Raw genomic sequence first — 178,688 nt, forward strand, 5'->3', positions numbered from 1 at the left:
GTGGCGCGAAGGGTTCGCATGCGGTGCCAGGCGGCGACGAGCAGCAGGTCGACCGAGACGGGGTAGGCCCAGGCTTTCCAGCCGTGCTGTCCGGCGGCTTCGGCGATGTCGTGGAGGTGGGCGAAGGACAGGGCGCCTGCGATGGCGGCCTGTACGAGGACGGCGTCCGGGCGGGGCAGACGCGATGGGGTGGTGGCGGTCATGCGGAAGGTGGTCCTCGCGGGTCGGGTGGTGGCGGATTGCAGGCGTGCCGTGTGTCGGTGCGGGCCGGTACCAGGGGCCGGTTGTTGTCGCCGGTGTCGCAGCCGGGACGGTCAAGGCCAGGTCGTGGCACGGCGGGCTCTCTGGGGGCGTTTACGCGAACCCCCTTCTAGAGGGGGGTTCGCGCGAAAACGCTCGGGTGCGACAACGGCGTAAACGGTCGCGAAAACGCTTCTACCTGCGGTTTTTCCTCTGCGCGTCCGGCGCGACAACGGGTTGTACAACGCTCGCGGCGGTAGAGGTGCGTGAACGCTCGCGAAAACGCCCTGTTCCCGGTGACGCGGCCGTCGCGGCTGCGACTCGGCGTTTGTAGGCGTCGGTCAGTGCGGGGTCGGAGGGCTGCACCAATGCGGCGCTGGTGGGCGGTGTAGCCGGTACGACCGTCAGCGGGATGGCGGGTTGCTCGACTGCGGCCAGCGGCGCGCTGGCGCTGATGTGGCGGGCGGAGGGGAAGTAGCGGTCCTCCTTGCCGCCGCCGATGCCGCCGGCGGAGCCCTTCTCCACCTCGGCGAGCCCGGACTTGACCTGGGTGTTCAGCCGCCGACGAGCCCGACCGATGGCTGCGGCGTCCGGCTTCTTGTCGCCGGTCATGGCGGAGGCCAACTGCTTGGCGGTCACGCCATCCGGCGTTGCGCGCAGGAGTTCGGCGATGTCGATGGTCTCCTCGACGGCGCTGGTGCCCGCCTCATGGTCGTGGACGACGGTGAGCGGGCCGATCTCGCCGGTGACGGTCTTGAGGTGGTGGAGGTTGACGACGGGGTCGCCGGCCTCACCGGCAATGAACAACACGCTGCCCGCGCCGGAGGTCAGCCAGGTGGAGCCGTACACGCGGTCGAGGGTGGGGCGCTGGCCGCGCGGGGCGTCGGCGGTGGCCTTGCGCTGGTGGTGCAGTTCCAGGACCTGGATGCCCTCGCGCAGGGCCCGGTTGCGGGCGCTGTTGTAGGCGATGGCGAGGCTGTCGTCGACGAGGGTGCTGACGGCGTCCTTGAGGCTGTCGATGACGATGGTGTCGGCGCCATGTGCGGTGGCCAGCTCAGCGAGGAGGCCGGGCTCCTTGTCCAGGCTGCTCGGCAGTGGGCCCTCCCAGATGCGGAGCCGCTCGCGGACCAGCTTCTCGTGCTCGGGCCGGACCAGCCGGGCCATGGCCCGGGCGATCTGCTGGGGCCGGTCCATCGCCAGGTAGAGGACGCGCTTGCTCTCAGCGACGGGCATGCCGAGCGCCGAGTCGCCCAAGCCGATCCGGGCGAAGATCACCTGGTGGGCGATCGTGGTCTTACCGACACCGGGGGCACCGACGATCATCAGGCTCTCGCCGGCTGCCCACGCGGTTTCCCCGCGGGTGCCCCACAGGGGCTCCTTGTCGACCCCGGTCTTGGTGACGAAGTCCCAGCCATCCACCATGAAGCGCGACAGGCGGCTGTTCCCGGATGCCAGCGCCCGCTCGCGCCCCTCGCGGACCTCGGCATCCAGCGCGCTGCGGATCTCGTCCGGCTGGGCACCAGGCAGCAGGGCCTGCTGGACGGTCCGGATGCCAGTGGCATGCAGCTTCCGCAGCTCCGACTCGCGTCGCACGATGGCCGCGTAGTAGTCGGCGTTGTCCGCCGACGGCGGCGCCTCGGCGGCGAGCCGGACCAGGTAGCTCACGCCGCCTACGCGCTCCAGGGCACCGGCACCTCGAAGTCGGTCAGCGACGGCCACCGCACCGGTCGGGGCCCCGTCGAAGGCGAGGTCGAGGATTACGCGCCAGATGGTCTCGTGGGCGGGCCGGTAGAAGTCGCCGGCATCGAGAAGGGCGCGCGCCGCGTCGATGGCGGGCGCGCCCAACGCCATGCAGGCGCCGACAACCGCCCTCTCGGCGTCCAGGTCGTTCGGCGGTGTCCCCTTCGGGAACACCGCGTGGTCGTCGTCGAAGACGGCGTCGGCCGCACCGGAGCTCGACGGCCCGTGTGCCGGGCCCGTAGGCTGGGACATGGATTCCCTCCCGCGGTGCATCAGGCCCTGGCAGGCCGCACAGCGGTTGATCGTCTTGATGGGTGGTCACATAAGGGAGCCTTCACGGCCCTCGGTGCGCTAACACCGGGGGCCGCCCTCGTTTCCGGGCTCGCGCGGCCGATCGTGCTGGCCTGAGTCCGTCAACGTACGCAGAGTAAACACACACTGGCTGTGCTTCGTCAAGGCAGGTGTTGTGTGGCTACTACACGATGGCTGTGCTGGATGTTGACTTCCCCTGTGTCGGCTCGTTATCGTGCTGCCATGACGAACCCCAAGGACTGGCAGGCCGGCGTGACCGGCCGCGTTGCCGAGGCGGTCCGGCGCTTCCGCGAGGAGCGGGGGATGAGCGCGCAGGACGTTGCCGCGGCCTGCGCGAAGCTGGGCTACCCGATCGCGAGGAACGTCATCGCCAACCTCGAGAACGGCCGGCGCTCCAGCGTCGACGTGGCAGAGGTGCTGGTCCTTGCCAAGGTGCTCGGCGTCCCGCCGGTCGTCTTCCTCGTCCCCCTGGGTGAGGTCGGCGAGATCGAGCTTCTGCCGGGCTCGATGTACTCCACCGGTGAGGCGCTCCAGTGGGTCTGCGGGGAGCAGATGCCCGACCACGAGCCGGCCAATGACCTGGAGCTGCGGTTCCAGGAGATCCGCTTCTACAACGAGACGCTCCACGGCCTGCAGAGGACGATCAGCAGCTCGGAGGAGTACCGCCGCAAGGTCGCCACGGCCCGTGATGCGGCGACCCGCGAGGTCAACGTGAAACTGGTCAACCAGTTCGACGAGATCATCGGCGACTACTCGCAGGAAATCCAGGACCGAAGAGGGCTGATGCGCCAGAAGGGGATCACCCCGCCGGCCCTGCCGCCAGACCTCGCCTATCTCGACCTCAGCCACCACGACGACTGGGGGCACGTCTCTGAAGAGATCCCCGAGGCGTCCGGAAGTCCTGCTGCGGATGAGGAGAACTGAAGCCCGAGGGGCGTGCGCAAGCACCCATCTCGCGGGGCTGCCCAGTAAACAGTAGGCACTCGGGGATACCGATCTGACCTGCATCCCCGAATCACGCGGCACGCGTGACGGCCCGCCAGACCCGTCCGCGTCTCGCTCCAGGTGTTAGCGCGCTTGGGCGAGGGATCGCGCCGCCATGACCACCCATCACACGATCAGGCCGCCCGGGGTGCCAGCCCCGTGCGGTCGACGAGGAGTCCCATGCCTCAGTCTGCCCTTTCCCTTGCCCGCCTCTCGGAGGCCCTCGGCCTGCCCGAGCAGAGCCTGCTCGCCCTCGTCGCGAACTGCGACGCGGCTGCCGACCCCACCCGCGTCGCCCTCACGGTCGAGGAAGCCGCACGCCGACTCGGTGTCGGCCGCACCACGATGTACGGCCTCGTGTCCTCGGGCGAAGTGCCGTCCGTGATGATCGGCCGCCTGCGCCGGATTCCCGCCCAGGCGCTGAATGACTACATCGCCGACCGCGCCGGTGCCACCGTCGCCCTCGTGGCCTGAGGGGGACGCCATGACCAAGTCCCGCAAGCCCAACGGCGACTCGACGATCTACCAGGCCAAGGACGGGCGCTGGCACGGCTACGTCACAGTCGGGGTGAAGGACAACGGCAAGCCTGACCGGCGCCACGTCACCCGCAAGACCCGCCCGGAGATCACCAAGGCCGTCCGCGACCTGGAGGCCAAGCGCGACAAGGGCAAGGTGCCCAAGGCCGGCCAGCGCTGGACCGTCGAGAGCTGGCTCACCCACTGGGTCGAGAACATCGCGGCCCTCACCGTGGGCGAGAACACCATCGACGGCTACCGCGTCGCCGTCTACCACCACCTCATACCCGGCCTCGGCGCACACCGCCTGGAGAAGCTCGAACCGGAGCACCTCGAACGCCTCTACGCGAAGATGCAGGGTGCCGGCAGCTCGGCCGGCACGGCTCACCAGGTCCACCGCACGGTCCGCGCCGCGCTGAACGAGGCGGTCCGCCGCAAGGCCATCACCGAGAACCCGGCGACGATCGCCAAGGCCCCGGTGTTGGACGAGACGGAGGTCGAGCCGTACTCGGTCGAGGAGGTCCAGCGGCTCCTGCTCGAAGCGGCCAAGGTTCGCAACACCGCCCGCTGGGTGATCGCGCTCGCGCTGGGTCTCCGCCAGGGCGAGGTGCTCGGACTGCAGTGGGAGGACGTCGACTTCGAGGCCGGCGTCATCCTGGTGCGGCGTGGCCGACTGCGGCCCCGCTACAAGCACGGCTGCGGTGACCGCTGCGGGCGCAAGCCCGGCTACTGCCCGGCGAAGATCAACATTCGGCGGGAGACCAAGTCCACCAAGTCGAAGGCGGGCAAGCGGCCGATCGGCGTGCCCCAGGAGCTGATGAATCTCCTGGCCCAGCACAAGGAGACGCAGGACCGCGAGCGCCTGCGTGCACGCGACCTGTGGGTCGAGAAGGGGTACGTCTTCACCTCGGAGGTCGGCGAACCGCTCAACCCGAACACCGACTACCACCGGTGGAAGGACCTGCTGAAGGCCGCCGAGGTCCGCGACGCTCGGCTTCACGACGCCCGGCACACTGCCGCCACCGTGCTGCTGATCCTCGGCGTCCCCGACGCCGTGGTCGACGCCATCATGGGCTGGGAGCCCGGCAAGTCCGCCCGGATGCGGCGGCGCTACCAGCACATGACCAGCCCCGTCCTCCAGCAGACCGCCGCCAAGGTCGGCGGGCTGCTCTGGCCTACTCATGCGGCGGACCAAGACGGTGCCGGCCCGTCGCCCAGGAAGGTGCCGAGCGACGGGCCGGTAGAGCCCGTCGCAGCGAAGCCCAAGGCCGAGCGTGTCCCAGACCCGTCTGTGCTGTTCGTCGCCATCCTGGATGAGCACCGTGTCCCGTTCCTGCACAGTGCCCACGCAACCACGGTGGTCGAGCAGTGGTGCTCCGAGCAGCCGGGCCGAACCGCGGAGGTGCAGGAGTGGCAGCGCGAAAAGTGGGAACGTGAGGGTCGGGGTGGCTTGAACGCGGTACGTGACCGACTTCCCGACCGCCGGGTCGTCTTCCACGCCTTTGCGGCGTACCGACCCGGCGGCGAGCGTCTCGATCTCGCCATGCCCGAGCAATGGGCTGTCACGGCCTGGGACTTCGAGCCCGACCTCTACACCGACCGCCCAGTTTCCTGGCGCACCACCCGCCGCCCAGGCACCGACCAGCTGGTGGAGGCCCAGGTGCGCGGCACGGACAGGGATGCGGTCGCCGAGGCGTATGCCCGGGCGAAGGACCAGGCTGTCGACCGGGCCCAGAATCCCGGCAAGTACGGCGACACCAACGACTGGTAGCCGTTGACAGCCGTTCCTGCTGGCGGATTTCGCAGGGACACCGGGCGGCAGGCTGGTGGTGGAACACCAACACCACCTGCAGCTCGGATGTCAGCAGTCCTGACCCCCGACGTGGCGAGCCTGGGCCTACGTAGACGATGCGGCCCGACCTCCCCGTCGGCGTCAGCTTGTTCACCCTAGGGCCGGCGTTGGGCGGTCCGGGTCACTCACACCAGCCCGGCCGATTCCCTTCGAGCACCTGGCCCGCTGTGTCATGCTGGTGCGCCACTGAGCGTTCTGTGGGGGAGACGATGGATAGGGCGGCGCTGGAAGTCGGCTTGGTCTTCAAGGACCCGGACGGCGAGGCATTGGCAGAACGTGACATGGAGTTCCTTCTTGAGGAGATCCAGGGACTTGCGATCAATCAGCTCGTCCACCAACTCGCAGCACCTGCCCCCGCTGGTGCACGAGCAGGCGAGGCCGCCACCTACACCTCTGTTGTGCTTGGTTTGGCCGGAGCGCCCGCACTGAAGTCCATGATTCTCCTGGCACAGGACTGGCTGACGCGCCGGAATTCGGGAACGATCGACATCAAACTAGGTGAAGACGAGCTTCACTTGACCTCAGTCTCTCGCGCGGACCAGCGCAGGGCCATCGAAGTCTTCACGGCGAAGGCAGCAGACCGCTCACCCGATGCGTAAGCGCGCGCTCATCCTCGTCAATCAGCATCACGACGACGAGCGCTTCGCGGAGCTCCCCGGAGCTTCCGCCGACGCAGAACACCTCAGCGCCGTCCTCGGCGATCCGAGCATTGGCCAGTTCGAGGTCGACGTGCTGTCGAACCAGACGGCCCGCACCTGGCAGAAGGAGATCCAGCGGTTCTTCAACACCGCCGAGCGCGACGACATCCTCTTGCTGCACCTGTCGTGCCATGGCCGCAAGGACACGCGCAACCGCCTTCACTTCATCGCCCGGGACAGTGAGTTTGACATGCTGGAGGCGACCTCGGTCAGCGCCGAGTTCCTCGCCGACCGCATGGAGCAAAGCCGCAGCTGGCGGACCATTCTCCTGCTCGACTGCTGCTACAGCGGGGCCTTCACCAAGGGCATGCGTAGCCGCGGTGAGCCGGACGTCGACCTGAGCGAGGCATTCCAGGGCAACGGCCGGATCGTCATCACGTCGTCGACTTCCCTGCAGTACAGCTACGAGTCCGAGGCCCTGAGTCGGCGCAGGGACCAGCCCTCGGTGTTCACCTCCGCCATCGTCGAGGGACTGCGGACCGGTGACGCGGACATCGATCAGGACGGGCACGTCAGCGTCGACGACCTGTACAGGTTCGTCTCGCGCCGAGTCACGGATCAGGTTCCGGACCAGACACCAACCCTGAGCGTGATCTCGGTCGACGGACAGATCCGCCTTGCTCGCAGCCCCAAGGCCAACCCGCCACGCGATGCCGACAGCGCGACAACGAAGCTCCAACGGTTGCTGGTCCCGCCCGCGCTGCCGAACGTCCCCGGCCTGCGGATCGCCCACCGCTACCTACCGGCCTCACCCGAAGAACTCGCCGGCGGTGACTGGTTCGACGCGGCCCAACTGCCCGGCAGTCGTACAGCCCTGGTGATCGGCGACGCGATGGGCCTCGGCATCCACCGCATCGCGGGGACGGCCCGCTTCCGAGCAGCCGCGCTTGCACTCGTCACGCTCGACCTACCGCCTGCCCAGGTCCTGCGTCACTTGGACAACCTCTCCCACAAGCTGGGCGACGACTCCCTGCTCACCGGTCTGATTGCGATCTACGACCCGATCAACCGGACGTGCGAGATCGCGAGCGCCGGCCATGTGCCGCCTGTTCTGGTGCATCCGGACGGGCGGGCGGAGCTTATTGATCTGCCGTCCGGGGCGCCCATCGGAGTCGGCGGTGTGCCCTTCACCTCCGTGCAGATTGATGTGGCGGATGGCTCGATGATCGCCCTTTTCACCGACGGTCTGGTCGAACGCCCGGAGGCCTCGTTGGAAACGTCACTTCGCGCCCTGGGCGATCAGCTCATCGACCCGAAGCAGAGCCCCGAAGCCGTCTGCGACACCGTGCTGGATCGGTTCGTCTCGGTTGATCGGAAGGACGACATCGCTCTCCTAGTAGCGGCCCTCGACGGCCTGCCCGGAGCGGCGGTGGCCACCTGGTCCCTGTCCGTGGATACCAGCGAGGTTCACCGAGCTCGCAGCCTCGTTCGCGACCAACTGGTCGGCTGGGGGCTCACCAAAGTCGCTGAGACGGCTGAGCTCCTCGTCGGCGAGTTGATCGCCAACGCCGTCCACGCAGCCGAGCACGGCCCAATCCAGCTCCAGCTCATTCGCACGGACCGCCTTCTTGTCGAGGTCTCCGACGACAACCACAACCTGCCCTCACCGGACTTGCGCGCCGACCGCAAGAGTGGTCTCGGGCTTGTCGCTCGGCTGTGCGACCGCTGGGGCACCGCACGCAAGGCTGTGGGGAAGGTGGTCTGGTTCGAGCTCCAGATTCCTTCGGCGAGTGGGGCTGAGACTGGGTGAGAACGGTGCCATCACCATTGCAGGGGTCGGTACGACTGATGTGCACCGCAGGACCCAGCCCTGGTCGGCGCAACTACAACTGCAACCAAAACTGCAACCACGAGACGACGAAGGCCCGGACCGCTGAGCGGTCCGGGCCTTCGTTTGCCCAGGTGGGCAGATGCGGAGGATACGAGATTCGAACTCGTGAGGGGTTGCCCCCAACACGCTTTCCAAGCGTGCGCCCTAGGCCTCTAGGCGAATCCTCCGTGGGAGAGCTTAGTACATGTTTCGGGGTGGTCGCGACCACCTATCCCGCAGGCCGGGGGGTGGGGGTGGCCTGTGGATCGTCGGGGCCGGGATCCGGTAGTGTGGGGGTCAGCCCCTCGTGTGGCGTCATCTCTCTGAACCCCCCCAGGGCCGGAAGGCAGCAAGGGTAGGAGGGCTCTGGCGGGTGCACGGGGGGTCTTTGCGTTCCCGGGGCGGGGGAGCGCGGGGGCGGGGAGTGAGGGGCGACGCGTTTGTCCGTCCGTCCCGATATCGTCGGTGGTGTGTCCCTAGCCCTGTACCGCCGCTACCGCCCCGAGACCTTCGCGGAGGTCATCGGGCAGGAGCACGTGACCGCTCCGCTCCAGCAGGCCCTGCGCAACAACAGGGTCAACCACGCGTACCTGTTCAGTGGGCCGCGCGGCTGCGGGAAGACGACGAGCGCGCGCATCCTGGCCCGCTGTCTGAACTGTGAGCAGGGGCCGACGCCGACGCCCTGCGGGGAGTGCCAGTCCTGCCGGGACCTGGCGACCGGCGGGCCCGGCTCGATCGACGTGATCGAGATCGACGCCGCCTCGCACGGTGGTGTGGACGACGCGCGAGAGCTGCGCGAGCGGGCGTTCTTCGCGCCGGTGCACAGCCGGTACAAGATCTTCATCCTGGACGAGGCGCACATGGTGACCTCGGCCGGGTTCAACGCGCTGCTCAAGGTGGTCGAGGAGCCGCCGGAGCACCTCAAGTTCATCTTCGCGACCACCGAGCCGGAGAAGGTGATCGGGACGATCCGGTCCCGGACGCACCACTACCCGTTCCGGCTGGTCCCGCCCGGCACGCTGCGCGACTACCTGGCGGACGTCTGCGGCCGCGAGCGCATCCAGGTCGAGGACGCGGTGTTCCCGCTGGTGGTCCGTGCCGGGGCGGGCTCGGTGCGTGACTCGATGTCGGTCATGGACCAGCTGCTGGCCGGGGCCGGCGAGGACGGCGTCACCTACCAGATGGCGACGGCCCTGCTCGGGTACACCGACTCCGCGCTGCTGGACGAGGTGGTGGACGCCTTCGCCGCGCACGACGGGGCCACGGTGTTCCAGGTGATCGACCGGGTGGTCGAGGGCGGGCACGACCCGCGCCGCTTCGTCACCGACCTGCTGGAGCGGCTGCGCGACCTGGTGATCCTGGCCACCGTGCCGGACGCCGGGGAGAAGGGCCTGATCGACGCCCCGGCGGACCGGGTCGCGGTGATGCAGGCGCAGGCGGACGCGTTCGGCGCGGCCGAGCTGAGCCGCGCCGCGGACATCGTCAACACCGGGCTGACCGAGATGCGCGGCAACGCAGCGCCCCGGCTGCAGCTGGAGCTGATCTGCGCCCGGGTGATGCTGCCCGGCGCGTACAGCGACGAGCTGTCGCTGCAGGCGCGGCTGGACAAGCTGGAGCGCCGGGCGGCGGCGGGCGGCTTCGCCGCGCCGATGGCGGCACCGGGGGCCGGGCCGGTGGGGATGCCGGCGGCGGCTCCGGCGGGAGTCCCGGCGGCTGTCCCCGGGGTGGTCCCGGAAGCGCCGGTCGAGGCTCCGGTGCAGGCCGTGCCGGTGGCGGCTCCCGTGCAGCCGGCCCCCGTGCAGGCGGCTCCCGTGCAGGCCGCGCCGCCCGCGGCCGCGCCCGCCGGGCCCGCGCCCGGTGCCTGGCCGATCCCGCGCAGCTTCCCGCCCGCGGGCGGCGGCGCGCCCGCCCCGGCTCCCGCGACGCCGGCCCCCGCCGCGCCGCAGCCGCAGGCCGCTCCGGTGCCGGCTCCGGTGGCCGCACCCGCTCCGGCCCCAGCGGCGGCTCCCGGCGGGCAGCCGTCGGCCGCCGCGCAGCAGGGCGCGGCGCAGGTCCGGCAGCTGTGGCCGCAGATCCTGGAGGCGGTGAAGAACCGCCGCCGCTTCACCTGGATCCTGCTCAGCCAGAACGGCCAGGTCGCCGGGTTCGACGGCAGTGTGCTCCAGGTGTCGTTCATCAACGCCGGCGCCCGGGACAGCTTCGTCGGCAGCAACAGCGACGACGTGCTGCGCGCGGCGCTGGCCGACGCGCTGGGCGTGGACTGGCGGATCGAGTGCATCGTCGACCCGTCCGGTGGTGCCGGAGCCGCCCCGGGCGGCGGCGCTCCGGGCGGCGGTGCCCAGGGCGGCGGGGGCTGGGGAGCCCCGGCCCGTCCGGCCGCCCCGCCGGCGATGCCGGCGCCCGCCCCCGCTCCGGTGCCCGCGGTGGCGCCGCCGGTGCAGGCTCCGCCCGCGCGGTCCGCGCCGGTGCAGGCCCCGCCGGTCGCGCCGCCCCCGTCCCGTCCGGTGCAGTCGGTGGCCCCGGAGGACGACATCCCGGAGGAGGACGACCCGGACCTCAAGGAGGACACATTCTCCGGCCAGGACCTGATCATCCGCGAGCTGGGGGCGACGGTGCTGGAGGAGATCCACCACCGGGGCGGCTGAGCCGTCGGGGGCACCCGAGCAGGACGCAGCACGTAGGCTCGGCGGTGACGTACGACTCACCGCAGACAGCCGTGACAGCAAGGAGAGAGCCGTGTTCCCCGGTGGTGGCCAGCCCAACATGCAGCAGCTGCTGAAGCAGGCGCAGAAGATGCAGCAGGATCTCGCGAAGGCCCAGCAGGAGCTGGCCGAGACGAAGGTGTCCGGTACGGCGGGCGGCGGCCTGGTCGAGGCGACGGTGACCGGCGCCGGTGAGCTGGTGGCGCTGACCATCGCCCCGGCCGCCGTCGACCCGGAGGACACCGAGACCCTGGCCGACCTGATCCTGGCGGCGGTCCGGGACGCGAACCAGACCGCGCAGAAGATGCAGGCCGAGCGCATGGGCCCGCTGACCCAGGGCCTGGGCGGCGGCATCCCCGGCCTGCCGTTCTGAGCCTGAGCCCGCCGTTCTGAGCCTGAGCCCGCCGTTCTGAGCCTGAGGCCGCCGTTCTGAGCCCGCTGTTCCGAGCCTGAGCCCGCCGTTCTGAGTTCTGCGGTTCCCGGGGTTCCGGGCCGTGCGGTACCGGGCCCCGCGGCCCGGGCGGCTCCGTGCCGAGCACGTCGTGCCGGGCCGGGTGCGCTGAGCGACGGGGCCCGGAGAGGGTCTGAAGTTCAGACGACAGACCCATGTGATTTATGTGGGAGTCGGGCGTCGGGCGCTGTGTCCGACGCCCGATTCGTTGGATGATGGCACCGGGCACCACCGACCATCCGAAGGAAGGCGCGACGTTGTACGAGGGCGTGGTTCAGGACCTGATCGACGAACTGGGCAGGCTGCCCGGCGTCGGGCCCAAGAGCGCCCAGCGGATCGCCTTCCACGTGCTGCAGGCCGACCCGGTCGACGTGCGCCGGCTCGCCCACGCGCTGCTGGAGGTCAAGGACAAGGTCCGCTTCTGCGTGGTCTGCGGCAACGTCGCGGAGGCCGAGCAGTGCCGGGTCTGCCTGGACCCGCGCCGCGACCTCGCCGTCATCTGCGTGGTCGAGGAGCCCAAGGACGTCGTCGCCATCGAGCGCACCCGTGAGTTCCGCGGCCGCTACCACGTGCTGGGCGGCGCGATCAGCCCCATCGAGGGCGTCGGCCCGGACGACCTGCGCATCCGCGAGCTGCTCTCGCGCCTCGCGGACGGCACGGTCACCGAGCTGATCCTGGCCACCGACCCCAATCTGGAGGGGGAGGCGACCGCCACCTACCTGGCCCGGCTCTGCAAGCCGATGGGCCTGAAGGTGACCCGTCTGGCGAGCGGCCTGCCCGTCGGCGGGGATCTGGAGTACGCGGACGAGGTCACCCTCGGCCGCGCCTTCGAAGGGAGACGACTGCTCGATGTCTGACCGGACGATCAACCAGCAGCACACCCACGCGCACGGCTCGGAGCCCGACGACTTCGCCGTGCAGATCGCCGACTCGGTGGAGAGCTTCGTGCTCGCCGTCACCGAGGTCGCCAAGGGCGACGAGCCGGGCAGCGCGGTCTCGCTGCTGCTCTTGGAGGTCTCGCAGCTGCTGCTGGCCGGAGGCCGGCTGGGTGCCATCGAGGACGTCGTCCCGGAGGACCGCTTCGAGCCCGACGCCGGTCCCGAGCCGGACGGCGAGCAGCTGCGCGAGCGGCTGGCCGAGCTGCTCGCGCCGATCGACGTCTACCACGAGGTCTTCGACCCGTACGGCCCCCCGGAGAAGCCCAACGCCTTCCGGATCTCGGACGACCTGGCCGGTGTGGTCAGCGAGCTGCAGCACGGGCTGACGCACTACCGCGAGGGCCGGGTCAGCGAGGCGCTGTGGTGGTGGCAGTTCTCCTACCTGTCCAACTGGGGCACGACCTGCAGCGCGGTGCTGCGGGCGCTGCAGTCGCTGATCGCGCACGTCCGGCTGGACAGCCCGATCGGCGCGGTGCCGGACGGCGCGGACACCGACGACGACGGGCTCACCGACGAGCAGCTGGAGCAGCAGGCCGGCGACCTGATGGCGGCCGAGCTGGGGCTGCAGCGGTAGGTCTGCGGCGGGTCCACGGCGGCACGCCCACGTCGAGGTGCCGCCGGCGCGGTGCGGCGGCGCCACCGAGTGTGACGAAGGCCTCAGGGATCCGCCCGGAAGGGAAATCCCACCGGATCGCCGTCCGCCGGTCCGCGGATTCTTCGGGCCCGCACCGCATTGCCCGCAGACCTGCCGGTGGGGCCCTCCGTCCTGCCGGTCACCTGGTGAAACGGGCGTCTCATCATATGGAAAGCGCCGGTCAGGGCACCCCTGCTCGGTAGACTGGCGCGGACCGCACACCCCCTCCACCCGGGGGTACCGGGGGCTCGGGCCCCCGGAAGACGACACGAGTCGAGGAGCGCACGTGGGCCTTGTCGTGCAGAAGTACGGCGGCTCATCCGTTGCGGATGCCGAGGGCATCAAGCGCGTGGCCCGCCGGATCGTTGATGCCAAGAAGGCCGGCCATGAGGTCGTCGTCGTGGTGTCCGCGATGGGCGACACGACGGACGAGCTCATCGAACTCGCCGAGCAGGTGTCTCCCCTGCCTGCCGGCCGTGAGTTCGACATGCTGCTGACCGCCGGAGAGCGCATCTCCATGGCGCTGCTGGCCATGGCGATCAAATCCCTGGGTCACGAGGCCCAGTCCTTCACGGGCAGCCAGGCCGGCGTCATCACCGACTCCGTCCACAACAAGGCGCGCATCATCGACGTCACGCCCGGCCGCATCCGCACCGCCCTGGACGAGGGCAACATCGCGATCGTGGCCGGCTTCCAGGGGGTGTCCCAGAGCAGCAAGGACATCACCACCCTGGGCCGCGGCGGCTCGGACACCACCGCCGTCGCCCTCGCCGCCGCCCTCAAGGCCGAGGTCTGCGAGATCTACACCGACGTGGACGGCGTGTTCACCGCCGACCCGCGCGTGGTGAAGAAGGCCCGCAAGATCGACTGGATCGCCTACGAGGACATGCTGGAGCTCGCGTCCTCCGGCTCCAAGGTGCTGCTCGACCGCTGTGTGGAGTACGCCCGCCGCTACAACATCCCGATTCACGTACGCTCGTCCTTCTCGGGTCTCCCCGGGACGATCGTCAGCAACGACAACCCGAACCAGCCCGAAGGGGGCGAGATGGAGCAGGCCATCATCTCCGGAGTCGCCCACGACACCTCCGAGGCCAAGGTCACCGTCGTCGGCGTGCCCGACAAGCCCGGTGAGGCGGCCCGCATCTTCCGCGCCATCGCCGACGCCGAGGTCAACATCGACATGGTGGTGCAGAACGTCTCCGCCGCGTCCACCGGCCTGACCGACATCTCCTTCACCCTGCCCAAGACCGAGGGCCAGAAGGCCATCGACGCGCTCGGCCGGGTCAAGGACGGCATCGGCTACGAGTCGCTGCGCTACGACGACGCGATCGGCAAGATCTCCCTGGTCGGCGCCGGCATGCGCTCCAACCCGGGCGTCACCGCGACCTTCTTCGAGGCGCTGTCGGCCGCCGGCGTCAACATCGAGCTGATCTCCACCTCGGAGATCCGCATCTCGGTCGTCACCCGCGCCGAGGACGTGCCGGAGGCCGTCCGCGCCGTGCACAGCGCCTTCGGCCTGGACAGCGAGACGGACGAGGCCGTCGTCTACGGCGGCACCGGGCGATGACCCGGCGGCGGAGCGGAGGCACCCGGCGATGACCCGGGAGCCGAGCCGGGACACCGGGCGATGACCCGGCGGCCCGACCTCGCCGTCGTCGGCGCCACCGGCGCGGTCGGCGAGGTGCTGCTCGGCCTGCTCTCGCTCCGTCAGGACGTCTGGGGCGAAGTCCGACTCGTCGCCTCCCCGCGCTCGGCCGGCCGCAAGGCGATCGTGCGCGGCGAGGCCGTCGAGGTCCTCCCGCTGAGCGAGGAGGCGTTCGAGGGCGTCGACGTCGCCGTGTTCGCCGTCCCCGACGAGGTCGCCGCCCAGTGGGCGCCGATCGCGGCCGCCAAGGGCGTCGTGGTCGTCGACGACTCGGCCGCCTTCCGCACCGCCGAGGACGTGCCCCTGGTCGTCCCCGAGATCAACGCGGCCGCGCTGCGGATCCGCCCGCGCGGCATCGTCGCCAGCCCGGCCAGCACCACCCTCGCGATGATCGCGGCCGTCGGCGCGCTGCACGCCGAGTACGGGCTCAGCCAGCTCGTGGTCGCCTCCTACCAGGCCGCCGACGGCGAGGGCCGGGACGGCGAAGCGGCGCTGCGCGAGCAGACCGCGCTCGTCGCGGGCACCGACGTCGGCCGGCAGACCGGCGACCTGCGCGCGACCATCGCCGACCACGGGCCGTTCGCCGCACCGCTCGCGCTCAACGCCGTGCCGTGGACCGGCGGGCTGCGCGAGGGCGGCTGGGCCGCCGAGGAGATGGCCATCCGCGACGAGTCCCGCAAGATCCTCGGCCTGCCCGCGCTGAAGGTCTCCGCGACCTGCGTCCACATCCCCGTCGTCCGCACCCACGCGCTGGCCGTGCACGCCCGCTTCGAGCGCGAGGTCACCCAGGAGCACGCGCAGGACATCCTGCGGGACGCCCCCGGCGTGGTCCTCTACGACGACCCGGCGGCGGGCGAGTTCCCCACCCCGAACGACGTGGTCGGCACCGACCCGGTCTGGGTCGGGCGGGTCCGCCGGGCCCTCGACGAGCCGGACGCGCTGGACCTCTTCCTGTGCGGGGACAACCTGCGCAAGGGAGCGGCGCTCAACCTGCTCCAGATCGCGGAGCTGGTGGCGGGCGAGCTGACGGCCTGCTAGGGCCGAGGAGCGGGGCGGTGCGGTCCTGACGTGTGTTCCGATCTGCCCGGTTCTGTCCGCACCTGCGTTCATACCTGTGTCCGCTCCTCGACACAATCTGTCCGGAATCCCGAGGTAATCCCCTGGAGGGCCCTTCCGCCCATGCGGAAGAATGGGCCCCGGGCTGGGCAACCATGACAGGGGATCGAGTGTCCAACGGGCGTGGCGGACGTGATGGTGGGGGCGAGGGCGGGCATTCCGGCGAGGGCCGTGGTGTCGTTCCCCTCGCGCGCCCCGAGGCCTGCGAGTAGGCCGGAAGACGACCATATGACGGCGGCCGCACGCGGTGCGGCGGACTCCGGTGCCGGTACCGACGCGGGTACCAGCGAGGACCTGCTCACCGAGACCTACCAGGCGCACTACCGCTCGCTGCTGCGGCTCGCCGCGCTGCTCCTCGACGACCTCTCGACCTGTGAGGACGTCGTCCAGGAGGCGTTCATCCGGGTGCACGCCGCCCGGCGCCGGGTGCGCGAACCCGAGAAGACCCTGGCCTACCTGCGACAGACCGTCGTCAACCTCTCCCGCTCCACGCTCCGCCGGCGGATCCTCGGGCTGAGACTGCTGCAGAAGCCCATGCCTGACATGGCCAGTGCAGAAGAAGGTGCCTACGATGCCCTGGAGCGCGACCAGTTGAAGGCCGCGCTGCGGGGTCTGCAACGCCGTCAGCGGGAGGTTCTGGTGCTGCGTTACTTCGTGGACATGACGGAGGCGCAGGTCGCCGACACCCTGGGCATCTCACTCGGCTCGGTGAAGGCCTACGGCTCGCGCGGACTCGCCGCCCTGCGCGCCCAGATGGAGGCCGGTCATGGCTGAGGCTGACGGCGCCCGGCGCGCGGTGGACGGCCCGGGCGGCGCGGGCGCGGGCGGCCTGGGGGGCGTACACGGCGCGGGCGGCCCGGCCGGTGACGGCGGGCGCGCGGTGGCGTGGGGGCTGTCGAACCTATCGGAGCAGTCGGACCTGTCGGAGCTGTCGGGGGCGTCCCGGCTGTCCACCGACGAACGGGTGGTGCGGGAGCTGATGCACCACGCCGTCGCCGGGATCCAGCCCTCGGCCGGCGGACTGTCCCGGATCCGCAGCGCCGTACCCCGTCGACGAGCCGCCCGACGGGGCGCCTGGACCGGTGCGGCCGCCCTCGCCTTCGCCGTCGCCATCGCCCTGCCGGTGCTGCACGAAGGGGAGCACCTCGGACTCTCCGGCGGCCCCGGCTCGGCCGACGCCAAGAGCCCCGCCGCCACCTCCCCCAGCGGTAGCGCCATCGGCACCAGCGGTCCCGGCAGCGCCCGGCCCACCGGCCTCACCGGCACCGGGGACGCCCCGCCCGCCGCCGGTCCGGCCGCCACCTCGCACACCCCCGGCACCGGAGCCCCGCGCACCGACGGCGCCGTCACGCCCACCGGCACCTCCGGAGCCGGCGACGGCGGCATCGTCCCGCTCTGCACCCGCACCGACCTCGGCGGCGGCATCGCCCAAGTCGGTACGGCCGACGCGGCCGGACGCATCTACGGCTCGTTCACCGTCTACAACGTCTCCGGGCACAGCTGCCGCCTCGGCGGGCCCGGCGCGGTCGCCGTCACAGGCGTCAGCGGCGGCGACCGCAACCGCGTCCGCACCGCCGACCACGCGCCGGGCGACCCGGCCGGCGGCCTCACCGCGATGGACGCGGAGCCGCCGGTCCTCGGCCCGCAGAGCGGGTACCGGGTGCCGTTCGCCTGGATCCCCGACCAGAGCTGCACCGACCCCGGCGGCGCCACCAGCGCACCCACCGGCGTCAACCAGGCGTCCCTGACCTCCCAGGCCCCCGTCTCCTCCGGCGTCCCGGCCTCGGGCGCCACCGGCGCCCCCAGCGTCAACCCCCGGGCCACCTCCTCCCCCTCGGCCGGGCCCACCTCGGCCCCCAGCCCCACCGCAACGCCGACCGCCAACCCCACCACCTCCGCCGCCACCGCCACCATCGCCCACACCCCCGCCCCGGGCAGCCCGACGGCGGCCACCGCGATCCTGCCGGTGGCGTGCAGCGGGACGCTGTACCGCGGTGGGGTGCAGGCGGTGGGCGGGTCGGGGGCGGTGGTGTCGGGTTCGCCTTCGGCGGGGTGAGGGGTGGTCGGTGGGACGGGGGCCGCCGCTGCGGGGGCTCCGGCGCGGTGGGCGCCGCCGGCCGGGAGGGACCGGTAGGACCGGGCCCGGGGGCGGGGCGGGTGTGAGGACTGGTTACCGTGGGGGGTGTGTACCGGTTCCTCCTGACTCCGCGATGGCTGGGCGGCACCGCTGTGGCCGTGGCGGCCGTGGCGGTGTGCGTGTGGCTGGGCTCCTGGCAGCTCGGCCGGTTCGAGGACCGGGTGTCCACGCACCAGGAGACCGAGAAGGCGATCACCGCTTCGGGTGATGTGCGGCCGATCGACGCGCTGCTCGGTCCGGCGACCCCGCAGGTGACCACCGAGACGGTCGGCAAGCCCGTCACGGTGACCGGCAGCTACGACACCGAGCACCAGCTGCTCGTGCCCAACCGGGTCGTGGACGGCAAGCAGGGTTACTACGTGCTCACGCCGCTGCGCACCGCCGACGGGCACGCCGTCGCCGTGGTGCGTGGCTGGGCGCCCGGGGCACCGGCCGCGGGGGCGGCCGCCGCGCCGCCGCCGGGCGGGCAGGTGACGGTGACCGGGCGGCTGCAGGCCAACGAGGCCGTGGGTGCCAACGGTGCGGTGGCCGGCGGGCTCCCGGCCGGGCAGCTCGGCATGATCAACCGGGCCTCGCTGCTGAACGTGCTGGAGTACGACGGCTGGTACGACGGCTGGGTGGCCGCCGACCAGGCGCCCGCCGGGCTGACGCCCGTGCCGACCGTGCAGCCCCAGGGCGGGGACGGTCTCACCCTGCGCGCGTTCCAGAACCTGGGCTACACCCTGGAGTGGTTCGTCTTCGCGGGCTTCGTCGTCTTCATGTGGTACCGCCTGCTGCGCCGTGAGGCGGAGGCGGAGCAGGACCGGGCCCTGGGACTGGACCCGGTCCTGGACTGAGCGGGGGCCGACCGCTCAGCGCTTGGTCGGCACCGGTGCGGGGACCGGAGCCCCGGCCGTCGGCATCACCGGCGGCACCCCCGGGGGCGGGAGTGCCGGGATCGGCAGCCCCGGCGTCGGCAGCCGCGGTGCCGGGGCCTGCGGTGGGAACGGCGGCTGAGTCGGCGCCGTCGGGCTGACGGGCACCGGCGTCGGGTTGCCCGGGCAGTGGCCGTGGCCGCCGCTGCCGACGGTGTCGTCCGAGGCGTAGTGGTCGATGTGGTGGTGCACGGTGCGGCCGTTCTTCGAGCCCTTGGACCCGGAGCCCGACGAGCCCTTGGAGCCGCTCGACCCCTTCGATCCCTTCGAGCCCTTGGCGAGCTGGACGGTGCCGTCGCCGTCGGGCGGCTGGTACGCAGCCAGGGCGGCGGCCGCTCCGGCCCCGGACGCTCCCGGCCCGACCGCGCTCGCCTTGGTCGCCGTCGCCGTCGCCGTCGCCGCCAGCGGGGAGGCGGGGACGGGCGGGGCCGCGGGTGCGGTGGTGGGCGGGGCCGGTACGGCCGGCTTGGCGGCCGTGGGGCTCGGGGCCGGCGGGCCGGCCGGGGGCGGGCAGGAGGCGTTCTCGCCGCGCGACCCCGAGCAGCCGGTGAGCACCAGGGCGCCGGCCACCACCGCCCCGGCGAGTATGAGCCCGCGTCTCACACCGACTCCCCGGCGCCGTGGGCGGCGGTCGCGTCGTCGGAGGCGGTGTCGTCGGAGGCGGCGGGCAGGTGTCGGCGGACGAAGTCGATCTCCAGTCGCAGCTGCTTGATCCGCTCCTCGACGACCAGCGAGCCGTGCCCGGCGTCGTACCGGTACACCTCGTGCGGCTTGCCGAGCTGTTCCAGCCGCTCGACGTAGTTCTCGATCTGCCGGATCGGGCAGCGCGGGTCGTTGACCCCGGCGCTGATGTACACCGGCACCCGCACCTGCTCGACGTACGTCAGCGGCGAGGAGGCGGTGTAGCGGTCCGGGACCTCTTCCGGGGTGCCGCCGAAGAGCGTGCGGTCCAGCGACTTGAGCGCCTCCATCTCGTCGGCGTACGCGGTGTGGTAGTCCGCGACCGGCACGGCGGCGAGGCCGAGTGCCCAGGCGTCGGGCTGGACGCCGAGGCCGAGCAGCGTCAGGTAGCCGCCCCAGCTGCCGCCGGCGAGCACCAGCCGGCGCGGGTCGGCGAGGCCGCTGGCGACCGCCCACTCCCGGACCGCCGCGATGTCCTCCAGTTCGATCAGGCCGACCCGCTCGTGCAGGGCGTCCGTCCAGGCCTGGCCGTAGCCGGTCGAGCCGCGGTAGTTGACCCGGACCACCGCGAAGCCGTGGTCCAGCCAGGCGGCCGGGCCGGCGGCGAAGGAGTCGCTGTCGTGGTGGGTCGGCCCGCCGTGGATCTCGAACACGGTCGGGAGGGGGCCGTCCTCGGGGCCGGTGCCGGCCGGACGCTGCACGAGCGCGTGCACCCGCCCGCCGGGTCCGTCCACCCAGACGTCCTCGACCGGGACCGACCCCGGCGGCACCGGGCCGGGCGCCCGCAGCACGACCGTCCCGGCGGTCGACCGGACGGCGGACGGCTCGGCGGCGGAGGACCACAGGTACTCGACGGTGCCGTCCGGGCGGGCGGTGGCGCCGCTGACCGTGCCGCGCGGGGTCTCCAGGCGGACGAGCCGGCCGTCGGCTAGCGCGTACGTGAATAGCTCGCTGCGCGCCTCGTACTCGTGCTCCACCAGCAGTTCCTCGGCGCCGGGCCGCCACTGCGCGGAGACGTCGCCGGGCAGCTCGCGGCCCTGCTCGTCGCGCAGCTCCAGCGGGGTCTCGGCGCCGGTGGCGACGTCCCAGACCATCGGCTCCCAGCGGCCGGTGCGCTGGTGGGCGACCAGCAGGCGGGTGTCGCCCGCGACCGGGGCGAAGCCGAGGCAGGCGACGCCGCGCGGCTCGTCCCGGCCGGTGACCTCGTCCAGCTCGGCGACGGTCTCGACGGTGCCGGCCGCGGTGATGCGGACCACGCGGATCGCGGAGTGCATCGCGTCGCCGTGCTCGGTGTGGTCGATGGCGAGCAGCGTGCCGTCGTGGCTGAGGTCCCCGACGCCGCCGTACTCCGCGTGCCGGTAGATCTCGACCGGCGCGGTGCCGGGCCGGCACAGGTGCAGGGTGGTGCCGTCCTCGTCGGTCGAACGGCCGACGACCACGGTGCCGTCGCGGCCGAGGGCCAGACCGGCCGAGTAGGAGGGGGCGAGGCCGGGCACGGCCTCCTCGTCGGGCCCGCCCGCGAACGGCTGGCGGCGCCAGATGCCGAACTCGTCACCGTCGTGGTCGTCGAACCACCAGATCCAGGCGCCGTCCGGGGACAGCTCGGCATCGGTGGTGCCGTTCGGGCGGTCGGTGACCCGGCGGTGGGTGCCGGTGGCGCGGTCCCAGGCGTAGACCTCGTAGGTGCCGGTCGCGTTGGACACGTACAACGCCCGGTCGGGGGCTTCCTCCGCCCAGTCGGGCAGCCCCACCCGGGCCGCCCTGAACCGCTGCTCCCACGCCGGAACGGCGCTCTTCTCCTCGCTCATCCGACCATCCAACCCGATCGGGGGGAGGGAATGGAACGGGCGGGTGGGCCCGAGGCCACCCGCCCGGTGGTTCGGGGGCGTGCGGGAGGGAGTGCGGCGGTCGGTGCCCGCCGGTGCCCGCCCGGGTTGGTGGGCCCTGGCGCGGTGCGAGGGGGCGCGGTGCGCGGGCGCGGTGCGAGGGGGCGCGGGCGCGGTGTGCGGGGGCTCGGTGCGAGAGGGCGCGGTGCGCGGGCGCGGGGGCTCGGTGCGGGGGACGGCCGTCGGATGGGGCGTCAGTTCCCGCGGGGCAGCAGGCGGACCAGGGCCACCAGGACCAGCTCCAGCGCGGCCAGCACCAGGACGCTGCGGCCGAAGGCGGCGGTCGGGTCGCCGGCGCCGTAGTAGACGAGGCCGATCAGTGCGATCCCGAGCGCCCCGCCGACCTGCTGCACGGTGGACACCACCCCGGCGGCGGAGCCCGCCAGCCGAGGCTCGACGCCCGCCAGGACGACGGCGGTCACCGGGGCGATCACCAGGCCCATGCCGAGGCCGTCCACGAACAGCCCGGGGACCAGCCACCAGACGCTGCCGTGCGCGGCGCTGTTCGCGGTGCTGAGCACGACGTCGTGGGCGGCGCCGTGCACGGTGCCGGTCGCGCTGCCGTACGCGGCGAGGGCGAGCATGGCCAGCCCGGCGGCCATCAGCAGCCCGCCGACGGTGATCGTGCGGCGGCCGCCGAGCCGGGCGGTGACCCGGTGGGTGGTGTTGGAGGTGATCAGGTAGCCGAGGCCGATCGCGGTGAAGACCAGCCCGGCGCCGAGCGCGTCCAGGCCTCGGCCGAACTGCAGGTGCAGGGCGAGCACCAGGAAGAAGGAACCCTGGCCGAGCCAGAAGGCGAGTTGGGCGAGCACACCGGCGCTGAAGGCGCGGCTGCGAAAGAGGCGGGTGTCGACCAGAGCCGTGCCGGCGCCCCCGCTCCGGTGCGTGGTGGTGAGGTGCTGGTGCGCGGCGAAGGCGGCGAGCAGGACGACGGAGGCGCCGAGGCAGAGGGCGGTCCACAGCGGCCAGCCCAGCGGGGGCCCCTGGATCAGCGGCAGCACCAAGGCGGTCAGCGCGGTGGTGACCAGCAGCACCCCGACCGGGTCCAGGCCGGGCCGCTGGGCGGCGCGGGACTCCGGCAGGCAGCGGCGGACCATCACGAGGGCGGCCAGGCCGATCGGCAGGTTGATCAGGAAACAGCTGCGCCAGCCGAGCCCGAAGAGGTCCGCGCGGATCAGCAGACCGCCGATCAGCTGGCCGAACACCGCGCCGACGCCCATCGTCAGCCCGTACCGGGCGAAGGCCCGGGCCTGCGCCGGGCCGCTGAACGCGGTCCGCAGGATCGCCAGCACCTGCGGTCCCATCAGTGCCGCCGCCAGGCCCTGCACCACCCGGGCGCCGACCAGCGCGGCGGCGGTCGGGGCGAGGCCGCAGCCCGCCGAGGCGAGGGTGAACAGGGCCAGGCCCAGTCCGAACACCCGGCGGCGGCCGTAGCGGTCGCCGAGGCGGCCGGCGGTGACCAGACCGGCCGCCAGGGCCAGGCTGAAGCCGGCCATCACCCACTGGACGGCGGCCGGGCCGGCGCCGAGGTCGCCCTGGAGGGAGGGGAGGGCGACGTTGACGACGAAGATGTCGAGGGCGGTCATGAAGGTGGCGGTCAGGACGACCGGGAGCAGGCCCTTGGGGGGCGGGCCGGCTTCCGGTGTGGGGTGCGGTGATCCTTCCGGCGTGGCGCGCGGTGCGGCTTTCGGCGCGGGTGCGGGGGCGGGTGCGGGGGCGGGCGCCGGTGCGGGCACGGGTGCAGGCGCGGTCGGCGTCGGGCGGCGGGCGTTCAGGGCGGTGTCCATCTCGGGCTCTCCTCCGGGGGCGTCGGTGGATCGGGGCGTCGGTGGATCGGCGCGGGGCGGGGAGGGCCGGGGAGGGGCGGGCCGCGGGCCGTGGGGGAGGGCCCGCCCCTCGGCGGCCGGGGCCGGGCCCTCAGGCGCCCGGCACGCGGTCGAGGAAGCCGTACACCGCGCCGATCCGGCCGTCCGGGGTGGCCGTCAGCACGTCGAAGCCGATCACCACCGGCTCGGCGCCGGCCGGTCCGAGGTTCCAGGTGAAGCGGGCGATGTCGTGGTGCGCGTCCACCGGGCCGAGGGTGAACTCCAGCCCCGGGAAATGGGCCTGGGCCGCGCCGATCAGCGCGTCGATCGCGTCCCGGCCGGCGACCGCGGCCAGCGGGTCGGTGTAGCGGCCGTCCTCGGCCCACACCTCGTCGATCAGCTTGCGGCGGGCCGCCGGGTCGGTCTCGTTCCACACCGCGAGGTAGCGCTCGGCGAGCTGCTGCAGGGCGGCGGTGGTGATCTCGGTCATCGTCATCTCCCGTGTTCCGGTGGGTGGTCGGCCGGTCGTTCCCGGTGCTCACCACGGTAGGGACGGGCCGTCGACGGCGAATCCGTCACGTATAGGCATGCGGGTACGTAGGTGTCGGACGGGGCGCCGCCGCCCCACGGCGGGGAGATCCGCGCCGGGTGGCGCGGACCGGATGAGTAGGGTCGGGGGCATGCTGTACGGGAGGGAAGACGAACAGGCCGCCGTCGACGGACTGTTGGAGGCGGCACGGGCCGGTCGCAGTGGAGTCCTGCTGCTCCGGGGCGAGGCCGGCATCGGCAAGACCGCGCTGCTGGACGACGCCGTCGCGCGGGCCGGGGAGACCTTCCGGGTGATCCGGGCGACGGGCGTCGAGTACGAGGCGGAACTGCCGTACGCCGGACTGAGCCTGCTGCTCGCGCCCGGACTGGACCGGCTGGACGCCCTGCCCGGGCCGCAACGACGCGCCCTGGAGGCCGCCTTCGGACTCGCCGACGACGGGGACGCCCCCGGCCGGCCGGCGGACCGGTTGCTGGTCGGGCTCGCCACACTCGCCCTGCTCGCCGAACTCGCCGCCGAAAAGCCGCTGTTGTGCGTACTGGACGACCTGCAGTGGCTGGACCGGGCCTCATTGGACGCGCTTCTGCTGGCCGCCCGGCGGTTCCAGGCCGAAGGGGTGGCCCTACTGCTCGCCGCCCGCACCGGCGCCGGCGCGGCGGACGTCACGGCGGAACGCGGGCTCGGCCTCCCCACGCTGGAGGTGACCGCCCTGGCCGAGGCCGACGCCACCCGGCTGCTGACCCGGCGGACCGGCCCCGACCTGCCCGCCGCCGTCCGTGACCGGCTGCTCGCCGAGGCCGCCGGCAACCCGCTCGCGCTCACCGAACTCCCCGTCACCGCCGGGTCGCAGGCGCACCAGCGGGGCGGCCCGCCCCCGGACGGCCTGCCGCTCACCAGCCGGCTGCTGATCGCCTTCCACGGCCAGGTCACCGGCCTGCCCGGGGCCACCCAGACCCTGCTGCTGGTCGCCGCCGCCGAGGAACGCGGCGAACTCGACGTCGTCCTGCCCGCCGCGGCCGCGCTGGGCGTCACCGCCGAACACCTCGCCCCCGCCGAGGAGTCGGGTCTGGTGACGGTGACCGCCGACCGTCGGATCGCCTTCCGGCACCCCCTGCTGCGCTCGGCCATCCTCCAACGCGCGCCGCACCACCAGAAGTCGGGCGTCCACCGGGCCGTGGCCGGGGCGCTGCCGGACGGCGACCGCCGCACCTGGCACCTCGCCCTCGCCGCCACCGCCCCCGACGCCGAGCTCGCCGACGCCCTGGAACGCGCCGCCGTCCGCGCCGAGCGGCACGGCGGACGCGGCGGCGCCGCCGCGTACGAGCGCGCCGCCCGACTCACCCCGGACCGCGACGCCGCCACCCGTCGACTCGTCCTGGCCGCCGAAGCCGCCACCGAGGAGGGCGAGTTGGCCAGGGCCGAGGCGCTCGCCGACGAGGCCGCAGCCCGTACCGACAGCGTGCTGGCGCACGCCCTGCTCGACCAGGTCCGGGCCACCGCGCACTTCTGGCGCGGCTCGTACCCGACCGCCTACCGGCTGCTGCTCGACGCCGCCGGCACCGGCATCGACCCGTCGCACGCCGCCCGGATGCTCTTCCAGGCCTTCCACACCGCCTGGTACGCGGGGGAGGAGCCGGTGGTCGCCGTCCTCGACCGCCTCGCCGCCCTCCCGCTCGCCGACGGCCACCCCCTCGCCCCGCTCGCCCGCCACCTGCCTGCCGCCGTCCTCCCCGCCCTCGGCCGACCTGCGGGCGCACCGCTGCCGCCCGTCCGGGAGACCGCCGAGGCCGCCCGACGGGCCGGGGCCGAAAGCCCCGTCGACCTGGTCCAGCTGTGCGGCGCCACCCTCGTGCTCGGCCGCGACGAGGAGACCGCCGAACTCGGCGCGGAACTCGTCGCCGAAGCCCGCGCCAAGGGCACCGTCGGCGTGATGCCCACCCTGCAGTTCTTCCTCGCCGAGGCCGAACTGTTCCACGGCCGCCACCGCGACGCCGAGCTCACCGCCACCGAGGCCCTCGGACTCGCCCGCGACACCGGCCAGCACCAGTGGGTCAGCCAACTCACCGCGCTGCTCGCCTACCTGGCCGCCCTCGACGGTCGCACCGACCGGTGCGCCGAACTCGCCGCCACCGCCCTCGCCACCACCGGCCCGCAGACCGCCGCCCCCGCCGCCGGCCTCCCCTGGGCCCAGTGGGCCCTCGCCCTGCTCGACCTCGGCCAGGGCCGTGCCGGCGACGCCGCCGACCGCCTGCACACCCTCACCACCGGCCCGCACCGGCACCACGTCAGCGCCACCCGGGCCGTGCCCGACCTCGTCGAGGCCGCCGTCCGCCTCGGCACCCCCGAACGCGCCGCCGAACCGTACGAACGCTTCGCCCGCTGGGCCGCCGCCGCCGACCGCCCGTGGGCCGAAGCCCTCCGACTGCGCTGCCAGGCCCTGCTCGGCCCCGACGAACTCGCCGAAGCCGCCTACCGCGCCGCCCTCGCCCGCCACGAACCCGGCCACCGCCCCTTCGAACAGGCCCGCACCGCCCTCCTCTACGGCGAATGGCTGCGCCGCACCCGCCGCCGCACCGACGCCCGACCCCACCTGCGCGCCGCCCTGGAAACCTTCGACCGCCTCGGCGCCCACCCCTGGGCCACCCGCGCCCGCACCGAACTCTCCGCCACCGGCACCCCCGCCCCGGACCCCACGGGTCCCCCGCAGTCCCCGCTCACCTCCCAGGAACTCCAGATCGCCCGGCTCGCCGCCCAGGGCCTCACCAACCGCGACATCGCGGCCCAGCTCTTCCTGAGCCCCCGCACCGTCGCCCACCACCTCTACAAGGCCTACCCGAAGCTCAACATCACCTCCCGCACCGAACTCGCCACGGTCCTCTGAGGACGGGTGCGGCCCGGGGCACAGCCGAGCGCTTGTCGGCGGGGGCCCCGGGCCGGTTCGGCCCCGGTCGTCGGCATCGCCGTCGGCCGAGGGCTGCGGAGCGCCGCCCGAGGGGGCCGAGGATGGTGCGGGGTGACCGGGTGACGGGGGTCACGGCCGGTGCGCCGGGGGCGGATACAACGTCAGAGGGCCCATCGGATCTCTCCGATGGGCCCTCTGCACTGGGTCGGGGTGGCGGGATTTGAACCCACGGCCTCTTCGTCCCGAACGAAGCGCGCTACCAAGCTGCGCCACACCCCGGTCTTGCGGTTTGTCGCTCCGTCTCCGTCGCAACGAGTAGAACTCTACCGGACGCTCGCCGAGACACGAAATCCGGTTTCGGGCGGGCGTCCGGCGGGGGTCAGCGGGGGGCGGGGGTGAGGGTGAGGAGGGTGGCTTCGGGGGGGCAGGCGAAGCGGACGGGGGTGTAGCGGTTGGTGCCGCAGCCGGCGGAGACGTGGAGGTAGGAGCGGCGGCCGCCGGCGGTGTGGGTGGAGAGGCCCTTCACGCGGCGGGTGTCGATGTCGCAGTTGGTGACGAGGGCGCCGTAGAAGGGGATGCAGAGCTGGCCGCCGTGGGTGTGGCCGGCGAGGATCAGCGGGTAGCGGTCGGCGGTGAAGGCGTCGAGGACGCGCAGGTAGGGGGCGTGGACGACGGCGAGGGAGAGGTCGGCGTCGGCGGAGGGGCCGCCGGAGACCTCGCTGTAGCGGTCGCGGCGGATGTGCGGGTCGTCGAGGCCGGTGAACTCGAGGTCGAGGCCGTTCAGGGTGAGGCGGCCGCGGGTGTTGGTGAGGTCGAGCCAGCCGGCCGCGTCGAAGCCGTCGCGGAGCTTCTCCCAGGGGTTGTGGACGGCGCCGGTGATGCCGCGCCGGGCGGTGCCGTCCGGGTTGTTCATGCCGTGGACGCCGCTGCGCATGGCCTGGAGGTAGCGGGCCGGGTTCTTGCGGGCGGGGCCGTAGTAGTCGTTGGAGCCGAAGACGTAGACGCCCGGGAACTCCATGAGCGGTCCGAGCGCGTCGAGGGTGGCCGGGACGCCCAGCGGGTCGGAGAGGTTGTCGCCGGTGTTGACCACGAGGTCGGGGCGCAGGCCGGCCAGGCTCTTCAGCCAGCGCTGCTTCTTGCCCTGGCCGCTCACCATGTGGATGTCGGACACCTGCAGGATCCGGAGGGGCCGGGCGCCGCGGGGGAGGACGGGGACCTCGACCCGGCGGAGGCGGAAGGCCCGCACCTCGTACCCGGCGGAGTAGGCGAGGCAGGCGGCGCCGGCGGCGGCGAAGCCGAGGGGAACGGAGTACAGCGGTCGCATCAGCCCATGCTCTCAGACGGTCGATCAGCTGGCGCACGCCCGGCGTGGCCGGGGCCGCCGGCGCCGGGGCCAGGGACAGCGCCGGGGCCGGAGCCGTGCCCGGGGAAGGCCGGTGGCGCGGGGCGGGGCTCGCGGCGGGCGCGCAGGGCGCGGACCTTGTGGCGGTTGCCGCAGCGTTCCATGGAGCACCAGCGGCGTCGGCCCGGCCGGGAGGTGTCGACGAAGAGCAGCCGGCAGTCGTGCGCGCCGCACTCGCGGACCCGGTCGGCGTAGGGGCTGGTGAGCAGCGCGATGGCGTCCCGGGCGAGGGTGGAGACCAGCTGGGAGCCGTCGGCGGGCAGCGGGGCGGCCGCGGTGCCGTCCGGGGCGATCCGGGGGACCAGCGGGGGGTGCTCGGCGGCCCGGTTGAGGACGGCGTAGTCCTCGGCCCCGCCCGGTTCGCCGTGGGCGCGGGCGGCGGCGAGGCGCCAGAGGGCGTCGCGCAGGGTACGGGCGGCGGCCAGCTCGGGGGCGGTGATCCGGACGGCGTCGGCGGGCAGTCGCAGGCTGGAGCGGGGGAGCCAGGCGGCGAGGTCGGCGGGCCGGTGGAGGACCTCGTAGCGGGTGTACGGGCCCGGGCCGCCGGTGGTGAGCAGTTCGAGGCAGGTGGCGCCGGGGTCGAAGTGGAAGCTGGTGCCCGCGGGGGTGGTGAGGAGCACCCCGGGCGGGGTCGGGGTGCGGTCGGCTCCGCCGCTTGCGTTGGCTCCGTCGGTCATGGGGCCAAGGGTAGGCACGACCGGTTTGACCGGTTTGACCGGTTACGGCCGGAACGGGGGAACGCGGGGTGCCCGCGGGCACGCGCGGTCGCCGGTCGACGGCCCTCGGCACGGCATACTCGGTCACCTGCGCAACCGCAGGGGATACCCGGTGGAAACCTGGTTGAGAGCACCCACAGCCGAAGGATAAGAAGAGGAAATGACAACGCTCAAGGAGCAGCTGCAGGAAGACCTCACGGCTGCCATCAGGGACCGGGACGAGCTGCGCGCTTCCACCATCCGGCTCACGCTGTCCGCCGTCACCAGCGAGGAGGTGGCGGGCAAGCAGAAGCGCGAGCTGTCCGACGCCGACGTGCTGAAGGTGATCGGCCGCGAGGCGAAGAAGCGCCGGGAGGCCGCCGAGGCCTTCGACGCGGCGGGTCGCACCGACCAGGCCGCCCGGGAGCGGGCCGAGGGCGAGCTGCTCGCCGGCTACCTCCCCAAGCAGCTCTCCGACGAGGAGCTGGCCCGGATCGTCGCGGACGCCGTCGCCGAGAGCGGCGCGACCGGCCCGCAGGCGATGGGCGCCGTCATGAAGCTGGTCAAGCCCAAGGTGGACGGTCTGGCGGAGGGCGGCCGGGTCGCCGCCGCCGTCAAGGCCGCGCTGTCCTGACCGCCGCCGGCGACGAGCCGACCGGGCACCCGCGCGCCGGCCGGGACCGAGTGGCCCGGTAGCGCCCTCGGGTGCCTTCCCGGCCCCGACGGCCCGTCACCCCGGCAGCACGCCGAGACCCCGGCAGCACGCCGAGACCCCGGCAGCACGCCGAAGGGGCGTCCTCCGAACCGGAGGACGCCCCTTCGTCATCGTGCGCGGGCTCGGCCCGGGCGGTCAGCAGCCGGCCGGCCGCGGGTCAGCCGTTGCCGTTGCCGCCGCCGTGCTTGCCGCCGTTCCCGCCGCCGATCATGCCCGGCGGGAAGGTGAACCCGCCGCCGATCATCCCGCCGGGGCCGCCACCGCCGGGGCCGCCACCGCCGGGGCCGCCACCGCCGGGGCCACCACCGGCGTTGCCACCGGCGTTGGTGCCGCCGGGCTGCGGGTTCGGGTCGGCCGCCGGCTGGGTCGCGGCCGGGGGAGTGGTCGGCTGCGGGTCCGGGATGTCGGCGGTCTGGATCGGCTCCATCGGCGTGCCCTGGAGCGCCTGGTTCATCGCCATCTGCCAGATCGGACCGGGGCCGTCGGCGCCGAAGACCTCGTCGAAGTGCTTGCCGCCGATGTTGATGTTCTTCATCTTGACGCCGCCGGCCGGGCCGCCGAGCCAGACCGAGGTGGCCAGCGACGGGGTGTAGCCGCTGAACCAGGCGGCCTTCTTCTCGTCGGTGGTACCGGTCTTGCCGGCGATCTTGCGGCCGCCGTCGAGGCCCAGCGCGGCCGCGGTGCCCTTCTCGGTCACGTTCAGCAGGACGGTGTTCAGCTTGTCCGCGGTGTCCTCGGAGAAGGCCTGGCTGCACTGGGTCTGCGGGACGGGGAGGTCCTTGCCGTCCACCGTGGTGATCTTGTTGATCGCGACCGGGGTGCAGTACTTGCCGCGCGCGGCGAAGGTCGCGTAGACGTTCGCCATGGTCAGCGGGGAGAGCTCCAGGGTGCCCAGGACCATCGAGGGCACCTCCTTGAAGGGGTCGCCCTTCGCGGACTGGGTGATGCCCAGCTTGTTCGCCATCTGCTTCATCGCGCAGAGGCCGACCTGCTGTTCCATCTGCACGAAGTAGGTGTTGACCGACAGGGCCATGGCCTGCTTGAGCTGGTACGGCCCGACCTCCTTGTCGGACTCGTTCTTCACCGTGGCCTTGCCCTCGCCCGGCGCGGGGACGTTCTTCCAGGTGCCCGAGCAGGTGGACATCTGCGGGTACTCGATCTTGTTCTCGGACGGGAACGACTGGGTGGGCGACATGCCCGACTCCAGCGCCGCCGCGGCCAGGATCGGCTTGAAGGTCGAGCCGGTCTGGAAGCCGTTGCCGCCGCCCATCGCGGCGTCCACGTTGAGGTTGACGACGGTCTGGTTCTTGTTCGGGTCCAGGCCGTACGGGCGGGTCTGGGCCATGGCCAGGATCTTGCCGGTGCCCGGCTCCATCATGGTCGCGGCGGCCGACACCGTGTCGGTGACGTTGACCTTCTTGGTGACGGCGTTCTGGGCCGCGGCCTGCTTGTCCGGGTCCAGCGTGGTGTAGATGTTCAGGCCGCCGGTGTCCCAGCGCTTCTTGCGCTCGTCGGCGCTCTTGCCGAACACCGGGTCCTGCTTGATCACGTGGCGGACGTAGTCGCAGAAGAAGCCCATCCCGGCCTGGGCGGTGATGCAGCCGTTCTGCGGGTCCTTGTACTTCAGGCCCAGCGGGGCGGCCTTCGCCTCCTTCGCCTGGTCCGCGGTGATGTGCTTGTTCTCCAGCATCTTGTCGATCACGACGTTGCGGCGCTTGACCGTGTTGTCGGGGTAGCGCACCGGGTCGTAGGACGACGGGTTCTGCACCATGCCGGCCAGGGTGGCGGCCTCGGCGATGGTCAGGTCCTTGTTGCTCTTGCTGAAGTAGCGCTGGGAGGCCGCCTCGACCCCGTAGGCCTGGTGGCCGTAGAAGGTGATGTTGAGGTAGTTGGTGAGGATCTGGTCCTTGGTCAGGTCCTCCTCCAGCTTGATCGCGACCTTCAGCTCCTGGATCTTGCGGCCCAGGGTCTTGCGCTGGGCCTCCAGGACGGCCGCCTGGTCGTCGCCGGCCTTCTCCACGTTGACGTTCTTCACGTACTGCTGGGTGAGCGTCGACGCGCCCTGGGAGGCGGTGCCGCTCTCGGCGTTCTTGCTGATCGCGCGGAGCACGCCCTTGAGGTCGACGGCGCCGTGCTCGTAGAACCGGGCGTCCTCGATGTCCACCTGGGCCTGCCGCATGAACGGCGACATCTGGTCGGCGGTGAGGACGGTGCGGTCGCGCTCGTAGACCTTGGCGATCAGGCCGCCCTTGGCGTCGAAGATCTGGGTGGCCTGGGTGAGCGGCGGGGTCTTGAAGTCGTCGGAGATGTTGTCGAAGCTCTCCGCCGTGTCCTTGGCGGTCAGCCCGATGGCGCCGACGGCGGGCAGGGCGAGGCCTGCCAGCAGGACTCCGGAGAGCACGCTGACGCCCAGGAACTTCACGCCGTTGCCGACGTGGTCCAACGGTGATCCGCCGCTCCTGCCGTGCGGAGCTCCGGTGTTGCCTGGGGGCTGGGATGCCTGTGGGCGCTTCGGTGCCATGGGGAGAACCCTACGTCCCGGATTCCCGTACAGAGGGGCAGGTGTTCGCCTAGGCTTGTCACAGCCTTGGTACAGCTTCGGTGCGTCAACATCACTCACTCTTGTGGGTGGAGAGAGTTGCCCGAATTGCCCATATCTGTCCGGTTTTTGAGGCGGCCAAGGCCTGCTGCATCGGCGTGAACGGTTACACTCCGTGATGACGCCTGCGGCGAGAGTGCGGGCCCCGCTTTTGGCAAGGCGTGCGACCTGCGATCACTCCAACGAGTGAGCTGACCGATACCCATAGTCCGATCGGGTCATTCGAGATTGAGCCCGAAGGGGCTGTTGCAAGCTGTCGTTCTTCCGTAACGTCCTCAACTGGCAACGGTGAATATGCCGTTGCCGCCGTGGGGGAGCCTCGAATACGGGAGAGGACGGCGCCGGCATGGGCTGGGTTGACGACTGGAGTGCGCAGGCCGCCTGCCGCACGAGTGATCCGGACGAACTGTTCGTCCAGGGGGCGGCACAGAACCGCGCGAAGGCGGTGTGCAGCGGCTGCCCCGTGCGGACGGAGTGCCTCGCGGACGCCCTGGACAACCGGGTGGAGTTCGGGGTCTGGGGCGGGATGACGGAGCGCGAGCGCCGGGCGCTGCTGCGCCGCCGCCCGACGGTCATCTCGTGGCGGAGGCTGCTGGAGACGGCCCGCACCGAGTACGAGGAGTCCCTCGCGACCGGAGTGATACTGACGGACTACGCCCAGGCGGGCTGAGTCCGGTCGGACCGGCCACACGCGCCGGAGCGGGTCCCCGGGGCCGGTCGCCCGGGCGGGCGCCCACGCCGCACCGCCTCGCGCCGCCCCACCGCCGTGCCCCTCCACCCCTGCGGGTCTGACGCCGTGGTCCCCCACCCCCGGCCGGCCCTACCAGGGGATGTCCTGCGCCCACGCCGGCCTGCGCTGCGCCGTCCTACGCGGCGCGTCTTACGCCACGCCGTCCTACGCCCTGCCGTTCTGTGCCGTGCCGTCCTACGCCGTGCCGCTGAGCCGGCCCCCGATGGCCCGCAGTCCGTCCAGGTCGTGCACGTCGCCCGGCAGCGCCGGGACCTCCACGATCGGCACGTCCGGGTAGACCGAGACGAAGCGGTCGCGGGTGCGTCGCTCCCGCCCCATGATCTGCATCCGCTCCGCGTGCAGCCGCAGCAGCCCGGCCGCGAGCAGCTCCGCCTCCGGCGAGGAGTGCTCCGAGCCGTTCTCCTCCAACGCCTCGGCCGCCGCCAGCGCCCGCTCCGCGGTGAGCTGCGGGGCGCCCGTGCCGTGCACCCGGTTGAGCACCAGCCCGGCCAGCGGCATCCGGTCCGCGGCGAGCCGGTCCACGAAGTACGCCGCCTCGCGCAGCGCGTCCCGTTCCGGTGCCGCCACCACCAGGAACGCCGTGCCCGGCGCCTTGAGCAGCTGGTACGTGCGGTCCGCGCGCTCGCGGAAGCCGCCGAACATCGAGTCCATCGCGCTCACGAAGGTCTGCACGTCGGTGAGCAGCTGGGCGCCGAAGATCTTGCCCAGGGTGCCGGTGAGCAGGCCCATTCCGGCGTTCAGGAAGCGCATCGCGCTGCGTCCGCCGACCTTGGCCGGCGCGGTCAGGATCCGGATCACCCGGCCGTCCAGGAACGATCCGAGCCGGTTGGGCGCGTCCAGGAAGTCCAGCGCCGAGCGGGAGGGCGGGGTGTCCACGACGATCAGGTCCCACTCCTCGGCGGCGCGCAGCTGCCCGAGCTTCTCCATCGCCATGTACTCCTGCGTGCCCGCGAAGCCGGCCGACAGGGACTGGTAGAACGGGTTCTCCATGATCGCCTTGGCCCGTTCGGGCTCGGCGTGGGCCAGCACGACCTCGTCGAAGGTCCGCTTCATGTCCAGCATCATGGCCTGGAGCTCCCCCTCGCCGGTCACCCCTTTGACCACCCGGGGGGTGTTGTCGAGCTCGGTCAGCCCCATCGACTGGGCGAGCCGGCGGGCCGGGTCGATCGTCAGCACCACGACCTTGCGGCCGCGTTCGGCGGCCCGCAGGCCGATCGCCGCGGCGGTGGTGGTCTTGCCGACCCCGCCGGAGCCGCAGCAGACCACGATCCTGGTCTTCGGGTCGTCGATCAGCTCGTCGACCGCGAGCCGCTTCCCGGTGCTCCGCACGCCGTTGGTGGTCATGCCGCCCCCTGCCGCTTCAGCTCGCCCGCCAGCCGGTACAGCCCGCCGAGGTCCACGCCCTCGCCCAGCAGCGGCAGTTCGTACGTCGGGATCCGCAGCTGCTGCAGGTCGGCGCGCTGGGCGCGCTCCAGCTCGACCCGCTCGGCGTGCTCCCTGGCCTGCTCCAGCAACGGGTCGATCAGCGGCTCCACCGCCGCCCGGACGGTCTCCGGCTTGCGCGAGCGGCCGCCGAGCCCGGCCTCGCCGAGCGCCAGGGCGACCTCCTCCCGGTGGTTGCCGTCCACCGCCGCCACCGCCGCCGCGTCCAGCACCGGCGGCCGGACCATGTTGACCATCACCCCGCCCACCGGGAGCTTCGCCTCGCGCAGCTCCGCGATGCCGTCGACCGTCTCCTGCACCGGCATCTCCTCCAGCAGGGTGACCAGGTGCACCGCGGTCTCCGGTGACTTGAGCACCCGCATCACGGCCTGCGCCTGGTTGTGTATCGGTCCGATCCGGGCCAGCCCGGCGACCTCGGCGTTGACGTTCAGGAAGCGGGTCAGCCGCCCGGTCGGCGGGGCGTCCATCACCACCGCGTCGTAGCGGCGCCGGCCGTCCTGGTCCTTGCGCCGGGTCGCCTCGCAGGCCTTGCCGGTGAGCAGGACGTCCCGGACACCGGGCGCGATGGTGGTGGCGAAGTCGACGAAGCCCACCTTCTGCAGGGCCTTGCCCGCCCGGCCGAGCTTGTAGAACATCTCCAGGTACTCCAGCAGCGCCTGCTCGGTGTCGATCGCCAGCGCGAACACCTCGCCGGAGCCGCCCCCCGCGGCGGGCAGCCCCAGCTGCCGGCGGGAGACCGAGGCGATCCGGCGCTCCTCGTACGGCAGCGCGGCGATGCCGAACAGCTCGGCGATGCCCTGCCGGCCCTCCACCTCGATCAGCAGCACCCGACCGCCGTCGGCGGCGAGTGCCAGTGCCAGCGCGGCGGCCAGCGTGGTCTTCCCGGTGCCGCCCTTGCCGCTGACCACGTGCAGTCGGACGCCCTCCCAGTCGGGGTCGCGCCGGTCCGCCTGGCCGGGGGTGCGTGCCACGCTCCGTCTCCGTCCGTCTCCGTCCTACGGGCGTCCCCTCCTGACGAGGGTGCCCCTCACCAGGGTGCCCTCTCGCGAGGGTAACCAGGGACCGCACCGGATGCCCGGAGCACCTGGGTCGCCAGGCCTGATCATGCCCTCTTTGTGCCCCGGCTCACACGCCGCCCGCCGCCGCGCGCCGATCGTCGCGGCGGCTCGTCTAGAGTCTGGCCATGACCAAGTGGGAATACATGACGGCGCCCCTGCTCGTGCACGCCACCAAGCAGATCCTGGACAACTTCGGCGAGGACGGCTGGGAGCTCGTCCAGGTCGTGCCCGGCCCGAACCCGGAGCAGCTGGTGGCCTACTTCAAGCGGGAGAAGAACGCATGAGTGCCGTCGAGTCGAAGCTCGCCGAGCTGGGCCTGACCCTGCCGCCGGTGGCGGCTCCGGTCGCCGCGTACGTGCCGGCCGTGCGGTCCGGCGAGTTCGTGTTCACCTCCGGCCAGCTGCCGGTCGTCGACGGCAAGCTGCTGAACACCGGCAAGGTCGGTGCCGAGGTGTCCCCCGAGGAGGCCAAGGAGCTCGCGCAGCGCTGCGCGCTGAACGCCCTGGCCGCCGTGAAGTCCGTGATCGGCGACCTCGACCGGATCGAGCAGGTCGTCAAGGTCGTCGGCTTCGTGGCCTCCGCCCCCGACTTCACCGGGCAGCCCGCCGTGGTCAACGGTGCCAGCGAGCTGCTCGGCCAGGTGCTGGGCGAGGCGGGCGTGCACGCCCGCAGTGCCGTCGGCGTCGCGGTGCTGCCGCTGGACGCCCCGGTCGAGGTCGAGATCCAGGTGCGCGTCAAGCAGGCCTGAACGTGATCACGGAGGCGGGCCAGGCCCTGGCCGACCCCGCCTCCGTGCGCTTAGCATCCGGGCATGGACCATCGAGCAACGACGCTCCCGATGCCGCCCGGCTGGCCCGCCCGGATCCGGGCGGTCGACTCCGGCGTGCTGACCCCGCCGGTGCCCAGGCCCGCGGCTACCGTCGTACTGCTGCGCGACGCCGCCGACGGGCCGGAGGCCTACCTGCTGCGCCGGCGCACCTCGATGGCCTTCGCGGCCGGGATGTACGCCTACCCGGGCGGCGGGGTGGACCCGCGGGACGCCGAGGTCGAGACCGGCTGGGCCGGTCCTCCGCCCGCGGAGTGGGCGCGTCGGCTCGGCGTGGACGAGCGGACGGCCCGGGCGGTGGTCTGCGCGGCCGTCCGCGAGACCTTCGAGGAGGCCGGCGTGCTGCTGGCCGGCCCGGACGCCGGGAGCGTCGCCGCGCCGCGCGACTGGTCCGCCGAGCGGGCCGCGCTGGAGGCGCACGAGCTGTCCTTCGCCGCGTTCCTCCGCGACCACGGCCTGGTGCTGCGCAGTGACCTGCTGGGCGGCTGGGCCCGCTGGATCACCCCGGAGTTCGAGGAACGCCGGTACGACACCTGGTTCTTCGTGGCGGCCCTGCCGGAGGGCCAGCGCGCGGCCCTGGAGGTCGGCGAGGCCGACCGGGTGGCCTGGCTGAGCCCGGCCGAGGCCGTCCGCGGCCACCGCGAGGGGCGGTTCGGCATGCTGCCGCCGACCGTCACGGTGCTGCGCGAGCTGTCGCGGGTGCGCACCGCCGCCGAGGCGCTGGCGGCGGCCGCCGAGCGCCGGCTGGAGCCGGTGCTGGGCCGGGCCGAGGTCCGCGGGGACCGCATGACGGTCCGCTGGCCGGGGTACGACGAGCTGACCATCGACGGCGAGTTCCCCGAGGACTCCTGAGACGACGCCCCACGGAAGACGATCACCCGCGGAAGACGCCCCCCGGGGAAGACTCCCCACCCGTGGAAGACGCCCCACCCGTGGAAGACGCCCCACCCGCACCCACCGCAGAGAGAGGACCGACGCCCGATGACCCACAACGAGGTGGCTCGCCGGACGGCACCCGAGATACCCGCCCGCCGTCTGATCCCCCGCACCCCGGCCTGCGACGACCAGGCGCCGTTCGGCGAGGTGGCGCAGCGCGCCCTCGTCCGGGCGCTGCCGCTGCGGGCCCTCCATCGCGACGTCGGGTGCGGCCGAACCGTCGAGGGGCATGCATGAGCGGTCTCCTGCCGGGTGACCCCGCCGCCGCCGTCGGCGGCGATGCCACCGCCCGGGCGCTGTGCGTGCTGGCGCCGAACCCGTCGCCGATGACGCTGGACGGCACCAACACGTGGCTGCTCTCCGAGCCCGGCTCGGACCTCGCGGTGGTGATCGACCCCGGCCCGCTGCACGAGGAGCACCTGCGCCGGGTGGTCGACCTGGCCGAGGAGCGCGGCAAGCGGATCGCGCTGACCCTGCTCACCCACGGCCACGCCGACCACTCCGAGGGCGCGGCCCGGTTCGCCGAACTCACCGGCACCGAGGTCCGGGCCCTGGACCCGGCGCACCGGCTGGGCTCCGAGGGCCTGGTCGGCGGCCAGCGACTGGACGTCGGCGGCCTGGACCTGCGGGTGGTGGCCACCCCCGGCCACACCTCGGACTCCCTGACCTTCCACCTGCCGGCGGACGGCTCGATCCTCACCGGCGACACCGTGCTGGGCCGCGGCACCACCATGGTCGCCCACCCCGACGGGCGGCTCGGCGACTACCTGGACTCGCTGCGCCGGCTGCACACGATGGCCTCGCAGCACGGCGTGCGGACGGTGCTGCCGGGCCACGGCCCGGTGCTCGCGGACGCGCTCGGCGCGGTCGACTACTACCTGGCCCACCGGGCCACCCGGCTCGCCCAGGTGGAGACCGCGGTCGAGGCGGGCTGCCGGACGGCCGCCGCGGTGGTGGCGCGGGTCTACGCCGACGTGGACCGGGCGCTCTGGCCGGCCGCGGAGCTGTCCGTCCGGGCCCAGCTGGACTACCTGGCGGAGCACGGGCTGATCCCGGACGCCGACTGACCCGGGCCGCCCCCGGGGGCGTGAACGCCGAAGGGCCCGTCCGTGCGGACGGGCCCTTCGACCGTGGTGCGCGGTGCGGCCGCGCGGCGCGTCAGCGCGAGCGGCGGGAGAGCCGCTCGACGTCCAGCAGGACCACCGCGCGCGCCTCCAGCTTCAGCCAGCCGCGGCCGGCGAAGTCGGCGAGCGCCTTGTTGACCGTCTCGCGGGAGGCGCCGACCAGCTGGGCCAGCTCCTCCTGGGTGAGGTCGTGGGCGACGTGGATGCCCTCCTCGGACTGCACGCCGAAGCGGCGGGAGAGGTCCAGCAGGGCCTTGGCGACGCGGCCGGGCACGTCGGAGAAGACCAGGTCGGACATCACGTCGTTGGTCCGGCGCAGGCGGCGGGCGATGGCCCGCAGCAGCGCGATGGAGACCTCGGGGCGGGCGTGCAGCCAGGGCTGCAGGTCGCCGTGGCCCAGACCGAGCAGCTTGACCTCGGTCAGCGCGCTGGCGGTCGCGGTGCGCGGGCCCGGGTCGAACAGCGACAGCTCGCCGATCATCTCGCTGGGGCCGAGGACGGCCAGCATGTTCTCGCGGCCGTCCGGGGAGGCGCGGTGCAGCTTGACCTTGCCCTCCGCGACGACGTAGAGCCGGTCGCCCGGGTCGCCCTCGTGGAACAGCGACTCACCACGGGCGAGGGTGACCTCGGTCATGGAAGCGCGCAGCTCGCCGGCCTGTTCGTCGTCGAGTGCCGCGAAGAGTGCGGCGCGCCGCAGAACGTCGTCCACGTGCTTCCTCCTTCTCGGCCGTCCGGCGGGTGGGCCGTCCGGCGCAAGTTCCGTTCAGTGTTCTGCATCACCAAGCATGGCGCATGTCGCTCCGATCATATGAGGAGGGGGTGTGCCGAGGTGTGCCGTGCGGGGCCATTCGTACCGGCGGGTCATCGGGCGGGGCGGTCGCCGGGCGCCCCCGGACAGGCCCTACTCGAACGCCTGGCCGTCCCGGTCGAACAGGGAATCGCCGACCGCCGTACGGGCGTGGACGACGGCGTGTCCCGCGCGGTGCGCGCTGGTCAGGCCCGCCGTGCGCAGGGCGGTGAGGTGCTGCGACACCCCGGCCGGGGACAGTCCGGTGCGGTGGGCCAGCTCGGTGGTGGACCCGGGGGAGTCCAGCTCGGCCAGCAGCCGGGCGCGGGAGCGGCCGAGGACGCCGCCCAGCGCGTCGATCCGGTCCGCGGCGCCCGGGCGGCGCTCCCACAGGGTGGCCGTGCCGCGCGCCGGGTAGATCAGCTGCGGCGGATCGGGCGGCAGCACCCGGGTGAGCACCCTCGGCCAGGCGAAGGCCGAGGGCAGGAGCAGCAGCCCGGCCCCGGCGGTCAGCCGGGTGACCGCGCAGTGCCGCTGCTCCAGCCGCAGCGCGGAGCCGTCCCAGCGGACGGTGTCGTGCAGCCCGTCCAGCATCCGCGCGGTGCCGTGCTCGGCGGCCTGCCGGGAGCGGTGCAGGACGTCCGCGGCGAGCAGCGCGCGGATCCGGGCCCAGTACGGGGCGAGCGCCGGCTCCCAGTACGCCCGCAGGTCGGCGGCCAGCCGGGGCAGCTGCCCGGCCGGGTCGCGGTACAGCGGCTCCAGGACGGTCGGCAGCCGGCCGCCGGCCTCGGCGGCCAGGATGTCGAGGTCGGCCCGGACCTGCTCGGCGCCGGTCGCGGTGATCGCGGCCAGCTCCTCGGCGAGGGTCGGGGCGAAGCCGGCCGGGGCGGGGTTGAGGAAGTCCGGCAGGTGACCGGTGGGCGGCACCAGGGCGGTCAGCCGCTCCAGGGCCGGCCCGGCGGCGGCCAGCCGCTCGCGGACCTGCCCGGCCCAGGGCCGGTGCAGCGCCGGGACGGGGGAGTGGGCCAGGGCGCGCAGGCTGGTCACCACCTCCTGCATCGGCGAGAGGGCGAACCGGGTCAGCGCCAAGTCCTGGGTGGAGAAGCTCAGTTCGGTCCGCATCCGGCCCCCTTCGCGGAAGATTCGGCCTCAGCTTAATCACTGGTGGGTCCGCGGACCGGGGCGCAGGATGCCTGCGTTCCCCCCGATCCGTACGAAAGCCGGTGACACCCATGTCCACCACCCCCGAGTCCCGTGCGCGGGCGCTGCGGCTGCGTGAGCTGGTCGCGGACGGCGTGCTCGTCCTGCCCAACGCCTGGGACGCGGGCAGCGCGGCCGTGATCGCCTCGGCCGGCGCCCCGGCGGTCGCCACCACCAGCGGCGGCGTCTCCTGGTCGCTCGGGCACGGGGACGGCCAGCGGCTCGACCGGGCGGCGGCGGTCGAGGCGGCCCGCCGGATCGTCGCGGCGGTGGACGTGCCGGTCACCGTCGACGCCGAGGGCGGCTACGGGCCGCTGCCCGCCGATGTGGCCGGGACGGTGACCGCCCTGGTCGGCGTCGGCGCGGCCGGCGTCAACCTGGAGGACTCCCAGGCCGTCGGCGGTCCGCTGTTCCCGGTGGCCGAGCAGGCCGAGCGGCTGCGCGCGGCCCGTACCGCGGCGGACGCGGCCGGGCTGCCCGAGCTGGTGGTCAACGCCCGCACCGATGTCGTCCTGTTCGGGCTGGGCGGGCTGGACGAGGTCCTGGTCCGGGCCGAGGCCTACGCCGAGGCGGGTGCCGACGGCCTGTTCGTCCCCGGACTGCTGGACCTCGACGCCCTCACCGAGCTGTGCAAGCGCTCGGCGCTGCCGGTCAACGCGATGGCCGTCCCCGGCGGGCCGACCGTCGCCGAACTCGCCGCCACGGGGGTGCGGCGGATCAGCGTCGGCACCGGCCTCGCCCAGCTCGCGTACACGGCCGCCCGCCGCGCCGCCGCCGAGCTGCTCGGCCGCGGGACGCTGACGGAGCTCGACGGGGCGCTCGGCTACGGCGAGCTGGACGGGCTGTACCGGGGCTGACCGGGCAGCGGGCGATGCTCCTCACCGGGGCTGACCGGGCCGCGGGGGTGATGCTCTCGGGGCGTGTCCGAGCATTCGCGTCGCGCGCCCGGCGGGACCGATCGGACACGCCTGATGGCTGTCAGCCCTGGAAGCCCGCCTCGGCCAGGGCCCGCTCGATCCGGTCGCGGTGCTCCGCCTCCCAGGCGTCCAGGCTCTGGGCGGCCTCCTTGGCCAGCTTCGCCCGGGCCGCCTCCAGCACCCGGTCCCGCTCGGCGGCGGGCACCACCACGACGCCCTCCTCGTCGGCCACCACGGTGTCGCCGGCCGCCACCAGCACGCCGGCGCAGCGCACCGGGGCGCCGTGCGTGCCCAGCGCCTTCTTCGCCCCGGGGATCGGGATCACCCCGCGGGCGAAGACCGGGAAGCCCAGCTCCCGCACCTCCCCGAGGTCCCGGATCAGGCCGTCGGCCACGAAGGCCGCCACCCCCCGGCGCTGCGCCACGGCGCACACGTTGCCGCCGGCCAGCGCGTAGTCCAGGTCACCGGACTCGACCACGATCACCGAACCGGGCTCGGCCCGGTGGATCGCGGCGTGCAGCATCAGGTTGTCGCCGGGCGGGCACTGCACGGTGAACGCCGGGCCGGCCACCCGGGGCATCCCGGCCCAGAGCGGGCGCAGTCCGGTGTCCATGACCTGCGCCCGGCCCAGGACGTCGGCCAGGGTGGTGGTGGGAATGTCCGTGAAGTCCGTGTCCATGCTTCCTCGTTCTCCGTTCCTCCGTTCCCGGAAGACTAGGACTCGCCCCCGGCCGGCCCGAACCGGGGGCTCAGGCGAAGAACTTCACCAGCTCCGGGACGAGCGCCTCGGCCGCGACGTCGTGGGTCTGGTCCGCCAGCGTCCGGTACTCGGCGCCCGGCACGGCCGCGGCCACCGCGGCGGACGGCGCCCGCAGCAGCTCCGGGCTGGCGCCGCCGTCCAGTACCAGGGTCGGCACGGCGATCCCGGCCAGCAGATCGACCGGCACGGGCGCGCCGGTCCGCCCGCCGAGCGCCGCCGCGTCGTACGCCAGGCTCGGCGCGACCGCCTCGAACAGCGGCCACACCGGGGCGGCGCGCATCCCCTCCACCGCCTCCGCGGGCATCCCGACGAAGGTCATGAAGGCCGCGACGGCGTCCCCGCGACGTCCTTCGGCGAGCGCCGCCTCCAACGCGGCGACGTACCCGACGAACCGGGCGCGCTGCCCGTCCTCGGTGCTGTACGGCGGCTCGTAGACGGCGAGCCGGCCGATGTCGGTGCCCGCGGCGGCGGCCCGCAGCGCCAGCGCGGCGCCCGAGGAGATGCCGAAGACGGCGGCGGAACCCCCGGCGGCCGCGATCACGGCGGCCAGGTCCTCGATCTCGCGCTCCACCGCGAACGGCGCGGTGTCCCCGCTGCCGCCGCGACCGCGCCGGTCGTAGGCCCACACGGTGTGGTGCGCCGAGAGCTGCTCGGCGATCGCGACGCCCGGGTCGAAGGCGCGGTGGGTGATCGCCCCGTCCACCAGGACGACCGCCGGGCCGGAGCCGGTGACGGTGCAGGCGAGGGTGGTGCCGTCGGTGGAGACCACGGTGCTCATGGGAGTTCCTTCTGTCGTCGGTCGAGCCGGTCACAGGGGTAGACCGGCGCCCGCCGCGGAACTCATCGCTCCCGTCACGGATTTTTTCCACGGCCCTGCCCGTGGATCATCCACGTTTCCGCCGCTGGGCCGTGACCTCCGCCCGCTCGAACCGGATCATGGAGCGCGAGGAGCCGCGACGACCAGGGGAGAGCGTGGACGTGGGAACGGATCCGAAACACCGCCGTACCGCCTCGTGGCGCCGGACCGCCGTCGTATTCCCGGTGCTCTGCGGAATTCTGCTCGGTGCGGCCCGGCCCGGTTCGGCTGCCCCGCGGGAGGATTCCGCGACGGCCGGACCGGCGCGGGAGCCGTCCGTCGCGGTCCCGTACAAGGCCGCGGAACTGTGGCAGCGCGGAATCACCGGGAAAGGCGTGACCGTCGGCGTCCTGGTTTCCTACGGCGACCCCGGGCTGGCGGAATTCATCGAGCAGTACGACCGGGCCTATGGATTGCCGGCAGCGGACATCCGGACGTACGAGCCGCTGGGGAAGGCGCCGTCCTGCACGGACCCGGGCGTGAACGCCGAGCACTGCCGCGCTTGGCAGCAGGAGACCAGGACGGACGTGGCGATGGTCCACTCGCTGGCGCCGGAGGCCCGGATCGCGGTGACGGCGATCCCGGTCGACGAGACCCAAGGCGAGACCGGGATGCCGGAGATGATGGCGGCCCTCGACTTCCTCACCGGACAGGGCATCGCCGACGTGGTCTCGATGAGCTTCGGGACGCCTGAGCGGAACTTCGCCGACCCACGGTCGATCCACCGCCTCGGGCGGGCCTTCGCCCGGGCCGAGCGGGCCGGGGTCACGCTGGTGGCGTCCTCCGGGGACCACGGGCCGACCGGGCCGCTGCGGGACGGTTCGGGCCGCACGCACGACCGACGGGTGGTGGCCTGGCCGGCCTCCGACCCGCGGGTGACGGCGGTCGGCGCGGGGCGGCAGCCGGCGGATCGGCCCGCACGGCGAACTCTGGGCTCTGCCCGAGTACCGCGCCGTCTTCCGACCCGAGGCGTCCGCCGGGGACGACCCGCCGGCCGCCGACGATCCGTCCGTCGACCGCGAGCCCCCCGCCCGGCCCCGGCCCGCCGCCGCCCGCACCAGGTCCGCGGAGGTGGGCACATGACCGCCTCCCGCGAGGTCTCCCTGCGTACCGGACTCCTCGCCCCGCTCCGCCGAAACCCGCGCGTGGTCGCCCAGTTGGCGCTGTGGTCGGCGGTCGAGGCGCTGCCCGGCTTCGCGGCCGGCCGTCTGGTGGCCGGTTCGGTCGACTCCGGCTTCAGCGCCGGACGCCCGGCGGTCGGCATGGCCTACCTGGCCCTGCTCGGCGCAGCCGTTTTCATCGGCGCGTGGGCGACTCGCCAGGTCTACCCGCGACTGGCGGTCCTGGTGGAGCCGCTGCGGGACGACCTGGTCCGCCGGGTGGTCACCGGCGGGCTGCACGCGGCGCGGACGGCCCCGGGCCGGCCCGATACCTCGGGCGTCGCCCGGCTGACCCAGCAGGTGGAGATCGTCCGCGAGGCCTACGCCGGGATCACCATGGTCGTCCGCAGGTTCGTCTTCAGCGTCGGCGGCGCCCTGCTCGGCATGTGCTTCCTGGAGCCGCTGGTGCTGGTCGTGGTCCTGCCGCCGCTGCTCGCCGCAGTGGGCCTGCTGGCGCTGATGCTCCGCCGAACCACCGACAGCCAGCGCGAGCTGCTGCTCGCGGACGAGCGGCTCGCCGCCGAGGCGGGCGCCGTCATCGGCGGTCTTCGCGACGTGACCGCGGCCGGCGCCGAGCGCTGGACCGGCGACCGGCTCTCGGCGGCGGTCGAGCGGCAGGCCCGCGCGGCCCAGCGGGTCGCCCGGCTGACCGCGGGCCGGACCTTCGTGTTGGCCGTCGGTGGTTGGCTTCCGCTGGTCCTGCTGCTGTCGGCGGCCTCCTGGCTGACCGGCCGGGGCGTGACCACCGGCGCGCTGCTCGGCTCCGTCACCTACATCGTGCAGGGGCTCCAACCCGCCCTGCAGACCTTGGTTCAGGGCCTCGGTGGCAGCGGCGTACGGCTGGCGGTCACCCTGCGGCGCATCCTGGAGTCCGCGCCTCCTGGGCCCGCCGTCCCGACGCCCGCCGTCCCGACGCCCGCCGTCCCGCCCGGACCGCGGCCGCCCGGCCCGTACGGCGTCGAGCTCAGCGGAGTCGGCTTCGCCTACGGCCCCGGCTCCGAGCCGGTGGTCCGCGACCTCGACCTGACGATCGCCGCGGGGGAGCATTTGGTGGTGGTCGGGCCCAGTGGGATCGGCAAGTCGACCCTGGCCGGGCTGGTCACCGGACTGCTCCGGCCGACGTCCGGGCAGGTGTGTCTGGGGGGACGTCCGCTGCCCGAGGACCCCGCCGAACTCGCGCGGCACCGCGTCCTGATCCCGCAGGAGGCCTACGTCTTCACCGGCACCCTGGACGAGAACCTGCGCTACCTCAACCCCGAGGTCGGCCCCGAGCAGGTGGACCGGGCGGTGGCCGCCATCGGCCTGGAGGCGCTCGTCGAGCGGCTCGGCGGCTACCGGGCGCAGGTCGTTCCGGCGGAGCTCTCGGCGGGGGAGCGCCAGCAGATCGCGCTGGCCCGCGCTTACCTGTCCCCGGCCGCCCTGGTCGTCCTGGACGAGGCGACCTGCCATCTGGACCCGGCCACCGAGGCCCGGGCCGAGGAGGCGTTCGTCCGCCGCCCGGGCTCCCTCCTGGTGATCGCCCACCGGATGAGCTCGGCGCTGCGGGCCGACCGGGTCCTGGTGATGGACGGGACCAACGCCGTCGCGGGCAGCCACGAGGAGCTGCTGACGCGTTCCGGCCTGTACCGCGACCTCACCGGCCACTGGCGGCGCCCCGCGGGAGCCCGCTGATGCGGTGGGGCGCACGCGGGCGGCCCCCGGGTCGCCCGCGGCTCGTCAGGGCCTGGGCCCGACCGACAGCCAGCCCATCTCCTCGGCGATCCGAATCGCGTCCACTCGGCTGCGTCCGCCGGTCTTGGACACTGCGGCCGCCAGGTGGTTGCGGGCGGTGCCCGACGAGATGAACAGCCGGGTGGCGATCTCGGTGACGGAGGCGCCCTCCGCGGCGAGCCGCAGGGTGTCCAGTTCCCTGGGCGTCAGCGGGTTCTCGCGGGCCCCCAGCGCGGCCACGGCCAGCTCCGGGTCGATGGCGCGCTCGCCGGCGGCCACCTTCCGGATCGCGGCGGCCAGCTCCTCCGCCGGGGCGTCCTTGCCGAGGAAGCCGAGCACGTGGGCGGAGAGCGCGCTGCGCAGGTGCGCGGGCCGTGCCAGCCCGGTGAGCACCAGGGTGCCGCACTCGGGGAGCTTCTCGTGCAGTTCTGCCGCCGCCCGCAGGCCGTCCAGCCCGGGCATGTCGATGTCGAGCACCGCGACGTCCGGCCGCACCTCCAGCGCGGTGGGCACCACAAGGTCCCCGCGGTCCACGTCGGCGACGACCTCCAGGTCGTCCTCGTACGCGAGGAGCGCCATCAACGCACTGCGCACCATGCTCATGTCCTCGGCCAACAGGACCCTGATCACCAGCACTCCCCCTGTCAGGTAACCGCCACACCCAGGTCACGCCAGGCTTCATTAGACAACACCCCCTGGCCGAGCCCGCTTCAGCGCTTGATCGCCCCCAACCGGTGGTCCGGTCGGCGTAGCCTTCGTGCATGGCAGAGAGCAAGGTCCGGAAAGCGGCGGCGCCGAAGGCCGAACCGGCGGCGGAGCAGGCGGCGGTGAAGAAGCCGGCGGTGAAGGCCGCCGCGAAGCCCGCAGTGAAGAGGGCCGCGGAGAAGCCCGCGGTGAAGCCCGCCGCGAAGCCGAGGAAGCCCGAGTCGCACCTGGCGATGGTGCGGCGGGCCCGGCGGATCAACCGCGAGTTGGCGGAGCTGTACCCGTACGCGCATCCGGAGTTGGACTTCGAGAACCCCTTCCAGCTGCTGGTGGCCACCGTGCTGTCGGCGCAGACCACCGACCTGCGGGTGAACCAGACGACTCCGGCGCTGTTCGCCAGGTACCCGACGCCGGAGGACATGGCGGCGGCGAACCCGGAGGAGCTGGAGGAGATCATCCGCCCGACCGGCTTCTTCCGGAACAAGGCGAAGGCGCTGATCGGCCTCTCGGCCGCGCTGCGCGACGAGTTCGGCGGCGAGGTCCCGGGCCGCCTGGCCGATCTGGTGACCTTGCCGGGCGTCGGCCGCAAGACCGCCAACGTCGTCCTGGGCAACGCCTTCGGGGTGCCGGGGATCACCGTCGACACCCACTTCGGCCGGTTGGCCCGCCGGTTCGGCTGGACCACCGAGGAGGACCCGGTGAAGGTCGAGGCGGCGGTCGCCGAGATCTTCCCGAAGTCGGAGTGGACGATGCTGTCGCACCGGGTGGTCTTCCACGGCCGCCGGATCTGCCACTCCCAGAAGCCCGCCTGCGGCGCCTGCCCGATCGCGCCGCTCTGCCCCGCGTACGGCGAGGGCGTGACCGACCCCGAGAAGGCGCGCAAGCTGCTCAAGTACGAGATGGGCGGGCAGCCCGGGCAGCGGCTGAAGCCCCCGGCGGACTTCCCCGGCGAGGCGGCGGCCCGCGCGGACGCCGACGCCCACCACGGGCGGGTCGCGGACCTGGCGGTGGCGGAGTGATCGCCCGGGGCATCGAGCGCGAGTCCCTGCCGGCCTGGCTGGAGCCGGTGCGGGAGGCGGCCGAGCGGGTGCTGCCGGAGCAGCTGAGCCGCTTCCTGCCGCCGCCCGACGGCGGCCGGGCGGCGGCCGTGCTGATGCTCTTCGGCGAGGGCCCGCAGGGGCCGGACCTGCTGCTGATCGAGCGGGCCCGCTCGCTGCGCTCGCACGCCGGCCAGCCGTCCTTCCCGGGCGGTGCGCTGGACCCGGAGGACGGCGATCCGGACGGCTCCGGCCCGATCGCGGCGGCGCTGCGCGAGGCCTGGGAGGAGACCGGCCTGGACCCGACGGGGGTGCAGGTGTTCGCGGAGCTGCCGCGGCTGTACATCCCGGTGAGCCGCTTCGTGGTGACCCCGGTGCTCGGCTGGTGGCGCGAGGAGTCTCCGGTGCGCCCGGTGGACCAGGGCGAGACCGGCGCGGTGTTCCGGGTGCCGATCGCCGACCTGGCGGACCCGGCGAACCGGGTGCGGCTGCGCCACCCGTCCGGGCACGTCGGTCCGGCCTTCGCGGTCGCCGGGCGGCTGGTCTGGGGCTTCACCGCGGGGGTGATCGACCGGGTGCTGCATCACAGCGGCCTGGAGCTGCCGTGGGACCCGTCCCGGATCGTCGACCTCTCGGACGACGCGCTGGCGCTGGTCCAGGGCGACCTCGAACACTCCCGCGCGCTGCCGGGCGGCGACGCCGGCGCCCCGTGACCGGCCGTCGGCCCGCCCGGCTGCCGGGGCGTGGGAGGGTGTCGGAGTGAACGTCCTGGATGTCCTGCTGATCGCCGCTGCCGTGGGATTCGCCGTGTCGGGCTACCGGCAGGGCTTCGTCGTCGGCGTCCTGTCGCTGGTCGGCTTCCTCGGCGGCGGTCTGGTCGCCGTCGAACTGCTGCCGCTCCTGCTCGACCACCTGAGCCCCGGCACCACGGCCTCGGTGGTGGCCGTCGTGGTCGTGATCGTCTTCGCGGCGATCGGCCAGGCGGTCACCGCGCACTTCGGCTGGAAGCTGCGCGGCCACATCGACCGCCGCCCGGCCCGGGTGCTGGACGCGGCCGGCGGCGCGGTGGTGAACGTGGTCTCGATGCTGCTGGTGGCCTGGCTGATCGGCTCGGCGCTGGCCGGGGCCTCGCTGCCGACGGTCTCCAAGCAGGTCCGCTCCTCGGCGATCCTCGGCGGTGTGCAGGACGCACTGCCCTCGGACGCGCCGAACTGGTTCTCCGACTTCTCCAAGGTGCTCGCCCGCAACGGCTTCCCCCAGGTCTTCAACCCCTTCGAGCACGAGCCGATCACCCAGGTCGACACCCCGGACCCGGCGCTGGCCGCCAGCCCGGCGGTGGCCCGGGCCAAGCAGAGCCTGGTCAAGGTGGTCGGCACCGCGACCTCCTGCGGCAAGACCCTGGAGGGCAGCGGCTTCGTCTTCGCCCCGCACCGGGTGATGACCAACGCCCACGTGGTCGGCGGGGTGAGCGAGCCGACCGTGCAGATCGGCGGCGTCGGCCAGCTGTACGACGCGACGGTGGTCCGCTACGACTGGCAGCGCGACATCGCCGTCCTGGACGTGCCCAAGCTGAACGCGCCCGCGCTGACCTTCGCGGGCGAGGCGAAGACCAACGACAGCGCGATCGTGGCCGGCTTCCCGGAGAACGGCGCCTTCAACGTCCAGCCGGCCCGCATCCGCGGCCGGATCCAGGCCAACGGCCCGGACATCTACCACCGCGGACAGGTGGTGCGCGACGTCTACTCGGTGCGCTCGGTGGTCCGCCAGGGCAACAGCGGCGGCCCGCTGCTCACCCCGGACGGCCAGGTGTACGGCGTGGTCTTCGCCAAGTCGCTGGACAGCGCCGACACCGGCTACGTGCTGACCGCGGCCGAGGTGCGCGAGGACGTCCAGCAGGGCAGTACGGCGACCGCGCGGGTGGACACCCAGGGCTGCGCGCTCTGAGCGAGGGCGCCCCGGCGCGCTTCGGGGGTGCACCGGCGCCCTCCGCCGCGGACACCCCGGCGCGCTTCGGGGGTGCACCGGCGCATTTCGCCCCGGGCACTCCGGCGCAGCACCCCGGTGGCACCCCGGCGCGCTGCGCCGGAGACGCTCCGGGCGAGATCCGTCGTACCGTCAGCCCGCCCTGGTAGCCTCGGCCGCGCTCACCCGTTCGGCTCAACCGGGCGCCGTCCCGGAGTGGGCCCGACGGGAGGTCGTGGCAGTCCGATGATGGGTCATTCGCACGCGGTGAGCGGGGCGATGCTGTACGCGGCGTCGGCCCCCTTCCTGCCCCCGCTGCTGCTGCACACCACGCTGCAGCCGGCGGACATACTGATGGGCACGGTGCTGTGCGCGGGCGCGGCCCTGCTGCCGGACCTCGACCACCACGACGGCTCGATCGCCAACTTCCTGGGCCCGCTCTCCAAGGCGCTCTGCCGCGTAGTGGCGTGGGCCTCCGGCGGTCACCGGCACGCGACCCACTCGCTGCTGTTCGTCGCGCTGATGGGCGCCGGCACCTGGGCGGGCGTCACCTTCCTGGGTCGCGGCTTCACGCTCGGGCTGACCTTCTTCCTGCTGGCGCTGGCGATCCGGGCGCTGCGGCTGTGCCCGCCCGGCGACGGCCCGCAGACCTGGATCACCATCGTCGGGCTGTCCGCGCTGGGCACCTTCGGGATGAACACCTGGATGCCCAACTCGCCCGGCTGGCTGCCGTACGCGGTGGCGCTGGGCACGCTGGCGCACCTGCTGGGCGACTGCCTGACCAAGAAGGGCGCGCCGCTGCTCTGGCCGCACAAGGAACGCTACGAGGTCGTGCTGATCAAGCGCAGCGGGAACAGCGTCGAGACCAAGGTGCTGGTGCCGATCATGTCGGTGGCGACCTTCGTCCTGCTGTGGTTCACCGCGCTGTCGCCGATCACCAACTGAGCGGCGCGCCGGGCGGCCGCCGGCCGACCGGCCGGCACCATCGGACACCCGCGGCGCGAGGCCTCAGGTCTCGCGCCGCAGTCGCGCGCCCACCCAGCGGGCGCGCCGGCCGAGGATGCGGGGGATGCCGAGCTGCCGCCGCTCCGCGTGCTGACGGCCGTCGAGGCCGTCGAAGCCGAGGTCGTCCGCCCGGTCGGGGCGGTGGGCGGAACGTTGCGGGCTGTTCTGGCGTCGGCCGCGCGGGGCGGCGCCGCGATCGGGCATCCAACTCATACCGGTATGGATGCCCCTGGGCCGGTGGAGGTAACCGCCCCGGGGTGTGTCGATCTTGTCCTATGCGCTTGTCATATGAGCGCATCGTGACGGCACTTGGGCCCGACGACCCTTCCGTGCACCGCCCGCCCCGACCTCCCAGGTCAGTCCTTGTGCCGCCCGATCCAGTCCAGCAGCTCGGCGGTGAACTCCTCCGGCGCCTCCTCGTGCGGGAAGTGCCCCACCCCCGGCAGCAGCCGCCAGCGGTACGGCGCCGCCACGTACTCGCCGCCGCCGAGCGCGGTGTGCGCCAGCAGCACCGGGTCCGCTGCCCCCTGGACGTGCAGGGTCGGTGCGGTGATCGGCTTCTTCATCCGCCGGGCGAACTGGATGCCGTCCGGCCGGGCCATCGACCGCATCAGCCAACGGTACGGCTCGATCGAGCAGTGCGCGGTGCTGGGGATCTGGATCGCCTGCCGGTACGCGTGCACCGCGGCCTCGTCCAGGCCGTTCGGTCCGGTCCAGGAGCTCAGGTAGCGGCCGACCAGCTCGGCGTCGTCGGCCACCAGCCGGCGTTCCGGTATCCACGGCCGCTGGAACCCCAGCACGTGCTCGAAGGCGGTGAACTGCTTGCGGTCGGTCAGCAGCGCCCGGCGCAGGTCCCTCGGGTGCGCGGCGGAGACCACGGTCAGGCTCTGGATGACGGACGGCCGCATCACCGCCGCCACCCAGGCCAGGGTGCCGCCGGAGGCGTGCCCGACCAGGTGCGCCCGGCGCTCGCCGAGCGAGCGGATCACCCCGGTGATGTCCAGCGCGAGGTTGCCCGGGTCGTACCCGCGCGGGGTGCGGTCGCTGCCGCCGATGCCGCGCAGGTCGAGCGCCACGGCCCGGTAGCCGGCCTCGGCGAGCGCGGTCAGCTGGTGGCGCCAGGCCCACCAGTACTCGGGCCAGCCGTGCACCAGCAGCACCAGCGGGCCCGAGCCCAGCTCGGCGATGTGGAAGCGGGCGCCGTTGGCCGCGAGGTCCCGGTGCGTCCACGGACCGGCCTGCCGGATGCTCCACGCCTCGGCCTGCGCCGCCGGCGCGGCGGCACCCGAGGCCGTCTCGGCGGGCTCCCGGACGGCGGCCGGGCCGTCGCCCTCGGGGACGGCGCCGGGGGTGGAGTCGGGTCCGGATGCGGCGGACGGCTGCGCGGGCACGGGCTTCTGGTCGAGCGGCATACCGAGAGCGTGTCACATCCGCGCGCCGGACACGTGCCCGGCACTCACTGTCGGTGGGTCCGCCCGCGGGTCCGTTGACGCCTCCGTCGACCCGCCCGCCGGGGTGTCCGGCCGCAGCTCCGTCGACCGGATCCGGTTACGGGATGCGGCCCAGGGCCCGGTCGATCTCCTCCTTGGTGGCCGGCCGCGGCCGGGCGTTCTTCAGCACGTCGGCGGTCTTCTGGGCGCCCTCGATGGTGCGGCGCGGCGGCTCGATCTTCTTGAACGAGCGGTACGCCAGGATCCCGAGCAGCGCCGCGAGCACCAGGTAGGCGCCCGCCACGATGAGGAAGGACCAGCCCAGGGACAGACCCAGCGCGTGGATGCCGAAGGCCGCGGCGGCGCTCAGCATCGGGATCGAGAACAGCGCCACCACGCCGGCGACCGTCAGCGAGACGCCGCCGGACACGCCGCGCTTGACGTCCGCCCTGATCTCGGCCTTGGCGAGCGCGATCTCGTCGTGGACGAGCGCGGACAGGTCGGCGGTGGCCGCCGCGAACAGCTGCCCCACCGAACGCTCGCCCTCGTAGGGCGCCCGGCCGTTGCTGGACGGGTCTGCGGCTCCTGCGGGCATCAGCGGTTCTCCTCTGCGGCTGTGCGGCGTGACGCCACCGCGGATCCGCGGTTCCGGGGGCCGGTGGGGGTCCGGAGGCGTCAGTGGATTGTCGACAGCTCAGAATCATGCCCCTACCGGTCAGTCGCACACCACTCCGGGGCCCCGCAGGAGGGACGTGTCCCGCCCGCGGACGGCCTCGGGGCTGCCGGAGGGAGCTGCCGGAGGGGCCTGCGGGATGGACCTGCGAGGGGCCCTCCCGGACGGGCCGCCCGATGGACGGACGTCCCTGACGGACGCCGGAAAGGCCGTCAGCGGCCCGTTCCGGCCCCGCCCGTCCCGGCACCGCCGGCCCCGCCCGTCCCGGCACCGCCCGTGCCGGGCCCACTGTCCCGGGCCCGCTCCGAGGCCCGCGCCCGCCAGGCCGGGTCGTCCTGCTGGTAGACGTCCGGAACGCCGTCCCCGTCCACGTCCCGGTCCTCCTCCTCGCACAGCGCGCGGTAGTGCCGGTTGCGCAGCTTCAGCAGCACGGTGGCGACCACCGCGCAGAGCAGCGAACCGACCAGCACGGCCGTCTTGGCCCGGGTGGCGAGCGCCGGGTCGTCCGGGAAGGCCAGCTCGCTGATGAGCAGCGAGACGGTGAAGCCGATGCCCGCGAGCACCGAGAGGGCGACCATGTCTGCCCACCTGAGCTGCGGGTTGAGCTCGGCCCTGGTGAACCTGGCGGCCAGCCAGGTACCGCCGAACACCCCCACCGACTTGCCGACCAGCAGGCCGACCACGATGCCGATCGGGAGGGCCTGGGTGAACACCTCGCGCAGCGCCGCGCCGGAGATCGTCACCCCGGCGGAGAACAGCGCGAACACCGGGACGGCCAGCCCGGCCGAGAGCGGGCGGACCAGATGCTCGATGTGCTCGCCGGGCGACTGCCGTTCGTCGCCCTCCCGGTGGCAGCGCAGCATCAGGCCCATCGCGACGCCGGCCACCGTGGCGTGGACACCGCTCTCGTGCATCAGGGCCCAGGTCACCAGGGCCAGCGGGACGAACAGGTACCAGCCGTGCACCCCGCGCCGGTGCAGGAACCAGAACAGCACCAGCCCGGCGACGGCCAGCCCGAGCGCCCAGAACTTGATGCCGGAGCTGTAGAAGACCGCGATGATCAGGATCGCGATCAGGTCGTCGACGACGGCCAGGGTCAGCAGGAAGGCGCGCAGCGCCGAGGGCAGGTGGGAGCCGACCACGGCCAGCACGCCGAGGGCGAAGGCGATGTCGGTCGCGGTCGGGATCGCCCAGCCGCCGGGGTGCCCGCCGCTGCCGGAGTTCACCACGGCGAACAGCACGGCGGGCAGCACGACGCCGCAGACGGCGGCGATGACCGGCAGCACCGCCGCGCTCGGGGTGCGCAGCTCGCCGGCCACGAACTCGCGCTTGAGCTCGATCCCGGCGACGAAGAAGAAGATCGTCAGCAGCCCGTCCGTGGCCCAGGTGGCCAGCGAGAGGTTCAGGTGCAGCGGGGCGGAGGGGCCGACCGTGTGGTCGAGCACGCTCGTGTACGCGTCCGGCCAGACGTTGGCCCAGATCAGGGCGATGACGGCGGCACCCAGCAGCAGCACGCCGCCGACGGTCTCGGTGCGCAGGGCGTCGGTGAGGAAGGTGCGCTCGGGCAGTGACAGCCGGCCGAGGAACTGCCGGCGGCTGGTCGTCGGCTCGTGGACGGGCGGCTGGTCGGTCACGGGCGACCTCCTGGGGCTGGGAGCGGCAACGGATGCACGGGTGGTGCAGTTGCCGACCAGACTTCCCGGCGCGCCCTGTGACGCCCGGATCCCCGGGAGGGGATCTTGATGCGTCCTTAACAGTCTAACGGGAGGGTGGGCGACATCCGGATTGTCCTGTTAAAGGACTTAAGCCCTGCGGACCGGTTCTGCACCCTGGAGAAGGAGCCCTCCGGCACCCGAATGGCCCGGGCCGCATGCAGGTGGGTGAACGCGTTCCTATCGTCGTTCGCAGACGCCGCCCGGTCCGGGCCGGCGCGGAACCCCGGTGTTCCCCCCTTCCCACCACCCGCCCTTTGGAGGCACTCCCATGCCCACTGGCACGACCATGACCGGTCTGCCCCTGTTATCCGCGGTCCCCGCGGCCCCCGCAGCCCCCGTCGGGGCCGCTGCGGACACCGCCGCCGATTCCGCCGACGACCCCGCCTATGCCACGGTCGAGGTCCCCCCGGACCTCGACCGACTGCTCCGACCGCTGTTCCTCACGGCCGGCCAGGGCGGCGGCCTCGCCGTCGCGGTGATCCGCGGCGAGGAGCGTGCGGTGGTCTGCCGGGGGCACTCCAACCGCTCCACGGGGCTCCCGATCCGGGCCGACACCCGCTTCGAACTCGGCTCCGTCACCAAGACCTTCACCGGACTGCTGCTCGCCGAGATGGCTGCCCGCGGCGAGGTCCGGTACGACGACCCGATCGACCGCTACCTGCCGGCGGACGCCCTCCCCGGCTACCCGCACGAGCGGCCGATCACCCTGCTCCACCTGGCCACCCACACCTCGGGCCTGCCCCGGCTGCCGGTCGGACTGCCCCCGGCGGCGGGCCCCCGGTGGTACACCCGCCCGTACGCCACCTTCGGCCCGGCGCACCTGCTGGGGGCTCTGCCGAGGACCCCGGTCCGGGGCACCCCGGGCACCCGGGTGCGCTACTCCGACCTCGGCTGCGGACTGCTCGGACTGCTGCTGGCCAACGCGGCCGGGCAGCGCTACGACGACCTGCTGGCCGCCCGGGTCTGCGGGCCGCTCGGCCTGCTGGACACCTCCTGCGGCCCCGGCTGGGACGACGCCGGCGGGTACCGGCGCGGCCGCCGGGTTCCGTCCTTCCGGCTGCCCGCTCTGCCGGGCGCCGCCGCCCTGCGTTCGACCGCCGACGACATGCTCCGCTACCTGCAGGCGCACCTGTCGTTGGACGCCGTCCCGCTCCCCGAGCGTGCCGACGCGGCGGCCTTGCGGACGGCGCTCGGCGACGTCCGCCGCCCGCTGATCGGACGGCGCCGGGGCAGCGGCACCCGGCTCTGCCTGGGCTGGAACCACCGCCTGCTGGCCGGGGCCGGGCACGGCCCCGGGACCGACGGCCGAGCCGGGTTCGAGCCCGGCGGCGAGCCCGGGCCCGGGTGCGACGAGGAGGTCGTGTTCCACACCGGGGCGACCCGCAGGTGCCGCGCCTTCGTCGGGTTCAGTCCGCAGGCCCAGGTGGGTCTGGCGGTGATGGCCGGAGCACGCTCGCTGCGCGGCCGGGGCTTCGTCCAGAGCTCCTACGAGACGCTGCACGCCCTGGTCGCGCAGCGCACCGTGCCCGGCACGACGGAGGTGTGACGCCGTTTCGGCGGCACGTCCCGAGCGGCGACGCCCTCGTGACGCCGTGTCCGTGCCGACGCCTTCGCGCCGACGCCTTCGTGTCGATGTCCCCGTGCCGATGTCTTCGTGTCGACGCCTACGTGTCGACGCCTACGTGTCGCCGCGTTCGTGTCGACGCCTACGTGACGCCGTCTTCGTGTCGACGTCTTCGTGAGGACGGAACGGCTGTGCCCCGGACGGTGTCCACCGTCCGGGGCGCAGCCGCTGCCTCAGTCCGTTCAGCCGTTGGTGCCGGCCTGGTCCGACGGGGGCAGCTGGGCCTGGATCTGGCTCATCACCGAGCTGTCGGCGAGGGTGGTGGTGTCGCCGACCTCGCGGCCCTCGGCGATGTCGCGCAGCAGGCGGCGCATGATCTTGCCGGAGCGGGTCTTGGGGAGCTCGCCGACGACCTTGATCTGCTTGGGCTTGGCGATCGGGCCCAGGGTGCGGCCGACGTGGGCGCGCAGTTCCTCGACCAGTTCCGGGCTGTCGGTGGCGCCGCCGCGCAGGATGACGAAGGCGACGATGGCCTGGCCGGTGGTGGCGTCGGTGGCGCCGACCACGGCGGACTCGGCCACCGAGGGGTGGCCGACCAGCGCCGACTCGACCTCGGTGGTGGAGATGTTGTGGCCGGAGACGAGCATGACGTCGTCGACCCGGCCGAGCAGCCAGATGTCGCCGTCCTCGTCCTTCTTCGCGCCGTCACCGGCGAAGTAGCGGCCCTCGAAGCGGGACCAGTAGGTGTCGATGTAGCGCTGGTCGTCGCCCCAGATGGTACGGAGCATGGAGGGCCAGGGCTCGGTGAGGACGAGGTAGCCGCCGGAGCCGTCGGGGACCTCGGTGCCGTTGTCGTCGACGACCGTGGCGGCGATGCCGGGCAGGGCGCGCTGGGCGGAGCCGGGCTTGGTCTCGGTGACGCCGGGCAGCGGGCTGATCATCATGGCGCCGGTCTCGGTCTGCCACCAGGTGTCCACGATCGGGGCCTTGCCGGCGCCGATGTGCTCGCGGTACCAGACCCAGGCCTCGGGGTTGATCGGCTCCCCGACGCTGCCCAGCACCCGGAGGCTGGACAGGTCGAACTTGGCGGGGATGTCGTCGCCCCACTTCATAAAGGTGCGGATCGCGGTGGGCGCGGTGTAGAGGATGGTCACCCCGTACTTCTGGACGATCTCCCAGAACCGGCCCTGGTGCGGGGTGTCGGGGGTGCCCTCGTAGATGACCTGGGTGGCGCCGTTGGCCAGCGGCCCGTACACGATGTACGAGTGGCCGGTGACCCAGCCGATGTCGGCGGTGCACCAGTACACGTCGGTCTCGGGCTTGAGGTCGAAGACGGCGTGGTGGGTGTAGGCGGCCTGGGTCAGGTAGCCGCCGGAGGTGTGCAGGATGCCCTTGGGCTTCCCGGTGGTGCCGGAGGTGTAGAGGATGAAGAGCGGGTGCTCGGCGTCGTGCGCCTCGGGGGTGTGTTCCGCGGACTGGCGGGCGGTGATCTCGTGCCACCAGACGTCGCGGCCCTCGGTCCAGGGGATGTCCTGGCCGGTCCGGCGGATGACCAGGACGTGCTCGACGCCGTCGGCCTTGGTGAGGGCCTCGTCGATGGCGGGCTTGAGGGCGGAGGGCTTGCCGCGACGGTAGCCGCCGTCGGCGGTGATGACGAGCTTGGCCCGGGCGTCCTGGATGCGGGAGGCGACGGCGTCGGCGGAGAAGCCGCCGAAGACGACGGAGTGGGTGGCGCCGATGCGGGCGCAGGCCAGCATCGCGACGACGGACTCGGCGATCATCGGCAGGTAGACGGCGACGCGGTCGCCCTTGCGGATGCCGAGTTCCAGCAGGGCGTTGGCGGCGCGGGAGACCTCGTCCTTGAGCTGGGCGTAGGTCAGGGAGCGGCTGTCGCCGGGCTCGCCCTCGAAGTGGATGGCGACGCGGTCGCCCAGGCCGTTCTCGACGTGGCGGTCGACGCAGTTGTAGGCCACGTTGAGCTTGCCGTCGGCGAACCACTTGGCGAAGGGCGGGTTGGACCAGTCGAGCGTCTCGGTGGGCTCGACGGTCCAGCTCAGGCGGCGGGCCTGCTCGGCCCAGAAGCCCAGACGGTCCTCGGAGGCCTGCGCGTACGCGGCCGCCGTGACGTTGGCGGCTGCGGCCAGCTCTGCCGGCGGGGCGAAGCGCCGCTCCTCCTTGAGCAGGTTGGCCAGGCTCTCGTTGCTCAACACGCACTCCTCATCGAGTCATGATCGGGGACGATCCCGTGCGTGGGGATTGTCCCGTGTGTCCCAGCGCACAGCTCACCAGGCGAACGGGTCACTTGACAAGAGGCTTCCGGTAATTGGTGTAGACCTTTGACCGGGAATCGGACAACTGCCCGTACGGTCCGCCGCGCGGGAGCGGAGGACCGTACGGGCCGGTGGGTCCGTTGCCCGGCCCGCCCGGCGGGGACACGGACCCGGCTCTCAGGCGGCCAGTCGGGCGCCCTCCTCGTCGCCGGCCGCGACCCGACCGTCCGTTGTCACCCGTTCGGCCGATGCCCGCTCGTGCTGCCCCCCGGCGCGGGCCTCGACCGGGCTGAACGTGCCGGCGGCGCGGTCCAGGACGTAGGCCTGGGCGGTCGCGAAGTCGAAGTACATCCCGACCAGCCGCAGGGTGCCCTCTTCGACCCGGCGCTCCACCGCCGGGTTCGCCATCAGCTGGTCCAACTGCTGGACCACGTTGGTGATGCAGAGCTGCTCCACGGGATCCGCCACCGGCCGGGTGGTGAACTCGGCCGGCACCCGGCGGAGCCGGTCCAGCGAGCCGCGGCCGTTGCGCAGCCAGCGGGCCAGCGGAGTGGGCGGCCCGGGGAGCTCGTGCACGCCGTCCAGCAGGGCCTTCATCGCACCGCAGCCGGAGTGGCCGCAGACCGTGATCGAGCGCACCTCCAGCACCTCGACCGCGTACTGCACGGCGGCTGCCACCGAGTCGTCGGCCGCGCCGGGTTCGAAGGGGGCCGGCACCAGGTTGCCCACGTTGCGGACGGTGAAGAGGTCGCCCGGGCCGCTGTTGGTGATCATGCTGGTGACCATCCGCGAGTCCGCGCAGGTCAGGAAGAGCTGCGAGGGCGTCTGCCCCTCCCGGGCCAGCCGGGCGAGTTCGGGCCTGATCAGCGGAGCGGTGTGCAGCTGGAACATCTGGACCCCGTCCAGCAGCCGACCGTGCGGGTCCTCCTGCTGGTCGATGCAGTGGTGGCCGACCCAGGGCGTCCAGGCCCGGCAGCGGTGCGGCCCGGGTGAACTGCCCGCGCGCACCGTGCCGTCGGGATCGAGTACCTCGTCGTCCTGGCGCCGCGTCACCATCGAGACCCGGCCGCCGGTGTCCTGGTGCCCGGTGCGCCAGCTGTGCAGGGTCTCGTAGGCGGCGTGGTCCAGGAAGGAGCCGTCGTGCACCACGGTGACGTCCGCCCCGGCGGGGACGCCGGCCAGCGCCCGGCTGAGCCGGGGGACGGCGGTGAAGGTCAGCGGGCCGTGCGTCTGGACGGTGACCGAGCCGTCGGGCCCGGTCTCCACGTCCACGTGGGCGCGGGTCAGCCGGTAGAGCGCGAGCAGGACGGCGGTGCCGGCCCCGATCGCGACGCCCCACAGCACACCGGCCGCCACCACGGCGACCACGGTGGTGAGGTAGACCGGGAACTCCCGGTGCCGGTGCACGTTGCGGATGTACGCGAAGCTCATCATCTGCAGCCCGACCACCAGCACCAGCGCGGCGAGCGCGGCCAGCGGGATCCGGCGCAGTCCGCCGGTCAGCACCAGCGCGGCGGCCAGCACCCAGACGCCGTGCAGCACCGAGGCCCACCTGGTCCGCGCGCCGGCCTGCACGTTGGCGGTGCTGCGCACCGCGCCGCCGGCGATCGGCAGTCCGCCGATCAGGCCGCTCACCAGGTTGGCGAGGCCCTGGCCGCGCAGCTCCCGGTCGAGGTCCCCGGTGCGGCGGGACATCCGGTCGATCGCGACGGCGGACAGCAGCGACTCCACGCTGGCGACGGCGGTGACGGTGAGGACGGCGGCGACCAGTTCGAGTACCGGACCGTGCGGCAGGGCGGGCGCGAAGGAGTGCGGCTGCCAGGCCGGCAGCTCGATGTGGGCGAGCCGCAGGCCCAGGGCGAGGGCCAGCCCGGTGGCCAGGGCGACGGCCGCCAGTGGGCCCGGCACCTTGGCCAGCCGGGCACCCAACCGGCCCGCGGGGCCCGGGAGTCGGCCGAGCCGGGGCCAGCCGAGCAGGACGGCCACGGTGACCGCTCCGACCAGCAGCGCGGGCGGGTGCGGGCCGGCCAACTGCCCCGGCAGGGCCAGGAGGTTGGCGATCGCGGAGCTCTGCGGCGAGCCGCCGAGCACGACGTGCAGCTGGGCGATGGCGATGGTGAGGCCGACCCCGGCCAGCATGCCGTGCACGATCGCGGGCGAGACGGCGAGCGCCGTCCGGGCCACCCGGCGCACGCCGAGCAGCAGTTGGAGCAGTCCGGCGGCGAGCGTGACGGCACAGGTGGCCTGCCAGCCGTACCGGGCGATCAGCCCGGCGGTGATCACGGTCAGCGCTGCTGAGGGACCGCTGACCATGAGCGCGGTGCCGCCGGACAGCCCGACCACGATGCCGCCGACGGCCGCGGCGGCCAGGCCCGCGGTGAGCGGGGCGCCGGTGGCCAGCGCGATGCCGAGGGAGAACGGCACGGCGATCAGGAACACCACGAGCGAGGCGGAGAGGTCCTGAGCCCAGCGGATCCGGGCGCCGGGGCCCGGCGGTGCGTGGTCGGTGGTGTCGGAGGCGATGGGTGCACTGGAGATGTCGAGGGTCATTGTCTTCCCGTCTGTCCGGGGGAACGAACGCAGTCAGGTCCGGCGGTGAGTCCGGGGTGGGGCTCCGGGCGGATCGGCTGTCGTGGGTCGCGACGGTGTGGCGGGATGGCGTGGGCGCGGCGGGGAGTGCGGGTGTCACCGGCCGGCGTTGACCATCAGGCCCGCCGGTGGGCCGGGCGAGGTGCGGGACGTCTCGCCGAGGACCGTCGGGTCGGACCATCAAGACTCGGTAAACCGAGGGTAATGAAAGCTTTGCACAGCGTCGTCGCGAGAGGGAAGCGGAAAACCCCTGGTTCACTCCAATGGGTGGTGTTCGAATCGGCGGGAATCTGCTGGTGGCGGGGCTGGGACGTCCGAACGCGCCGGGTTCGGCGAACGGGCGGGCACGACGAACGGGCCGCGGCCTCCCCGGGGTCGGGGCGGCCGCGGCCCGTTCGGGCGCGGTGGCGCGGGCGTCAGGCGCGGGCGCCCGCGGTGGCCGTCCGCTCGCCGCCGTCCGCGAACTCACCCAGGACGAAGCCGTCGTCCACCTGGGTCGCCAGGTCGACACCGACCTTGGCGTTCGCCCAACTCTCCGCGTTGCGGCGGTGGAAGAGCGCGGCCTGCTCGCTGTACCGGCGCGCGTCGCGCCGCCCGTACGCCGCTCCGGCCTCCGTCCGCAGCAGTTCCAGCACGGCCCGGTTGGCGGGCTCCAGGGTTTTCAGCGGCGGTTCGGCGCCCTGCTCCAGACGGCGCACCCAGTCCGACTGCCCGAAGGTGGTGAGCAGGTCGTCCCCGACCTCCCGGCGCAGGAACGCCAGGTCGTCCGGGCCCTGCACCTTGTTGCCGACCACCCGCAGCTGCACGCCGAAGTCCCGGGCGTAGTCCCGGTACTGGCGGTAGACCGAGACGCCCTTGCGGGTCGGCTCGGCGACCAGGAAGGTCAGGTCGAAGCGGGTGAACAGGCCGGAGGCGAAGGAGTCCGATCCCGCGGTCATGTCGGTGACCAGGTACTCGTCGGGGCCGTCCACCAGGTGGTTGAGCAGCAGCTCCACCGCGCCGACCTTGGAGTGGTAGCAGGCCACCCCGAGGTCCTCCTCGGTGTACGCGCCGGTCGCCAGCAGTCGGACGGAGCCCTCGTCCAGCGCGATCGGCCGGGCGCAGGCGGCGTAGACCGGGTTCTCCTCGACGATCCGCAGCAGCCGCGAACCCCGGCCGGGCGGCGTGGTCTTGATCATCTCCTCGGCCGAGCGGATCAGCGGGTTGTCGCCGCGCAGGTACTCCTTGATCTCCGGCAGGTGCGCCCCGAGCGACGGCAGCTGCGCTGCCTGGGCGTCCGTCAGTCCGAGCGCCGGGCCGAGGTGCTGGTTGATGTCGGCGTCCACGGCGATGACCGGCCGGCCCGCGGCGGCCAGGTGGCGGATGAACAGTGCGGACAGCGTGGTCTTCCCGCTGCCGCCCTTGCCGACGAAGGCGATCTTCATCTGGGGACTCCGGCTCTCGCTCAGGCCCTCGCTCCGGGGCCGCCTTCAGGGGTGGCGCACGACGTGGGCCAACCCTAGTTGGAAATAGTTATCGTCTCCGATAGTGGCCATGCTAGCCGGGGTTTGGGTCCCGTCGGGGGAGGGAAATGAGGATTGCCTCGAACGGGTGATGCGGGGTTGCTGTTCCGGGTGGGGCTGCCCGTTCATTACTCTCGGGTAGGTGAGCACTGGAACAGATCCCCTCGCCCCGCTGGCCCAGCTCCCCGGGGTGCCCGACGCGGTGGCCGAGGTGCGCAAGGCCGTCGACCGGCTCTACGGCCACCGGGTGATGCGCCGCCGCGCGGCCGAGGTCACCTCCGAGTCGGCCCTGCGGGGCGCCCGCGCCTCGGCGGCCCTGGCCGGGGCCGACTGGCCGCTGGAGGAGGTCCGCCGCCGCACCGACTTCGGCGCCGACCCCGACGCCCGCACGGTCGGCGCTTCCCTGCGGATCGCCGCCGAGGCCGGCCAGCTGCTCAGCATCTGGCGGCACTCGCCGCTCCAGGTGCTGGCCCGGCTGCACCTGCTCGCGGTCGGCGACGGCGACCCGGCCGCCGGGCGCCCGCGCCGGGCGGGGGAGGGCGCCGAGGAGCTGTTCCCGCTGGACCTGGAGCCGGTGGAGAGCGTCCGGGTCGACCTCGCGGACGGGCCGCTGCCCGAGCTGCCGCCCGCCCCGGGCGCGGAGGAGGTCGCGGCCCGGCTCGACCAGCTCTCCCGGCTGCTCGTGGCGCGCGCGGAGGGCCAGGGCGTGGGCACGCCGGCCCTCGTGGTGGCGTCGGTGGTGCACGGCGAACTGCTCGCGCTGCGCCCGTTCGGCGCGTACAACGGCGTGATTGCGCGGGCCGCCCAGCGGATCGTGCTGATCGCGGAGGGCCTCGACCCGAAGGCGATCTGCCCGGCCGAGGTCGGCCTGGCGGAACTCGGCACCGCCACCTACCGCCGGGCCCTCGCGGGCTACCTGGCGGGCACGCCCGAGGGGATGGCGGCCTGGATCGCGCACTGCGGAGCGGCGCTGCGGCTCGGCGTGCGGGAGAGCACGGCGGTCTGCGAGGCGATGCAGCGCGGAATGGCCTGAGCCGGGGCCCCGGGCACGAAGATGCGGCGGCACCTGATCCTGCTGGGTGCCGCCGCTGGTACGGATACCGAGTGACCATGCATGCACCGGAAGTGCCGATCAGACGGGGATCCTGCCCGTTCGTCTGGTCCGGCGGCCCGACAGCGGGTCGGCTGCATGTGGGTGCTCGGATACCTGTACGCGCGGTCCGTGGGGCCTGAACTGCGTTGTCGGTTTGACCTCTTCGGTCCTGACCGGGTCTCGCGGGCCGTGCTTCATTTGTATCGCGTTTCGGCCGAAAGGGGAACCCGAAACAAGAAGTCTGTGCCGATTGCCCGATTTGGCCGGGAAGGGGCCGATGCGGGGCCTCAGACGAGCGGGCGCCGCCGACGGGCCAGGTACCAGATCACCCCGGCCGTCACGGCGGCCGCCGCGACCGCGACCGCGGTCAGCACCGAACCGCTCGGAGCGGAGAACTCCGGCAGCCGCCGCCGCAGTTCCACCGGCTTGTCGAAGACCAGCACCGGCCACTCCCGGGCCTGCGCCTCCTTGCGCAGCGCGCGGTCCGGGTTGACGGCCGACGGGTGGCCGACCGCCTCCAGCAGCGGCAGGTCGGTGGAGGAGTCGCTGTAGGCGTAGGAAGCGGTGAGGTCGTAGCCCTCGACCGCGGCCAACTCCCGGATGGCGGCGGCCTTGTTCTCGGCGTAGGCGTAGTACTCGATCTCGCCGGTGTAGCAGCCGTCCTCGACCTTCAACCGGGTGGCGATCACGTGGTCGGCGCCGAGCAGCGCCCCGATCGGCTCGACCACTTCGGAGCCGGAGCTGCTGACGATCACCACGTCCCGGCCGGCCGCGTGGTGCTGCTCGATCAGTGAGGCGGCCTCGTCGTAGATGATCGGGTCGATCAGGTTGTGCAGGGTCTCGGCGACGATCTCGCGGACCTGCTGGACGTTCCAACCCCGGGTGAGCGCGGAGAGGTACTCGCGCATCTTCTCCATCTGATCGTGGTCCGCGCCGCCGACCAGGAAGACGAACTGGGCGTACGCGCTGCGCAGTACGGCCCGACGGTTGATCAGACCGCCCTGGTAGAAGGGGCGGCTGAAGGCCAGCGCGCTCGATTTGGCGATGATGGTCTTGTCGAGGTCGAAGAAGGCCGCCGTGCGCGGCCCGCCCGACCGGGGGCGGACGGGCGCGGGGAGCTCTCCGGGCCCGGTGGTGCCGCCCTGGGACTCGTCGGCGTGGTCGTCGGCGTTCTCGGTGGTGTCCACGGGAACCGAGGATAGAGGGAGCCACAAAACACCCCGCCATTCGGTGTACTCGTGGGCGTGCGGGTTTGTGTTTCTGGCCGCTCGGGTACACCATGGAAGTCACGGATCGTTCGCGACCGTGCTAACCCGGTCCGGCTCCTCCCCCCCGAGTCGGGCTGTGGATAGACGACCCCCGCTCTCCCCCCCGGCGGGGGTCGTCGCACGTCCAGGGCCATTTTCAGGGCCTGGAAGCCCTCAGCGGCGCGATCGCCGCGAGTCCCGTCGACGGTGTACGGGGGGTGTCGGCACTCGGGTCCGTCGACCACCTTTCGTCACTCTGCGTCGTTGTCTGCTCATCACTGCTGCGGGGCGAACGGCTGGTTCCGATCGCCGGCGCGGGGCCGCCCGCAGGGGGGCCGGAGGACGGTCGGCAGGATCGGCGGGAGATCCGCCGATCACCGTGCGGCGGGCCTTCGGTTCATCCCGGCGACCCCTTTCGTCAATTCTTCGCCGAATAGCCCCCCGCCCGGGTGAACGTTTTCATCCACAGCCCACGAGTTATCCACAGGCAATCGGAACGTGGATGACGGAATCCGGATCTCCCCCCACCGTGATGGTCGGCGGCGGTCGCCGGACAGGGCCTCATCCCCCTTCCTCTCCGAGGCCTGTCGGGCGGCCGTCCGTCGGAACCGTCCGACGTGCGCCGCGACCGCCACCCGGCGGTCGCGGCGCGGAGGGGAGACCACCATGTCGACGCCGATCGCCGACCACGTCACCGCCGAGGGCCCCGCGGCCGGCGGGCCGCTCGTCGTCACCGAGGACGACGGCCTGGCCGAGCACCTGCTGCGGCTCTGCGCCGCGGCGGGCACCGAGCCGCGGCTGGTCCGGGGCGCGCCGCCGACGCGGGAGCTCTGGGAGGGCGCCCCGCTCGTCCTGGTCGGGGACGACCAGGCCGTCCGATGCGCCGAGTTGGGCCGGCGCGCCGGGGTGCTGCTGCTCGGGTTGGACCTGGACGACCCCGGTGTGTGGGCCAGGGCGGTGCGACTCGGCGCCGAGCACGTGCTGTTCCTGCCCGATGCCGAGGCCTGGCTGCTCGACCGGATCGCCGACGCGGCCGAGGGCGGCGGGCCGCCGGCGGTCACCGTCGCGGTGCTCGGCGGCCGGGGCGGGGCGGGTGCCTCGACGCTGGCCTGCGCCCTGGCGGTCACGTCCGCGCGATCGGGCCGCCGGACGATGCTCATCGACGGCGATCCGCTGGGCGGCGGTCTCGACGTCCTGCTCGGCGGCGAGATGGCCCGCGGGCTGCGCTGGCCCGACCTGGCCGGCTCACGCGGGCGGGTCAGCGGGGCCGAGCTGGCCCGGGCGCTCCCGGCGCTCAAGCGGCTCTCCGCGCTGGCGTGCCTGTCCTGGGACCGCGGCGACACCCTGACGGTGCCGCCGGAGGCCATGCGCAGTGTGCTGGCCGCCTCCCGGCGGCGCGGCGGGCTGGTGGTGGTGGACGTGCCCCGGCACCTCGACGCGGCGGCCGGACAGGCGCTGGAGCAGTCCGACCTGGCGCTGCTGGTGGTGCCGGCCGAACTGCGGGCGGTGGCCGCCGCCGACCGGGTCGCGGCGGCCGTCCGGATGCGGCTCGGCGACGTTCGGGCCGTGGTGCGGCCGGTCCGGCCCGGCGGGCTCCCGGCCCAGCGGATCGCCCGCGGGCTGCGGCTGCCGCTGGCGGGGGAGTTGGAGCCGGAGCCGGGCCTGGCCCAGGACGTCGAGAAGGGCGTCCCGCCCGGGACGAGGGAGGGCGGTCCCCTCGCGCGCTTCAGCGCGAGCTTCCTGAACGAGGTGCTGCCGCCGGTGCCGGCGGTCGGAGGAGGTGTCTACTGATGGTCCGTCTGCGCAGAACAGGGCTCCGCGGTGGCGAGTCCGGTCCGGGTGCCGGTGCGCGGGAGCACCGGCCGCTGCGGAGCGTGCCGCCGCCCGTCGAGCCGGCGGAGGCCGGGCACGGCCCCTGCCCGTACGGCCGGACGGCCCGCGAGCAGCGGTCCGCGGCCCTGGTGGACGCGGTGCGGCTGCGGCTGGCCGAGTCGGGCGCGGCCCCCACAGCGGGATCGGTCGCGGCCGCGCTGCGGGCCACCCGCCCGCCGCTCGGCGGGGACGAGGTCCTGGACACCGTGCGCTCGCTGCGCGCCGAACTGGTGGGTGCGGGCCCGCTGGACCGGCTGCTGTCGGCGCCCGACGTCACGGACGTCCTGGTGAACGGTCCGGACGAGGTGTGGGTCGACCGTGGCGGCGGCCTGCACCGGGCCACCGGAGTCCGGTTCGCCGACGCCGAGGCGGTGCGGCGGCTGGCCCACCGGCTGGCCACCGCCGCCGGGCGGCGGCTGGACGACGCCCGGCCCTGGGTGGACGCCCGACTGCCGGACGGCACCCGGCTGCACGCCGTGCTGCCCCCGATCGCGGCCGGCTGCACGCACATCTCGCTGCGGGTCTGCCGGCCCCGGCCGTTCACGCTCGACGAACTGGTCGCGGGCGGGGCGCTGCCACCGGAGGGCGCCGCGCTGCTGGCCGGCATCGTCCGGGCCCGGCTGTCGCTGCTCGTCTCGGGCGGGACGGGCTCGGGCAAGACCACGCTGCTCGCGGCGCTGCTCGGCCTGGTCGGGCCGCAGGAGCGGATCGTGGTCGCCGAGGACTCCGCCGAGCTGCGGCCCGCGCATCCGCATGTGGTCCGGCTGCAGAGCCGCCCGCCCAACCAGGAGGGGCTGGGCGAGCTGACCCTCCGGGACCTCGTGCGCCAGGCGTTGCGGATGCGCCCGGACCGGCTGGTGATCGGCGAGGTGCGCGGGGCCGAGGTGTCCGACCTGCTGGCCGCGCTGAACACCGGGCACGAAGGCGGCTGCGGCACCGTCCACGCCAACACGGCGGCGGACGTGCCGGTGCGGCTGGAAGCCCTGGGCTCCCTCGCCGGGCTTGACCGCCCGGCCCTGCACAGCCAACTGCGGGCTGCGCTGGAGGTCGTGGTGCACCTGGTCCGGGAGCCGGGCTCGGGGCGCCGCCGGGTGGCGGAGATCCACACGCTGGCCGGGGACCGCGACGGCCTCGCCGTGACCACCCCCGCGGTGGTCTTCCCGGCGGACGGTGGCTTCGTCCCCGGGGCGGGCTGGGAGCGGCTGGTCGGACTGCTGGCGGCGCGCGGGGTGGCGTTCGGCGACGGGGGCGAGCCCGGACCGGCGGGGCCGTCGTGAGGGCCGCGGTGCTGGTGGCGGCCGGGCTCGCGGGCGCGCAGGTGCGGGCGGTGGAACTCGCCTTCGTCCTGCTGCTCGGCGGGTGCGCCGCGGGCGCGCTGGCCCTGCTCGGCGGCCGGAGCGGAAGGAGTGATGACGGATGACGGCGGAGGTCGGCGGAATGACGCAAGGTCAGGTAACTCTCGGCTGGGCGGTGGTGCTGTGCCTGGCCGCCCTTGCCGGGTGGGGCGCGTTGCAAGGGCGGCTGCCGGGTGGGCGGCGTTCCGGATGGGTGCTCGCGGGCGGCGGGGCCGCCGCCCGACTGCCCGCCCCGGGGCCCGCAGTGCCGGGCCGGAGCCGGCTGCGGGAGGTCCTGGGGCCCGAACTCCTGGCCCTGCCGGTGGGGTTGGCCGCCGGGCAGGCCGCCGCCTCCCCGGTGCCGGTGCTCGCGGCCGCCCTGGCCGTCCTGCCGCTGCGCCGGTGGCGGTTGCGGCGCCGGCTGGCGGTGCGGGCCGGGCGGCGGGCCGCCGCCGTGGTGGAGCTCTGCGCCGGGCTGGCCGGGGAGTTGCGCGGCGGGGCGACGCCGGAGCAGGCGCTGCACCTGGTCACGACCCGGATCGCCGCCGATCCGGACGGGCGGCGCGGGCTCGGCGAGGAGCCGCTGGCTCGGCTGGCGGCGGGCCGTTACGGCGGGGACGTGCCCGCCGCGTTCCACCTGTTGGCCGAACTGCCGGGCGGCAGCGGGGCGGCGGCCATCGCGGCCTGCTGGCGCGTCGCCGCGGACAGCGGGGCGGGGCTGGCCGCCGCGCTGGACCGGGTCGCGGAGGCGCTGCGCGGGGAGCGCGCCCTGGCGGAGGAGATCGCCGGGGAACTGGCCGGGCCGCGGACGACCATCGCCGTCCTGGCCGCGCTGCCGGGTGCCGGACTGCTCCTCGGCGCGGCGCTGGGAGCCCACCCGGTGGGCGTCCTGCTGCACACGCCGGCCGGGCTGGGCTGTCTCGTGACCGGGGCCCTCCTGGAGGGGCTGGGCGTGCTCTGGACGGCGCGCATCGTCCGGTCGGCGGCCCGGGGTGCGCTGGAAGCCCCTCGGGGGCGCGTCGAGCCGCGTCGAGTTCCCGGTGGTCCGCCGAGCGCTCCGCGGGCGCGTGAACGGAACTGCGGGCTGTCGCGGATGCGGGCACTCGGTGCGGCGACGGGGGCCGGATGACGCGGGGCATCGCATGGGCGGTGGCGGGGCTCCCGGTCGTGGCGGCTGCCGCAGTGCGGACGCGTGTGCTGCTGCGCGGGCGGCTGCGGCGTCGACGGGCCCTCGCCGGGGCCCGGAGCGTACCGGAGGCTCCCCACAGGCGTGCGGCGCCGCCGGACCGGCGGGCCGAACACCGGCGGCGGGCGGCCTCGTCGGTCGTCGCGGGGCTCGCGGTGGCCCTGCTGCTGGGCGGCGGTCCCGGGGTGGTCGCCGGGGTGCTGGCGGCGGTGGGTGTCTATCGGTGGTCGGCCCGGGCGCGGTCGGCGGCGGACCGCCGGGCCGCCCTCGAGGAGGAGCTGCTGATCCGGCAACTCCCGCTGAGCGCGGAACTGTTGGCGGCCTGCCTCGGGTCGGCGGCGCTGCCCTCCGAGGCGGTGTCGGCGGTCGGCCGGAGCGTGGACGCGCCGATGGGGCCCCGGCTGGTGGCGATCGGGGCCGAACTGGCCCTCGGCGCACCGCCGGAGCTGTGCTGGAACCGACTGGGTGAGCGGCACCCCTCGCTGGCGCCGTTGGCGCGCTGCCTGGCGCGGACGAGCCTGAGCGGCACCCCGGCGGCCGGGCCGCTGGTCGCACTGGCCCAGGGCCGGCGGACGGCGGCCGCCCGAGCGGCCCACACCCGGGTCCGCCGGGCCGCGGTGCTCGCCACCGCGCCGCTCGGGCTCTGCTTCCTGCCGGCCTTCGTCCTGATCGGCGTCGTGCCGGTGGTCGTCGGCCTCGCCGGCGGCTTCGCCCGGGCGGTGTGACCGAGGGCGAACGAGATCGAGAACCCGGAGAACCTCGGGAACTCGCGGAACCCAGAGAACCCCAGGGAACCCCGAGAACCGAGAGAACCGAAAGAACCGAGAGACAGGAGAATTCCATGACTGCAGTGATCGCGATCAGGCCCGCCGACGGGCGCCCGCTCCGGCGGCTGCTCGGGGCGTGGCGGCGCAGGAGCCGCTGGGCGGCCTGCCGGGTGCGCGGGGCGGCCCGCGGGCGGGCCCGGTCGGACGCCGGGATGACCACGGCCGAGTACGCCGTCGGCACGCTGGGCGCCTGCGCCCTCGCGGCCGGGCTGTACAAGGTGGTGACCAGCGAGGCCATCACCGGTGCACTGACCGACATGCTCCAACGGGCGCTCCATGCGGCCTGATCGGGCGGGGTGCGCCAGCCGGGCGCGTTCGTGGCGGCCGAGGCGGCGCGGTGACGGCGGCTTCGTCACGGCGGAGACGGCGGTGGTCCTGCCCGCGCTCGTCCTGCTCGCGGCGATGCTGATCTGGGGCGTGCTGGCGGCGGCCGCGCAGATCCGCTGCGTGGACGCCGCCCGGGTCGGGGCCAGGGCGGCCGCCCGCGGGGACACGGACGCCGCCGAACTCGCCCGCGCGGCCGCCCCGGTGGGCGCGCGGGTCCGGGTGGAACCGGCCGCTGACACGGTGCGGGTGGACGTCGAGGCGCCCTGCGCGGCGCCCGGCAGGCTCGGCGGCCTCCTCGCGGTACGGGTCGGCGCCGCGGCCGTGGCGGCACGGGAGGACGTCCTGGTGGGAGCGACGGAGGGAGGCGGTGGGCGATGGCCCACCTGACCCGCCGGACCCTCCTGACCCGCCGGATCCTCCTGAGCCTCCGGGCGGGCGTGGCGGGGCTGCGGTCGGGAGCCGGGCGGATCGCCCGGGGCCGCACCGGACGGGCGGCGGCGGTCGGGCGGGGGCCGGACGCCGGGTCCGCGACGGTCTGGTTGCTCGCACTCGCGGTGCTGGGTACGGCGGTGTTCGCCGCGACGCTCGCGGTCGGCTCGGTGGTCGCCGCCCGCCACCGCGCCGAGTCCGCCGCCGACCTCGCGGCCCTCGCGGCGGCGGACCGGCTGTTGCTGGACCCGGACGGCGGCTGCGCCCGGGCCGCCGGGATCGCCGCCGCGCAGGGCGCCCGCCTGGTGTCCTGCGTGGCGGACCGCTCGGCGGACGCCGTCGAGGTGGTGGCCGAGGTGGGGGTCGCGGGGCTCCCGGTCAGGCTGCCGGTCGGCCCGGCGCGGGGGCGGGCGCGGGCCGGGCCGCTGCGGGCTCCGGTCACTGCCGCCGAGGACGGCCTCGACGGCGGCACGGGCGGCACGGGCGGCACGGGGGCGGCCTCATGAACCGCCCGGTGCCCCACCGCCGGTCGCCCCACCGGCCGGGCCCGCTCAGAGGTCCTCTGCCGGCCCGGTCTCCGCTGGCCCGGTCTCCGCCGCCTCGGTCTGCGGCGCCTCGGGCCCCGTCGCCCCGGCTCCCGGGGCGCCCGCCAGCAGGACGTCCAGGAGCCGGACGGCGGCCGCCTTGTCCAGCGGGTCGTTCCCGTTGCCGCACTTGGGTGACTGGACGCAGGAGGGGCAGCCGCGCTCGCACTCGCAGGAGGCGATCGCCGAGCGGGTGGCCGTGAGCCACTCGACCGCCCGCTGGAAGCCGCGCTCGGCGAAGCCGGCCCCGCCCGGATGGCCGTCGTAGACGAACACGGTCGGCAGTCCGGTGTCCGGGTGCAGCGGCACGGAGACGCCGCCGATGTCCCACCGGTCGCAGGTGGCGAACAGCGGCAGCAGGCCGATCGAGGCGTGCTCGGCGGCGTGGGCGGCGCCGGGCAGCTGGTCGGGCGGGATCTCCGCGTCCAGCAGCTGGTCCTCGGTGACGGTCCACCAGACCGCCCGGGTGCGCAGGGTGCGGGGCGGCAGGTCGAGCTTGGTCTCGCCCATGATCTCCCCGGTGGAGATCCGCTTCCGGAGGTAGCCGACCACCTGGTTGACCACCTCCACCGAGCCGAAGCTGAGCCGGCCCTCGCCCCAGTCGACGGTGGTGTCGGTGTCGAGGACGGAGATGGAGGTGATGTCGCGGGCGGCCGTGGTGTACGGCGGATCGGCCGGTTCGACCAGGGCGACCGAGTTCTCCAGGTCGAGCTCCCGGACCAGGTAGGTGCGGCCCTGGTGGAGGTGGACGGCCCCGGTGTGGACGGTCGTGTGCGAGGCAGCGGCGTCGACCGTGCCGAGCAGCCGCCCGGTGTCGGCCTCGACGATCTGGACCGGACTGCCGCCGCTGCCGCGCAGGTCCACGGCGTCCGCCGCCCGCTCGCGGCGGGTCCAGTACCAGCCGTCGCCGCGCCGGCGCAGCAGGCCGCGCCGTTCCAGGACCGGCAGTAGCGGGGCGGTGGAGGGCCCGAACAGCTCCAGGTCGGCTTCGGTGAGAGGGAGTTCCGCGGCGGCCGCGCACAGGTGCGGGGCGAGCACGTGCGGATTGTCGGGGTCGAGCACGGTGGCCTCGACGGGCGCCGCGAACAGCGCCTCCGGGTGGTGCACCAGGTAGGTGTCCAGCGGGTCGTCCCGGGCGATCAGGACGGCCAGTGCGCCCTGGGCCTCGCGGCCCGCCCGGCCCGCCTGCTGCCAGAGCGAGGCCCGGGTGCCCGGGTAACCGGCCATCAGGACGGCGTCGAGGCCGGAGATGTCGACGCCGAGTTCGAGGGCGGAGGTGGAGGCGAGGCCGAGCAGTCGGCCGGTGTGCAGGGCGCGTTCCAGCGCCCGGCGTTCGTCGGCCAGGTAGCCGCCGCGGTAGGCGGCCACCCGGTCGGCGAGCGGACGGCCGAGCTGGTCCTGGGTCTGCAGGGCGACGAGTTCGGCCGCGCGGCGGGAGCGGACGAAGACGACGGTGCGGGTCTTCCGCTCGACCAGGTCGGTGAGCAGGTGCGCCGCCTCGGCGGTGGCGGTGCGGCGGACGGGCGCGCCGTGCTCGCCGACGTTCTCGGTCAGCGGCGGCTCCCAGAGGCCGAAGACCATCGGGCCGCGCGGCGAGGCGTCCTCGGTGACGGCCACCGAGGGCAGGCCGGTGAGGCGCTCGGCGGTCGCGGCCGGATCGGCCGTGGTGGCGGAGGCCAGCAGGAAGGTGGGTGACGAGCCGTAACGGGCGCAGACCCGGCGCAGCCGGCGCAGCACCTGGGCGACGTGCGAGCCGAACACGCCCCGGTAGCTGTGGCACTCGTCGACGACCACGTAGCGCAAGGCCTTGAGGAAGGAGGACCAGCGGGCGTGGCCGGGCAGGATGCCCCGGTGCAGCATGTCGGGGTTGGTGAGCACGTAGGACGCGTACTGGCGGACCCACTCGCGTTCCTCGGGCGGGGTGTCGCCGTCGTACAGGGCGGTGCGGACCCTCGGCGGGGCGAGTTCGGCGGCCCGGCGGCGCTGGTCGGCGGCGAGGGCCTTGGTCGGCGCCAGGTAGAGCGCGGTGGCGCCGCGGCCGTTGCGGGCCTCGGTGCCGTCCAGCAGGTCGCTGAGCACCGGCGCCAGGTACCCCAGCGACTTGCCCGAGGCGGTGCCTGTGGCGATCACCACAGTCTGACCGCTTTTGGCCAGGTTCATCGCTTCTGCCTGGTGCGTCCAGGGCTGTTCCACCCCGACCTCGCGCGCGGCCGCGACGATCTCCGCACGGATCGATCCGGGCCACGGTGAATAACGCGCAGGTCGGGCGGGAAGGTGCTCCGTATGGGTGAGCCGGTCGGACCGCCCCCGAGCAGTGGTCAGAGTCGTGAGCAGTGCCTCGGGCGGGCTGTGTCGGGGCGGCATGAGGACCCAGTGTGTCACCGGCGTGACGGAGAATCGTCGTAAGCCATCGTGCGGGCATGGTCGCAGGTGGTTGAATGTGGCCGTGACGGCCGTACGGCCGTGGGTCGCAGCGCTGAGGCTTGCCACGCGTTGGCTGGGCGCGTCCGGGCTCGCGACCATGCGGTGGCGGCCGTCCGGCCGAGGATCGCACATGACGTAGCAAGGCAAGGTGCTGGAGGTTCCGTGGACCTGTCCCTGTCGACCCGTTCAGTCGGCGATCGCACGGTCGTCGAGGTTGGCGGCGAGATCGATGTGTACACCGCCCCGAAGCTGCGGGAGCAGCTGGTCGAGCTCGTCAACGACGGCAAGTACCACCTCGTCGTCGACATGGAAGGCGTCGACTTCCTCGACTCGACCGGCCTGGGTGTGCTGGTGGGCGGTCTGAAGCGGGTGCGCGCCCACGAGGGCTCGCTGCGCCTCGTCTGCAACCAGGAGCGCATCCTGAAGATCTTCCGCATCACCGGCCTGACCAAGGTCTTCCCGATTCACACCTCGGTGGACGACGCGGTCCAGGCGACCGACTGACGCGGCCGGGCCGGCCCCCGTGGCCGGCCCGCCCCGTTCTTCGCGTCCGGGGTGCCCGAGCCCGCGCGGCCCGGCGCGTCCCGGCCGCCTCTGGGCCGGTCCTCCGGCCCCGCAGGGGCCGTACGTCCGGCCCCGGTCGGAGCACCCCGAGGGGGAGAGATGGCAACCGTCGAACTTCGATTCAGCGCGCTTCCCGAGCACGTGCGGACGGCCCGGCTGGTCGCCGCGGCCGTCGCGAGACGGGCCGGGGTCGACGAGTCGGTGCTCGACGAGGTACGGCTCGCGGTCGGTGAGGCGTGCTCGCGCGCGGTCGGCCTGCACCAGCGGGGCGGCATCGGCGGCACGGTCCGGGTCGCGCTGACCGACCAGGAGAAGCGTTTCCTCATCGAGGTCGAGGACGAGGCCGGCCCTGCCGCCGTCCCGGCCTCGGGCGGCGCCGAGGGCGGCGAGCCGGAGGAGGACACCCTGGGACTCGCCGTGATCACCGGTCTGGTCGAGGACTTGGAGGTCACCGACGGTACGGGCGGCGGCCTGCTCCGGATGAGCTGGCCGCTTTCGGTCGCCTCCGTCGCGGTCTGAGGCCCCTGCCGGGTGATTCCGGGGCGGGCGGCAGGTCCGCCCTTCGAGCGCGCGTTGACAAACCGTTGAGCGTGGCGGTTCGCTGCTTCCGGCACGACCGGGTCCGATCGCTGATCGGATCCCGTCGCGGAAGAGGAAGTCCATGCGGATCCGCATTCTGTGGCCGGCCGGGCAGGCGACCGCCACGCTGACCGCCACCCCCACCGCCGAGGCGCTCTGGGCGGAGCTGCCGATCACGTCGTCGGCGAGCACCTGGGGCGAGGAGGTCTACTTCTGCACGCCCGTCAGTGTGCCGCGCGAGGACGGCGCCCGACAGGTCGTCGAGCCGGGCACGGTCGCCTTCTGGACCGACGGGGACAGCCTCGCGCTGCCGTACGGACCGACGCCGATCTCGCGTGACGGTGAGTGCCGGCTGGCCAGTCCGTGCAACATCCTGGGGGCGCTGGACGGGGACGCCGGGGTGCTGCGCACCGTCCGGCCAGGCGATCCGATCAGGGTCGAGCGGGCCTGAGCCGACGCCGCGACTTTGCCCGGGTCCCGGCTCCGGGCCGGTCCTGGATCCCGGCCGGCAGGCGTCGCGGGAGCCGGGCCCGGTCGGCGCCGGCGGCGGGATCCGGGAACCGAGGGGCGGACGGCCGCCGTGTAGGTTCGACGACCGATGACGACCGAACCGAAAGGCTCCTCCCGGTGAACAAGCGACTGCTGGCCGTACCCGCCCTCGGCGTGCTGCTGGCGTTCGGCGCCGTCGGCTGCGGCGGCGGCGGCGACGACAACAGCAAGCAGCTGGAGTCCTGGGCGTCGAGCGTCTGCGGCGCGGCCAAGGACCCGATCGCCCAGGCCCAGACCGCGCTGGCCGACACTGCCCAGGTGAAGACCGGCGAGACCCCGGCCGACCTGCAGAAGCGGCTCTCCACGGACATCGGACGGCTGGTCAAGACCAACCAGGACATCGCGACCGCCATCGACGCGGCCGGTGCGCCCAAGGTGCAGGACGGCGCGACCCTGCAGAAGGACACCGTCGACGAGCTGAAGAAGGCGGCCGACGGCTACCAGGAGGTCCAGAAGAAGCTGGACGCGCTGCCCACCACCGACCAGGCGAAGTTCGCCGACGCGCTGCGCAGCGTCGGGGACCAGCTGCAGCAGCTGTCCTCGCTCTCCACCCAGGCGCAGAGCAAGCTGCAGCGCGGCGACCTCGGCGCCGCGATGGCCAAGCAGGAGGGTTGCAAGCCCTCTCCGGCCTCCGCCCCGGCCGCCGCCCCGAGCGCGGGTGCGAGCACGGCCGCGACCCCCGCCCCGAGCGGCGCCCCGGCGCCCGCCGGCGCGACGGGTACGCCGGGTGCCCCCGCCACCACCCCCGCTCCCGGCGCGACCGACACCGCGAGCCCGGCCGCCGGTGCCACCACCCCGGCCGCTCCGGGCACCACCCCCGCCAGCCCGGCGCCCAGCACGAGCTGATCGGGGCCGACGCACCGCCGTAGGGCCGGTCCGACGATCCGCGCCGCCCCACCCCGACGCCGCGGGGTGGGGCGGCGTCGCGCGCCCGACGGGACGGGTCGGACAGGGTTGAGGGCCCGACGGCTCACCACCGGGCGCGCGGAGGCCCGGCGGGGCGTGCGGGCCGGTTCGGGCCCCGCCGGAGGCTCCTGGTCGGCGGGCCCGGCCGGAGGCGGGCGGTGGGGACCGGCGGGGGACAATGGCGGGGTGATCAGTAGCCCCGTTCTCGACCCGACCCGCCTCGCCAAGCTGCGCGAGGCGCTGCTCGCCGCCTCGTTCACCGCCGACGGGTGCCTGGACCTGCTCGGGCCCGCCGGATACTCGGCGCTGGCCCGCAGCGAGACGGTTCCGGCCCTGCGCGCGACGCGCGGCGGAAGCCCGCTGGAGACGCTGGTGCGGCTGTTCCTGCTGCAGCAGCCGGTGCCGTACCGGGCGGCCGCCGCCGCGCTGCCGGTGGAGGACTGCCTGGCGGACGGCTGGCTGCGCCCGGACGGGGACCTGGTGCGCGCCACCGTCGACGTCCGGCCGTACGCCAACGAGGTCGCCGGGATGCCCGGTTCGGACGCCTGGGTGGTCTCCGACCTGGGCTGCGCGGTGGGTGGCGCGGGCGGCATCGGCTCCGGCGAGACCGCGCACGGCGTGGACCGCAAGGACCTGGTGCTGGGCGTCGGCGGCGCCTCCACCACGCTCGCCAACATCACCGTGCGCCGGCCGGTCCGGGCCGCGCTGGACCTCGGCGCGGGCTCCGGCGTGCAGGCGCTGCACGCGGCCCGGCACGCGGGCACCGTCACCGCCACCGACCTCAACCCGCGCGCGCTGCGCTTCACCGAACTGACCCTGGCGCTGTCCGGTTTCGACCACACCGAGGTGCTCGCCGGCAGCCTCTTCGAGCCGGTCGGGGAGCGCCGGTTCGACCTGATCGTCTCCAACCCGCCGTTCGTCATCTCGCCGGCCGGCCGGTTCACCTACCGCGACGGCGGCATGGCCGGCGACGACCTGTGCCGCAGCCTGGTCCGTTCGGCCGCCGACCACCTGGAGCCCGGCGGCTACTGCCAGCTGCTCGCCAACTGGCAGCACGTCAAGGGCGAGGACTGGCGGGAACGGCTGGCGGGGTGGGTCGCCGGCACCGGCCTGGACGCCTGGGTCGTCCAGCGCGAGGTCCAGGACGTGGCCCAGTACGCCGAGTTGTGGCTGCGCGACGGCGGCGACCACCGCGGCCCCGGCGGCGACTACCAGGCCCGCTACGGCGAGTGGCTGGACGCCTTCGAGGCGGGCCGGGCCGAGGGCATCGGCATGGGGTGGATCACCCTGCGGGCGAGCGGCGCCGAGCGTCCGACCGTCCGGGTCGAGGAGTGGCCGCACCCGGTGGAGCAGCCGCTCGGCCCGCACATCGAGGCCTGGTTCGACCGGCAGGACTTCCTCCGCTCGCACGACGACGCGGGCCTGCTCGCGGCCCGCTACGTGCTGGCCGACGAGGTGGTCCAGGAGCAGGTCGGCGCGCCCGGCGCGGAGGACCCGGAGCACGTGGTCCTGCGTCACAACCGCGGCATGCGGCGGGCCACCACGGTGGACACGGTGGAGGCCGGCTTCGTCGGCGTCTGCGACGGGACGCTGGCGGCGGGCGAGATCGTGGACGCCATCGCGCAGCTGCTCGGTGAGGACCGGGTGGTGCTGCGGGACCGGGTGCCGGAGTCGCTGCGGCTGCTCACCGAGCAGGGGTTCATCGAGCCGGTCCGCTGACGCCCGGGGTGCCGGGCCCGCGGCACCGGCGCGCCGAGCGGCCCGGTCGGGCCCGGCCGGGCCCGGTTCACCCGGCCGTACCCCCTGGTTCGTCCGGCCGTCTCCGAACAGCTGCCCCCCGTTGGCCGTCCGCTGTGAGGCTCTGTCCACAGGCTGTGGACAGGGCTGGGGAGCCGGGGGGCAGGGGTGGACACGACGACGGCGACCGTGGGCGGGCTGGTGCTCGCCCTCTTCGGTGGCGTGCTGCTGCTCTGGTGCGCCGCCGAAGTGCGCCTTCGCCACCGGGTGCGCCGTCGCGGGGTCGCGGCCGTCGCCACGGTGGTCGCCGAGGACGACGCGCACGGTCAGCTGGACAGCGCGCCGCTGCTCTCCTTCTCGGTGCCTCCCTCGGTCGGCGGCGCCGGAGCGTGCGGGATCGCCGGGCCGGTCCTCGCCCGGCCGCGCGGGCACACCCCGCTGCGCCGTCCGGGCCGTTTCGCGCCCGGTGCGCCGGTGCGCGTCTGCTACGACCCGCGGCGCCCGGGCCGGGTGGTCCTGGCGGCCGGGGAGATCGCCCGGCCTGCGCTCGCGGACCTGCTGTGGAGCACCCTCGGGGTGGCCTGCCTGGCGGCGGGCGCCGGGCTGCTGGCCGCGGTCGTGCGCTGAGCGGTCGGTCCGCGCCCGGCCCCGGCCGCCACGGCGGGCTCCGGCGGGGCCCGTCGATTTTCCGTTGACAGATCTTGAAATCCGTCATTCCATCCTCCGGAACCTGCCGAAGGCCGCCCTCCACGGGGCGCGAACCTCCGTCATCGGGTTACCGTTCGAGTGGCGTCGGCGAGCCCGGCACGTGAAAACGCGGGATCCGTCCGTTTGACAAGGGTGGCCGGGGTACGGTCACACTCCGCTGGTGGGGTGTCGTGCAGCGGCGACCCCGGGACGGTGGAGGGGTCGGGCGGAGCGCGGCCCGTGCTGCCGCGCCGACCAGCCACATCAGGACCGGGAGAGAAGAGCGAAGGTGTCCCCGAGCAGCGAGACCGCGCACGGACAGCGACTCGTCATTGTCGAGTCGCCGGCCAAGGCGAAGACGATCAAGGGCTACCTGGGCCCCGGCTACATCGTCGAGGCGAGCGTCGGGCACATCCGCGACCTCCCGAGCACCGCGGCCGAGGTGCCGGACAAGTACACCGGCGAGGTGCGCCGCCTCGGGGTGGACGTCGACCACGACTTCGCGCCCATCTACGTGGTGAACGCGGACAAGAAGTCGCAGGTCAGCAAGTTGAAGTCGCTGCTCGCGGAGTCCGACGAGCTCTTCCTCGCCACCGATGAGGACCGCGAGGGCGAGGCCATCGCGTGGCACCTGCAGCAGGTGCTCAAGCCCAAGGTGCCGGTGCACCGGATGGTGTTCCACGAGATCACCAAGTCGGCGATCCAGGAGGCCGTGGCCAACCCGCGCGAGCTCAACCAGCGCCTGGTCGACGCCCAGGAGACCCGGCGCATCCTCGACCGCCTCTACGGCTTCGAGGTCTCGCCGGTGCTGTGGAAGAAGGTCATGCCGAAGCTGTCGGCGGGCCGCGTGCAGTCCGTCGCCACCCGGCTGGTGGTCGAGCGCGAGCGCGAGCGGATGGCCTTCCGCACCGCCTCGTACTGGGACCTGGTCGGCACCTTCGGCACCGGCCGCACCCCGGCCGACGCCGCCAACCCGGAGACCTTCGGCGCCCGCCTCGCCTCGGTCGACGGCAAGCGGATCGCCAGCGGCCGCGACTTCGGCTCCGACGGGCAGCTGAAGGCCGGCAGCACCAACACCCTGCACCTGGACGAGCAGGCCGCCCGGCAGCTGGCCGCCGCCCTGGAGCAGACCGCGTTCAGCGTCCGCAGCGTCGAGTCCAAGCCCTACCGCCGCTCGCCGTACGCGCCGTTCCGCACCACCACGCTCCAGCAGGAGGCCAGCCGCAAGCTGGGCTTCGGCGCCAAGCGGACCATGCAGGTGGCCCAGAAGCTGTACGAGAACGGCTTCATCACCTATATGCGCACCGACTCCACCACGCTGTCGGACACCGCGATCGCGGCCGCCCGCGCCCAGGTCACCCAGCTGTACGGCGCCGACTACCTGCCGGACGCCCCGCGCACCTACGCCAGCAAGGTCAAGAACGCGCAGGAGGCGCACGAGGCCGTCCGCCCCTCCGGCGACCGCTTCCGCACCCCCGCCGAGACCGGCCTGACCGGCGACGACTTCCGGCTGTACGAGCTGATCTGGATGCGCACCGTCGCCTCCCAGATGAAGGACGCCGTCGGCCAGTCCGTCACCGTCCGGGTCGGCGGCGCCTCCGCCGACGGCCGGGACGTCGAGTTCTCCGCCTCCGGCAAGATCATCACCTTCCACGGCTTCCTCAAGGCCTACGTCGAGGGCGCCGACGACCCGAATGCCGAGCTCGACGACCGCGAGCGCCGGCTGCCGCAGGTCGCCCAGGGCGACCCGCTGGCCGCCGAGCGGATCACCCCGGAGGGCCACGCCACCAAGCCGCCGGCCCGCTACACCGAGGCCTCGCTGGTCAAGGAGCTGGAGGACCGGGAGATCGGCCGCCCCTCCACCTACGCGTCGATCATCGACACGATCATCCAGCGCCGGTACGTGTTCAAGAAGGGCACGGCGCTCGTCCCGTCGTTCCTCTCCTTCGCCGTGGTCAACCTGCTGGAGAAGCACTTCGGCCGGCTGGTCGACTACGACTTCACCGCCAAGATGGAGGACGACCTCGACCGGATCGCCGCCGGCGAGGCGCAGTCCGTGCCGTGGCTGAAGCGCTTCTACTTCGGCGAGGGCGAGGGCGCGGCCGGTGCCGCCGCCGAGGCCGGCAACGGCGACGGCGACCACCTGGGAGGCCTGAAGGAACTGGTCACCGACCTCGGCGCGATCGACGCCCGGGAGATCAGCTCGTTCCGGATCAGCGACGACCTCACCCTGCGGGTCGGCCGCTACGGCCCGTACGTCGAGCGCGCCTCCGCCGTCGAGGGCGAGCCCGGCCGGCGCGCCGACGTCCCGGACGACCTGCCGCCGGACGAGCTCACCGTCGAGCTGGCCGAGGAACTGCTGGCCAAGCCCAGCGGCGACTTCGAGCTCGGCCCGGACCCGGTCACCGGCAACATGCTGGTCGCCAAGGACGGCCGCTACGGCCCCTACGTGACCGAGATCCTGCCCGAGGGCACGCCCAAGACCGGCAAGAACGCGGTCAAGCCGCGCACCGCCTCGCTGTTCAAGACGATGTCGCTGGACACCGTCACCCTGGAGGACGCGCTGCGGCTGCTCTCGCTGCCGCGCGTGGTCGGCACGGACCCCGAGGGCGCCGAGATCACCGCGCAGAACGGCCGCTACGGCCCGTACCTCAAGCGCGGCACCGACTCCCGCTCGCTCACCAGCGAGGACCAGCTCTTCACGATCACCCTCGACGAGGCGCTGGCGATCTACGCCCAGCCCAAGCAGCGCGGCCGGGCCGCCGCCGCCCCGCCGCTCAAGGAACTGGGCACCGACCCGGTCAGCGAGCGTCCGGTGGTGGTCAAGGACGGCCGCTTCGGGCCGTACGTGACCGACGGCGAGACCAACGCCACGCTCCGCAAGGACGACGACGTCGAGACCATCACGCCGGAGCGCGGCTACGAGCTGCTCGCCGAGAAGCGGGCGCGCGGGCCGGTGAAGAAGGCGGCGAAGAAGGCCCCGGCGAAGAAGACGGCGGCCAAGAAGGCGACGGCGACCAAGACGGCGGCGACCAAGACCGCGGCCGCGAAGAAGACCGCCGCCAAGAAGACCACCACCAAGACGGCGGCGGCGAAGAAGACGGCGGCCAAGAAGACGACCGCGAGCAAGACCGCGGTCACCGACGAGGGCTGATCCTGCGACGGCGCCGACGGGCCCGCACTCCCAAGGGGGAGTGCGGGCCCGCGGTTTTCCGGGGCGGCCGGGGTGAGAGCGGCAGTGCGTCCCGGGCCGGCGCGAGGAGCGGTGTGGGGATCTGTGCGGGGATGAGTGCGGGGATGAGTGCGGGGACCCGTGCGAGAGGCGTGCGGGGATCTGTGTGGGAATAGCGCGGGGATCCGTGCGGGAGGAGCGCGGGGATCCGTGCGGGCGGGCGTGCGGGGATCTGTGCGGGGAACGTCACAACCCGGTGATGAGCCGGATCCGGAACCCCGCTCGCCACGATCCGGGCATGCCCCGACCGCTACGCTGACCGTATGACGAGCGAGGAGCAGCCCACCCCCAGCGCCGCCCCGGCCGCCAGAGCCGCCCTGCCCGACCTGCCCGAGGTCGCGCCCGCCGGGACCCCGGCGGACCGGGCCCGGGCGCTGCTGCGGACACGTGCCTACCGGCGGCTGTGGACCACCCAGCTGATCGGCGGTACCGCCGACCGGCTCGGCCTGCTGGTGCTGCTCGCGCTCACCGTGATCGCCGCCGCCCAGGGCGGAGTGTTCGGCGACCTGCCGCGCAGCCTCGCCTTCGCCCTCGCCGTGGTCCTCGCCGCCCGGGTGCTGGCCACCGGCCTGGTCGGCGTGGCGCTGCTCGGACCGGTGCACCGGCTGGTCACGGGCACGCTGGACCGGCGCTGGACGCTGTTCGGCGCCGACGTGCTGCGCGCCCTGCTGATCGGGCTCGCACCCTGGTGGAGCGTCTGGCTGGGCTCCGGTTCCAAGCCCTCCGGGGCCGCGACCTACGTCCTGCTCGCCACCGTGTTCGTCACCGGTGCCGCCGAGCGGGTCTGGGGGATCGCCGAGGCCGCCGCCGTCCCCGGGCTGCTGCCGCCCGCGAACCCCTACGCCCCGGCCGCCGAGCAGCGGCCCGCCGCCGCCCACCTGGAGACCGTCCGGGCCGTCGACCGCTTCACCGGCTGGGTCACCCTGCCGCTGGCGGCCGTCGGCCTGGTCGGCTTCACGCTGCTCAACAACATCGGCGCGGCGAGCGGCTCGAACTGGCTGCGCGCCCACCAGCTCACCTTCGCGGCGCTCGGCGCGGCCGGGCTGTTCGCCGCCTCGGCGGCCCGCGGCTACCTCCAGCAGCTGCCCGGCGGCCCGGTGGCCGTCGCCCCGGTCTCCCCGCTGCAGGGCCTGCGCGCCCCGACCGACGCGGCCCCCGGGCCCGCCCTCGGCAAGGGCCGCACCGGCAGCGCCCCCTACTTCACCTTCGCCGTCGCGGCCGGTTTCGCCTCGATGGCGGGCGTCGCCGCGCTCGCGCTGCTCACCGCCGCCGAACACCGGGCCGGGCCGATCGGCTACGGCCTGATCGTGCTCGCCGCCACCGGGACCCCCGCCCTCGGTGCCCGGCTCACCCGGGCCACCCTGCCCTCGCTGTCCCGTCGGCGGCTGCTCGCGCTGGCGCTGCTCACCGAGGGCGTCGCGCTGATCCTGGCCGGCCTGGTGCTGGACTACGTCCTCGTCCTGCTGCTCACCGTGCTGGCCGCGCTGGCCGCCGGGATCGTCATCTCGACCGGCCGCACCCTGCTCGCCCAGGAGGTCGAGGAGGCCCGGCTGCCGAAGGTCACCGAGCACCTGTTCGCGGTGCTGCGGGTCGTCGTCGCCGCCGCGCTGGTCGGCGTCCCGCTGATCGCCGCCGCCTACGGGGACGTCGAGTACGGCACCGTCGAGCCCGGCTCCTTCACCTTCATCCACGGCGGCGCGGCACTGGCCGTCGCCACCGCGGGGCTGCTCACGCTGGTGCTCGCCGCCGTCGTGCTGCTGCGCACCGACGACCGCCGCGGCACCGTGCCGTTCGGCCGGGACCTGGTGGACGCGGTGCGCGGCGCCGCCGGTCCGGTGCCGCACCGGGGCGCCGGCACCGGCTTCTTCATCGCCCTGGAGGGCGGCGACGGCGCCGGCAAGTCCACCCAGGCCCAGGCCCTCGCCGAGTGGATCCGCGGCAAGGGGCACGAGGTCGTGCTCACCCGCGAGCCCGGCGGCAGCCCGGTCGGCCAGCGGCTGCGCGGTCTCGTCCTGGACGTCGGCAACACCGGTCTGTCCCACCGCGCCGAGGCGCTGATCTACGCCGCCGACCGCGCCGAGCACGTCGAGAACGTCATCCGCCCGGCCCTCGCCCGCGGCGCCGTGGTGATCACCGACCGGTACATGGACTCCTCCATCGCCTACCAGGGCGCCGGGCGCGACCTGGCCGCGACCGAGGTCGCCCGGATCTCCCGCTGGGCCACCGGCGGACTGCTGCCCGACCTGACCGTCGTGCTGGACGTCGACCCCACCCGGGCCCGGGAGCGGTTCACCGAGGCGTTGGACCGGCTGGAGTCCGAGCCCACCGAGTTCCACCAGCGGGTCCGGGCCGGCTTCCTCGCCCTCGCGGCCGCCGATCCGGCCCGCTACCTGGTCGTCGACGGCAGCCAGGCCCCCGGCTTCGTCACCACCGCCATCCGGCACCGGCTCGACCGCGAGCTGCCGCTCTCCGAGCAGGAGAAGGCCGCCCGCGCCGAGCGGGAGCGCCTCGCCCGCGAGGAGGCCGAGCGCCGCGCCGCGGAGGAGGCCCGCAAGAGGGCCGAGGAGGAGGCCGCCGAGCGCAAGCGGCAGGAGCTGCTGGCGCAGCTGCGCGCCGAGCAGGCGGAGAAGGAGCGGCTGGCCAAGGAGGAGGCCGAGCGGGCCGCCGCCGAGGCCCGGCGCAAGGCCGAGGAGGAGGCCCGCCGCCGGGCGCAGGAAGAGGCCGAGCGCCGCGCCGCGGAGGAGGCCGAGCTGCGCGCCGCCGAGGAGGCGCGGCTGGCGGCCGAGGCCGCCGAGCGCAAGCGGATCGCGGACGAGGCGGCCGCTCAGGCGGAGCTGCAGCGGCAGCGGGAGCTCGCCCGCGAGGAGCAGCGGCGCCGGGCGGAGGAGGCGCTGCAGCGGGCCGAGGAGGCCCGGCTGGCGCAGGCCGCCGCGCTGGCGGCCGCGGCTGCGGCGGCCGAGACGGCGGCGGACCGGGCCGGCGGGCGAGCGGCGGCCGGGGACGATGTGACCACGGAGCTGCGGGCGGTCCGGGAGGCTCCGGAGGGTGCTCCTGGGCAGGGCGCTCCTGGGCGGGGTTCGGCTGCGCAGGGCTCGGCTGGGCAGGGTGCTCCTGGGCAGGGTGTTCCTGGGCACGGTTCGGCTGGTCAGGGCTCGTCGGTTCAGGCATCGCCCGGGCAGGGCGCTCCGCGGGAGTCGGCGGAGGGGCTCGGGGACGAGGCGACTCGTGAGCTGTCGCTGCGCGACCGGCAGTCCGCTGTCCGGGCGGCGGAGGCCGCGGCGGCGCGCCAGACGGCGGTGGCCGCGGGCGCGGTGGACGAGACCGCCAAGCTGCCGGTGGTGCCCGCTTCGGCGGTGGACGAGACCGCCGTGCTGCCGAAGGTCCCGGCGGAGGCCGACCGGACCGAGGTGCTGCCCCGGGTCGAGTCGGGCCCGGTGGACGGGACGCGCGAGCTGCCGGTGGTCGGCGGGGCGCCGGCGGCTCGGCCGCGGCAGCAGCCTCCGGTGCAGCCGCAGCCGCAGCCTCCGGTACAGCCCCAGCCTCCGGTGCAGCCGCACCCCCAGCAGCAGCCTCCGGTGCAGCCGCAGCAGCGGCCGCAGGCCTGGCAGCAGCAGGCCCGGCCGGAGCAGCAGGCCGAGGCGCAGGCGCAGGCGCAGCCGACCGTCGAGCGGACGCGGCCGGAGTGGGCCGAGGAGACGCCGATGGACGACCTGCCGAGCCTCACCGACACCCTGCTCGGCTCGCACGACGAGTGGGCCCGCTGGGAGCACGGCGGCCCGTCGCAGGGCGCCCCACAGAGCGGTGCGGACCCGCGTGAGGGCGGCAAGGGCGACCGCGAAGGCAAGGGCAAGGGCCGTCGCTGGGGCCGCCGGGGCTGACCGGGCACGGTGGGGGCGGCGCCGTCGGGGTGGATCCCCGGCGGCGCCGTCATGCTGTGCGGCGTCGCACGGGGTGCCTTCCCCTCCCGCAGGCGCCCGCCGCTGCCCGCTGCCCGCTGCCGCTGCCCGCTGTCGCTGTCCGCCGCCCGCCGTGACCCGGACGGAGCAGTGGGTGTCGGGGTGGAGACGTATGCTCGACGGCGGGGAAGAGGCGCTGCGGGCGCTGCCGTACGGAGCTTGGGAGCAGCAGTGGCCGTCTGGGACGACCTGGTGGGCCAGGAGCGGGTGGTCGAGCAGCTGACCGCGGCCGCCCGGGCGGCCGGGGCGACGGTCGAGGCCGGTCGCGGGGCGGCCCCGGACCATGGCGGGAACGCCTCCCTGATGACGCACGCCTGGCTGTTCACCGGCCCGCCCGGGGCCGGGCAGGTCACCGCGGCGCGCGCCTTTGCCGCCGCCCTCCAGTGCACCAGCCCCGACCTCGCGCTGGGCGGCACGCCCGGCTGCGGGTTCTGCGACGGCTGCCACACCGTGCTGGCCGGCAGCCACGCCGACGTGAAGTACGTCCGGACCGACGGCCTGTCGATCGGTGTCGGCGACATGCGGGACCTGGTGCTGCGCGCCTCCAGCTACCCGACCGGCGGCCGCTGGTCGGTGATCCTGGTGGACGCCGCCCACCGTCTCACCGAAGCCGCCGCGAACGCGCTGCTCAAGGGCGTGGAGGAGCCCTCCCCGCGCACCGTCTGGCTGCTCTGCGCGCCCTCTGTCCAGGACGTGCTGCCGACCATCCGCTCGCGCTGCCGCCTGCTGGTGCTGCGCACCCCCGCCGCCGAGGCGGTCGCCGACCAGTTGGTCCGCCGTGACGGCGTGGACCCGGAGACCGCCCGGCTCGCCGCGCTCGCCGGTCAGGGCGACATCGAGCGCTCGCGCCGCCTCGCCGTCGACGAGCAGGCCCGCAACCGTCGGGCGGAGGTGCTGCGGATCCCGCTGGAGGTCGGCGACATCGGCGGCTGTCTGGCCGCCGCCCAGCGCCTGGTCGACACCGCCAAGGCCGACGCCGAGGCGCTCGCCGAGACCCAGGACGCCAAGGAGACCGACGACCTCAAGGCCGCCTACGGCGCGTCCGAGGGCGGCAAGGCGCCGCGCGGCATGGCCGGGGCGGTCAAGGAGCTGGAGAAGCGGCAGAAGAGCCGCGCCACCCGCACCCGCCGGGAGACCCTCGGCGTCGCCCTGCTCGACCTGCTCGGCTTCTACCGGGACGTGCTGGCGATCCAGCTCGGCTCGACCGGCGCGCTCGCCAACGAGGACCAGCGGCAGGCGCTGAACCGGGTCGCCCAGGCCGGTCCGGCGGAGGCCACGCTGCGCCGGATCGAGGCGGTGCTGGCCTGCCGCCAGGCACTGGACCGCAACGTGGACCCGCTGCTCGCGGTCGAGGCGATGACGGTGGCGCTGCGCGCGGGCTGAACCGGCCGGGGGCGGCTGCCGTGGGGGGCCGCCTTCGTCGGGCCGCCTCCATCGGGCGTCGGGTGACGGTCGTACGCCCGCCCTACGCCTTCCGGAGCCGGTGCGCTGTCCCACCTTCGAGTGAACGAGCGGTACGCGCCGGGCACACCCGCGTGTGACCGTCCGCCGGTTGTGCACGCTGGGGGCCGACTGCGCCCGGAGCCGGGCCCGGTCGTCCCCGTACGCGCCGGGTCCGGTCCGGCGTCGGCCCTCCTCCCGAGGCGGTGCGTCGTCGCATGGTTCGTTCACTCCTCGTCATCCCCCTGCTGGCCGCCGCTCTCGGCGGGGTCTGGCTGGCCCGCGGTGCCCTCCAGCGGTGGCGTGACCTGCGCGCCGCCGAGACCTACGAGCTGGCCGGGGACCGGTGGCCGATGCTGGTGCGGGCGGCCGGGGCGATGGTCTGCGGGATCTGCGTCACCGGGTTGACGCTGCTCACGGCGCTCGGTGCCTTCGGCGGCCTGAGCCGGGGCGACCGGCAGCCGGACCGGGCGGAGCCGGTCGTCGACGCGACGGGCGCGGGCGGCGGGGCCGGTGCGGGAGCGGGTACGGCCGCCGGGGCGGCGGCCCGGCAGCAGGCGGTGCCGCCCGCGGCCACCGAGCCGCCCGCTGCCGCCACCACGCCCCCCGCCGTGGTCAGCCGCTTCGACAGCGTCGGCCACCCCGGGGGCGGAGAGCTGCTCCAGTCCGCGGTGCTCGGCCCCGACGGGCGCCCGCGCAACGTCCGGGTCTGGCTGCCGCCGCAGTACGCCAAGGAGCCCAGCGCGCGTTTCCCGGTCGTGGTGATGCACGCGGCCGAGCCGCGCAAGACCGCCGACGCGGAGGTCCCGGACGTCTTCGAGGGCATCGGTGCGGCGCTGCAGAGCGGCAAGTCCCGTCCCTTCATCCTGGTCGCCCCCGAGGCGCCGAACGGCACCGCGCACCCCTGCGAGCTGGTCGCCGCCGCCCCGGCCGCCGTCGCCGACGACGCGAACCTGCGCACCACCATCGCGGCCTCCTTCCGGACCCTGCCCCCGTCGCCGTCCTCCTGGGGCGCCCTCGGGGTCGAGGGCGGTGCACCCTGCGCGGCCGCCGCCGGGCTGGCCCGTCCCGACCTGTACGGCGCGGCCGCGGCGGTCTCCGGCCGGTACGACGCGGCGGCGCTCACCCAGACCGGCGCCGAGGCCCCGACCGGCAGCGCGGCCAAGCTGCTGCTGGCCGCCGCGAAGGCCGATGCCGCCGGGCTGGACGCGGCCCGCAAGCTCCAGGCCTCGCTCAAGGCCGGTCCGGGACCGGCGGCCAAGGCGGACGTGCGGATCTCGGACAACGTGCAGGACTACACGCCCGACCGGGAGCGGCTGCGGCTGGTCCGACAGGCGGCACAGTTCCTGGCCGAGGCGCTGGCCAAGGCGTCCTGAGCGTCGGCCGAGCGGGCGCTACGCTGCCCGGTGCCCCAGGGTGGGTACCGGGCAGCGGCGTTCCCCCTCCCGGTCCGGCGTTCGCGCGTCACCGCGTCACCGCGTCACCGTGTTCGCGGTCCTGACTCTACGTTCCTTCCTTTCTTCCTTCCTTCCATCCACCGAGGAGAGCAACCGGATGAGGGCCTTCGGGCGGGTGCGGGTAGCGGTAGCGGCGGCGCGGGTGTCGGCCGCGGCACTGGTCGTCGGGTTGCTGGCGGGCGGCTGCGGCCCGGGGCCGGCCGGGCTGCCGGACGCGGCCTCCTCCGACTCGGCCGGGGCGGCCGGCTCCGGGGCTGCCGCGGCTCCGGGCGTCGGCGGGGTCACCCCGTTGGAGCCGCTGCCCGCCGCCGTTCCGGCCGCGCTCGCCTCGTACTACGCGCAGCGGCTGGCCTGGCAGCCGTGCGACGGCGGCTTCGAGTGCACGACGTTCCGGGTGCCGCTGGACTACGACCACCCGGGGGAGGGCGAGCTCACCCTGTCCGCCGCCCGTGCGCCGGCCGAACCTCCGGCGGCGGGCGCGGCCGGTGCGGGCCCGGTGGCCGACGCGGGTTCGGTGGCCGGGGCCGGGGCCGGTGCGGCTGGCACGGCTTCGGCCGGTCCGGGCGCGGGCGGGCCGGGGCAGCGGCTCGGTTCGCTGCTGCTCAACCCGGGCGGGCCGGGCGGCTCGGCGGTGGAGTACCTGGAGTCCGCCGCCGGGACGTACGACCGCGGGGTGCGCGCCGCGTACGACCTGGTCGGCCTGGACCCGCGCGGGGTGGGCCGCAGCAGCCCGGTCAGCTGCCTGAACGGGGACCGGATGGACGCCTTCGCCGCCGTCGGCCTCTCCCCCGGTGACCAGCAGGGCATCGACGCGCTGGTCGCCGCCGACAAGGAGTTCGCCGAGGGCTGCCGCCGCCAGGCCGGAGCGGCGCTCGGCCACCTCAGCACCGTCGAGGCCGCCCGCGACATGGACGTGCTGCGCGCGCTGCTGGGCGACGAGCGGCTGAACTTCGTCGGCAAGTCCTACGGCACCTTCCTCGGCGCCACCTACGCCGGGCTCTTCCCGGGCCGGGTCGGCCGCCTGGTGCTGGACGGCGCGATGGACCCGGCGCTCGACTCCGTCACCGGCAACCGCACCCAGGCCGGCGGTTTCGAGACCGCCTGGGCCGCGTTCGCCGAGGACTGCGCCAAGCGCGAGGACTGCCCGCTCGGCCGGACGGAGCAGCAGGTCGGCGAGCAGCTCACCGCCCTGTTCGCGACCGTCCGGGCGGCCCCGCTGCCCACCGGAGACAAGGGCCGTCGGCTCACCGAGTCCCAGGCGACCACCGGCGTCATCGAGGCCTTGTACGCGGACTTCCTCTGGCCCAAGCTGCGCACCGCGCTCGGCGACGCCGAGGCCGGCGACGGCACCGGCCTGCTGAGACTGTCCGACGCGTACTACGGGCGCGAGGCGGACGGCTCGTACCCCAACCTGATGTCCGCCAACACCGCGGTGAACTGCCTCGACCTGCCCGCGCCGTTCCGGGGGCCGGAGGACGTCCAGCGGGCGGTGCCGGACTTCGAGCGGGTCTCGCCGCACTTCGGGCGCGGCATGGCCTGGATGGCGCTGACCTGCGCCTACTGGCCGGTGCGGGCCACCGGGGCGGCGCACACCATCCGGTCGGCCGGCGCCGCCCCGATCGTCGTCGTCGGCACCACCCGCGACCCGGCCACCCCGTACGCCTGGGCGCGGTCGCTGGCCGGGCAGCTGGAGTCCGGCCGGCTGCTCACCTTCGACGGGGACGGCCACACCGCGTACGGCCGGCACAGCGCCTGCGTGGACGGCGCGGTGAACCGCTTCCTGTTGACCGGGGAGGCCCCTGAGCAGGGCAAGCGCTGCGACCGGTAGGGCGGGGGCCGCGGTCGGGCCGGAGGTGGTTCTCGCTTCAATCACTCGCCGGTACGACGTTACGATGAGCGCCCCCTCCTGCCCTTCCCCTCACCGGAGCGCATCGTGCTCGGAGTCAACGACCTGGCGACGTACGTCCTCGGCGCCCTCGTCATCGTCCTGCTGCCCGGCCCCAACTCCCTCTACGTGCTGTCCGTCGCGGCCCGCAAGGGCATCCGGACCGGCTACCGGGCCGCCGCCGGCGTCTTCGTCGGCGACCTCACCCTGATCAGCCTCACCTCGCTGGGCGCGGCCTCCCTGCTGAAGGCCAACCCGGCCGTCTTCGCGGTGGTCAAGTTCGGCGGCGCCGCCTACCTGCTCTGGATCGGCTACGGCATGCTCCGCGCCGCCCGGCAGCTCTGGCGGGAGCGCCGGACCGCGGCCGACCCCGCCGCCGAGCCGGTCCCCGAGTCCGCCGAGAACCCCTTCCGCCGCGCCCTGGTGGTCAGCCTCCTCAACCCGAAGGCGATCCTCTTCCTGCTCTCCTTCTTCACCCAGTTCGTCGACCCGTCCTACGGGCAGCCCGTCCTGTCCTTCGCCCTCCTCGGCGGCGTCCTGCAGACCTTCAGCCTGCTCTACCTCTCCCTGCTGATCTTCGCCGGCACCACCCTCGCCACCGCCTTCCGCCGCCGCAAGCGCCTCTCCGCCACCCTCACCAGCGGCGTCGCCGTCCTCTTCGCCGGCTTCGCCGCCAAGCTCGCCGTCTCCTCCGCCTGATCCGCCCGCCTGATCCGCCCCGGGGGTATCCCGGTACGGATCACCCGCGAACCTGTGTAGACTGGCCCGCGTTGCCACCACACGTGGCAACGGTGCCGCCTTAGCTCAGTTGGCCAGAGCAACGCACTCGTAATGCGTAGGTCGCGGGTTCGAATCCCGCAGGCGGCTCCACGATGAACCCCAGGTCAGGCTTCTGACCTGGGGTTTACTCATTCACATGACCAGGGGAGTGGGCAAGCCTCCCGCCGTCCTTGGACCGAGCGGCGTCCGGGCGTGGCCGGGGGCCGGATCGGGGCGGGCCGGATCCAGGGGGGCGGGCTCAGCGGGTGGCGTGGCGTATCGCGCCGATCGTGAGCGAGCCGAGTGCCAGGGCGGCGGCCAGGCCCGCGACCACCGTCGGGGCCGGGGCGCGCTCCCCCGAGGCACCGAGGAAGTCCAGGCCGCCGACGTGGTTGATCATCCCGTACCAGAGCAGCGGGTAGACGGTCTGGAACAGCCGGGGGCCACCGCTGACGGTGCCGCAGAGCAGGGCCAGGGCGGGGATGAACAGCGCCCCGGCCACGGCGCCCGCGGCGGCCCGGGACTCTCCGGCGCCGAGCAGCCGGACCACCGACCCGGCCGCGACGGCCAGGGCCGGGAGCACCCCGGCGAGCAGGGCGGCCAGCTCCCGGCGGAGTGGGGAGGGGCAGGCGCCGAGCAGTTCGTCGATGCTGCCGCCGCCCGCGCGGTGGCCCAGCAGGGACCAGAGCGGCACCGGCCAGAGCATCGCGAAGGGCAGGACGGCGTGGCTCGGCCCGTCCGGGGCGACGCCCAGCGCCAGGGCCGTGATCACGGCGGCCCCGGCCCACCACCACCGCTGCGCCCGCACCAGGATCCGCAGCTCGCCGACCAGCGCGGCGAGCACCGTGCCGCCGCTCTGGGCCGGGGTCAGCCGGGCCGGATCCAGGACGAAGGCGGCCGGCTCGCTCTCCGGCGCGGCGGCGCCGCCTCGCCCGCCGTCCTCCCGGACGGTTCCGCGGGCCCCCCGTCCGCCCGGGCGCACCCCCGTGACACCCGGGCGGAGCCGCACCCTCCCCGGTCGGAGCCCAGCCGCACCCGGTCGGAGCCCAGCCGCACTCGGTCGGAGCCCAGCCGCACCCGGGCGGGCCTCCGCCCCGTCGAAGCGCCGGAACCAGAGCGCCCCGAGCAGGGCGAGCCCGACCGCCGCCGCGGTCAGCAGCAGTCCCGTGACGGCCGGCCCGCCCGCCTCGCCCGGTCCGAGGCCGGGCCAGTCGAAGGTGCCGAGCACCCGGTCGTCCGCCGTCAGCCCGACCCCGAACTCCACGCCGTCCACCGGCCGTCCGCCCGCCGAGAGCGTCTCCCGGATCGACGCGGTGATCCGCCGCATGCCCAGCACGTCCAGCCCGCCGCCCGCCTGCCCGCCCAGGACGAGGACCAGCCAGACGGCGAACCAGACCGCCGCCCCCAGCCCGCCGCGCAGCGCCGGCAGGGTGTCGAAGAGCACCGCGCACCCGGCCACCGCCGCCAGCAGCGGCAGGGTGATCAGGGCGTACGGCAGCAGCAGCCGCACCACGTCCACCCGGCCCGAGTCGCCCTTGAGCAGCTGCACCGCGAGCGCCGTCCCGACGAGGGCGAGCAGCATGGAGCCGAACAGCAGCAGGTTGCCGCCGAACTTGCCCGCCAGGTAGGCCGTCCGGCTCAGCGGGGTTGCGGCGAGCAGCCGGCCGACGCCGCCCTGCTCGTCCCGGGGGATCGCGCCGCGGGCGATGCCGAAGCCCGCCAGCGAGAGCCAGACCGCGCCGCCGAGCGCCGTCACCGTGCCCACGTAGCCGCTGGTGTAGCGGCCGTGCAGGTCCGTCACCTGGAACACCTGCCAGCGGGAGTCGCCGACCGGCGCGGCCAGCAGCCCGAGGGCGAGCGTGCCCAGCAGCACGACGAGGTACCCGGGCCGCCGCCGACGCTCCCGGAAGTCGGCCAGGGCGAGCGCCCCGACGCGCGCCGTCATGCCGCCACCCCCTCGGCCGCCGCCGGGGCGGCGGTGAGCAGCAGGTAGGCGTCGTCCAGCCGTGGGGAGACGGGCCGTGCCTCCGGTGCGGGCGGGTGCCCGGACAGCACCCGCACCCGGACGCCCTGCGGAGTGCGGGTGGTGCCGCCGAGCAGGAACCGCGAGCGCAGCGCCGGCAGCCGGTCGGCCCCGACGGTCAACTCCCAGACCGCGCCCTCGGCCTGGCGCAGCAACTGCTCCGGGGTGCCGTGCGCGAGCAGCCGGCCGTGCCCCATGACGGCGATCCGGTCGGCGGTGGCGGCCACGTCCGGGACGATGTGGGTGGACAGCACGACGATCCGGTCGGCGCCGAGCCCGCTCAGCAGGCTGCCGAAGCGCAGCCGCTCCTCCGGATCCAGCCCGACCGTCGGCTCGTCCACGATCAGCAGCGCCGGGTCGTTGAGCAACGCCTGGGCGATGCCGACCCGTTGGCGCATCCCGCCGGACATCGCGCCGAGCCGCTGCCCGGCCGCGCCCGACAGGTTGACCAGGTCGAGCAGTTCGTCGATCCTGGCCCGCGCGGCGCGCCGCCGCATCCCCTTGGCGGCCGCCAGGTAGCCGAGGAACTCACGGGCGGTGAGCTGCGGGTAGACGCCGAAGTCCTGGGGGAGGTAGCCGACGACACGGCGCAGCGGACCGGGGCGGCGGGCGATGTCCACCCCCTCCCAGAGCACCCGGCCCGCGGTGGGCCGGGTGACGGTGGCCAGGACGCGCATCAGGCTCGACTTGCCGGCGCCGTTGGCACCGAGCAGGCCGAGCACGCCGGGCCGCAGCGTCAGCGAGAAGGAGTCCACCGCGCGCTTGCCGCCGCGGTACTCCTTGGTCAGGTCGAGGATCCGGAGTTCGGTCACGTCCGGAATGCTTCCGGGCGGAGCCCGTCCGGACATCTGCCGTTCGGCAGATATCTCCCGGGTTTCCGGACGGAAACGGCGGGAGGGGTAGGCCGAAAGGCCTACCCCTCCCGCCGCTCACGTTCGTCCGCGCGTCCCGGGGTCCGGGACGCGGCTCAGTCCTCGTCGCCGCCGAGGTCGCCGGCGTCCAGGGCGCCGTCCGGGACGCCGCTGATCGCGTAGCCCTGGCGGCGCGCCTCGTAGCAGGCCACCGTCGCGGCCGCCGACACGTTCAGCGACCCAACCCGGCCCAGCTGCGGCACGAACACCACCTGGTCGCAGAGCGCCAGCGCCTCCGGCGTGATCCCGCGGTCCTCGTGCCCGAGCACGAAGGCCACCGCCGGGGTCAGCTCGGCGGCGAACATCGGCACCGCCTCGTCCGCCAGCTCCAGGCCGACCACCTTGAAGCCGTCGGCCTTCGCCGCCGCCACCGCCTCGGCGACGGTCGGGAAGTGCTCCACCTTCAGGTACTTGTCGGTGCCCATCGCGGCCTTCTGCGCGCCGGAGGAGCGCACCGACGGGGTGTCCCCGGCCAGGTAGAGCTTCTCCGCGCCCATCGCCGCACCGGTCCGGACCACCGAGCCGACGTTGAACGGCGACTGCAGGTTCTCCAGGATCATCGCGAGCCGGAACTCGTTGCTGCGCCGCCACGAGCGGTGCAGACGCTTCAGTTCGGTCCCGCGCAGCTGCTTCACGACGTCGTACCTCGTCCAATCTCCGAGCCCTCGCCCGCCTCGGGGCGGGGCCGCGCTTCCAGAATCCGGAACCCGTTGACCGAGGTGACCCGGGTGGTCGGGTAGCCCTGGTCGTTCAGCCACTTCTGCAGCGAGTCCGAGCCCAGGTGCTTCTGCACCACGAGGAACGCCGAACCGTCCGGGGTCAGCCGGCCGAGCCAGTGCGTCAGCAGCCGGCGCAGCGCCGCCTTGCCGATCCGGATCGGCGGGTTGGAGTAGATCGTCGCGAACCGGACGTCCTCCGGGACGTCGTCGGGCAGCTCGGCCCGGACGTTGCCCAGCCCCAGCGCCCCGGCGTTCAGCCGCACCAGCTCCAGGGCGCGCTCGTTGACGTCCACCGCCCAGACCGGCAGGCGCTTGCGCCGGCTCGCCCAGGTGAGCGCGATCGGGCCGTAGCCGCAGCCGACGTCCAGGATCGGGCCGCGCACCCGCGGCGGCGGGGCGTGCTCCAGCAGGACCCGGGTGCCCGGGTCGAGCCGCTCGCGGGAGAACACCCCGGCGTCGGTGGTCAGTTCCAGGGTGAGGTCCGGCAGGGAGACCGTGATCGACCGGCGGTCGCTGGCGACCTCGGGTGCACCGGTGAAGTAGTGCGAGCCGGACATGCTTTCCCCGTCGTTCGTATGGGCCTCGGGGCCACCGGGTGGGTGTGGGTTAGCCCTTCGTACGGCACCGATCGTACCCCCGGCGGGCCGGCGGGCGTTCCGCTCAGGCGGCGCCGGGGGACGGGCGGGCGGCCACGTCGGTGCGGTCCCAGGCGGTGACGGCGAAGCAGACCGGGGTCGGCTGCGCCGGCTCGGCCTCCGGGGAGCGCGCGGCGGCCCGGGCGCACACCGGGGCCGGGACGCCGTCGCCGATCCGCGCGATCTCCTCGGCGAGCGCCGGGGCGGCCCGCTTCCGCCCGCTGCCCACGCCTTCCGCGGCCTCCCGCCGGACCGGCAGCAGGTGGATCGGCTCGTCGGTCTCGCCGGCCTCGCGGGCGTCCGTGGTGTGCGTGCCCAGGCAGTACGCACAGCCGTTCAGCTGCGAGGTGCGCACCTGCACGAGGCCCGGTTCCGGGCCGTTCGGCGGCCCCCGTTTCGAGGGTCGATCCGGGGGCCGGGCCGGTCGGCCGCGGGGCTCCCGCCAACACGCCCGGGCGTGCCCGGCGCGTCGCGTCCGGGCTCTGGGCGGCGGATACTGCCAGTACCGCAAGCCTCCGAAGAGTGAGGACGGATGCCATGCCGCAGGACCACGAGGACTACCTGATCGACGAGACCGACGAGACCGTGGAGCCCGACGAGGAGACGCCTCCGGTGGACGAGTACGACCAGGTCGCCGAGCGCCGCGCCCTCGGGGCCGACCCCGCCACCGACGTCGCGGACGTCGCGGAGCAGACCCGGGTGGTCCAGCTGGACGAGGACGAGTACCGGGAGTAGCCGGGCCGCAGGGCCTCCCGGCCCGTGGGCCTACAGCGCCCGGCGGCGCTGCAGCCAGGCCAGCGCCGCCCAGCCCGGCAGCACCGGCAGGATCAGCGTCAGCAGCCGGTACAGCGCCACCGCCGCCAGCGCGCCGCCCTTCTCCATCGACGCGGTCTGCTGCAGGAGCGTGATCAGCGCCCCGTCCACCGCGCCGGCCCCGCCAGGGGTCGGCGCCGCGCTGCCCGCCGCGTTGCCCACCAGGAACACCACCGCGACGGAGGCGAAGGACGGCTCCCGGCCGATCGCCCGGGCACAGCAGTACAAGCACGCGATCAGGCAGATCGACACCAGCAGCTGCCCGGTCACCCCCACCGCAAGCCGGGTCGGACTGCGCAGCAGGTCCAGCAGCCGGGGCAGCACCTCGGTCGTCAACGGCCGCAGCCGCGCCGCCAGCCACCGCCGGGCCACCGGGATCGTCCACACCACCGCGAGCAGCGCCGCCGCTCCCGCCAGACCGCCCACCACGGCGGGCAGCGCGTCCAGCTCCGAACCGCCCGGCTGCATGTCCAGCAGGTAGACGAAGGCCCCCAGCTGCAGCAGGTGCAGCACCAGCCCGATCATCGTCCCCACCCCGACGCTGGACAGCGCCTGCGCGGTCGGGATCCCGGCCCGCTGCAACAGCCGGGTGTTCAGCGCGACCCCGCCGACCCCGCCCGGGGACACCAGCTTCACGAACGACCCGGCGACCTGCGCCAGCACCGCGTTGCGGAAGTCCAGCCGCTCCGGCACGAAGCCGACGAAGCCCATCGCCGCCGTGACGTGGCTGGTCGCGGCGGCGGCCAGCGCCAGCAGCAGCCACCACGGGTCGGCGTCGGCCAGGGCGGAGACCGGATTGTCCTCCGCCGCGAACAGCTGCGGGATCAGCAGCCACCCGGCCACCACCCCGCCCACGACGGCCAGCAGCGTCCGCGGCCGCAACCGCTCCAGCCGCACCGGCCGCCCCACCACCTGCGGCCGCGCCCGCAACACCTCCGCCCGGATCTCCTCCAGCAGCCCGCCGGGCGTGGGCGCCGGGTGGGTGTCGGCGGCGTCGGGGGTGGTGGGGCGGCCGCTGTCCGCGGCGGGGGCGGGGGTGGTCGTCCGGGTGTCGGGGTCGGAGCTGGGGGCGGGGACGCTCGTGAGGGGCGGTCGGCCGGTGGCAGTGCTCGCGGCGTCGGGGGTGGGGGTGGCGTGGTGGGTGGGCCGGGCGGCGGTGGGGCGTCCGGTGCCGGTGGGCGCCGGGGCGGGCGGGGCGGGCTTCGGGTGGCGTTTGAGGGCGCGGCGGGTGGTGTGGGTGAGGGCGATGGGCTGGAGCAGGGGGAGGGTGGCGCCGACGGGATCGGGGCCGAGGACGGCGGTGGCGGTGCGGACGGCGCGGGCGGCGCCGGCGCGCAGGGCGAGGGTGGTGAGGAGTTGGGCGACGTCGCAGCGCAGGACGAGTTCGGTGGCGGCGATGTCGCCGTCGGCGAAGTCGACCAGGTGCACGGCGCCCGAGTCGTCGACCAGCAGGGAGGAGGGGACGAGGGCGCGGTGGGCGATCTCGCGGCGCTGGAGGAGGGCGAGCTGGCCCCAGGCGTCGGTGAGCAGCCCGTCGGTGATCTCGTCGTCGGCGAGCTGGTCCAGGGTGCGCCCGGCCAGCCGCTCGTACGCGATGAGCGCGGTGTCCTGTCCCAGGCCCGCGGTGGCGGCGATGGCGCGGGTGCGGACGCCCGCGGTCAGGGCCGCGTACGTGACCAGGGCCTCGTGTTCCAGGCCGGTGCGCGGGGAGCGCAGGACGCGCGGATCGGGGGCGGTGCGCAGGCGCAGTCGGCGCCAGGCGCGTTGGACGGCCGCGGCGGTGACGGCCTGCCGGTCGAGGAGCTGGACGTCGAGGGCGGGGAGGCCGTCGGCCTGCCGGACCAGGTAGCGGTCGGGCCCGGACGGCTGGGCCTCGACCGGGCGCAGGCCGCTGTCCCGCAGGGCGCGCAGGACCTCGCCGGGACGCGGGCACGGGTCGGGGGTGCCGACGGCGTACAGCGTGCCGTGGGCGCCGGTCCAGCCGATCAGCAGGCCGAGCAGCAGTGAGGTGGGGGTGGCGAAGCCGCCCGCCAGTCCGGCGAGGCCGGAGAGGGCGAGGACGGCCCACGGCAGGCGGTGTTCCCGGTTGCCGGAGGCGGTCATGAAGGCGAGGACGGGGGCGAGGTAGCCGTACACCGGCTCGGTGTGCCCGAGGACGTCGCCGGGCAGCGGCTTGGTGATCGCGGTGAGCAGCGAGTGCGGGGCGAGGCCGTCGGCCCACAGGTCCAGGCCGAGGGTGGCGCCGTAGGCGAGGACGGCGGCGAGCAGCCCGTCGGAGACCTGCTGCAGGGCGCGCCGCCGGTCGGGGCCGAGCAGGCGGCGGACGGCGAGGCCGACCGGCAGCAGCAGGACGGCGGCGGTGGTGAGCCCGCCGGCCAGGCTCGCCAGGGGCAGTGGCACCAGGGCGGCGGCCACCGCGACGTCGGCGGCGATGCCGCCGGTGGTGGCGCGGGCGTAGTCGGCGAGCAGCAGGGTGAGGCCGGTGGCGACCAGGCCGCCGAGCAGCCGGATCAGCGCGACGGGCTGCCGGACCCGGCCGGTGGCGGGCACCGGGCGGGCCCGGAACCCGCCGGGCGCGACCGGATCGGATCCCGACCGCTCGGGGCCCGGCCTCCCGGGTATGCCGGCGCCGCTGCCGTCCGTCGTCCGCGCTCCGCCGTCCGTCGTCCCCGCCCCGCCGTCCGGCGCCCCGGCGCCGCCGTTGGGCTGCGCGGGCACACCGCCGGTGTCGCCTCCGTCGGTGTCGCCGTTCGTACTCCCCGTCACGATCGCCACGGGTGGCATGCTCCCATGCCGCCCCCGGGCACCGGGCCGGGATGCCGGAGGGCCTCCCGCCGGGGCCGCCGGACCGCAGCTACGCCTGCCGGGTCGGCAGGACGACCAGGTGGCGCAGGTTGACGTGCCGGGGGCGGCTGACGGTGTACGCGACCAGGTCGGCGATGTCCTCGGCGGTGAGCGCCGGGATGGCGTCGAACATCCCGCCGAGCTGCTCGCGCAGCACCGGGTTGTCGATGTGCCCGCCGAGCTCGGTGTCGGTGAGACCGGGCTCGATCGCGCTGACCCGGACGTCGCGCGGGCCGAGCTCGCCGCGCAGCGCGGCGGACAGCTGGGTGAGTGCGGCCTTGGTGGCGCCGTACACGGCGTAGTCGGGGAAGACCACGTGCGAGGCGATCGAGGAGACGTTGACCAGGTCGGCGGTGCGGCCCTCGGCGGCGGCCGCGGTGAGGTCGGCGGTGAAGGCGCGGACGATCCGCAGCGCGCCGGTGAGGTTGGTGTCGACCATGCGGGTCCACTCGTCGATCCGGCCGTCGGCGAGCGGGTTCGGCAGCATCACCCCGGCGTTGTTGACCACCAGGTCGACCTGTCCGTACGCGTCGTGGACGGCCTTGGCGGCGGCGTCCACGGAGGCCTGGTCGGTGACGTCCGCGGTGACGGCGAGGGCCTGCCCGCCCGCGGCGGCGATCTCGGCGGCGAGGGCGTCGAGCCGTTCGGTGCGGCGGGCGAGCAGGGCGACCCTGGCGCCGTGGGCGGCGAGCGTGCGGGCGGTGGCGGCGCCCATGCCGCTGGCGGCTCCGGTGACGACGGCGGTGCGGGTGGCGAGGGAGGAGAGGCTCATCGGGGGCTCCGGTTTCGGGTCGCTCGGGCTGACGTCGACCACTGTGCGCGGGTCGCCGCCGCGTACCCAGGGCCGCGCTCCTCCCGGGTACCGCCGTCCCGGGAACGCCCGTCCCGGGAACGGCCTTTCCTGGGAACGGCAGTACCACCCTCGGGCGGCCGCGCCCGGATAGCCTGCCGGGCATGGAGAACACCCTGGGGGACTTCCTCCGCTCGCGCCGGGCCCGGATCCTGCCGGAGGAGGTGGGCCTGCCCTCGCACGGCCGCCGCCGGGTGAACGGCCTGCGCCGGGAGGAGGTGGCGCAGCTGGCGGGCGTCAGCGTGGACTACTACGTACGGCTGGAGCAGGGGCGGGGCGGCAGCGCCTCGGACGCGGTGCTGGAGGCGGTGGCCCGGGTGCTGCGGCTGGACGCGGTGGAGACGGCGCACCTGCGGTCGCTCGCCCGTCCGCCCAAGGACCCGGCGCCGTCCGGCACCGCCCGGGGCCGGGCCCGGGAGCGGGTCCGGCCGGGGACGAGGCTGCTGCTGGACCTGATGACCGGGGTGCCCGCCTTCGTCCTCGGCCGGCGGATGGACGTCCTGGCCTGGAACGCGCTGGCCGGCGCGGTGAACGGTTTCGCCACGCGGACGGACGGCTCCCCGGGCGACGCCCCGAACCAGGCCCGGCACGCCTTTCTCGACCCGGCGGCCCGGGAGTACTACCGGCAGTGGGACGCGGTCGCCGCGGAGACCGTCTCCTACCTGCGCCGGGACGCCGGACTGCACCCGGACGACCCGGCGCTGAGCGCCCTGGTGGGCGAACTGTCGGTGCGCAGCGAGGAGTTCCGCCGGCTCTGGGCCGACCACCTGGTCCGGGAGAAGACCCACGGCGTCAAGCTGGTCCGGCACCCGCTGGTCGGGGACCTGGACTTCGGCTACGAGACCCTGGGCGTCAACGGTTCGCCCGACCAGCTGCTGGTCGTCTACACCGCCCCGGCGGGTTCGCCGACCGCGCAGAAGCTGTCCCTGCTGGCCAGTTGGACGGCCCCGGGAGCAGCCCCGGGAGCGGCCCCGGGGACGGAGGACCGAGTCGCCGGACACCCCGCGGCGCCCGGGCCGCCGGAGCCGCCGCAATCGCACTGAGCAGGGACTTCCGAGGCGGGCGCCGGGTGGGCGGGACGCCCCGGGGCGGCTTAGCCTGCACTCATGAGCGCCTGCGAAGACCTCGCCCTGGCCCCCCGGGACATCGAGGCCCTTCCGCCCGCCGACGGCTGCGCCGACTGCCTGGCGCAGGGCCGCCGGGACTGGGTGCACCTGCGGATCTGCCTGGACTGCGGCCACATCGGCTGCTGCGACTTCTCGCCGCAGCGGCACGCCACCGCGCACTTCCACAACTCCTCCCACCCGGTGATCCGCTCGTACGAGCCGGGGGAGGACTGGCGTTGGTGCTTCGTCCACGAGGTCATGGGCTGAGGCGGGCATCTCGAAGCCGGGCATCGGCACCCGGGCACCCGAGCCCGGCCGTCCGAGCCTGCCCGGTCCGAAACCGCCCGGTCCGAGCCGGGCGGTCCGAAACCGCTCGGTCCGAGCCCGGCCGGTCCGAGCCGGGATTCCCGGTGGCACGGACCCGTAGCCCGGATAAAATCCGGACATAACGCCCGTGCGGCCCCTCCGGCCGACATCCGTCCGGCCGGTGACCGCCGAAGGGAGGCCGACGATGACCAAGCGAACTCCGGGCAGCACCGCCCGGCTCCGCCAGGGCACCCAGGAACTGCTGGAGCGCCGCGGCATGGCGAGCCAGCCCGCCCGGATCGGGCCGAAGCTGCGCACCGGCGCGGTGTCCTCCTCCGTCGCCGGTTACGGCGCCGGCGAGGCGTTCCGCCACGGCGGGCGCGACGTGGCGACCGCGTCCACGCACGCCGCTCCGGCGCTGCACGCCGAACTCAAGGGCCACCGGCACCGCGGCGCGGAGAAGCACTCCGCCCACTGAACCGTCCGGCCGGGGGCGGGTGCCGACCTGCGGGCGCCCGCCCCTGACGTACCGTCACGGATCCTGCCGGGAAGCCGGGAAGCCGGGAACCCGGGACGGCGCTCGGCTCTGCTCCGGCTCCGGCACCGGCGGGCGTGCGTAAGACGGCGGACCGGATCGGCGGCGGACCGGATTGTCAGTACCCTGCGCTAGGTTCGTCCCGTTCACCAGACGCGGCAGGACGACGGGGGCATCATGGCCGACGTGATCGCGGACGAGCCGGTCGAGCTCCAGCTGGAGCGCCACCGCACCGAACTCACCGGCTACTGCTACCGGATGCTCGGCTCGGTCTTCGAGGCCGAGGACGCGGTGCAGGAGACGATGGTCCGGGCCTGGCGCGGGCACCGGGGCTTCGAGGGGCGCTCCGCGCTGCGCTCCTGGCTGTACCGGATCGCCACCAACGTCTGTCTGGACGCGCTGAACGGGCGGAACGCCCGGGCCCGCCCGATGGATCTGGCCGGTCCGGTCACGGTGGCCACGGCGCACGACGCCCAGCTGCCCGAGGTGACGTGGATCGGCCCCGCCCCGGACGGCCGGGTGCTGCCCGAGACGGGGGATCCGGCCGAGGTGGCCGCCCAGCGCGAGTCGGTGAAGCTGGCCTTCGTGGCCGTGCTGCAGCGGCTCGCGCCCCGGCAGCGGGCCGTGCTGATCCTGCGCGAGGTGCTCGGCTGGAAGGCCGCCGAGGTGGCCGAACTCCTCGGGGTCACGGTGGCCTCGGTCAACAGCGCGCTGCAGCGGGCCCGCGCGGCGCTCGCCGCGGAGGGCTCGGCCGCCCGGCCCGCGCCCGCCCTGGACGAGGACCACCGCGCGCTGCTGGACCGCTACGTCCGCGCCTTCGAGGCGTACGACATGGACGGCCTCGCCGTGCTGCTGCGCGAGGACGTCACGCTCAACATGCCGCCGTTCGCGATGTGGCTGCGCGGACGGGAGGAGCTCCGGGCCTGGATGCTGGGCCCCGGCCAGGGCTGCCGCGGCTCCCGGCTGCTCCCGGTGACGGCCAACGGCGGGCCGGCCTTCGCCCAGTACCGGCCGAGCCCGGCAGGTGGGCACGAGCCGTGGGCGCTGATCGTGCCGGAGGTGTCAGAGGGCCGGATCACCGGGCTCACCAACTTCCTCGACACGGAGGTGCTGTTCCCGCTGTTCGGCCTGCCGCCCCGGCTGGACGCCGAGCGGGTCGGCGGCGAGTAGCCGGGGGTCGTCGAGCCGACCGAGCGGATCGCCCGGGCCCGGCGGCAGCAGTGCCGCGAGCCCGCTGAACGCGAGCAGTTCCCGCAGCGGGCCGCTCGCGTTCCGCAGCACCACGCGGACGCCGTGCCGGGCGGCGGCGAGCCGCAGCCGGGCGAGCGCGTCGACGACGGCCAGGTCGGGGGCGGTCAGCGCGCCCAGGTCGCAGGTCAGTACGGCTCCGCCCGGTGTGGTCTCCCCGATGGTCTCCATGCGGATTGGACCGCCGGGACGGCGCCGACTCATCGCTCCGGTACGGACTCGTCGCTCCGGCGCCGACTCATCGCTCCGCTTCGGGCTCATCGCTCCGGTACGGACTCGTCGCTCCGGCGGCGGTTTCGCCCTTGCGCTGACGGTTTCACCGGTCCGGGGCGGGATCGCGTCGTGGCGGCCCTGGACTCCGGTGGCAGAGTAGGGCCGTCGAACCCGTCCCGCCCCAGGAGGAGCGCCGTGACCGCTGAGCCCTTGAAGTCCCGTGAGGAATGGCTGGCTTCGCTGCCCCGGATCTACGCGGCGGCCGGCTGCCTGCTGCGGGACGAGTCCGGCCGGATCCTGATCGTGAAGGCCGGGTACCGCGAGCACTGGCAGTTCCCCGGCGGCACGATCGACCTCGGCGAGGGCCCGGTCGAGTGCGCCGTGCGGGAGCTGGAGGAGGAGACCGGCATCGTCGGCGAGGCCGGTGCACTGCTGGCCATCTCCTGGACCCACCCGTCGGGCGAACTCGACCACCCCGCCGAGCACTTGATGTTCGATTTCGGCACCGTCCCGGACGGCACCCCCGTGACCGTCCCGGAGGGTGAGCTGGACGAGCACCGCTGGGCCCCGGTCGAGGAGGCGCTCGAACTCCTCGGCCCGGCCCGTTCGGCCCGGCTGCGGGCGGCGCTGGCGGCGGCCGAGGACGGCCGGGTCCGGATCGTCACCACCCACGTCTCCGGTTTCTAGCCGGAAGTGCCGTGCCCCGGGCGGGAGTTCCGTCCAGGGCACGGCGCCGGGGCCTCAACCCTGCTGCTCGGGTTCGGCGTTCCGGGCGGCGATGATGGCGGCGATGGCCTCCGAGACGAAGGTCTCCGCCTCGGCCTTGTCCACGTTGAGCGCGGTGAGGACGTCCTGGCCGTTGTCCTGCTCCAGCAGCGCCAGCAGGATGTGCTCGGTGCCGACGTAGTTGTGCCCGAGCTTGAGCGCCTCGCGGAAGGTCAGCTCCAGCACCTTCTTGCTCCGGGCGTCGAAGGGGATCAGTGCGGGCAGCTCGTCGACGGCGGCCGGCAGGGCGGCGGTGGCCGCCTCCCGCAGGGCCTCGGGCGCGACGCCCTGGGCGGCGAGCGCCTTCATCCCGATGCCCTCGGGCTCGGCGAGCAGGCCGAGCAGCAGGTGCGCGGTGGTGATCTCGGCGTTGGCCGCCTTCCGGGCCTCCTCCTGCGAGGCGACCACGACGCTGCGGGCCCGGGGGGTGAACCGGCTGAAGCCCTGACTGGGGTCGAGGTCGTTCGGCGTGCCCGGGTCCTTGGGGACGAAGCGCTTCTGGGCGGCCTGCTTGCTGACGCCCATGCTCCGGCCGATGTCGGTCCAGGAGGCGCCGGATCGGCGGGCCTGGTCGACGAAGTGGCCGATCAGGTGGTCGGCCAGCTCGCCGAGGTGGTCGGCGGCGATGACCGCGTCGGAGAGCTGGTCCAGCGCATCGGTGTGGACCTTCTTGATCGCCGCGATCAGGTCGTCGAGGCGCAGCGGAGTGGTGCTGGGAACAACGGGATTCTCCATGCGTCAACCGTAGGTTGTCGACCCGGCGACCGTCAACCATCGGTTGACGATTGTCGGGGGAATCCGCGCGGATCGTTCCGGAGGCCCCGGGCGGCCGGCTGGGGGCCCGGCGGGCGGTGCGCTAGCCGGCGGGCAGCAGCCGGCCGCGGACGGCGGCGATCAGGTCGGGCGTGACGCCCGCCGCGAGCAGGTAGCCGGCCGGGTCGAAGCCGGCGAGCGCGTCCGCCAGGGCGGCCTCGGCGGTGGTCCCGGCCTCCGCGAGCACCGCGTCGATCCGGTGGTACGGGTCCGGCAGGCCGAGCATTCCGTACAGCGGGCGGACGTTGGGGCCGCTCAGCAGGTAGTCCTCGGCGATCGCGGCGCGGTCGACTCCGGCCAGTGCGAGCAGCAGCAGGGCGGCGAGGCCGGTCCGGTCACGGCCGGCGCCGCAGTGCACGACCACGCCGCCGGGGCGGGCGCCGGCGATCGCGGTGATCAGCGCGGCGGCGGCGTGCGGGCAGTGGTCCAGGTACGGGCGGAGTGCGAGCGGGGTGCCGTCCAGCCGGCCGTGGGCCTTCCACCAGGCGGGGCCGGCGAGCTCGTCCAGCGGGACGCGGATCAGGTCGACGCCCTCGGGGAGCGGGAGGAGCGGCCTGTACTCCTCGACATTGCGCAGGTCGACCACGGTGCGGACGCCGTGGTCGAGGAGGGCGTCCCAGCCCTCGGCGGTGAGGCGGTCCAGGTTGTCCGCCCGGACTATCGCGTGGCGGGCGGTGAGCCGGCCGGAGGCGGTGGGCAGCCCGCCCAGGTCGCGGACGTTCAGGCAGCCGTCCCAGACGAGGGTGCGGTCCTCGGTGGTGGTCGGCGCGTCCGTCGTCCCGTTCATGGGGCTCCCCGTTTCCTCGTCGGGGGTCCCGTTACCCCCTCGTTATGGAAGGACTCCCGGGAGATCCGGATGGTTCCTGGCCGTTCGAGTCCTCGGAACCGATTGTTCACGTACCGGTTGTCCACGTACCGGCCGTCACGTACCGGCTGCTCGCGGAGCGGTGCATCACGGAGCGGCCCGTCGCGGGGCGGTTCTGCGCGGGGTGGTTCTTCACGGGGTGGTTCTTCACGGGGCGGTCCTTCGCGGACCGGCCGGGTGCTCAGGCGGCGGTCGGGGTCTCGGCCTCGGTGCGGACCAGCTTCTCCAGCGGCTCGACGGCGATCTGGCCGAGCATCGAGCCGGCCACGATCGCGCCGATCAGGAAGACCGTGGACAGCCAGGCCATGGTCGACACCGGCAGGGTGAAGGCGCCGATCACCCGGGCCGCGCACTCGGTCAGCAGCGCGGTGCCCCAGATGGCCGAGAACAGGCGCTCGTGGCGGTGGAAGGAGCGCGACGCGGCCGCCCGGCCCTCGCTCAGCCGCTCCCAGGCGGCGGCGCGGTCGCGCTTGCCCTTGGTGACGAAGGGCATCAGCATCGGGCTCATCACCGGCCGGCCGATCAGGGCGGAGACCAGGATCGCGAGCGCCACGGTGCCGCTCAGCCCGCCGTCCTTGGCGATCATCAGCCGGGCGTCGCCGGTGACGAAGGTCAGCGCCAGACCCGCCAGGTTGACGGCCAGCATCAGGGTGGCCCACAGGTTGAGCGTGCGCTCGCGCAGCAGGCCGAGGACGGTGCGGACGGCCGGGAAGGCGCTGCTCCAGGCCAGGGCGGCGAACTCGCTCAGGCCGAAGGCCGAGTGGAGCAGGTAGTAGCCGGCCAGCGGGGCGGCCACGTCCAGGGCGAGCGGGCGCAGGCCGGAGACGAGCGGGTTGGGAGCCTTGGCGTGGGCGGCGCCGCCGGTGGCGGTCTGCGCGGGCGCGGCGGTGGTGGCGCCGAGGGTGGTGACGGCGGCGGCGCTGACGGTCTGGCTCACGGTGGGTCCTCCCCGGCTGGTCGCGGGCCGCTGCCCGCGTCGTGCCTCCAGTCTTTCCGTCCGACCCTCCGTCAGAGCAGTGCCGTCCGTTGCGGGATCCGCGTGACAGTTGTCATGGTGCGGGGGGTGACACCCCCTCCGACTTGCGGTTCCGCGGGCTCCGTCGATCGACCGCCGACCAGTCGTCGGCCGATCGACGGCCGGGAAGGTCCGGAGCCCGCGGTCCGGGTGCCCCGGCGGCGCACGGTGCCGAATCACTCGCGCTCGTCGACGGGCACCACCGCGCCGGTCCGGGCCCGCCAGGTCTCGACGCCGTACCGCGCGCGGAGGTCGGATTGGTGGCCGGCGGGCGGGCGGCGGTCCCCTCGGCGCGGCGGGCCGGGCTGAGGTCGGAGGTGAGAGGTGTCGAAGGTGAGAGGTGAGGGGCACCCGGCCGCCGGTGGGGCGCTCGACCAGGCCGAGCAGCAGTCCGTCGGCGTCGTTCGGCAGGTGGGAGAGCCCGGCGTCGCCCGGCGAGGCCCAGGGCGCGCAGGGCGGGCGCCCACGCGCGACCCGCCCGGCCCGCCTCCGCGGGCGGTGGCACGGCCGAGGAGGCGGGCCCGAGCGATCCCCGCGACCGGAGGCCGGCGCGGGGCCGGGCGGCGTCGGTGGACCGCGGTCTCCCGGCGCGACGGCGGCCCGGACTGATTCGTTTACGGACAATATGGGCGGCGCGGGCACGCCGGGACCGCGGGCGGAGGGCGGCAGGGCGCGGGACCTCGGCTCCGTCCGGGCCGGTCCTTCGGGCGGAGCCGAACTGTTCCCCCGAATGGCGCATCATGTGGCGGGTGCAGAGTGCAGAGCGCCCCGGAGCGGGCACGGGCAGCCCCGTAGGCCGGTCCGGACCAGTACCGACCACCGGCCCGCCCCCGGGACCGGCCGCCGCTCCCACCGATCTGACCGAGGCGGTCCGCGCCGCGCAGGGCGGGGACGAGGAGGCGTTCCGGCTGCTCTTCCGGACCGTCCAGCCGGGCCTGCTGCGGTACCTGCGGGTGCTGGTCGGGGGCCGGCCGGAGGACGCGCAGGACGCCGAGGACATCGCCTCCGAGGCCTGGCTGCAGATCGCCCGCGACCTGCGCGGCTTCTCCGGCGACGGGGACGGCTTCCGCGGCTGGGCCGCCACCATCGCCCGGAACCGGGCGCTCGACCACCTGCGCGCCCGCCGCCGCCGTCCGGTCGCCGACCTGCCCTTCGAGTACCTCGTCGAACTGGCGGCCGGGGACGACACCGCCCGTGCCGCCCTCGCCACGGTCGGCACCGCCGACGCGCTGGCGCTGATCTCCCGGCTGCCGCGCGACCAGGCCGAGGCGGTGCTGCTGCGGGTGGTCATGGAGCTGGACGCGGAGAGCGCCGCCCGGGTGCTCGGCAAGCGGGCCGGCAGCGTCCGGATGGCCGCCCACCGCGGGTTGCGGCGGCTGGCCAAGCTGCTGGAGCAGCCCTTCGCGACCGGCGGCGGGATCCCGGCCGCGCGGCCGGGCGGACAGCCCACCGCCGGCCCCGGCGGGACCGCCGTGGGCTCGACCGGAGGGGCCGGAACGGGCGCGGGCAAGGCCTCCGGGCAACCCGCGGGGAAAGCCGCGAAAAAAAGTTCTCCGCAGGGTGTGACAGAACGCCGGGCCGCGACGCTGAAGGACATGAGATGAGCACCAACCGATCCCGTCGGATCGACCGTGATACCGCCGAGCAGCTGCTCGGCGGTGCCGTGGCCGCCCCGTCGGCCGGGCAGGAGGCCTCGCTCACCGGACCGGACGGCGGTCCCGGGCAGCTTGCCCGGGTGCTCGCCGCGGCCGCCGCTCCCGCGACGGCCGGCGAACTGGCCGGGGAGGAGGCCGCCCTGGCCGCGTTCCGGGAGGCGAGTCTCACCCCCGACCCGATAGTGACCCCCGTCCGGAGACGATCGATGGCGACCGCCGCGCTGGCCAGGACCTTCAGCACGAAGGCCGCTGCCGCCGTGCTCGGCGCCACCGCGCTGTGCGGGGTCGCGGTCGCCGCCGGCACCGGCAACCTGCCGTCCCCCCTGAGCGGCGGACCCGCCGAGCCGCAGCGCACGCTCGCGGGCCAAGGCGCCTCCGGCACCTCGCCGAGCGCGTCGGCCCACGGTTCCCCGGCCACCGCGGCCCCGTTCGCCCCGACGTCCGGCTCCGCCCGGCCGTCCGACGGCGCCTCCGGTGCTCCGCGGACGGCCGCCCCGACCGACACCGCGACCCCCGGCTCCCCGTCGGCCGAGGGTCGCGGTGACCGTCCGGTCGTCCCGCCGGCGCTGCTCGGCCTCTGCCGCGGCTTCGCCGACCGCACGGCCAAGGGCGAACGCCCCGGCCGACTGGTCACCGATCCGCTCTACGGCCCGCTGGTCGAGGCGGCCGGCGGCGCGGACCGGGTGGCGGAGTTCTGCGCCGAGGCCCTCGGCGCGGGGAGCGGTGACCACCAGGACACCGGCGCCCAGCCGCGCGACCCGGCCAGGACCGGAGCCCCTCCCGGCTCCGGCACGGGCAAGGGGAGCACCGACGGCGGCAAGAACGGCGGGACCGGCAACACCAACGGCGACGGCGACGGCACCGGCGGCAGCGGCACCAAGCCCGGCAAGGCCGGGGTGCCCGTCCCGCCGCTGCCCGTCGCGCCCACCGTGCCGGACGTCCGCCCGAGCAAACCCGACCGCTCCGGGAACGACCAGTCATCCGGAAGGTGACCCCCAAGAACTCCGGGTGGGCGGCGAGCGACTCCCCCCGGGCTCGCCGCCCACCCGGACCGAACCACCCGCAGTAACCCGCACCTGCCGGCACCGCTCGCGCGGCGCCGGCGGGAAGCACCACCCGAAGACCCCGGGTGGCCGGTCGGCTCCCCCGTGCCCGCCGTCCACCCGGCCGGCCCCGGCCGGACCGGCAGGCGTCACCCCGGACGCGCCGCCGGCCCGGCCGGCCCGGAAACGTGCGGCCCGCCCGCCCGCAGTCAGGGCGGGCCGCACCCCCGCGCCGGCGGCCGGGGGACCGCTGCCCGGTCCCCCGACCGCCACCCTCCGCCCCCGGCCGGTCGTACGGCCGTACGGCTATCGTGCACAGGTGCACGAGGCGGCCCGGGACCCCGGGCACGGCACGTGAGGGGAGCTCCAGGTGATCGGACGGGCGCTGAACGGGCGTTACGAACTCGTCGAGACGCTCGGCGTCGGCGGCATGGCCACCGTCTGGCGCGGCGTGGACCGCGTGCTCGGCCGCCAGGTCGCCGTGAAGGTCCTCAACGGCGGTCTCGCCGACGACCCCCGCTTCGCCGAGCGCTTCAGCCGGGAGGCGCAGCACGCGGCCATGCTGGTGCACCCGAGGATCGTCATGGTCTTCGACTCGGGCGTGGACCAGGGCACCCCGTTCATCGTGATGGAGCTGGTCAGCGGCCGATCCCTGGCCGCGCTGCTGGCCCAGCAGCCGACCCTGCCGGTGGAACGCGCCGTCGGCATCGCGGCGGCGGTCTGCGAGGCGCTCGCGGTCGCGCACGCGGCCGGGCTGGTGCACCGGGACATCAAGCCCGGGAACATCATGATCACCGACGACGGCGGGGTGAAGGTCGTCGACTTCGGCATCGCCCGGGCCGGCTCCTCCGGCAACCTGACCCAGACCGCGAGCGTGCTCGGCACCGCCGCCTACCTCTCGCCCGAGCAGGCGACCGCCTCCCCGCTGGACGGCCGGACGGACCTGTACGCGGTCGGCTGCGTGCTGACCGAGATGCTCACCGGCGCGACCCCGTTCACCGCCGACACCCCGGTGGCGATCGCCTTCAAGCACGTCAGCGAGCAGCCGCTGCCGCCGTCCGCGCGGCGCCCCGGCCTGCCGTCGGCCCTGGACACGGCGGTGCTGCGCCTGCTCGCCAAGGACCCGGCCGGCCGTCCGGCGGACGCCACCGCCGCCCGGGCCGAACTGCTGGCCACCGTACCGGGATTGGTGGTCGGGGACCCGACGGCCGAACTGCTGGCCACGGCCGCCCCCACCCAGCTGCTGCCGCCGGTTCCGGCTCCCGCCCCGTCTTCGGTTCCGGTGGCACCGAACCAGCAGCACACCACCGTCCTTCCGCCCCAGGCCCCGGCCGCCACCTCGGTGATGGCTCCCGTCCCGGTCGCGGGGCCCGTCGGCGCTCCCGTCCCCGGCGCTCCCGTCCCCGGCGCTCCCGCAGCTCCCGCCCGCACCGCCCGCCGCAGGCCGCTGGTGCTCGGCGCGCTGGGCGTGGCCGCGCTGGCCGGCGTCACCGCCCTGGTCGTCTCCGCCTTCGACGAGCCGGCGGGCCACGCCGCCCCCACCAAGCCCGTCGCGGCCTCCACCCCCGCCGCGGCGCCGCCCAGCGCCGCACCGTCGCCCGGCGCGACCGGCACCACCGCCGCCCCCACCGCCCCGGGCGGCCCCTCGGCGGCCCCGACGCCCACCCAGGCCGTTCCGCGCAACCAGCCGGCGGCGCTGCAGCTCCAGTCCTTCCGGCAGGCCGTGGCCCAGGCCCAGCTCGGCAAGGACCGGGACAAGCAGACGGAGCTGCTGCGGATCCTCGACACCACCTCCGCCCGTCTCAACGAGGGCGACCCGGACGCGGCCGCGCAGGAGCTGAAGAACGCCCAGAAGGTGATCAAGGACATGGGCAAGCGGCACGCCATCGACGCCCCGACCTACGCCAACTGGAACGCCCGCCTCTCGGCCCTGTTCGCCACCCTGCACAGCGCGGCCGACCTCCAGGACGACTGACCGGGCGGGCCCGCCGGAGGCCCGTCCGCGGACGGGACGTCAGAATGGGCCCGTGCTGACGATCGGTTCCCTCGTCCTCGGCGTCTCCGACATGCCGCGCGCCGTCGCCTTCTGGACGGCGGCGCTCGGCTACGTGCCGCGCGGCGGGGTGGTGGGGGAGGACTGGACGGTGCTGGTGCCCGTCGAGGGCGCGGGCGGGGTGCAGCTCGCCCTCGGCCTGAGCGGGTCGCCCGTCCAGGAGCGCCCGAGGGTCCACCTCGACCTCTACGCCGGGGACGCCGCCGACCAGGCCGCCGAGGTGGAGCGGCTGGTGGCGCTCGGTGCCGAGCGGGTCGACTGGGACCTGTACCCGGAGAACCCGGACTTCGTCGTGCTCGCCTGCCCCGACGGCAACCGCTTCTGCGTGATCGACACCAGCCGCTCCTGAGTCCACGGCGTCGTCCACAGCCTGTGGACGACGCCGGGCCGGGCCCGGAGCGGCCGTTCTCGCCGGGCCGGGTGCCCGAGGCGGTCGGACCCGCCTCGGGCCGTCCGCCGGCTCAGCCCTTCTGCCGGATCCGCCGTTCGACGTTGCCGCGGACCGCCCGGGACGCCGTCCCGGCCGCCGCCGCGAGGAAGACGAAGTTGTAGCCGATCTGCAGCACCACCACGAACCGTGCCGTCTGCCCGGAGGGCGTGATGTCGCCGTACCCGACCGTCGCCAGCGTCACGACCGTGAAGTACAGCGCGTCCAGCCGGGTCTCCAGCCCGGCGAACTCCGCCTTGTGCGAGCCCAGGACGTAGTACGTCGCCGAGAAGACGGTCAGCGCCAGGCAGATCAGGAACGCCAGCCAGACCACCGGCCGGCGGGCCGTCCCCCGCAGCACACCCGCGATCTTGACCAGCAGCAGACAGGTCAGTCCGACCAGCGCGCAGGCGAACAGCACCCAGCTCAGCACCGGCCGGTTCTCGCCCAACCACCCCAGCGGAAGCGTGAAGTACCCGACCATCAGGAGGGTGAAGGCGCACACCAGCCACACCCAGGCCCGCAGGTCGGCGGGCGGCGGAAGCGGGTTCTCGGACATCCCGACCAGCCTGGCCGTCGTCCGCCCGCCCCGCCCGCCCGCCTGCTCCGTCCGGGCGAAGGGCTCCGAACGGCTCCGGACGGTTCCGAACGGCTCCGGACGGCCGAGAGCCCCCGGCGGGTCACCGGGGGCTCTCGGCAGGAAGGTGGGGAGGCTCAGGCGCTCTCGGGCCGCTTCGCCTCGGTGGCCTTGGTCACGTTGGTCGGCGTGACGGCCGGACGGTCCGCGCTCTGCTGGGGAGCCGCGGTGCTCTGCGCGGTGCCGGCGTCCGCCGGGGTCTCGTCCTCGCGCATGGCCTTGGTCTCGGCCTTCAGGATGCGCATCGACTTGCCCAGGCCGCGGGCCATCTCCGGCAGCTTCTTCGAACCGAACAGCAGAATCACGACCGCCAGCACCACGAAGATGTGCCAGGGCTCAAGACCGTTCCGCAGCATCCCTGGCCACCGGTCCCTTCTTGTCTAGAGTCACGGCGGGCTAGCGCCCGTGCTGGCCAGTATGCCTGGCCCTCACGGCGAACGGATACACCGGCCGGGAAACGCTGGCCGAAAACCAGGTGCCGCTCCAGTGGACCGCGAGGCGCCCGGCGGCCGCTCCGCGGCGGCGATCCACCGGCCGATCGGCCGGTCCGTACGCCGTGGGCGGTCCGTGCACTGCGGCCGGTCCGTAGGCCGTGGACGGTCCGTGCACCGCGGCCGGCGCGTACGCCGTGGACGGTCAGCCCGTGCGCCGGGCCAGCAGGTAGCCGCGCCGGGTGGGCGCCTCCTCGGGCAGGCCGGCGCGCTCCATCCGCACCTCGACGGTGAACCCGGCCCCGGTGAGGCGCTCGGCGACGGTGTCGCTCTCCAGGAAGTGGAAGTCGACGTCCACCGGGTGGCCCCACCACTCCCGCATCCGCCGCACCTCGGTGCCCAGGTGGAAGGAGACCAGCAGCACGCCGCCGGGCCGCAGCACCCGTCGCATCTCGGCGAACGCGGGCCCCAGCTCCTCCGGCTCCAGGTGGATCACCGAGTACAGCGCCACGGCAGCCGCGAACTCCCCGTCGGCGGCGGGCAGCGCCAGCAGGTCGCCGGTGCGGAACGCGGCCCGCGGCTGTTCGCGCCGGGCCAGCTCGACCATCCGCGGCGAGAGGTCGACCCCCACCACCTCGGCCCCGCGCCCGGCCAGCCACCCCGCCACGTGCCCGGGCCCGCAGCCCAGGTCCGCCACCACCCCGCCGGCCGCCTCCTCCACGACCACCGCCAACAGCGCCCGGTCGACGGCCTTGTGCGCCAGCTCGTCCCCGATCCGCCCCAGGTACTCCTCCGCCACCGTGTCGTAACTCCCGCGCACCCGCGCCCGGTCAGCACCCATGGCCCTCAGCCTGGCACGGGCGGTCGCCGGCCGGCAGGGGTTTGCGGCCATCCCCGGGACGGCGGAGAGCCCCCGCCCTGGCACGGGCGGAGGCTCTCGATGACTCGCGTGGATCGGGCCGCGGTGGATGGGCCGTGGTGGATCGGCCGCAGTGGATCAGGCGCAGCGGATCGGGCCGGCGTGGTTCAGACGGTGGCGGGCTCGGGCTCGGGCGCGGACTCGGGCCCGGCGGGCCGGCTGGGGGCGGCGGCCGGGAGGTGGCGCATCAGGCGGTGGGCCAGGAGCGCCGCGCCGAGGGCGAAGACCAGGCCGACCACGGCCGCGACGTGCAGACCGTCGGTGAAGGCGGTGCGGGCGGTCTCCAGCAGGTCGGCGCCGAGCGTGCCGGGCAGCTGGGCGGCGGTGTGGACCGCTCCGCCGAGGGTGTCCTGGGCGGTCCGGGCGGCCTCGCCGTCGACCCCGGCGGGGAGGGCGCCGTCCAGGCGGTGGTGGTAGACGGCCGCGCCGGCCGCGCCGAGCAGCGCGATGCCGAGCGAGCTGCCGAGCTCGACCGCGGTCTCCGAGGTGGCGGAGGCGGCGCCGGCCTGCTCGACCGGGGCGGCGGAGACGACCATCTCGGCGGTCATCGTCATGGTGCCGACGGTCCCGGCGGCCAGCACGCCCGCCGCGGTGAGGACCAGGGCGAGCGGGGAGTGCGCGCCGACCTGCGTCATCATCGCGAAGCCCGTCGCACCGATCAGGAACCCGCCGCTCATCAGCGCCGCCGGGCGGACCTTGCCGGCCAGCGCCGAGCTGATCCCGACCGCGGCCCCGACGCCGACGCTCGGCACCAGCGACCAGAGCGAGGCGGTCAGCGGGCTCATGCCCTTGACCAGCTGCAGGTACTGGGAGGTGAAGAGGGAGAAGCCCATCATCGCGAACATCGCGACGGTGTTGACGCTGATCGCGCCGCTGAAGGTGCGGATCCGGAACAGGCTCAGGTCGAGCAGCGGGTTCGCGGCGGTGCGCTGGCGCAGGACGAACAGGGCGGCGAGCAGCAGACCGGTCGGAACGGCGAGCCCGGGCAGCAGGCTCCAGCCCTCGACGGCCAGGGTCTTGACGCCGTAGACGAGCGGCAGGATCGCGGCCAGCGAGAGGGCGGCGCCGACCAGGTCGAAGCGGCCTCCGCGCGAGGTGGAGCGGTACTCGGGGAGCAGGACCGGCGCGGTCAGCAGCACCAGGGCCATCACCGGGACGGCGGGCAGGAAGGCCGAGCCCCACCAGAAGTGGTCGAGCAGCAGGCCGCCGGCGACCGGGCCGAGGGTGGCCCCGGCGGTGAGGATGCCGCCCCAGGCGCCGAGCGCGACCTGCCGCTGCTTGGGGTCCTGGAACATGGTGCGGATCAGCGCGAGCGTCGAGGGCATCACGGTGGCCCCGGCGGTGCCGAGCAGGGCGCGGGCCGCGATCAGCTGGCCGGCGTCGTGCGACCAGGCGGCCAGCAGCGAGGCGCCGATGAAGCCGGTGGCGCCGATCATCAGCAGCCGGCGGCGGCCGATCCGGTCGCCCAGCGCGCCCATCGTGATGAGCAGGCCGGCCAGCAGGAACGAGTACATGTCCATGATCCACAGCTGCTGGGTGCCGCTGGGCGCGAGCGTGGTGGAGATGTAGGGGACGGCGAAGAAGAGCACGCCCATGTCCATGGTGAGGACGAGGGTCGGGAGCAGGAGGACGGCCAGGCCGATCCATTCGCGACGGCCTGCGCGGCCGGTGGTTGCGGTCATGGGGAAGACAGTACGGACGTGTCAGACGCTTGTCTAGTACGTATGTGTAAATCGAACGTGCAAGACGTCCGTCCAGGACGTGCGTGCAAGACATTTGTCCAGCCGTTCCGTAGGATCGGGGCATGGGAAACCGCGAAGACCTGATGGCCGGCGCCAAGCGCTGCCTGTACGAGAAGGGCTACGGGCGCACCACCGCCCGGGACATCGCCACCGCCTCCGGTGTCAGCCTGGCCGCGATCGGCTACCACTTCGGCTCGAAGGACGCGCTGCTCAACGCGGCGATGATCGAGGCGATCGGCGACATGGGGGCGGCCCTCGGCGCCGTCGTGGCCGCCGCCAACGAGGTGTCGGGCGATCCGGAGAAGCGCTTCGCCGCCGTCTGGGACGGCCTGCGGGACGTCTTCGTCGAGCACCGCGGGCTCTGGGCCGCCCAGTTCGAGGCCCTCGCGCAGGCCGCGCACGCGCCCGAGCTGGCCGAGGCGTTCGCGGGGGCGCAGAAGGACGGCCGGCTCGGCCTCGCCGCGTTGTTCCAGGGGCTGCCCGAGGTGGCGGAGAACGAGGAGGAGCTGGCCCGCGGCGCCTTCTACCAGACCCTGCTGGCCGGCTACGCCGCCCAATGGCTGGCCGCGCCCGAACTCGCGCCCAGCGGCGAGGACTTCCTGCGCGGGCTGCGACTGGTCAGCGGTAGCGTGCTCAACCCCGGCTGAGCGGACCCGGCCGGCTCAGGGGTCTCCCACGGTCGAGCGGGTGCGGCCGTCGGGCGGCTCAGGGATCGACGGCGGTCAGGCGGGTGACGGCGGCCGGGCGGCGGCGGTCACGTGGTGACGGCGGTCAGCAGCACCACCGAGTCGACGTGCGCCAGCAGCCCGTGCCGCTCCTGCGGGACGGGCTCCAGCCGGCCCACCGGCAGTTCCAGCAGCCGGCCGGCGATGGTCAGCGAGACCCGACCGCGCAGGACCTGGACGCTCCCGGCGGTGGGCGGATTGTGCTCGTCCAGCGCGGTCCCGGCGGTCAGCGCGATCACCGTCTGCCGCAGGGCGCCGTCGTGCAGCACCAGGTGGGCGCTGCGCCCGTGCGGGCTCTCGGCCGCCAGCGCGGCGTGCTCCACGGCGAGTTGTTCGAGATCGGGCATCGCGCCGCCTCCTCACTCCGTGTGCCCAGGGTCGCGGACCGACCGCCGTCCCGCACCCGGAGCGGCCCGGCGGCCCGACCCGAGCAGTCCGAGGTGCAGGCCGCGCCGACTGCCCGCATCGTGGAGGCATGGCGACCAACCAGAGCATCTTCACCGGGTTCCGCGTCAACCGTCCGCTGGTCACCGGGGGCGTGGCGCTCACCGCGATCGGCGCCGCGCTCAGCGCGGCCGGGGCGACGATGGTGTGCGCGGCCCTGATCCAGGCCGGCCGCACCTGGGTGCGCGGGCTGGACACCCCGCCGAGCGCGCTCGCCCACCGCGCCCTGCACGAGGCGCGGGTGGCGTCCACGGCGGGCTGGGAGGCCTGGCGCACGGAGCACGGCTCGCCCAACTGAGTCCGGCCCGCCGGCTGCGCCCGTCCGTCCGCGCCCGTCCGTCCGCGCCCGTCCGCCTGCGCCCGTCCGTCCGCGCCCGTCCGGCCCCGTGCGGACGAGGACGGCGCGGCGGGCCGCCATGGGGGTGCGGCCCGTCGCGCCGTCGGAACCGAACGGGCTTACAGCCCGAGTGACTTGGCGACGATGCTGCGCATGACCTCGCTGGTGCCGCCGTAGATCCGGAACACCCGGTTGTCGGTGTAGAGCCGGGCGATCGGGTACTCCAGGATGTAGCCGTAACCGCCGTGCAGCTGGAGGCACTTGTCGATCACGGTGGAGGCCGACTCGGTGCAGAACAGCTTCGCCGCAGCGGCGTCGGCCACGGTCAGTTCGCCGTCCTGGTACAGCTCCAGCGCGCGGTCCACCATCGACTGCTGCGCCATCACCTGGGACTCGCAGTCCGCCAGGGTGAACTTGGTGTTCTGGAACTCGGCCACCGCCTTGCCGAACACCTTGCGGTCCTTGACGTACTGCACCGCGAAGCGCACCGCCGCCGCGGCCGCCGCGTACGCGCCGACGGCGATCGCCAGTCGCTCCTGCACCAGGTTGTGGGTCAGATAGGAGAAGGCCTTGCCCTCCTCGCCGAGCAGGTTCTCCACCGGTACCTTGACGTCGCTGAACGCCAGCTCGGCGGTGTCCGAGGTGCGCAGCCCGATCTTCTGCAGCTTGCGGCCGACGGTGTAGCCCGGCGAGTCGGTGTCCACGCACAGGATGGACAGGCCGGCCCGGCGGTCGTCCGGGTCGTACGGGGAGGTGCGGCAGACCACCAGGACGAGGTCGGCCAGCACGCCGCCGGTGATGAACGTCTTGGCGCCGTTGAGGACGTAGTGGGTGCCGTCCTCGGAGAGCCGCGCGGTGGTGGTGATGCCCGCGAGGTCGGACCCGGCGCCCGGCTCGGTCATCGCGATCGCGGTCATGATGTCGCCCGAGACGAAGCCGGGCAGCCAGCGCCGCTTCTGCTCCTCGTTCGCGTACTCCAGCAGGTACGGCAGCACCAGCCCGGTGTGCACGCCGGAGGAGCCGAAGCTGACGCCCGCCCGGGCGGTCTCCTCGGCGACCACCGCCTGGAACTTGAACCCGCGCTCGCCCGCGCCGCCGTACTCCTCGGGCACCTCGATGCCGTAGACGCCGAGCGCGCCGAGCCGGCGGTAGAAGTCGCGCGGCGGGTGGCCCTCGGCCTCCCAGCTCTCGTAGACCGGGACGACCTCGTTCTCGATGAAGTCCCGGATGGTCTCCCGGAAGGCCTCGTGGTCCTCGTTGAACACGGTGCGGCGCACGGCGGCGCTCCCTTCGACGGTGCCGGCCGGAGCTGCCGGCGGGGCGGAACGTGCCAGGTGATGGCCCCACAAGTTAATCCCGGGTAGCTTCGGCTGTCCAGAGTCGGCCGCGGTGGAAAACCAGGCCACTGGGGGGATCGGGTGAATCCTTGCTAGCCTTCGGGCGACGATCCGGAAGGCTGCGCGGGAGGCTCGCCATGGTGGTCCGAAGGCCGCCCGGGCGGCGTGCCCAGATCCTCGCCGTGGCCGCCGACCGCTTCCACCGCAGCGGCTACCACCAGGTCTCGATGAGCGAGGTCGCCGCCGGGGTCGGCATCACCGCCCCCGCGCTCTACCGGCACTTCCGCGGCAAGCCCGAACTCCTGGACCGCGCCGTGCGGCTGGGCCTGGACGCGCTCGCCGACGGCCTGCGCGCGGCCGGCACCACCGGGGAGCTCGGCGCCGCGCTGGCCGCCGTCGCGGTCGGCCACCGCCCGCTCGGCACCCTGGTGCAGCGCGACGCCCGGTTGCTGCCGTCGGCGCGGCGGGCCGCGCTGCGCCGCGAACTGCGCGCGGACGTCGCCCTGATGGCCGCCGTGCTGCGCCAGGAGCGCCCCGAACTCCCCGCCGCCGATGCCGATTTCCTCTGCTGGTCGGCGCTCTCGGTCTGCGCCGGGCTGTCCTACCAGTCGGCCGCCCCGCAGCCCCGGCGCGCCGAGGCGCTGCTGCGGGAGCTGGTCGCGGCCGTCCTCGCCGCCCCGCTGGACGGCACGGCCGAGGACCCGCCGACCGGACCGGCACCGGAGCCCGGCCCGCGGGCGCGCCGGGAGGAACTGCTCGCGGCGGCCGTCCGGCTGTTCCACCAGCGTGGCTTCGACAACGTCAGCACCGACCAGCTCGGCGCCGCCGTCGGCATCTCCGGCCCCAGCGTGTACCGGCACTTCGACAGCAAGGCCCAGTTGCTCGCCGCCTCGCTGGTGCGCAGCCGCGAGCGCCTGTGGCACGAGGTGGACGGCGCGATCGCGGCCGCCGACGGGCCCGGGGCGGCACTGTCGGCCGGGCTGGCGGCGTACGTCGGCTTCGCGCTGCGCAACGGCGACTACCTGGGCGCGATGCTCAGTGAGACGGAACGGCTGGCCCCGCCCGACCGCCGGGCCGCGGTGGACTTCCGGCGGGACTTCCTGCGCACCTGGGTCGGCCTGCTGCGGCAGGTGCGTCCGGAGTACGACGCGGTGGCCGCCCGGATCCGGGTGCACGCGCTGTTCTCGCTGGTCAACGACGGGGTGCGGAACCGCCCGCACAGCGCCCGGCCGGATCTGGGGGACTGCCTGCTGCGGCTCGGCCGGGCGGTGCTGGGGCTCTCCCGGGACGGTCTCGCCTGAGCCACCCGCCGGGAAGCGGCGGGGGCCGGGCGCCCGCCCCGCGACGGCGGGACGGGCACCCGGCCCCTCGGCTCCCGGTTCTCGGCCCTCGGCTCCAGGCCGGAGCGCGTCCGCCTCAGTAGAGGACGTGCGGGTAGTACACCCGGGCGTCGACGTTCCCGTTGCCCTGGAGGGCGCCGACGTTCCCGCCGTTGCCGGCCACGGCGAGGCCGTTGTTCTGGTTGCTCGCGCCCGAACCGGTCGCCGTCTGCTGGGTGTTGACCACGTTGCCGTGGACGGTGCCGATGATGTTGCCGGAGCCGACGTTGCTCACGACGCTCCCGTTGGAGTGGTCGATCGCGCCGGCGCCGTTGTCGGCGTGCGCGGTGGCGGCACCGACGCCGACGAGGAGGAACGCCCCGAGGGCGGTGACGGCGGCGGCTGCGCGGATACGGGACACGCTGGTCTCCCTGACTGGAAGTGCGAATGGTGGCGCGGACGTAGTGGCCGCTCCGCAGCGCCGTTGCCTGACGTCGCCCGCCCAGCATTCACCAGCGGTGTGGACGAACTCCACCGAACGGGTGGCAATTCCTCCGATGGGGGAGACCCGGTCAATTCGGAGTTGACGGGATTCCGTCCTGCCGGTGCTCGGCGGGCCGCGTTCGTCAGGCCGCGTTCGTCAGGCCGCGTCCGCCGGGCCGCGTCCGCCGGGCCGCGTTCGTCAGGCCGCGCATGTCACGGGAAACCCCGTCATTCCGCCTCCCGTCATTCCGCCAGGAACCCTCGGAAGAAAGAAATGGTCGGCAGATAGTCGCACTGGCACACTGGGGACCCATGTCTGAAGGTGCCCCGCCCGAGCCCACCCCCGCCGAGGAGCTGCGCACGACCGAGGTCGACCTCGGCGGCCTGGTGAGCGTCCTCGCCACCCACCTCTACTCCACCCCGCTGGTGGCCCTGCGCGAACTGGTCCAGAACGCGCACGACTCGCACACCCGCCGGCTCCTGGAGGATCCGGAGAGCGAGCGCCGCCCGCTGATCCGGGTGCGCGCCGACGCCGCCCGGCGGACCGTCGCCATCGAGGACACCGGAGCCGGCCTCACCGAACCCGAGATCCACTCCTACCTCGCCACCGTCGGCACCGGCTACACCCGCATGCTGCGCGAACTCACCGGCAACCAGGAGCTGATCGGCGCCTTCGGGCTGGGCTTCCTCTCCGCCTTCTCGATCGCCGACGAGGTCACCGTCACGACCACCTCGCACCGCGAGCCGCAGCTCGGCCACCGCTACCGCAGCCGCGGCGGCGAGCAGTACCGGGTCGAGCCGGTGCCCGCCCGGCCCCGCCCGGGCACCGTGGTCGAGCTGGCGCTCAAGGCCGAGCACGCGCACCTCGCCGACGAGGACACCCTGCGCGAAGTCCTCGGCCGCTACTGCGTACTGCTGCCGATCCCGGTGTACGTCGGCGAGGACGAGCGACCGGTCAACTCCGTCGAGGTGCCCTGGCGCCGGGCCGCGGAGGGCGACCAGCACGCCGCCCGGATGCGCTTCGCCACCGCGTTCGGGCGCCGCTTCGAGCCGCTCACCGCCTTCCCGGTCCACCCGGTCGACGGCGCCACCGACGCGGTCGGCCTGCTCTGGGTCCAGGACGGCGGCACCTACGGCAGCAGCGACAACCGCGACCTCGCCGTCTACCTGCGCGGGATGCTGCTCGCCGAGGACGCCCGCGAACTGCTGCCCAGCTGGGCCGGGTTCATCGGCGGCGTGGTCGAGTCCAGCCGGCTCACCCCGACCGCCAGCCGCGAGGACCTCCAGCGCGACGAGCACTACCGCGCGCTCCAGAAGGCCCTCGCCGACGCCGTCGTGGACGGCCTGTACGAGACCGCCCGGCTGCGGCCCGCGGCCTGGCGCCGCATCCTCACCCGGCACGGCCAGGACCTGCTCGGCGCCGCGCTCTGCGACGAGCGGCTGTTCACGCTGCTCGCCGACGACGTCCCGGTCCCCACCTCGCAGGGGGACCTCACCGCCGGCGCGCTGCGGGCGGCCGGCGGGGGAGCGGTGCACGTCGCGCTCGGCAGCGGCGGCGGCTTCGAGGAGATGCTGTACCGGGCCATGCGGGTGCCGATCGCGCGCGGTGACCGCTACGCCGTCCTGCCCTTCCTGCGGCGCTACGCCCAGCTGCGCGGCTGCCGGCTGGTCGAGCTGGGCAGCGAGCAGGGCAACCGCGAGCTGTTCCGGGACCCGGAGCGGCCGCTGCCGGACGGCGAGGCGGCCTGGCTGGCCGGTGCCCTGGCCGAGCCGGGCGAGCAGCTCGTCCCGGCCCGCTTCGACCCGCCGGGCCTGCCGCTGGTGCTCGTCCCGGACCGCGAGGCCGAGCTGAAGGCCCGGATCGAGGACGACCAGGCCGACGCCCGGATCCCGTCCGCCGCGCTGCGGCTGGCCCGGGCCTTCACCGCCCGTACCGACGGCGAGGTCAGGGCCCGGCTCTACCTCAACCTGGCCTGCCCGGCGGTCCAGGACCTGCTCGCCGCCTACCGCACCGGGCACACCGGCAGCGCCACCGCGGCCGGGCTGCTCCGCTCGCTCAAGGTGATCATGGCCGCCGCCTCCTCCGGCCCCGCCGACGGCGACCTGACCGCTGCGCTGGCCGGTGTCGGCACCGCGGTCTCCGCCCTGACCGCCGCCGTCCCGGCCGGCCTGCCGGACGTCCCGGACAGCCCCGGCGCCCTCGCGGGGGACGCGTGAGGGACGGCTCGCCGCTCCCCTCGGTCCGGGGCGCAAGCGCGCCGTTGTCAGTGGTTCGCGATAGACACGTCATCAGCACGACGCAGGGGGAAGAAGCATGACCACCGACATCTGGTCCTGGGTGCGCGACGCGCACCGGCAGCTGGTCGAGGCCGGCCACCACCGGCTGGCCGACGCCATCGTCGAGCTGCCCGACCACGCCTCGGAGGGCCGCAACGACCAGCTGGACGCGCTCTACCCGGAGGCGGTCGCCGCCGCGCGGTCGCTCGGCCTGCCCTGGGTCGAGGTCTACCTGCGGCACTGGCGGATGCAGAACCTGCTGAACAAGCGCCAGCAGGGGGAGGCGGTCCTGCCCGAGGTGATCGACCTGCTGGACTTCGCGCACCGGGAGGAGACGGCGGGCTGTCCGCAGTCCGTCTGCGTGGTGCAGGACTTCGCGATCTGCCACGCCCGGGTCGACGGGCCCGGGTACGTGGCCGAGCGGCTCGAGGTCGTCGGCGAGACGCTCGACCGGATCGAGCCCGGCCGGGCCTGCTACGACTGCCTGTCCCGCGAGTACTCCGACGCCCTGGAGGACGACGGCCGGGCGGCCGAGGCGCTCGACCACCTGGACGCCGCGGCCAACCGGATGCGGGCGGCCGGCCAGCGGGTCTCGCTCCGCTTCCACCAGGCCCGGGCCGGCACCCTGCACCTGCTGGGCCGGCACGACGAGGTGCTGGAGCTGCTGGACACCGCCGAGCGCGCCGAGGCGGCGCACGGGCGGCAGCTCGACGAACGGGACGAGCGCTGGGGCGCCCTGCTGCGGGCCCGCGCGCTCGCCGCGCTCGGCCGGGCGGAGGAGGCGCTCGCCCTGCTCCCCGACCGCGCCGAGGCCGAGCGCCACGCCGACCTGCGCCCCGCCTGGACGGAGACGGTCGAACTGCTGGTCGCGGCCGGGGCGTTCGAGAACGACGCCGAGCTGGGCGCCGTACTGGCCGGCTGGGTCGGCTACCTGGACGGCGTCGGCGCGCACCGCCCCTGCGTGGACCTGCTGCTGGCGGCGGGCCGGCTCGCCCTCGCCCGCGGCGCCCGGACGGTCGCGCTGACGCTCGCCGCCACGGGGGAGCGCAAGCTCACCCGGTTGCGTCGCACCGACGGCGTGTCCGAGCAGGTCGCCGCCTTGCGCGCGGCCGCCGAGGCGCTGCCGGAGCCCGAGCTCCCCGTGCCGCCGGGCGAGCTGACGGCGCACCTGGCCGAGGCCGGGGTGCCCTTCGAGACCGGCGCCGACCTGCTCTCCGTCGCCCTGGACCGGTACCGGGGTGAGCAGGCCGGCGCCACCGGGCTGACGGTGCTGCTGGCCACCGTGCTCGGCGGGCTCGGCCACGCCCGGGCCGCCGCCGACCTGCTGTGGCAGCGGCTGGAGGCCGACCCGGGGAACCGCGAGCTGACCGGCAGGCTCGGCGAGCTGCTGATCCACGCCCGGGACGCCGAGGGCGTGCGACGCCTCGCCGACCGGCTGGCCGGCCCGGCCCCGGCCGACGCGCACTGGATACGCGCCCGCTGGGCCGCCGCCGAGAGCCGCTGGGCCGAGGCGTTGGAGCAGTGCGAGGCGATCCTCGCGCTGGACGACTCGGTGCTCAACACCCGCCGCCTCGCCGCCCGCGCCGCCACCGAACTGGGCGACCACGCCGCCGCGCAGCGCTTCTACCAGGAGCTGCTGGAGCGCGCCGCGCCGGCCGACGCCCCGGAGGAGGACCACCGGGCGGTCCGGGAGCCCGACCTCTGGCACCTGATCACCGCCGCCACCGCCAACCGGGACTGGGCCGTGGTCCGCTCCACCGGCGCGCTGCTCGGCATGGAGTTCGAGGAGCCCGAGGGCCCGGTGGACGAGGAGTGGCAGCTGATCACCGTCCGGGCCACCCGGACCAACGGCGCGACGGCCGACCTGCCCGCCGTCCGGACGGGCCCGGCCACCGCCCGCGTCCTGCCGGTGCTCGGCGAGGACCTGACGCTCAACCACGGCGACGTGGTGGTCTTCGGCCCGGCCCTGCTGGAGAGCCCGCCGGCCGAGGACGCCCCGGAGGAGGAGCGGCGGAACTGGCGCCCGGTGTTCGAGGTGCTCACCCTGCTCGACCCGGCGGGGTACACCACGTACTGGATCGACGGCGGCTGGCCCGGCGACGAAGCGTGGGCCGCCCTGCGCGAGCGGCTGCGGGAGCACGGCTACGCGGTGTGGGCGTACAGCGGGGAGCAGTACCGGATCACCGACCCGGCCGACGAGGACGAGTCGCTGCCCGGGATCTACGCGGCCCTCGGGGTTCCGCCGACCGCGTCGGCCGCCGAGGCCGACACGCTGCTGCACCGGCTGACCGGCGACTGGACGCACCCGCTCGCCTGGCCGGCCCTGGCCCAGGCGGCCGGCGCGGACGTCGCCCGGCACGAGGAGATCGTCGAGCGCTACGGCCTCTGACCGGGCGGATCCTCCGGCCCCGGCCCGGGTCCTGAGCTCTCCTGCCCGGGGCCAGGACCGGAGCCGGGCCAGGGCCGGGGCCGGGCCAGGGCCGGTGCCGGCCCAGAACCGGGGCAGGAGCCGGCGCCGGGGAACCTTTCGGTCCGGGATCGAGTCTTTGTGAATGCTTTACCATTCCATTGCCGAGACTCGACCTCCGGGAGTTCCCGCACCGTGACCAGCCTCGCCCTCGGCCCGTCCTGGCTCGATCCGACCGCCCTGATCTCCACCTTCGGCCTGCTCGGCATCCTGGCCGTCGTCTTCGCCGAGTCCGGTCTGCTGATCGGCTTCTTCCTCCCGGGCGACTCGCTGCTGTTCACCACCGGCCTGCTGGTGGCCGGCGGCACCTACCTGCACCAGCCGCTCTGGGTGGTGTGCGCACTGGTGGTGGCCGCCGCGGTGGCGGGCGACCAGGTCGGCTACCTCTTCGGCCGCAAGGTGGGGCCGAGCCTCTTCCGCCGCCCCGACTCCCGGGTCTTCAAACAGGAGAACGTCGAGAAGGCCGCCGCCTTCTTCGACCGGCACGGGCCCAAGGCGATCGTGCTGGCGCGCTTCGTGCCGATCGTGCGCACCTTCACGCCGATCGTCGCCGGGGTGAGCGGGATGAACTACCGCGCCTTCGTGGTGTTCAACCTGGTCGGCGGCGTGCTCTGGGGCGGCGGGGTCACCGTGCTCGGCTACTTCCTCGGGCAGGTCCCGTTCGTCCGGGACAACGTCGAGGCCATCCTGGTGGGCATCGTGCTGCTGTCGGTGGTCCCGGTGGCGATCGAACTGCTGCGTGCCCGCCGCTCCGGCGCGGCGCCCGCCACGCGGCACCGCGCCGGGTAGGCGCCCGCCGTCCCGGCCCCGGGACGTCGCGTACATGTGCGTCCGGCTGTTCGATCAGGCAAGGTGTAACCCGAGATCGAGCGGTGGCCGGCGGCCACCAGGGGCGGCGAGGAGCGGAAGTGCCGAAGCGGGGCCGACCGGGTGCGGGCAAGCGGACGAGGGGAGGCCGGGCGGTCCGCCGGACACGGCGGACACCCCCGCAGCCGGTGCACCCCTCCGACGCCCCGCCCACCGAGGGCCTGCTCGGGCACCCTGCCCCCGCCGTCGAGCCCACCATCGTGGTCCCGCTCGCGCCGCCCGTCCCGGAGACCAAGGGCCTGCTGTCGCCCGAGCCGAGCCCCGAGCCCGAGCCGGCCCCCGAACTCCTCCCCGAGTCCGAACTCCTCCCCGAGTCCGAACTCCTCCCCGAGTCCGAGCTCCTCCCCGAGTCCGAGCCGCACGCCGAGCCCGAGCCGCACGCCGAGCCCCAGCCGCACCCCGAACTCACCGTCGACGTGCGGGCCCGGGACGCGGGCCCGACGGACGCCCACGCCGCGCCCGCCCGTGCCGCGGGCGACCGCCCGGCCCGGCGCCGCTCGGTCGCCGAGGACACCCTCACCCCCGAGGAGTGGCGGGCGGCCGGCTACACCCCGCCCACCGGCATCCCGATCCCCGAGCTGACCGCCGGCGCCCCCGGCGAGGCCCCGTGGCCGGACCGGATGCGCACGCTGCTGCGCACCCCGATGTCCGAGCGCCCGGCCTTCGAGCGGACCGCGCGGGAGATGCACCCGTCGGCCGGCACGGCCCGCAACGTCCCCCGCATCCTCGACCTGACCCTGCGCATAGGCGAGCTGCTGCTGGCCAGCGGCGAGGCCGCCGAGGACGTCGAGGCGGCCATGCTCGGCATCGCGCACGCCTACCGGCTGGACCGCTGCGAGCCGCAGGTGACCTTCACCCTGATCGGCATCTCGCACCAGCCCTCGCTGGTCGAGCCGCCGGTCACCGCCGACCGCGTGGTGCGCCGCCGCACCTCCGACTACACCCGGCTGAACGCGGTGTACGAGCTGGTCGCGGACATCACCGCGGAGAAGGTGACGGTCAACGACGCCTACCGCCGGCTGGCCCGGATCCGCCGCAACCGGCACCCGTACCCGGCCTGGCTGCTCGCCCTGACCACCGGTCTGCTGGCCGGCGCGGCGACCTTCCTGGTCGGTGGCCGGGCCGACGACAAGGCCTGGCTGGTCTTCGGCAGCGCCTTCGTCGCGGCCGTCCTCGGCGACCGGCTGGCCTCGGCGCTGGCCCGGCGCCGGCTGCCGGAGTTCTACCAGTTCGTGGCGGCCGCGATGCCGGCCGCCGCCTCCGGGATCGTCCTGTCCTTCAACGACTGGGGCCTGCGCGGTTCGGTCGTGATCACCGGCGGCCTGTTCGCCCTGCTGCCCGGGCGCGCCCTGGTCGCCGCCGTCCAGGACGGCCTGACCGGCTTCTACATCACCGCCGCGGCCCGCCTGCTGGAAGTGATCTACCTGGTCGCGGGCATCGTGATAGGCGTCATGGTGATCCTCTACCTGGGCGTCGGCTTCGAGGCGAAGCTGCGGCCGGACGAGAGCCTGGTGGGGGTCAGTTCCCCGCCGATCCAGCTGACCGCCGCGATGCTGCTCACGCTGGCGTTCGCGATGCTGCTGCAGACCGACCGCCGCACGCTCGCCCTGGTCACGGCCAACAGCGCCATCGGGTGGTCCAGCTACGGCGCGCTGGTCTACAACGCGGGCGTCAACCCGATCGCGGCGACCGGGGTGGCGGCCGGCCTGGTCGGTCTGTTCGGCCAGCTGATGGCGCGCTCCCGCAACGGCTCGGCGCTGCCGTACGTCACCGCCGCGATCGGCCCGCTGATGCCGGGTTCGGCCCTCTACCTCGGGATGCTCGCCTTCGCCCAGGGACACTCCAGTGCCGGCCTGGTGTCGGTCTTCCGGGCGGCGGCGATCGCGATGGCGCTGGCCGTGGGGGTGAACCTCGGTGGGGAGATCGCCCGGTTGTTCCTGAAGCTTCCGGTCGGCGCCGAGCTCCCGTCGCTCTACCCGGCGGTGCCGCGCCGGGCGGCCAAGCGCACCCGAGGGTTCTGACCGCGCGTTGACCGGTGTTGGACCCTTCTTGGGCCCCCGGCCATGTCACGGCAGTCAGGACGCAGGACCAGGAACGAAGGTAAGGCGCATGACCACACTGTTGGACAGCTACCGCGAGCACATCGTCGACGCCCACAAGCAACCGCTGTTCCTGCTGCTGGTCGGTTTCATCACGTCCTTCGTCTTCATCCGGTTCAGCGTCCGGATGATCCGCGCCCAGGTGCGCTGGTGGCCCGGCAACGTGACCCCCGGCGGCCTGCACATCCACCACATGGTGTTCGGCCTGGGCTTCCTGCTGCTCGGCGGCATCGGGGTGTTCGCCACCTACGGGGGGCAGCCGTGGATGGACTGGTTCGGGCTGGCCTTCGGCATCGGCTGCGGCCTGGTGCTGGACGAGTTCGCGCTGATCCTGCACCTGGACGACGTCTACTGGAGCGAGCAGGGCCGCAAGTCGGTGGACGCGGTGATCTTCGGGATCCTGTTCACCGCCCTGCTGCTGATCGGGTACGTCCCACTGGGCGTGGTGCCCGGCGAGGAGACCAGGTGGGGCCTGATCACGGTGATCTCGGTGAACGCGCTGGCCTCGGTGATCACCCTGATCAAGGGCAAGATGTGGACCGGCCTGCTCGGGATCATGGTCCCCGGCCTGTCCTGGATCGGGGCGATCCGGCTGGCCCGGCCGAGCAGCCCCTGGGCCCGCTGGCGGTACACCACGCGCCCCCGGCGCCGGGCGCGCGCGCTGCGGCGCGAGCGCCTGCTGCACCGGCGCGCCGATCGGGCCCGCACCTGGCTCTTCGACCTGATCGCCGGCGCCCCCGACAAGGTGCCCGCCAACCACCCGGCCGCGCACCGGGTGGCCGAGCGGATGGCGGCCCGGGCCACCGCGCACCTCGACGCGCACGCCGCCCGGGCGCTGGCCCGCCGCCAGGCCCGGCTGGCCGACCGCCGCACGGCGGCCGCCGCCGGGGCGACGGCGCAGTCCCCGGCGCTGGACGGCTCGGCACACGGGGCCGGTCCCGGCCGCTCCCACCGGGCGCAGCAGCGGCGCCGTACGGTCCGGGCCGGGCGCAGCCGGACCTACGCGGTCGGCCCGACCGGGCTGGAGCGCCGTCCGGAACGACACCCCCGGCTGCGGACGCACACCCCCCGGATCCACCGGTAGTGCGTCCGCCCGTTCCGCCTCGCCGGGGTTGAGTCCTGGTCGGATCATCCGATGGTCACTCGACTGGCGGAGCGCCGTTCCGGGTACCAGGGCCGCCGGAATTGAGAGCATGAGCGTCATGTGACCGTTCCGTCACATGAGGGGACGAATCGTCGGATTCCCTGCCGCCGGTCGGCGTCCGCCCGCTTGGCGGCCGCCCGTGCGTCGTGCGCCGTCCGTCGTCCGCCGCGCCGCCGGCCGTAGGCCGTCCGCCGCCGTCCCCTCCGGACCCGTCAGAAGGGATGTCCCGTGGCGCGCAGGCTCCTGCCGACCCTCCTGTTGTCGCTCACCGCCCTGCTCGGCCTGCTCCCCGCCGCCCGGGCCGTACCGGTCGCCCCGGCCACGGGCGAGCCCGTCGCCGGCGAACCGGTGACCGGACCGGTGACCGGACCGGCGAGCGGACCGGCCGGGGGCGGGGCCCCGTACCCGAGCACCGAGGAGATCGAGCGCGCCCGGGCCGAGGCCGCCGGCAAGGCCTCCTCGGTCGCCGCCCTGGAGGCCGCGCTCACCGCCGCCCGGGCAGAGCTGGACCGGGCGGGACGCGGCGCCGAACGGGCCGTCGAGGCCTACAACGGCGCCCAGCTCGCCCTCGCCCGGGCCCGGGCCGAGGAGGACGCCGCCGCGCGGCGGGCCGCCGCCGCGGAGGCCGAGCGGTCGGCCGCCGCCGAGGACGCGGCCCGGCTCGCCGCCGAGACCTACCGGCAGGGCGCGGGGGCCGAACTGTCCGCGCTCAACGCGCTGCTCGGCGCCCACGGCGCGCGCGAGGCGGGCGACCGCGCCGCCGTGGTCGGGGTGGTCAGCGAGCGCACCCGGCAGGTCCTGGACGCCGCCACCTCCACGGCCGCCGCCGCCAAGGCCGCCTCCGCCGCCGCCCGTGCCGCCACCGAGGCCGCCGAGAAGGCCGCCGCCGAGGTCGGGGCGGCCCGGACACGGGCGGAGCAGCGGCTGGCCGCCCAGCAGGGCGAGGTGACGGCCGCCGGCCTGCGCCGCGAGCACCTGCTCGCCGAACTGGCCGCGGCCCGGAACACCACCGTCGAGCTGGAGCGCAGGCGCCAGGAGGCACTGGAGGCGATCGCCGCCCGCGAAGCCGAGGCCGCCGCCCGGGCCGCCGCCGAGCAGGCCGCCCGGGAAGCCGAGGCCGCCGCAGCCGCGGCCGCCGCCACGGCGCCCGGCGCGCCGCCGGCGGAGCGCCCGTGGTCCGCCGAGGGCGCGGCCGCCGCGGTGGCCTTCGCCAAGTCCAAGATCGGGCTGCCCTACGTCTGGGGCGGCGAGGGCCCGGACGGCTACGACTGCTCGGGGCTGACCATGATGGCCTGGCGCGAGGGCGGTCGGCCGCTGAACCACTTCGCGGCCGACCAGTACGCCCAGAGCACCCGGATCGGCTACCACCAACTGCGCCCCGGGGACCTGGTGTTCTGGACGGACTCCGGCCGCGCCGCCGACATCTTCCACGTCGGGCTCTACATCGGCGACGACCAGATGATCGAGGCCCCGCGCGCGGGCATGCCGATCAAGCAGGCCAGCCTCTGGATCATGGGCACCCCGGACTTCTACGCCCGCCCGTGAGCCCGGCCGGGCCGGGACCGTCATCCGGCCGGGACCGTCATCCGGGTGGAGTCTGGACCGTCCTCCGTCGGTCCCCGCCCCGCGGGTCACCGGCCGAACAGCGCGCCCAGCTCCTCCCGGCGGGCGCGCAGCCCGCTACCGGTCCAGAACCACGCGGCGCAGAGCGGGAGCGTCAGGACGACGACCGCGACCGCCTCGCCGATCCGGCCGATCACCTGGGAATCGCACACCTCCTGCAGGTGGTAGCCGAGCGGTTCGTAGAACGCGGGCGAGCCGCAGTCCCCGCCGGCCGGGGCGAGGACCAGCCAGGCCGCCCGGACCCAGCCGAGCACCGTCAGCGCGCCCAGCGCCTTCGCCGTGGTGCTGCGGCCCTCGTACTCCTTCAGCTTGCGGCGGTATTCGTCCTCCATGGCTCCCCCGGGAGATCGTCCGTACCTGAACCGGCACGAGCATGGCAGCACGGGCACTCCGGCGCCACTGTCGGAGGTCGGCGGTAGCGTGGCCTCCCGACCGTTCTGAGGAGTCGTCGTGATGCTGCGGGATGTTCGTGCCGGAGACGTCGAGGCGTACCTGCGGATGCGCTGCGACCCGGTGATGATGGCCGAGTTGGGCGGACCGCTGTCCCGGGAGGCGGTGGAGGAGCGGCACCGCAAGGACGTGGTGGAGGCCGCGGCGGACCGCTGCTGGATCAGGATGATCGTCCCGGACGGCACCGAGGACGGAGAGGTCGCGGGCACGGTCAACCTCTGGGCGGCCGAGGAGGAGGACGGCGAGCGGGTCTCCGAGATCGGCTGGATGGTGCTGCCCGAGCACCAGGGCCGGGGCCTCGCGAAGGAGGCCGTCCGCCGGGTGCTGGACGCCGCCGCCGCGGACGGCCGCTGGGGCGAGGTGCACGCCAACCCGGGGACGACCAACGGCCCGTCCAACGCGATCTGCCGGGCGCTGGGATTCCGGCTGGTCGGCGAGCGCGACGTCCACTTCGCGGGCCGGATCCTGCACACCAACCACTGGGTGGTGCTGCCGGGGGAGCACACCGGGGCGGGGGCGGCATGAATCGGGTACGGAATTAATCGGGTGCCGTGGCCGGAGGGCCGCCGTACGGTGGGCCGATGGGCAACAGCATGGATCAGTCGGCCGTCGACACCGTGAACGGACTCCGGGTCAGGGCGGTCTCGGTCGACGAGGTGGAGGAGTGGAACCGGGCGCTCAACTTCGGGTTCCTGCGCCCGCACGCGGGCATCGCGCCGGAGCTGCGCCGCCGGATGTGGGAGCCGGAGCGGATGCTGGCCGGCTTCGACGGCGAGCGCCAGATCGCCACCTACCGGAGCTTCGACACCGAGCTGACCGTCCCGGGCGGGGCGACGGTCGTGGCCGACGCCATCACCAACGTCACGGTGAGTGCGACCCACCGCCGCCGCGGTCTGCTCAGCACGATGATGCGCCGGGACCTCGCGGCCGCCGCCGAGCGCGGTGCGGCCGTCGCCGTCCTGATGGCCGCCGAGTACAACATCTACGGCCGGTTCGGCTTCGGCCCGGCCACCCGGGGTTCCGGTTGGAGGATCGACCTGCGCCGCACCCGGGGCCTGCGGGAGGGGCTGCCGGGCGTGCCCGGCGGCCGGATCGACTTCGTGACCATGGCGGAGCTGCGCGAGCTCGGGGCCGCGCTGCACGACCGCTGGCGGCGGACCCAGCCCGGCGCCATCGTCCGCGACGGGCTGTGGTGGGAGCGCACCGTCGGTGAGGTCCGGGTCCCGGGCGACGAGTTCAAGGAGCCGTTCGCCGCCGTCCACCGGGACGCCGCCGGCGCGGTCACGGGTCTGGTGGTCTACCGGGTCGACGACAGGTGGGACGGCGCCTTCCCGGACAGCACGCTCACCGTGGACGACGTCATCGCCCTCGACCTGCCGACCTCCGTCGAACTGTGGCGCTTCGTGCTGTCCGTCGACTGGGTGCGCAAGGTCGTGGTGGAGAACCTCGGCCCGGACGACCCGCTGCCCCTGCTGCTCCAGGATCCGCGTGCCGCCACCCCGCACGAGCTGAACTCCGACCAGATGTGGCTGCGGCTGCTGGACACCGGGGCCGCGTTCGACGCCCGGGCGTACGGCGCCCCCGGCCGGGTGGTGCTGGAGGTCGACGACAAGCTCGGCTACGCGTCCGGGCGTTGGGCGATCGAGGCCGGCACGGACGGTACCGGCCGCTGCACCCGGACTACGGACGAGGCCGACCTCGCCCTCGGCGCCTCGGAGTTGGGCTCGCTCTACCTGGGCGCGGAGACCGCCCCGAGGCTGGCCGCCGCGGGGTTGGTCACCGAACTGCGCCCGGGCGCGGTCGCCGCCGCCGACCTGCTGCTGCGCACGCCGCTGCGGGCGTGGACCCCGACCGAGTTCTGAGCGGTCCGGCGCGATGGAGTTCCACGACGGCGGGGCCGGGCGTCACTTGGTCGCGGTCTTGCCGATGGTCGGCAGGATGAAGTCCTGGATCAGGCCCTTGGCGTCGCGGACGATCGGGCGGAACACCCGGTAGCGCGACAGGTTGATGACCCGGGCCGCCAGCGGCGTCGAGCGCCGGACGAACTCCCGGGTCCGCTCGGTGTCCGGGGTGCGGTCGAAGACCCAGTAGAGGACCACGATCATCAGGTGCAGCCACAGCACGTCGGGCAGCAGCTCGACCAGTTCGGCGTCCAGCTTGGGTGCCAGGTCCGAGCCCTGCAGGACCTCGCGGAACAGCTCGACCGCCGTCGCCCGGGCCGGGTGGGACTCGTTGGAGAACGGGCTCAGCGAGCTGGTCGGGTCGGCCGCGGTGCGGAAGAACTGCGCGGAGAACTCGTGGTACGGCGCGGCCGTGTCGAGCCAGGAGACGAGCGCGATCTGCAGCCGCTCGGAGAAGTCCCGGGTGTGGGCCATGCGGCGCCTGGCATCGGCCGCGTGGTCGTAGGTCATCCGGTCGTAGAACCCCTGGATCAGGAATTCCTTCGCCGAGAAGTAGTAGTAGGCGTTGCCCACCGAGACGCCCGCCTCGGTGGCGATCGCGCGCATGGTGGTCTTCTCGTAACCCCGCTCCTGGAACAGCCGCATGGCCGTCTCCAGGATCAGCGCCCGGGTCGCCTCACTCTTGTCGGTCTTCGGCTGCGCCCTGCCGCCGGGCAGGGGCCCGCCTTCCGCGCCGGGTGCGGCCGAGTCCTCGGCCGCACCGTTCTCGCCGTCCGTTCGGTTCGTCGCTGCCAGGTCGTCCACGGGGACGAGCCTAGCGGGAGACGAGGTTCCATCCGGTGTCGGTGTTGGTGGCACCGGATGCCCCCTCCGCATCCGGTGCCACGCACACCCCCCTCGGGGATTCGAACGCGTTCAAAATCTTGCCAGAACTGTAGAGGGTCGGGTTGAACATGTTCAACTCCAATTCGTGGGAGGCTGGTCACATGATCGGTTCAGGACAGGCCACCATTCGGCGCGGCGGAGTGCGGGACGCCGAGTCCGTCGCCGGACTGCACGCCCACAGCTGGCGCACCGCCTACCGGGGGATCGTCCCGGAGGAGGCGCTCGGCGACGGCATGGTCGCCCAGCGGCGGGAGCTGTGGAGCCTGCGCCTGGACGCGGACTACGGCGAGCCGGAGCACACGCCCGAGCTGCTGATCGCCGAACTGGACGGGGAGACGGCCGGGTTCGTCTACCTCGTCCCGCAACCGGACGGCCGGGTGCTGATCGACAACCTGCACGTGCGCCCGGGCCTGACCGGCGGTGGCATCGGCCGCGCGTTGGTGGCCGCGGCCCGCGCTTACGTCGCCGAGCGGCACCCCGGGGCGGAACTCTTCCTGGAGGTGCTGCGCGACAACACCCGTGCGATCGCCTTCTACGAGCGCGAGGGCGCCGTGCGGGTCCGGGCGCAGGAGGGTGTCTTCCCGGGCGGCTTCCTGGTGCCCGAGTACGTGTACGCCTGGCCTGCTGGGTCGGTGTCGTAGGTCGGTTGCCGGTCGGTGCTTCCGGCCGGGGGCGTGGTGAGTCGGTCGAGGTTCGGTGGAAGTCGGCGGGAGCCGTGGGTCAGTCGAAGTCGTAGACGGTCACCGGCACCCCGCGTGCCGTCAGTCGGGCGGTGACCAGCGGCTCGACCTTCTGCCAGCGCCCGCCCGCCAGGCCACAGCCGATCCGCGGCATGTGGACGGAGGCGCCGAGTTCGAGCGCGCGGTCGCCCAGCGCGGCGAGCCCGGCGTCGATCGCCTCGTACCGCACCGGCACCCCGGTGGAGCGCCCGGTCCGGATGCCGCGCTGGCCGACCAGGTTGGCCACCCAGAGGTACGGCCCGACCCGCACCAACTGCAGGGCGCCAAGCCCGAAGTCGTTCTTCGCCCGCTCCCGGTGCCAGCGTCGGAACGCGGCCTCGGGCTCGGGCCAGCGTCTGGAGAGCGCGAGCACGAAGCCCTTTCCCCAGCCGCCGAGGTCGTTGCAGACGTGCGCGATCACCTTCACGCCCTTCCCGAGGGGCGCGGTGGCATCGCCTCGGACGTAGGTGATTTCCGCCATGACTCGAAGTTAGACGGTGGCACTGACAATCGGCTCGGCATTTTTCGCCGCCCCGGCGGGCGAGGACGGACGGGCCCGCAGGTGCCGCCGTCCGGTCAGCGCGATCAGCAGCGCGAGTGCGGCGGCCGCGGCGGGCAGCGCGTAGCCGGTGCCGGGTGCGGTGCGCTCGGCGACGGTGCCGGCCAGCGCCGCCCCGGCCGAGATGCCGACCACGATGCCGGACACCGCCAGCGCCATGCCCTCGTTGAACTGCCGCTGCGGCAGCAGCTCCTGCACCAGCGTCATCCCGGTCACCATGGTCGGCGCGGTGGCGGTGCCGGCCGCGAACAGTACGGCGCCGAGCACCCCGAGCCCGGCCCCGCCCAGCCCGGCAGCGAGCGGCAGCAGCAGCACTCCGGCCATCGCCGACGCCCCGAGCAGGAAGCGCGTGCGGGCCGCCCGGCGCGGGGTCAGCAGCCCGAACACCAGCCCCGCCGCGCAGGACCCGCCCGCGACCAGGCCCAGCAGCGCGCCGCCCGCCGCCTTGTGGCCGAGCGCGTCGGCGTACGCGACGGTGGTGATCTCGGTGGCGCCGAAGACCACGCCGGTCGCGAGGAAGGTCAGCACCAGCACCCGCAGGCCGGGCACCCGCAGCGGGGAGTCGCGCCGCCGAACGGCCCGGGCGGCCCCCTCCGCCGGGGCGGGCGGCAGCGGCGGTTCGGTGCGCCGCTGGGCGGCGAAGAGCAGGGAGCCGGCGGTGCCGACCGTCCCGGCCGTGACCAGCCCGGCCTCCGGGGCGAGGCTCGTGCAGAGCAGCATCGCGAGCACCGGCCCGGCCATGAAGCAGAGTTCGTCCAGCGCCTGCTCGAAGGAGTTGGCCAGGTGCCGGGCGCCCGGGTCGTCGCGGTGCAGGTGCGCCCAGCGGGACCGGGCCATGCCGCCGAGGTTGGGCGCGGCCGCGCCGGCCGCCCAACAGGCGTACAGCGTCCAGTCCGGGGCGTCGAAGCGGACGCAGAGCAGCAGCCCGGTGAGCGGGACGACGTTGTACAGCGCGGCCGGCACCGTCACCCGCGCCTGCCCGTACCGGTCCACCAGCCGGCCGATCAGCGGCATCCCGATCGCGCCGGTGACCAGCCCGGCCGCCGACACCGTCCCGGCCAGCCCGTAGGAGCCGCGCCGCTCGGAGAGCAGCACCACCAGTGAGACGCCGGTCATCGACAGCGCGAGCCGGCCGAGCAGCCCGGCCAGGGTGAAGGCGACGGCGCCGGGGGCCGCGAACAGTCGCCGGTAGGAGGCGAGGAGGGCAGGCGAGGGCATCGGGCTCCTGGCGAGGAAGAAGGGGATGCACCCAGCCTCGTCGCGGGGGCGGACCGCCGTCCAACACCTGTTCCGCCGCATTGACAACGCCTTGTTGTCAATGAGCGTGGGCGAGCCGTGCCACCGCTGCCGCTCCGCCGCCACCGCTGCCGCTCCGCCGCTGCCCGGCCGAGCCGTCGGACCGCGTTGTTACTCTGCCGCCCATGCCCCGCGACCTGCACCCCCGTCTGCTCCGCGGCTTCGTCGCGACCGCCGAGACCCTGCACTTCGGCCGGGCCGCCGAGCGGTTGCACATCGCCCAGCAGGCGCTGAGCCGGGACGTCCGGAGCCTGGAGGGACTGCTGGGGGAGGCGCTGTTCACCCGCACCACCCGCAGCGTCGACCTCACCCCGGCCGGGCGGCGGCTGCTGCCCAGGGCCCGCCGGCTGCTCGCCGTGCACGACGAGATCCTCGCCGGGGCCGCCTCCGGTGCCGGAGCCGCCGCCCGGCCGCTGCTGCTCGACCTCAACAGCGACGTCACCGGCCCCGACCTCACCGCCGACCGGGTGCTCGAACGGGCCCGCGCCGCCTGGCCCGAGGGCGAGTTGCTGGCCCGCTTCCACGGCGGTCTCGCCGCGGCCGCCGCCGAACTGCTGGCCCACCGGCTGGACGCCTCCTTCGGCCGCTTCGCCGGGCTGCCCGCTCCGCTGCGCGCCCAACTCGTGCAGCTGCCGGTGCGGTTGGAGCGGGTCTCGGTGATGATGGCGGACACCCACCCGCTGGCCGGCCGCCCGGCGCTGCGCCCGGCCGACCTCGCCGGGCACCCGGTGGACATCTGCGCGGGGAACCCGGCCACCACCGAGTGGGCCGACCTCGGCGCCCGGCTGCTGCGCGAGCACGGTCTGACGGCGGCCGACCCGTACGTCCCGCCGGTGGGCGTGGACGAGACCGCGCGCTACCTCGCCCGGCACGGCGATCCGATGCTGACCACGGTCGGCGGGCCGAGGATCCCGGGGACAGTCAACGTGCCCCTGGTGGAGCCGGTGCCGTTGAGCCTGGTCAGCCTGGTGCACCGGCCCGGCGAGCGCCATCCGGGGCTGCGCGCGCTGGCCGCCGCGGCCGCCCGGCTGGGCGCCGCCGAGGGCTGGCTGCGCCGCCCGCCGGGCAGCTGGCTGCCGGACGCGGACGCCGCACTGCTCCCGGGCGCGGGTGCGACGCCGCTGCCGTGACCGGAGCCGGGGACCGCGCCGTCGGCGCCGACCGGGCGCGGGGGCACGCCGAACCGCCCCTGCCCCGGGGGGACGGGCAGGGGCGGTGCTCACGGGGGGCGGGCTCGGGCCCGCCCGGTTGCGGCCCGGGTCAGCCGGCCTTGACGGCGGAGATGTCGAAGCTGAGCTTGACCTTCTCGCCGATCAGCACGCCACCGGTCTCCAGCGCCGCGTTGTAGGTCAGGCCGAACTCGGTGCGGTCGACGACGGCCTTGCCCTCGAAGCCGACCCGCTGGGCGCCGTAGGCGTCGGTGGCGCTGCCGGTGTACTCCAGGTCCAGGACGACCGGCCGGGTGGTGCCCTTGATGGTGAGGTCGCCGGTCATCCGGTACGCGTGGTCGCCGAGCGGCTCGGCGGAGGTGCTGCGGAAGCGGATCTCCGGGTGGGTCTCCGCGGCGAAGAAGTCGCCGGTGCGCAGGTGCTCGTCGCGCTGGGCCTGGTTGGTGTCGACGCTGGCGACCTTGATCACCAGGTCGGCCGAGGAGTTGGCCGGGACGCTTCCGTCCAGGTGCAGTGTGCCGTCGTACTCGGTGAAGCGGCCCTTGACGTTGGTCACCATCGCGTGGCGGACGGAGAAGCCGATCTCGCTGTGCGCGGCGTCGATCGTCCAGTCGCCGGTGAGGTGGGCGAGGTCGGGGCCGGCCGGGGTCTGGACGGCGGTGGTGGCGGCGACGGCGGTGGTGGCGGCGACGGCGGTCTTGGTGCGGTTGAAAAGGCCCATGGCTCCTCCTCGGGTCCGAAGCCATTTGTTTAGGCTTCAACTTGTTGGTCCCAGCGTAGGCCTTCTTCGTTCAACTTTCAACCACCTTCGTCGAGCTTCCCCCGAACGGCTCAGCGGACCCGCCCTGTCGGACCTCCCGACTAGGCTGCGAAGAACGGTTCCACCCGCCCGGAAGGCCCCCGATGTTCGTCCTGCACGCGCTCTGGCGGACGGACGGGCAGCTGGCGCTCTGGGCCGAGGACGCCCGCGCCCACCCCGGCGCCGCCGAACCGCAGCCCGACCGGCCGGCCCCGCGCGCCCATCCCCACGCCTGCCCGGCCGCCGAGCTGGCCGCCCTGCTCGGCGGCATCGGCCCGGGCCTCGGCTGGCTCGCCGGCCAGGCCTCCGAGCGCTGGGCCACCCTGCTGCTGCCCACCGTCGGCGCCGCCCCCGCACCCTCGCCCGACCTGCCGGTCACCCCTCCGCGCGGCGGTGCGGTGCTCACCCCCTGGCGGGTGCCGGCCCTGCTCTTCGACGCCGCGGCCGCCGCCCAGCTGCTCGGCGAGGTCTTCGATCCGCACTGGGCCGTCACCGGCGCCGAGCTCCCGGGCACCGGGCGCGTCGAGGTCGTCCACGGCCCCGCGCTGCGCTGGCTCACCGGGGTGCACGACCTCGCCTGGCGGACGGTCGGCCGCGGCCGGGTGCTCCCCGTGCCCGTGTCGGCCGACGGCGGCCCGCAGGCCCGCTGGCGGCCCGACCTCACCGCGGCCGGGCGCCGCGAGGCCGCCGCACTGGCGGCGGGCTGCCCGCCCGTCCTGCTGGGTGAGTGGCCGCACGGCGCCGGTACCGGGGAGGCGCTGCTGGAGGCCGCGCTCGGCGCGCTGACGGATGCCGAGGCCCGGGCCGCCCTCGCCGACACGGCCTTCCCGCCGCCCGGGGAGGCCGCCGCCGAACGCTGGCTGCACGCCCTCACCACCCCCGACGGCGGCGTCCGCGACGTCCCGCCCGAGGACTTCGCCGAGCTGCGCCGCCGGGTCGCCGCCTGGTACGCGGCCGCCGAGCCCACCGATCCCGCGCTGCGGCTTTGCTTCCGGCTGGTCGAGCCGCTCGGCCCCGACCCCGAGGACCCGGAGGGCCGCCCCTCCGACGACGCCTGGCAGCTGGAGTTCCTGCTCCAGGCCGTGGACGAGCCGTCCCTGCTGGTCCGCGCCGCCGACCTGCACGAGGGCGGCGCCGCGTACGCCGCCCTCGCCCGCAAGACCGCCGACCCCGCCGACGTCCTGGTCGCCGAACTCGCCCGCGCCGCCCACCGCTGGCCGGCCCTGGACGGGCTGCGCCACCGCTCCCGCCCGTCCGTCCTGCCGCTCGACCGGGCGGGCGCCCTGGACTTTCTGCGCACCGCCGCGCCCGTCCTCGCCGAAGGCGGCTTCGGGGTGCTGCTGCCCGCCTGGTGGCGCCGGCGGCCCCGGCTCGGCCTCGCCCTGCGCGCCACCACCCCGCCCGCGCCCGGCTCGCTCGCGGTCACCAGCCAGGTGGACCGGGACGCCGTGGTCGCCTTCCGCTGGCAGGCTGCGCTCGGCCCGGACGGCCCCCCGCTCACCGAGCGGGAACTGGCCGAACTGGCCGCCGCCAAGCAGGGGCTGGTCCGGGTGCGCGGCACCTGGCTGGAGGCCGACCCGGCACAGATCGCCGCCGCGCTGGCCTTCCTGGCCGACCGGCGCGACGGCGTGCTCGCCGCCGCCGACCTGCTGCGGCTCGCCCTCGACCCGCAGGCCTCGGTCGCCGGGCTGCCCGTCACCTCCGTCCACGCGGACGGCCCGCTCGGTGACCTCCTCGCCGGACGCACCGACGCCGTACCGGCCCCGGTGCTGCCGCCGGACTTCCGGGCCGTGCTGCGCCCGTACCAGGAACGCGGACTGGCCTGGCTGCAGATGATGTCCGGGCTCGGCCTCGGGGCCGTGCTGGCCGACGACATGGGCCTCGGAAAGACCGTCCAGACCCTCGCCCTCCTCGCTGCCGAACGGGCCGCCCAAGCCTCCGAACGGGCCGCCCGAGCGCCCGGAACAGCCGGAGCGACCGGAGCGCCCGGAGCGCCCGGCCCGACCCTGCTGGTCTGCCCGATGTCCCTGGTCGGCAACTGGCAGCGCGAGGCCGAGCGCTTCGCGCCCGCCCTGCGGCGGTATGTCCACCACGGCGCCGGCCGGCTCGGCGCGGCGCAACTCGCCGAAGCCGTACGGGAGTGCGACCTCGTCATCACCACCTACGGGCTGGTCCAGCGCGACCTCGCCGCCCTGCGGGCGATCCGCTGGCGCCGGGTGGTCGCCGACGAGGCCCAGCACATCAAGAACACCGGCACCGCGCAGTCCCGGGCGATCCGCGCGCTGCCCGTCACCCGGCACCGGATCGCCCTCACCGGGACACCGGTGGAGAACCGGCTCTCCGAACTGCACGCCGTCCTGGACTTCGCCAATCCCGGCCTGCTCGGCCCCGCCGAGCGCTTCAAGGAGCGCTACGCGATCCCGGTCGAACTGCACCGCAGCGCCGACCGGACCGCCGAACTCCGGCGCCGCACCGCCCCGTTCGTGCTGCGCCGGGTCAAGTCCGATCCGGCGGTGGCGGCCGATCTGCCCGCCAAGCAGGAGATGACGGTCTGGTGCAACCTGACCGCCGAGCAGGCGGGCCTCTACCAGGCCGTGGTCGCCGACCTGCTGCGGCGGGTCGAGGGGATCCGGGGCGTCGAGCGGCGCGGCACGGTGCTGGCCGCCATCGGCAAGCTCAAGCAGGTCTGCAACCACCCGGCCCAACTGCTGCACGACGGATCGGCGTTGGGCGAACGCTCGGGCAAGGTCGCCCGGCTGGCCGAGTTGCTGGAGGAGGCGCTGGCCGAAGGGGACCGGACGCTGGTCTTCACCCAGTACGCCGAGTTCGGCGCGATGCTCCGTCCGTACCTGGAGCGCCGGCTCGGCGAGGAGGTGCTCTACCTGCACGGCGGCGTGCCCCGGGCGCGCCGCGAGGAGCTGGTCGAGCGCTTCCAGTCCCCGGACGGCCCACGGGTGTTCCTGCTCTCCCTGCGGGCCGGCGGCACCGGCCTCAACCTGACCGCCGCCAACCAGGTGATCCACCTGGACCGTTGGTGGAACCCGGCGGTCGAGGAGCAGGCCACCGACCGCGCCTTCCGGATCGGCCAGCGCCGGGACGTCCAGGTCCGCCGCCTGGTCTGCGTCGGGACGGTCGAGGAGCGGATCGACGAGATCCTCGCCACCAAGCGCTCGTTGGCCGACGCGGTGGTGGGGGAGGGCGAGCACTGGCTCACCGAGCTGCCGGTCGACGCCCTGCGCGAGCTGGTCGCCCTCACCCGGGAGGACGCCGTCGCCGAGGACACCGACGCCGCCGGGGACGCCCACGCATCCGTGGACACCGACGCCGCCGGGGACGCCCACGCATCCGTGGACACCGACGCCGCCGGGGACGCCCACGCATCCGTGGACGCGGCCGACGATGCCGTGGACACCGCCGAGGAGGACGCATGACCGACCAGCCGAAGCCGAAGCCCGAGACGGTCACCGTCGCCGCCTACTGGCGCGGCGACTTCACCCTGAGCCCCGACACGCCGGAGGAGGAGCCGGACGAACCCTCGCTGCACCGCCTCGGCCGCTCCGGCATCACCGCGTACGGCCGCGACCTCGCCACCGTGCTGGCCCCCGCCTACGAGGCCTTCCGCGGCTGACGGCCCGCCACTACCGTGCGGTAGCGTCCCGGGGGTGACCGAGACTTCCGACCACCGGTCGGCCGACCCGTCGTCGGCCGACCCCCGCCTCGCCGACTTCGAGCAGCACCGCCGGATGGTGTTCGGCATCGCCTACCGGATGCTCGGCAGCGTCGCCGACGCCGAGGACCTGGTCCAGGACACCTGGCTGCGCTGGAGCCGGGTGACCGGCCCGGTCGCCAGCCCCGGCGGCTTCCTGGCCCGTACGGTCACCAACCTCGCCCTCAACCGGCTGGACTCGGCCGCCGTCCGCCGCGAGGCCTACGTCGGCCCGTGGCTGCCCGAGCCGCTGGTCACCGAGCCGGACGCGACCGACGGCGTCGAGCGCGCCGAGACCGTCTCCTTCGCCCTGATGGTGGTGCTGGAGAGCCTGTCCCCGCTGGAACGGGCGGTGTTCGTCCTCAAGGAGGCCTTCGGCTTCTCCTACCAGGAGATCGGCGAGGCGCTGGACCGCACCGAGGCCGCCTGCCGCCAGGTCGGCAGCCGGGCCCGGGCGCACGTCCGCGCCCGCCGGCCCCGCTACGACGCCCCGCCCGAGCTGCGCCGCCGCGCCACCGACGAGTTCCTGGCGGCCTGCGTCGGCGGCGACCTCAACCGGATGCTCGAACTGCTCGCCCCCGAGGTCACCACCTGGAGCGACGGCGGCGGAGTGATCCGCGCCGCGCTGCGCCCGGTCACCGGCGCGGAGAACGTCGCCCGCTTCACCCTCGGTGTGATCCGTCAGCTGGGCGAGGGCGCCGACGTCCACCCCGTCCTGGTCAACGGTGAGCCCGGCCTGGTGATCACCGTGGACGGCGCGGTGGACTCGGTCTCGGTGCTCGACTTCGTGGCGGGGCCGGACGGCACGCTCCTGATCTCCGCGATCCGCGCCGTCCGCAACCCGCACAAGCTCAACCACCTCGCCCTGCCCGGTGGCGGCACCGGCCCCGGCACCGCCGCCCCCGAGCGGGCTTGACCCTCGACCAGGTCGAGCCCGCAGAGTCATCGGCATGGAGAGCGAGCTGCACAGCATCGGCGAGCTGGCCCGCGCCAGCGGCCTGGGCGTCGGCACCCTGCGCTACTACGACGGCGCCGAGGTGCTCACCCCCGCCTGGGTCGACCCGCAGACCGGCTACCGCTGGTACCGGTCCGGCCAGCTCGCCGACGCCCGGCTGCTGGCCCGGCTGCGCCGGGTCGGCCTGCCGCTGGCCGGCATCCGCGCCGTGCTCGGCGCCGCGCCCGGCAGTGGCGAGGCCCGCCGGGTGCTCGACGCCCATCTGCGGAGGCTGGAGGACGGCCTCTCGGACGCGCGCCGCGAACTCTCCCTGATCCGCTCGATGATCGACCAGAGGGAGCAACCGATGACCACCAGCCCGCACCCCGCCGACCCGCACGGCACCGCCTCGCACCTCACCGTCCGGGCCGAGGACCTGGCCGCCGCCCTGGACGCGGTCCGCTTCGCGGTCAGCGGCGACCCGGAGCTGCCCTCCCTCGCCGGGGTGCTGTTCGAACCGGACGGCCCGGTGCTGCGCCTGGTCGCCACCGACCGCTACCGGATGGCCTTCGCCGAAGCGCCCGCCACCGGCTCCACCGGCTCCACCGCTGCCGCGCCCGAATCGCCGGCGGCCGGCACGATCGTCCCGGCACCGCTGGTGGACGCCCTGCGCGCCCTGCTCGGCCCGGGGGCCGCCGAGGTCAGGCTCACCCTCGGCGGCGGTCTGGTGCGCGCCGAGACCGGCGGGCACCGGATCGAGGGCACCGCCCTGGACTTCGACTACCCCGACCACCGGGCCGTCAGCAGGCTCGAACCCGAGCACCGGATCAGCCTCCCCGCCGCCGAACTGCGCGCCGCCGTCGAGTCCGGCGCCACCCGCACCCTGCCCTCCGGCCCGCACGGCGCGGACTGCGAGGTCACCGTCCTCACCCTGACCGAGGACGGCCGACTGGCCGTCACCGCCGACCCTGGCCCGGAGGACCTCCGACTGGCCGTCAACCGGGACTTCCTCCTCGACGCCCTCGACGCCGGCCGCCCCGGACAGCTCGTCCTCGAACTCGGCGGCCCCATCGCCCCCCTGGCCATCCGCACCCCGGGCCGGACGGGCACCTTCTCGGTCCTGATGCCCATCCGCCTGCCCGAACCCGTCTGAACCGACCCGTCTGAGCCGACCCGCCGGCCCGACCCGCGGGCCCGACCCGCCGGCCCGACCCGCCGGCACGGTCAGGCCCCCGCCCCCGCCCTACCGGCGCGGTCCCTGCGAGGATCGCGGGCATGACCCGGCGCACGAGCGAGCACGCGAACGAGCACACGACCGGGAGCGGTGACCGCTCCCGGTCCGAGGCCCACCTGGTCCCCGCCCCCGGCGGGGGCAGGCTGTGGGCGGAGCGCAGCGGCTCCGGCAGCCCGGTGGTGCTGCTGCACGGCTCCGGGATGGACTCCCGGCTGTGGGACGCCGTCCTTCCGGAGCTCGCCCGCCACCACGACGTGGTCCGCTACGACGCCCGGGGCCTCGGCCGGTCCACCGAGCCGCAGCGGCCGTTCGACGACGTCGAGGACCTGCGCGCCGTGCTGGACCACTTCGGCCTGGCGAGCGCCGCGCTGGTCGGGCTCAGCATGGGCGGGGAGACCGCGCTGGACTTCGCGCTCGCCCACCCCGCGCGGGTCACCGCCCTCGCCCTGGTCGGCGCCTCGGTCAGCGGCCACCACTGGCCGGCCGCGCCGGAGACCGTCGCCTACGCCGAGGCCCGCCGCCGGGGCGACGCCCCGGCGCTGGCCGCGCTGGAGCTGTCCGTCTGGGCCGCGATGGGCCGCACGGCACCGGGCGGTGAGCTGATCGCGGCGATGGTCGAGGAGAACGCGGCGCGCCGGATCGTCAGCGAGCACCACCTCGCCGGCGCCCCCGTCCGGGCGGCCGAACCCCGCCTCGGCGAGGTCGCCGTCCCCACCCTGGTCGTGCACGGCGACCGGGACCACCCGGAGATCGCGGCGATCGCGGCACGCCTCGCCGCCGACATCCCCGCCGCCCGGGCCCACCGCGTCCCGGCCGCCGACCACTACCTCCCGCTGCGCACCCCCGAACGGTTCACCGCCCTGCTGCTCGCCCACCTGGCGGCCTGAGCGCGCCCGCCGCCGCGCCCGCCGCCCGCGCCACGTTTGCTGCCGCTAGCACCCTGCTTGCATTTGCAAGCGGGGTGCTGCAGGCTGTCCGCATGGCCTCACTCAACGTCGGCTCGCTGGGCGAGTACATCCGGGAGCAGCGGCGCAACGCGCAGTACTCGTTGCGGCAGCTGGCGGAGGCCGCCGGCGTGTCCAACCCGTACCTCAGCCAGATCGAGCGCGGGTTGCGCAAGCCGAGTGCCGAGATCCTCCAGCAGATCGCCAAGGCGCTGCGGATCTCGGCGGAGACGCTGTACGTCCAGGCCGGGATCCTGGAGGAGCGGCGGGGCGATGGCCTGGAGCTGCGGGCCTCGATCCTGGCCGATCCGCTGATCAACGAGCAGCAGAAGCAGGCGCTGCTCGCGGTCTACGACGCCTTCCTCAAGGAGAACGCCGCCCCGGCCCCGGGTGCGACGACCGACGCCTCAGCCATCCAGAACACCCACCGGGAGGACCGGTAACCATGCCCATCACCGACGAGATCAAGAAGACCCTCAGCGACCCGACCCCGCTGTACGCCCTGGCCGGCGCCGGGGACCTCGCGTACGAGAAGCTGCGCGAGGTGCCGGGCAAGGTCGAGGCGCTGACGGCGGACCGCAAGGGCGCGCAGGAGAAGGCCACCGCCCGGCTGCAGGAGGCGCAGTCGCTGCTGGTCGCCGCCCCGGCCAAGGTCGGCGAGGCCGTCACGGCGCTGCCCACCGACCTCAAGGCGCTGCAGGAGCGGGCCCAGGGCTTCGCGCTGCAGCAGGTCGGCCGCGCGGTCGAGCTGGCGGTGAAGGCCAAGGAGGCGTACGACGAGCTGGCCGAGCGCGGCAAGGTCGTGGTGGAGAAGGCCCGCCCGGGCACTGCCGCCGGGACCGAGCCGGTCCGGGTCGAGCGGGTCGGGTCCGTGCCCGCCGAGTCCGAGCCGGTCGAGGCCGAGCTGGTGCGGGACGCCGACACCGGAGTCGCCCCCGCACCCGCGCCGAAGAAGTCCGCCCGGACCCGGAAGGACGGCTCCGCCGGCACGGAGTGAATGTCGTCCCCCCGACGGGGGCACGACCCAGGACCACGGGACGTTGACACCGGTGCCGACGGCCGTCGTGCCAGGATGGGCGGCGATCGAAGCGCCGCACGCGAGAGACAGAGGAGATCGTGATGGTCGGAGTGCTCCAGATTCTGGCCTTTTCCTACCTGAATCCGATCTGGTGGGCGACGATCGCCATCCTGGCCTACAAGCTGTTCGCCCTGGTCGACGCGGCCACCCGCCGGGAGGACGCGTACCGGGCGGCGGACAAGAAGACCAAGGGGTTCTGGGTCGCGATCCTCGCGATCTCCTTCGGTTGGGACTTCCTGTTCGGGGTGAACTTCTTCACCGGCATCGGCACCCTGGCCGGTCTGGTCGCCTCGATCGTCTACGTCGTGGACGTCCGCCCGGCGATCCGGGCGCTGACCGGTGGCGGCGGCCGGAGCAACACCGGCCCGTACGGGCCCTGGTAGGCCCGACAGCGGACAGCGCGACGGCCCGGACGGGGAGTTCACCCGCCCGGGCCGTCGCGCTGTCCGCACCGCGTCAGCCGCGAACCGTCAGGCACAGCCCCTCAGCCCCGAACCGCCAGTCACAGCCCGCCAGTCACAGCCCGTCAGCCCCGGCCCGTCAGTCGCGGACCGTCGGCCGGGGGTCAACCGAGGATCAGCTGCACCGGGTTGCGCTCCAGCAGCAGTACCGCGACGTCGTCGGTCAGCGCCCCGCCGTTCAGCTCCTCGACCTCGGCGATGGCGCTGTCGACCAGCCGCCCCCGGGTCAGCCCGGCGGCCTGGTGGTCGCCGATCAGGTCGGCGAGCCCGTCCTGGCCCAGACGGCGGGAACCGGCCCCGACCCGCCCCTCGATCAGCCCGTCCGTGTACAGCAACAGCCGCCAGCCGGGCGGGAGTTCGATCCGGTGCGCGGGCCAGGCGGCCTGCCCGTCGTGGCAGGGCAGCAGGCCGAGCGCGGGCCCGGCGAGGTCGGAGGGCAGGGTGACCGGCGCGTGGTCGCGGCCGAGCAGCATCGGGGCGGGGTGCCCGGCGAGGTAGAGCTCGGCCTGCTCACTCCTGCCGAGCGAGTCGAGGTCGCTGTCGGCGCCGCCGGGCCGGATGACGACCATGCAGAGCGTCGCGAAGATCTCGTCGCTGCGCCGCTCGTGCTCCAGCACGTGCTGGAGGGTGGTCAGCAGGGCCTCGCCGGTGAGGCCCGCGAAGACCAGGGTGCGCCACGCTATGCGGAGCGCGACGCCGAGCGCGGCCTCGTCCGGGCCGTGGCCGCAGACGTCGCCGATCACGACGTGGACGGTGCCGTCGTCGGTGCGCACGGCGTCGTAGAAGTCGCCGCCGAGCAGGGCGCGGCGGCGGCCGGGGCGGTAGCGCCGGGTGAAGGAGAGGCCGGCGCCGTCCAGCAGCGGGGTGGGCAGCAGGTGGCGCTGGAGGCGGGCGTTCTCCTGGCCGCGCAACTCGGCCTCGACGAGGCGGCGCTGGGACTCGTCGGCCCGCTTGCGCTCGACGGCGTAGCGCAGGGCGCGGGCCAGCAGCGGGCCGTCCGTCTCGTGCTTGATCAGGAAGTCCTGGGCGCCGGCGGCGACGGCGGCCGCGCCGAGTTCGGCTCCGGCGGCGTCGGTGAGCACCACGACGGGGATGTGCGGAGCCCGGCGGAGCAGTTCGTGCAGGCCCTCCAGGCCGTCGGAGGAGTCGGAGGGGTGCGGCAGGTCGGCGGGCGCGGCGAGGTCGAGCAGCACGCAGCCGAACTCGGTGCCGCGGGAGCGTCCGCGCCGGGCCGGGGGAGGGGCCAGCAGCGCGGTGGCCTGGTCGAGGCCGCGGGCCCAGTGGATCTCGATCGAGGTGCCGCTGTCGGCCACCGCGGCCTTGATCAACTGGGCGTCCGAGAGGTCGTCCTCGATGACCAGCAGCCGCAGCGGTGCGTCGCCGTCGGCGGGGGCGTCCGGGCCGGGTGCGGACGGGACCGCGGAGATGTGCGAGGGGTGGGCCGCGTGCGCCGCCCGCGCGGCCTGCGAGCGGGGGTGGGGTATCGGGGGAGCCGCCGTCGCCGGGCCGGTCGTGACCGGGCGGCTGCGGGCACGGCCGACCGGGGCGCCGTCGTGGGCGCCCGACAGGTTCGCGGCACCAGGTGCCCGCCCGTCTCCCGTTGCGGGCATCGGTGGTTCCTCCCTTTCCCCGACTGCGTAACGGTCGACGTCCGTCCGCAGTGCCCGCCTGGCACCGTGCGTCGGGGAACTTCTCGCGACCATAACGTGATCTCCGGGGATTTCTCTGGCCGACCGGCGCCGTTGTGGTTATTGCCACGCCGGTGGCGGTGTGGTGATCGGACTCGGACGACGGCTCGGATACCCGGCCCGGCAGCTGCCGGGAGGGGCGGAAACGGGGGCAGATGATGGTGACGCGGATCACCCTGGTCGAGGGTGACATCACGGAACAGCAGGTGGACGTGGTGGTGAACGCCGCCAACTCCTCCCTGCTGGGCGGCGGCGGGGTGGACGGCGCGGTCCACCGCAAGGGCGGGCCGCAGATCCTGGAGGAGTGCCGTCGGCTGCGCGCCTCGCACTGGGGCAAGGGACTGCCCACCGGGCGCGCGGTGGCGACGACGGCCGGACGGCTGCCGGCCCGGTGGGTGGTGCACACCGTCGGGCCGGTCTACCGGTCGGAGGAGTACGGGGAGCGGGCGGAGCTGCTGGCCTCCTGCTATCGCGAGTCGCTGCGCGTCGCGGCCGGGCTGGGCGCGCGCACGGTGGCCTTCCCGGCCGTGTCGGCCGGGATCTACGGCTGGCCGCCGGCGGACGCGGCCCGGATCGCGCTGGGCACCGTCGCCGAGGTGCTGAACGGCGGTGACGCGGCGGCGGGCGCGGCGCTGACGGAGGTGCGGTTCGTGCTGTTCGGGTCGGAGGTGTACGGGGTGTTCGAGGCGGCCCGACGGGAGCTGCTCGGGCAGGAGGGCTGACGGCCGACGGTTGGGCGTGGTGCGGACCGAGCGGCGTGTGGTGTCGCCGCTCGGTCGCCTCCATCGTGGCGTGACGAGGCGTCAACACGCCAGAGATATTCGATAACTCGTTCGAGTGAATGCATCGGATCGCTCACCAGCTCCCGCCCGCCCCGCCCGCCCGCCCGGCCGGACGACGTCGGCTGCTACGTGGCCGCGACCCAACCCGGGAGGTTCGGCAGTACGGCCTCGGCGACCCGCTGGACGACCGCGTCGTCGACCTGCCCGCCGTCCGGACGGAACACCGTGATCTCGAACGCCCGCCCGCCCGGGTCCTTGGCGTTCTTCGCGATGACGAGGTTCCGCGTCCTGGGGCTGTCTTCGCTGCTCCGGTGCGTGCCGAACAGCGTGATCGTCCGCCCCGAGACGGTCGCCGCGGGGTGGCCGAGGACGGTGACCGGGGTGGCGCCGGGCCACGTTCCGTCGCGCATCGACCAGGCCGAGTGGTCGCTCTCCGAAAGGGTCACGACGGTGTCGTCGAGCCGGACCTCCGCCATGAGCCGCGTGTCGTCCTTGAACCTGTACAGGCCCCGTCCGGCCGTCGAGACCCGGTCGTCCGGCGTGCCGAGCAGCGCCGGCAGGTCGGGCCGGTTGAGCGCGGCGCAGAACGCCGCGTAGTCCTTGGGGTCGTCCGTCCCGGCCGGCGAGCAGACGGCGTTCGTCCGCTCGGGCTTGACGAGGGCCATCCCGACCACGAGGCCGCCGGCCAGCACCAGCATGGCCGTCGCCGCGGCGAGCACCTTGGTGTTCAGCCCGCCGGTCTCCGCGGGCGTGCTCTCGCCCGCCCCCTCGCTGGTCTCCGAAACCGCCCCCTCGCCGGTCTCCGCGACCGCCCCCGCGCCGGTCTCCGCGACCGTCCCCTCGGCGGTCTCCGCCGCCGCCCCCGCGCTCGTCTCCATCCCCGGACCGTCCCCCCGTCCCGCCGGTCCCCGACCGTTCGAGCACCCCGTAAGCGGAGGTGATCTTACGACGCCGCGTTCCGGCAGCCGCCGCCGAGGGCCCTACGGCGCGAGCGCCGACCAGGGCACCGTGACCTCGCCCTGCCGCCACCGCCCGCGCGCGTCCACCAGCGGCCAGCTGCCGGCCAGCGCCGTGCAGGCGGCCACCCAGCGCTGCCGCGCGCCGAACGCCCCGTACGGAGCGGCCGCCGCCCAGGCCCGGTCGAAGTCGGTCAGGAACGCGTGCACCGGCCGGCCCGGCACGTTGTGGTGGATCAGCGCCTTGGGCAGCCGCTCGGCGAGGTCGGAGGGCTGCACCAGGCCGCCGAGCCGGGCCGCGAAGGTCACCGTCCGGGGGCCCTCCGGGCCGAGCGCGACCCAGACGTGCCGCCGCCCGATCTCGTCGCAGGTGCCCTCGACCAGCAGCCCGTCGGGGGCGAGCCGCGCGCACAGCCGCTCCCAGACCCCGGCCACCGCCGCCTCGTCGTACTGGCGCAGCACGTTCGCCGCCCGGATCAGCTGGGCGGGCGCGCCGCCGTCCAGCGGCACCTCGAAGCCGCCGCGCCGGAAGGTGAGCAGCGGCGGCTCGGCGTACGGCAGCGCGGCCGCGACCCGCTCCGGCTCGATCTCGATCCCGACCACCCGGACGTCCGGCCGCACCGCGCGCAGCCGCGCCGCGAGCTCGACGGCCGTCCAGGGCGCGGCGCCGTAGCCGAGGTCGACCGCCACCGGCGGCCGCCCGGCCGCCCGCAGCGCCCGGCCGAGGGTGTGGGCGATCCAGCGGTCCATCCGGCGCAGCCGGTTCGTGTTGGTGGTGCCCCGGGTGACGGTCCCCACCGGGCGCCCGCTCCGGCCACGGGAGGGCGCGGCGGAGCCGGGGTCGAAGGAGGCGGTCATGTCCAGAAGGGTAGTCGGGGAGTCGGCGGCACCGTTGTGACCTGGGGCGATGGTGGTCGCTGCGGCTCGTGGGCCGGGCGGGGAATGCCGGACGCCGTTCGTGTGGTTGGCACACTGGTGGTGATGTGTGCCCGGACGGGGCAGCGCACACCGGACAACGGGCGGCCCGACGCGGACCGCCTCGACGGGCCGCACAGAGGAGGCTTCAGCCAGGTGATCCAGCACCCCGTCCGTTCGGTACGCCGTGCCCAGCCCGCCGTACCCGCGCGCGGGCGACTCCAGTCGCTCGTCCCGGGCCGTCGCCGCCCGCGCCGGATAGCCATGCTGAGCGTGCACACCTCGCCGCTGCACCAGCCCGGCACCGGGGACGCCGGCGGGATGAACGTCTACATCGTCGAGCTGGCCAAGCGCCTGGCCGACCTCAACATCGAGGTCGAGGTGTTCACCCGGGCGATCTGCTCGGACGACGCCCCGACCGTCGAGCTGGCCCCGGGCGTGCTGGTCCGGCACGTCACCGCCGGTCCGTACGAGGGACTGGTCAAGGAGGACCTGCCGGCCCAGCTGTGCGCCTTCACCCACGGGGTGCTGCGCACCGAGGCGGGCCACCGGCCCGGCCACTACGACCTGGTGCACTCGCACTACTGGCTCTCCGGGCAGGTCGGCTGGCTGGCCGCGCAGCGCTGGGGGGTGCCGCTGGTGCACACCATGCACACCATGGCGAAGGTCAAGAACGCCGCGCTGGCCGAGGGCGACACGCCCGAGCCCGCGGCCCGGGTGATCGGCGAGACCCAGGTGGTGGAGGCGGCCGACCGCCTGATCGCCAACACCACCGAGGAGGCCGCCGAGCTGGCGCTGCACTACGCCGCCCGGCCGGACCAGCTGGCCGTCGTCCACCCCGGGGTCAACCTGGACGTCTTCCGCCCGGGCGCGGAGCGGGCGCCGTCCGCCGCCCGGGCCCGGCTCGGCCTGCCGCAGGACGCCGCCGTGCTGCTCTTCGCCGGCCGGATCCAGCCGCTCAAGGCCCCGGACGTGCTGCTGCGGGCGGTCGCCGCCCTGCTGGCCCGCCGCCCGGAGCTGCGCGAGCGCCTGGTGGTGCCGGTGGTCGGCGGCCCGTCCGGGACGGGGCTGGCCCGGCCGGAGAGCCTGCACAAGCTCGCCGCCCAGCTCGGCATCTCCGACGTGGTGCGCTTCCACCCGCCGGTCGGCCAGGACCGGCTCGCGGACTGGTACCGCGCGGCGACGGCCCTGGTGATGCCCTCGTACAGCGAGTCCTTCGGCCTGGTCGCGCTGGAGGCGCAGGCCTGCGGCACGCCGGTGGTGGCGGCCGCGGTCGGCGGCCTGCCGGTCGCGGTGCGGGACGGCGAGACCGGCACCCTGGTGCGCGGCCACGACCCGCTGGAGTGGTCGCACGCGCTGGAGCCGTACGTCACCGATCCGGAGCTGGTGGCCCGGCGCGGCGCGGCGGCGGCCCGGCACGCGGCGGGCTTCGGCTGGGACGCCTCGGCGGCGAGCACCGCCGAGGTGTACGCCGGCAGCCTGGCCCGCCCGGCCGGTCGCCTGGCCACCGCCCGGCGCCGGCTCGGCTGAGGCCACCGCCCGGCGCCGGCTGCGCTGAGGCCGCCTCGGCCGGCCGCCAGGGGCTGCGCCCGCCCGGTACCGACGAGTAACGTCAGCCCCATGGCAATCCGCACCAAGGACGAGGCCCTGACCCTCCTGCGCACCGCCCTGGACGACGCCGGGGTGGCCTGGGAGCCGGCCGCCGCCGACCCGCACACACTGGTGGCGACCCTCCCGGGCACCCGGAAGCTGAGCACCACCTGCGCCCTGCGGGTCGGGGACCACACGCTGTCGGTGAACGCCTTCGTGATCCGCCGCCCGGACGAGAACCACGAGGGCGTCTACCGCTGGCTGCTGGAGCGCAACACCAGGCTGTACGGCGTGGCGTACGCGGTCGACGCGCTCGGCGACGTCTACCTGGCCGGCCGGCTGCCGCTGGAGGCGCTCACCCCGGAGGTCGTGGACCGGCTGCTCGGGACGGTGCTGGAGAACGCCGACGCGCCGTTCAACACCTTGCTGGAGCTGGGCTTCGCCTCGGCGATCCGGCGCGAGTGGGAGTGGCGGACCAAGCGCGGGGAGTCCACCCGCAACCTGGCCGCCTTCGCTCATCTGGCCGCCCCGGAGGTCGGCGGATCACCGGCCGCCGGCTGACCGGCCGACTGGCCCCGACCCGAACCGTTCAGGCGCCGGTCGGGGTCTTCTCGGCTGCCGTTCCGGGCGCCGGCACCGCGATGGCGGACCCGGACCCGGACCCGGCCCCGGCGTCGGCCCGGGCGACGGACCGCTTCCCCAGCACCGCGTACCCGACCGCGGCGACCGTGCCGCACACCCCGCACGCGCCCCATAGCACCCCGCCGCCGGCGTGCTCCAGCACCACACCGCCCACGGCCGGGCCGAGGAACAGGGCGAGCGACCAGGAGAGCGAGTAGAGGCCCTGGTAGCGGCCGCGGGCATGGGTCGGGGAGAGCTCTGCGACGAGCCCCATCAGAGTCGGCGTGTAGCCGATCTCCCCGATCGTCCAGACCGCCACGGAGCCGGCGTAGAACCACGCCGACCCCCCGGCCAGGGCCGTCAGCCCGAAGCCCCAGCCGATCAGCAGCGCTGCGGCCGCCAGCATGACCGTTCGGCTGCGGCCTTCGACCCACCGGGTGAGCGGGATCTGCAGCAGCACGATCAGCAGCCCGTTCAGGCCGATCACCAGGCCGTACTCGGCGGAGGTGATCCCCCGCTCGCCCATGGCCACCGGGAGCGTGGTGGAGGCCTGCTGCATGACCAGGGCGAGCAGCAGGGTGAGCCCGACCACTGCCATGAAGCGGCTGTCGCGGAGCACCGCGCCGAGGCCGACCGCCGGTTCGTCCGGCCGCGCCGCCGTGGTGTCGGGCCTGGTCTCCGGGATCCTGACGAAGATCACCACCGCGCAGAGCGCCGTGGAGAGCGCGTCCAGCAGGAAGAGCGTGAGGTAGCCGTAGGTGGCGATCAGGCCTGCGACGGCCGAGGAGAGGCCGAAGCCCAGGTTGATCGCCCAGAAGTTCAGCGAGTACGCACGGACGCGGTCGGCGGGCGGGACGATGTCCGCGATGATCGCCGAGATGGGCGGCCGGGTGGCGTTGTTGCAGAAGCCGGCCAGGAAGGCCACCACGGCGATCGCCACCTGGCCGTCCGTGAAGCCGAGGACCGCGGTGCACAGGGCGGTGCCGAGCTGCGCGCCGACCAGGGTCGGCCGACGGCCGACCCGGTCGGTCAGGATGCCGGCGACGATCGACGAGATCGCCGCGCCGAGCCCGAACAGGGAGGCGACCAGGCCGGCGTAGGAAGCCGAGTACCCCCGGTCGCCGGTGAGGTAGAGCGCCAGGAAGGTGACCACGAACGCACCGAGCCGGTTGACCAGGGTCGAGACCCAGAGCCACCAGAACCGGGACGGCAGCCCGCCCGCCGTCTCCTGGAGCATTCTTCGGAAGCGGACGGCGTCGGGCATGTGGGACTCCCCCGGGGCGAGCGTCCGCTGAGCGGCGAGGGCAGGCCCGATCAGCCGACGCATGTAAGCAGCATCTGAGCGGAGCACACATTACCCAGCGGTCGTAGGTCCCCACCAGGGGTTTTCGGGCCCTCCACTAAGCTGGGGCGCATGGCTGACACGACGTACCGACTCATCCTGCTCCGTCACGGCGAGAGCCAGTGGAACCAGAAGAACCTGTTCACCGGTTGGGTCGACGTCGACCTCAACGAGAAGGGTGAGAAGGAGGCCGCCCGTGGTGGCGAGCTCCTGGCCGCCGAGGGTCTGCTGCCCGACGTGCTGCACACCTCGCTGCTGCGCCGCGCCATCCGCACCTCGCAGATCGCCCTGGACAAGGCCGACCGCCACTGGATCCCGGTCAGCCGCAGCTGGCGCCTGAACGAGCGGCACTACGGCGCGCTGCAGGGCAAGGACAAGGCCCAGACCCTGGCCGAGTTCGGCGAGGAGCAGTTCCAGCTGTGGCGCCGTTCCTACGACACCCCGCCGCCGGTGCTGGCCGACGACGCCGAGTACTCGCAGGCCGGTGACGCCCGCTACGCCGAGATCCCGAGCGAGCTGCGTCCGCGCACCGAGTGCCTGAAGGACGTCGTCGACCGGATGCTCCCGTACTGGTACGACGCCATCGTCCCGGACCTCGCCGCCGGCCGGACGGTCCTGGTCACCGCCCACGGCAACAGCCTGCGCGCGCTGGTCAAGCACCTCGACGGCATCTCCGACGAGGCCATCGCCGGCCTGAACATCCCGACCGGCATCCCGCTGGTCTACGAGCTGGACGCCGACTTCAAGCCCGTCACCCCCGGCGGCCGCTACCTCGACCCGGAAGCCGCCGCCGCGGCCATCGAGGCGGTCAAGAACCAGGGCAAGAAGTAACCAGCCTGGCGATACGGCCCCTGACCTGTGCGTATGGCGCAGATCAGGGGCCGTCGTCATTCCCGGGCCGTCTGTGGGCCGTCAGCCTTCGTGATCTTGGGGCGCGAAGACCCCTTCGATCGCCTTCCGCGCCCGGTGCCGGCTGTCCGGCATCAGGTGCGCGTACACCCGCAGCGTCAGCCCCGGATCGGCGTGGGCCAGGTACTCGCTGACGGCCTTGATGCTCTCCCCGGCGTCCAGCAGGACCGACGCGAAGAAGTGCCGGAGCGCGTGCATGCCGTGCTCCCGGGCGGACGCGTAGGACTCGCCCTTGCCCGGCTTCGGGATGACCCCGGCGGCGGCGAGTGCGGGCTTCCAGTAGTCCTCGTTGAGCATGCCGCGCCAGACGATCGAGTCGGACTGGCTGGTGAAGAGCAGACGCTTCGTGACCGGCGGGCCGCCCACCTTCATCCACGGCAGCGTGATCTCCACCGGCGGGAACCGCTCCATGTGGGCCTTGAGCGCGTCGGCCACCGGCCGGGGGAGCGGTACGCTCCGGAGCGTCCCGCCCTTTGGCGGCGCGAACACCGGCTTGCTCCGGCTCAGCTTGAGCTGCTGCGTGACGTGCATCGTGCTGGCGTCGAAGTCGAGCGCGTCCACGGCCAGGCCCAGAATCTCGCCCTGCCGCAGCCCGCAGCCGGCGCCGACGTCCACCGTCGCCCGGTACCGCTCGGTCATGGCCTCCCGGACAGCGAACACCCGCTCCGGCTCCCACGGCACGACCCGCCGGGACCCGACGACCGGCGGGCGCACGGTCTGCGCGGCGCACGGGTTCCGGAGCAGGATGCCGTCGTCCACGGCCGCGCTCAGCACGGCCCGCACGTTGGAGAAGATGACCCGGGCGTACGACCCCGACATCCCGGAGGTCTCCAGCTCGGCCACGAACTCCCGGATGTGGCTCGGCTGGAACGACGTGAGCGGCCGGACGCCGATCCGGGGGAAGGCGTGTCGTCGGAGCTGCGACTGCATCGAGGCCTGGGTGTTGGGGTCGCTGGTCTGGCTCCTCAGCCAGTGCTCGGCGAACTCCTGGAAGGTGGTCTTCGCCGTGGCCGGGTCGAGGTACTGGCCGCGCGACATGTCGGCCTCGATCCGGGCCAGCCACTCCTCCGCCTGCCGCTTCTGCCGGTCGGGGAAGCTCTTGCTCTTCTCGGTGCCGTCCGGGGCCACGTAGCGGGCCCGGTACCGCTTGCCGGTGCCGTAGCGGTCGGTGCGGACGCGCCGCGGCTTGCCGTCCGGGCCGTTCTCGGTCTTGTACCAGCGGTCTTGGATGTGTCCGGCCATGGGGCCGCTCCTTGGGGCGAGGTGTTGGTGTGGTGGGGCAGGGAGGGAGGCCGCTGGGAGCCTGTGAGGGCGCTTCGGGGCCGTCAGCGGGCATTTCGGGAGTGCCTCCCTGCCTCCCTGGCGACTCCCTGGTGCCGGCCGACGGGGTAGGGCGGTAGGTAGGGAGTCGGTAGGGCGGGCGGTAGGCACGCTCTGACCTGCGGTTCCTACCGCCCTACCGCTGTCCGAGAGGGGGTGCTGGGAGGGGTTGGGGGAGAGGGGTGTCGGTGGCCTTCGGGACGGCCGCCCGGGCGGTGCTGCGAGCGCTCTCGGGGGAGGGCCCCGGGGCCACGGTGGGGCGGCTGTTGGAGGTGGGCTTCGGACCCGCCAGGACGGGCGGGCGGGGACCGTCCGGGCGGGGCCGCCTGCCAGCCCCTGGCGAGGGCCCGTGCTCGGCTGTGTCAGGCGGCCTGCTGGGTCTGGTCGGTGACCCATTGGGCGACGGCGTCGGGGTGGTAGCGGAGGTGTCGGCCGGCGCGGAAGGCGGGCGGGCCGGTGCGCTTGCGGCGCCACTGGTAGACGGTCTCCAGGGGGACGCCGAACATGGCGGCGACGTCCTCGGGGGTGAGGAACCTGGCGGGAAGGGCGACCACGGTGGGTCGCGGGTCGGCCGGGGCGCGGCGGTTGGCCAAGGTGATCTCCTGGGCGGCTGGTTGTGTGGGGCACACAGCGGGCGTCGCGTGTGTCCCTGGGGTCGGGATTTCGGGCTTGGAGTGGGGCTTGGCGTGTGCCCCACACAGGTCACACGGGCAGGTCAGCGGGGTGCGCGCCGCGTGTGGGGCACACGTCGGCGTGTGGGCCTGTGTGGCCCTTCGCGTGTGGTCCTGTGTGGGGCAGGGTGGTTGCGGTGGGTGATGGCGTCAGGGGTGTCAGGGCGGGTGTCAGAGGTGTCAGAAAGCCATTCGGCGGGCCGATCGGCGTGGTCCGGCGGGTGTTAGGACCGTCAGAGCGGCTTTCGGGCGGGGTGTCAGGAGCATCAGAAGGGGGTGTCAGAGCCGTCAGAGCGGGGTGTCAGACGGGGGTTCCTCGCGCGCGCGTGCGCGTTGTCCTAGGGATCTGGCCGTCAGAGGCGTCAGACGGTTTCTGACACCTGGGGCCTGACGGTCGAGGTTCGGCCCTCTTGTGACGGAGGGTGACCTCCCACCCACCCCCCACCCGGCCGGAGAACGTCCTCTCGGGCCCCTGGGCGGGTGGGGGAGGGCTTTCTCCGGGTGGGGGGTGGGTGGGGGGAGGTGACGGACCGTTGCGGAGGTTGACGCGCGGGCCGTTCGGCTGGCGGGTTCTGGTGTGGGGCGAGCCCCTCTCCGGCGCCCCCACTCGGCGGCGTTGTTGGCGTTGTTGTTGTTGCTCTGGCCTGCGACAACAACGCCGGGGCGGGGGTGGTCTGGGAGGGGGAGGGGAGAGGGGGCGTTCCGATGGTGGACGCCGGGCCTGTTCCCGGCCGGCATGCGCCCCCGGGCCGCGACTGCTGTCGGGCGGCTTGGTGGGGAGCGGGCCCGGGGCGTTGTGGCGGCCGGTGGGGCGTCCGCACGGGTGGCCGGTCGGACGGTGCGGGTGGCGGTCGGGCGGGTCATGGGTGGTCTCCGTTCGGGTCCGGGGGTGGTCCGGAAAGGCCGGAAAGGCCGTAAAGGGGTCTGAGCTGGGGTTTTGTGTGGCGGAAAGTGGTCCGGAATGGTCCGGAAAGGGTCCGGGAGGTTCGGGGCCGGGGGATCACGGACCACTTTCCGGACCATTCCGGACCACTTTCCAGCGGCTGTTTTCGCAGGTCAGATGGCTTTCCGGCCTTTTCGGCCTTTTCGGACCGCTCCTCAGTCGGGCGGGGCGTAGAGGTAGGTGGTCTGCTGGCGTCCGCCGGTGGCGAGCTGGGCGGCGGCGAAGCCGGGCAGCTGCACCAGGCGGGCGGTGACGTCGGCGCGCTGGGTGGCGTTAAGCCGTTTCAGCAGTACCTGCACCTGGGACTGGGTCATCCCGCCCGCCCCGGCGTTCTTCACGGCCTGGATGAGCTTGTCCAGGTGCGGGTCGCCGGTACTGGCGGCGGCGGTGGGGCCGAGGATGTGGGCGGCGCTGGCGCGGGCGTACCGGACCAGGGCCCAGGCGGCGCGGAGGTGGGCTTCGCCGATGTGGTCCTTGTGGTCGAGGAGGGCGTAGACCATGGCGGCGCGCTTGGCGTAGGGGGCGGCGCGGGCGGTGAACTCGGCGATCGGGCCTTCCTCGCCCTCGTCCCCGCACAGGGCCGGGTAGACCTCCTCCCGCCACAGCTGGGCGGCCTCGGTCGTGAGCTGGACTTCGCCGACCCGGCGGGCGTCGGTGAGCACGGTCTTCCACGCCGACGCGAGGTTGTCGATCAGCCCGTCGGGGGCGCCCTGGCCGTCGGGGTCGAGGAGGTTGCGGTGGACGAAGACCGGCAGGAAGCGGTTGTAGGTGCCGCCGGCCATTTCGGCGTCCTGCATCTTGGCCCGCAGCTCACGGGGGGAGATGTGGCCGATGACGGCGATGTGCGGGGCGGTGGCGTGCAGGGCGTCCCGGTTCATGACGCCCAGGTCTTCGCCGTTCCAGGCCTGGCGCAGGATGCCGCTGAGCGAGGAGCCTTCGCGCCGTCCCCGGGCCATGGTGACGCCGTACTCCGACTCGACCACCCACAGCCGCTTGTCGGTTACGCCGGGGTCCTTGTCGCCGTCCCCGTCGCGGACCATCTCGATCAGGCCTTCGCCGGAGGAGAGGCCGGAGCGGGTGTTGCAGGCGATGAAGTCCGGCACGGCCGCCTTGAACAGCCGCTTGGCGGTGTTGGTGCCCGCGCCTTTGCGGCCCGCGGCTGTGGCCCCGACCGTGAGCGCCCAGATCAGGGCGGGGTGGCGGTCGTTGCCGATCCACATGAACGGCCCCGGGCCGATCGCGGCCCCGCCGGCCGACAGCAGGTTCACCAGCACGCCGACCGGGTCGGCCTCGGTGGTCGGGTCCAGGTCGCGGACGGTGTCCCCGACCCAGCCGCAGAACACCTCCGGGTCCGGGACCGGGCCCGGCCGCGAGGGGCGGTCGATCCCGGGTGCCGGGTCGTACATCGGGTTGGCGGCCTGTGGTCGGCCGTCGGGGGCGGTGGCCAGGTGGAGTTCGACGGGCATCAGGCGCTCTCCGCAAGGGGCTGGGTGTCGGGCAGGTCAACCTGGCGCCCGGTCGGGTGGCGGTGGCGGTGCCAGCCGGGGCGGCCGGGGACGGCGACCGGCGGCCAGCTGGAAGAGGCCGCCACGGGGCGGTGGGCGGCTTCGGCGGCGCGGGTGCGGCGCTCGGCAAGCTCCAGCGCGCTCGGGTCGTTGGACCAGGCTCGCACCGTGCGTACCAGCTCCTTCCAGGAGGCCTCGTCCTGGGCCACCCACTCCGCGCGGGCCTGCTCGCCGATCGCGGCGGCGGTGCGCAGGCTGGCGTGGATGAACTCCGGTGCGGTCTCGGCCTGCTGGCGCCAGGCTTCGGCGGCGGTGATGAGAGCGGCCTCACGGCGCGGGTCACCCGGGGCCAAGGCGGCGAAGGCGGGGGAGCCGTAGTCGGGGATGCCGACCGGCTGTCCCCACCGGTCGAGCACCACGGCCGGGGTGATCCGGCGGAGCACGCTCACGAACCGGTCGGCGGCCCACCGGGCGGTGGCTCGGTGCGCGTGCCGGAGTGGCGCGGGGAGCGCGATCGGGTCGGGCAGCACCGGCGCTTCAACCACGTCCGGGTCCGCTTCAAGGACACCGGCGGGCGTTTCAGCGGCACCGGCGCTGGGGGTGTTCACCGGGCGCTCACCGGCGCTCACGGCGTCGCGTTCACCGCTCACGGGCGGCTCCGTTTCAGGTCCGCCGGGTGCCGCTTCAACCACGCGGTCGGCCGTTTCAGCGGCGCGGTGAACGGGGCGGTGAACACCCCACTGAACGGCGCTCACAGAGGGGCGTTCACCGCTCACAGCGGCGCCGGTTTCAGCGGCACGGGCCGGGGTTTCAGGTCCGGGTGGTGGAGGTTCCTGGGGGTGGGAGTCGGCCCCGTTCTGGCTGGTCACAGCTACTCCTGCAAGGCGAGGGAGCGTCTCCGGGAACGCGGGAACGGTCGCCGGGAACGCGGTGAGCGAGTCGGGTGGCGGTCGGGCCGTGACTGCTGGTCAGGGGGCGACCGATGCTTGGGGGAACGGGGCGGGAACGCTTCCCGTGAGCGTGGGAACGGTCAGCGGGAACGCCGGGAACGGTTCCGTGAGCGGCGGTGAGCGGTCGGGTGTTCACCGCTTCGCGCGGGCCCCTGAAAGTCGGCCGACCGGGGTTGAAACCGGGTCGGCCGGACGGCCGGGTGAGCGGGTCGTGAGCGCCCGTGAGCGTCGGTGAGCGCCCACCCGGACAGGCGTCAGGCGGCGACGAGCCGGAGGGTGTTCACCGCCGAGGCGGCGGGCGGCTGCGGGGCGGTGAAGCCGAACTCGCGGGTCACGGCCTCGGCGACGAGCTTGGTGTACGCGTGGAACGACCGGCGCGGGTGCGACAGCGCGGCGCGGGCCAGCTCCGAGTACTCCTCGATCTGGGAGACATCGGAGTTCACGATCGCGTACCGCAGGGCGTCCGCCACCGCCTCGGACCACTGGAGGTCCGAGGCGGTGACCACCAGCCCCGGGTGGAAGGCCAGCAGGCCCACCAGGTCGAAGAATCGCAGCGACACAGACACCCGCACCGACAGGCGGGCCTCGTCCTGGCCCGGCTCGGTCTCGCCGAACAGCGACACGTTCTCCTCGACCGCTTCGGCGGTCAGGGGCGGCTGAGTGGTGATCGAAGCGTGCATGATGGAACTCCCTTCACCGGGGCACGAAGCGGCGTACTGACTTGGCGGTTGGGGCGCCGCTTCGGTGCGTTTGGGCAGGTCAGAGAAGCGCGAAGCCCATCCCCAGTGCTGCTTAGGGGGGCTTTCGCTCTCTTGCGATACCCAAGGTAGGCAGATGGCATCTGTGCGTCAAGCCCCTCTAGCGGTAGGCTTGCTTCGCCCCCCTAAGCGGTGAAGGGATGACGATGCACGAGGAGCTTGAGCGGGTGGCCAACGTGGCCGTCCCGATCGAACGGGCCAAGGCGGCGATTGCCCTGATGGCCGACTACCAGAACCGGGTGGTCGAGCTGTCCCGCGTTCGCCGGGAAGCCATCGAAGAGGCGTCGGCGTCGGGCATGTCGCAGACCGAGATCGCTGCTCTGCTCGGCGTAAGCCGTGGACGCGTCGGTCAGCTCGCGTCGGCCGGCCCCGCGCCGGAGCGGGCGTTCTTCGGCCTGGGCCCGATGACCGTGGCGGTCGGCGGCAAGTATGAGGCGGGGAAGTCCCTGGATGAGAACCCAAGCCAGGTCGTGACCAGGGAAGACCTGAACAACTACGAGCACCTGCGGAAGCTGTTCACCGGTCTCAAGCTCGACTCCGCCTACGAGGTCATCCCGCCGTCCGGCATCGTGAACCTCAACCGCGAGCACCTGGTCGTCATCTGCGGTCCGCGGCTGTCCCCGATCGTGGCCCAGGTGCTCGAAGGCGACGACAACCTCCGGTTCCGCAAGGACGAGGCCTGGCACTTGGTCGACCTGCGCACCGAGACCGAGTACCGCTCCCCGCTCGACGTGGACGGCACGGCCGGGGACGTCGGATACCTCGCTCGGCTTCCCCGCCTCGACGGCAAGGGGACGTTCCTCTACGTCGCGGGCATCCACGCGATCGGCGCGAACGGCGTCGTCCACTACCTGGAGAACCACCTGGCGGAGCTCTACCGCGAGGTTCGGGCGAAGCGTTTCTCCACGCTCATCTCTTGCCGTTACGACCCGGAGACTCTGGAAGTTCTGGAGAGCAGCAGGGTCACTCCGATCTACCGACACGAGGGCTGAGAGATGCGCGTCTCCATCGCCACCGCTCCGGGCGGCGCAAACCCGAACGAAGACTGGGTGGCGGCCACGCCCACGCTCGCCGTCGTCCTGGACGGCCTGAGCACGGCCGGGCTGGACACCGGCTGTCGGCACGGCGTCCCGTGGTACGTCGCCCAGTTGGGCGGCCACCTGGTGGCCGCACTGGCGGAGCCCGGCCGGCCGCTGGCCGACGGGCTGGAACAGGCCCTCGACCAGGTCGCCGCGCTCCACCCTGGGTGCGATCTCGGCAACCCCGGCACGCCGTCGGCGACGGTCTCGATCCTGCGGGCCGGTGCCGACCAGTTCGACTACCTCGTTCTCGCGGACTCGCCCATCGTCTTCGAGCGGGCCGACGACTACCAGGTGGTCACCGACCTCCGGGTGGACACCGTGGTGCCCGAACTCCGCGCCGAGACTGAACGGTTCGCCACGGGCACGCCGGAGCACGCAGAGGCCGTTCGCAGGATGGTCGAGGCCCAGAGGCTCACCCGGAACACTGTGGACGGCTACTGGGTGGCTACCTCCAGCGGAGAGGCGGCACGCCACGCGTTGACGGGCACGGTGCCGCTGGCCGGCGTTCGGGCGGCGGCGGTCCTGTCCGATGGGGCCTCGCGACTCGTCACCGAGTACCGCGCTGCATCGTGGGCGGACGCCTTCGCGACGCTCCGGGAAGCTGGCGCGGACGGGCTGATCTCGGCTGTACGAAAGGCTGAGGCCAGTGACCCTGATGGGCTGCGATGGCGGCGATACAAGGTCAGTGACGACGCTGCTGTGGCGTTCTGTCAGCTGCCGTAAGCCAACCTGGCTGGTCCTCGTGCGTGCTGTAAGGAGGTTCTCCGAACGGTGATCCTTCGAGAAGATGATGTTGGTATCAACCAGAAGCAACAAGGAACCGCGAGGAACTGCGAGGAACTGCGAGCAACTACGAGGAACTAAGAGAGCACGTTTCATGTGGCTTAGTTGATACAGTTCTCTTGTTGCTGCTCGCTGACAACAAGATCTTGTCAGCTGACAACTAAGCAAGTTGGTTTGAAGTCTGGAAGCAACGAACGATTGCTTCACTAGCTTCTACAACAGAACGCCCGGACCTGGCTGCAACCAGACCCGGGCTCCTGTGTAGAGAGATCGAGTGAGTCCGGCCGACTAGGCAACGGCCGGGCTTGCTCGCGCTAGCCCTGACGCCCGTCCGGTTCTGCTCTCGACCATGGGGGAGCGCTAGTTCAGCGCACCAGCTGCTCTACGCAGCTCGCGATAGCTGTCACCGCCGTAAGCGCTGCAATGAGGATCTGCCCCCAAGAGGGCCGACTCTCCTGCGTCTTGGCAGGTGGCCGCCGCTTTCCCATGTTTGCCCAGCTCCTCGGGTTGAATTGCCCCGCAATCGCGAGGCCCTCGGCCGCTCGCCGAGGCGCGCGAGACCGTTGGAGCTGAACATCAATCAGCATACCGGCTAGGAAAGGGCGTTAAGGCGTTTGAAGCCCTGAATAACTTTAAGTGAGGTGACGTGTTCGGAGGGTAACCTCCCGGGTGTTGGGGACCCGTGCTGAAGCGCGACCCGGGAGTGCACTCTTCGGGCCGTCTGTGGGCCGTCCGGCGTCGATCAAGGGCAGCCAACGATGACAACTGGCGACGGCTCGGCCCCAGGTCAGAGGCCGTTGATCAGGACCGAAAAACCGACAGGCCAGACCCAGGGTAAGAAGTAGGCCCGAAGGGCGGGCGGCAGGCCCGGCCGCGCGGAGGCCCCGTCATCCGGTTCGCCGGGTGGCGGGGCTTTTTCGTTCCTCAACCGCCTTGTGGGGCGGATGAGTTGGCCCAAGACCGAAAGTGGTTCAGACCATTGACGGGCGGGGTGGCGGCTCCTACCGTGAGGGCACCGGGTCGGCGCAGGCATGCCAAGGATCTCCCCCGTCCGGCCGCACCCCCACGTGCGCGCGTCTGCGCCCCGGCGCACTCTCCATCCACCCCCACGGAGGAGCACCATGCGCACACGTCACATCGTCGGGGCGGTGGTCGCCGCGCTGGCGGTACCGCTCACCCTCGCCTTCCCGGCGTCGTCCCACGGGTACATCTCGACGCCGCCCAGCCGGGCCGCGCTCTGCGCCGCGGACGCGGTCGCCTGGGACTGCGGCGAGATCCAGTGGGAGCCGCAGAGCGTCGAGGGCCCGAAGGGCTTCCCGTCCGCCGGCCCCGCCGACGGCACCATCTGCGCCGGCGGCAACGCGCGCTTCGCCGAGCTGGACGACCCGCACGGCGGCGCCTGGCCGGCCAAGCAGGTGTCGGCGGGCCAACAGCTCACCTTCACCTGGAAGTTCACCGCGCGGCACGCGACCACGAACTTCACGTACTACCTGACCAAGCCGGGCTACGACGCGAGCCGGCCGATCACCCGGGCCAGTCTGGAGCTGACGCCCTTCCTGACCGTCCCGTACGGCGGGAAGCAGGTGCCGAGCACGCTCAGCCACACCGCGACCCTCCCGGGCGGGCGCACCGGCCACCACGTGGTCGTCGCGGTCTGGGAGATCGCCGACACCGGGAACGCCTTCTACTCCTGCACCGACGTCAGGTTCTGACGTCTGACGTCAGCCGGCCTTGCGGCGGCTGTCCGCCGGGTGCACGGCCGTCTCCCACGGCGGTCGTGCACCCGAGGCCTTCGTGCGAGGCCTTCGTGCGAGGCCCTCACGCGAGGCCTTCAGTGGCCGCCGCAGCAGCCGCCGTCCGCACCGCCGCACTGGCAGGGCGCACCGGACTGGCAGCCGCAACCGCAGCCCGGACCGCAGCCGCAGCCGGCGGCGAGGACGGGCAGCAGCTTCGGGGCGGGCGGCTCGACGGTCTCGCGGGCGGGGGCCGGGCGGGTCGGGTTGGCCTTCATCGAGCTGTTCCCTCCGTGAAGCGGGCACACTCCGGCGCCCGATGCTTCGAGTGAAACCGCCGAACGGAGGGAGCGTCAACAGGCGCGCAGTGGTGGGGCGTCCGGGGAGCCGTGCGCCCGCACCACCCTCGCGACAGGTTTACTCACCCCTCGGGGTGAGCGGCTCCGGGAGCGGAGTTCAGTCCGAGGTACCGGGCTCGGTGGCGGCCACGAACTCGCCCGCGTGCTCGCCGGTCACCAGGTAGACGACGCGCTTGGCGACCGACACCGCGTGGTCGGCGAAGCGCTCGTAGTAGCGGCCGACCAGGGTGATGTCGACGGCGGTCTCGATGCCGTGGTGCCAGCGCTCGTCGATCAGGTGCGACAGCAGTTCGCGGTGCAGGGTGTCGATGGCGTCGTCGTCCTGCTCCATCTCCAGCGCCTTGTCGACGTCCTTGGTGGCGATGACCAGGCCGGCCTTGGCCACCAGGCGCTGGGCGAGCTGGCCCATCTCCAGGACGGTCGAGTGCAGGTCGCGCGGCACGGCCGAGTCGGGGTACCGCATTCTGGCGACCTTGGCGACGTGCCGGGCGAGGTCGCCGCAGCGCTCCAGGTCGGCGCTCATCCGCAGCGAGGTGACGACGATGCGCAGGTCGGTGGCGACCGGCTGTTGGCGGGCGAGGAGGTCGATGGCCCGGTTCTCGAGGTCGTGGTGCAGCTCGTTGACCTTCTCGTCGGCGGAGATCACGCTCTCCGCCAGGGCCAGGTCCGCGTCGAGGAGGGCGGTGGTGGCCCGGCCCATGGCCGATCCGACCAGCCGGGCCATCTCGATCAGGCTGTCGCCGATCGCATCGAGTTCCTCGTGGTACGCGTCGCGCATGTTCTCTCCTCAGTAGCTGTGTCGGTGGCGGTGCCGACCGGTCATTCCGTACGACCGCCGTTCCGGCGTCCGGGTGACCGCTGCTGGTGGCGCGCATCGTACGCGCACACCCGAGCCGGTGGCCGCCGAACGGCACACCGGTCTCTCCCACACGGGCTGCTCGGCCCACTTTCCGCCGCCAGGGCGACGGTGCACGGCCAGTGCGGTGAATCGGCAGCTACATGAAGGTGAATTCTCGGCAACGTGTGATCGATGCCTTGATCCAGGCCTTGGGGAGTGGCCTGGCCGTACGCTTACGCTGGCCACATGGACGTGAACGTGGCCGCCGCCGCTGCCTGCGCCATAGCCGGGCTCGGCGTCGGCCTCACCGCCTCCATCGCCTTCCGCTGGAGCGAGCGCGAGCAGGCCAGGGGCAAGTACAGCGGCACCAGCGGCAGGAACCACAGCCGGTACCAGGGACTGGGCACCGGCAACCCCGAACCGCCCCTGCCCCCGGGGGTCGACACCGTGCTCTCGGTGCTGCGCTCCTGCGCGATCGTGCTGGGCGAGGGCGACGAGGTGGTCAAGGCCAGCTCGGCGGCGTACGCGATGGGCCTGGTACGCGGCGGCGCGGTCGCCGTCGACCAGATGCTGGCGCTGGCCCGCGCCACCCGCCGGGACGGCGAGATCCGCCAGGTCGAGCTCGAGGTGCCGCGTCCGGGCACGGCCCGCGCGGTCGAGCCGCTCGCGGTCTCCGTGCGGGTCGCCCCGCTGGGCTCCCGGCTGGTGCTGGTGCTGGTCGAGGACCAGACCGAGCGGCGCCGGGTGGAGGCCGTCCGCAGGGACTTCGTGGCCAACGTCAGCCATGAGCTCAAGACCCCGGTCGGCGCCCTGTCCCTGCTCTCCGAAGCCGTCGTCGACGCCTCCGACGACCCGGAGGCCGTGCAGCGCTTCGCCGGGCGGATGCAGGTCGAGGCCGCCCGGCTGGCCAGCCTGGTCCAGGAGATCATCGACCTCTCCCGGGTCCAGGACGACCGGCTGATGATCGACCCGGAGCCGGTGGCGGTGGACGAGCTGATCGCCGAGGCGATCGACCGCTGCCGCCAGCAGGCCGCGGCCAAGCAGATCCTCATCGCGGCGGGCGGCATCGCCGGCCTCTACCTGCACGGCAACCGCGGCCAGCTGGCCGCCGCGCTGGGCAACCTGGTAGAGAACGCGGTCAACTACAGTCCGCCCCGCACCCGGGTGGCGATCGCCACCCGCCGGATCTCCAGCGCCGCGGCGCTCGGCGAGGCGGACGGCGAGCTGATCGAGATCTCGGTCACCGACCAGGGCATCGGCATCTCCGAGAAGGACCGCGAGCGGGTCTTCGAACGCTTCTACCGCGTCGACCCGGCCCGCTCCCGGCAGACCGGCGGCACCGGCCTCGGCCTCTCCATCGTCAAGCACGTCGCCGCCTCGCACGGCGGCACGGTCTCGGTGTGGAGCGTCGAGGGCCAGGGCTCGACCTTCACCATCCGCCTGCCCGCCGGTCAGGCGCCCGTCGACGACGAGCCGGACGACGAGCCGGACGACGAGCCCGAGAAGCCCGACGCGGCCGACCGCGGCCCCGGCACCGCTCCCGCCTCCGCCTCCGGCGACGGCCCCGGCGACGGACCGGACCACGCGCCCGACCCCGCCGCGCCCACCGCGGCACCCGGACCCCTCACGACGGACGGAACGGATCGCCAGGACCGCACCGCCCGTTCGCTCCCCGCCGGGGAGCGGGAACAACACCTGTCAGACACAACCCCCCAGCTTGCCCCGGAGGCCTGATCGTGACCCGAGTACTGGTGGTCGAGGACGAGGAGTCGTTCAGCGACGCCCTCTCGTACATGCTCCGCAAGGAGGGCTTCGAGGTGGCCGTCGCCGCCACCGGCCCCGACGCCCTGGAGCAGTTCGAACGCAACGGCGCCGACCTCGTCCTGCTCGACCTGATGCTCCCGGGCCTGCCCGGCACCGAGGTCTGCCGCCAGCTCCGGGTGCGCTCCAACGTCCCCGTGATCATGGTGACCGCCAAGGACAGCGAGATCGACAAGGTCGTCGGGCTGGAGATAGGCGCTGACGACTACGTGACCAAGCCGTACTCCACCCGGGAGCTGGTCGCCCGGATCCGCGCGGTGCTGCGCCGCCGCGGCGAGGACGGCGGCGCGGGCGAGAACGGCGGCGGCCCCGGTGCCCTGGAGGCGGGCCCGGTCCGGATGGACGTCGACCGGCACGTGGTGACCGTGGACGGCGCCAAGGTCGAGCTGCCGCTCAAGGAGTTCGACCTGCTGGAGATGCTGCTGCGCAACGCGGGCCGGGTGCTCACCCGCATGCAGCTGATCGACCGGGTCTGGGGCGCGGACTACGTCGGCGACACCAAGACCCTGGACGTCCACGTGAAGCGCCTGCGGGCCAAGATCGAGCCGGACCCGGGCGCGCCGCGCTACCTGGTCACCGTCCGCGGCCTGGGCTACAAGTTCGAGCCGTAAGCCGTACCCACCTCGCGGTCAGGCACGCGGAAGGCCCCCGCCGGCAGCAGCCGGAGGGGGCCTTCGCGTTGCTCCCGGCGGGCCCGGGAGGGCCCGCCGGAGGCGGTGCACGGCGTCAGTGCGCGGCCGGGACCGCCGGGGTGGTGGCGGCGCCGGCCGGGACGGCGGTGCCGGTGGCGCCGGGGGTCGCACCCGGGGTGGCGGTGGCACCGGGGGTGGTGGCACCGGCGCTCGGGGCGCCCGCGGTGGGGGAGGAGCTCTTGGCGGGCGTGGCGGCCGCCGAAGGGGTCGGGCCGTAGCCCTTGTAGAGGCCCTTGCCGTCCGGGCTGACGCCGGCTTGGGCATCGACCTTCTGGCCGTCCTTGAAGGTGAAGGTGGTGGGGGCGAAGCCGCCGACGTGGACCGAGGCGGAGGCGACGGTGGCGCTCGGGTTGCCCTGGCCGCCGATCGCGACCGAGCCGCCGGCCGGGATGACGATGCCGGTCAGCGGGGCACCCGCGGCGTCCGCGAAGGTGGCCGCGGAGGAGCCGACGGTGATGGACTGCAGCTCGGCCGGGGTGGTCGCGGTGTTCGCGATGTTGACGACCACGGTGGCGGCGCCGGTGTAGTCGCCCGAGGTGCCCTCCCCGGTGACGACCACGATGTTGTTCAGTCGGAGGTTCGTCCCGAGGGTTGCCGCCGCGTTGTCCGGCTTGATCTGCAGGGTGTCCGGCGTGTTGCCGGCGGCGCAGGAGGACAGCGAGGCGATGGCGATGGCGGCGATGGCGGCGATGCTGCCGCGTCGAAGGCTGCGGCTCACGGCGGCGGCTTCTCCTAGAGGTCACGTGTCGGTAGGTCAGGTCTCAGATTATCGACCTCACTTATGCGCTCCTCACGGGGTGGTCCCCGTGTCGCACTCCCGGGGGCGGCCGGGGGCCGTCCGGCGGTACATCCGACATGTCCCGGTCACGGCATGGACAAGCTTCGACCAAGATCGAATAACGATTCGGTCACGACCGGAAGAGGGGTGAAAGCTCAAGATCCAATCATGGTTGCGGGGGTGTTGCGCAAGGGTTTCGCCGAACCCTGGAACCGCCTCCGACCTGCGGGAAGCCCCTCTCGAACACCGGTCGCAGCACGTGATGGGGGTGGTTGTCAAGCCCCGAGACCGGCCCTGACCTGCGAAAACGCCCTTCGGGTGCGCCGAGAAGCGTGTTATTCTGGAAAGCCACGGAAGGGGTCCTGTCACATGACGTTCAAGGTTGGCGACACGGTGGTCTACCCCCATCACGGGGCCGCGCTGATCGAGGCCATCGAAACTCGCCAGATCAAAGGTGTGGACAAGACCTACCTGGTGCTCAAGGTGCAGCAGGGAGACCTGACGCTCCGCGTGCCCGCCGAGAACGCGGAGTTCGTCGGCGTGCGCGATGTAGTCGGCCAGGAGGGTCTGGACCGGGTCTTCGAGGTGCTGCGCGCGCCGTACACGGAAGAGCCGACCAACTGGTCCCGTCGCTACAAGGCAAACCTGGAGAAGCTCGCCTCGGGTGACGTTATCAAGGTCGCCGAGGTTGTGCGCGACCTCTGGCGTCGCGAGCGCGAGCGCGGCCTCTCGGCCGGCGAGAAGCGGATGCTCGCGAAGGCGCGCCAGATCCTCGTCAGCGAACTCGCGCTGGCGGAGAACACCAACGAGGACAAGGCGGAGACGCTGCTCGACGAGGTCCTCGCCTCGTAGCGCACGCGCCACCGCAGTGCAGTCGGGCTGCCGCCCAACGCTCACAGCGCCCGGTGCCGACGCGCCGCTCCTCGGACGAACCGTCCGGGAGTGGTGCAGTGGCACTCCGGGCGCTGAGGCGTGTCCGGACGACGCCTCCCGCCCGAGCCGGGCCGCGCGCGCAAGACCGTTTCTGCACCGCTCGGTGCGGATCCTGCGGTTTGTGCGGGTTCTGCGGAGCTGTGCGGCGGACGGCGGACCGGGGTTCTTCGGAAGGGGACCGGTGCGCCCGCCGGGCACGCCATGGCCATACCCACTTCGCCGAAGGAGTGAAACCTGAACGCGTCAGCAGCAGTCGCAGCAGCAGTGGTGCCCGCCGCCGGACGCGGTGAGCGGCTGGGGCCCGGGGCCCCGAAGGCCCTGCGCGAGCTGGGCGGTGTGCCCCTCCTGGTGCACGCCGTCCGGGCGCTCGCCCGCAGCCGGGCGGTCGGCCTGGTCGTGGTCGCCGCACCCGCGGACGGGGTGGCCGAGGTGGTCGCCCTGCTGGACAGCCACGGGCTGGACGGCAAGGACATCCGCGTGGTGGCCGGCGGCGCGACCCGCCAGGAGTCGGTGCGGCTGGGTCTGGCCGCGATCCCGGAGGACGTCGAGATCGTCCTGGTGCACGACGCGGCCCGCCCGCTCGTGCCGGTCGAGGTGGTGGACGCCGTCGCGGCCGCCGTCCGGGCCGGAGCGCGGGCCGTGGTGCCCGCCGTGCCGCTGGCCGACACCGTGAAGCGGGTCGAGCCGAACCCGGGGCACCCCGAGCCGGTGCTCGACACGCCCGAGCGGTCCACCCTGCGCGCGGTGCAGACCCCGCAGGGCTTCGACCGCGCCACCCTGGTCGGGGTGCACGCCGAGGCGCTGGCCGAGGAGAGCGCGGGCACCGCCGACGCGCCGCCCGTCACCGATGACGCCGGACTGGTCGAGCGCTACGGCGGCCAGGTGGTCGTGGTGCCCGGCCACGAGGAGGCGTTCAAGGTCACCCGTCCGCTGGACCTCGTGCTCGCCGAGGCCGTACTCGCCCGCCGGAGGGCCTCCGATGCCTACTGACCCGCAGCTCCCCGTGATCCCCCGCGTCGGGATCGGCACCGACGTGCACGCCTTCGAGGAGGGCCGGCCCCTCTGGGTGGCCGGACTGGAGTGGCCGGACGCCGGGGTCGGGCTCTCCGGGCACTCGGACGCCGACGTGGCCGCGCACGCCGCCTGCGACGCGCTGTTCTCGGCCGCCGGGATCGGCGACCTGGGCGCGCACTTCGGCACCGACCGGCCGGAGTGGGCCGGCGCCTCCGGGGTGAAGCTGCTCGGCGAGGCGGCCCGGCTGGTCCGCGAGGAGGGCTTCGAGATCGGCAACGTCGCGGTCCAGGTGATCGGCGTCCGTCCGAAGATCGGCAAGCGGCGGGCCGAGGCGCAGGCCGCGCTCTCGGAGGCGGCGGGCGCCCCGGTGTCCGTGTCCGGCACCACCACCGACGGGCTGGGCCTGACCGGCCGGGCCGAGGGGCTGGCCGCGATCGCCACCGCCCTGGTGTACGAACGGCGTTGACGGCCGGCGGCCCGGTCCGGCGAGCCGGCTGGAGAGCCGGTGCGGAGAGCCGGTGGGGAGTGCGGGCCGGGGGGAACGACGCGCGGGTCGGGAAGAAATGCGCGCCTGACGGGTGTTCACCGAGGCGTGCCGGGGCCCGAGTCGATACTGTCGGCTCCGGGCCCGTGCGGGGCTTCCCCTCGGGTCGCAACCGTCGCCGATGAGAAGAGGTTCGCCAGATGACCGCCCAACTCTCCGACCGCGCCAAGGCGTTGATCGACGGCAAGAGCTTCGCCGTGGTCTCCACGATCCAGCCCGACGGCAGCCCCCAGTCCTCGGTGGTCTGGGTCAAGCGGGACGGCGACGACCTCCTGTTCTCCACCGTCGAGGGCCGCCGCAAGCACCTCAACCTGGTGCGGGACCCGCGCGTCTCGATCCTGATCAACCCGGCGGACAGCCCGTACGAGTACCTGGAGGCGCGCGGGGAGGTCACCATGACCACCGAGGGCGGTCGGGAGCTGATCGACGAGCTGGCCACCAAGTACCGCGGGGTGGACAAGTACACCTGGGACGGCCCGGACGACGTCCGGGTGATCGTGCGGCTCACCCCGCGCAAGGTGGTCGGCAGCCTCTGACCGCCCTCGCCCACCCGCCGTTCCCCGGGATCCGGGCACCCTTGTCCCGGGGAATGTGGCGGGGCACCCCCCGCTGCCCACTACGCTTGACGCTGTGAGCATTCGTCTGTACGACACCAGCACCCGCCAGGTACGCGACTTCGTCCCGCTTGTACCGGGTTGTGTCTCGATCTACCTGTGCGGCGCTACCGTCCAGTCGGCGCCACACATCGGGCACATCCGGTCCGGGCTCAACTTCGACATCATGCAGCGATGGTTCGCCTACCGCGGCTACCAGGTGACCTTCGTCCGCAACGTCACCGACATCGATGACAAGATCATCGCCAAGGAGCGCGAGCTCGGCACGCCGTGGTGGCAGATCGCCTACGCGAACGAGCGTGCCTTCAACGACGGTTACACGGCGCTGGGCTGCCTGCCGCCGACCGCCGAGCCGCGGGCCACCGGGCACGTGCCCGAGATGATCGAGATGATGCAGGGGCTCATCGAGAAGGGCCACGCCTACGCGGCCGACGGCAACGTCTACTTCGACGTGAAGTCCTACCCCGACTACCTCGCGCTCTCCAACCAGAAGCTGGACGACCTGCGCCAGCCGAGCGGCGAGGGCGAGACCGGCAAGCGGGACCCGCGCGACTTCGCGCTGTGGAAGGCCACCAAGCCCGGCGAGCCGAGCTGGGAGACCCCGTGGGGCCGCGGCCGCCCGGGCTGGCACCTGGAGTGCTCGGCGATGGCCCACAAGTACCTGGGTGCGGCCTTCGACGTCCACGGTGGCGGGCTGGACCTGATCTTCCCGCACCACGAGAACGAGATCGCCCAGTCCAAGGCCTACGGCGACGACTTCGCCAACTTCTGGGTGCACAACGCCTGGGTCACCATGGCCGGCGAGAAGATGAGCAAGTCGCTGGGCAACTCGGTGCTGGTCTCCGAGATGGTCCGGGCCTGGCGCCCGATCGTGCTCCGCTACTACCTGGGTGCCGCGCACTACCGCTCGATGATCGAGTACAGCGAGGAGTCGCTGCGCGAGGCCGAGGCCGGCTTCGGCCGGATCGAGGGCTTCGTCCAGCGCGCCGTCGAGCGCTGCGGCACGGTCGACGCGGCGCCCGAGGTGCCGCCGGCCTTCGCCGAGGCGATGGACGACGACTTCGGCGTGCCGCAGGCGCTCGCCGTCGTGCACACCGCCGTCCGCCAGGGCAACAGCGCCCTGAACGCGGACGACAAGGAGAGCGTGGTGGCGCGACTGGCCGAGGTCCGTGCGATGCTCGGTGTACTGGGCCTCGACCCGCTCGACCCGCACTGGGCCGGGACGGAGCGCGGCGAGGACCTGCACGGCGTGGTCGATTCGCTGGTCCGCCTGGTCCTGGACCAGCGGCAGGCGGCGCGCGAGCGCAAGGACTTCGCCACCGCGGATGCCATCCGCGACCAGCTCGGCCTGTCCGGGCTGGCGATCGAGGACACCCCGTCCGGCCCGCGCTGGACGATCAACAACCAGTGACAACCAGTAACCCCGTCCGACGATCGGGGTGATGGGTGGGCCGTACCGGACCGGTGCGGCCCTCCCGCATGACGTAGCGCATGCCGCCGACCGCCGCCGGACAGAGCGGGGCGGCCGGGGCATGCCGGACAGACAGGAAGTACAGCCATGGCCGGCAACAGCCAGCGCAGGAACCGCCGCAACCCAGGATCGAAGAAGGGTGCGTCTGTCGGTACCGGCGGGCACAGCCGGAAGGCGCTCCAGGGCAAGGGCCCGACCCCGCCCGGCGAGGCGCGCAAGGGCCACCCCAAGCAGCGCGCCGCCAACGCCGCGCTCAAGCGCGAGCGGGACGCCAAGGCCCGGGCCGGCATGCGCCGCGCGGGCGCCGGAGGCCGCGGCGGCCGCGGCGGCGCCGGCAGCGCCGAGCTGGTCTTCGGCCGCAACTCGGTGGTCGAGGCGCTGCAGGGCGACGTCCCGGCCAACGCGCTGTACGTCCAGCAGTTCATCGACACCGACGACCGCGTCCGCGAGGCCTTCCAGGCCGCCAACGACCGCGGCATCCCGCTGATGGAGGCCCCGCGGCCCCAGCTGGACCAGATGACCGGCGGCATGAACCACCAGGGCCTGGTGCTCCAGGTCCCGCCGTACGAGTACGCGCACCCCGAGGACCTGCTGGCGGACGCCGCCGACGCCGGCCAGGACGCGCTGATCATCGCGCTCGACGGGGTCACCGACTCGCGCAACCTGGGCGCCGTGGTCCGCTCCGCCGCCGCCTTCGGCGCGCACGGCGTGGTCATTCCCGAGCGCCGCGCGGCCGGCATGACCGCCGGCGCCTGGAAGACCTCCTCCGGCGCCGCGGCCCGGCTGCCCGTCGCCCGGGCCACCAACCTGACCCGCACCCTGGAGGCCTACCAGAAGGCCGGCCTGATGGTGGTCGGCCTGGCCGCCGACGGCGAGGCCGAGCTGGGCGACCTGGAGCTGCTCACCGGCCCGGTCGTGATCGTCGCGGGCAGCGAGGGCAAGGGCCTGTCCCGGCTGGTCTCGGAGACCTGCGACATGCGGGTGCGGATCCCGATGTCCGGCCTGACCGAGTCGCTGAACGCCGGCGTCGCGGCGGGCATCGTGCTGTACGAGGCCGCCCGGCTGCGCGCCAAGCGCTGAGGCAGTCGCGGAGGCGCCGGCGACGCCGGGTGCCGGCCGACCGCGGTGTGCACCGGGTGCTGACCCAGCCGGGTGTGCGCCGGGCGTCGGCCGCCCGGGTGCGCCTCGGGTGCGCCCCGGGTGCTGACCGCCCCGGCGCCGGCCGCCCGGGTGTGCGTCGGGCGCTGACCGCCCGGGGCTGAGCACAGCGGCGGGGTGAGGCGCAGGCGATCTCCCGAATTGTCCGCAGTCCGAGTGAAAGGCGATCGGGCCCGACCGGGTCCGATCGCTTTTTTCATGATCACTTCAAGTGTGCGCCGGACATCCACTCGGGAGAGTGTCCAAAGCGCCCGTCACCCGGTTAGACGGGCGTGGACACCAGAACACCTCGGCGCCCCCTGTTCGGCGGCGGCAGCACCGGGATAGACGCGGGCCCCGGCCTCAACACCGTCAAGGTGGAGTCGGACCCGGCGCGGCTCAGCAGCACCCAGGCGAGCTTCCGGCTCCGACTCGGCGCCCCGGTCGCGCCGCTGATCGAGGCTCCGGCCGGACTGCTGTCCACCGGCGCCGCGTTCGGCGACCCGTACGCGAACCAGGGCCTGATCCGTCGTCCGCTGGTCACCCCGCAGGTCGTCGTGCCGGCCTCCGCCGTCCCGGCCATGGCCGGCGCCGGTGCCGGTGGCGGCGCCGGTGGTGGACCGCGCCGCAAGGGCCGGGTCACCGCCGTCACCTGGACCGGCCAGGCACCCCCCGGCGACCTGGCGGCCACCCAGCTGCTGGAAGCCGTGCGCCAGGGCGGTGCCCCGGCCCGCGGCGGCGTCGGCCTGGCCGAGGCGGACACCCAGGTGCTCCCCTCCCTCGCGGGTGCCCGGACCGTCCCGCGCCAGCCCCGCGAGGGCACCGGCAGCGCCACCGACGCGGGCGTCGGCCCGGTCGGCGAGCCGCACGGCTGGACCCCGAGCGGCGAGCTGCCCGAGGTCTCCGCCGCCGACGCCGAGGGCAAGCAGCCCTGGTACCCCGGCCGCCGGGTCGACCTCGGCCTGGTGCTGCTGCCGCTGCGCGCCGTCCTCGGCTCGCTGTCGGTCTACGCCGGGTTCAGCAAGCTGTGCGACCCGGTGTACTTCGACGGCGGCGAGCGCGGCTCGATGATGCGCTGGCTCTCCTCGCTGCACCCCTGGAAGGTCGCCGAGCCGCTGCTGGCCTTCGCCATGGCCCACCCGGTGGGCGCCGGCCTGGTGGTGTCGTTCACCGAGATCGTGGTCGGCGTGCTCACCATCCTCGGCCTCTGGCAGCGGCTCGCGGCCGGGGCGGCGATGGTGCTCTCCGCCGCGCTGCTGTTCACGGTCAGCTGGCGGGCCGTACCCGTCTATGACACGCCCGACCTGATCTTCCTCGCGGCCTGGAGCCCGCTGCTGATCGCCGGAGCGCCCTTCGCCTCGCTGGACGGCCGGCTCAACCTGGAGGCCTGGCGGCGGTTCGGCTCGGACGCGCCCGGAGCACTGCGCCGCCGGGTGCTGCGCCGGGGCACGGTGGTCACCACGGTCGTCGTCGGCCTCACCCTGCTGCTCGGCTCGATGCTCGGCGCCGCCGTCCGCACCGGCGCCCGCGCACACCAGGCGCCGACCCGGCCGGCCACCGACTACGGCACCCCGGTGTGGCCCTCCGGCGGCCCGTCCGGCGCCCCCGGCGGCAAGGGCCCGTCCACCTCGCCCTCACCCGCCGCCGCGCGCCCGGCCACCCCGACGCCGAGCGCCACCACCCCGTCCACCCCGCCGAGCGCCAAGGCGACCGGTCCCACCCCGAGCGGCAAGGCGCACTCCGGCAAGCCGGAGACCGGGGCGGGCGCCTCACCGGCCCCCGCCGCCCCGTCCGCCGCGGGCGGCTCCGCCCCCGCCCAGCGCAGCACCCCGGGCCCCGGCAGCTCGGGCCAGGCGCCCAAGTCCAGCCCGAGCTCCGGCTCCGGACTGCTCGGCGGGGTGCTGGGCAGCGGGCCGCTGGCCGACCTGTCCGGCGGCGGCCGCTCCTCCCGTCCGGGGGCGCCGACGGCGACCTGAGACGGGCGACGGTGGCCCGGGGCGGCTGAGAGCCCCTCCAGGCCGCGGTGACACCGGTCGGCCCGGGTGCTCCGTGGGGGAGCACCCGGGCCGACCGGTGTTCGGCGTCCGGTGCCGTGGTGCTGCTCGCGGGGGCGGCCGTCGGCGGCTGCTGGCGTCGGCAGGGTCGGTTGGGTCGGCCGGGTCGGCTGGCGTCGGCCCGTGCCGCCGGGGTGCGACGGGGGTTGCTCCCGGGGCTACGGCGGTGGTGCCATTGGGGACTGCCGGGGACTACCGGGGTGCGCGGCCGGCGCCGGCGGCGAGTTCCTTGGCGGCCTCGGTGAGGTCCTTCGCGGTGTCGATCGCGCGCCAGTACACGCCCTGCGGCAGCTGGTAGCCCGCCAGTCGCTTGCTGCGGGCGAGTTGGGGGAACGTGGTGCGCTCGTGGTCCCCCACGTCCGGCAGCAGCTCGGCGAACTCCGGGCTGAACACGTACAGGCCGGCGTTGATCAGGAAGGGCGAGGGCGGCGCCTCGATGAAGTCCAGCACGTTGCCGAACTGGTCCGTCTCCACGGCACCCCACGGGATCCGCGGCCGGGCCAGCGCGAGCGTCGCGAGGGCGTCCCGCTCGTGGTGGAAGGCGGCCATCTCGCGCAGGCTGAAGCGGGTCCAGATGTCGCCGTTGGTGGCGTACCAGGGCTCGTCCGGGCGGGGCAGCGCCTTGGCCGCGTACTTGAGCCCGCCGCCGCGCCCGAGCGGCTCCGCCTCGATCACCGTGCGCACCCGCAGCGGCAGGTCCGCCTTGTCCAGCCACTCCTCCAGCACGTCGGCCAGGTGCCCGCAGGAGATCACCGCGTCGGTGACGCCCTCGGAGGCGAGCCAGGCGAGCTGATGACCGAGGATCGGCGTCCCCGTCCCCGGGATCTCGACCAGCGGCTTGGGCCGGTCGTCCGTGTAGGGGCGCAACCGGGAGCCCTGGCCACCGGCCAGGATGACGGCCTGGGTGACGGGCGTCGAGGTGGGCCGGTGCGGGGGGTTGGGCTGCGCGGAACTCAGCGACCCCGGGGGGCTCTGGGGGGCCGGAGAGCCCGGAGAACCCGGAGAACCCGGAGAACCCGGAGAACCCGGAGAACCCGGAGAACCCGGAGAACCCGGAGAACCCGGAGAACCCGGAGAACCCGGAG

The 178,688-nt window shown here is 74.3% G+C and carries 159 protein-coding genes, 3 tRNA genes and 1 other RNA gene (1 of these 163 cut by a window edge); 99 read left to right on the top strand and 64 right to left on the bottom strand.

Features of this window, described 5'->3' with window-relative positions; translation table 11 throughout:
- Positions 1–203: the 5' portion of a DUF2637 domain-containing protein gene (locus tag ACZ6Y7_RS02480; protein WP_465756005.1), read on the bottom strand. The gene continues 601 nt to the left of window position 1, outside the view; only the first 203 of its 804 coding nucleotides appear in the window; its start codon is at positions 201–203; its stop codon lies beyond the left edge, outside the window.
- Positions 204–435: 232 nt separating this feature from the next.
- A complete protein-coding gene (locus tag ACZ6Y7_RS02485; protein ID WP_465756006.1) occupies positions 436–2,232 on the bottom strand; it encodes a DnaB-like helicase N-terminal domain-containing protein in 1,797 nt (598 codons plus the stop codon).
- Between the two features lie 282 nt (positions 2,233–2,514).
- On the opposite strand from ACZ6Y7_RS02485, the gene ACZ6Y7_RS02490 reads away from it, so the two are divergent.
- The 5 genes from ACZ6Y7_RS02490 (at position 2,515) to ACZ6Y7_RS02510 (ending at position 8,092) form a co-directional block, all read left to right on the top strand.
- The gene (locus ACZ6Y7_RS02490) at positions 2,515–3,216 is read left to right on the top strand and encodes a helix-turn-helix domain-containing protein (RefSeq protein ID WP_465756007.1); all 702 of its coding nucleotides are present in this window, start codon (positions 2,515–2,517) and stop codon (positions 3,214–3,216) included.
- A gap of 240 nt (positions 3,217–3,456) precedes the next feature.
- Positions 3,457–3,750: a helix-turn-helix domain-containing protein gene (locus tag ACZ6Y7_RS02495; RefSeq protein WP_465756008.1), complete on the top strand. Its 294-nt coding sequence runs from the start codon at positions 3,457–3,459 to the stop codon at positions 3,748–3,750.
- A gap of 10 nt (positions 3,751–3,760) precedes the next feature.
- Positions 3,761–5,563 (top strand): tyrosine-type recombinase/integrase, encoded by a 1,803-nt coding sequence (locus ACZ6Y7_RS02500; RefSeq protein WP_465756009.1) that lies wholly within the window; start codon positions 3,761–3,763, stop codon positions 5,561–5,563.
- Between the two features lie 317 nt (positions 5,564–5,880).
- Positions 5,881–6,243: a hypothetical protein gene (locus ACZ6Y7_RS02505; protein ID WP_465756010.1), complete on the top strand. Its 363-nt coding sequence runs from the start codon at positions 5,881–5,883 to the stop codon at positions 6,241–6,243.
- Positions 6,236–8,092, top strand: a complete 1,857-nt coding sequence (locus tag ACZ6Y7_RS02510; protein WP_465756011.1) for a caspase, EACC1-associated type — start codon at positions 6,236–6,238, stop codon at positions 8,090–8,092. The genes ACZ6Y7_RS02505 and ACZ6Y7_RS02510 overlap by 8 nt, the downstream gene beginning before the upstream one ends.
- A gap of 163 nt (positions 8,093–8,255) precedes the next feature.
- Here ACZ6Y7_RS02510 and ACZ6Y7_RS02515 read toward each other — a convergent pair.
- Positions 8,256–8,340: transfer RNA gene (locus ACZ6Y7_RS02515), tRNA-Ser, on the bottom strand.
- Positions 8,341–8,448: 108 nt separating this feature from the next.
- On the opposite strand from ACZ6Y7_RS02515, the gene ffs reads away from it, so the two are divergent.
- From ffs to ACZ6Y7_RS02565, 10 genes are all read left to right on the top strand, one after another.
- Positions 8,449–8,545, top strand: an RNA gene (gene ffs / locus ACZ6Y7_RS02520) — signal recognition particle sRNA small type.
- Positions 8,546–8,622: 77 nt separating this feature from the next.
- Positions 8,623–10,797, top strand: coding sequence for a DNA polymerase III subunit gamma and tau (locus ACZ6Y7_RS02525; protein WP_465756012.1), 2,175 nt, complete (start codon positions 8,623–8,625; stop codon positions 10,795–10,797).
- 91 nt (positions 10,798–10,888) lie between these two features.
- Complete coding sequence (locus tag ACZ6Y7_RS02530; RefSeq protein ID WP_402220194.1) at positions 10,889–11,227, top strand: YbaB/EbfC family nucleoid-associated protein; 339 nt, start codon at positions 10,889–10,891, stop codon at positions 11,225–11,227.
- 335 nt (positions 11,228–11,562) lie between these two features.
- Positions 11,563–12,162 (top strand): recombination mediator RecR, encoded by a 600-nt coding sequence (recR, locus tag ACZ6Y7_RS02535; protein ID WP_329927284.1) that lies wholly within the window; start codon positions 11,563–11,565, stop codon positions 12,160–12,162.
- Complete coding sequence (locus ACZ6Y7_RS02540) at positions 12,155–12,817, top strand: DUF5063 domain-containing protein (RefSeq protein WP_402220195.1); 663 nt, start codon at positions 12,155–12,157, stop codon at positions 12,815–12,817. The genes recR and ACZ6Y7_RS02540 overlap by 8 nt, the downstream gene beginning before the upstream one ends.
- A 346-nt stretch (positions 12,818–13,163) precedes the next feature.
- A complete protein-coding gene (locus ACZ6Y7_RS02545; RefSeq protein WP_402220197.1) occupies positions 13,164–14,444 on the top strand; it encodes an aspartate kinase in 1,281 nt (426 codons plus the stop codon).
- Between the two features lie 60 nt (positions 14,445–14,504).
- Positions 14,505–15,560, top strand: coding sequence for an aspartate-semialdehyde dehydrogenase (locus tag ACZ6Y7_RS02550; protein WP_465756013.1), 1,056 nt, complete (start codon positions 14,505–14,507; stop codon positions 15,558–15,560).
- Positions 15,561–15,866: 306 nt separating this feature from the next.
- Positions 15,867–16,412 (top strand): SigE family RNA polymerase sigma factor, encoded by a 546-nt coding sequence (locus ACZ6Y7_RS02555; protein WP_465756014.1) that lies wholly within the window; start codon positions 15,867–15,869, stop codon positions 16,410–16,412.
- Entirely contained in the window at positions 16,405–17,694 is a 1,290-nt protein-coding gene (locus ACZ6Y7_RS02560; protein WP_465756015.1) for a hypothetical protein, read from the top strand. Before ACZ6Y7_RS02555 ends, ACZ6Y7_RS02560 begins: the two co-directional genes overlap by 8 nt.
- Before the next feature lie 128 nt (positions 17,695–17,822).
- The gene (locus ACZ6Y7_RS02565) at positions 17,823–18,611 is read left to right on the top strand and encodes an SURF1 family protein (protein WP_465756016.1); all 789 of its coding nucleotides are present in this window, start codon (positions 17,823–17,825) and stop codon (positions 18,609–18,611) included.
- A 15-nt stretch (positions 18,612–18,626) separates the two neighbouring features.
- Here ACZ6Y7_RS02565 and ACZ6Y7_RS02570 read toward each other — a convergent pair whose 3' ends face one another.
- From ACZ6Y7_RS02570 to ACZ6Y7_RS02585, 4 genes are all read right to left on the bottom strand, one after another.
- A complete protein-coding gene (locus ACZ6Y7_RS02570; RefSeq protein WP_465756017.1) occupies positions 18,627–19,292 on the bottom strand; it encodes a hypothetical protein in 666 nt (221 codons plus the stop codon).
- Positions 19,289–21,178 (bottom strand): S9 family peptidase, encoded by a 1,890-nt coding sequence (locus ACZ6Y7_RS02575; protein ID WP_465756018.1) that lies wholly within the window; start codon positions 21,176–21,178, stop codon positions 19,289–19,291. Before ACZ6Y7_RS02575 ends, ACZ6Y7_RS02570 begins: the two co-directional genes overlap by 4 nt.
- Positions 21,179–21,450: 272 nt before the next feature.
- The gene (locus ACZ6Y7_RS02580; RefSeq protein ID WP_465756019.1) at positions 21,451–23,043 is read right to left on the bottom strand and encodes an MFS transporter; all 1,593 of its coding nucleotides are present in this window, start codon (positions 23,041–23,043) and stop codon (positions 21,451–21,453) included.
- Between the two features lie 130 nt (positions 23,044–23,173).
- Positions 23,174–23,551, bottom strand: coding sequence for a nuclear transport factor 2 family protein (locus ACZ6Y7_RS02585; RefSeq protein WP_465756020.1), 378 nt, complete (start codon positions 23,549–23,551; stop codon positions 23,174–23,176).
- A gap of 190 nt (positions 23,552–23,741) precedes the next feature.
- On the opposite strand from ACZ6Y7_RS02585, the gene ACZ6Y7_RS02590 reads away from it, so the two are divergent.
- Positions 23,742–26,489 carry a helix-turn-helix transcriptional regulator gene (locus ACZ6Y7_RS02590; protein WP_465756021.1) on the top strand — a complete coding sequence of 916 codons (2,748 nt, stop codon included), beginning with the start codon at positions 23,742–23,744 and terminating at the stop codon, positions 26,487–26,489.
- A 226-nt stretch (positions 26,490–26,715) separates the two neighbouring features.
- On the opposite strand, the gene ACZ6Y7_RS02595 is transcribed toward ACZ6Y7_RS02590, so the two are convergent.
- The 3 genes from ACZ6Y7_RS02595 to ACZ6Y7_RS02605 form a co-directional block, all read right to left on the bottom strand.
- Positions 26,716–26,789 (bottom strand) — tRNA-Pro (locus ACZ6Y7_RS02595).
- Between the two features lie 100 nt (positions 26,790–26,889).
- Positions 26,890–27,834, bottom strand: a complete 945-nt coding sequence (locus ACZ6Y7_RS02600; RefSeq protein ID WP_465756022.1) for a metallophosphoesterase — start codon at positions 27,832–27,834, stop codon at positions 26,890–26,892.
- Positions 27,834–28,589 (bottom strand): CGNR zinc finger domain-containing protein, encoded by a 756-nt coding sequence (locus tag ACZ6Y7_RS02605; RefSeq protein ID WP_465756023.1) that lies wholly within the window; start codon positions 28,587–28,589, stop codon positions 27,834–27,836. Before ACZ6Y7_RS02605 ends, ACZ6Y7_RS02600 begins: the two co-directional genes overlap by 1 nt.
- A 199-nt stretch (positions 28,590–28,788) precedes the next feature.
- On the opposite strand from ACZ6Y7_RS02605, the gene ACZ6Y7_RS02610 reads away from it, so the two are divergent.
- Positions 28,789–29,241 (top strand): GatB/YqeY domain-containing protein, encoded by a 453-nt coding sequence (locus ACZ6Y7_RS02610; protein WP_465756024.1) that lies wholly within the window; start codon positions 28,789–28,791, stop codon positions 29,239–29,241.
- Between the two features lie 238 nt (positions 29,242–29,479).
- Here the strand turns inward: ACZ6Y7_RS02610 and ACZ6Y7_RS02615 are convergent, their stop codons facing one another.
- Positions 29,480–31,765 (bottom strand): transglycosylase domain-containing protein, encoded by a 2,286-nt coding sequence (locus tag ACZ6Y7_RS02615; protein WP_465756025.1) that lies wholly within the window; start codon positions 31,763–31,765, stop codon positions 29,480–29,482.
- A gap of 502 nt (positions 31,766–32,267) precedes the next feature.
- Here ACZ6Y7_RS02615 and ACZ6Y7_RS02620 point away from each other — a divergent pair.
- Positions 32,268–32,591, top strand: a complete 324-nt coding sequence (locus tag ACZ6Y7_RS02620) for a WhiB family transcriptional regulator (RefSeq protein WP_030240986.1) — start codon at positions 32,268–32,270, stop codon at positions 32,589–32,591.
- A 255-nt stretch (positions 32,592–32,846) separates the two neighbouring features.
- On the opposite strand, the gene bagB is transcribed toward ACZ6Y7_RS02620, so the two are convergent.
- Positions 32,847–34,016: an ATPase BagB gene (gene bagB, locus ACZ6Y7_RS02625; protein ID WP_465756026.1), complete on the bottom strand. Its 1,170-nt coding sequence runs from the start codon at positions 34,014–34,016 to the stop codon at positions 32,847–32,849.
- The gene (gene bagA, locus ACZ6Y7_RS02630) at positions 34,013–35,086 is read right to left on the bottom strand and encodes an ATPase BagA (RefSeq protein WP_465756027.1); all 1,074 of its coding nucleotides are present in this window, start codon (positions 35,084–35,086) and stop codon (positions 34,013–34,015) included. The genes bagB and bagA overlap by 4 nt, the downstream gene beginning before the upstream one ends.
- A 212-nt stretch (positions 35,087–35,298) precedes the next feature.
- Between bagA and ACZ6Y7_RS02635 the strand changes: the two genes are divergently transcribed.
- The 5 genes from ACZ6Y7_RS02635 to ACZ6Y7_RS02655 all read left to right on the top strand — a co-directional run bounded on the left by ACZ6Y7_RS02635 (position 35,299) and on the right by ACZ6Y7_RS02655 (position 38,002).
- Complete coding sequence (locus tag ACZ6Y7_RS02635; protein ID WP_094743074.1) at positions 35,299–35,457, top strand: DUF4177 domain-containing protein; 159 nt, start codon at positions 35,299–35,301, stop codon at positions 35,455–35,457.
- A complete protein-coding gene (locus ACZ6Y7_RS02640) occupies positions 35,454–35,921 on the top strand; it encodes a RidA family protein (RefSeq protein WP_465756028.1) in 468 nt (155 codons plus the stop codon). Before ACZ6Y7_RS02635 ends, ACZ6Y7_RS02640 begins: the two co-directional genes overlap by 4 nt.
- A 63-nt stretch (positions 35,922–35,984) precedes the next feature.
- Complete coding sequence (locus ACZ6Y7_RS02645; RefSeq protein WP_465756029.1) at positions 35,985–36,851, top strand: NUDIX hydrolase; 867 nt, start codon at positions 35,985–35,987, stop codon at positions 36,849–36,851.
- Positions 36,852–36,980: 129 nt separating this feature from the next.
- Entirely contained in the window at positions 36,981–37,172 is a 192-nt protein-coding gene (locus ACZ6Y7_RS02650; protein ID WP_465756030.1) for a hypothetical protein, read from the top strand.
- Entirely contained in the window at positions 37,169–38,002 is an 834-nt protein-coding gene (locus ACZ6Y7_RS02655; protein ID WP_465756031.1) for an MBL fold metallo-hydrolase, read from the top strand. The genes ACZ6Y7_RS02650 and ACZ6Y7_RS02655 overlap by 4 nt, the downstream gene beginning before the upstream one ends.
- Before the next feature lie 91 nt (positions 38,003–38,093).
- Here ACZ6Y7_RS02655 and ACZ6Y7_RS02660 read toward each other — a convergent pair whose 3' ends face one another.
- Together ACZ6Y7_RS02660 and ACZ6Y7_RS02665 are read right to left on the bottom strand one after the other, a co-directional pair.
- Positions 38,094–38,768, bottom strand: coding sequence for a Crp/Fnr family transcriptional regulator (locus ACZ6Y7_RS02660; protein WP_030288117.1), 675 nt, complete (start codon positions 38,766–38,768; stop codon positions 38,094–38,096).
- A gap of 192 nt (positions 38,769–38,960) precedes the next feature.
- Complete coding sequence (locus tag ACZ6Y7_RS02665; RefSeq protein ID WP_465756032.1) at positions 38,961–39,968, bottom strand: winged helix-turn-helix domain-containing protein; 1,008 nt, start codon at positions 39,966–39,968, stop codon at positions 38,961–38,963.
- Positions 39,969–40,078: 110 nt separating this feature from the next.
- Between ACZ6Y7_RS02665 and ACZ6Y7_RS02670 the strand changes: the two genes are divergently transcribed.
- Positions 40,079–40,903 carry an isocitrate lyase/PEP mutase family protein gene (locus tag ACZ6Y7_RS02670; RefSeq protein ID WP_465756033.1) on the top strand — a complete coding sequence of 275 codons (825 nt, stop codon included), beginning with the start codon at positions 40,079–40,081 and terminating at the stop codon, positions 40,901–40,903.
- Between the two features lie 121 nt (positions 40,904–41,024).
- Here the strand turns inward: ACZ6Y7_RS02670 and ACZ6Y7_RS02675 are convergent, their stop codons facing one another.
- Together ACZ6Y7_RS02675 and ACZ6Y7_RS02680 are read right to left on the bottom strand one after the other, a co-directional pair.
- Entirely contained in the window at positions 41,025–41,642 is a 618-nt protein-coding gene (locus tag ACZ6Y7_RS02675) for an RraA family protein (RefSeq protein ID WP_465756034.1), read from the bottom strand.
- 70 nt (positions 41,643–41,712) lie between these two features.
- Positions 41,713–42,501, bottom strand: coding sequence for an alpha/beta fold hydrolase (locus ACZ6Y7_RS02680; protein ID WP_465756035.1), 789 nt, complete (start codon positions 42,499–42,501; stop codon positions 41,713–41,715).
- Between the two features lie 413 nt (positions 42,502–42,914).
- On the opposite strand from ACZ6Y7_RS02680, the gene ACZ6Y7_RS02685 reads away from it, so the two are divergent.
- Positions 42,915–45,410: an ABC transporter ATP-binding protein gene (locus ACZ6Y7_RS02685; protein ID WP_465756036.1), complete on the top strand. Its 2,496-nt coding sequence runs from the start codon at positions 42,915–42,917 to the stop codon at positions 45,408–45,410.
- A 45-nt stretch (positions 45,411–45,455) separates the two neighbouring features.
- Here the strand turns inward: ACZ6Y7_RS02685 and ACZ6Y7_RS02690 are convergent, their stop codons facing one another.
- A complete protein-coding gene (locus tag ACZ6Y7_RS02690; RefSeq protein ID WP_465756037.1) occupies positions 45,456–46,079 on the bottom strand; it encodes a response regulator in 624 nt (207 codons plus the stop codon).
- A gap of 131 nt (positions 46,080–46,210) precedes the next feature.
- Here ACZ6Y7_RS02690 and nth point away from each other — a divergent pair, with 131 nt between their 5' ends.
- The 4 genes from nth (at position 46,211) to ACZ6Y7_RS02710 (ending at position 50,098) form a co-directional block, all read left to right on the top strand.
- Complete coding sequence (gene nth, locus ACZ6Y7_RS02695) at positions 46,211–47,173, top strand: endonuclease III (protein ID WP_465756038.1); 963 nt, start codon at positions 46,211–46,213, stop codon at positions 47,171–47,173.
- Positions 47,170–47,904: an NUDIX hydrolase gene (locus ACZ6Y7_RS02700; protein WP_465756039.1), complete on the top strand. Its 735-nt coding sequence runs from the start codon at positions 47,170–47,172 to the stop codon at positions 47,902–47,904. Before nth ends, ACZ6Y7_RS02700 begins: the two co-directional genes overlap by 4 nt.
- 46 nt (positions 47,905–47,950) lie before the next feature.
- Positions 47,951–49,135, top strand: coding sequence for a MarP family serine protease (locus ACZ6Y7_RS02705; RefSeq protein WP_465756040.1), 1,185 nt, complete (start codon positions 47,951–47,953; stop codon positions 49,133–49,135).
- A gap of 264 nt (positions 49,136–49,399) precedes the next feature.
- Positions 49,400–50,098: a metal-dependent hydrolase gene (locus ACZ6Y7_RS02710; protein ID WP_465756041.1), complete on the top strand. Its 699-nt coding sequence runs from the start codon at positions 49,400–49,402 to the stop codon at positions 50,096–50,098.
- Between the two features lie 63 nt (positions 50,099–50,161).
- Here ACZ6Y7_RS02710 and ACZ6Y7_RS02715 read toward each other — a convergent pair whose 3' ends face one another.
- The 4 genes from ACZ6Y7_RS02715 to nhaA all read right to left on the bottom strand — a co-directional run bounded on the left by ACZ6Y7_RS02715 (position 50,162) and on the right by nhaA (position 53,895).
- On the bottom strand, positions 50,162–50,362 hold the full coding sequence (locus ACZ6Y7_RS02715) for a hypothetical protein (RefSeq protein ID WP_465756042.1): 201 nt from the start codon (positions 50,360–50,362) through the stop codon (positions 50,162–50,164).
- Positions 50,363–50,514: 152 nt separating this feature from the next.
- Positions 50,515–51,570 carry an alpha/beta fold hydrolase gene (locus tag ACZ6Y7_RS02720; protein ID WP_465756043.1) on the bottom strand — a complete coding sequence of 352 codons (1,056 nt, stop codon included), beginning with the start codon at positions 51,568–51,570 and terminating at the stop codon, positions 50,515–50,517.
- A 136-nt stretch (positions 51,571–51,706) separates the two neighbouring features.
- Complete coding sequence (locus tag ACZ6Y7_RS02725) at positions 51,707–52,183, bottom strand: phage holin family protein (protein WP_465756044.1); 477 nt, start codon at positions 52,181–52,183, stop codon at positions 51,707–51,709.
- 290 nt (positions 52,184–52,473) lie between these two features.
- The gene (nhaA, locus tag ACZ6Y7_RS02730; protein ID WP_465756045.1) at positions 52,474–53,895 is read right to left on the bottom strand and encodes a Na+/H+ antiporter NhaA; all 1,422 of its coding nucleotides are present in this window, start codon (positions 53,893–53,895) and stop codon (positions 52,474–52,476) included.
- A gap of 349 nt (positions 53,896–54,244) precedes the next feature.
- Between nhaA and ACZ6Y7_RS02735 the strand changes: the two genes are divergently transcribed.
- On the top strand, positions 54,245–55,522 hold the full coding sequence (locus ACZ6Y7_RS02735) for a serine hydrolase domain-containing protein (protein WP_465756046.1): 1,278 nt from the start codon (positions 54,245–54,247) through the stop codon (positions 55,520–55,522).
- Positions 55,523–55,782: 260 nt separating this feature from the next.
- Here ACZ6Y7_RS02735 and acs read toward each other — a convergent pair whose 3' ends face one another.
- From acs to ACZ6Y7_RS02750, 3 genes are all read right to left on the bottom strand, one after another.
- Entirely contained in the window at positions 55,783–57,747 is a 1,965-nt protein-coding gene (gene acs / locus ACZ6Y7_RS02740; RefSeq protein ID WP_465756047.1) for an acetate--CoA ligase, read from the bottom strand.
- Positions 57,748–57,987: 240 nt separating this feature from the next.
- Entirely contained in the window at positions 57,988–60,360 is a 2,373-nt protein-coding gene (locus ACZ6Y7_RS02745; protein ID WP_465756048.1) for a SulP family inorganic anion transporter, read from the bottom strand.
- Positions 60,361–60,815: 455 nt separating this feature from the next.
- Entirely contained in the window at positions 60,816–61,823 is a 1,008-nt protein-coding gene (locus ACZ6Y7_RS02750) for an ATP-binding protein (protein ID WP_465756049.1), read from the bottom strand.
- A gap of 220 nt (positions 61,824–62,043) precedes the next feature.
- Between ACZ6Y7_RS02750 and ACZ6Y7_RS02755 the strand changes: the two genes are divergently transcribed.
- Positions 62,044–62,934 carry a Fic family protein gene (locus ACZ6Y7_RS02755; protein WP_465756050.1) on the top strand — a complete coding sequence of 297 codons (891 nt, stop codon included), beginning with the start codon at positions 62,044–62,046 and terminating at the stop codon, positions 62,932–62,934.
- A 347-nt stretch (positions 62,935–63,281) separates the two neighbouring features.
- Here ACZ6Y7_RS02755 and ACZ6Y7_RS02760 read toward each other — a convergent pair whose 3' ends face one another.
- Positions 63,282–64,181 (bottom strand): HAD family hydrolase, encoded by a 900-nt coding sequence (locus ACZ6Y7_RS02760; RefSeq protein WP_465756051.1) that lies wholly within the window; start codon positions 64,179–64,181, stop codon positions 63,282–63,284.
- A 726-nt stretch (positions 64,182–64,907) separates the two neighbouring features.
- Between ACZ6Y7_RS02760 and ssd the strand changes: the two genes are divergently transcribed.
- The 8 genes from ssd (at position 64,908) to ACZ6Y7_RS02800 (ending at position 70,722) form a co-directional block, all read left to right on the top strand.
- Complete coding sequence (ssd, locus tag ACZ6Y7_RS02765) at positions 64,908–66,032, top strand: septum site-determining protein Ssd (RefSeq protein WP_465756052.1); 1,125 nt, start codon at positions 64,908–64,910, stop codon at positions 66,030–66,032.
- Entirely contained in the window at positions 66,032–67,390 is a 1,359-nt protein-coding gene (locus ACZ6Y7_RS02770; RefSeq protein ID WP_465756053.1) for a TadA family conjugal transfer-associated ATPase, read from the top strand. The genes ssd and ACZ6Y7_RS02770 overlap by 1 nt, the downstream gene beginning before the upstream one ends.
- On the top strand, positions 67,387–67,533 hold the full coding sequence (locus ACZ6Y7_RS02775) for a hypothetical protein (RefSeq protein ID WP_465756054.1): 147 nt from the start codon (positions 67,387–67,389) through the stop codon (positions 67,531–67,533). Before ACZ6Y7_RS02770 ends, ACZ6Y7_RS02775 begins: the two co-directional genes overlap by 4 nt.
- A gap of 17 nt (positions 67,534–67,550) precedes the next feature.
- Positions 67,551–68,576 (top strand): type II secretion system F family protein, encoded by a 1,026-nt coding sequence (locus ACZ6Y7_RS02780; RefSeq protein ID WP_465756055.1) that lies wholly within the window; start codon positions 67,551–67,553, stop codon positions 68,574–68,576.
- A gap of 212 nt (positions 68,577–68,788) precedes the next feature.
- On the top strand, positions 68,789–69,358 hold the full coding sequence (locus tag ACZ6Y7_RS02785) for a type II secretion system F family protein (protein ID WP_465756056.1): 570 nt from the start codon (positions 68,789–68,791) through the stop codon (positions 69,356–69,358).
- 116 nt (positions 69,359–69,474) lie between these two features.
- Complete coding sequence (locus ACZ6Y7_RS02790) at positions 69,475–69,747, top strand: DUF4244 domain-containing protein (protein WP_465756057.1); 273 nt, start codon at positions 69,475–69,477, stop codon at positions 69,745–69,747.
- Positions 69,737–70,174, top strand: coding sequence for a TadE family type IV pilus minor pilin (locus ACZ6Y7_RS02795; RefSeq protein ID WP_465756058.1), 438 nt, complete (start codon positions 69,737–69,739; stop codon positions 70,172–70,174). Before ACZ6Y7_RS02790 ends, ACZ6Y7_RS02795 begins: the two co-directional genes overlap by 11 nt.
- Entirely contained in the window at positions 70,162–70,722 is a 561-nt protein-coding gene (locus tag ACZ6Y7_RS02800) for an Rv3654c family TadE-like protein (protein ID WP_465756059.1), read from the top strand. The genes ACZ6Y7_RS02795 and ACZ6Y7_RS02800 overlap by 13 nt, the downstream gene beginning before the upstream one ends.
- A gap of 45 nt (positions 70,723–70,767) precedes the next feature.
- On the opposite strand, the gene ACZ6Y7_RS02805 is transcribed toward ACZ6Y7_RS02800, so the two are convergent.
- Positions 70,768–73,164 carry a DEAD/DEAH box helicase gene (locus ACZ6Y7_RS02805; protein WP_465756060.1) on the bottom strand — a complete coding sequence of 799 codons (2,397 nt, stop codon included), beginning with the start codon at positions 73,162–73,164 and terminating at the stop codon, positions 70,768–70,770.
- A gap of 222 nt (positions 73,165–73,386) precedes the next feature.
- Here ACZ6Y7_RS02805 and bldG point away from each other — a divergent pair, with 222 nt between their 5' ends.
- The 13 genes from bldG (at position 73,387) to ACZ6Y7_RS02870 (ending at position 91,086) form a co-directional block, all read left to right on the top strand.
- Complete coding sequence (gene bldG / locus ACZ6Y7_RS02810; protein WP_316522720.1) at positions 73,387–73,728, top strand: anti-sigma factor antagonist BldG; 342 nt, start codon at positions 73,387–73,389, stop codon at positions 73,726–73,728.
- Positions 73,729–73,887: 159 nt separating this feature from the next.
- Positions 73,888–74,307: an ATP-binding protein gene (locus ACZ6Y7_RS02815; RefSeq protein ID WP_465756061.1), complete on the top strand. Its 420-nt coding sequence runs from the start codon at positions 73,888–73,890 to the stop codon at positions 74,305–74,307.
- A 142-nt stretch (positions 74,308–74,449) separates the two neighbouring features.
- Complete coding sequence (locus tag ACZ6Y7_RS02820; RefSeq protein WP_465756062.1) at positions 74,450–74,818, top strand: cyclophilin-like fold protein; 369 nt, start codon at positions 74,450–74,452, stop codon at positions 74,816–74,818.
- A gap of 176 nt (positions 74,819–74,994) precedes the next feature.
- On the top strand, positions 74,995–75,762 hold the full coding sequence (locus ACZ6Y7_RS02825; protein WP_465756063.1) for a small secreted protein: 768 nt from the start codon (positions 74,995–74,997) through the stop codon (positions 75,760–75,762).
- A 246-nt stretch (positions 75,763–76,008) separates the two neighbouring features.
- On the top strand, positions 76,009–77,541 hold the full coding sequence (locus ACZ6Y7_RS02830; protein ID WP_465756064.1) for a DUF7059 domain-containing protein: 1,533 nt from the start codon (positions 76,009–76,011) through the stop codon (positions 77,539–77,541).
- A 186-nt stretch (positions 77,542–77,727) separates the two neighbouring features.
- Positions 77,728–78,186: a hypothetical protein gene (locus ACZ6Y7_RS02835; protein WP_465756065.1), complete on the top strand. Its 459-nt coding sequence runs from the start codon at positions 77,728–77,730 to the stop codon at positions 78,184–78,186.
- 349 nt (positions 78,187–78,535) lie between these two features.
- Entirely contained in the window at positions 78,536–81,400 is a 2,865-nt protein-coding gene (gene topA, locus ACZ6Y7_RS02840) for a type I DNA topoisomerase (RefSeq protein ID WP_465756066.1), read from the top strand.
- Between the two features lie 341 nt (positions 81,401–81,741).
- Complete coding sequence (tmk, locus tag ACZ6Y7_RS02845; protein WP_465756067.1) at positions 81,742–85,356, top strand: dTMP kinase; 3,615 nt, start codon at positions 81,742–81,744, stop codon at positions 85,354–85,356.
- 249 nt (positions 85,357–85,605) lie between these two features.
- A complete protein-coding gene (locus tag ACZ6Y7_RS02850; RefSeq protein WP_465756461.1) occupies positions 85,606–86,817 on the top strand; it encodes a DNA polymerase III subunit delta' in 1,212 nt (403 codons plus the stop codon).
- A gap of 275 nt (positions 86,818–87,092) precedes the next feature.
- On the top strand, positions 87,093–88,250 hold the full coding sequence (locus tag ACZ6Y7_RS02855; RefSeq protein ID WP_465756068.1) for an alpha/beta hydrolase: 1,158 nt from the start codon (positions 87,093–87,095) through the stop codon (positions 88,248–88,250).
- Positions 88,251–88,428: 178 nt separating this feature from the next.
- Positions 88,429–90,159: an alpha/beta hydrolase gene (locus ACZ6Y7_RS02860; protein ID WP_465756069.1), complete on the top strand. Its 1,731-nt coding sequence runs from the start codon at positions 88,429–88,431 to the stop codon at positions 90,157–90,159.
- A gap of 105 nt (positions 90,160–90,264) precedes the next feature.
- Positions 90,265–90,915 (top strand): leucine efflux protein LeuE, encoded by a 651-nt coding sequence (leuE, locus tag ACZ6Y7_RS02865; protein ID WP_465756070.1) that lies wholly within the window; start codon positions 90,265–90,267, stop codon positions 90,913–90,915.
- A gap of 94 nt (positions 90,916–91,009) precedes the next feature.
- Positions 91,010–91,086 (top strand) — tRNA-Thr (locus ACZ6Y7_RS02870).
- Between the two features lie 148 nt (positions 91,087–91,234).
- On the opposite strand, the gene ACZ6Y7_RS02875 is transcribed toward ACZ6Y7_RS02870, so the two are convergent.
- The 5 genes from ACZ6Y7_RS02875 to ACZ6Y7_RS02895 form a co-directional block, all read right to left on the bottom strand.
- On the bottom strand, positions 91,235–92,920 hold the full coding sequence (locus ACZ6Y7_RS02875; RefSeq protein ID WP_465756071.1) for an ABC transporter permease: 1,686 nt from the start codon (positions 92,918–92,920) through the stop codon (positions 91,235–91,237).
- Positions 92,917–93,846 carry an ATP-binding cassette domain-containing protein gene (locus ACZ6Y7_RS02880; RefSeq protein ID WP_465756072.1) on the bottom strand — a complete coding sequence of 310 codons (930 nt, stop codon included), beginning with the start codon at positions 93,844–93,846 and terminating at the stop codon, positions 92,917–92,919. The genes ACZ6Y7_RS02875 and ACZ6Y7_RS02880 overlap by 4 nt, the downstream gene beginning before the upstream one ends.
- A gap of 119 nt (positions 93,847–93,965) precedes the next feature.
- Complete coding sequence (locus tag ACZ6Y7_RS02885; protein ID WP_465756073.1) at positions 93,966–94,544, bottom strand: TrmH family RNA methyltransferase; 579 nt, start codon at positions 94,542–94,544, stop codon at positions 93,966–93,968.
- Positions 94,541–95,185 carry a class I SAM-dependent methyltransferase gene (locus tag ACZ6Y7_RS02890; RefSeq protein WP_465756074.1) on the bottom strand — a complete coding sequence of 215 codons (645 nt, stop codon included), beginning with the start codon at positions 95,183–95,185 and terminating at the stop codon, positions 94,541–94,543. The genes ACZ6Y7_RS02885 and ACZ6Y7_RS02890 overlap by 4 nt, the downstream gene beginning before the upstream one ends.
- Positions 95,186–95,288: 103 nt before the next feature.
- Complete coding sequence (locus ACZ6Y7_RS02895; protein ID WP_465756075.1) at positions 95,289–95,618, bottom strand: carboxymuconolactone decarboxylase family protein; 330 nt, start codon at positions 95,616–95,618, stop codon at positions 95,289–95,291.
- Positions 95,619–95,800: 182 nt separating this feature from the next.
- On the opposite strand from ACZ6Y7_RS02895, the gene ACZ6Y7_RS02900 reads away from it, so the two are divergent.
- On the top strand, positions 95,801–95,998 hold the full coding sequence (locus ACZ6Y7_RS02900) for a hypothetical protein (protein ID WP_465756076.1): 198 nt from the start codon (positions 95,801–95,803) through the stop codon (positions 95,996–95,998).
- Positions 95,999–96,028: 30 nt separating this feature from the next.
- On the opposite strand, the gene ACZ6Y7_RS02905 is transcribed toward ACZ6Y7_RS02900, so the two are convergent.
- Both ACZ6Y7_RS02905 and ACZ6Y7_RS02910 read right to left on the bottom strand, forming a co-directional pair.
- Positions 96,029–98,851, bottom strand: a complete 2,823-nt coding sequence (locus ACZ6Y7_RS02905) for a lysylphosphatidylglycerol synthase transmembrane domain-containing protein (RefSeq protein WP_465756077.1) — start codon at positions 98,849–98,851, stop codon at positions 96,029–96,031.
- A 79-nt stretch (positions 98,852–98,930) separates the two neighbouring features.
- The gene (locus ACZ6Y7_RS02910; RefSeq protein WP_465756078.1) at positions 98,931–99,692 is read right to left on the bottom strand and encodes an SDR family oxidoreductase; all 762 of its coding nucleotides are present in this window, start codon (positions 99,690–99,692) and stop codon (positions 98,931–98,933) included.
- A 182-nt stretch (positions 99,693–99,874) separates the two neighbouring features.
- Here ACZ6Y7_RS02910 and ACZ6Y7_RS02915 point away from each other — a divergent pair, with 182 nt between their 5' ends.
- The 4 genes from ACZ6Y7_RS02915 to ACZ6Y7_RS02930 all read left to right on the top strand — a co-directional run bounded on the left by ACZ6Y7_RS02915 (position 99,875) and on the right by ACZ6Y7_RS02930 (position 102,887).
- Positions 99,875–100,813: a helix-turn-helix transcriptional regulator gene (locus ACZ6Y7_RS02915; RefSeq protein WP_465756079.1), complete on the top strand. Its 939-nt coding sequence runs from the start codon at positions 99,875–99,877 to the stop codon at positions 100,811–100,813.
- A 63-nt stretch (positions 100,814–100,876) separates the two neighbouring features.
- A complete protein-coding gene (locus ACZ6Y7_RS02920; RefSeq protein WP_465756080.1) occupies positions 100,877–101,143 on the top strand; it encodes a UBP-type zinc finger domain-containing protein in 267 nt (88 codons plus the stop codon).
- Between the two features lie 244 nt (positions 101,144–101,387).
- Positions 101,388–101,660, top strand: coding sequence for a hypothetical protein (locus tag ACZ6Y7_RS02925; protein WP_465756081.1), 273 nt, complete (start codon positions 101,388–101,390; stop codon positions 101,658–101,660).
- A gap of 234 nt (positions 101,661–101,894) precedes the next feature.
- A complete protein-coding gene (locus ACZ6Y7_RS02930) occupies positions 101,895–102,887 on the top strand; it encodes a sigma-70 family RNA polymerase sigma factor (protein ID WP_465756082.1) in 993 nt (330 codons plus the stop codon).
- Here ACZ6Y7_RS02930 and ACZ6Y7_RS02935 read toward each other — a convergent pair.
- Positions 102,780–103,136: an STAS domain-containing protein gene (locus tag ACZ6Y7_RS02935; protein ID WP_465756083.1), complete on the bottom strand. Its 357-nt coding sequence runs from the start codon at positions 103,134–103,136 to the stop codon at positions 102,780–102,782. The two genes, ACZ6Y7_RS02930 and ACZ6Y7_RS02935, sit on opposite strands and share 108 nt — an antisense overlap.
- Positions 103,137–103,373: 237 nt before the next feature.
- Between ACZ6Y7_RS02935 and ACZ6Y7_RS02940 the strand changes: the two genes are divergently transcribed.
- Positions 103,374–103,865 carry an NUDIX domain-containing protein gene (locus ACZ6Y7_RS02940; protein WP_465756084.1) on the top strand — a complete coding sequence of 164 codons (492 nt, stop codon included), beginning with the start codon at positions 103,374–103,376 and terminating at the stop codon, positions 103,863–103,865.
- 54 nt (positions 103,866–103,919) lie between these two features.
- On the opposite strand, the gene ACZ6Y7_RS02945 is transcribed toward ACZ6Y7_RS02940, so the two are convergent.
- The 4 genes from ACZ6Y7_RS02945 to ACZ6Y7_RS02960 form a co-directional block, all read right to left on the bottom strand.
- Entirely contained in the window at positions 103,920–104,678 is a 759-nt protein-coding gene (locus tag ACZ6Y7_RS02945; protein ID WP_465756085.1) for a Clp protease N-terminal domain-containing protein, read from the bottom strand.
- Between the two features lie 121 nt (positions 104,679–104,799).
- Positions 104,800–105,543, bottom strand: a complete 744-nt coding sequence (locus ACZ6Y7_RS02950) for a tyrosine-protein phosphatase (protein WP_465756086.1) — start codon at positions 105,541–105,543, stop codon at positions 104,800–104,802.
- 106 nt (positions 105,544–105,649) lie between these two features.
- Positions 105,650–105,772, bottom strand: a complete 123-nt coding sequence (locus ACZ6Y7_RS02955) for a hypothetical protein (protein WP_465756087.1) — start codon at positions 105,770–105,772, stop codon at positions 105,650–105,652.
- Positions 105,773–105,802: 30 nt separating this feature from the next.
- On the bottom strand, positions 105,803–106,558 hold the full coding sequence (locus ACZ6Y7_RS02960; RefSeq protein WP_465756088.1) for a VC0807 family protein: 756 nt from the start codon (positions 106,556–106,558) through the stop codon (positions 105,803–105,805).
- Between the two features lie 818 nt (positions 106,559–107,376).
- On the opposite strand from ACZ6Y7_RS02960, the gene ACZ6Y7_RS02965 reads away from it, so the two are divergent.
- The 4 genes from ACZ6Y7_RS02965 (at position 107,377) to ACZ6Y7_RS02980 (ending at position 111,736) form a co-directional block, all read left to right on the top strand.
- The gene (locus ACZ6Y7_RS02965; protein WP_465756089.1) at positions 107,377–108,240 is read left to right on the top strand and encodes an RNA polymerase sigma factor; all 864 of its coding nucleotides are present in this window, start codon (positions 107,377–107,379) and stop codon (positions 108,238–108,240) included.
- Entirely contained in the window at positions 108,237–109,283 is a 1,047-nt protein-coding gene (locus tag ACZ6Y7_RS02970; protein ID WP_465756090.1) for a hypothetical protein, read from the top strand. Before ACZ6Y7_RS02965 ends, ACZ6Y7_RS02970 begins: the two co-directional genes overlap by 4 nt.
- Before the next feature lie 421 nt (positions 109,284–109,704).
- On the top strand, positions 109,705–111,309 hold the full coding sequence (locus ACZ6Y7_RS02975; RefSeq protein ID WP_465756091.1) for a protein kinase domain-containing protein: 1,605 nt from the start codon (positions 109,705–109,707) through the stop codon (positions 111,307–111,309).
- Positions 111,310–111,361: 52 nt separating this feature from the next.
- Positions 111,362–111,736 (top strand): VOC family protein, encoded by a 375-nt coding sequence (locus tag ACZ6Y7_RS02980; RefSeq protein WP_465756092.1) that lies wholly within the window; start codon positions 111,362–111,364, stop codon positions 111,734–111,736.
- 112 nt (positions 111,737–111,848) lie between these two features.
- Here ACZ6Y7_RS02980 and ACZ6Y7_RS02985 read toward each other — a convergent pair whose 3' ends face one another.
- The 4 genes from ACZ6Y7_RS02985 to ACZ6Y7_RS03000 form a co-directional block, all read right to left on the bottom strand.
- Positions 111,849–112,373, bottom strand: a complete 525-nt coding sequence (locus ACZ6Y7_RS02985; RefSeq protein WP_465756093.1) for a potassium channel family protein — start codon at positions 112,371–112,373, stop codon at positions 111,849–111,851.
- A 155-nt stretch (positions 112,374–112,528) separates the two neighbouring features.
- Positions 112,529–112,807, bottom strand: coding sequence for a Sec-independent protein translocase subunit TatA (gene tatA / locus ACZ6Y7_RS02990; protein ID WP_402221709.1), 279 nt, complete (start codon positions 112,805–112,807; stop codon positions 112,529–112,531).
- A 280-nt stretch (positions 112,808–113,087) separates the two neighbouring features.
- Complete coding sequence (locus ACZ6Y7_RS02995; protein WP_465756094.1) at positions 113,088–113,723, bottom strand: class I SAM-dependent methyltransferase; 636 nt, start codon at positions 113,721–113,723, stop codon at positions 113,088–113,090.
- A gap of 185 nt (positions 113,724–113,908) precedes the next feature.
- Positions 113,909–115,483, bottom strand: coding sequence for an MFS transporter (locus tag ACZ6Y7_RS03000; protein ID WP_465756095.1), 1,575 nt, complete (start codon positions 115,481–115,483; stop codon positions 113,909–113,911).
- A 122-nt stretch (positions 115,484–115,605) separates the two neighbouring features.
- Here ACZ6Y7_RS03000 and ACZ6Y7_RS03005 point away from each other — a divergent pair, with 122 nt between their 5' ends.
- Entirely contained in the window at positions 115,606–116,190 is a 585-nt protein-coding gene (locus ACZ6Y7_RS03005) for a TetR/AcrR family transcriptional regulator (protein ID WP_465756096.1), read from the top strand.
- A gap of 107 nt (positions 116,191–116,297) precedes the next feature.
- Here ACZ6Y7_RS03005 and ACZ6Y7_RS03010 read toward each other — a convergent pair whose 3' ends face one another.
- The gene (locus ACZ6Y7_RS03010; protein WP_402221720.1) at positions 116,298–116,615 is read right to left on the bottom strand and encodes a cupin domain-containing protein; all 318 of its coding nucleotides are present in this window, start codon (positions 116,613–116,615) and stop codon (positions 116,298–116,300) included.
- Between the two features lie 128 nt (positions 116,616–116,743).
- On the opposite strand from ACZ6Y7_RS03010, the gene ACZ6Y7_RS03015 reads away from it, so the two are divergent.
- The gene (locus ACZ6Y7_RS03015; RefSeq protein WP_465756097.1) at positions 116,744–117,010 is read left to right on the top strand and encodes a hypothetical protein; all 267 of its coding nucleotides are present in this window, start codon (positions 116,744–116,746) and stop codon (positions 117,008–117,010) included.
- Positions 117,011–117,168: 158 nt separating this feature from the next.
- Here ACZ6Y7_RS03015 and ACZ6Y7_RS03020 read toward each other — a convergent pair whose 3' ends face one another.
- Entirely contained in the window at positions 117,169–118,326 is a 1,158-nt protein-coding gene (locus tag ACZ6Y7_RS03020; RefSeq protein ID WP_465756098.1) for an acyl-CoA dehydrogenase family protein, read from the bottom strand.
- Between the two features lie 197 nt (positions 118,327–118,523).
- Between ACZ6Y7_RS03020 and ACZ6Y7_RS03025 the strand changes: the two genes are divergently transcribed.
- The gene (locus ACZ6Y7_RS03025; RefSeq protein ID WP_465756099.1) at positions 118,524–119,687 is read left to right on the top strand and encodes a TetR/AcrR family transcriptional regulator; all 1,164 of its coding nucleotides are present in this window, start codon (positions 118,524–118,526) and stop codon (positions 119,685–119,687) included.
- A 115-nt stretch (positions 119,688–119,802) separates the two neighbouring features.
- Here ACZ6Y7_RS03025 and ACZ6Y7_RS03030 read toward each other — a convergent pair whose 3' ends face one another.
- Entirely contained in the window at positions 119,803–120,126 is a 324-nt protein-coding gene (locus tag ACZ6Y7_RS03030; protein WP_465756100.1) for a hypothetical protein, read from the bottom strand.
- A gap of 374 nt (positions 120,127–120,500) precedes the next feature.
- Here ACZ6Y7_RS03030 and ACZ6Y7_RS03035 point away from each other — a divergent pair, with 374 nt between their 5' ends.
- From ACZ6Y7_RS03035 to ACZ6Y7_RS03060, 6 genes are all read left to right on the top strand, one after another.
- Positions 120,501–122,405 carry an ATP-binding protein gene (locus ACZ6Y7_RS03035; RefSeq protein WP_465756101.1) on the top strand — a complete coding sequence of 635 codons (1,905 nt, stop codon included), beginning with the start codon at positions 120,501–120,503 and terminating at the stop codon, positions 122,403–122,405.
- A gap of 97 nt (positions 122,406–122,502) precedes the next feature.
- A complete protein-coding gene (locus ACZ6Y7_RS03040; protein ID WP_465756102.1) occupies positions 122,503–124,854 on the top strand; it encodes a tetratricopeptide repeat protein in 2,352 nt (783 codons plus the stop codon).
- A gap of 213 nt (positions 124,855–125,067) precedes the next feature.
- On the top strand, positions 125,068–125,721 hold the full coding sequence (locus ACZ6Y7_RS03045) for a DedA family protein (protein WP_465756103.1): 654 nt from the start codon (positions 125,068–125,070) through the stop codon (positions 125,719–125,721).
- Positions 125,722–125,927: 206 nt separating this feature from the next.
- A complete protein-coding gene (locus ACZ6Y7_RS03050) occupies positions 125,928–127,820 on the top strand; it encodes a threonine/serine exporter family protein (protein WP_465756104.1) in 1,893 nt (630 codons plus the stop codon).
- Positions 127,821–127,908: 88 nt separating this feature from the next.
- Complete coding sequence (locus ACZ6Y7_RS03055; RefSeq protein WP_465756105.1) at positions 127,909–128,982, top strand: hypothetical protein; 1,074 nt, start codon at positions 127,909–127,911, stop codon at positions 128,980–128,982.
- Positions 128,983–129,270: 288 nt separating this feature from the next.
- Positions 129,271–130,587, top strand: a complete 1,317-nt coding sequence (locus tag ACZ6Y7_RS03060) for a C40 family peptidase (RefSeq protein WP_465756106.1) — start codon at positions 129,271–129,273, stop codon at positions 130,585–130,587.
- An 86-nt stretch (positions 130,588–130,673) separates the two neighbouring features.
- Here the strand turns inward: ACZ6Y7_RS03060 and ACZ6Y7_RS03065 are convergent, their stop codons facing one another.
- Positions 130,674–130,997: a hypothetical protein gene (locus tag ACZ6Y7_RS03065; RefSeq protein ID WP_465756107.1), complete on the bottom strand. Its 324-nt coding sequence runs from the start codon at positions 130,995–130,997 to the stop codon at positions 130,674–130,676.
- 121 nt (positions 130,998–131,118) lie between these two features.
- On the opposite strand from ACZ6Y7_RS03065, the gene ACZ6Y7_RS03070 reads away from it, so the two are divergent.
- Together ACZ6Y7_RS03070 and ACZ6Y7_RS03075 are read left to right on the top strand one after the other, a co-directional pair.
- A complete protein-coding gene (locus ACZ6Y7_RS03070; protein WP_465756108.1) occupies positions 131,119–131,640 on the top strand; it encodes a GNAT family N-acetyltransferase in 522 nt (173 codons plus the stop codon).
- A gap of 56 nt (positions 131,641–131,696) precedes the next feature.
- On the top strand, positions 131,697–132,977 hold the full coding sequence (locus ACZ6Y7_RS03075; RefSeq protein ID WP_465756109.1) for a GNAT family N-acetyltransferase: 1,281 nt from the start codon (positions 131,697–131,699) through the stop codon (positions 132,975–132,977).
- A 42-nt stretch (positions 132,978–133,019) separates the two neighbouring features.
- On the opposite strand, the gene ACZ6Y7_RS03080 is transcribed toward ACZ6Y7_RS03075, so the two are convergent.
- Complete coding sequence (locus ACZ6Y7_RS03080) at positions 133,020–133,820, bottom strand: TetR/AcrR family transcriptional regulator (protein WP_465756110.1); 801 nt, start codon at positions 133,818–133,820, stop codon at positions 133,020–133,022.
- Positions 133,821–134,002: 182 nt separating this feature from the next.
- Here ACZ6Y7_RS03080 and ACZ6Y7_RS03085 point away from each other — a divergent pair, with 182 nt between their 5' ends.
- Positions 134,003–134,542 (top strand): GNAT family N-acetyltransferase, encoded by a 540-nt coding sequence (locus ACZ6Y7_RS03085; RefSeq protein ID WP_465756111.1) that lies wholly within the window; start codon positions 134,003–134,005, stop codon positions 134,540–134,542.
- A 79-nt stretch (positions 134,543–134,621) separates the two neighbouring features.
- Here ACZ6Y7_RS03085 and ACZ6Y7_RS03090 read toward each other — a convergent pair whose 3' ends face one another.
- Both ACZ6Y7_RS03090 and ACZ6Y7_RS03095 read right to left on the bottom strand, forming a co-directional pair.
- The gene (locus ACZ6Y7_RS03090) at positions 134,622–135,101 is read right to left on the bottom strand and encodes a macro domain-containing protein (protein ID WP_465756112.1); all 480 of its coding nucleotides are present in this window, start codon (positions 135,099–135,101) and stop codon (positions 134,622–134,624) included.
- Between the two features lie 9 nt (positions 135,102–135,110).
- Positions 135,111–136,397: an MFS transporter gene (locus tag ACZ6Y7_RS03095; RefSeq protein ID WP_465756113.1), complete on the bottom strand. Its 1,287-nt coding sequence runs from the start codon at positions 136,395–136,397 to the stop codon at positions 135,111–135,113.
- Positions 136,398–136,600: 203 nt separating this feature from the next.
- Here ACZ6Y7_RS03095 and ACZ6Y7_RS03100 point away from each other — a divergent pair, with 203 nt between their 5' ends.
- A complete protein-coding gene (locus ACZ6Y7_RS03100) occupies positions 136,601–137,605 on the top strand; it encodes a LysR family transcriptional regulator (protein WP_465756114.1) in 1,005 nt (334 codons plus the stop codon).
- Between the two features lie 130 nt (positions 137,606–137,735).
- Here the strand turns inward: ACZ6Y7_RS03100 and ACZ6Y7_RS03105 are convergent, their stop codons facing one another.
- On the bottom strand, positions 137,736–138,365 hold the full coding sequence (locus tag ACZ6Y7_RS03105) for a YceI family protein (RefSeq protein ID WP_465756115.1): 630 nt from the start codon (positions 138,363–138,365) through the stop codon (positions 137,736–137,738).
- Between the two features lie 182 nt (positions 138,366–138,547).
- On the opposite strand from ACZ6Y7_RS03105, the gene ACZ6Y7_RS03110 reads away from it, so the two are divergent.
- The 8 genes from ACZ6Y7_RS03110 to ACZ6Y7_RS03145 all read left to right on the top strand — a co-directional run bounded on the left by ACZ6Y7_RS03110 (position 138,548) and on the right by ACZ6Y7_RS03145 (position 146,722).
- Positions 138,548–141,874 (top strand): DEAD/DEAH box helicase, encoded by a 3,327-nt coding sequence (locus ACZ6Y7_RS03110; protein WP_465756116.1) that lies wholly within the window; start codon positions 138,548–138,550, stop codon positions 141,872–141,874.
- Positions 141,871–142,071: a hypothetical protein gene (locus ACZ6Y7_RS03115; protein WP_465756117.1), complete on the top strand. Its 201-nt coding sequence runs from the start codon at positions 141,871–141,873 to the stop codon at positions 142,069–142,071. Before ACZ6Y7_RS03110 ends, ACZ6Y7_RS03115 begins: the two co-directional genes overlap by 4 nt.
- A 34-nt stretch (positions 142,072–142,105) precedes the next feature.
- On the top strand, positions 142,106–143,065 hold the full coding sequence (gene sigJ, locus ACZ6Y7_RS03120; protein ID WP_465756118.1) for an RNA polymerase sigma factor SigJ: 960 nt from the start codon (positions 142,106–142,108) through the stop codon (positions 143,063–143,065).
- A 34-nt stretch (positions 143,066–143,099) separates the two neighbouring features.
- Complete coding sequence (locus tag ACZ6Y7_RS03125) at positions 143,100–144,236, top strand: DNA polymerase III subunit beta family protein (protein WP_465756119.1); 1,137 nt, start codon at positions 143,100–143,102, stop codon at positions 144,234–144,236.
- 122 nt (positions 144,237–144,358) lie between these two features.
- Entirely contained in the window at positions 144,359–145,204 is an 846-nt protein-coding gene (locus ACZ6Y7_RS03130) for an alpha/beta fold hydrolase (RefSeq protein ID WP_465756120.1), read from the top strand.
- 92 nt (positions 145,205–145,296) lie between these two features.
- Entirely contained in the window at positions 145,297–145,704 is a 408-nt protein-coding gene (locus tag ACZ6Y7_RS03135) for a helix-turn-helix domain-containing protein (RefSeq protein ID WP_465756121.1), read from the top strand.
- Between the two features lie 2 nt (positions 145,705–145,706).
- Positions 145,707–146,258 (top strand): hypothetical protein, encoded by a 552-nt coding sequence (locus tag ACZ6Y7_RS03140; RefSeq protein WP_465756122.1) that lies wholly within the window; start codon positions 145,707–145,709, stop codon positions 146,256–146,258.
- A gap of 122 nt (positions 146,259–146,380) precedes the next feature.
- Positions 146,381–146,722, top strand: coding sequence for a DUF2516 family protein (locus ACZ6Y7_RS03145; RefSeq protein ID WP_402221792.1), 342 nt, complete (start codon positions 146,381–146,383; stop codon positions 146,720–146,722).
- Positions 146,723–146,904: 182 nt separating this feature from the next.
- On the opposite strand, the gene ACZ6Y7_RS03150 is transcribed toward ACZ6Y7_RS03145, so the two are convergent.
- Entirely contained in the window at positions 146,905–148,410 is a 1,506-nt protein-coding gene (locus ACZ6Y7_RS03150; protein ID WP_465756123.1) for a PP2C family protein-serine/threonine phosphatase, read from the bottom strand.
- A 236-nt stretch (positions 148,411–148,646) separates the two neighbouring features.
- Between ACZ6Y7_RS03150 and ACZ6Y7_RS03155 the strand changes: the two genes are divergently transcribed.
- Positions 148,647–149,210: an O-acetyl-ADP-ribose deacetylase gene (locus tag ACZ6Y7_RS03155; RefSeq protein ID WP_465756462.1), complete on the top strand. Its 564-nt coding sequence runs from the start codon at positions 148,647–148,649 to the stop codon at positions 149,208–149,210.
- Positions 149,211–149,395: 185 nt separating this feature from the next.
- Here ACZ6Y7_RS03155 and ACZ6Y7_RS03160 read toward each other — a convergent pair whose 3' ends face one another.
- Positions 149,396–150,148 carry a DUF6215 domain-containing protein gene (locus ACZ6Y7_RS03160; protein WP_465756124.1) on the bottom strand — a complete coding sequence of 251 codons (753 nt, stop codon included), beginning with the start codon at positions 150,146–150,148 and terminating at the stop codon, positions 149,396–149,398.
- 102 nt (positions 150,149–150,250) lie between these two features.
- Positions 150,251–151,084: a methyltransferase domain-containing protein gene (locus tag ACZ6Y7_RS03165; protein WP_465756125.1), complete on the bottom strand. Its 834-nt coding sequence runs from the start codon at positions 151,082–151,084 to the stop codon at positions 150,251–150,253.
- 216 nt (positions 151,085–151,300) lie between these two features.
- Between ACZ6Y7_RS03165 and mshA the strand changes: the two genes are divergently transcribed.
- The gene (mshA, locus tag ACZ6Y7_RS03170; RefSeq protein WP_465756463.1) at positions 151,301–152,671 is read left to right on the top strand and encodes a D-inositol-3-phosphate glycosyltransferase; all 1,371 of its coding nucleotides are present in this window, start codon (positions 151,301–151,303) and stop codon (positions 152,669–152,671) included.
- A 90-nt stretch (positions 152,672–152,761) separates the two neighbouring features.
- Positions 152,762–153,292 carry a type III secretion system chaperone family protein gene (locus ACZ6Y7_RS03175; protein WP_465756126.1) on the top strand — a complete coding sequence of 177 codons (531 nt, stop codon included), beginning with the start codon at positions 152,762–152,764 and terminating at the stop codon, positions 153,290–153,292.
- A 28-nt stretch (positions 153,293–153,320) separates the two neighbouring features.
- Here the strand turns inward: ACZ6Y7_RS03175 and ACZ6Y7_RS03180 are convergent, their stop codons facing one another.
- Positions 153,321–154,679 (bottom strand): MDR family MFS transporter, encoded by a 1,359-nt coding sequence (locus ACZ6Y7_RS03180; protein WP_465756127.1) that lies wholly within the window; start codon positions 154,677–154,679, stop codon positions 153,321–153,323.
- An 87-nt stretch (positions 154,680–154,766) separates the two neighbouring features.
- On the opposite strand from ACZ6Y7_RS03180, the gene ACZ6Y7_RS03185 reads away from it, so the two are divergent.
- On the top strand, positions 154,767–155,525 hold the full coding sequence (locus tag ACZ6Y7_RS03185) for a phosphoglyceromutase (protein WP_402221807.1): 759 nt from the start codon (positions 154,767–154,769) through the stop codon (positions 155,523–155,525).
- 81 nt (positions 155,526–155,606) lie between these two features.
- Here the strand turns inward: ACZ6Y7_RS03185 and ACZ6Y7_RS03190 are convergent, their stop codons facing one another.
- From ACZ6Y7_RS03190 to ACZ6Y7_RS03210, 5 genes are all read right to left on the bottom strand, one after another.
- Positions 155,607–156,845: a tyrosine-type recombinase/integrase gene (locus ACZ6Y7_RS03190; RefSeq protein ID WP_465756128.1), complete on the bottom strand. Its 1,239-nt coding sequence runs from the start codon at positions 156,843–156,845 to the stop codon at positions 155,607–155,609.
- Between the two features lie 440 nt (positions 156,846–157,285).
- Positions 157,286–157,516 (bottom strand): helix-turn-helix domain-containing protein, encoded by a 231-nt coding sequence (locus tag ACZ6Y7_RS03195; protein ID WP_465756129.1) that lies wholly within the window; start codon positions 157,514–157,516, stop codon positions 157,286–157,288.
- Between the two features lie 1,176 nt (positions 157,517–158,692).
- A complete protein-coding gene (locus tag ACZ6Y7_RS03200) occupies positions 158,693–160,003 on the bottom strand; it encodes a DUF3987 domain-containing protein (RefSeq protein ID WP_465756130.1) in 1,311 nt (436 codons plus the stop codon).
- On the bottom strand, positions 160,003–160,692 hold the full coding sequence (locus ACZ6Y7_RS03205) for a hypothetical protein (RefSeq protein ID WP_465756131.1): 690 nt from the start codon (positions 160,690–160,692) through the stop codon (positions 160,003–160,005). Before ACZ6Y7_RS03205 ends, ACZ6Y7_RS03200 begins: the two co-directional genes overlap by 1 nt.
- A 554-nt stretch (positions 160,693–161,246) precedes the next feature.
- A complete protein-coding gene (locus ACZ6Y7_RS03210) occupies positions 161,247–161,672 on the bottom strand; it encodes a hypothetical protein (protein ID WP_465756132.1) in 426 nt (141 codons plus the stop codon).
- 218 nt (positions 161,673–161,890) lie between these two features.
- Between ACZ6Y7_RS03210 and ACZ6Y7_RS03215 the strand changes: the two genes are divergently transcribed.
- The 3 genes from ACZ6Y7_RS03215 (at position 161,891) to ACZ6Y7_RS03225 (ending at position 165,327) form a co-directional block, all read left to right on the top strand.
- On the top strand, positions 161,891–162,742 hold the full coding sequence (locus ACZ6Y7_RS03215; RefSeq protein WP_465756133.1) for an RNA polymerase sigma factor sigma-70 region 4 domain-containing protein: 852 nt from the start codon (positions 161,891–161,893) through the stop codon (positions 162,740–162,742).
- A gap of 3 nt (positions 162,743–162,745) precedes the next feature.
- Positions 162,746–163,555, top strand: a complete 810-nt coding sequence (locus ACZ6Y7_RS03220; RefSeq protein WP_465756134.1) for a protein phosphatase 2C domain-containing protein — start codon at positions 162,746–162,748, stop codon at positions 163,553–163,555.
- Positions 163,556–164,736: 1,181 nt separating this feature from the next.
- The gene (locus ACZ6Y7_RS03225) at positions 164,737–165,327 is read left to right on the top strand and encodes a lytic polysaccharide monooxygenase auxiliary activity family 9 protein (protein ID WP_465756135.1); all 591 of its coding nucleotides are present in this window, start codon (positions 164,737–164,739) and stop codon (positions 165,325–165,327) included.
- 119 nt (positions 165,328–165,446) lie between these two features.
- On the opposite strand, the gene ACZ6Y7_RS03230 is transcribed toward ACZ6Y7_RS03225, so the two are convergent.
- Both ACZ6Y7_RS03230 and phoU read right to left on the bottom strand, forming a co-directional pair.
- Positions 165,447–165,626: a hypothetical protein gene (locus tag ACZ6Y7_RS03230; protein ID WP_350627523.1), complete on the bottom strand. Its 180-nt coding sequence runs from the start codon at positions 165,624–165,626 to the stop codon at positions 165,447–165,449.
- Between the two features lie 178 nt (positions 165,627–165,804).
- On the bottom strand, positions 165,805–166,485 hold the full coding sequence (gene phoU / locus ACZ6Y7_RS03235; protein WP_465756136.1) for a phosphate signaling complex protein PhoU: 681 nt from the start codon (positions 166,483–166,485) through the stop codon (positions 165,805–165,807).
- Between the two features lie 306 nt (positions 166,486–166,791).
- Between phoU and ACZ6Y7_RS03240 the strand changes: the two genes are divergently transcribed.
- Together ACZ6Y7_RS03240 and ACZ6Y7_RS03245 are read left to right on the top strand one after the other, a co-directional pair.
- Entirely contained in the window at positions 166,792–168,279 is a 1,488-nt protein-coding gene (locus ACZ6Y7_RS03240) for a sensor histidine kinase (protein WP_465756137.1), read from the top strand.
- A gap of 2 nt (positions 168,280–168,281) precedes the next feature.
- Positions 168,282–168,977, top strand: coding sequence for a response regulator transcription factor (locus tag ACZ6Y7_RS03245; RefSeq protein ID WP_033347005.1), 696 nt, complete (start codon positions 168,282–168,284; stop codon positions 168,975–168,977).
- A 115-nt stretch (positions 168,978–169,092) separates the two neighbouring features.
- Here the strand turns inward: ACZ6Y7_RS03245 and ACZ6Y7_RS03250 are convergent, their stop codons facing one another.
- Complete coding sequence (locus ACZ6Y7_RS03250) at positions 169,093–169,776, bottom strand: DUF461 domain-containing protein (RefSeq protein WP_465756138.1); 684 nt, start codon at positions 169,774–169,776, stop codon at positions 169,093–169,095.
- Positions 169,777–170,205: 429 nt separating this feature from the next.
- Here ACZ6Y7_RS03250 and ACZ6Y7_RS03255 point away from each other — a divergent pair, with 429 nt between their 5' ends.
- The 7 genes from ACZ6Y7_RS03255 to ACZ6Y7_RS03285 all read left to right on the top strand — a co-directional run bounded on the left by ACZ6Y7_RS03255 (position 170,206) and on the right by ACZ6Y7_RS03285 (position 177,525).
- Positions 170,206–170,688, top strand: coding sequence for a CarD family transcriptional regulator (locus ACZ6Y7_RS03255; protein ID WP_014136563.1), 483 nt, complete (start codon positions 170,206–170,208; stop codon positions 170,686–170,688).
- Between the two features lie 345 nt (positions 170,689–171,033).
- Positions 171,034–171,759, top strand: a complete 726-nt coding sequence (gene ispD / locus ACZ6Y7_RS03260; protein ID WP_465756139.1) for a 2-C-methyl-D-erythritol 4-phosphate cytidylyltransferase — start codon at positions 171,034–171,036, stop codon at positions 171,757–171,759.
- Positions 171,749–172,249, top strand: a complete 501-nt coding sequence (gene ispF, locus ACZ6Y7_RS03265; protein ID WP_465756140.1) for a 2-C-methyl-D-erythritol 2,4-cyclodiphosphate synthase — start codon at positions 171,749–171,751, stop codon at positions 172,247–172,249. The genes ispD and ispF overlap by 11 nt, the downstream gene beginning before the upstream one ends.
- A gap of 218 nt (positions 172,250–172,467) precedes the next feature.
- Positions 172,468–172,863, top strand: coding sequence for a PPOX class F420-dependent oxidoreductase (locus tag ACZ6Y7_RS03270; protein WP_465756141.1), 396 nt, complete (start codon positions 172,468–172,470; stop codon positions 172,861–172,863).
- A gap of 94 nt (positions 172,864–172,957) precedes the next feature.
- Positions 172,958–174,352: a cysteine--tRNA ligase gene (gene cysS, locus ACZ6Y7_RS03275; RefSeq protein ID WP_402221837.1), complete on the top strand. Its 1,395-nt coding sequence runs from the start codon at positions 172,958–172,960 to the stop codon at positions 174,350–174,352.
- A gap of 147 nt (positions 174,353–174,499) precedes the next feature.
- Positions 174,500–175,492 carry a 23S rRNA (guanosine(2251)-2'-O)-methyltransferase RlmB gene (gene rlmB, locus ACZ6Y7_RS03280; protein WP_465756142.1) on the top strand — a complete coding sequence of 331 codons (993 nt, stop codon included), beginning with the start codon at positions 174,500–174,502 and terminating at the stop codon, positions 175,490–175,492.
- Positions 175,493–175,842: 350 nt separating this feature from the next.
- Complete coding sequence (locus tag ACZ6Y7_RS03285; protein ID WP_465756143.1) at positions 175,843–177,525, top strand: DoxX family protein; 1,683 nt, start codon at positions 175,843–175,845, stop codon at positions 177,523–177,525.
- Positions 177,526–177,795: 270 nt separating this feature from the next.
- Here ACZ6Y7_RS03285 and ACZ6Y7_RS03290 read toward each other — a convergent pair whose 3' ends face one another.
- Positions 177,796–178,560, bottom strand: a complete 765-nt coding sequence (locus ACZ6Y7_RS03290) for a nucleotidyltransferase family protein (protein ID WP_465756464.1) — start codon at positions 178,558–178,560, stop codon at positions 177,796–177,798.
- Between the last annotated feature and the right edge of the window lie 128 nt (positions 178,561–178,688).

The sequence above is a fragment of the Kitasatospora sp. NPDC053308 genome, from assembly GCF_055585785.1.

Bases quoted from the DNA above. Each gene is read 5' to 3' on its own strand.
- ACZ6Y7_RS02935 (WP_465756083.1), bottom strand. From the start codon at position 103,136: ATGGAGACCATCGGGGAGACCACACCGGGCGGAGCCGTACTGACCTGC.
- ACZ6Y7_RS02805 (WP_465756060.1), bottom strand. From the start codon at position 73,164: ATGCCGCCCCGACACAGCCCGCCCGAGGCACTGCTCACGACTCTGACC.
- ACZ6Y7_RS02950 (WP_465756086.1), bottom strand. From the start codon at position 105,543: ATGAACGGGACGACGGACGCGCCGACCACCACCGAGGACCGCACCCTC.
- ACZ6Y7_RS02680 (WP_465756035.1), bottom strand. From the start codon at position 42,501: ATGAGCACCGTGGTCTCCACCGACGGCACCACCCTCGCCTGCACCGTC.
- ACZ6Y7_RS03000 (WP_465756095.1), bottom strand. From the start codon at position 115,483: ATGACCGCAACCACCGGCCGCGCAGGCCGTCGCGAATGGATCGGCCTG.
- ACZ6Y7_RS03090 (WP_465756112.1), bottom strand. From the start codon at position 135,101: ATGGCGGAAATCACCTACGTCCGAGGCGATGCCACCGCGCCCCTCGGG.
- ACZ6Y7_RS03240 (WP_465756137.1), top strand. From the start codon at position 166,792: ATGGACGTGAACGTGGCCGCCGCCGCTGCCTGCGCCATAGCCGGGCTC.
- ACZ6Y7_RS02855 (WP_465756068.1), top strand. From the start codon at position 87,093: ATGGTTCGTTCACTCCTCGTCATCCCCCTGCTGGCCGCCGCTCTCGGC.
- ACZ6Y7_RS02995 (WP_465756094.1), bottom strand. From the start codon at position 113,723: ATGGGTGCTGACCGGGCGCGGGTGCGCGGGAGTTACGACACGGTGGCG.
- ACZ6Y7_RS02510 (WP_465756011.1), top strand. From the start codon at position 6,236: ATGCGTAAGCGCGCGCTCATCCTCGTCAATCAGCATCACGACGACGAG.
- ACZ6Y7_RS03210 (WP_465756132.1), bottom strand. From the start codon at position 161,672: ATGCACGCTTCGATCACCACTCAGCCGCCCCTGACCGCCGAAGCGGTC.
- ACZ6Y7_RS03255 (WP_014136563.1), top strand. From the start codon at position 170,206: ATGACGTTCAAGGTTGGCGACACGGTGGTCTACCCCCATCACGGGGCC.
- ACZ6Y7_RS02650 (WP_465756030.1), top strand. From the start codon at position 36,981: ATGACCCACAACGAGGTGGCTCGCCGGACGGCACCCGAGATACCCGCC.
- ACZ6Y7_RS02750 (WP_465756049.1), bottom strand. From the start codon at position 61,823: ATGAAGATCGCCTTCGTCGGCAAGGGCGGCAGCGGGAAGACCACGCTG.
- ACZ6Y7_RS02495 (WP_465756008.1), top strand. From the start codon at position 3,457: ATGCCTCAGTCTGCCCTTTCCCTTGCCCGCCTCTCGGAGGCCCTCGGC.
- ACZ6Y7_RS02900 (WP_465756076.1), top strand. From the start codon at position 95,801: ATGCCGCAGGACCACGAGGACTACCTGATCGACGAGACCGACGAGACC.
- ACZ6Y7_RS02880 (WP_465756072.1), bottom strand. From the start codon at position 93,846: ATGTCCGGACGGGCTCCGCCCGGAAGCATTCCGGACGTGACCGAACTC.
- ACZ6Y7_RS02560 (WP_465756015.1), top strand. From the start codon at position 16,405: ATGGCTGAGGCTGACGGCGCCCGGCGCGCGGTGGACGGCCCGGGCGGC.
- ACZ6Y7_RS03005 (WP_465756096.1), top strand. From the start codon at position 115,606: ATGGGAAACCGCGAAGACCTGATGGCCGGCGCCAAGCGCTGCCTGTAC.
- ACZ6Y7_RS03075 (WP_465756109.1), top strand. From the start codon at position 131,697: ATGGGCAACAGCATGGATCAGTCGGCCGTCGACACCGTGAACGGACTC.
- ACZ6Y7_RS02820 (WP_465756062.1), top strand. From the start codon at position 74,450: ATGCGGATCCGCATTCTGTGGCCGGCCGGGCAGGCGACCGCCACGCTG.
- ACZ6Y7_RS02925 (WP_465756081.1), top strand. From the start codon at position 101,388: ATGACCAAGCGAACTCCGGGCAGCACCGCCCGGCTCCGCCAGGGCACC.
- ACZ6Y7_RS03185 (WP_402221807.1), top strand. From the start codon at position 154,767: ATGGCTGACACGACGTACCGACTCATCCTGCTCCGTCACGGCGAGAGC.
- ACZ6Y7_RS02715 (WP_465756042.1), bottom strand. From the start codon at position 50,362: ATGCCCGATCGCGGCGCCGCCCCGCGCGGCCGACGCCAGAACAGCCCG.
- ACZ6Y7_RS02970 (WP_465756090.1), top strand. From the start codon at position 108,237: ATGAGCACCAACCGATCCCGTCGGATCGACCGTGATACCGCCGAGCAG.
- ACZ6Y7_RS02670 (WP_465756033.1), top strand. From the start codon at position 40,079: ATGTCCACCACCCCCGAGTCCCGTGCGCGGGCGCTGCGGCTGCGTGAG.
- ACZ6Y7_RS03135 (WP_465756121.1), top strand. From the start codon at position 145,297: ATGGCCTCACTCAACGTCGGCTCGCTGGGCGAGTACATCCGGGAGCAG.
- ACZ6Y7_RS03145 (WP_402221792.1), top strand. From the start codon at position 146,381: ATGGTCGGAGTGCTCCAGATTCTGGCCTTTTCCTACCTGAATCCGATC.
- ACZ6Y7_RS02585 (WP_465756020.1), bottom strand. From the start codon at position 23,551: ATGACCGAGATCACCACCGCCGCCCTGCAGCAGCTCGCCGAGCGCTAC.
- ACZ6Y7_RS02645 (WP_465756029.1), top strand. From the start codon at position 35,985: ATGGACCATCGAGCAACGACGCTCCCGATGCCGCCCGGCTGGCCCGCC.
- ACZ6Y7_RS02860 (WP_465756069.1), top strand. From the start codon at position 88,429: ATGAGGGCCTTCGGGCGGGTGCGGGTAGCGGTAGCGGCGGCGCGGGTG.
- ACZ6Y7_RS02655 (WP_465756031.1), top strand. From the start codon at position 37,169: ATGAGCGGTCTCCTGCCGGGTGACCCCGCCGCCGCCGTCGGCGGCGAT.
- ACZ6Y7_RS03095 (WP_465756113.1), bottom strand. From the start codon at position 136,397: ATGCCCTCGCCTGCCCTCCTCGCCTCCTACCGGCGACTGTTCGCGGCC.
- ACZ6Y7_RS02985 (WP_465756093.1), bottom strand. From the start codon at position 112,373: ATGTCCGAGAACCCGCTTCCGCCGCCCGCCGACCTGCGGGCCTGGGTG.
- tatA (WP_402221709.1), bottom strand. From the start codon at position 112,807: ATGCTGCGGAACGGTCTTGAGCCCTGGCACATCTTCGTGGTGCTGGCG.
- ACZ6Y7_RS03055 (WP_465756105.1), top strand. From the start codon at position 127,909: ATGACCACACTGTTGGACAGCTACCGCGAGCACATCGTCGACGCCCAC.
- ACZ6Y7_RS02635 (WP_094743074.1), top strand. From the start codon at position 35,299: ATGACCAAGTGGGAATACATGACGGCGCCCCTGCTCGTGCACGCCACC.
- ACZ6Y7_RS03160 (WP_465756124.1), bottom strand. From the start codon at position 150,148: ATGGAGACGAGCGCGGGGGCGGCGGCGGAGACCGCCGAGGGGACGGTC.
- ACZ6Y7_RS02890 (WP_465756074.1), bottom strand. From the start codon at position 95,185: ATGTCCGGCTCGCACTACTTCACCGGTGCACCCGAGGTCGCCAGCGAC.
- ssd (WP_465756052.1), top strand. From the start codon at position 64,908: ATGTCGACGCCGATCGCCGACCACGTCACCGCCGAGGGCCCCGCGGCC.
- ACZ6Y7_RS03200 (WP_465756130.1), bottom strand. From the start codon at position 160,003: ATGCCCGTCGAACTCCACCTGGCCACCGCCCCCGACGGCCGACCACAG.
- ACZ6Y7_RS02580 (WP_465756019.1), bottom strand. From the start codon at position 23,043: ATGGACACCGCCCTGAACGCCCGCCGCCCGACGCCGACCGCGCCTGCA.
- ACZ6Y7_RS03175 (WP_465756126.1), top strand. From the start codon at position 152,762: ATGGCAATCCGCACCAAGGACGAGGCCCTGACCCTCCTGCGCACCGCC.
- ACZ6Y7_RS02875 (WP_465756071.1), bottom strand. From the start codon at position 92,920: ATGACGGCGCGCGTCGGGGCGCTCGCCCTGGCCGACTTCCGGGAGCGT.
- ACZ6Y7_RS03105 (WP_465756115.1), bottom strand. From the start codon at position 138,365: ATGGGCCTTTTCAACCGCACCAAGACCGCCGTCGCCGCCACCACCGCC.
- ACZ6Y7_RS02555 (WP_465756014.1), top strand. From the start codon at position 15,867: ATGACGGCGGCCGCACGCGGTGCGGCGGACTCCGGTGCCGGTACCGAC.
- ACZ6Y7_RS02915 (WP_465756079.1), top strand. From the start codon at position 99,875: ATGGAGAACACCCTGGGGGACTTCCTCCGCTCGCGCCGGGCCCGGATC.
- ACZ6Y7_RS02800 (WP_465756059.1), top strand. From the start codon at position 70,162: ATGGCCCACCTGACCCGCCGGACCCTCCTGACCCGCCGGATCCTCCTG.
- ACZ6Y7_RS02640 (WP_465756028.1), top strand. From the start codon at position 35,454: ATGAGTGCCGTCGAGTCGAAGCTCGCCGAGCTGGGCCTGACCCTGCCG.
- nth (WP_465756038.1), top strand. From the start codon at position 46,211: ATGGCAGAGAGCAAGGTCCGGAAAGCGGCGGCGCCGAAGGCCGAACCG.
- ACZ6Y7_RS02780 (WP_465756055.1), top strand. From the start codon at position 67,551: ATGACGCAAGGTCAGGTAACTCTCGGCTGGGCGGTGGTGCTGTGCCTG.
- ACZ6Y7_RS03180 (WP_465756127.1), bottom strand. From the start codon at position 154,679: ATGCGTCGGCTGATCGGGCCTGCCCTCGCCGCTCAGCGGACGCTCGCC.
- ACZ6Y7_RS02965 (WP_465756089.1), top strand. From the start codon at position 107,377: ATGTGGCGGGTGCAGAGTGCAGAGCGCCCCGGAGCGGGCACGGGCAGC.
- ACZ6Y7_RS02745 (WP_465756048.1), bottom strand. From the start codon at position 60,360: ATGACCCTCGACATCTCCAGTGCACCCATCGCCTCCGACACCACCGAC.
- ACZ6Y7_RS02620 (WP_030240986.1), top strand. From the start codon at position 32,268: ATGGGCTGGGTTGACGACTGGAGTGCGCAGGCCGCCTGCCGCACGAGT.
- ACZ6Y7_RS02600 (WP_465756022.1), bottom strand. From the start codon at position 27,834: ATGCGACCGCTGTACTCCGTTCCCCTCGGCTTCGCCGCCGCCGGCGCC.
- ACZ6Y7_RS02605 (WP_465756023.1), bottom strand. From the start codon at position 28,589: ATGACCGACGGAGCCAACGCAAGCGGCGGAGCCGACCGCACCCCGACC.
- ACZ6Y7_RS02675 (WP_465756034.1), bottom strand. From the start codon at position 41,642: ATGGACACGGACTTCACGGACATTCCCACCACCACCCTGGCCGACGTC.
- ACZ6Y7_RS03040 (WP_465756102.1), top strand. From the start codon at position 122,503: ATGACCACCGACATCTGGTCCTGGGTGCGCGACGCGCACCGGCAGCTG.
- ACZ6Y7_RS02930 (WP_465756082.1), top strand. From the start codon at position 101,895: ATGGCCGACGTGATCGCGGACGAGCCGGTCGAGCTCCAGCTGGAGCGC.
- ACZ6Y7_RS03230 (WP_350627523.1), bottom strand. From the start codon at position 165,626: ATGAAGGCCAACCCGACCCGCCCGGCCCCCGCCCGCGAGACCGTCGAG.
- ACZ6Y7_RS03025 (WP_465756099.1), top strand. From the start codon at position 118,524: ATGGTGGTCCGAAGGCCGCCCGGGCGGCGTGCCCAGATCCTCGCCGTG.
- ACZ6Y7_RS03015 (WP_465756097.1), top strand. From the start codon at position 116,744: ATGGCGACCAACCAGAGCATCTTCACCGGGTTCCGCGTCAACCGTCCG.
- ACZ6Y7_RS02790 (WP_465756057.1), top strand. From the start codon at position 69,475: ATGACTGCAGTGATCGCGATCAGGCCCGCCGACGGGCGCCCGCTCCGG.
- ACZ6Y7_RS02710 (WP_465756041.1), top strand. From the start codon at position 49,400: ATGATGGGTCATTCGCACGCGGTGAGCGGGGCGATGCTGTACGCGGCG.
- ACZ6Y7_RS03165 (WP_465756125.1), bottom strand. From the start codon at position 151,084: ATGACCGCCTCCTTCGACCCCGGCTCCGCCGCGCCCTCCCGTGGCCGG.
- ACZ6Y7_RS02815 (WP_465756061.1), top strand. From the start codon at position 73,888: ATGGCAACCGTCGAACTTCGATTCAGCGCGCTTCCCGAGCACGTGCGG.
- ACZ6Y7_RS03270 (WP_465756141.1), top strand. From the start codon at position 172,468: ATGACCGCCCAACTCTCCGACCGCGCCAAGGCGTTGATCGACGGCAAG.
- bagB (WP_465756026.1), bottom strand. From the start codon at position 34,016: ATGACCACCAACGGCGTGCGGAGCACCGGGAAGCGGCTCGCGGTCGAC.
- ACZ6Y7_RS02725 (WP_465756044.1), bottom strand. From the start codon at position 52,183: ATGCCCGCAGGAGCCGCAGACCCGTCCAGCAACGGCCGGGCGCCCTAC.
- ACZ6Y7_RS03110 (WP_465756116.1), top strand. From the start codon at position 138,548: ATGTTCGTCCTGCACGCGCTCTGGCGGACGGACGGGCAGCTGGCGCTC.
- ACZ6Y7_RS02485 (WP_465756006.1), bottom strand. From the start codon at position 2,232: ATGTCCCAGCCTACGGGCCCGGCACACGGGCCGTCGAGCTCCGGTGCG.
- ACZ6Y7_RS03115 (WP_465756117.1), top strand. From the start codon at position 141,871: ATGACCGACCAGCCGAAGCCGAAGCCCGAGACGGTCACCGTCGCCGCC.
- ACZ6Y7_RS02490 (WP_465756007.1), top strand. From the start codon at position 2,515: ATGACGAACCCCAAGGACTGGCAGGCCGGCGTGACCGGCCGCGTTGCC.
- ACZ6Y7_RS03140 (WP_465756122.1), top strand. From the start codon at position 145,707: ATGCCCATCACCGACGAGATCAAGAAGACCCTCAGCGACCCGACCCCG.
- ACZ6Y7_RS03070 (WP_465756108.1), top strand. From the start codon at position 131,119: ATGCTGCGGGATGTTCGTGCCGGAGACGTCGAGGCGTACCTGCGGATG.
- ACZ6Y7_RS03100 (WP_465756114.1), top strand. From the start codon at position 136,601: ATGCCCCGCGACCTGCACCCCCGTCTGCTCCGCGGCTTCGTCGCGACC.
- ACZ6Y7_RS02575 (WP_465756018.1), bottom strand. From the start codon at position 21,178: ATGAGCGAGGAGAAGAGCGCCGTTCCGGCGTGGGAGCAGCGGTTCAGG.
- ACZ6Y7_RS03010 (WP_402221720.1), bottom strand. From the start codon at position 116,615: ATGCCCGATCTCGAACAACTCGCCGTGGAGCACGCCGCGCTGGCGGCC.
- ACZ6Y7_RS03155 (WP_465756462.1), top strand. From the start codon at position 148,647: ATGGTGACGCGGATCACCCTGGTCGAGGGTGACATCACGGAACAGCAG.
- ACZ6Y7_RS02920 (WP_465756080.1), top strand. From the start codon at position 100,877: ATGAGCGCCTGCGAAGACCTCGCCCTGGCCCCCCGGGACATCGAGGCC.
- ACZ6Y7_RS02735 (WP_465756046.1), top strand. From the start codon at position 54,245: ATGCCCACTGGCACGACCATGACCGGTCTGCCCCTGTTATCCGCGGTC.
- tmk (WP_465756067.1), top strand. From the start codon at position 81,742: ATGACGAGCGAGGAGCAGCCCACCCCCAGCGCCGCCCCGGCCGCCAGA.
- ACZ6Y7_RS03125 (WP_465756119.1), top strand. From the start codon at position 143,100: ATGGAGAGCGAGCTGCACAGCATCGGCGAGCTGGCCCGCGCCAGCGGC.
- ACZ6Y7_RS02590 (WP_465756021.1), top strand. From the start codon at position 23,742: ATGCTGTACGGGAGGGAAGACGAACAGGCCGCCGTCGACGGACTGTTG.
- ACZ6Y7_RS02945 (WP_465756085.1), bottom strand. From the start codon at position 104,678: ATGGAGAATCCCGTTGTTCCCAGCACCACTCCGCTGCGCCTCGACGAC.
- ACZ6Y7_RS03225 (WP_465756135.1), top strand. From the start codon at position 164,737: ATGCGCACACGTCACATCGTCGGGGCGGTGGTCGCCGCGCTGGCGGTA.
- ACZ6Y7_RS02500 (WP_465756009.1), top strand. From the start codon at position 3,761: ATGACCAAGTCCCGCAAGCCCAACGGCGACTCGACGATCTACCAGGCC.
- ACZ6Y7_RS02770 (WP_465756053.1), top strand. From the start codon at position 66,032: ATGGTCCGTCTGCGCAGAACAGGGCTCCGCGGTGGCGAGTCCGGTCCG.
- ACZ6Y7_RS02550 (WP_465756013.1), top strand. From the start codon at position 14,505: ATGACCCGGCGGCCCGACCTCGCCGTCGTCGGCGCCACCGGCGCGGTC.
- ACZ6Y7_RS02720 (WP_465756043.1), bottom strand. From the start codon at position 51,570: ATGCCGCTCGACCAGAAGCCCGTGCCCGCGCAGCCGTCCGCCGCATCC.
- ACZ6Y7_RS02665 (WP_465756032.1), bottom strand. From the start codon at position 39,968: ATGCGGACCGAACTGAGCTTCTCCACCCAGGACTTGGCGCTGACCCGG.
- ACZ6Y7_RS02910 (WP_465756078.1), bottom strand. From the start codon at position 99,692: ATGAGCCTCTCCTCCCTCGCCACCCGCACCGCCGTCGTCACCGGAGCC.
- rlmB (WP_465756142.1), top strand. From the start codon at position 174,500: ATGGCCGGCAACAGCCAGCGCAGGAACCGCCGCAACCCAGGATCGAAG.
- ACZ6Y7_RS02540 (WP_402220195.1), top strand. From the start codon at position 12,155: ATGTCTGACCGGACGATCAACCAGCAGCACACCCACGCGCACGGCTCG.
- ACZ6Y7_RS03035 (WP_465756101.1), top strand. From the start codon at position 120,501: ATGTCTGAAGGTGCCCCGCCCGAGCCCACCCCCGCCGAGGAGCTGCGC.
- ACZ6Y7_RS03150 (WP_465756123.1), bottom strand. From the start codon at position 148,410: ATGCCCGCAACGGGAGACGGGCGGGCACCTGGTGCCGCGAACCTGTCG.
- ACZ6Y7_RS03065 (WP_465756107.1), bottom strand. From the start codon at position 130,997: ATGGAGGACGAATACCGCCGCAAGCTGAAGGAGTACGAGGGCCGCAGC.
- ACZ6Y7_RS03215 (WP_465756133.1), top strand. From the start codon at position 161,891: ATGACGATGCACGAGGAGCTTGAGCGGGTGGCCAACGTGGCCGTCCCG.
- ACZ6Y7_RS02795 (WP_465756058.1), top strand. From the start codon at position 69,737: ATGCGGCCTGATCGGGCGGGGTGCGCCAGCCGGGCGCGTTCGTGGCGG.
- phoU (WP_465756136.1), bottom strand. From the start codon at position 166,485: ATGCGCGACGCGTACCACGAGGAACTCGATGCGATCGGCGACAGCCTG.
- ACZ6Y7_RS03190 (WP_465756128.1), bottom strand. From the start codon at position 156,845: ATGGCCGGACACATCCAAGACCGCTGGTACAAGACCGAGAACGGCCCG.
- ispF (WP_465756140.1), top strand. From the start codon at position 171,749: ATGCCTACTGACCCGCAGCTCCCCGTGATCCCCCGCGTCGGGATCGGC.
- ACZ6Y7_RS03085 (WP_465756111.1), top strand. From the start codon at position 134,003: ATGATCGGTTCAGGACAGGCCACCATTCGGCGCGGCGGAGTGCGGGAC.
- ACZ6Y7_RS03130 (WP_465756120.1), top strand. From the start codon at position 144,359: ATGACCCGGCGCACGAGCGAGCACGCGAACGAGCACACGACCGGGAGC.
- ACZ6Y7_RS02610 (WP_465756024.1), top strand. From the start codon at position 28,789: ATGACAACGCTCAAGGAGCAGCTGCAGGAAGACCTCACGGCTGCCATC.
- ACZ6Y7_RS03220 (WP_465756134.1), top strand. From the start codon at position 162,746: ATGCGCGTCTCCATCGCCACCGCTCCGGGCGGCGCAAACCCGAACGAA.